Source organism: Bacillus sp. Root920 (assembly GCF_001429445.1).
GTDB lineage: Bacteria > Bacillota > Bacilli > Bacillales > Bacillaceae > Bacillus > Bacillus safensis.
In genome coordinates, this window is sequence record NZ_LMJV01000001.1 from 1,769,321 (window position 1) to 2,000,006 (window position 230,686).

At 40.3% G+C, this 230,686-nt stretch carries 233 protein-coding genes and 5 pseudogenes (2 of these 238 cut by a window edge); 213 read left to right on the forward strand and 25 right to left on the reverse strand.

Annotated features, from left to right (window positions below):
* The 77 genes and pseudogenes from fabG to ASE42_RS09020 all read left to right on the forward strand — a co-directional run.
* Positions 1-152, forward strand: partial view of a 3-oxoacyl-[acyl-carrier-protein] reductase gene (fabG, locus tag ASE42_RS08640; protein WP_024424196.1) — the final stretch only. The gene continues 592 nt to the left of window position 1, outside the view; only the last 152 of its 744 coding nucleotides appear in the window; the start codon falls outside the window, past its left edge; the stop codon is at positions 150-152.
* An 81-nt stretch (positions 153-233) separates the two neighbouring features.
* Positions 234-467 (forward strand): acyl carrier protein, encoded by a 234-nt coding sequence (gene acpP, locus ASE42_RS08645; protein WP_003212028.1) that lies wholly within the window; start codon positions 234-236, stop codon positions 465-467.
* 181 nt (positions 468-648) lie between these two features.
* On the forward strand, positions 649-1,392 hold the full coding sequence (gene rnc / locus ASE42_RS08650; RefSeq protein WP_056766417.1) for a ribonuclease III: 744 nt from the start codon (positions 649-651) through the stop codon (positions 1,390-1,392).
* Positions 1,393-1,497: 105 nt separating this feature from the next.
* On the forward strand, positions 1,498-5,058 hold the full coding sequence (smc, locus tag ASE42_RS08655; protein WP_056766419.1) for a chromosome segregation protein SMC: 3,561 nt from the start codon (positions 1,498-1,500) through the stop codon (positions 5,056-5,058).
* 21 nt (positions 5,059-5,079) lie between these two features.
* On the forward strand, positions 5,080-6,066 hold the full coding sequence (gene ftsY / locus ASE42_RS08660; RefSeq protein WP_024424194.1) for a signal recognition particle-docking protein FtsY: 987 nt from the start codon (positions 5,080-5,082) through the stop codon (positions 6,064-6,066).
* A gap of 143 nt (positions 6,067-6,209) precedes the next feature.
* On the forward strand, positions 6,210-6,542 hold the full coding sequence (locus ASE42_RS08665; protein WP_012009935.1) for a putative DNA-binding protein: 333 nt from the start codon (positions 6,210-6,212) through the stop codon (positions 6,540-6,542).
* Positions 6,543-6,555: 13 nt separating this feature from the next.
* Entirely contained in the window at positions 6,556-7,896 is a 1,341-nt protein-coding gene (gene ffh, locus ASE42_RS08670) for a signal recognition particle protein (RefSeq protein WP_056766421.1), read from the forward strand.
* A gap of 105 nt (positions 7,897-8,001) precedes the next feature.
* Positions 8,002-8,274 carry a 30S ribosomal protein S16 gene (gene rpsP / locus ASE42_RS08675; protein WP_008344841.1) on the forward strand — a complete coding sequence of 91 codons (273 nt, stop codon included), beginning with the start codon at positions 8,002-8,004 and terminating at the stop codon, positions 8,272-8,274.
* Complete coding sequence (locus ASE42_RS08680; protein WP_024424192.1) at positions 8,274-8,519, forward strand: KH domain-containing protein; 246 nt, start codon at positions 8,274-8,276, stop codon at positions 8,517-8,519. The genes rpsP and ASE42_RS08680 overlap by 1 nt, the downstream gene beginning before the upstream one ends.
* Positions 8,520-8,622: 103 nt before the next feature.
* Positions 8,623-9,009, forward strand: coding sequence for a YlqD family protein (locus ASE42_RS08685; protein ID WP_056766423.1), 387 nt, complete (start codon positions 8,623-8,625; stop codon positions 9,007-9,009).
* Positions 9,010-9,017: 8 nt separating this feature from the next.
* Complete coding sequence (rimM, locus tag ASE42_RS08690) at positions 9,018-9,542, forward strand: ribosome maturation factor RimM (RefSeq protein WP_024424190.1); 525 nt, start codon at positions 9,018-9,020, stop codon at positions 9,540-9,542.
* On the forward strand, positions 9,539-10,273 hold the full coding sequence (gene trmD, locus ASE42_RS08695; protein ID WP_024424189.1) for a tRNA (guanosine(37)-N1)-methyltransferase TrmD: 735 nt from the start codon (positions 9,539-9,541) through the stop codon (positions 10,271-10,273). Before rimM ends, trmD begins: the two co-directional genes overlap by 4 nt.
* Before the next feature lie 137 nt (positions 10,274-10,410).
* The gene (gene rplS, locus ASE42_RS08700) at positions 10,411-10,758 is read left to right on the forward strand and encodes a 50S ribosomal protein L19 (protein WP_008354510.1); all 348 of its coding nucleotides are present in this window, start codon (positions 10,411-10,413) and stop codon (positions 10,756-10,758) included.
* An 89-nt stretch (positions 10,759-10,847) separates the two neighbouring features.
* Positions 10,848-11,696: a ribosome biogenesis GTPase YlqF gene (gene ylqF / locus ASE42_RS08705; RefSeq protein WP_056766425.1), complete on the forward strand. Its 849-nt coding sequence runs from the start codon at positions 10,848-10,850 to the stop codon at positions 11,694-11,696.
* Between the two features lie 76 nt (positions 11,697-11,772).
* Entirely contained in the window at positions 11,773-12,537 is a 765-nt protein-coding gene (locus ASE42_RS08710) for a ribonuclease HII (RefSeq protein ID WP_056766427.1), read from the forward strand.
* 26 nt (positions 12,538-12,563) lie between these two features.
* Positions 12,564-14,303, forward strand: a complete 1,740-nt coding sequence (locus ASE42_RS08715; protein ID WP_056766429.1) for a hypothetical protein — start codon at positions 12,564-12,566, stop codon at positions 14,301-14,303.
* Positions 14,300-14,575: a FlhB-like flagellar biosynthesis protein gene (locus tag ASE42_RS08720; RefSeq protein WP_003211418.1), complete on the forward strand. Its 276-nt coding sequence runs from the start codon at positions 14,300-14,302 to the stop codon at positions 14,573-14,575. Before ASE42_RS08715 ends, ASE42_RS08720 begins: the two co-directional genes overlap by 4 nt.
* 176 nt (positions 14,576-14,751) lie before the next feature.
* On the forward strand, positions 14,752-15,912 hold the full coding sequence (gene sucC / locus ASE42_RS08725) for an ADP-forming succinate--CoA ligase subunit beta (RefSeq protein WP_024426972.1): 1,161 nt from the start codon (positions 14,752-14,754) through the stop codon (positions 15,910-15,912).
* Between the two features lie 22 nt (positions 15,913-15,934).
* A complete protein-coding gene (gene sucD / locus ASE42_RS08730; protein ID WP_007499624.1) occupies positions 15,935-16,837 on the forward strand; it encodes a succinate--CoA ligase subunit alpha in 903 nt (300 codons plus the stop codon).
* A 63-nt stretch (positions 16,838-16,900) separates the two neighbouring features.
* The gene (gene dprA / locus ASE42_RS08735; protein ID WP_056766431.1) at positions 16,901-17,803 is read left to right on the forward strand and encodes a DNA-processing protein DprA; all 903 of its coding nucleotides are present in this window, start codon (positions 16,901-16,903) and stop codon (positions 17,801-17,803) included.
* 193 nt (positions 17,804-17,996) lie between these two features.
* Positions 17,997-20,072 (forward strand): type I DNA topoisomerase, encoded by a 2,076-nt coding sequence (topA, locus tag ASE42_RS08740; RefSeq protein ID WP_024424184.1) that lies wholly within the window; start codon positions 17,997-17,999, stop codon positions 20,070-20,072.
* A 70-nt stretch (positions 20,073-20,142) separates the two neighbouring features.
* On the forward strand, positions 20,143-21,447 hold the full coding sequence (trmFO, locus tag ASE42_RS08745; RefSeq protein ID WP_024424183.1) for an FADH(2)-oxidizing methylenetetrahydrofolate--tRNA-(uracil(54)-C(5))-methyltransferase TrmFO: 1,305 nt from the start codon (positions 20,143-20,145) through the stop codon (positions 21,445-21,447).
* A 62-nt stretch (positions 21,448-21,509) separates the two neighbouring features.
* Positions 21,510-22,427: a tyrosine recombinase XerC gene (xerC, locus tag ASE42_RS08750; protein ID WP_024424182.1), complete on the forward strand. Its 918-nt coding sequence runs from the start codon at positions 21,510-21,512 to the stop codon at positions 22,425-22,427.
* A 14-nt stretch (positions 22,428-22,441) separates the two neighbouring features.
* Positions 22,442-22,987, forward strand: coding sequence for an ATP-dependent protease subunit HslV (hslV, locus tag ASE42_RS08755; RefSeq protein WP_024424181.1), 546 nt, complete (start codon positions 22,442-22,444; stop codon positions 22,985-22,987).
* 16 nt (positions 22,988-23,003) lie between these two features.
* Positions 23,004-24,404, forward strand: a complete 1,401-nt coding sequence (hslU, locus tag ASE42_RS08760) for an HslU--HslV peptidase ATPase subunit (protein ID WP_024424180.1) — start codon at positions 23,004-23,006, stop codon at positions 24,402-24,404.
* Between the two features lie 34 nt (positions 24,405-24,438).
* Positions 24,439-25,218, forward strand: coding sequence for a GTP-sensing pleiotropic transcriptional regulator CodY (codY, locus tag ASE42_RS08765; protein ID WP_007499612.1), 780 nt, complete (start codon positions 24,439-24,441; stop codon positions 25,216-25,218).
* A gap of 288 nt (positions 25,219-25,506) precedes the next feature.
* Positions 25,507-25,896, forward strand: a complete 390-nt coding sequence (flgB, locus tag ASE42_RS08770; protein ID WP_012009952.1) for a flagellar basal body rod protein FlgB — start codon at positions 25,507-25,509, stop codon at positions 25,894-25,896.
* Positions 25,896-26,348, forward strand: a complete 453-nt coding sequence (gene flgC, locus ASE42_RS08775; protein ID WP_024424179.1) for a flagellar basal body rod protein FlgC — start codon at positions 25,896-25,898, stop codon at positions 26,346-26,348. Before flgB ends, flgC begins: the two co-directional genes overlap by 1 nt.
* Before the next feature lie 11 nt (positions 26,349-26,359).
* Positions 26,360-26,677 carry a flagellar hook-basal body complex protein FliE gene (gene fliE / locus ASE42_RS08780; protein WP_024424178.1) on the forward strand — a complete coding sequence of 106 codons (318 nt, stop codon included), beginning with the start codon at positions 26,360-26,362 and terminating at the stop codon, positions 26,675-26,677.
* A gap of 49 nt (positions 26,678-26,726) precedes the next feature.
* The gene (gene fliF, locus ASE42_RS08785) at positions 26,727-28,319 is read left to right on the forward strand and encodes a flagellar basal-body MS-ring/collar protein FliF (protein ID WP_024424177.1); all 1,593 of its coding nucleotides are present in this window, start codon (positions 26,727-26,729) and stop codon (positions 28,317-28,319) included.
* A gap of 11 nt (positions 28,320-28,330) precedes the next feature.
* On the forward strand, positions 28,331-29,347 hold the full coding sequence (gene fliG, locus ASE42_RS08790) for a flagellar motor switch protein FliG (RefSeq protein ID WP_024424176.1): 1,017 nt from the start codon (positions 28,331-28,333) through the stop codon (positions 29,345-29,347).
* Positions 29,340-30,104 (forward strand): flagellar assembly protein FliH, encoded by a 765-nt coding sequence (gene fliH, locus ASE42_RS08795; protein WP_056766434.1) that lies wholly within the window; start codon positions 29,340-29,342, stop codon positions 30,102-30,104. The genes fliG and fliH overlap by 8 nt, the downstream gene beginning before the upstream one ends.
* Positions 30,101-31,417, forward strand: a complete 1,317-nt coding sequence (gene fliI, locus ASE42_RS08800) for a flagellar protein export ATPase FliI (RefSeq protein WP_024424174.1) — start codon at positions 30,101-30,103, stop codon at positions 31,415-31,417. The genes fliH and fliI overlap by 4 nt, the downstream gene beginning before the upstream one ends.
* An 8-nt stretch (positions 31,418-31,425) precedes the next feature.
* Positions 31,426-31,869 carry a flagellar export protein FliJ gene (fliJ, locus tag ASE42_RS08805; RefSeq protein ID WP_024424173.1) on the forward strand — a complete coding sequence of 148 codons (444 nt, stop codon included), beginning with the start codon at positions 31,426-31,428 and terminating at the stop codon, positions 31,867-31,869.
* 12 nt (positions 31,870-31,881) lie between these two features.
* Positions 31,882-32,583: a MotE family protein gene (locus ASE42_RS08810; RefSeq protein WP_056766436.1), complete on the forward strand. Its 702-nt coding sequence runs from the start codon at positions 31,882-31,884 to the stop codon at positions 32,581-32,583.
* The gene (locus tag ASE42_RS08815; RefSeq protein ID WP_056766438.1) at positions 32,584-33,909 is read left to right on the forward strand and encodes a flagellar hook-length control protein FliK; all 1,326 of its coding nucleotides are present in this window, start codon (positions 32,584-32,586) and stop codon (positions 33,907-33,909) included. It abuts the gene before it with no gap.
* A complete protein-coding gene (flgD, locus tag ASE42_RS08820; protein ID WP_024426978.1) occupies positions 33,909-34,355 on the forward strand; it encodes a flagellar hook assembly protein FlgD in 447 nt (148 codons plus the stop codon). The genes ASE42_RS08815 and flgD overlap by 1 nt, the downstream gene beginning before the upstream one ends.
* Positions 34,356-34,372: 17 nt before the next feature.
* The gene (flgG, locus tag ASE42_RS08825; protein ID WP_024424169.1) at positions 34,373-35,164 is read left to right on the forward strand and encodes a flagellar basal body rod protein FlgG; all 792 of its coding nucleotides are present in this window, start codon (positions 34,373-34,375) and stop codon (positions 35,162-35,164) included.
* A gap of 37 nt (positions 35,165-35,201) precedes the next feature.
* Positions 35,202-35,417, forward strand: a complete 216-nt coding sequence (locus ASE42_RS08830; RefSeq protein WP_008344794.1) for a flagellar FlbD family protein — start codon at positions 35,202-35,204, stop codon at positions 35,415-35,417.
* The gene (gene fliL / locus ASE42_RS08835; protein ID WP_024424168.1) at positions 35,414-35,842 is read left to right on the forward strand and encodes a flagellar basal body-associated protein FliL; all 429 of its coding nucleotides are present in this window, start codon (positions 35,414-35,416) and stop codon (positions 35,840-35,842) included. Before ASE42_RS08830 ends, fliL begins: the two co-directional genes overlap by 4 nt.
* A gap of 32 nt (positions 35,843-35,874) precedes the next feature.
* Positions 35,875-36,873 (forward strand): flagellar motor switch protein FliM, encoded by a 999-nt coding sequence (gene fliM, locus ASE42_RS08840; RefSeq protein ID WP_024424167.1) that lies wholly within the window; start codon positions 35,875-35,877, stop codon positions 36,871-36,873.
* The gene (gene fliY, locus ASE42_RS08845; protein WP_025092583.1) at positions 36,863-37,984 is read left to right on the forward strand and encodes a flagellar motor switch phosphatase FliY; all 1,122 of its coding nucleotides are present in this window, start codon (positions 36,863-36,865) and stop codon (positions 37,982-37,984) included. Before fliM ends, fliY begins: the two co-directional genes overlap by 11 nt.
* Before the next feature lie 27 nt (positions 37,985-38,011).
* Complete coding sequence (locus ASE42_RS08850) at positions 38,012-38,374, forward strand: response regulator (protein WP_007499584.1); 363 nt, start codon at positions 38,012-38,014, stop codon at positions 38,372-38,374.
* A gap of 18 nt (positions 38,375-38,392) precedes the next feature.
* On the forward strand, positions 38,393-39,052 hold the full coding sequence (gene fliZ, locus ASE42_RS08855) for a flagella biosynthesis regulatory protein FliZ (RefSeq protein ID WP_025092584.1): 660 nt from the start codon (positions 38,393-38,395) through the stop codon (positions 39,050-39,052).
* Positions 39,045-39,710, forward strand: coding sequence for a flagellar type III secretion system pore protein FliP (fliP, locus tag ASE42_RS08860; protein WP_008354479.1), 666 nt, complete (start codon positions 39,045-39,047; stop codon positions 39,708-39,710). Before fliZ ends, fliP begins: the two co-directional genes overlap by 8 nt.
* A gap of 16 nt (positions 39,711-39,726) precedes the next feature.
* Positions 39,727-39,996, forward strand: coding sequence for a flagellar biosynthesis protein FliQ (gene fliQ / locus ASE42_RS08865; protein ID WP_003211206.1), 270 nt, complete (start codon positions 39,727-39,729; stop codon positions 39,994-39,996).
* Positions 39,997-40,002: 6 nt separating this feature from the next.
* A complete protein-coding gene (gene fliR / locus ASE42_RS08870) occupies positions 40,003-40,782 on the forward strand; it encodes a flagellar biosynthetic protein FliR (RefSeq protein WP_024426982.1) in 780 nt (259 codons plus the stop codon).
* Positions 40,779-41,867, forward strand: a complete 1,089-nt coding sequence (gene flhB / locus ASE42_RS08875) for a flagellar biosynthesis protein FlhB (protein ID WP_056766440.1) — start codon at positions 40,779-40,781, stop codon at positions 41,865-41,867. Before fliR ends, flhB begins: the two co-directional genes overlap by 4 nt.
* A gap of 29 nt (positions 41,868-41,896) precedes the next feature.
* Complete coding sequence (flhA, locus tag ASE42_RS08880; protein WP_041109003.1) at positions 41,897-43,930, forward strand: flagellar biosynthesis protein FlhA; 2,034 nt, start codon at positions 41,897-41,899, stop codon at positions 43,928-43,930.
* Complete coding sequence (gene flhF / locus ASE42_RS08885; RefSeq protein ID WP_056766442.1) at positions 43,930-45,048, forward strand: flagellar biosynthesis protein FlhF; 1,119 nt, start codon at positions 43,930-43,932, stop codon at positions 45,046-45,048. Before flhA ends, flhF begins: the two co-directional genes overlap by 1 nt.
* Positions 45,045-45,944: a MinD/ParA family protein gene (locus ASE42_RS08890; protein WP_056766444.1), complete on the forward strand. Its 900-nt coding sequence runs from the start codon at positions 45,045-45,047 to the stop codon at positions 45,942-45,944. Before flhF ends, ASE42_RS08890 begins: the two co-directional genes overlap by 4 nt.
* Positions 45,941-47,014, forward strand: a complete 1,074-nt coding sequence (locus tag ASE42_RS08895; protein WP_056766446.1) for a protein-glutamate methylesterase/protein-glutamine glutaminase — start codon at positions 45,941-45,943, stop codon at positions 47,012-47,014. Before ASE42_RS08890 ends, ASE42_RS08895 begins: the two co-directional genes overlap by 4 nt.
* Positions 47,015-47,019: 5 nt before the next feature.
* Positions 47,020-49,044 carry a chemotaxis protein CheA gene (locus tag ASE42_RS08900; protein ID WP_056766448.1) on the forward strand — a complete coding sequence of 675 codons (2,025 nt, stop codon included), beginning with the start codon at positions 47,020-47,022 and terminating at the stop codon, positions 49,042-49,044.
* 24 nt (positions 49,045-49,068) lie between these two features.
* Positions 49,069-49,530 carry a chemotaxis protein CheW gene (locus tag ASE42_RS08905; protein WP_024424157.1) on the forward strand — a complete coding sequence of 154 codons (462 nt, stop codon included), beginning with the start codon at positions 49,069-49,071 and terminating at the stop codon, positions 49,528-49,530.
* A 12-nt stretch (positions 49,531-49,542) separates the two neighbouring features.
* Positions 49,543-50,169: a chemotaxis protein CheC gene (locus ASE42_RS08910; protein WP_024424156.1), complete on the forward strand. Its 627-nt coding sequence runs from the start codon at positions 49,543-49,545 to the stop codon at positions 50,167-50,169.
* Positions 50,169-50,669: a chemotaxis protein CheD gene (locus ASE42_RS08915; RefSeq protein ID WP_024424155.1), complete on the forward strand. Its 501-nt coding sequence runs from the start codon at positions 50,169-50,171 to the stop codon at positions 50,667-50,669. The genes ASE42_RS08910 and ASE42_RS08915 overlap by 1 nt, the downstream gene beginning before the upstream one ends.
* A gap of 24 nt (positions 50,670-50,693) precedes the next feature.
* Positions 50,694-51,461, forward strand: coding sequence for a FliA/WhiG family RNA polymerase sigma factor (locus tag ASE42_RS08920; RefSeq protein WP_024424154.1), 768 nt, complete (start codon positions 50,694-50,696; stop codon positions 51,459-51,461).
* Between the two features lie 21 nt (positions 51,462-51,482).
* Positions 51,483-52,022 carry a hypothetical protein gene (locus ASE42_RS08925; protein WP_024424153.1) on the forward strand — a complete coding sequence of 180 codons (540 nt, stop codon included), beginning with the start codon at positions 51,483-51,485 and terminating at the stop codon, positions 52,020-52,022.
* A 155-nt stretch (positions 52,023-52,177) separates the two neighbouring features.
* Positions 52,178-52,912 carry a 30S ribosomal protein S2 gene (gene rpsB, locus ASE42_RS08930; RefSeq protein ID WP_024426991.1) on the forward strand — a complete coding sequence of 245 codons (735 nt, stop codon included), beginning with the start codon at positions 52,178-52,180 and terminating at the stop codon, positions 52,910-52,912.
* 91 nt (positions 52,913-53,003) lie between these two features.
* Positions 53,004-53,885 (forward strand): translation elongation factor Ts, encoded by an 882-nt coding sequence (tsf, locus tag ASE42_RS08935; protein WP_024424151.1) that lies wholly within the window; start codon positions 53,004-53,006, stop codon positions 53,883-53,885.
* Between the two features lie 134 nt (positions 53,886-54,019).
* Complete coding sequence (gene pyrH, locus ASE42_RS08940; RefSeq protein WP_008344767.1) at positions 54,020-54,742, forward strand: UMP kinase; 723 nt, start codon at positions 54,020-54,022, stop codon at positions 54,740-54,742.
* Position 54,743: 1 nt separating this feature from the next.
* Positions 54,744-55,301 carry a ribosome recycling factor gene (gene frr / locus ASE42_RS08945; protein WP_024424150.1) on the forward strand — a complete coding sequence of 186 codons (558 nt, stop codon included), beginning with the start codon at positions 54,744-54,746 and terminating at the stop codon, positions 55,299-55,301.
* A 130-nt stretch (positions 55,302-55,431) separates the two neighbouring features.
* On the forward strand, positions 55,432-56,214 hold the full coding sequence (locus tag ASE42_RS08950; protein ID WP_024424149.1) for an isoprenyl transferase: 783 nt from the start codon (positions 55,432-55,434) through the stop codon (positions 56,212-56,214).
* A 12-nt stretch (positions 56,215-56,226) separates the two neighbouring features.
* Positions 56,227-57,021 (forward strand): phosphatidate cytidylyltransferase, encoded by a 795-nt coding sequence (locus tag ASE42_RS08955; RefSeq protein WP_024424148.1) that lies wholly within the window; start codon positions 56,227-56,229, stop codon positions 57,019-57,021.
* A gap of 39 nt (positions 57,022-57,060) precedes the next feature.
* Positions 57,061-58,212: a 1-deoxy-D-xylulose-5-phosphate reductoisomerase gene (gene dxr / locus ASE42_RS08960; RefSeq protein ID WP_024424147.1), complete on the forward strand. Its 1,152-nt coding sequence runs from the start codon at positions 57,061-57,063 to the stop codon at positions 58,210-58,212.
* A 6-nt stretch (positions 58,213-58,218) separates the two neighbouring features.
* Entirely contained in the window at positions 58,219-59,484 is a 1,266-nt protein-coding gene (gene rseP / locus ASE42_RS08965; protein WP_087975441.1) for an RIP metalloprotease RseP, read from the forward strand.
* A gap of 80 nt (positions 59,485-59,564) precedes the next feature.
* On the forward strand, positions 59,565-61,262 hold the full coding sequence (locus ASE42_RS08970) for a proline--tRNA ligase (protein WP_056766449.1): 1,698 nt from the start codon (positions 59,565-59,567) through the stop codon (positions 61,260-61,262).
* Between the two features lie 73 nt (positions 61,263-61,335).
* Positions 61,336-65,649, forward strand: a complete 4,314-nt coding sequence (locus tag ASE42_RS08975; RefSeq protein WP_024426994.1) for a PolC-type DNA polymerase III — start codon at positions 61,336-61,338, stop codon at positions 65,647-65,649.
* A gap of 425 nt (positions 65,650-66,074) precedes the next feature.
* Positions 66,075-67,925: a glycoside hydrolase family 9 protein gene (locus tag ASE42_RS08980; RefSeq protein ID WP_056766451.1), complete on the forward strand. Its 1,851-nt coding sequence runs from the start codon at positions 66,075-66,077 to the stop codon at positions 67,923-67,925.
* 32 nt (positions 67,926-67,957) lie between these two features.
* Positions 67,958-70,063, forward strand: a pseudogene (locus tag ASE42_RS08985) (glycoside hydrolase family 48 protein).
* Positions 70,064-70,143: 80 nt separating this feature from the next.
* Positions 70,144-71,373, forward strand: coding sequence for an endo-1,4-beta-xylanase (locus ASE42_RS08990; protein WP_056766453.1), 1,230 nt, complete (start codon positions 70,144-70,146; stop codon positions 71,371-71,373).
* Positions 71,374-71,397: 24 nt separating this feature from the next.
* Positions 71,398-72,531: a glycoside hydrolase 5 family protein gene (locus tag ASE42_RS08995; protein ID WP_024426998.1), complete on the forward strand. Its 1,134-nt coding sequence runs from the start codon at positions 71,398-71,400 to the stop codon at positions 72,529-72,531.
* 318 nt (positions 72,532-72,849) lie between these two features.
* Entirely contained in the window at positions 72,850-73,443 is a 594-nt protein-coding gene (locus ASE42_RS09000; protein ID WP_056766455.1) for a hypothetical protein, read from the forward strand.
* Entirely contained in the window at positions 73,436-73,729 is a 294-nt protein-coding gene (locus tag ASE42_RS09005; RefSeq protein WP_056766457.1) for a winged helix-turn-helix domain-containing protein, read from the forward strand. Before ASE42_RS09000 ends, ASE42_RS09005 begins: the two co-directional genes overlap by 8 nt.
* Before the next feature lie 21 nt (positions 73,730-73,750).
* Positions 73,751-74,644, forward strand: a complete 894-nt coding sequence (locus tag ASE42_RS09010) for an ABC transporter ATP-binding protein (protein WP_056766461.1) — start codon at positions 73,751-73,753, stop codon at positions 74,642-74,644.
* Between the two features lie 258 nt (positions 74,645-74,902).
* On the forward strand, positions 74,903-75,649 hold the full coding sequence (locus ASE42_RS09015) for an ABC transporter permease (protein ID WP_024427002.1): 747 nt from the start codon (positions 74,903-74,905) through the stop codon (positions 75,647-75,649).
* Between the two features lie 76 nt (positions 75,650-75,725).
* Positions 75,726-76,445, forward strand: coding sequence for a pentapeptide repeat-containing protein (locus tag ASE42_RS09020; protein ID WP_056766463.1), 720 nt, complete (start codon positions 75,726-75,728; stop codon positions 76,443-76,445).
* A gap of 215 nt (positions 76,446-76,660) precedes the next feature.
* Here the strand turns inward: ASE42_RS09020 and ASE42_RS18570 are convergent, their stop codons facing one another.
* On the reverse strand, positions 76,661-76,786 hold the full coding sequence (locus ASE42_RS18570) for a plantazolicin family TOMM peptide (protein ID WP_080701195.1): 126 nt from the start codon (positions 76,784-76,786) through the stop codon (positions 76,661-76,663).
* Positions 76,787-77,213: 427 nt separating this feature from the next.
* On the opposite strand from ASE42_RS18570, the gene ASE42_RS09025 reads away from it, so the two are divergent.
* The 56 genes from ASE42_RS09025 to mutL all read left to right on the forward strand — a co-directional run bounded on the left by ASE42_RS09025 (position 77,214) and on the right by mutL (position 143,338).
* Positions 77,214-77,921 (forward strand): protein involved in maturation, encoded by a 708-nt coding sequence (locus ASE42_RS09025; protein WP_034623597.1) that lies wholly within the window; start codon positions 77,214-77,216, stop codon positions 77,919-77,921.
* Between the two features lie 13 nt (positions 77,922-77,934).
* Complete coding sequence (locus ASE42_RS09030; protein ID WP_056766465.1) at positions 77,935-78,915, forward strand: TOMM precursor leader peptide-binding protein; 981 nt, start codon at positions 77,935-77,937, stop codon at positions 78,913-78,915.
* A 2-nt stretch (positions 78,916-78,917) separates the two neighbouring features.
* Positions 78,918-80,264 (forward strand): YcaO-like family protein, encoded by a 1,347-nt coding sequence (locus ASE42_RS09035; RefSeq protein WP_034623592.1) that lies wholly within the window; start codon positions 78,918-78,920, stop codon positions 80,262-80,264.
* Between the two features lie 24 nt (positions 80,265-80,288).
* Positions 80,289-81,098, forward strand: coding sequence for a SagB/ThcOx family dehydrogenase (locus ASE42_RS09040; RefSeq protein WP_056766467.1), 810 nt, complete (start codon positions 80,289-80,291; stop codon positions 81,096-81,098).
* A gap of 13 nt (positions 81,099-81,111) precedes the next feature.
* Positions 81,112-81,777, forward strand: a complete 666-nt coding sequence (locus ASE42_RS09045; protein WP_056766470.1) for a CPBP family intramembrane glutamic endopeptidase — start codon at positions 81,112-81,114, stop codon at positions 81,775-81,777.
* Positions 81,778-81,803: 26 nt separating this feature from the next.
* Complete coding sequence (locus ASE42_RS09050) at positions 81,804-82,610, forward strand: class I SAM-dependent methyltransferase (RefSeq protein ID WP_034623589.1); 807 nt, start codon at positions 81,804-81,806, stop codon at positions 82,608-82,610.
* 702 nt (positions 82,611-83,312) lie between these two features.
* Complete coding sequence (gene rimP, locus ASE42_RS09055) at positions 83,313-83,786, forward strand: ribosome maturation factor RimP (protein WP_003211398.1); 474 nt, start codon at positions 83,313-83,315, stop codon at positions 83,784-83,786.
* 32 nt (positions 83,787-83,818) lie between these two features.
* Positions 83,819-84,934, forward strand: coding sequence for a transcription termination factor NusA (nusA, locus tag ASE42_RS09060; RefSeq protein ID WP_024424140.1), 1,116 nt, complete (start codon positions 83,819-83,821; stop codon positions 84,932-84,934).
* Positions 84,935-84,949: 15 nt separating this feature from the next.
* Entirely contained in the window at positions 84,950-85,234 is a 285-nt protein-coding gene (gene rnpM / locus ASE42_RS09065) for an RNase P modulator RnpM (protein ID WP_024424139.1), read from the forward strand.
* A complete protein-coding gene (locus ASE42_RS09070) occupies positions 85,227-85,529 on the forward strand; it encodes a YlxQ family RNA-binding protein (RefSeq protein WP_024424138.1) in 303 nt (100 codons plus the stop codon). The genes rnpM and ASE42_RS09070 overlap by 8 nt, the downstream gene beginning before the upstream one ends.
* Positions 85,530-85,548: 19 nt before the next feature.
* Positions 85,549-87,669, forward strand: coding sequence for a translation initiation factor IF-2 (gene infB, locus ASE42_RS09075; protein WP_025092597.1), 2,121 nt, complete (start codon positions 85,549-85,551; stop codon positions 87,667-87,669).
* Positions 87,666-87,944: a DUF503 domain-containing protein gene (locus ASE42_RS09080; RefSeq protein ID WP_024424137.1), complete on the forward strand. Its 279-nt coding sequence runs from the start codon at positions 87,666-87,668 to the stop codon at positions 87,942-87,944. Before infB ends, ASE42_RS09080 begins: the two co-directional genes overlap by 4 nt.
* A gap of 17 nt (positions 87,945-87,961) precedes the next feature.
* Complete coding sequence (gene rbfA, locus ASE42_RS09085; RefSeq protein WP_007499525.1) at positions 87,962-88,312, forward strand: 30S ribosome-binding factor RbfA; 351 nt, start codon at positions 87,962-87,964, stop codon at positions 88,310-88,312.
* Between the two features lie 68 nt (positions 88,313-88,380).
* Entirely contained in the window at positions 88,381-89,310 is a 930-nt protein-coding gene (gene truB / locus ASE42_RS09090; RefSeq protein ID WP_024427004.1) for a tRNA pseudouridine(55) synthase TruB, read from the forward strand.
* A 17-nt stretch (positions 89,311-89,327) separates the two neighbouring features.
* Positions 89,328-90,293 (forward strand): bifunctional riboflavin kinase/FAD synthetase, encoded by a 966-nt coding sequence (gene ribF, locus ASE42_RS09095; RefSeq protein WP_056766472.1) that lies wholly within the window; start codon positions 89,328-89,330, stop codon positions 90,291-90,293.
* Between the two features lie 140 nt (positions 90,294-90,433).
* Positions 90,434-90,703 (forward strand): 30S ribosomal protein S15, encoded by a 270-nt coding sequence (rpsO, locus tag ASE42_RS09100; protein ID WP_008354438.1) that lies wholly within the window; start codon positions 90,434-90,436, stop codon positions 90,701-90,703.
* A gap of 181 nt (positions 90,704-90,884) precedes the next feature.
* Complete coding sequence (pnp, locus tag ASE42_RS09105; RefSeq protein WP_024424134.1) at positions 90,885-93,002, forward strand: polyribonucleotide nucleotidyltransferase; 2,118 nt, start codon at positions 90,885-90,887, stop codon at positions 93,000-93,002.
* Positions 93,003-93,126: 124 nt separating this feature from the next.
* Positions 93,127-94,080 (forward strand): polysaccharide deacetylase family protein, encoded by a 954-nt coding sequence (locus tag ASE42_RS09110; RefSeq protein ID WP_056766474.1) that lies wholly within the window; start codon positions 93,127-93,129, stop codon positions 94,078-94,080.
* Positions 94,081-94,113: 33 nt separating this feature from the next.
* Positions 94,114-95,343 (forward strand): M16 family metallopeptidase, encoded by a 1,230-nt coding sequence (locus ASE42_RS09115; protein WP_056766477.1) that lies wholly within the window; start codon positions 94,114-94,116, stop codon positions 95,341-95,343.
* Positions 95,344-95,415: 72 nt separating this feature from the next.
* Complete coding sequence (locus ASE42_RS09120; protein WP_056766479.1) at positions 95,416-96,342, forward strand: aminoglycoside phosphotransferase family protein; 927 nt, start codon at positions 95,416-95,418, stop codon at positions 96,340-96,342.
* Positions 96,343-96,413: 71 nt separating this feature from the next.
* Positions 96,414-96,686, forward strand: coding sequence for a YlmC/YmxH family sporulation protein (locus tag ASE42_RS09125; protein WP_056766481.1), 273 nt, complete (start codon positions 96,414-96,416; stop codon positions 96,684-96,686).
* A 122-nt stretch (positions 96,687-96,808) separates the two neighbouring features.
* Positions 96,809-97,711 carry a dipicolinic acid synthetase subunit A gene (gene dpaA / locus ASE42_RS09130; protein WP_041117424.1) on the forward strand — a complete coding sequence of 301 codons (903 nt, stop codon included), beginning with the start codon at positions 96,809-96,811 and terminating at the stop codon, positions 97,709-97,711.
* Entirely contained in the window at positions 97,708-98,301 is a 594-nt protein-coding gene (dpaB, locus tag ASE42_RS09135; protein WP_024427009.1) for a dipicolinate synthase subunit B, read from the forward strand. Before dpaA ends, dpaB begins: the two co-directional genes overlap by 4 nt.
* Positions 98,302-98,440: 139 nt before the next feature.
* The gene (asd, locus tag ASE42_RS09140; protein ID WP_024427010.1) at positions 98,441-99,460 is read left to right on the forward strand and encodes an aspartate-semialdehyde dehydrogenase; all 1,020 of its coding nucleotides are present in this window, start codon (positions 98,441-98,443) and stop codon (positions 99,458-99,460) included.
* A gap of 92 nt (positions 99,461-99,552) precedes the next feature.
* The gene (gene dapG, locus ASE42_RS09145) at positions 99,553-100,767 is read left to right on the forward strand and encodes an aspartate kinase (RefSeq protein ID WP_056766484.1); all 1,215 of its coding nucleotides are present in this window, start codon (positions 99,553-99,555) and stop codon (positions 100,765-100,767) included.
* 30 nt (positions 100,768-100,797) lie between these two features.
* Positions 100,798-101,664, forward strand: coding sequence for a 4-hydroxy-tetrahydrodipicolinate synthase (gene dapA / locus ASE42_RS09150; RefSeq protein ID WP_024427012.1), 867 nt, complete (start codon positions 100,798-100,800; stop codon positions 101,662-101,664).
* Positions 101,665-101,835: 171 nt separating this feature from the next.
* On the forward strand, positions 101,836-103,503 hold the full coding sequence (gene rnjB / locus ASE42_RS09155; protein WP_056766486.1) for a ribonuclease J2: 1,668 nt from the start codon (positions 101,836-101,838) through the stop codon (positions 103,501-103,503).
* Between the two features lie 119 nt (positions 103,504-103,622).
* On the forward strand, positions 103,623-104,351 hold the full coding sequence (locus ASE42_RS09160) for a ClpP family protease (RefSeq protein ID WP_024424124.1): 729 nt from the start codon (positions 103,623-103,625) through the stop codon (positions 104,349-104,351).
* Positions 104,348-104,584, forward strand: a complete 237-nt coding sequence (locus ASE42_RS09165; RefSeq protein ID WP_008344712.1) for a YlzJ-like family protein — start codon at positions 104,348-104,350, stop codon at positions 104,582-104,584. Before ASE42_RS09160 ends, ASE42_RS09165 begins: the two co-directional genes overlap by 4 nt.
* Positions 104,585-104,694: 110 nt before the next feature.
* The gene (locus ASE42_RS09170) at positions 104,695-107,070 is read left to right on the forward strand and encodes an FtsK/SpoIIIE family DNA translocase (protein WP_056766489.1); all 2,376 of its coding nucleotides are present in this window, start codon (positions 104,695-104,697) and stop codon (positions 107,068-107,070) included.
* A 164-nt stretch (positions 107,071-107,234) separates the two neighbouring features.
* Complete coding sequence (locus ASE42_RS09175) at positions 107,235-107,960, forward strand: GntR family transcriptional regulator (protein ID WP_024424122.1); 726 nt, start codon at positions 107,235-107,237, stop codon at positions 107,958-107,960.
* A 102-nt stretch (positions 107,961-108,062) separates the two neighbouring features.
* Entirely contained in the window at positions 108,063-109,292 is a 1,230-nt protein-coding gene (locus ASE42_RS09180) for an MFS transporter (protein WP_224426564.1), read from the forward strand.
* Positions 109,293-109,604: 312 nt separating this feature from the next.
* Positions 109,605-112,721 carry an MMPL family transporter gene (locus tag ASE42_RS09185; protein ID WP_056766491.1) on the forward strand — a complete coding sequence of 1,039 codons (3,117 nt, stop codon included), beginning with the start codon at positions 109,605-109,607 and terminating at the stop codon, positions 112,719-112,721.
* 145 nt (positions 112,722-112,866) lie between these two features.
* A complete protein-coding gene (gene yfmF / locus ASE42_RS09190; RefSeq protein ID WP_056766495.1) occupies positions 112,867-114,147 on the forward strand; it encodes an EF-P 5-aminopentanol modification-associated protein YfmF in 1,281 nt (426 codons plus the stop codon).
* Positions 114,144-115,436, forward strand: coding sequence for an EF-P 5-aminopentanol modification-associated protein YfmH (yfmH, locus tag ASE42_RS09195; RefSeq protein ID WP_025092606.1), 1,293 nt, complete (start codon positions 114,144-114,146; stop codon positions 115,434-115,436). Before yfmF ends, yfmH begins: the two co-directional genes overlap by 4 nt.
* 151 nt (positions 115,437-115,587) lie before the next feature.
* On the forward strand, positions 115,588-116,064 hold the full coding sequence (locus ASE42_RS09200) for a MarR family winged helix-turn-helix transcriptional regulator (protein WP_041109112.1): 477 nt from the start codon (positions 115,588-115,590) through the stop codon (positions 116,062-116,064).
* Positions 116,042-119,161 (forward strand): MMPL family transporter, encoded by a 3,120-nt coding sequence (locus ASE42_RS09205; protein ID WP_056766497.1) that lies wholly within the window; start codon positions 116,042-116,044, stop codon positions 119,159-119,161. Before ASE42_RS09200 ends, ASE42_RS09205 begins: the two co-directional genes overlap by 23 nt.
* A gap of 31 nt (positions 119,162-119,192) precedes the next feature.
* On the forward strand, positions 119,193-119,921 hold the full coding sequence (gene ymfI / locus ASE42_RS09210; protein WP_056766499.1) for an elongation factor P 5-aminopentanone reductase: 729 nt from the start codon (positions 119,193-119,195) through the stop codon (positions 119,919-119,921).
* A gap of 73 nt (positions 119,922-119,994) precedes the next feature.
* A complete protein-coding gene (locus ASE42_RS09215) occupies positions 119,995-120,252 on the forward strand; it encodes a DUF3243 domain-containing protein (RefSeq protein ID WP_056766502.1) in 258 nt (85 codons plus the stop codon).
* Positions 120,253-120,383: 131 nt separating this feature from the next.
* The gene (locus ASE42_RS09220) at positions 120,384-121,175 is read left to right on the forward strand and encodes a DUF3388 domain-containing protein (RefSeq protein WP_003211480.1); all 792 of its coding nucleotides are present in this window, start codon (positions 120,384-120,386) and stop codon (positions 121,173-121,175) included.
* A gap of 23 nt (positions 121,176-121,198) precedes the next feature.
* Positions 121,199-122,098 (forward strand): helix-turn-helix domain-containing protein, encoded by a 900-nt coding sequence (locus ASE42_RS09225; protein ID WP_056766505.1) that lies wholly within the window; start codon positions 121,199-121,201, stop codon positions 122,096-122,098.
* A gap of 74 nt (positions 122,099-122,172) precedes the next feature.
* Entirely contained in the window at positions 122,173-122,754 is a 582-nt protein-coding gene (gene pgsA, locus ASE42_RS09230) for a CDP-diacylglycerol--glycerol-3-phosphate 3-phosphatidyltransferase (RefSeq protein WP_056766507.1), read from the forward strand.
* Positions 122,755-122,770: 16 nt separating this feature from the next.
* Positions 122,771-124,021, forward strand: coding sequence for a competence/damage-inducible protein A (locus tag ASE42_RS09235; protein WP_056766509.1), 1,251 nt, complete (start codon positions 122,771-122,773; stop codon positions 124,019-124,021).
* A gap of 178 nt (positions 124,022-124,199) precedes the next feature.
* The gene (gene recA, locus ASE42_RS09240; protein ID WP_039178719.1) at positions 124,200-125,243 is read left to right on the forward strand and encodes a recombinase RecA; all 1,044 of its coding nucleotides are present in this window, start codon (positions 124,200-124,202) and stop codon (positions 125,241-125,243) included.
* 143 nt (positions 125,244-125,386) lie between these two features.
* On the forward strand, positions 125,387-126,562 hold the full coding sequence (locus ASE42_RS09245; RefSeq protein WP_056766511.1) for a serine hydrolase domain-containing protein: 1,176 nt from the start codon (positions 125,387-125,389) through the stop codon (positions 126,560-126,562).
* A gap of 233 nt (positions 126,563-126,795) precedes the next feature.
* The gene (rny, locus tag ASE42_RS09250; RefSeq protein WP_003211958.1) at positions 126,796-128,358 is read left to right on the forward strand and encodes a ribonuclease Y; all 1,563 of its coding nucleotides are present in this window, start codon (positions 126,796-126,798) and stop codon (positions 128,356-128,358) included.
* Positions 128,359-128,448: 90 nt separating this feature from the next.
* Positions 128,449-129,243: a TIGR00282 family metallophosphoesterase gene (locus ASE42_RS09255; protein ID WP_024424109.1), complete on the forward strand. Its 795-nt coding sequence runs from the start codon at positions 128,449-128,451 to the stop codon at positions 129,241-129,243.
* A gap of 202 nt (positions 129,244-129,445) precedes the next feature.
* Positions 129,446-129,706: a stage V sporulation protein SpoVS gene (gene spoVS / locus ASE42_RS09260; protein WP_003211281.1), complete on the forward strand. Its 261-nt coding sequence runs from the start codon at positions 129,446-129,448 to the stop codon at positions 129,704-129,706.
* A 202-nt stretch (positions 129,707-129,908) separates the two neighbouring features.
* Positions 129,909-132,953, forward strand: a complete 3,045-nt coding sequence (locus tag ASE42_RS09265) for an efflux RND transporter permease subunit (protein ID WP_056766513.1) — start codon at positions 129,909-129,911, stop codon at positions 132,951-132,953.
* Between the two features lie 174 nt (positions 132,954-133,127).
* Positions 133,128-134,192 (forward strand): L-threonine 3-dehydrogenase, encoded by a 1,065-nt coding sequence (tdh, locus tag ASE42_RS09270; RefSeq protein ID WP_056766516.1) that lies wholly within the window; start codon positions 133,128-133,130, stop codon positions 134,190-134,192.
* Entirely contained in the window at positions 134,189-135,370 is a 1,182-nt protein-coding gene (locus ASE42_RS09275; protein WP_117612523.1) for a glycine C-acetyltransferase, read from the forward strand. The genes tdh and ASE42_RS09275 overlap by 4 nt, the downstream gene beginning before the upstream one ends.
* A 150-nt stretch (positions 135,371-135,520) precedes the next feature.
* Positions 135,521-137,047, forward strand: coding sequence for a tRNA (N6-isopentenyl adenosine(37)-C2)-methylthiotransferase MiaB (gene miaB / locus ASE42_RS09280; protein WP_034281907.1), 1,527 nt, complete (start codon positions 135,521-135,523; stop codon positions 137,045-137,047).
* 1 nt (position 137,048) lies between these two features.
* Positions 137,049-137,483: a RicAFT regulatory complex protein RicA family protein gene (locus ASE42_RS09285; RefSeq protein WP_008358013.1), complete on the forward strand. Its 435-nt coding sequence runs from the start codon at positions 137,049-137,051 to the stop codon at positions 137,481-137,483.
* 685 nt (positions 137,484-138,168) lie between these two features.
* A complete protein-coding gene (cotE, locus tag ASE42_RS09290) occupies positions 138,169-138,714 on the forward strand; it encodes an outer spore coat protein CotE (RefSeq protein ID WP_056766518.1) in 546 nt (181 codons plus the stop codon).
* A 124-nt stretch (positions 138,715-138,838) separates the two neighbouring features.
* Positions 138,839-141,415: a DNA mismatch repair protein MutS gene (mutS, locus tag ASE42_RS09295; RefSeq protein WP_056766520.1), complete on the forward strand. Its 2,577-nt coding sequence runs from the start codon at positions 138,839-138,841 to the stop codon at positions 141,413-141,415.
* A gap of 21 nt (positions 141,416-141,436) precedes the next feature.
* Complete coding sequence (mutL, locus tag ASE42_RS09300) at positions 141,437-143,338, forward strand: DNA mismatch repair endonuclease MutL (protein WP_056766522.1); 1,902 nt, start codon at positions 141,437-141,439, stop codon at positions 143,336-143,338.
* 36 nt (positions 143,339-143,374) lie between these two features.
* On the opposite strand, the gene bslA is transcribed toward mutL, so the two are convergent.
* A complete protein-coding gene (gene bslA, locus ASE42_RS09305; protein WP_024424102.1) occupies positions 143,375-143,899 on the reverse strand; it encodes a biofilm surface layer hydrophobin BslA in 525 nt (174 codons plus the stop codon).
* Between the two features lie 123 nt (positions 143,900-144,022).
* Positions 144,023-144,427 carry a hypothetical protein gene (locus tag ASE42_RS09310; RefSeq protein ID WP_056766524.1) on the reverse strand — a complete coding sequence of 135 codons (405 nt, stop codon included), beginning with the start codon at positions 144,425-144,427 and terminating at the stop codon, positions 144,023-144,025.
* Between the two features lie 68 nt (positions 144,428-144,495).
* Here ASE42_RS09310 and ASE42_RS18925 point away from each other — a divergent pair, with 68 nt between their 5' ends.
* From ASE42_RS18925 to ASE42_RS09330, 4 genes are all read left to right on the forward strand, one after another.
* Positions 144,496-144,753 (forward strand): hypothetical protein, encoded by a 258-nt coding sequence (locus tag ASE42_RS18925; RefSeq protein WP_041109139.1) that lies wholly within the window; start codon positions 144,496-144,498, stop codon positions 144,751-144,753.
* A 245-nt stretch (positions 144,754-144,998) separates the two neighbouring features.
* A complete protein-coding gene (locus tag ASE42_RS09320) occupies positions 144,999-145,472 on the forward strand; it encodes a CarD family transcriptional regulator (RefSeq protein ID WP_024424099.1) in 474 nt (157 codons plus the stop codon).
* Between the two features lie 311 nt (positions 145,473-145,783).
* Entirely contained in the window at positions 145,784-146,533 is a 750-nt protein-coding gene (locus ASE42_RS09325) for a poly-gamma-glutamate hydrolase family protein (protein WP_056766526.1), read from the forward strand.
* 161 nt (positions 146,534-146,694) lie between these two features.
* On the forward strand, positions 146,695-147,843 hold the full coding sequence (locus ASE42_RS09330) for a Rap family tetratricopeptide repeat protein (RefSeq protein ID WP_024427032.1): 1,149 nt from the start codon (positions 146,695-146,697) through the stop codon (positions 147,841-147,843).
* Positions 147,844-147,932: 89 nt separating this feature from the next.
* On the opposite strand, the gene ASE42_RS09335 is transcribed toward ASE42_RS09330, so the two are convergent.
* Entirely contained in the window at positions 147,933-149,258 is a 1,326-nt protein-coding gene (locus ASE42_RS09335; protein ID WP_056766528.1) for a S8 family peptidase, read from the reverse strand.
* Between the two features lie 584 nt (positions 149,259-149,842).
* Here ASE42_RS09335 and ASE42_RS09340 point away from each other — a divergent pair.
* Together ASE42_RS09340 and ASE42_RS09345 are read left to right on the forward strand one after the other, a co-directional pair.
* The gene (locus tag ASE42_RS09340) at positions 149,843-150,577 is read left to right on the forward strand and encodes a poly-gamma-glutamate hydrolase family protein (RefSeq protein ID WP_025093280.1); all 735 of its coding nucleotides are present in this window, start codon (positions 149,843-149,845) and stop codon (positions 150,575-150,577) included.
* Positions 150,578-150,653: 76 nt separating this feature from the next.
* Positions 150,654-151,103 (forward strand): OsmC family protein, encoded by a 450-nt coding sequence (locus ASE42_RS09345; RefSeq protein ID WP_056766530.1) that lies wholly within the window; start codon positions 150,654-150,656, stop codon positions 151,101-151,103.
* Positions 151,104-151,149: 46 nt separating this feature from the next.
* Here the strand turns inward: ASE42_RS09345 and ASE42_RS09350 are convergent, their stop codons facing one another.
* The 4 genes and pseudogenes from ASE42_RS09350 to ASE42_RS09365 all read right to left on the reverse strand — a co-directional run bounded on the left by ASE42_RS09350 (position 151,150) and on the right by ASE42_RS09365 (position 152,777).
* Positions 151,150-151,518: a DMT family transporter gene (locus tag ASE42_RS09350; protein WP_024424093.1), complete on the reverse strand. Its 369-nt coding sequence runs from the start codon at positions 151,516-151,518 to the stop codon at positions 151,150-151,152.
* Positions 151,519-151,533: 15 nt separating this feature from the next.
* The gene (locus ASE42_RS09355; protein ID WP_024424092.1) at positions 151,534-151,851 is read right to left on the reverse strand and encodes a DMT family transporter; all 318 of its coding nucleotides are present in this window, start codon (positions 151,849-151,851) and stop codon (positions 151,534-151,536) included.
* A gap of 2 nt (positions 151,852-151,853) precedes the next feature.
* A pseudogene (locus ASE42_RS19500) lies at positions 151,854-152,401 on the reverse strand (TetR/AcrR family transcriptional regulator).
* A 112-nt stretch (positions 152,402-152,513) separates the two neighbouring features.
* Positions 152,514-152,777: a hypothetical protein gene (locus ASE42_RS09365; protein WP_025093279.1), complete on the reverse strand. Its 264-nt coding sequence runs from the start codon at positions 152,775-152,777 to the stop codon at positions 152,514-152,516.
* A 104-nt stretch (positions 152,778-152,881) separates the two neighbouring features.
* Here ASE42_RS09365 and ASE42_RS09370 point away from each other — a divergent pair, with 104 nt between their 5' ends.
* The 9 genes from ASE42_RS09370 (at position 152,882) to ASE42_RS09410 (ending at position 159,756) form a co-directional block, all read left to right on the forward strand.
* Positions 152,882-153,283 (forward strand): YmaF family protein, encoded by a 402-nt coding sequence (locus tag ASE42_RS09370; RefSeq protein ID WP_025093278.1) that lies wholly within the window; start codon positions 152,882-152,884, stop codon positions 153,281-153,283.
* 70 nt (positions 153,284-153,353) lie between these two features.
* On the forward strand, positions 153,354-154,310 hold the full coding sequence (miaA, locus tag ASE42_RS09375; protein WP_025093277.1) for a tRNA (adenosine(37)-N6)-dimethylallyltransferase MiaA: 957 nt from the start codon (positions 153,354-153,356) through the stop codon (positions 154,308-154,310).
* A 25-nt stretch (positions 154,311-154,335) separates the two neighbouring features.
* The gene (gene hfq / locus ASE42_RS09380; RefSeq protein WP_024424088.1) at positions 154,336-154,557 is read left to right on the forward strand and encodes an RNA chaperone Hfq; all 222 of its coding nucleotides are present in this window, start codon (positions 154,336-154,338) and stop codon (positions 154,555-154,557) included.
* Between the two features lie 162 nt (positions 154,558-154,719).
* A complete protein-coding gene (locus tag ASE42_RS09385; protein WP_056766532.1) occupies positions 154,720-155,040 on the forward strand; it encodes a YmzC family protein in 321 nt (106 codons plus the stop codon).
* 79 nt (positions 155,041-155,119) lie between these two features.
* Complete coding sequence (locus ASE42_RS09390; RefSeq protein WP_003212415.1) at positions 155,120-155,332, forward strand: hypothetical protein; 213 nt, start codon at positions 155,120-155,122, stop codon at positions 155,330-155,332.
* Positions 155,333-155,597: 265 nt separating this feature from the next.
* Positions 155,598-155,990 carry a class Ib ribonucleoside-diphosphate reductase assembly flavoprotein NrdI gene (gene nrdI, locus ASE42_RS09395; RefSeq protein WP_008360380.1) on the forward strand — a complete coding sequence of 131 codons (393 nt, stop codon included), beginning with the start codon at positions 155,598-155,600 and terminating at the stop codon, positions 155,988-155,990.
* Positions 155,950-158,052: a class 1b ribonucleoside-diphosphate reductase subunit alpha gene (gene nrdE, locus ASE42_RS09400; protein WP_024424086.1), complete on the forward strand. Its 2,103-nt coding sequence runs from the start codon at positions 155,950-155,952 to the stop codon at positions 158,050-158,052. Before nrdI ends, nrdE begins: the two co-directional genes overlap by 41 nt.
* Positions 158,053-158,069: 17 nt before the next feature.
* A complete protein-coding gene (nrdF, locus tag ASE42_RS09405) occupies positions 158,070-159,050 on the forward strand; it encodes a class 1b ribonucleoside-diphosphate reductase subunit beta (protein ID WP_024424085.1) in 981 nt (326 codons plus the stop codon).
* Between the two features lie 88 nt (positions 159,051-159,138).
* On the forward strand, positions 159,139-159,756 hold the full coding sequence (locus ASE42_RS09410) for a hypothetical protein (protein ID WP_024424084.1): 618 nt from the start codon (positions 159,139-159,141) through the stop codon (positions 159,754-159,756).
* A 67-nt stretch (positions 159,757-159,823) separates the two neighbouring features.
* On the opposite strand, the gene ASE42_RS09415 is transcribed toward ASE42_RS09410, so the two are convergent.
* Complete coding sequence (locus tag ASE42_RS09415) at positions 159,824-160,582, reverse strand: N-acetylmuramoyl-L-alanine amidase (RefSeq protein WP_024427042.1); 759 nt, start codon at positions 160,580-160,582, stop codon at positions 159,824-159,826.
* Positions 160,583-160,902: 320 nt separating this feature from the next.
* Between ASE42_RS09415 and spoVK the strand changes: the two genes are divergently transcribed.
* The 25 genes and pseudogenes from spoVK (at position 160,903) to ASE42_RS09530 (ending at position 182,981) form a co-directional block, all read left to right on the forward strand.
* Positions 160,903-161,862: a stage V sporulation protein K gene (gene spoVK, locus ASE42_RS09420; RefSeq protein ID WP_024424083.1), complete on the forward strand. Its 960-nt coding sequence runs from the start codon at positions 160,903-160,905 to the stop codon at positions 161,860-161,862.
* 121 nt (positions 161,863-161,983) lie between these two features.
* Positions 161,984-163,255 carry a GTPase HflX gene (gene hflX, locus ASE42_RS09425; RefSeq protein ID WP_056766534.1) on the forward strand — a complete coding sequence of 424 codons (1,272 nt, stop codon included), beginning with the start codon at positions 161,984-161,986 and terminating at the stop codon, positions 163,253-163,255.
* Positions 163,256-163,261: 6 nt separating this feature from the next.
* Complete coding sequence (locus tag ASE42_RS09430; RefSeq protein WP_056766536.1) at positions 163,262-164,542, forward strand: aminotransferase class I/II-fold pyridoxal phosphate-dependent enzyme; 1,281 nt, start codon at positions 163,262-163,264, stop codon at positions 164,540-164,542.
* Between the two features lie 91 nt (positions 164,543-164,633).
* The gene (locus ASE42_RS09435; RefSeq protein ID WP_024424081.1) at positions 164,634-165,044 is read left to right on the forward strand and encodes a MerR family transcriptional regulator; all 411 of its coding nucleotides are present in this window, start codon (positions 164,634-164,636) and stop codon (positions 165,042-165,044) included.
* A gap of 60 nt (positions 165,045-165,104) precedes the next feature.
* Positions 165,105-166,439, forward strand: a complete 1,335-nt coding sequence (gene glnA, locus ASE42_RS09440; RefSeq protein ID WP_024427046.1) for a type I glutamate--ammonia ligase — start codon at positions 165,105-165,107, stop codon at positions 166,437-166,439.
* 479 nt (positions 166,440-166,918) lie between these two features.
* Positions 166,919-167,203 carry a hypothetical protein gene (locus tag ASE42_RS09445; protein WP_056766538.1) on the forward strand — a complete coding sequence of 95 codons (285 nt, stop codon included), beginning with the start codon at positions 166,919-166,921 and terminating at the stop codon, positions 167,201-167,203.
* Between the two features lie 71 nt (positions 167,204-167,274).
* Positions 167,275-167,475 carry an XtrA/YqaO family protein gene (locus ASE42_RS09450; protein ID WP_056766540.1) on the forward strand — a complete coding sequence of 67 codons (201 nt, stop codon included), beginning with the start codon at positions 167,275-167,277 and terminating at the stop codon, positions 167,473-167,475.
* Between the two features lie 154 nt (positions 167,476-167,629).
* Positions 167,630-169,054 carry an AAA family ATPase gene (locus ASE42_RS09455; RefSeq protein ID WP_056766542.1) on the forward strand — a complete coding sequence of 475 codons (1,425 nt, stop codon included), beginning with the start codon at positions 167,630-167,632 and terminating at the stop codon, positions 169,052-169,054.
* 9 nt (positions 169,055-169,063) lie between these two features.
* Positions 169,064-169,693, forward strand: a complete 630-nt coding sequence (locus ASE42_RS09460) for a hypothetical protein (protein WP_056766543.1) — start codon at positions 169,064-169,066, stop codon at positions 169,691-169,693.
* A 55-nt stretch (positions 169,694-169,748) separates the two neighbouring features.
* Positions 169,749-170,062 (forward strand): annotated as a pseudogene (locus ASE42_RS09465) (ArpU family transcriptional regulator); the annotation flags it as partial.
* Between the two features lie 156 nt (positions 170,063-170,218).
* Positions 170,219-171,928, forward strand: coding sequence for a ribonuclease YeeF family protein (locus ASE42_RS09470; protein ID WP_268750503.1), 1,710 nt, complete (start codon positions 170,219-170,221; stop codon positions 171,926-171,928).
* A 12-nt stretch (positions 171,929-171,940) separates the two neighbouring features.
* Positions 171,941-172,345: a hypothetical protein gene (locus ASE42_RS09475; RefSeq protein ID WP_056766545.1), complete on the forward strand. Its 405-nt coding sequence runs from the start codon at positions 171,941-171,943 to the stop codon at positions 172,343-172,345.
* Positions 172,346-172,808: 463 nt separating this feature from the next.
* A complete protein-coding gene (locus ASE42_RS09480) occupies positions 172,809-172,991 on the forward strand; it encodes a hypothetical protein (RefSeq protein ID WP_056766547.1) in 183 nt (60 codons plus the stop codon).
* A 338-nt stretch (positions 172,992-173,329) separates the two neighbouring features.
* Positions 173,330-173,731, forward strand: a complete 402-nt coding sequence (locus ASE42_RS09485) for a hypothetical protein (protein WP_056766550.1) — start codon at positions 173,330-173,332, stop codon at positions 173,729-173,731.
* Positions 173,732-174,114: 383 nt separating this feature from the next.
* Positions 174,115-175,107 carry a hypothetical protein gene (locus ASE42_RS09490; RefSeq protein ID WP_082580697.1) on the forward strand — a complete coding sequence of 331 codons (993 nt, stop codon included), beginning with the start codon at positions 174,115-174,117 and terminating at the stop codon, positions 175,105-175,107.
* A 44-nt stretch (positions 175,108-175,151) separates the two neighbouring features.
* Positions 175,152-176,027: a phage terminase small subunit gene (gene terS, locus ASE42_RS09495; RefSeq protein ID WP_056766552.1), complete on the forward strand. Its 876-nt coding sequence runs from the start codon at positions 175,152-175,154 to the stop codon at positions 176,025-176,027.
* 11 nt (positions 176,028-176,038) lie between these two features.
* Positions 176,039-176,158: pseudogene (locus tag ASE42_RS19095) on the forward strand (PBSX family phage terminase large subunit); the annotation flags it as partial.
* A gap of 693 nt (positions 176,159-176,851) precedes the next feature.
* Positions 176,852-177,469 (forward strand): hypothetical protein, encoded by a 618-nt coding sequence (locus ASE42_RS09505; RefSeq protein WP_156403017.1) that lies wholly within the window; start codon positions 176,852-176,854, stop codon positions 177,467-177,469.
* A 374-nt stretch (positions 177,470-177,843) separates the two neighbouring features.
* Complete coding sequence (locus tag ASE42_RS09510) at positions 177,844-178,425, forward strand: YiiX/YebB-like N1pC/P60 family cysteine hydrolase (RefSeq protein ID WP_056766557.1); 582 nt, start codon at positions 177,844-177,846, stop codon at positions 178,423-178,425.
* A 305-nt stretch (positions 178,426-178,730) separates the two neighbouring features.
* Positions 178,731-179,840 carry a RapH N-terminal domain-containing protein gene (locus tag ASE42_RS09515; RefSeq protein WP_056766559.1) on the forward strand — a complete coding sequence of 370 codons (1,110 nt, stop codon included), beginning with the start codon at positions 178,731-178,733 and terminating at the stop codon, positions 179,838-179,840.
* On the forward strand, positions 179,841-179,975 hold the full coding sequence (locus tag ASE42_RS19345) for a hypothetical protein (protein WP_254966822.1): 135 nt from the start codon (positions 179,841-179,843) through the stop codon (positions 179,973-179,975).
* A gap of 89 nt (positions 179,976-180,064) precedes the next feature.
* Positions 180,065-181,224: T7SS effector LXG polymorphic toxin (locus ASE42_RS19505; RefSeq protein WP_414730816.1), on the forward strand; the 1,160-nt coding region annotated here is incomplete at its 3' end.
* A 205-nt stretch (positions 181,225-181,429) separates the two neighbouring features.
* Complete coding sequence (locus tag ASE42_RS18595; RefSeq protein ID WP_080708099.1) at positions 181,430-182,158, forward strand: DNA/RNA non-specific endonuclease; 729 nt, start codon at positions 181,430-181,432, stop codon at positions 182,156-182,158.
* A 3-nt stretch (positions 182,159-182,161) separates the two neighbouring features.
* Positions 182,162-182,638 (forward strand): immunity protein YezG family protein, encoded by a 477-nt coding sequence (locus tag ASE42_RS09525; RefSeq protein ID WP_034624400.1) that lies wholly within the window; start codon positions 182,162-182,164, stop codon positions 182,636-182,638.
* A gap of 154 nt (positions 182,639-182,792) precedes the next feature.
* The gene (locus tag ASE42_RS09530) at positions 182,793-182,981 is read left to right on the forward strand and encodes a hypothetical protein (RefSeq protein WP_034624399.1); all 189 of its coding nucleotides are present in this window, start codon (positions 182,793-182,795) and stop codon (positions 182,979-182,981) included.
* Between the two features lie 253 nt (positions 182,982-183,234).
* Here the strand turns inward: ASE42_RS09530 and ASE42_RS09535 are convergent, their stop codons facing one another.
* Positions 183,235-183,534 carry a hypothetical protein gene (locus tag ASE42_RS09535; RefSeq protein ID WP_156403018.1) on the reverse strand — a complete coding sequence of 100 codons (300 nt, stop codon included), beginning with the start codon at positions 183,532-183,534 and terminating at the stop codon, positions 183,235-183,237.
* A 1,070-nt stretch (positions 183,535-184,604) separates the two neighbouring features.
* Between ASE42_RS09535 and ASE42_RS09540 the strand changes: the two genes are divergently transcribed.
* The 6 genes and pseudogenes from ASE42_RS09540 (at position 184,605) to ASE42_RS09565 (ending at position 188,115) form a co-directional block, all read left to right on the forward strand.
* Positions 184,605-185,117, forward strand: coding sequence for a hypothetical protein (locus tag ASE42_RS09540; RefSeq protein WP_056766563.1), 513 nt, complete (start codon positions 184,605-184,607; stop codon positions 185,115-185,117).
* Positions 185,118-185,321: 204 nt separating this feature from the next.
* Positions 185,322-185,537, forward strand: coding sequence for a hypothetical protein (locus tag ASE42_RS09545; RefSeq protein WP_034624393.1), 216 nt, complete (start codon positions 185,322-185,324; stop codon positions 185,535-185,537).
* 147 nt (positions 185,538-185,684) lie between these two features.
* Positions 185,685-185,978 (forward strand): hypothetical protein, encoded by a 294-nt coding sequence (locus ASE42_RS09550; RefSeq protein WP_235566694.1) that lies wholly within the window; start codon positions 185,685-185,687, stop codon positions 185,976-185,978.
* 585 nt (positions 185,979-186,563) lie between these two features.
* A partial coding sequence (locus ASE42_RS19205) for a hypothetical protein (RefSeq protein WP_235566696.1) occupies positions 186,564-186,758 on the forward strand: 195 nt, incomplete at its 3' end.
* 1 nt (position 186,759) lies between these two features.
* A pseudogene (locus ASE42_RS09560) lies at positions 186,760-187,635 on the forward strand (DNA/RNA non-specific endonuclease); the annotation flags it as partial.
* Between the two features lie 3 nt (positions 187,636-187,638).
* Positions 187,639-188,115, forward strand: coding sequence for an immunity protein YezG family protein (locus tag ASE42_RS09565; RefSeq protein WP_056766565.1), 477 nt, complete (start codon positions 187,639-187,641; stop codon positions 188,113-188,115).
* 64 nt (positions 188,116-188,179) lie between these two features.
* Here ASE42_RS09565 and ASE42_RS09570 read toward each other — a convergent pair whose 3' ends face one another.
* On the reverse strand, positions 188,180-188,641 hold the full coding sequence (locus ASE42_RS09570) for a macro domain-containing protein (RefSeq protein ID WP_056766567.1): 462 nt from the start codon (positions 188,639-188,641) through the stop codon (positions 188,180-188,182).
* Between the two features lie 228 nt (positions 188,642-188,869).
* On the opposite strand from ASE42_RS09570, the gene ASE42_RS09575 reads away from it, so the two are divergent.
* Complete coding sequence (locus ASE42_RS09575; RefSeq protein WP_056766569.1) at positions 188,870-189,451, forward strand: undecaprenyl-diphosphatase; 582 nt, start codon at positions 188,870-188,872, stop codon at positions 189,449-189,451.
* 51 nt (positions 189,452-189,502) lie between these two features.
* Here ASE42_RS09575 and ASE42_RS09580 read toward each other — a convergent pair whose 3' ends face one another.
* On the reverse strand, positions 189,503-189,874 hold the full coding sequence (locus ASE42_RS09580; RefSeq protein ID WP_056766571.1) for an iron chaperone: 372 nt from the start codon (positions 189,872-189,874) through the stop codon (positions 189,503-189,505).
* Positions 189,875-190,417: 543 nt separating this feature from the next.
* On the opposite strand from ASE42_RS09580, the gene ASE42_RS09585 reads away from it, so the two are divergent.
* Complete coding sequence (locus tag ASE42_RS09585; protein WP_041109178.1) at positions 190,418-191,530, forward strand: tetratricopeptide repeat protein; 1,113 nt, start codon at positions 190,418-190,420, stop codon at positions 191,528-191,530.
* 730 nt (positions 191,531-192,260) lie between these two features.
* Here the strand turns inward: ASE42_RS09585 and ASE42_RS09590 are convergent.
* Positions 192,261-192,956, reverse strand: a complete 696-nt coding sequence (locus ASE42_RS09590; RefSeq protein ID WP_041109768.1) for a YoaK family protein — start codon at positions 192,954-192,956, stop codon at positions 192,261-192,263.
* 67 nt (positions 192,957-193,023) lie between these two features.
* Positions 193,024-194,856 carry a DNA ligase D gene (locus ASE42_RS09595; RefSeq protein WP_056766574.1) on the reverse strand — a complete coding sequence of 611 codons (1,833 nt, stop codon included), beginning with the start codon at positions 194,854-194,856 and terminating at the stop codon, positions 193,024-193,026.
* A 115-nt stretch (positions 194,857-194,971) separates the two neighbouring features.
* On the opposite strand from ASE42_RS09595, the gene ASE42_RS09600 reads away from it, so the two are divergent.
* A complete protein-coding gene (locus ASE42_RS09600; RefSeq protein WP_024425113.1) occupies positions 194,972-195,820 on the forward strand; it encodes a Ku protein in 849 nt (282 codons plus the stop codon).
* A 217-nt stretch (positions 195,821-196,037) separates the two neighbouring features.
* Here ASE42_RS09600 and ASE42_RS09605 read toward each other — a convergent pair whose 3' ends face one another.
* The gene (locus ASE42_RS09605; RefSeq protein ID WP_034621971.1) at positions 196,038-196,481 is read right to left on the reverse strand and encodes a DUF2188 domain-containing protein; all 444 of its coding nucleotides are present in this window, start codon (positions 196,479-196,481) and stop codon (positions 196,038-196,040) included.
* A gap of 160 nt (positions 196,482-196,641) precedes the next feature.
* Here ASE42_RS09605 and ASE42_RS09610 point away from each other — a divergent pair, with 160 nt between their 5' ends.
* The 4 genes from ASE42_RS09610 (at position 196,642) to ASE42_RS09625 (ending at position 199,593) form a co-directional block, all read left to right on the forward strand.
* Complete coding sequence (locus ASE42_RS09610; protein WP_056766576.1) at positions 196,642-197,115, forward strand: VOC family protein; 474 nt, start codon at positions 196,642-196,644, stop codon at positions 197,113-197,115.
* Positions 197,116-197,163: 48 nt separating this feature from the next.
* The gene (locus tag ASE42_RS09615; RefSeq protein WP_041109186.1) at positions 197,164-197,577 is read left to right on the forward strand and encodes an Rrf2 family transcriptional regulator; all 414 of its coding nucleotides are present in this window, start codon (positions 197,164-197,166) and stop codon (positions 197,575-197,577) included.
* Positions 197,578-197,678: 101 nt separating this feature from the next.
* The gene (locus ASE42_RS09620) at positions 197,679-198,530 is read left to right on the forward strand and encodes an SDR family oxidoreductase (RefSeq protein ID WP_056766578.1); all 852 of its coding nucleotides are present in this window, start codon (positions 197,679-197,681) and stop codon (positions 198,528-198,530) included.
* A 154-nt stretch (positions 198,531-198,684) separates the two neighbouring features.
* Positions 198,685-199,593, forward strand: coding sequence for a DMT family transporter (locus ASE42_RS09625; protein WP_024425118.1), 909 nt, complete (start codon positions 198,685-198,687; stop codon positions 199,591-199,593).
* A gap of 12 nt (positions 199,594-199,605) precedes the next feature.
* On the opposite strand, the gene ASE42_RS09630 is transcribed toward ASE42_RS09625, so the two are convergent.
* On the reverse strand, positions 199,606-199,797 hold the full coding sequence (locus ASE42_RS09630) for a hypothetical protein (RefSeq protein WP_024425119.1): 192 nt from the start codon (positions 199,795-199,797) through the stop codon (positions 199,606-199,608).
* Between the two features lie 110 nt (positions 199,798-199,907).
* Here ASE42_RS09630 and ASE42_RS09635 point away from each other — a divergent pair, with 110 nt between their 5' ends.
* From ASE42_RS09635 to ASE42_RS09665, 7 genes are all read left to right on the forward strand, one after another.
* Complete coding sequence (locus ASE42_RS09635; RefSeq protein ID WP_056766580.1) at positions 199,908-202,124, forward strand: RNA ligase; 2,217 nt, start codon at positions 199,908-199,910, stop codon at positions 202,122-202,124.
* A gap of 64 nt (positions 202,125-202,188) precedes the next feature.
* Complete coding sequence (locus ASE42_RS09640) at positions 202,189-202,899, forward strand: DUF421 domain-containing protein (RefSeq protein WP_056766582.1); 711 nt, start codon at positions 202,189-202,191, stop codon at positions 202,897-202,899.
* Between the two features lie 227 nt (positions 202,900-203,126).
* On the forward strand, positions 203,127-203,705 hold the full coding sequence (locus tag ASE42_RS09645) for a TetR/AcrR family transcriptional regulator (RefSeq protein WP_056766583.1): 579 nt from the start codon (positions 203,127-203,129) through the stop codon (positions 203,703-203,705).
* Positions 203,706-203,726: 21 nt separating this feature from the next.
* Positions 203,727-206,870 carry a bifunctional cytochrome P450/NADPH--P450 reductase gene (locus ASE42_RS09650; RefSeq protein WP_056766585.1) on the forward strand — a complete coding sequence of 1,048 codons (3,144 nt, stop codon included), beginning with the start codon at positions 203,727-203,729 and terminating at the stop codon, positions 206,868-206,870.
* Between the two features lie 193 nt (positions 206,871-207,063).
* The gene (locus ASE42_RS09655) at positions 207,064-207,972 is read left to right on the forward strand and encodes a trypsin-like serine peptidase (protein WP_024425124.1); all 909 of its coding nucleotides are present in this window, start codon (positions 207,064-207,066) and stop codon (positions 207,970-207,972) included.
* A gap of 257 nt (positions 207,973-208,229) precedes the next feature.
* A complete protein-coding gene (locus ASE42_RS09660) occupies positions 208,230-208,610 on the forward strand; it encodes a NucA/NucB deoxyribonuclease domain-containing protein (protein WP_044335941.1) in 381 nt (126 codons plus the stop codon).
* A 144-nt stretch (positions 208,611-208,754) separates the two neighbouring features.
* Positions 208,755-209,603 (forward strand): STAS domain-containing protein, encoded by an 849-nt coding sequence (locus ASE42_RS09665; RefSeq protein WP_056766588.1) that lies wholly within the window; start codon positions 208,755-208,757, stop codon positions 209,601-209,603.
* A gap of 32 nt (positions 209,604-209,635) precedes the next feature.
* Here the strand turns inward: ASE42_RS09665 and ASE42_RS09670 are convergent, their stop codons facing one another.
* On the reverse strand, positions 209,636-210,178 hold the full coding sequence (locus ASE42_RS09670; protein WP_041109224.1) for an IseA DL-endopeptidase inhibitor family protein: 543 nt from the start codon (positions 210,176-210,178) through the stop codon (positions 209,636-209,638).
* Positions 210,179-210,473: 295 nt separating this feature from the next.
* On the opposite strand from ASE42_RS09670, the gene ASE42_RS09675 reads away from it, so the two are divergent.
* On the forward strand, positions 210,474-210,923 hold the full coding sequence (locus tag ASE42_RS09675) for a hypothetical protein (RefSeq protein ID WP_056766590.1): 450 nt from the start codon (positions 210,474-210,476) through the stop codon (positions 210,921-210,923).
* 44 nt (positions 210,924-210,967) lie between these two features.
* Here ASE42_RS09675 and lexA read toward each other — a convergent pair whose 3' ends face one another.
* The gene (gene lexA, locus ASE42_RS09680; protein ID WP_034283422.1) at positions 210,968-211,588 is read right to left on the reverse strand and encodes a transcriptional repressor LexA; all 621 of its coding nucleotides are present in this window, start codon (positions 211,586-211,588) and stop codon (positions 210,968-210,970) included.
* Between the two features lie 158 nt (positions 211,589-211,746).
* Between lexA and yneA the strand changes: the two genes are divergently transcribed.
* From yneA to ASE42_RS09710, 6 genes are all read left to right on the forward strand, one after another.
* Complete coding sequence (gene yneA, locus ASE42_RS09685; RefSeq protein WP_024425130.1) at positions 211,747-212,058, forward strand: cell division suppressor protein YneA; 312 nt, start codon at positions 211,747-211,749, stop codon at positions 212,056-212,058.
* Between the two features lie 17 nt (positions 212,059-212,075).
* Positions 212,076-212,723: a recombinase family protein gene (locus ASE42_RS09690; RefSeq protein ID WP_024427081.1), complete on the forward strand. Its 648-nt coding sequence runs from the start codon at positions 212,076-212,078 to the stop codon at positions 212,721-212,723.
* Between the two features lie 69 nt (positions 212,724-212,792).
* Positions 212,793-213,023, forward strand: a complete 231-nt coding sequence (locus ASE42_RS09695; RefSeq protein ID WP_056766592.1) for a DUF896 domain-containing protein — start codon at positions 212,793-212,795, stop codon at positions 213,021-213,023.
* 187 nt (positions 213,024-213,210) lie between these two features.
* Entirely contained in the window at positions 213,211-215,214 is a 2,004-nt protein-coding gene (gene tkt / locus ASE42_RS09700; protein ID WP_041109228.1) for a transketolase, read from the forward strand.
* A 198-nt stretch (positions 215,215-215,412) separates the two neighbouring features.
* Positions 215,413-215,859 carry a sporulation inhibitor of replication protein SirA gene (sirA, locus tag ASE42_RS09705; protein ID WP_024425134.1) on the forward strand — a complete coding sequence of 149 codons (447 nt, stop codon included), beginning with the start codon at positions 215,413-215,415 and terminating at the stop codon, positions 215,857-215,859.
* Between the two features lie 84 nt (positions 215,860-215,943).
* The gene (locus tag ASE42_RS09710) at positions 215,944-216,162 is read left to right on the forward strand and encodes a YneF family protein (protein WP_003212379.1); all 219 of its coding nucleotides are present in this window, start codon (positions 215,944-215,946) and stop codon (positions 216,160-216,162) included.
* Between the two features lie 263 nt (positions 216,163-216,425).
* On the opposite strand, the gene ASE42_RS09715 is transcribed toward ASE42_RS09710, so the two are convergent.
* Positions 216,426-216,599 (reverse strand): aspartyl-phosphate phosphatase Spo0E family protein, encoded by a 174-nt coding sequence (locus ASE42_RS09715; protein WP_369810454.1) that lies wholly within the window; start codon positions 216,597-216,599, stop codon positions 216,426-216,428.
* A 209-nt stretch (positions 216,600-216,808) separates the two neighbouring features.
* Here ASE42_RS09715 and ASE42_RS09720 point away from each other — a divergent pair, with 209 nt between their 5' ends.
* The gene (locus ASE42_RS09720) at positions 216,809-217,516 is read left to right on the forward strand and encodes a cytochrome c biogenesis CcdA family protein (protein WP_056766594.1); all 708 of its coding nucleotides are present in this window, start codon (positions 216,809-216,811) and stop codon (positions 217,514-217,516) included.
* Positions 217,517-217,610: 94 nt separating this feature from the next.
* Entirely contained in the window at positions 217,611-218,093 is a 483-nt protein-coding gene (locus ASE42_RS09725) for a CcdC family protein (RefSeq protein ID WP_024425136.1), read from the forward strand.
* A gap of 219 nt (positions 218,094-218,312) precedes the next feature.
* Here ASE42_RS09725 and ASE42_RS09730 read toward each other — a convergent pair whose 3' ends face one another.
* The 4 genes from ASE42_RS09730 to sspO all read right to left on the reverse strand — a co-directional run bounded on the left by ASE42_RS09730 (position 218,313) and on the right by sspO (position 219,817).
* A complete protein-coding gene (locus ASE42_RS09730) occupies positions 218,313-218,741 on the reverse strand; it encodes a DUF2621 domain-containing protein (protein ID WP_024427086.1) in 429 nt (142 codons plus the stop codon).
* A 262-nt stretch (positions 218,742-219,003) separates the two neighbouring features.
* Entirely contained in the window at positions 219,004-219,405 is a 402-nt protein-coding gene (locus tag ASE42_RS09735; protein ID WP_056766595.1) for an Hsp20/alpha crystallin family protein, read from the reverse strand.
* Positions 219,406-219,507: 102 nt separating this feature from the next.
* Positions 219,508-219,654 carry a small acid-soluble spore protein P gene (locus ASE42_RS09740; protein ID WP_003211331.1) on the reverse strand — a complete coding sequence of 49 codons (147 nt, stop codon included), beginning with the start codon at positions 219,652-219,654 and terminating at the stop codon, positions 219,508-219,510.
* 16 nt (positions 219,655-219,670) lie between these two features.
* The gene (gene sspO, locus ASE42_RS09745; RefSeq protein WP_034283440.1) at positions 219,671-219,817 is read right to left on the reverse strand and encodes a small acid-soluble spore protein O; all 147 of its coding nucleotides are present in this window, start codon (positions 219,815-219,817) and stop codon (positions 219,671-219,673) included.
* Between the two features lie 220 nt (positions 219,818-220,037).
* Here sspO and acnA point away from each other — a divergent pair, with 220 nt between their 5' ends.
* The 7 genes from acnA to ASE42_RS09775 all read left to right on the forward strand — a co-directional run bounded on the left by acnA (position 220,038) and on the right by ASE42_RS09775 (position 224,832).
* Positions 220,038-222,767: an aconitate hydratase AcnA gene (gene acnA / locus ASE42_RS09750; protein ID WP_041109232.1), complete on the forward strand. Its 2,730-nt coding sequence runs from the start codon at positions 220,038-220,040 to the stop codon at positions 222,765-222,767.
* A gap of 66 nt (positions 222,768-222,833) precedes the next feature.
* Entirely contained in the window at positions 222,834-223,337 is a 504-nt protein-coding gene (locus ASE42_RS09755) for a TlpA family protein disulfide reductase (RefSeq protein ID WP_041109234.1), read from the forward strand.
* Between the two features lie 73 nt (positions 223,338-223,410).
* Positions 223,411-223,536 carry an FbpB family small basic protein gene (locus ASE42_RS18605; protein WP_003211002.1) on the forward strand — a complete coding sequence of 42 codons (126 nt, stop codon included), beginning with the start codon at positions 223,411-223,413 and terminating at the stop codon, positions 223,534-223,536.
* A gap of 51 nt (positions 223,537-223,587) precedes the next feature.
* A complete protein-coding gene (locus ASE42_RS09760) occupies positions 223,588-223,731 on the forward strand; it encodes an acid-soluble spore protein N (protein WP_008357830.1) in 144 nt (47 codons plus the stop codon).
* 13 nt (positions 223,732-223,744) lie between these two features.
* Positions 223,745-223,987 carry a small acid-soluble spore protein Tlp gene (gene tlp, locus ASE42_RS09765; RefSeq protein ID WP_024425142.1) on the forward strand — a complete coding sequence of 81 codons (243 nt, stop codon included), beginning with the start codon at positions 223,745-223,747 and terminating at the stop codon, positions 223,985-223,987.
* A gap of 107 nt (positions 223,988-224,094) precedes the next feature.
* Entirely contained in the window at positions 224,095-224,517 is a 423-nt protein-coding gene (locus tag ASE42_RS09770; protein WP_024425143.1) for an acyl-CoA thioesterase, read from the forward strand.
* Positions 224,518-224,520: 3 nt separating this feature from the next.
* Positions 224,521-224,832 (forward strand): hypothetical protein, encoded by a 312-nt coding sequence (locus tag ASE42_RS09775; RefSeq protein ID WP_056766598.1) that lies wholly within the window; start codon positions 224,521-224,523, stop codon positions 224,830-224,832.
* 38 nt (positions 224,833-224,870) lie between these two features.
* On the opposite strand, the gene ASE42_RS09780 is transcribed toward ASE42_RS09775, so the two are convergent.
* Positions 224,871-225,158 carry a HesB/YadR/YfhF family protein gene (locus ASE42_RS09780; RefSeq protein WP_056766600.1) on the reverse strand — a complete coding sequence of 96 codons (288 nt, stop codon included), beginning with the start codon at positions 225,156-225,158 and terminating at the stop codon, positions 224,871-224,873.
* Between the two features lie 97 nt (positions 225,159-225,255).
* The gene (plsY, locus tag ASE42_RS09785; protein WP_024425146.1) at positions 225,256-225,837 is read right to left on the reverse strand and encodes a glycerol-3-phosphate 1-O-acyltransferase PlsY; all 582 of its coding nucleotides are present in this window, start codon (positions 225,835-225,837) and stop codon (positions 225,256-225,258) included.
* Between the two features lie 75 nt (positions 225,838-225,912).
* Between plsY and ASE42_RS19350 the strand changes: the two genes are divergently transcribed.
* The 4 genes from ASE42_RS19350 to parC all read left to right on the forward strand — a co-directional run.
* The gene (locus ASE42_RS19350; RefSeq protein WP_257995200.1) at positions 225,913-226,041 is read left to right on the forward strand and encodes a hypothetical protein; all 129 of its coding nucleotides are present in this window, start codon (positions 225,913-225,915) and stop codon (positions 226,039-226,041) included.
* Positions 225,992-226,405, forward strand: a complete 414-nt coding sequence (locus tag ASE42_RS09790; protein WP_034283453.1) for a CoA-binding protein — start codon at positions 225,992-225,994, stop codon at positions 226,403-226,405. The genes ASE42_RS19350 and ASE42_RS09790 overlap by 50 nt, the downstream gene beginning before the upstream one ends.
* A gap of 417 nt (positions 226,406-226,822) precedes the next feature.
* Complete coding sequence (gene parE / locus ASE42_RS09795) at positions 226,823-228,790, forward strand: DNA topoisomerase IV subunit B (RefSeq protein ID WP_024425148.1); 1,968 nt, start codon at positions 226,823-226,825, stop codon at positions 228,788-228,790.
* Between the two features lie 2 nt (positions 228,791-228,792).
* Positions 228,793-230,686: the 5' portion of a DNA topoisomerase IV subunit A gene (gene parC / locus ASE42_RS09800; protein WP_056766602.1), read on the forward strand. It continues 545 nt past the right edge of the window; 1,894 of the gene's 2,439 nt are visible here — the first part of the coding sequence; it begins with the start codon at positions 228,793-228,795; the stop codon falls past the right edge of the window.

The window sequence follows — 230,686 nt, forward strand, 5'->3', positions numbered from 1 at the left end:
ATGTACAGACGGAAATGCTCAAGCAAATTCCGCTCGCACGCTTTGGTGCACCTGAAGATATTAGCAACGTCGTTGTCTTTTTAGCTTCAGAAGGAGCAGGTTATATTACAGGCCAAACCATCCAAGTAGATGGCGGAATGGTCATGTCCTAAGAAATATCAAAATTTCATTAGGTTTTCTCTAGTTTTTTAAAAACAATTCAACTATAATACTTTGAGGGGAGGTGAAAGGCAATGGCAGACGTATTAGAGCGTGTATCAAAAATTATTGTAGACCGCCTTGGCGTTGATGAGGCTGACGTGAAAATGGAAGCTTCATTTAAAGAAGATTTAGGCGCTGATTCCCTTGATGTAGTTGAGCTAGTTATGGAACTTGAAGATGAGTTCGATATGGAAATTTCTGACGAAGATGCTGAAAAAATTGCAACAGTCGGTGACGCTGTGAACTACATAAATAGCCAGCAATAAGCGTAACAAAGTCCCGTCTACTTTCGACGGGACTTTGAAAATTTATGTTAGTTTCAACACATTCAGCTGATCAATTGTCAGCCTTTTTCAGATGCTGGGAGCAATGTTTCCCTGCATGTAGAAAGAGAGACTCCATATAATCAGTATCCTTAAAGGCGATTACGCCTACCTGGAGGTTGCTATGCCAAAACAATATAAAGACAAACAGAAACAGAGCAAAAAACTAGAGCAATTTAGAGAATTCCAGCAGCGCATTTCTGTACACTTCAAAAATGAGAAGCTTCTATATCAAGCCTTTACCCATTCCTCTTATGTGAATGAACACCGGAAAAAGCCATACGAGGATAATGAAAGACTTGAATTTTTAGGAGATGCTGTTTTAGAATTGACCATCTCTCAATTCTTATTTGCAAAATATCCAGCGATGAGCGAGGGAGATTTAACGAAACTAAGAGCGGCGATCGTATGTGAACCGTCACTTGTATCACTGGCACACGAGCTGTCCTTCGGAGACCTTGTTCTTTTAGGAAAAGGCGAAGAAATGACAGGCGGCAGAAAACGCCCAGCACTCTTAGCGGACGTATTCGAGGCGTTTATCGGTGCACTTTATTTAGATCAAGGGCTTGAGCCGGTTGAACGGTTCCTAGAATCGTACGTTTATCCGAAAATTAATGATGGAGCGTTCTCGCACGTCATGGACTTTAAAAGCCAGCTGCAAGAATTTGTACAGCGCGATGGAAAAGGTGTGCTTGAATACCGTATCCTGCATGAAAAAGGCCCTGCACATAACCGGGAATTTGAAGCAAATGTATCCCTTCGAGGTGAAGTGCTCGGAATCGGAAATGGACGCTCTAAAAAAGAAGCAGAACAGCACGCTGCACAGGAAGCACTTGCTAAATTGCAGAAACATCATATGAACCAATAAAATCCCCCTCGTTATTCAGGGGGATTTCACTCTGTTTTCCATCATCTTTTTTCACTTCATATGGTAAGATGATAGTACTTTAAATACATAAGGAGGATCACTCTCATGTTCCTCAAACGTTTAGACGTGATAGGATTCAAATCATTTGCACAGCGAGTGACCGTGGACTTTGTTAAAGGGGTCACAGCTGTTGTTGGACCAAACGGAAGCGGCAAAAGTAATATTACCGATGCCATCCGCTGGGTACTTGGAGAACAATCAGCGAAAAGCCTCCGCGGAGGAAAAATGGAAGATATCATTTTTGCAGGAAGTGACTCAAGAAAAAGAGTCAATCTAGCAGAGGTGACTTTAACGTTAGATAACGAAGATCACTTTTTACCGATTGATTTTCACGAAGTCAGTGTGACAAGAAGGGTCTATCGCTCAGGAGAAAGTGAATTTCTCATAAACAATCAATCTGTCCGCTTAAAGGATATTATTGATCTTTTCATGGATTCAGGTCTTGGAAAGGAAGCTTTTTCAATCATCAGCCAAGGAAAGGTAGAGGAAATTCTATCAAGCAAGGCAGAAGAGAGAAGAAGTATTTTTGAAGAAGCGGCTGGCGTTTTAAAATATAAAACAAGAAAGAAAAAAGCCGAGAATAAACTGTTTGAAACGCAGGACAACTTAAACCGAGTAGAAGATATTCTGCATGAACTAGAAGATCAAGTAGAACCATTAAGAATGCAAGCATCCATTGCAAAGGACTATTTGCAAAAAAAAGAAGAGCTTGAAAATGTCGAAATTGCCCTAACTGTCCATGACATCGAAGCACTTCATGAAAAATGGACAACACTTGGTGAAGCAGTCGAGCGCTTCAAACAAGATGAAATGAAGCAGTCTACAGATATCCAAGCAAAAGAAGCCAAAATTGAAGAGTCGAGAGACCGCATTCAAGCGCTTGACGAATCAATTAATGACCTGCAAGAAGTTCTTCTTTTCACAAGTGAAGAATTAGAAAAGCTTGAAGGTAAAAAAGAAGTGCTAAAAGAACGGAAAAAAAATGCGGCCGCAAACCAAGGACAGCTTGAAGAAACGCTCGTTCGTTTAACTGAAAAACAGTCGCTGTTAACAGAAAAGATTGAGCAGCAGAAAATCACGCGGGACAGCCTGCAAAAAGAAGTGCGCCAGCTAAAAGATGAAGTGAAAACAAAGCAGCATCAACTGTCGCTTCATAGTGAAGATGTGGAAGGTCAAATTGAACAGCTGAAAAGCGATTATTTTGATCTGCTCAATGAACAGGCTTCCATCCGAAATGAACGTAAATTACTAGAAGAACAGCAGCGCCAGGCAGCGATGCAGCTAGAGCGGCTGACGCAAAATAACCAAAAACATATCGAAGAACGAGTGTCTGTCAAAGAAAAGAAAACAGAAGCTGAGCAGCAGCTTTCAGCACTGGAAGAAGACATTCTGGCTCAAGTTAAACGCTTTAGAGAAGCAGAACAAAAGCTTGAGCAAATGAGACGTCAATACGAGAAAAAAGAAACGGCTCTTTACCAAGCCTATCAATACGTACAGCAGGCAAAATCCAAAAAAGAAATGCTTGAATCCATGCAGGAAGACTTCTCAGGCTTTTTCCAAGGAGTGAAAGAGGTCTTAAAGGCAAAAGAACGGTTAGGCGGTATTCATGGTGCCATTGCAGAGCTGATTCAAACGGATCAGCAGTATGAGACAGCGATTGAAATTGCGCTGGGTGCAGCCACGCAGCACGTCGTTACAGAAAATGAAGCAGCTGCGAGACAAGCGATTGGATACTTAAAGCAGCACTCCTTTGGACGTGCAACCTTCCTGCCAATGAACGTGATCAAAGAAAGAACCATTCAGCTCAGAGATGTTCAAACAGCAGAGCAGCATGCTGCATTTATCGGTGTAGCGAGTCACCTCGTTTCCTTTGACGAAAAGTATCAAAAGGTGATTCAGAACTTGCTTGGAACTGTGCTGATCGTTAGAGACTTAAAAGGTGCCAATGAACTGGCGAAAATGCTTAGACATCGTTATCGCATCGTGACCCTTGATGGAGATGTCGTAAACCCCGGCGGTTCAATGACTGGTGGCGGCGTAAAGAAAAAGAACAACTCTCTTCTTTCAAGAAACCGGGAGATCGAAACGTTAACAAAGCAGCTCGTTGAAATGGAAGAGAAAACAACGATCCTTGAAAAAGAAACAAAAGAAACGAAGCAACTAATCGGAGTAAACGAAAGCCAATTAAACGAACTGCGTCAGCGCGGCGAAACGCTTCGTGAAAAGCAGCAAGATCTCAAAGGAAAGCTATACGAACTGCAAGTGGCAGAAAAAAATATCAATGCTCATCTTGAACTCTATGATCAAGAAAAAGAAGAATTACAGCAGCGTTCTACTGAACTCGCGGATAAGGACAAAAAGCAGGTCGCTCTTGAAGCCTCTATAGGTGAGAAACTGACGGCTCTTGATCAAGAGATCAATACATTAACAAAGCGTAAGCAGACGCAAAGCTCAACGAAGGAAACCATTTCAGCTGAATTAACAGAGCTGAAAATCTCGCTTGCCAAAAAAGAGCAGTCCTTAGCGAATGAACAAGAAAAGCTTTCGAGCTTAATGGCTGAATTAGAAGAAGCTGAACAGACGCTGATGGAAACAAAAGAAGATCTGTCACTCTTAACAAGTGAAATGTCATCTAGTTCAAGCGGAGCCGAACAGCTGGAAGAAGCGGCGAAAGAGAAGCTGGAAAACAAAAACAAAACAACCGCCCTCATTTCAGAGCGTCGTAAGCAGCGTCTCGCTCTTTCTGAAACATTAGAATTTGCTGAACGTGAGCTTAAAGAACAAAAACGTTTGTATAAGCAGCTCACCACAAGCTTAAAAGATGAAGAGATTAAGCTTGGCCGTATGGAAGTCGAGCTCGATAACCTGATCGCTTATTTGAACGATGAATATGCTCTTTCATTTGAAGGAGCAAAAGAGATGTATCAGTTGACGTTATCGCCAGATGAAGCAAGAAAACGAGTGAAGCTGATCAAACTAGCCATTGAAGAGCTTGGAACAGTAAACTTAGGCAGCATTGACGAGTATGAACGTGTGAATGAACGCTATCTCTTCTTAACAGAACAGCGAAATGATCTGACAGAAGCGAAAAATACATTATTCCAAGTCATCGAAGAAATGGATCAAGAGATGACAAAGCGTTTCTCTGAGACATTCTCTCAAATCCGCGGTCACTTTGAATCTGTTTTCCAAGCATTATTTGGCGGTGGAAGAGCAGATCTTAAGCTGACAGATCCAAATGATTTACTCAACTCTGGCGTTGATATTGTCGCGCAGCCGCCAGGGAAAAAACTGCAAAACTTAAGCCTTCTTTCAGGCGGAGAGAGAGCCTTAACAGCGATCGCTTTACTATTCTCTATTTTAAAAGTGAGACCTGTTCCATTCTGCGTGTTAGATGAGGTAGAAGCGGCACTTGATGAGGCAAATGTTTTCCGTTTTGCGCAATATTTAAAGAAATACAGCCAGGAAACACAGTTCATTGTCATTACGCACCGCAAGGGAACAATGGAAGAAGCCGATGTGCTCTACGGCGTGACCATGCAGGAATCAGGTGTTTCAAAGCTTGTATCTGTCAAACTAGAAGAAACGAAAGAGCTTGTCCAGTAATTAAAGGAGGTTTTTGAACCAATGAGCTTTTTTAAGAAATTAAAAGAAAAATTTACGCAGCAAACCGATTCAGTATCAGAAAAGTTTAAAGATGGACTCGAAAAAACGAGAAACTCCTTCCAAGGAAAAGTAAATGAACTGATTTCCCGCTACCGCAAAGTCGACGAAGACTTTTTTGAAGAGCTGGAAGAGGTTCTGATTGGAGCTGATGTCGGTTTCACAACTGTGATGGAACTGATTGATGAGCTGAAAAAAGAAGTGAAATTAAGAAACATTCAAGACCCAAGCGAAGTACAAGCGGTCATTTCTGAAAAACTGGTTGATATCTACAATAGCGGAGAGGAACAAATCTCTGCACTGAACATTGAAGACGGGCGTTTGAATATCATTTTATTTGTAGGCGTCAACGGTGTTGGGAAAACAACGACGATCGGCAAGCTTGCAAACAAGCTGAAAAATGAAGGGAAATCCGTCATTTTAGCAGCAGGTGATACGTTCCGTGCCGGTGCGATCGAGCAGCTTGAAGTGTGGGGAGAGCGTTCAGGTGTTCCTGTCGTCAAACAAACAGCAGGCTCTGATCCAGCAGCGGTGATCTATGATGCCGTTCAATCAGCAAAAGCGAAAAATGCGGATGTCCTCATCTGCGATACAGCAGGAAGACTTCAAAACAAAGTCAACTTGATGAAAGAGCTGGAGAAGGTCAAGAGAGTCATTGAGCGCGAGGTTCCAGATGCACCTCATGAAGTATTGCTTGCTCTTGATGCGACAACGGGTCAAAACGCCATGGCACAAGCCAAGGAATTTTCTAAAGCGACAAATGTCACAGGAATTGCTTTAACAAAGCTTGACGGTACTGCAAAAGGTGGAATTGTTCTTGCGATTCGAAATGAGCTGAACATTCCCGTGAAGCTTGTCGGTTTAGGTGAAAAGGTGGACGATCTGCAAGAGTTTGATGCAGAATCGTATGTGTATGGATTATTCTCAGACGTAATTGATCAACAAGACTAACAAAAAAATGCCGGCGAAACTGCTGGCATTTTTATTTATACGCCGCTTCATGCAGTGACAAGATAAAAACTTGACACACAGAAGAGAACCGTGTAAACTTAGTTGATGTAAAGGGAATGAACTTAACAAAGGGGAGAGAGCCCATGACGCTTGAAAAAACAACGAGAATGAATTACTTGTTTGACTTCTATCAATCGTTGTTGACCGCAAAGCAAAAGAGCTACATGTCGCTTTACTACCTAGACGATTTTTCCCTCGGTGAAATTGCGGATGAATATGAAGTATCAAGGCAGGCTGTTTATGATAATATTAAACGGACTGAAGCGATGCTTGAACAATATGAAGAAAAGCTGCTCTTGTTTAAGAAATTTAAAGAGCGTAAAGAACTTCTCAAAAAAATGAGAGAGCTTGTAGCTGATTCTGCGCAAACGGAAGAAGCAGAAGCTTTAATTGAATCGCTTGAGAAATTAGATTAGGAGGCGGCACAGTATGGCATTTGAAGGATTAGCCGACCGACTGCAGCAGACGATTTCAAAAATCCGCGGCAAAGGAAAAGTGTCAGAGCAAGATGTAAAAGAAATGATGCGCGAGGTACGCCTTGCCCTTCTTGAAGCTGACGTCAATTTTAAAGTAGTCAAAGACTTTGTGAAAAAAGTAAGTGAGCGGGCAGTTGGACAAGAGGTCATGAAAAGCCTTACCCCTGGACAGCAGGTCATTAAAGTTGTAAAAGAAGAACTCACTGAATTAATGGGCGGAGAAGAGAGTAAGATCGCTGTAGCGAAAAAATCTCCGACCGTCATTATGATGGTTGGTCTTCAAGGGGCAGGTAAAACAACCACAACTGGGAAGCTTGCCAATTTACTTCGCAAAAAACATAATCGCAAGCCGATGATGGTAGCTGCTGATATTTACAGACCAGCAGCGATCCAGCAGCTTCAAACGCTCGGGAAACAGCTTGATATGCCGGTGTTTTCATTAGGTGATCAAGTCAACCCTGTCGAAATTGCCAAACAGGCAATTGAAAAAGCGAAAGAAGAACACCATGATTATGTCATTTTAGATACAGCAGGACGTCTTCATATCGATGAAGAATTAATGGATGAACTTCAGAAAGTAAAAGAAGTAGCGAATCCAGAAGAAATTTTCCTAGTTGTTGACTCTATGACAGGTCAAGATGCGGTCAATGTCGCAAAAAGCTTTAATGAACAGCTTGGTTTAACAGGTGTCGTTCTCACAAAACTAGATGGTGATACAAGAGGCGGTGCAGCACTTTCTATTCGAGCTGTCACCAATACGCCGATTAAATTCGCTGCACTAGGAGAAAAGCTTGACGCAATTGAACCATTCCATCCAGAGCGGATGGCATCAAGAATTCTTGGCATGGGAGATGTGCTCACGCTGATTGAAAAAGCACAGGCAAACGTCGACCAAGATAAAGCGAAAGAGCTTGAGCAAAAAATGCGGACAATGAGCTTCACGCTCGATGATTTCCTCGAGCAGCTTGGCCAAGTTCGGAATATGGGTCCACTTGATGAACTGATCCAAATGATGCCGGGAGCCGGTAAAATGAAAGGGCTCAAAAACGTCCAAGTGGACGAAAAGCAGCTCAATCACATCGAAGCGATCATTAAATCAATGACGACTCAGGAAAAAGAACAGCCAGAGGTCATCAATGCAAGCCGCAGAAAACGGATTGCAAAAGGAAGCGGAACATCTGTACAGGAAGTCAATCGCCTTTTAAAGCAATTTGATGAAATGAAAAAGATGATGAAGCAAATGACCAACATGTCCAAAGGAAAGAAAAAGGGCTTTAAATTACCATTTATGTAATTGGTTATACATGATAAAACCGTTGTTAAGAAAAAACACTTTACAAACCCTTTTATCATTGTTAATATACTATCTTGTTGAAATATTTTCGGAGGTGCTAGTAAAATGGCAGTAAAAATTCGTTTAAAACGTATGGGAGCAAAAAAATCTCCTTTCTATCGTATTGTTGTAGCAGATTCTCGTTCACCACGTGACGGTCGTTTCATCGAAACAGTTGGAACTTACAACCCAGTGGTATCACCAGCTGAGGTGAAAATCAACGAAGAATTAGCGCTTAAATGGCTTCAAAATGGTGCGAAACCATCTGATACAGTTCGCAACCTTTTCTCAAGCCAAGGAATTCTTGAAAAATTTCATAATGCGAAAAACAGCAAATAATGAATGAGCTGTCCTTGGAAGAATTGATTGTGTCCATCGTCGAGCCACTTGTTGATTTCCCTGAAGATATTCACGTATCTTCATTAGAAAAAGATGAGCAGGTGATTTACACACTGTCTGTCAATGCTGAAGATACCGGAAAAGTGATCGGAAAGCAGGGACGTACAGCAAAAGCGATACGAACAGTCATTTTTGCAGCAAGTGCAGAGTCTTCTAAGAAAGTTCAACTTGAGATTGCTGACTAAAAAGGGAGAGGGCTTAGGACCTCCCCTTTTTTTACACGTTTAAATCTATTTTTCGTTATACTGTAGAGGACAAATGCCTTCGGATAGGGGGACAAAAAGGAAGATGCAGATCATTCAACATGTCACCGTGATGCAAGTATTAACTGAAAGCAGTAAGGACAAACTGTTAACGACTTTTTTGGAGAAAAAAGAAAGACTAGAACGTGAATGCAATCAACTATATTTTCAACTAAAAAAACATGAAAAAGAACCACATCAGCAAGAAGCCATCCCTCAATTTCAAAAAGCGATCGATAAAAGGCAAGAGAAGATCCGGCAAATTGATTTTCAAGTAGAGCAGCTGCATATTTTGCCGCTTGGAAGTGAAATGAAAGAAACAGAAGTGGATGCATTGGTTGAAGTAAAATTAGGTGATAAATGGGATGACAAGATGCAAGATAATGTCATCGTCGTGAAAGACGGCACCATTGTGGAAATACGTCAGGGGTGATTGAGAACATGGAGCTAGAATGGTTGAATGTTGGAAAGATCGTCAATACACACGGAGTGCGCGGAGAAGTACGCGTCGTGTCAAAGACGGATTTCCCAGAAGAGCGCTACAAAAAGGGAAGCGTCCTCTATATTTTTAAGCAAGGTCAAAGCGAGCCGCTGAAAGTGACTGTCGCATCACATCGCCAGCACAAACAGTTTGATTTGCTCACATTTGAAGAAATCAACTCATTAAATGAAGCAGAGCATTTGAAAGAATCAATCTTAAAGGTAGAAAAAGAACATCTTGGGTCATTAGACGAAGGAGAATTTTATTTCCACCAAATCATTGGCTGTGAAGTATACGATGAAGAGGACAAGCTGATCGGCCAAATCAAAGAAATCCTTACGCCAGGGGCAAATGATGTGTGGGTGGTTGGAAGAAAAGGCAAAAAAGATGCCCTCATTCCATATATACCATCTGTCGTCAAAAAGATCGATATCTCATCCAAAACCGTACACATTGAAGTGATGGAAGGACTTATTGACGAATGAAAATCGATTTCTTAACCCTTTTTCCTGAAATGTTCGAAGGTGTGCTTCACTCATCGATCTTAAAAAAAGCACAGGAGAAAGAAGCTGTCTCATTTCAAGTCGTCAATTTTAGAGAGTATTCGGATCATAAGCATAAAACAGTGGATGACTATCCGTATGGCGGCGGTGCTGGTATGGTACTGAAAGCGCAGCCCGTATTTGATGCGGTAGAAGATTTAACGAAAAAAGCAAGCACGAAACCCCGAATCATTCTTGTCTGTCCTCAAGGGGAAAGATATACACAAAAGAAAGCAGAAGAACTTGCAAAAGAAGAGCATCTTATGTTCATTTGCGGCCACTATGAAGGCTACGATGAGCGCATCAGGGAGCATCTTGTCACAGATGAGATCTCAATCGGAGATTTCGTCCTCACAGGCGGAGAGCTGCCAGCGATGATGATTGCAGACAGTGTGGTCAGGCTTTTGCCTCATGTGCTTGGAAAAGAAGCGTCTCACATCGAAGATTCATTCAGTACAGGTCTGCTTGAGCACCCGCACTATACAAGGCCTGCGGATTATAAAGGACTAAAAGTGCCGGATGTGCTTCTCTCTGGAAATCATGCCAAAATTGAAGAGTGGCGGCGCAAAGAATCCTTGAAGCGAACCTATACAAGAAGACCAGATTTGATCGATTCTTGCAAAACATTAACGGATGAAGAAAAAAGATGGCTTTGGCAGCTTCATAATGACTAGATTGTATTGCACACGGCATAGAGGTATGGTATGATACTACTTGTGACTTGGACGGCTTGCTGATCCAAGTTTGAAAACGATGTTCCGCTGCAATGAAGAAAGAGGACATGAGCATCTGTTGGAAGGAGTTGAAAACGATGCAACATTTGATTGAAGAAATCACAAAAGAACAATTACGCACTGATCTTCCTGCGTTCCGTCCTGGTGACACTTTACGTGTACACGTTAAAGTTGTCGAGGGTACTCGTGAGCGTATCCAGATCTTTGAAGGTGTTGTAATTAAGCGTCGTGGTGGTGGAATCAGCGAAACTTTCACAGTTCGTAAGATCTCTTACGGTGTAGGCGTTGAGCGTACATTCCCTGTACACACACCAAAAATCGCTAAGATCGAAGTTGTACGTCACGGTAAGGTACGTCGTGCGAAACTTTACTACCTACGTGAACTTCGCGGTAAAGCGGCTCGTATCAAAGAAATCAGACGATAATGATATCAAAGGAAAGAGCTTGTTACCTGTAACAGGCTCTTTTTTTGTACAATGTATAAAGATAATGGTAAAAGAAAGAAGGTGCACATATGACGATTCAATGGTTTCCAGGCCATATGGCAAAAGCAAGACGTGAAGTCACAGAAAAATTAAAGCTCATCGACATCGTATTTGAATTAACCGATGCAAGAATTCCGATGTCCTCTAGAAACCCAATGATCGAAGAAATCCTTCAAAACAAACCCAAAATCATGCTCTTAAACAAAGCAGATAAAGCAGATCCTCGTATGACAAAGGAGTGGCAGGCGTATTTTGAGCAGCAAGGCGTTCGGTCACTTGCCATTAACTCTGTCGATGGACAAGGGTTAAATCAGATCATCACGACTTCAAAAGAAATTTTAAAAGAAAAATTCGACCGCATGAAAGCAAAAGGCGTCAAACCACGTGCAATTCGAGCACTGATTATCGGGATTCCCAACGTCGGCAAATCGACCTTAATCAATCGTTTAGCAAAAAAGAACATTGCCAAAACAGGAGACCGGCCTGGGATTACGACATCACAGCAATGGGTAAAGGTAGGGAAAGAACTAGAACTGCTCGATACCCCTGGAATCCTCTGGCCGAAGTTTGAAGATGAGCAAGTAGGACTCAGACTTGCGGTGACTGGAGCGATCAAAGATTCGATCATCAATTTACAGGATGTCGCTGTGTATGCCCTTCGTTTTCTAGAAGAGAACTACCCAGAGCGATTAAAAAAACGCTATGACCTAGCGGAGATACCTGAAGATACGGTTGAGCTGTTTGATGCAATTGGCACTAAGCGAGGCTGTCTAATGAGCGGGGGATTCATAAACTATGATAAAACCACCGAAATCATTATTCGGGATATTCGAACAGAAAAATTTGGTCCCCTCACTTTTGAGAAGCCTGAAAGCTAAAAGACACGCAGCTCATGCGGGTCTTTATTTTTTGTGAAAAACTGCCGATATAAAGAAGGAGGCTGCGAAAAAGCCTATGTACACGGTGAAACAAATAAAAGAACTTATAGAAAAGCATGCAGGCGACGAGTCCTACATTCGAGAGCTTGTGAAAGATGATACGAGAAAAAGTGTCCAAAAACTGATAGAAAAGTGGCACAAAGAGAGAGAAAAGCAGCAAGCACTTCGCGCGGCATGGGATGACATGCTGCAATTTGAAAACAAAGCAAAGGCGCAAGGATACACATGTATTGCTGGAATAGATGAAGCAGGAAGAGGACCGCTTGCCGGCCCAGTTGTGGCAGCAGCTGTTATATTAAAGGAAGATACAGTCCTGCTCGGTTTAAACGACTCAAAGCAATTATCTGAGAAAAAAAGATTGGCTTATTATGATTTAATTCAAAAAGAAGCACTTGATATCGGAATCGGCATTGTTGATGCGGCTACGATTGATGAAATCAATATTTACGAAGCATCAAGACTGGCGATGGTGAGAGCTGTGGAGCAGTTAACTCATACACCTGATTATCTACTCATAGATGCCATGACACTTCCGCTTTCTACTCACCAAGAGAATATCATCAAAGGAGATGCAAAAAGTGCATCCATTGCAGCAGGTGCATGTATTGCGAAGGTGACAAGGGATCAGATGATGGAAGAGTACGGGCGTAAGTATCCTGAGTATCAATTTGAAAAACATAAAGGGTACGGAACGAAAGAGCACCTGGCTGCGATTCAAACACATGGTGCTACCCCCATCCACCGGTTATCGTTTGCGCCAGTGAAATCTGTTATATCATAAATTTTAATCTAAGGAGGCTGCCTGTGATGACAAGAGTTGAGGACATACATACAGCACTGAATAGCCGGCTGAATACAGCCGAATCGGTTCCATTAAACACCGAAGGGAAGGATAATGTTCATCGGCTGATTCTCGGTAAAGTACTAAAAATGCTTGGAGATGATACAGCCCTTGTTCAAATAGGTTCAACGAAAATAAAAGCACAGCTGGCGGCTCAGCTTAAAGCAGACGCATTTTATTGGTTCCAATTTGAACAAGAGGGTGGAGGCAGCCTCAATAAACTAAGACCCGTTCAGCAATTTGATCAAGATCCTAAGACATTAAAGGATGCAGCAGCCAAACTATTAGAAGGTCTCTCACTGAAAAATGGGCTTGAAAACATGCTGACAGCTACAGCTTTTTTAAAGGAAAAGTCCGTCATCAACGAAGGAGAGTTAAAAACGGCAGTGAAGTGGATCGAACAGCTTCAAGGAGCTGATGTGAAGAAAGGGCTCCAGGCCCTCCTCTTTGCTTTAAAGAAAGATTTACCGATCCAGCAAGGGGTGCTTCAATCTATTTTAGCCGTAAAATCACCCTCTGCCCTTCATCAGGATATAACAGCGCTATTAAATCAATTAACACAGCTTCCTAAGCACACAGATGCCACACGGACCCTTATACAAGCCGTTCGGTCAGTTGTAGATGCAGAGACAGCCGTCCATGCAGAAAAGCTCTTATCGGTCCTTCTAGCAGCGAGAGAAGGCGAGGCGAAGCAAGGTGGCAGTTTACCAGTAACGACTCAGCTCAATCCGTCTCAGCAAAAAGAAAATAGCCATGCCGCAATCGTTCAAGAGCGTCAGCCGTCCCAAGTTCCTCAGACAAACGTGCAGCAGTCAACAAGTCCAAAAGAAGAGCTGCAAATCCCGCCTCAGCAAATTGAGCGGATACTGGCAAGTTTGATGAAACAAGGTGCAGACGGGCAGCAAGAACCTAACTTAAAACAGCTCACAGCATTGCTGCACGGACTCCAGCAGGCAGGATCTCAGCCTGACGCAAAAGCAGCTGTGCTTCAAAAAGAGTTTCCCTTCCTGTCAAAAGCAGAGGCAAAAGCTTTGGCCCAGGTAGTGCAGCAGACAGAACCAACATTAAGTAATAAAACCGATGTGCTCGATTTACTTATGACGATGAAAAAGGCAATAGGTGTACGTGATGAAATTGGTATGCTGAAACTGCTTGAAAAAGGCAGCCAGGATGTCAAAAGTCAGGAGCTGCACCAATTAAAGCTCACCTTAAATGATGTGAGGCAGGCTGATTTACCAGAGCCCGTTAAAAAAGAAGTGGATCAATTGTTTCATAGATTGAATGGACAGTTATTTGTGCAGCAGGAGAACCAAACCGTCAGTCAAATGATGATTTCCTATCCGCTTTTCTCAAAACATAGTGTTCAAGATTTAACCTTTATTCTAAAAGGACATAAGAAAAAGGATGGCTCTATTGATATTTCTCAGTGCCGCCTCATGTTTTATTTAAACATGGAAAACCTTGAAGAAACCTTGATAGACTGTACGATTCAGCAAAAGGTCATGTCCATTACAGTCGAGACAGCCCATGAACTGCAAGGCACCATTAATCCAATGATTCCGGCTGTTCGAGAGAATTTAAATGCGCTAGGATACAGTTTAACGGGAATTACAGCAAAAAAGAGACAAGAGCCAGTAGATCCGTCTTTATTTCTAGATGAACACTTTCATAAAATCAGCGAGAAAGGGCTGGACTTACGAGTATGAAGGATTCAAAACCGCTTAGAAGAGCGGTCGCTCTGCATTACGATGAAGAAAAACAAAAGGCGCCAAAAGTCGTTGCAACAGGCAGCGGCTATGTGGCAGATCATATTATTGAAGAAGCCAAAAAGTCGGGAGTCCCAATCCAGGAAGACCGTAATTTAGTCGAACTCATGCGCCACTTAACATTAGATGAGGAGATCCCTGAAGCGTTATACGATACTGTAGCAGAAATTTTTTCGTTTATCTACAGGTTAGATCAAAAAATGAAAAAATAAGGTAAAATAAGTGATTTGGCTGAAAAATTTATATTTTTAATAAAATAAAAGTTTGAATGTTTAGAAGGATTTTACGATTTTACATAGAACCCTAGACATTCTCTTTTTTATTCTTTAAAATGAAAGCGCAGTCTATTTTATAATTTTTGTTTCTACATATGTTGGGAGGATGGGAAATGAATATCCATGAGTACCAAGGAAAAGAAATCCTAAGAAAATATGGGGTTTCAGTTCCAAATGGTAAAGTAGCATTTACACCTGATGAAGCAGTGAAAGCATCAGAAGAGCTAGGGAGCTCTGTATATGTCGTAAAAGCACAGATTCATGCAGGCGGCCGTGGTAAAGCAGGCGGGGTAAAAATTGCAAAAACGAAAGATGAAGTGAAAGGGTTTGCAGAGGAATTGCTTGGCAAGACACTTGTCACACATCAAACAGGGCCTGAAGGGCGCGAAATAAAACGCTTACTTATTGAAGAAGGCTGCGATATTCAAAAGGAATACTATGTTGGACTAGTTTTGGACAGAGCGACATCAAGAATTGTATTGATGGCATCTGAAGAAGGCGGTACTGAAATTGAAGAAGTAGCAGAAAAAACGCCAGAAAAAATCGTCAAAGTGGTCATCGATCCAGCGATTGGTCTGCAAGGCTATCAGGCGAGAGAAGTGGCATTTAAAATTAATATTCCAACAAAATTAGTTGGCCAAGCTGTTAAGTTTATGACAAGCCTTTACAATGCGTTTATTGAAAAAGATTGTTCAATTGCTGAGATTAATCCACTTGTTGTAACAGGCGATGGAAAAGTCATGGCACTTGATGCAAAATTAAACTTTGATAGTAATGCCTTATATAGACAAAAAGATATATTAGAATACCGTGACCTTGATGAAGAGGATCCAAAAGAAATTGAAGCATCTAAATATGACTTAAGCTACATTTCTTTAGATGGAAATATTGGCTGTATGGTCAATGGAGCAGGTCTTGCGATGTCTACAATGGATATCATCAAGCATTACGGCGGGGACCCTGCAAACTTCCTAGATGTTGGCGGCGGTGCAACAGCTGAAAAAGTAACGGAAGCATTTAAAATCATTTTATCTGATCAAAATGTCAAAGGGATTTTCGTGAATATTTTTGGCGGCATCATGAAATGTGATGTGATTGCAGAAGGTGTTGTTGAAGCGACGAAACAAGTCGGCTTAACATTACCACTTGTTGTACGTCTTGAAGGAACAAACGTTGAATTAGGGAAGAAAATCCTGAGTGATTCAGGCTTAAATATCACTTCTGCTGAGTCTATGGCTGACGGGGCAGAAAAGATTGTATCTTTAGTCAAGTAGAGCAGAAAGGCAGGGAACCTAAATGAGTGTATTTATTAATAAAAATACGAGAGTAATTGTTCAGGGGATTACCGGTTCAACCGCATTGTTCCATACAAAACAAATGATTGAGTACGGAACAAATATTGTTGGTGGTGTCACACCTGGAAAAGGTGGAACTGAAGTAGAAGGAGTTCCTGTATTTAATACTGTATCTGAAGCAGTTCAGACTACTGGAGCGAACGCTTCTGTTATCTATGTACCAGCACCATTTGCGGCAGATGCCATTTTAGAGGCTGTTGACGCAGAAGTCGATCTCGTCATTTGTATCACAGAACATATTCCAGTGCTTGACATGGTCAAAGTGAAACGGTATATGGAAGGGAAAAAGACAAGACTAGTTGGACCAAACTGCCCAGGTGTCATCACACCTGAAGAATGTAAAATTGGTATCATGCCTGGCTACATTCATAAAAAAGGTCATGTGGGTGTTGTTTCTCGTTCTGGAACGCTTACATATGAAGCGGTACATCAGCTTTCAGAAGCTGGCGTTGGTCAATCGACAGCTGTAGGAATCGGGGGGGACCCGGTAAATGGGACAAACTTTATTGATGTGTTAAAAGCATTCAATGAAGACCCTGAAACACATGCTGTAATAATGATCGGTGAAATCGGCGGTACAGCTGAAGAAGAAGCAGCTGAATGGGTAAAAGCAAATATGACAAAACCAGTCGTTGGCTTTATTGGCGGTAAAACGGCGCCTCCAGGAAAACGTATGGGACATGCTGGTGCCATTATTTCTGGTGGTAAAGGAACAGCTGATGAAAAAGTAAAAACAATGCGTGAATGTGGAATTGAAGTGGCAGAAACACCATCTGTCATGGGAGAAACATTGATTAAAGTATTAAAAGAGAAGAATCTCTTCGAAGCTTGTAAAACGCATTAATGACACAAGAAGACTTGTTCTTTGACAAGTCTTCTTCTTTCTATCTTAAACTGGAGGAATGGTATGTACAACGTGTCCGAAAGAATGATTTTTCACCGCTTAAAAGGCCTCATCTCACCCTCATTATTAACAAAATGGTGGAAAGTCGATCCTGAACTATATATAAATGAAGAAACACATCATTTTAAACAGGATCGAGCATTACAAACGATCGACTTTACCCGCTTAAAACAAGCTGAAGAAAATGAATTCCCCATGTTTCAACACATCGTTCAAGCCTATTTAAAGCAAAACATTCACATGATTCCCATCACATCACCCTTATATCCCAGCACACTAAAAAATATTTATGATCCTCCCCCTGTGTTATTCCTAAAAGGAAACGTATCATATTTAAATGTAGAAAAAAGTTTAGGTGTAGTCGGCACGCGAGTTCCATCGACTTATGGAGAAGCATGTGTGAAGAAAATTGTTGGTGAGCTTGTCAAGGAAGAGTGGATGATTGTCAGTGGTTTAGCTAAAGGAATCGATGGACTGGCACATAAAGAGTGCATCAGGAAAAAAGGGAAAACAATCGGCATTATAGCAGGCGGCTTTCAGCATGTATACCCAAAAGAACATGCGCAAATGGCTCAATACATGGGTGAACATCATTTGCTTTTGTCAGAGCACCCGCCTTATGTCAAACCAGAAAAGTGGCATTTTCCAATGAGAAATCGTTTAATTAGTGCATTGACGAAAGGGACCATCGTGATTCAGTGCAAAGAAAAGAGCGGTTCTCTTATTACAGCCTATCAAGCGCTTGAGCAAGGCAAAGAAGTATTTGCGATTGCCGGATCCATCTTTGATTCTAATTCCACAGGTCCGGCAAGACTCATTCAGCAGGGGGCAAAGCTTGTTCATTCCACAAAGGATATTTTAGAGGAATTCTCCTTCCACAGCGTTCAATATACTGAACTCTCATAAAAATATCGTTTGACAAAAGACATCGGAATATTTAATAATAGTGAGGATTTAAGTTTACACTTTGTTTTTCGTGTTTATAATGATGTTCATCATAAAGAATTTTTAATGATTGCCTGTTAGATAGGTGCAATTAACATAAATATGAATTGTGAAATGTATAAAGAGAGAACACCTCTTAAGGGGGATTTTGAGTATGGCTGATTATTTAGTCATCGTTGAGTCGCCAGCAAAGGCGAAAACGATTGAGCGTTATTTAGGAAAAAAGTATAAAGTAAAAGCTTCAATGGGGCACGTAAGGGATTTACCGAAAAGTCAGCTCGGTGTTGACACTGAGCATGACTTTGAACCGAGATATATTACGATTCGCGGGAAAGGCCCAGTTTTAAAAGAATTAAAAACAGCAGCGAAAAAAGCAAAGAAAGTCTATCTCGCAGCTGACCCCGATAGAGAGGGAGAAGCGATTGCTTGGCATTTAGCACACAGCCTTGACCTTGACCTCTCTTCTGACTGCCGCGTTGTTTTTAACGAGATTACAAAGGATGCGATTAAAGATTCCTTTAAGCATCCACGTATGATCAATATGGACTTAGTTGATGCGCAGCAGGCAAGACGGATCTTAGATCGTCTCGTTGGGTATAAAATCAGTCCGATTTTATGGAAGAAAGTGAAAAAGGGCTTAAGTGCCGGACGTGTTCAATCAGTTGCACTCCGCCTGATTATTGATCGCGAGAATGAAATTAATGAATTTAAACCAGAAGAATACTGGACAATTGACGGTACATTCCTTAAAGGAAAAGAAAGCTTCGAAGCGAGTTTCTTTGGTCTCAATGGCAAAAAACATCCACTGAAAACAAAAGAAGATGTAAAAGAAATCCTTTCGAAATTAAAGGGAAGCAAATTCTCTGTAGAGAAAGTAACGAAAAAAGAGCGTAAACGTAATCCAGCTGTTCCGTTTACGACTTCTACTTTACAGCAGGAAGCTGCAAGAAAATTAAACTTCCGTGCGAAAAAGACAATGATGATTGCACAGCAATTATATGAAGGAATTGATCTTGGTAAAGAAGGTACAGTCGGTCTCATTACATATATGAGAACGGACTCAACTCGTATTTCCAATACAGCGATTGAAGAAGTATCTGCCTTCATTGATCAGACGTACGGCAAGAATTTCTTAAACACAACAAAACGAACAGCTAAAAAGAATGAAAATGCACAAGATGCTCACGAAGCCATCCGTCCGACTTCGACGTTAAGAAAACCGGCAGATGTCAAGCACGTGCTAAGCCGCGATCAGCTTCGTCTGTACAAATTGATTTGGGAACGATTCGTGGCCAGCCAAATGGCTCCGGCTGTTCTTGATACAATGAGTGTGGACCTTGATCATAACGGTCTTACTTTCCGTGCGAATGGCAGTAAAGTAAAATTCCCTGGGTTTATGAAGGTTTATGTGGAAGGAAAGGACGACCAGCTAGAGGAAAAGGACAAAATGCTTCCTGATCTGAAAGAAGGGGACACAGTTCTTTCAAAAGACATCGAACCTGAACAGCACTTCACACAGCCGCCTCCGCGTTACACTGAGGCAAGATTGGTCAAAACACTTGAAGAGCTCGGTATAGGCCGTCCATCTACGTATGCACCAACATTAGATACAATTCAAAAGCGCGGCTATGTCGCACTTGATAATAAACGATTTACTCCAACAGAGCTTGGAGAGATTGTACTCAACTTAATCATTGAATTCTTCCCTGAAATCATTAACGTTGAATTTACAGCGAAAATGGAAAAGGAACTTGATAGTGTTGAAGAAGGTACGATCGAATGGGTTCGTATTATCGACAGCTTCTATCAAGACTTTGCAAAACGGGTAGAAAAAGCTGAAGCAGAGATGCAAGAAGTTGAGATTGAGCCGGAATACGCAGGTGTTGATTGTGAAGAGTGCGGACATCCGATGGTGTACAAAATGGGTAGATACGGCAAGTTCATGGCGTGCTCTAACTTTCCTGACTGCCGCAACACAAAACCAATTGTCAAAGATATCGGGGTCAAATGCCCGTCATGTCATGAAGGAAACATTGTTGAACGAAAATCGAAAAAACGCCGCATTTTTTACGGCTGTGATCGTTTTCCAGAGTGTGAATTCGTCTCTTGGGACAAACCAATTGAAAGAAAGTGTCCAAAATGCGAAAATATGCTTGTAGAGAAAAAGCTGAAAAAAGGTGTTCAAGTTCAATGTGTCAACTGTGATTATAAAGAGGAACAACAAAAATAGCGGTGAGCAGCCTTGTTCACCTGCTTTTTTATGTCATCAAACAGACCTTACGAAATAGGAGAGTTGTACAATGAGTCAATTTGTAAATGTGATCGGAGCCGGTTTAGCTGGAAGTGAAGCAGCATGGCAAATCGCTAAACGAGGGATTAAAGTCAATTTATATGAAATGAGACCTGTGAAACAAACGCCGGCTCACCACACAGATAAATTTGCGGAGCTTGTATGCAGCAACTCACTGCGTGCGAATGCTTTAACGAATGCAGTAGGTGTATTAAAGGAAGAAATGCGTCATTTAGATTCAGCCATTATCGCAGCAGCAGATGAAAGCTCAGTTCCTGCTGGCGGCGCGCTTGCAGTAGACCGTCATGAATTTGCAGCAAACGTGACAGACCGCGTGAAAAATCATCCGAATGTTACTGTCTTTCAAGAAGAAGTGCAAAGCATACCAGAAGGTCCGACAATTATCGCGACTGGCCCGCTGACATCAGAAGCACTTTCAAAAGAATTAAAATCGTTAACAGGAGAAGAATATCTCTATTTCTACGATGCAGCGGCACCTATTCTAGAGAAAGACAGCATTGATATGGATAAGGTGTACTTGAAATCACGCTATGACAAAGGAGAAGCCGCTTATTTAAACTGTCCAATGACAGAAGAAGAATTCGATCGTTTTTATGAGGCACTCATTTCTGCTGAAACTGTGCCATTAAAAGAATTTGAAAAAGAAATCTTCTTTGAAGGCTGTATGCCAATTGAAGTCATGGCGAAAAGAGGAAAGAAAACGATGCTGTTTGGTCCGATGAAGCCAGTAGGACTGGAAGATCCGAAAACAGGAAAAAGACCTTACGCTGTTGTTCAATTAAGACAGGATGATGCAGCAGGTACTTTATATAACATCGTTGGCTTCCAGACACATCTGAAGTGGGGCGATCAAAAGGAAGTATTCCGTTTGATTCCAGGCCTAGAAGAAGCAGAAATTGTTCGTTACGGCGTGATGCACCGTAATACATTTATTAACTCGCCAAGCCTTTTAAGACCGACTTATCAGTTTAAAAATAGAGATGACCTATTCTTTGCCGGACAAATGACAGGCGTTGAAGGGTATGTCGAGTCCGCAGCGTCCGGACTTGTGGCTGGCATTAACGCCGCTCGTTTTGTCAAAGGAGAAGAGCTTGTGACACTTCCTGAGGAGACGGCGATTGGCAGTATGGCTCACTACATCACATCGACAAACAAGAAAAGCTTCCAGCCGATGAATGCGAATTTTGGTTTGCTGAAAGATCTAGGTGTTCGAATTAAGAACAAACAAGAACGTTATGCAGAGTACGCTAAGCGCGCAATCGAAACTATTCAAACTATTTCGAAATCTCTGTAGTAAAACATTGCACGGAAAGCAAGATATGTGATACCATTTAAAAGCCTTAAAGAGGTGTAAAAATGACGAATAAACAGCGTCTTGTCCACTTATTCATTGAATATCTGCAAATTGAAAAAAACTATTCAGCTTTAACGATCTCAGGATATACAGAAGCCATTGAAGAGTTTGTCAGATTTATGAACATTCAAGGAATAGACGGTTTTGAAGAGGTATCCTATCAAGATACGAGAATTTATTTAACAGAAGCTTATGAAAAAGGCCTGACAAGAAGAACGATTAGTAAGAAAGTCTCTGCGCTTCGCAGCTTTTATAAATTTTTATTAAGAGAACAGCTTGTGAAAGAAAATCCTTTTTTACTCGTTAGCTTACCAAAGCAGGATAAGCGGATTCCTTCATTTTTGTATGAAGAGGAACTAAAAGAGCTTTTTACAGTTTCTGATGTCAGCACACCGCTTGGGCAAAGAAATCAAGCCATTTTAGAACTTCTTTATGCAACAGGTATGAGGGTCAGTGAGTTATGTTCATTAAAAGAATCTGATCTTGATTTATCGATGGATACAGTGCTTGTTCATGGGAAAGGCAGCAAGCAGCGGTATGTTCCTTTCGGGTCATATGCTCATGAAGCGCTCATTACTTATTTAGAGGATGGAAGGCAGAAGCTGAAATCTAAAGGGAAAGACCGCGCTGATACTCATGTGTTTTTGAATCAGCGCGGGACGCCTCTTACAGACCGAGGTGTACGATTCATTCTCACTGAATTAATGAAAAAGGCGTCAGGTACATTACATATCCATCCTCACATGTTAAGGCACACCTTTGCCACGCATCTCTTAAACGAGGGGGCGGATTTGAGAAGTGTTCAAGAACTTCTCGGTCATTCAAATTTATCATCTACACAGGTGTACACGCATGTATCAAAAGATTCTTTAAGAAACACGTACATGTCTCATCACCCAAGGGCTTTTAAACGATCCTAAAAGGAGGTTTTTTCATGTCATCATTTCATGCAACAACCATCTTTGCCGTTCAGCATAAAGGAAAAAGTGCAATGGCTGGCGACGGTCAAGTCACTTTCGGGCAGGCTGTCGTGATGAAACACACAGCAAAAAAAGTGCGCCGTCTTTTCGGAGGCAAGGTGCTTGCAGGTTTTGCAGGTTCAGTAGCCGATGCTTTTACACTCTTTGAAAAGTTTGAAACAAAGCTTGAAGAATATGGTGGTAATTTAAAGCGGGCAGCCGTAGAACTAGCGAAGGAATGGCGAAGTGACAAGATGCTAAGGCAGCTTGAGGCCATGCTCATCGTCATGAACAAAGAAAGCATCCTGCTTGTCTCTGGAACAGGAGAGGTCATCGAACCAGATGATGGGATTTTGGCCATTGGCTCAGGCGGCAACTATGCGCTTAGCGCCGGGAGAGCACTCAAAACCCATGCAGGTGATCATCTCTCAGCGAGAGAAATTGCAAAGGCCGCTCTTGAAACGGCCGGAGAAATCTGTGTCTACACGAACGATCAAATCACTTTAGAAGAGCTTGAATAGAAAGGACATGAGACGTATGGAGAAAAAGCCGTTCACCCCAAGAGAGATAGTTGAAAAGCTTGATCAATACATCATTGGTCAGCTTGATGCGAAAAAAGCAGTGGCGGTGGCTTTAAGAAACCGTTACAGAAGAAGTCTTTTGCATGATAAGCTAAAGGATGAAGTCGTTCCTAAAAACATTTTAATGATCGGTCCAACAGGTGTGGGGAAAACAGAAATTGCCCGCAGAATTGCTCGAATTTCTGGTGCGCCTTTTATTAAAGTGGAAGCGACGAAATTTACTGAAGTGGGTTATGTCGGCCGTGACGTAGAGTCCATGGTGAGAGATTTAGTTGAAACAGCGATTAGACTCGTCAAAGAAGAAAAGATGAAAGATGTTCAAGAGGAAGCAGAAAAACAAGCAAATAAACGTCTTGTTCATTTACTTGTTCCTGGCAAGAAAAAAAGCCAGTCTGTGAAAAATCCGTTTGAGATGCTGTTTGGCGGTTCTGATGAAGATGACCGTGATCGAGATCATTCAAATGAAGAAGTGGAACTCGAATCGACAAGAAAGCGAATCGCTCATCAGCTGGCGATGGGAGAACTTGAAGATCATTACGTTACGATTGAAGTAGAAGAACAGCAGCCTTCCATGTTTGATATGCTTCAAGGCTCGGGTATGGAGCAAATGGGTATGAACATGCAGGATGCGCTCGGCAATCTCATGCCTAAAAAGAAAAAACGCAGAAAGCTGACTGTCAGAGAAGCAAGAAAGGCATTAACGGCTGAGGAAGCTTCAAAACTGATTGATATGGATGAAGTCAGTCAGGAAGCGGTCTACAAAGCAGAGCAGCAAGGAATTATTTTTATCGATGAAATCGACAAAATCGCCAAAAGCGGTGGTGCATCATCTGCAGATGTTTCTCGTGAAGGGGTTCAGCGTGATATTTTACCGATTGTAGAAGGTTCAACTGTGATGACGAAATATGGTGCCGTTAAAACTGATCATGTGCTGTTTGTTGCAGCAGGTGCATTTCATATGGCAAAGCCATCAGATTTGATTCCAGAGCTTCAGGGACGCTTCCCAATCCGTGTAGAATTAGATAAATTAAGTATAGAAGACTTTGTGAAAATCTTAACGGAACCAGATAATGCATTATTAAAGCAATATAAAGCTTTACTTGAAACAGAAGGTATATCTCTTGAATTTTCTGACGATGCTATTCATAAGATTGCCGAAGTGGCTTATCATGTCAATCAGGAGACAGATAACATCGGTGCAAGAAGGCTTCATACGATACTTGAGAAGCTGCTTGAAGAGCTTTCATTTGAGGCGCCTGATATTACGATGGAGACAGTGACCATTACACCTCAGTATGTCGAAGAGAAGCTAGGAAAGATTGCAAATAACAAAGATTTAAGTCAATTTATACTTTAACAAATGAATAAAGTAATCTAGGAGGATCATTATTATGGCGTTACTACAAAAAACAAGGATTATTAACTCAATGCTGCAAGATGCAGCGGGGAAACCAGTTAATTTCAAAGAAATGGCAGAAACACTGAGAGATGTCATTGATTCAAACATTTTCGTATTAAGCAGAAGGGGAAAGCTTCTTGGCTACTCCATTAATCAACAGATCGAAAATGCACGTATGAAAAAAATGCTTGAAGATCGTCAGTTCCCTGAAGAATATACAAAGAGTCTATTCAATGTCCCTGAAACGTCTTCAAACCTTGATATTAACAGTGAATATACAGCTTTCCCGATTGAAAACCGGGACTTATTCCAATCAGGTTTAACAACAATTGTTCCAATTATCGGCGGAGGAGATCGTTTAGGTACGTTAATCCTGTCCCGCTTACAAGATACATTCACAGATGATGATTTAATTCTTGCTGAATACGGGGCAACAGTTGTTGGAATGGAGATTCTTCGCGAGAAAGCAGAGGAAATCGAAGAAGAAGCAAGAAGCAAAGCGGTTGTTCAAATGGCGATTAGCTCTCTTTCATACAGTGAGCTTGAAGCGATTGAGCACATTTTTGAAGAGCTGGATGGAAACGAAGGTCTTCTCGTTGCAAGTAAAATTGCAGACCGTGTAGGGATCACGCGCTCAGTGATCGTAAACGCCTTACGTAAGTTAGAAAGTGCAGGCGTGATTGAATCTCGTTCTCTTGGAATGAAGGGAACGTACATCAAAGTGTTAAACAACAAATTTTTAATTGAACTCGAAAATTTAAAATCTCATTAATCAAAAACCCTTTTTGGCCGAAATAAATGCTGAAAAGGGTTTTTTTATGTGAAAAAATGAGGATTTGTCCGAAAAATGTCACTCTTTTTTCCAAGAAACCCCTTACAAATCTGTAGTGCTTTGAATCTAGGCCTTTATACCTATTCGTAAAATAGATATATATTACGAGTTTTTTTTACATATACATCATAGACTTTAATCCTATTATTTCTTACAATGAACATATGGTTTTACAAATCTCGACATGATTAAATGGAATGAAATACATATGATTGGAGGTATATGGTTTTGGATATATTTTCTGGAACGATAAGCAACCTTGAGAATGCCTTGGGCAGAGCGAATGTTAAGCAAAAAGTCATAAGCAATAATATCGCAAATATAGACACACCGAACTACAAGTCGAAAAACGTCGCATTCCATGACATGCTAAATGATGCGTCAATCAAATTAGATGCTAAAAAAACATACCAAGGTCACATTGATTTTTCAAAAACAGGGTCTAATTATTCAGTTGTTTCGAGCAACCGTACTTCTTATCAAGAAAACGGAAATAATGTCGATATTGATCAAGAGATGAGTGAACTCGCTAAAAACCAAATTCAGTATAATGCGCTGGTGGAAAGAATGAGCGGGAAATTCAATTCTCTTAAAACAGTTTTGACAGGAGGTAAGTGATGTCGATTTTTTCAGGAGTGAACGCTTCGGCCTCAGCATTAACGGCACAGAGGCTCAGAATGGACGTTGTATCCTCAAACCTTGCAAATATGGATACAACAAGAGCTAAACAGGTTGATGGCAACTGGGAGCCTTATAGACGTAAGCTTGTCACATTACAGCCGTCAGGTGAATCGTTTTCATCTATATTGAACTCAAGTATGAATTCGAGCGGCAAATTAGGAAACGGCGTCAAAGTAACAAAGATTACTGAAGACGAAACTCCATTCAACCTTCAATATGATCCTACAAATCCCGATGCCAATGAAAATGGATATGTTCAAACACCAAATGTCGATCCATTAAAAGAAATGGTCGACCTCATCAGCAGCTCAAGATCATATGAAGCAAACGTGACTGCTCTAAATGCGAATAAAAGCATGCTGATGAAAGCTTTAGAAATAGGAAAGTAAGGTGAAAATAATTGGTTAATGCAATATCTCCTTTCCAGCTTCAAACTGCTCAGCAAGCAAGTGAATTGACGAATGCAACGCCCGTTCAGGCGGCTGCACCCAAAAGTCAAACGAATTTCTCTGATGTGCTGAAGAATTCCATTGAGGCATTAAATCAATCACAGCTGAAATCAGACCAGTATACAAATGCGCTTGCACAAGGAAAAGATGTCAATCTCGATGAAGTCATGATTGCTTCACAAAAAGCGAGTGTTACACTCACAGCTGCAACAGAGTTTCGAAATAAAGCAGTCGAAGCGTACCAAGAGATTATGAGAATGCAGATGTAGGAGGTGCTGGTGGACAAAAAAAGACTGAATGGAATGACCGGGGGTTAAGATGAATCGTACTTTAATGCAATTAAGAACAAAAACAGTTGAGTTTTGGCGAAATCGATCAAAATTACAAAAAATACTTATGATTGGCGGCGTTGCTGCCCTAGCAATCATTATTACGGTTGTTAGCATCTTTGCTTCTTCTGAAAAAATGGTTCCGCTCTTTAGAGACTTGTCTGAGGCAGAAGCTGGACAAATCAAACAGGAACTAGATGGCAAAAACGTTAAATCGGAACTTGCAAACAATGGAACAACGATTCTCGTTCCAGAAAAGCAAGCAGATTCTTTAAAAGTAACACTCGCATCTGAAGGGCTCCCTAAGACAGGCAACATTGATTATTCCTTCTTTGCAAACAATTCAGGCTTCGGTTTAACAGATAATGAATTTGATGTTCTGAAAGTAGACGCAACTCAGACAGAACTATCCAATCTGATCAACACGATTGATGGGATTAAAGATTCAAAAGTGATGATTAACCTGCCAAAAGATTCCGTTTTTGTTGGAGAAGAGCAAAGTAATGCATCAGCATCCATTGTGCTGCAAGTTGAGCCAGGCTACACGCTCACACCGCAGCAAGTAAAAGGCCTTTATCATCTTATTTCAAAAAGTGTGCCGAATTTAAAAACAGAAAACATTGTCATTATGGACCAAGATTCCAACTACTACGACTTAAACACCAGCTCCGATTCCTATGCAAGTGGAATGGATGCACAGCAGCAGAAAAAAGAGGAAATCGAAAAGAATCTTCAAAGAAAAATTCAGCAGCTGCTTGGAACAATGATGGGTCAAGATAAAGTGGCTGTATCGGTCACAACAGACATTGATTTTACTGAAGAAAAAAGAAAAGAAGACCTTGTAGAACCTGTTGATAAAGAAAACATGCAGGGGATTGCTGTCAGCGCTGAAAAGATTGCTGAAACTTATTCAGGTAATGGCGCAGCAGCTGGAGGCACCGCTGGAACAGGTGACGATGATGTCACAAATTATCAAGGTGCCGATGGAGCGAATGGAAGCGGAGATTACGAAAAGAGCGAAGATCGTATCAATTATGAAGTCAACCGCATTCATAAAGATATCAAAGAAAGTCCTTATAAAATCAGAGATGTTGGCATTCAAGCATTGGTCGAACCACCAACTGCAAACGATGTAAACTCTTTAACGGCTGAAAGACAAGATGATATCAAAAAGATTCTTTCAACGATCATTAGCACATCGATTGATAAAGAATACACAAATGGTCAAGCGCTCACTCAAGCAGACTTAGATAACAAAATCGTTTTATCTGTATCAAAATTAGACGGTAAACAGCAAACTGCGGCAGATAACCCTTCAAACAATATTCCAATCTGGGTTTATATTGTAGGCGGTGTGCTCCTACTTGCAATTATCGCTCTTATCATTCTTCTTGTACGCAAGCGTAGAAGAGATGAAGAAGAAGAGTTTGAGTTTGATGAACGTACACCAATTGATGTTCCTGATATCGACACTGAACCAGAAACAGAAGAAATGGTGAGAAAAAATCAGCTTGAAAAAATGGCAAAAGAAAAACCAGAAGACTTTGCTAAATTGCTACGCAGCTGGCTGTCCGAGGATTAGGAGGAATACACATGTCGAGAAAAGATCCAAATCGACTAACAGGCAGACAAAAAGCAGCAATCCTAATGATTTCCTTAGGGCTAGACGTGTCAGCATCTGTATACAAACATCTGTCTGAAGACGAAATAGAAAAATTAACATTAGAAATTTCCAATGTACGAAGTGTAGATACTGCTAAAAAAGATGAAGTCATCGAAGAGTTTCACAGCATTGCCATCGCGCAGGACTACATATCGCAGGGCGGTCTTATGTACGCAAGACAAGTGCTTGAAAAAGCGCTTGGTGAGGATAAAGCGGACAGCATCTTAAACAGGCTGACATCCTCTCTTCAAGTGAAACCATTTGATTTTGCTCGAAAGGCTGAGCCAGAACAAATTTTAAACTTTATCCAGCATGAGCATCCACAAACGATTGCACTTATCCTTTCCTACCTGGATCCAGTGCAGGCTGGGCAAATTTTATCTGAGTTAGGCGAGGAAGTACAAACTGAGGTTGCGAGACGTATTGCCTTAATGGACCGCACATCTCCAGAGATCATCAATGAGGTGGAACGTATTCTTGAACAAAAGCTTTCTTCAACCTTTACGCAGGACTATACGCAAACAGGCGGAGTCGAAGCGGTTGTAGAAGTGCTAAATGGTGTAGACCGTGCTACTGAGAAGACCATTTTAGACACACTTGAAATTCAAGATCCAGAGCTTGCGGATGAAATTAAGAAACGTATGTTTGTCTTTGAAGATATTGTCACTCTTGACAGCAGAGCGATTCAGCGCGTCATCAGAGATGTTGAAAATGATGACTTATTGCTCGCACTCAAAGTGGCAAGCGAAGAGGTCAAAGAAATTGTCTTCCGCAACATGTCACAGCGGATGGTCGAAACATTCAAAGAAGAAATGGAGTTTATGGGGCCTGTCCGGCTTAGAGATGTCGAGGAAGCACAAACCCGTATTGTCAGCATCGTAAGACGACTTGAGGAAGCTGGAGAAATCGTCATAGCTCGAGGCGGAGGAGACGATATCATTGTCTAGGATTATCAAACATGAAACATCTGTTATTCCTGAACAAGGACGGCAAACGATTCCTTTACAGCAAGTAAACTTTAAAAGAGAACATCACGAAGAAGAGCTTGTCAATGAAACCGAAGCATCGCAGCTAGTACTCAGTGATGCAGAAGATCAAGCGAGCCGCATATTAGAACAAGCAAACAGTGAGCTGGAAAAAACAATGGCTGAAATCAATCAGCGCCGGACTGATTTTGAAGAAGAAAGAATGCAGCTCATTGAAGAAGCGAAACAAGCAGGTTATCAAGACGGCTTCCAAAAGGGCGAAGCAGATGCAAATTTGCAGTACCAAGCTATTCTTGATCAAGCAAATGACATCGTTCGTCTTGCAAGGCAGGACTACGAAGAAAAAATTGAAAGCTCTGCTGAGCAAATTGTGGAACTCGCTTTTGAACTCGCCAAACGCGTTTGGAATGCAGCTGAGGACACGAAAGATCAATTTTTGGCTCTTGTGAAGCAGGTCATTTCAGAAGTGAAAGAATATGATGATATTTCCATCTATGTTGACCCTGAACATTACGAGCATGTGATGGAATATAAAGACGAATTGATTAGAATCCTTCAAAAGGATACACACCTTGCCATTTACTCGGATGAAAAAGCACCAAAAGGAACTTGTTACGTAGAAACAAGTTTTGGAAAAGTGGAAGCGAGTGTTGATACCCAAATGAATCAGTTGAAAGAAAAACTATTAGAAGTCATTGATTCAGGTGATCACAAATGAAAATGGATGTACTAAAAGAAACGATTGAAACCGCTGATCCTTATAAACGATTTGGTAAAGTCAATCGAGTGGTTGGGCTGATGATTGAATCTAAGGGGCCGGAGAGTTCGATCGGTGATGTATGTCTCATTCATAAAAAAGGGAGCAAGCACCATCCGATAAAAGCAGAGGTCGTAGGGTTTAGAGATGAAAACATTCTGCTCATGCCTTATGTAGAAGCATCCAATATTTCACCAGGAAGTCTTGTTGAAGCGACGGGTGAATCGCTGAAGGTCAAAGTAGGGACTGGATTAATTGGTGAAGTCGTTGATGCCTTCGGTGATCCGCTTGATGGCAGTATGCTTCCAAAAGGACTTGCACCTGTTTCGACAGATCAGTCACCCCCAAATCCAATGGACAGGCCGCCTATTCGAGAAAAGATGGGTGTCGGTGTTAGAGTCATTGACAGTCTGCTCACAGTTGGCACTGGTCAAAGGATCGGGATTTTTGCCGGAAGCGGTGTTGGAAAAAGTACCTTAATGGGGATGATTGCAAAGCAGACAGAAGCAGACCTGAATGTCATTGCCCTTGTTGGAGAGCGTGGCCGTGAAGTTCGTGAGTTTATTGAAAAGGATTTAGGTGCTGAAGGACTGAAGCGATCCATTGTTGTCGTTGCAACTTCTGACCAGCCTGCACTGACGAGACTGAAAGCTGCCTATACTGCAACAGCCATTGCGGAATATTTCAGGGACAGAGGCAAAAATGTCATGTTCATGATGGATTCTGTTACGAGGGTTGCCATGGCGCAAAGGGAAATAGGACTCGCAACTGGCGAGCCGCCAACAACAAAAGGATATACACCTTCAGTGTTCGCTATACTGCCAAAATTGCTCGAACGAACTGGGACAAATCAGCTTGGTTCCATCACAGCGTTTTACACAGTGCTTGTTGATGGGGACGATATGAACGAGCCGATCGCTGATACAGTGAGGGGGATCCTTGACGGGCACATTGTACTTGATCGTGCTTTAGCCAACAAAGGACAATTTCCCGCTGTTAACATTCTGAAAAGTATCAGCCGTGTCATGAGTAATATCGCAAGTCATGATCACAAGGAGGCGGCTAACCGGTTCCGCCAGCTTTTATCCACTTATCAAAACGCTGAAGATCTCATTAATATTGGAGCATATAAAAAAGGCTCCTCCAAAGATATTGATGAAGCCATGCAGGCTTACCCTCACCTGATTTCATTTTTGAAACAGGATGTAGAAGAGGCTGTATCTATTGAAGACAGTGTGAGTTTATTGCTCAGTTTGATGAATAGAGAGGATTGACAAAAACAGTGAGATATCAATACAAATTTCAAAAGCTCTTAGAACTGAAAGAAAGTGAAAAAGACAAGTCACTCGCAGCATACCAACAATCCGTTTCGGCATTTGAGCAAGTTGCTGAAAAACTCTATGAAAATATGAGTAAAAAAGAGCTAATGGAAAAAAGCAAAGAAGAAAAGCTGAGAAGTGGAATGAGTGTTCAAGAAATGCGTCATTACCAGCAATTTGTGACCAACTTAGATAACACCATCCAGCATTATCAGCAGCTTGTGATCATGAAACGCCATCAAATGAATGAAAAACAATCTGATTTAACTGAAAAAAACATTGAGTTTAAAAAGTTTGAAAAAATGAAAGAAAAGCAATTTGAAAAGTTCTCCCTTGAACATAAGGCAATTGAAATGAAAGAAATGGATGATATCTCTATCAGCCAATTCATGTTTCAAGGACATTAGGAGTCGAGATGAATGCCTAAGAAGGAAAAAACGAAGGAATCAGGCGGCGGGAAATTTCAATGGATCTTGTTTATTGTCATCATCCCATTGATTGTGCTTGTGATTGTCACTGGCACGATCCTTTATATGGCAGGTTTTGATCTAAAAAAACCGCTCCAAAACATTCCGGTGATCAGCAGCTTAGTTGGTTCAGATGACACCTCAAAAACGTCATCTTCACCTAATGATCAAAGCGATGCAGAGTTGAAAGAACTGAAAAAGACCATTAAAGAGCAAAAGAATGAGCTCGAAATTGCACAAAAAGATTTGAAAACAAGTGATGAAGAGATTAAAAGACTTAATCAAAAAATCAATTCACTTGAAAAAACATCTGAAAATGATGCAAAGAATACGTCTGCCAATGACAGTTCATCGAATAACAGCTCATCAAATAACACGTCAGATAATAACTCAGCAGGGACCTCCCCTGATGCAGCGGCATCCTCTAATCAGCAGACAAAAGGAAAGGTCGCCAGCATTTATGAAAGCATGGACCCAGGGAAATCCGCCAAAATTTTATCAGAACTAAGTGATAAAGAGGCGTTAAAAATCCTTGAAGAGCTGAGCAAAAATAAACTGACAGACATATTAGCAAAACTGACACCTCAGAAGGCAGCAACGTTTACAAAAGAGCTTGCCAAAAAAGAAGAAAGTGAAAATGGAGGTGGACAATAAGTGAAGCTATTGGATATTGGAGCCTTACAGCAATCTTCTCAAGGTCTCTCAGGGCTAAAAGGAGACAGCGCTGCATCTGCACGAGGTTTGTTTAAACAATTGCTTAGCGGAGCAGGCGCTCAAAGCGGTCCTGTTCATGCTGAGACAGCCGCTGCTGCCTCTCTTTCTATCAATGATGCGATGCAAATTGTTGAAAAATGGATGCAATCACCTGAAGAAGGAATGAACGCAGACCTACTAAGTGCGCTTCAAACACTACAAGGTCAAACGCTTGAATCATCTGATCTCAAATCACTTGAAGAATTATTTCAAAAAATGGAATCTTCCATTTACGGTGATCAAACTGAAAAGCCAGGTTCTGAACATAGTGAACAGCTCATACAAGTCCACTTCTTTATCTATCAATTGCTCAATCAACAGCCGCCAAGCTTTGATGCGAAACTTGTGCAGGATATTGAAGGGAAAGGTCAAGACTTTATCCACTTTCTTTCGAAAAACGGGGTAGATGAAAAACTCATTCAGCAAGTAAAAGAGCAGTTCTTCTCGCAGGGATCAGCGCCAAAGCTGAATTCGATGACTCAAAGTGAGCTAAAGCACTTTAATCAGTTAATCGACCATATGATGGCGAATGCGAAAGGGTCTGACAAAGAGTGGAAAATTTCACTTGGCGAGTTGAAAGAACTAATCTCTCCAAAACAAGAATCTACACTCGCTTCTCCTGCAAAAGGGAATGCATCTCTTGAGTGGCTTCTCAAAAAAGAAGTCGTTAAAGGACAAAGCACTGCTGCACCAGTTTCTGAAAAAATAATGACCCATACACTTTTACCAGGTCATAAGCAGTTTTTCCAACTGCAGTCAGCGGCTCCTGTTCAGCAGACACAAACGACTGATGAAAAGCCGGGAACAGTTGATCAGCAAATTCTAAACACGTGGAAGCAAATGAAATTCACGCCGTTTGGCAATTCAAGCGGACGTTTTACCGTTCGATTAAATCCAGAAAATCTTGGATTCATTACCATTCAGCTAACGAAGCAAAACGGTATGTATGCGAGTAAAATTACAGCCTCGACGCAAGCAGCAAAAGAGCTGTTAGAGCATCATCTGCCGCAGCTCAAGCAGGCGCTTCCGAATATGTCGGTTCAAGTGGACCGTTTCCATATACCGCTTCAATCAAATGAGCAGCCGTTATTTGGACAGTTTAGTGAAGAAAACAAGCAGCAGCAGCCAAAAGGACAGAATTTCCAGCAGACTGATGAACAGGAAGCAGAATTCCAAGATGTACTGGATGCTCTTGTTGGGTCAGATGAAGAAGAGGAGGAGATCTAATGGCAACAGTTGATGCTACGAATAGAACAGCCGCACAAGCAGACACTTCTTCAAAAGCAGAAAAGAAAACAGATACGCTTGGCAAAGATCAATTCTTGAAAATTTTGCTCACGCAGCTTCAAAACCAAGATCCGACAAACCCGCTTGATGACCGTGAGTTTGTCACGCAGCTTGCGACATTTTCATCTTTAGAACAGCAAACCAATATGAACGATTCGATCACCAAGCTGAATCAGCTCATGTCTACATTTGTTGCACACCAAGATCCGTTTACGACATATGTAGGCTGGATTGGTAAAGAAGTATCGGGCAAATTGGATGATAAAGAGATATCGGGCACTGTGAAGTCTGTTAAAAACATAGACAATGAATACTTACTTGTTTTAGAAGATGGTACGAAAATCAGCCCTTGGGATGTTACAGCAGTTGGAGAAAAAACGAAGTAATTCGAGGAGGAAAATAAATGTTACGCTCACTTTACTCAGGAATTAGCGGAATGAAAAACTTCCAAACAAAATTAGATGTGGTAGCCAATAACGTAGCCAACGTCAATACACACGGATACAAAAAAAGCCGTATCACGTTTAAAGATATGGTCAGTCAAACCATTTCAAGCTCAGGTGGACCAACGAACAACTCTGGTTCAATTAACTCAAAACAAGTTGGTTTAGGATCATCTTTAGCTTCTATTGATAAAGTCATGTCACCGGGATCTTCTCAAAATACAGATGAACCTTACGACTTCTATATCAATGGAGATGGATTTTTCCGTATTGAAAGTCAAGGAGAAGTTCTTTATACAAGAACCGGGAACTTTAGACGTGATTCGGAGGGAAATTTAACGACTACTGACGGAAATTACCTTCTCGGAATGGATGGACAAAAAATAACGATCCCAGATGGCATTTCAAGTGTAAGTGTTGGTCCAGATGGAACAATTTCGGTTGTTGAAAACAACGTATCTAGAAATGTTGGACAGATTTCACTCGTATCTTTCAGTAACGCAGGAGGATTAGACAAAGTTGGTGACAACCTTTACCGCCAAACGTTAAGTTCAGGTGCACCAAGTAACCCTATCGTACCTGGTCAAGAAGGAACTGGCGTGATCCAAACAGGGAAACTTGAAATGTCAAACGTTGATTTAACAGACGAGTTTACCGAAATGATTATCGCGCAACGCGGATTCCAATCGAATGCAAAGACGATCACAACATCTGATGAAATTCTGCAAGAGCTTGTGAATCTGAAACGATAGGAGGTAGGGGGAGCGGATGCTCGCTTCTCTGCTTAATATGATTGAAGTGACAAGATTAAATGGCAAAGGATTTATGCTGAACGCTCTCCATATCGAGCAAATCGAAAGTTTTCCAGACACGACCATTACTTTGGCCAATGGAAAGAAATTCGTTGTGAAAGAAGATGAAGAGCAGCTTCAAGAGAAAATCATTTCTTTCTACAGAAAAATCCAAGTCATTTCATTGAATCAAGGAATAGAGGAGTTTGAATGAAGAAGAAATTAGTCGTAGTAATGCTAATCATGATTATTGCCATCGTCGGAATTGGAGCAGGCATCTTTTTTCTGCTGAATGGGTCAGACGAAGCAAAAGCCGAAAAAGAGCCAACAGCAGATGAAGTTGTAAAAGCTTCTGTTGAAATTCCTGAGATTATCACCAATTTAAAATCTGAAGGAAATGCTGTCAAACTTGTCCTGAATATTGAAACGGACTCTGAAAAAGCAAAATCAGAGCTTGAGAAAAGAAGTTTCCAAGTAAAAGATGCTGTCATCGACATTTTATCAGACACGAATGCAGATGAACTTGATGGCAAAAAAGGCAGAGAACATTTTAAAACACAAGTCAAAAACAAAGTGAATAACTATTTGCAAGATGGCAAGGTGAAAGAAGTATATATAACCTCCTTTAATCTGCAATAGAGGCGATTAATTAACGCGATGGAGGTGAAGAAATGTCAGGAGAAGTGCTTTCCCAGAATGAGATCGACGCATTATTATCCGCCATCTCAACAGGCGAAATGGATGCAGAAGAGCTGAAAAAAGAGGAAACGACGAAAAAAGTGAAGGTGTATGACTTTAAACGTGCACTGCGCTTTTCAAAAGACCAGATTCGAAGTTTAACTAGGATTCATGATAACTTCGCTAGACTGCTCACCACGCATTTTTCAGCGCAGCTAAGATCATATATTCAAATTACTGTCAGCTCGGTTGACCAAGTACCATACGAAGAATTTATTCGTTCGATTCCTAATATGACATTATTAAACTTATTTTATGTCAGCCCGCTTGAAGGAAGAATCATGCTTGAAGTAAACCCAACAATCGGCTATGCGATGATGGACAGGCTGATGGGCGGGATTGGCATTAGTCATAATAAGACAGAATCACTTACAGAAATTGAAACAAAGATTATCTCAAACATGTTTGAGGGAGCTTTGGAAAATTACAGAGAAGCGTGGCAGTCCATAACCGACATCGAGCCTGAAATGGCAGATTTCGAGGTAAATCCCCAGTTTGTTCAAATGGTGTCACCAAACGAAACAGTTGTCGTCATTTCTCTTAATACACAAATTGGCGAGGTAAGCGGGGTTATTAACCTATGTATTCCTCACGTTGTATTAGAGCCTATTATTCCGAAGCTGTCTGTACACTACTGGATGCAGTCTGAACGAAATGAACCAAAACAGCAAGAAACAAAGGCCATTGAAAAACGGATTATGAAGGCAAAAATACCGGTAGTCGCAGAGCTGGGACAATCGGAAATGACGGTGGAAGAGTTTTTGAATTTGGAAATTGGTGATTGTATTGCCTTGGACAAACCAGTAAATGCGCCTCTTACTGTTATGGTCGGAAATAAACCGAAATTCTTGGGACAGGCCGGCCGCGTGAATCGGAAACAGGCGATTCAAATTCTAGATCACGACATAAGAGGTGAAGAAGATGGAGAATAACGGAAGTAAATTATCACAAGACGAAATCGATGCGCTCCTTAAAGGAGGCAGCAATGACGATATAGAGCCCGATACAATCCTTTCTGCAATGGAGCAAGATGCCATTGGGGAAATCGGAAATATTTCATTTGGCAGCTCTGCAACAGCACTTTCAACCCTATTAAATCAAAAAGTGGAGATTACAACTCCAACTGTTACAGTGATTCAAAAAAGTATGCTGAATGAGGAATTTCCTCATCCGTATGTCGCTATTGAAGTGAATTATACGGAAGGTTTCAGCGCAAGTAACCTGCTTGTCGTCCAGCAAACAGATGCAGCAGTTATTGCGGACTTAATGATGGGCGGAGACGGGACAAATGCTGACCCTTCTTTAAGTGAGATTCACTTAAGTGCAGTACAAGAAGCAATGAACCAAATGATGGGTTCTGCTGCGACATCCATGTCGACTGTCTTTAATAAAAAGATTGATATTTCTCCGCCGCGCGTCGAATTACTTGATGTGAAAGAAGGAGAAGGGACAGACCGCATTCCAGCTGAAGAAATGCTTGTCAAAGTATCCTTCAGATTAAAAATAGGTGAACTCATCGATTCAAATATTATGCAGCTTTATCCTATTACATTTGCGAAGGATTTAATTGCAGAATTAACAGATCCTGCGCAAGAAGAAGCGCCGGTTCAAGAAGAAGTGAGTGCACCTGAACCTCAGCCGGCAGCACCGCAAACGCAGTCTGCCCCAGCGCAGCAAGCGGCACCGCCGAAAAGACAGGCAAAGCCAAAGCCGGCAGCACCTGTAAATGTGGCGCCAGTTGAATTTGAATCGTTCAGTGAGCCTCAGCATACAACAAGCCAGCTTGGAAACCTTGATATGCTGATGGACATTCCGCTTTCCATTACGGTGGAACTTGGAAGAACTCAGCGCAGTGTGAAAGAAGTTCTTGAGCTTTCAGCTGGAAGTATCATTGAACTGGACAAACTTGCTGGTGAGCCAGTAGACATTCTAGTGAACAAACGAATCGTCGCCAAAGGGGAAGTCGTTGTCATTGATGAGAACTTTGGTGTTCGTGTGACTGATATTTTAAGTCAGTCAGAAAGACTTTCTAATTTAAAATAAACAAACATATAGGGAGAGAATAAGTAAATGGCTACTAAGGTATTAATCGTAGATGATGCAGCATTCATGAGAATGATGATCAAGGATATTCTTGTAAAAAACGGATTTGATGTAGTAGGAGAAGCAGAAAACGGCGCACAAGCAGTTGAAAAATACAAAGAAACATCTCCTGATCTTGTCACAATGGATATCACAATGCCAGAAATGGACGGAATCACTGCACTAAAAGAAATTAAACAAATCGATGCTTCTGCAAAAATCATCATGTGTTCTGCTATGGGACAGCAGTCAATGGTTATTGACGCGATCCAAGCAGGTGCAAAAGACTTTATCGTGAAGCCATTCCAGGCAGACCGCGTACTTGAAGCAATTAATAAAACGTTAGGCTAAAAAAGGGTGTAAGATTTGTTGAAAAAACGTTTGATATGTATAGCAATGATCAGTTTTATGCTTTTCTTGACGATGCAGCCTGCCTCACTGTTTGCCGAAACGAAAGATCCTGAGAATGGCACAGTGAATGACTGGCTCAAAGGTGAGAAAGAAAGCAAAAAGGATACAGAGAAGAAAACCACTGACAATCAAACGAATCCGGCAGAAGAAGTTCCCTCTTCTTCTGTCTCCATTATGGATTTTGTCAAAATGATTGGTGCCTTACTTTTTGTCATCCTGCTTATTTATGGATTGGTGAGATTTGTTGGAAAGCAAAACCGCTTACTCAAACCATTTCGATATGTTGAAAATATTGGCGGAACGACAGTCGGACAAAACCGTTCAGTCCAGCTGATCAAAGTGGGCAAAAGAGTATTAGTTGTCGGCGTAGCAGACTCAATCCAGCTGCTAAAAGAGATTGATGATGAACAAGAATGTGAAGCAATCGTGAAACAATATGAAGAAGCGATGGAAAGCAAAACCGATTTACCAAAAATGGTTCAAAAATTCACATCGCAGGTAAAGAAACATGATCAGCCGACCACTTCTTCTTTTTCAGCCAATTTAAAGGCGCAGCTAGCCGAATTGAAAAAGACCCAATCAGAAGTCAGAAAGAAAGGCCCGAAACAAAATGAATGAGTTTATCGATTTATTTAATTCCAGCGGTGCAGGAAATATCAGCACATCTGTCCGTCTTCTATTACTTTTAACTGTATTTTCGGTTGCACCGGGCATTCTCATTTTAATGACTTGTTTTACACGGATTGTGATTGTTCTTTCATTCGTCAGAACATCACTTGCAACCAACTCAATGCCGCCAAACCAAGTGCTTGTTGGACTTGCTTTGTTTCTCACATTTTTTATCATGGCGCCCACGTTCTCACAGATTAATAAAGAGGCGCTGACGCCGCTTTTAAATGATGACATCACGTTAAATCAGGCGTATGAAAAAGCCGAAGTGCCTATTAAAGAGTTTATGAGTAAACATACAAGACAGAAAGATTTGGCTTTATTTCTTAGCTACGCAAAAATGGATACACCTGAATCGATTAAAGATATTCCATTAACGGCGATGGTTCCCGCTTTTGCCATTTCAGAATTAAAGACGGCATTTCAAATTGGTTTTATGATCTTTATTCCATTTTTAATTATTGACATGGTGGTCGCAAGTGTTCTGATGTCAATGGGGATGATGATGCTTCCGCCGGTTATGATATCGCTCCCTTTCAAAATATTGTTATTTGTTTTAGTCGATGGATGGTATTTGATAGTTAAATCTTTGCTGCAAAGCTTTTAGAGTAGGTGCTTAAAACATGAGTTCAGAATTTGTCATTACGATGGCTGAAAGATCAGTGTATGTAGTATTGCTTGTGAGTGGACCGCTTCTAGCGCTCGCACTTATTGTGGGACTGATTGTCAGTGTGTTTCAGGCGACAACCCAAATTCAAGAACAGACGCTTGCGTTTATTCCTAAGATTGTTGCTGTACTCATTGGGCTTGTTGTGTTTGGTCCATGGATGCTTTCAACAATCGTGTCCTTTACGACAGAGCTGTTCTCGAATTTAGATCGATTTGCAGGTTAACAAGCGATGTCAATCATAGAATTATTCCCTGCTTTTCTTTTAGTTTTTATTCGGATCACCGCTTTTTTTGTGACAGTACCGCTTTTAGCGCATAGAACGATCCCTGCTGTACACAGAGTTGGATTCTCACTGTTTTTAGCTGTCATTAGTTTTAGCACCATAAAAGAACCGCCAGCACTCGACATAGACGGTCTTTATATGATGCTTGCGGTGAAAGAAGCAATGGTCGGACTTCTGCTTGGGCTGATTGCATACATCATGGTGTCCGCTGTTCAGATTGCCGGCTCATTCATTGATTTTCAAATGGGTTTTGCGATTGCCAATATTATTGACCCACAAACAGGGGCGCAGACACCGCTGATGGGACAGTTTTTTTATACGGTCACATTGCTGTTGATGCTGGCAACAAACGCACATCACTTGCTGCTTGATGGAATCTATTACAGCTTTCAATACATTGCAGTTGATCAATACGCGCTGAATTTCGGCAGTGAATCCTTTGCTTACTTTATCGCAAAAAGCTTCAACCAAATGTTTATCATCGCCTTTCAAATCTCGGCACCTGTCGTGGCAAGTCTGTTTTTAGTCGATTTGGCGCTGGGGATTGTGGCACGTACAGTTCCGCAAATGAACGTATTTGTGGTTGGACTTCCTATTAAAATGGGTGTGAGTTTTATTATGATCATCATCTGTATGGGCGTCATCTTCGGTGTTGTCCAAAATACATTTGAAACGATTGTACTCACCATGAGGAATTTCTTAGCATTGGTCGGTGGTTCGTCATGATGACAAGGCTTAGACTAGACTTGCAATTTTTCGCAGGTGAAAAAACAGAAAAAGCAACGCCAAAAAAAAGGCGGGATTCACGTAAAAAAGGACAGGTTGCCAAAAGTACCGACGTCAATACAGCCATCTCATTTCTATTAATCTTTTTATCATTCTTTTTTATTGGGCCTTTTATGAAAGAGCGGATTATCGCGCTCATAGAACGTTTTTATTCAACAACTATGCTAATGAAGGTTAGCACATCTAATATTCATCAACTATTCTTGGAATTGCTTCAGGAAACAGGGCTCCTCCTCATGCCAATCCTTGGTGTTGGCATGCTGGCGGGGATTATCAGTAACTATTTACAAGTCGGCTTTCTCTTTTCGGCAGAAGTGATCAAACCGAAATTAGAAAAGCTTGACCCAATCAAAGGGTTTAAACGGATTTACAGTATTCGAGCCCTCGTAGAGCTATTAAAATCCATTTTGAAAATTGGCTTTGTTGGCTTTGCGACATTTATTGCTCTTTGGATGCACTTTGACGAAATTCTGCGGCTTCCTTTATTAACAGCAGAGGAAACCCTTCATTTCGTTGCAAATATGACCTTAATTATGGGGCTGTATGCTGCTGGTGCTCTTTTGATTTTGGCAGGGCTTGATTATATGTATCAGAAATTTGATTATGAAAAAAACTTGCGGATGTCGAAACAAGACATCAAAGATGAGTATAAAAAATCAGAGGGTGACCCGCTCATCAAATCAAAGATTAAACAGCGTCAGCGGGAAATGGCCATGAGACGAATGATGCAGGAAGTCCCAAAAGCGGACGTCATCATTACAAACCCAACCCACTATGCCATTGCTTTAAAGTATGATGAAGAAAAAATGGATGCGCCCTTTGTTGTGGCAAAGGGTACGGATATTTTGGCTTTGAAAATTAGAACGATTGCGAAAGAACATGATGTCATGACTGTAGAGAACCGCCCGCTTGCCCGCGCGCTCTATGATCAGGTCGACATCGACCAAGCGGTGCCGGAAGAATACTTTAAGGCCATCGCAGAAATTTTAGCTTACGTCTATAAAACGAAACAAAAGATTTTATGAATTTTTGGTTTTAAAAGGAGAGAACAGGCATGTCAGCAAGAGATTTATCTGTTTTATTCAGTGTTATTTTAATTGTGGCGATGCTGGTCATACCGTTTCCGCCCATTTTATTAAGTATTTTAATCATTATTAATATTTCTCTTGCGCTTATCGTGCTTCTCACCACAATGAACATGCAAGAACCACTGCAATTTTCAATTTTTCCATCATTGCTTTTGCTCTTAACGCTGTTTCGTTTAGGGCTAAACATCTCTACAACACGTTCTATTCTTTCAACAGGAGATGCTGGAAAGGTTGTCGAAACGTTCGGTTCATTTGTTGTTGGAGGAAATGTCCTCGTTGGTCTTGTTGTTTTCCTTATCCTGATCATCATTCAGTTTATTGTTATCACAAAAGGGGCAGAGCGTGTATCAGAGGTTGCGGCAAGATTTACACTCGATGCGATGCCAGGTAAACAAATGAGTATTGACGCAGATTTAAATGCAGGAATGCTGACCGAAAGTGAAGCAAGAAACCGCCGTGAAAAAGTAGCGAGAGAAGCAGACTTTTATGGAGCGATGGATGGTGCCAGTAAGTTCGTTAAAGGGGACGCCATCGCAGGTATTATCATCGTCATCATCAATATTATATTTGGAATCATTATCGGAATGCTTCAGCAAGGAATGTCGATTCAAGAATCAGCTTCCCACTTTACCCTATTAACGGTAGGGGACGGAATCGTTTCGCAAATTCCGGCACTCCTCATCTCAACGGCAACAGGGATTGTCGTGACGAGAGCTGCTTCTAACGGAAACCTTGGATCAGATATTACAGGGCAGCTCTTTGCATTCCCAGCCATGCTTTATGTGACAGCAGGCACGATCTTCCTTCTTGGGCTCTTTACTCCAATCGGCATCCTTTTGACAGGGCCGATCGCAGGTTTACTTGCCCTTGGCGCATACATGATGTCGAAAAACAAACAAGACCAAGAAGAAATCGAAGAGGTACTAGAGGAACAAGCAGAGGTAGAAGAGATGAAAAGTCCAGAAAGCGTTATTCATCTCCTGCAAATGGATGCCATTGAATTTGAATTTGGCTACGGCCTGATCCCGCTCGCTGATGCAAATCAGGGCGGTGACCTGTTAGACCGAATTGTGATGATCCGAAGGCAGCTTGCCCTCGAACTTGGTCTTGTCATTCCAGTCGTCCGGATCAGGGACAATATTGCACTGAACCCAAATGAATACCGGTTGAAAATTAAAGGGAACGAAGTAGCAAAAGGTGAGCTGCTGCTCGATCATTACTTAGCGATGTCCCCAACGCCTGATGATGATCCGATTGAAGGAATTGAAACAATCGAACCATCCTTTGGTCTGCCGGCTAAATGGATATCAGAAGCAGAAAAAGATCAGGCTGAGATGCTAGGCTATACGGTTGTGGACCCAGCTTCTGTTGTGTCTACTCACATCACAGAGAAGATTAGACAAAACACACACGAGCTGCTCGGACGCCAAGAAACGAAGCAATTAATCGATCATCTGAAAGAAAGTTATCCTGTCTTAGTGGATGAGGTAACGCCAAATCCGCTGGCAGTCGGTGATATTCAAAAAGTACTGGCGAAGCTGCTGAAAGAAAAGGTCTCTATCCGAAACCTTGTCACCATTTTTGAGACGCTTGCAGACTACGGAAAATTAACGACTGATACTGATTTATTAACAGAGTATGTGAGACAGGCGCTCGCAAGACAGATTACCGCACAGTATGCAAGAGAAAATGAATCACTCAAAGTCGTGACATGCTCAGGCCGAGTAGAAAAGGTGATTGCAGACAGCGTTCAGCAGACAGAGCATGGAAACTACTTATCGTTAGATCCAGAATCCTCTGAAAGTGTGATTCAATCAGTGGCGAGAGAAATTGAACAGCTTTCGCTTCGTCAGGAAACGCCGGTTCTATTATGCTCACCTCCTATAAGAATGTACGTTAAGCAGTTGTTAGAAAGATATTTCCCAGATTTACCGGTACTATCTTATAACGAACTAGAAGCGAATGTAGAAGTACAGAGCATCGGAGTGGTGGATATCTAATGAAAATGAAAAAAATCACAGCAAATTCTATGCAGGAGGCAACGATTCAAATCAGGCAGCAGCTTGGGAAAGATGCCGTTATTTTAAATTCTAAAACCGTTGTCAAACGCAAACTGTTCGGTTTGAAGAAACAGCAAATGGTCGAAGTGATTGCAGTGCTGGATCAAGATTTCGAGGAAAGAGCTGGTAAAGGGTTAAACCCTGCGCCGCCCCTTCCAGTATTACTAAAAAAGGAACAAGTTCAAAAGCTGCCCGAAGAGCCTTCATTTGCTCCCAAGGCGGCGAAACCAGCGCCTTCTCATCCCCAGCCTTTAGAATATGTGAGGAATGAACGGCATGCGGGTATTCTGCCTGATCCTCTCATAGCAATCGATCAAAAGCTAAAGGATCAAGGACTTGATGATGCCATTCGAGACGAATGCCTGAAGGGTCTTTTAACAAAGGGTGCGGTTAAAGAAAATCACATAAAAAAAGAACTTGAACAACTGCTGACAGATATGCTTCCAGCTAAAACCTCTGATGAGCCGATGATTTCTTCAAAATACATTGTTTTGTTCGGTTCAACTGGAGCTGGTAAAACGACAACGATTGCAAAGCTGGCTGCTAAAACGGCCATTCAGCAGCAAAAGAAAATCGCTTTTATTACAACCGATACGTACCGGATTGCAGCGATCGAACAGCTGAAAACATATGCTGAACTGCTGAATGCACCGCTTGAGGTTTGTTATTCAAGAGAGGATTTTGTAAAAGCCCAAGAGACCTTTAAAGAGTATGATCATATCTTCATCGATACAGCAGGTCGTAACTTTAAAGAAGAAGCGTATATCAAAGAGCTGACCGACATTATTCCATTTGATGAGAGCATTCAAAGTTTTCTCGTGATGAGTGCTACATCGAAGTATCAAGACATGAAAGCCATGGTCAAACGCTTTGAACACGTTCCAATCAATCAATTCATTTTTACAAAAGTAGATGAAACGGACACGATGGGAACCATTTTTCAAATCATTGCTGACTCTCAAATCAAACTTGGTTTTTTAACAAATGGTCAAAATGTGCCTGAGGATATTCTTGAAGGCTCGCCTCTTGAACTAACAAGGATGGTTTTACAATCATGACCGACCAAGCAGAAGGGTTAAGAAAACTAGTTCAGCAGAGTCAAATGATCACACCTGCTCCTCTTAACGCCAGCGGACAGGCAAAAACCATTGCCGTCATGAGCGGTAAAGGCGGGGTAGGTAAATCGAATTTGACCCTGAATATGGCACTGTCTATCGCAAGTACAGAGAGAAGAGTGTTAGTGATTGATCTTGATTTTGGGATGGGGAATATTGATATTTTACTAGGGAAAACATCGACTAGTTCTATATTAGATGTTCTCGTTAGAAAAAAATCCTTCCAAGCAGCCATGACAAAAGGAACGGATAACCTATATTACATTTCTGGCGGAAGCGGGCTTGAACAGCTGTTTTCTTTAGATAAAGATCAATGGTCGTTCTTTTTGGAAGAGATGGAAAGAATGATGCAGGACTTCGATTGTATTTTCTTCGATATGGGAGCCGGCTTGTCAAAAGATCAGCTGCCTTTTGTCTTATCGGCAGGAGAAGTCGTCGTTGTGACTACGCCAGAGCCAACATCCATCATGGATGCCTACAGCGCGATTAAACACTTAGCCATTCATCAGTTTGAACGGTCTGTGCAAATCATTGTTAACCGGTGCAAAACCCCGTCAGAAGGGTCTGAAACCTACCGGAAATTAGCAGGAGTGGTCACATCTTTTCTTCACAGAAAACTTGTATTTGCTGGCGCTGTGCCTGATGATCCTGCGGTTCCTAAAGCAGTATCAGAACAAATTCCATTTTATATGAAGCAGCCTCATTCAAGGCTGAGTAAAACCATTAAGATGCTGGCAGAAACACTATATCATCAGCAGATAAGAGAGGCACGGAGAGAACAGCATACGTTTATAGATAAGTTGTCCTCTTTTTTTAAAAGGAGGAAGGTGGACTCATGATTAGAGTGCTAGTAGTAGATGACTCGGCCTTTATGAGAAAGCTCATTAGTGATTTTCTAAGTGCCGAGCAAGAAATAGAAGTCGTCGGAACGGCGCGAAATGGGGAAGATGCCTTAAAACGGATCAAGGAACTGAATCCAGATGTTGTCACATTAGATGTGGAAATGCCTGTTTTAAATGGAACAGAAGCATTAAAACAAATTCTGGCTGAACACGACCTTGCCGTGATTATGGTGTCAAGCCAGACAAAGCAAGGAAAAGATTTAACCATCCATTGCTTAGAACTCGGTGCTTTTGACTTTGTGACAAAGCCTTCGGGAAGTATTTCGCTCGATTTGCACAAAGTGAGGGGGCAAATTGTAGAGCGGGTACTTGCAGCAGGACTGTCAAGGAAACGCACTGAAGAGAAGGTGTCTCCTAAGCCGGTGATAAAGCCGCCAAGTCCAGTGGCTGCACCCCGTCTGCAACCAATAAAAGGCAGCTCACTCCGAAAGATTATTACTATCGGAACATCTACAGGAGGACCAAGGGCACTTCAACGAGTCGTAACGAAGCTGCCTAAGGACATCGAGGCACCTATATTGATTGTGCAGCATATGCCAGCAGGATTCACGGCATCACTTGCTGCTAGGTTAGATCATTTATCACAAATTACGATTAAAGAAGCGCAAGATGGAGACATCGCGAAAAATGGAGTGGCTTACATAGCTCCTGGTGGAATGAATATGTCACTTCATGACCAAGGGGGGTCACTTGTTATCAGGCTGTCCCCTGAAGACACGGAAAGCCGGCACAAGCCATCTGTTAACTATTTATTTGAATCCATCAGCAGCATAAAAGGTTACGAGAAAATCGCTGTCATTATGACAGGTATGGGCAGTGACGGTACTGAAGGTGTCAAAAAAATGGTCGCAAGCGGTCATACAAAAGTCATTGCAGAAAAAGAAGAATCATGTGTTGTTTTCGGAATGCCTAAATCAGTCATTAAAGCAGGCCTTGCACATGAAACAAGGCATGTGGATGACATCGCACATGCAATTATAAGCTCCATGAAAAAAGAGAGGGCGTGAACACGTTGGATGTAAACCAATACTTAGATATCTTTTTAGATGAAAGCAGAGAACACTTACAAACTTGTAATGAAAAACTTCTTGATTTAGAAAAGAACCCAACCGACTTGCAGCTAGTGAATGATATATTCAGAGCGGCTCATACATTGAAAGGCATGAGTGCAACGATGGGCTTTGACGATATGGCTCACTTAACGCATCACTTAGAAAACATGTTTGATGCGATCCGTAATGAACAAATGATTGTCACTCCTGAGTCAATGGATACGATGTTTGAAGCACTCGATCACCTTGAAGCAATGGTTCAATCGATTGCAGAAGGCGGAGACGGGAAACGTGATGTCACAGAGATTAGTAAAAAGCTAGATGTGACAGGAAGCCATGCTGAGGCAGCTTCTAGCGTTGAAACAGCGGATGTATCAGCTGCTAATGACTTAGATTATAACGAATTTGAACGAACAGTTCTTGATGAAGCGAGAGAGCAAGGCTTCAAATGCTATGAACTCAACGTGACATTAAGTGAAGCGTGCTTACTAAAAGCCGTTCGTGTCTATATGATTTTTGAAAGATTAAATGAAGCAGGCGAGGTTGTCAAAACCGTTCCAAATGCAGAACTGTTAGAATCAGAAGATTTTGAATCTGAATTCAGCATTTCTTATCTTTCTAAACAGCCGATGGACGAAGTACAGAAAATCGTTACGGCGATCTCAGAGGTTGAGAAGGTTGAGATCTCTGAAGTCTCCGCATTTGAAGAAGCAGCTCCAGCTGAAAAACAAGAGACGCAGCCTGAACAGAAAAAAGAAGAAGTATCCGTTCCTGCTGCGAAAGCGCCAGCAAATGATGCGCCAAAAGCAAATGGCAATAACGGTGCAGCTGCCGGCGGAACGAAAACAATTCGTGTCAACATCGACCGTCTTGATTCTCTTATGAATCTATTTGAAGAACTTGTGATTGATAGAGGCCGATTAGAACAGATTGCGAAAGAACTAGAAAATAACGAACTCACAGACACAGTCGAAAGAATGACTCGTATTTCTGGAGACCTGCAATCAATCATCCTGAACATGAGAATGGTACCTGTGGAAACTGTCTTTAACAGATTCCCGCGTATGATTCGTCAATTGACGAAAGAGCTTAATAAGAAAATTGAGCTTATTATTGAGGGTGCTGAGACGGAGCTTGATCGAACAGTGATCGACGAGATTGGTGATCCGCTCTTGCACTTACTCAGAAACAGTCTAGATCACGGTATTGAATCACCAGAAGAACGTGTGAAAAAAGGCAAGCCGGAAAAAGGTACGGTTCTATTAAAAGCGTACCATAGCGGAAACCATGTCTTCATTGAAGTAGAAGATGATGGCGGCGGAATTAACCGTAAAAAGGTGCTTGAAAAAGCATTAGAGCGCGGGGTTATCACAGAAAGAGAAGCAGAAACACTTGAAGATCATCAAATTGATTCATTGATCTTTGCAGCAGGATTCTCTACAGCTGATACGATTTCTGACATCTCAGGCCGCGGTGTAGGTCTTGACGTTGTGAAAAACAAGCTGGAATCACTTGGCGGATCTGTAAGCATTAACTCAACAGAAGGACAGGGTTCACTATTTTCGATCCAGCTTCCGCTTACATTATCGATTATTTCCGTTCTTCTTGTAAAACTAGAAGAGGAAACATTTGCGATTCCGATTTCTTCTATTATTGAAACGGCTGTCATTAAGAAAAGTGACATCCTGCAAACGCATGATCGTGAAGTGATTGATTTCCGCGGATTTATCGTACCGGTCGTGTACTTGAAGAAACAATTCCACGTACCAAATGCGAATGAATTAGAGGAAGAACTGCACATCATTGTTGTTCGTAAAGGAGACAAGCTGACAGCATTTGTGGTCGATTCATTTATTGGTCAGCAAGAGGTTGTATTGAAATCACTAGGAGATTATCTGCCAAACGTATTTGCGATATCCGGCGCAACGATCCTAGGTGACGGTCAAGTTGCACTCATCGTTGACTGTAATGCACTGATCAAGTAAAAAACAATAGAGGAGCGGTCTGAAATGAGTACAGATATCAAAACTGGCGAAAAGATGATTGTGTTTATCGTAAACAAAAAAGAATACGCCATTTCAGTATCAGAAGTAAAGTCCATTGAAAAATGGCAGCAGCCGACAAGAGTTCCTGGCGTTGCCCCTTATATATGCGGTGTTATTAATTTACGCGGTGTCGTGACACCTGTCATTGACCTGAGAGTCAGACTTGGTTCTACTGACAACGAAATTACAGATGAAACAAGAATGATCATTGTACAAGTTGGTGACATTGAAGTCGGCTGGATTGTTGATGAAGCAAATGATGTCATAACCGTCCATCAGGAAGAAGTAGAATCTTCTCCTGAATCAGCTGAAAAAGAAGGACAGTCATGGGTGACAGGTATCATTAAGCATGATCAGCGTCTTTTCAATATCATTCATGCCGGTGCTGTCCTCGACAAGAGCGTTCAAGGTGCACCTGTTCATTAAGGGGGATGTGAAATGAGCATTTTCAACGAAATTAAAGATGAACAGCTAGATATTTTAGGAGAGGTTGGGAATATCGGGGCAGGCCACGCAGCGTCTGCTCTTGCCAACCTATTGGATCGCAAAATAGATATGGCTGTTCCTTTTGTCAAGGTTCTCTCGTTTGAAGATTTAATGGATTTCTTTGGCGGTGCAGACCTTCCTGTTGCAAGCATTTTCCTGCGAATGGAAGGGGATTTAACCGGCTCAATCTTTTTCATTATGCCGTTTGAGCAAGCAGAGCAATTTGTAAGAGAGCTTGTCCAGGATCCGGCATTTGATATTGATACGATTCATGAACATGAGATGGGGACGTCAGCACTTCATGAACTTGGAAATATTTTAGCGGGCTCTTATTTATCAGCTCTTGCCGATTTAACCAAATTGCAGCTTTACCCAAGTGTTCCAGATGTCACGCTCGATATGTTCGGGGCTGTCATTAGTGAAGGGTTGATGCAATTCAGTCCTCTTGGTGATCAGGCGATTGTGATTGATACATCTATTTTTGATGATCAAAATAAGCAAGAGCTGAAAGGAAATATGTTTCTATTACCAGACTTTGAATCGTTCGAAAAACTATTCAAAGCATTAGGTAACCTATAATGAACGTGCAAATTCCGGCAGTTGTAAAGGTTGGTATTGCGGATGTTCAGCTTGTTAAATCACCGGACCGCATTCGGACATCCGGTCTTGGTTCCTGCGTAGGGCTTGTCTTGTTTGATCAAGACAAAAAGCTTGCAGGCCTTGTCCATGTTATGCTTCCAGATTCCTCTCTTTCAAAAGGGGCGGTGGAGAACTTGGCTAAATATGCAGATACAGGTGTCAAGCATACAATTGATCTGCTCTTAAAAGCAGGCGCACGCAAACATGCGCTAAAGGCAAAACTTGCTGGCGGGGCGGAAATGTTTAAGTTTAAGTCAACCAATGATCTAATGAGAATTGGACCTAGAAACGTTTCAGCTGTAAAAGAACATCTGTCTCTTCATCATATCCCGATTATTAGTGAGGATACAGGCGGAAACAGTGGCCGCACGATCGAATTCGATCCGCTTACGGCAGAGCTTGAGATCCGTACTGTGAAGCAAGGCATTATGAAGATATAACTAAGGAAGTATAGGGGGATAAAGATGCAATCCTTAAATTACGAAGATCAGGCGCTATGGGCTAGATGGAAAGAGTGGAAAGACCCAGCTGCTGGAGATGATCTTATGCGCCGCTATATGCCGCTCGTCACATATCATGTTGGAAGAATTTCCATCGGTCTCCCGAAGTCAGTGCATAAAGAAGACTTGATCAGTCTAGGGATGCTCGGTTTATATGATGCCCTTGAAAAATTTGATCCCGGAAGAGATCTGAAGTTTGATACATATGCATCCTTCAGAATCCGCGGGGCCATTATCGACGGTCTTCGTAAAGAGGACTGGCTGCCTCGTACATCAAGAGAAAAAACAAAAAAAGTAGAAGCGGCTATTGAAAAGCTTGAACAGCGTTATTTGCGTAATGTGACGCCGACAGAGGTGGCTGAGGAACTCGGCATGAGTGAACAGGATGTCGTCACAACGATGAATGAAGGATTCTTTGCAAATCTGCTCTCAATCGATGAGAAGCTGCATGATCAAGAAGACGGAGAGAACGTCCAAGTCATGATTCGCGACGAGAAGTCTGTGACTCCAGAAGAGAAAATGCTGAAAGATGAATTAATTGAACAGCTTTCTGAAAAAATCACAGAGCTTTCAGAAAAAGAAAAGCTTGTGATCAGTCTTTTCTATAAAGAAGAACTGACATTAACTGAAATCGGTCAAGTGCTCAATTTATCTACTTCGCGCATTTCGCAAATTCATTCAAAGGCCTTGTTCAAGCTTAAGCATCTGCTTGATAAAGCCATTCAATCTTAAAGAGTTAGTGAGTGAAAAAATATGTTATGGCTGATTAGCTTCATGCTTCATGCTGCACTTATTTATTTTGTGATTATTTTATATACGAGAATGAATTCGCTGAAGGCAACAGAACAAAAGCAGCGAGAACTTCTAGAAGAAACGGAAAATACCCTGGCTGCATTTTTGATGGAGGTCAAAGAAGAGAATGACAAACTATCAAAAGTGGCAGCCGCTTCCCCTGATTTTTCTGCTGAAGAGCTGAAATCGGATCTTCAGACACCAAAGCAGCCACAACCACCAATTGAATCCCAGCAATCGGTCGAAAGTGAAGATCCCGTACCAGAGCACCTGTCGGCTCTCCTTAGCGAAGTTGAGGTGCAGGAAGAGAAGGTAAACGAACCCGTTCCACAACTTGAAACAGAGGCTTCTCTGCCTTCTAAAAGTGAAATAGAAGAAACATTCGAGGACCAAGTGAAGACCCTATATGATGAAGGGCGGTCACTAGAAGAAATAGCGAAAGAAATGAAAACTGGCAAGACAGAAATCGAGCTTTTATTAAAATTTAGCGGAAAGCTGTAAAGGATTCTTGATTGTCAGTCCATCATGTGTTATATTATTTCTTGGTGTTAAATACACACGCTTAATGATTCGTATAAAGGTGCTGCCGTGGCGCAGTTTTATGTGAACATGACTTAAGCGGAGGAAAAAAAACCATTATATTAGGAGGCAACAAAATGTCAGTTATTTCTATGAAACAATTGCTAGAAGCTGGTGTTCACTTCGGTCACCAAACTCGCCGTTGGAACCCAAAAATGAAGCGTTACATCTTTACAGAGCGTAACGGTATCTACATCATCGACCTTCAAAAAACGGTGAAAAAAGTAGAGGAAGCTTACAACTTCACGAAAAACCTTGCTGCTGACGGAGGAAAAATCCTTTTCGTTGGTACGAAAAAGCAAGCACAAGATTCAGTGAAAGAAGAAGCAATCCGTTCTGGTATGTTCTATGTGAACCAACGCTGGCTTGGTGGAACTTTAACAAACTTTGAAACAATCCAAAAACGTATTAAACGTTTAAAAGATATTGAAAAAATGCAAGAAAACGGTACATTCGAAGTTCTTCCTAAGAAAGAAGTCGTTCAACTGAAAAAAGAATTAGAGCGTCTTGAAAAATTCCTAGGCGGAATCAAAGACATGAAGAGTCTTCCGGATGCACTTTTCATTATCGACCCTCGTAAAGAGCGTATTGCAGTTGCAGAAGCTCGTAAATTGAATATCCCAATCATCGGTATCGTTGACACAAACTGTGATCCAGACGAAATTGATGTTGTGATCCCTGCAAACGATGATGCAATCCGTGCTGTAAAACTTCTAACTGCTAAAATGGCAGATGCGATTCTTGAGTCTAAACAAGGCGAAGAAGAAGCTGTTGTAGAAGAAACGACAGAAACTGAAACAACAACTGCGTAACCTATTCAAAAGGTGATAAGAGGGAAATGCCTTTTATCACCTTTTTTTCACCTAGTAATCCGTGTTTTAACATAGAAGGAGGAAATGTAAAATGGCAATTACTGCTCAATTAGTTAAAGAACTGCGTCAAAAAACTGGTGCAGGTATGATGGACTGTAAAAAAGCGTTAACAGAAACTGATGGTGACATCGAGAAAGCAATCGACCTTCTAAGAGAAAAAGGAATCGCAAAAGCTGCGAAAAAAGCAGACCGTATTGCGGCAGAAGGATTAACTCTTATCAAAACTGACGGTAACACAGGCGTGATCCTAGAAGTGAACTCTGAGACTGATTTCGTTGCGAAAAACGAAGGATTCCAAGCACTTCTTAACGAACTTGCTGATCATTTGCTTGCTGCTAAACCTGCAACACTTGAAGAAGCTCATGCTTCTAAAATGGAAAACGGTTCAACAGTTGAAGAGCATATCACATCTGCAATTGCGAAAATCGGAGAGAAAATCACTCTACGCCGTTTCTCTGTCATCACAAAAGAAGATAATGCTGCATTCGGTTCTTACCTACACATGGGCGGACGTATCGGTGTGTTAGCTGTTCTTAACGGAACAACTGACGAAGAGCTTGCAAGAGACATCGCAATGCACGTTGCAGCTGTAAACCCTAAATACATTTCTCGTGACCAAGTGTCAGAAGAAGAAGCAAACCGTGAGCGTGAAGTACTAACACAGCAAGCGCTTCAAGAAGGAAAGCCTGAAAACATCGTAGCTAAAATGGTAGAAGGCCGTCTAAACAAATTCTTCGAAGAAATTTGCTTACTTGACCAAGCGTTCGTTAAAAACCCAGATGAAAAAGTGAAACAAGTTGTAGCTGCGAAAAACGCAACTGTTCAAACTTATGTTCGCTATGAAGTGGGCGAAGGTATCGAAAAACGTCAAGACAACTTTGCTGAAGAAGTTATGAGCCAAGTGAAAAAATAATGTTTGAAAAGCTCTCTGGGGCTTTTTTAGGGAGCACAAGCACTGTGTTCCCTATTTTTTAGAGGATATTGATTTACAAAAGGCAGTTTCTTACGCATAATAAGAGACGGTATAGTATACACTTGGAGGTTATCATGAGCAAACCGAAATATAATCGCATTGTACTGAAGCTAAGTGGCGAAGCACTAGCGGGTGATGCTGGAAATGGAATTAACCCAACTGTCATTCAATCAATTGCAAAGCAAGTAAAAGAAATTGCAGAGCTTGATGTTGAAGTTGCAGTCGTTGTAGGCGGAGGAAACCTTTGGCGCGGGAAGACAGGCAGTGATCTAGGAATGGACCGTGCAACAGCAGACTACATGGGGATGCTGGCAACAGTGATGAACTCACTGGCGTTACAGGACAGCCTAGAAACGCTTGGCATTCAGTCTAGAGTGCAAACCTCTATTGAAATGAGACAGGTTGCAGAACCATACATAAGAAGAAAAGCGATCCGTCATCTTGAGAAGAAACGTGTCGTCATTTTTGCTGCTGGAACAGGGAATCCTTATTTCTCTACAGATACTACAGCAGCACTTCGAGCAGCAGAAATTGAAGCAGATGTCATTTTAATGGCGAAAAATAATGTAGATGGTGTCTACAGTGCTGATCCTCGTACAGATGCGGATGCAGTAAAATATGATAAGCTTTCATATCTTGATGTACTTAAAGAAGGGCTTGCTGTAATGGATTCTACTGCGTCCTCATTATGTATGGACAATGACATTCCATTAATCGTCTTCTCCATTATGGAAGAAGGAAATATTAAACGTGCCGTAAACGGCGAATCAATCGGAACGATCGTGAGGGGGAAATAACGTGTCAAAAGAAGTGTTGAACCAAACGAAAGAAAAAATGGAAAAAGCCGTACAAGCGTACGGACGTGAGCTTGCAACTGTTCGTGCAGGCCGTGCGAATGCTTCACTGCTTGATAAAGTGACAGTGGATTATTACGGTGCACAAACACCGCTTAACCAAATTGCGTCGATCACAGTGCCAGAAGCACGTATGCTGATTATCACACCTTACGATAAAACAGCAATCGGTGATATCGAAAAAGCGATTCAAAAGTCTGATCTTGGCATCACGCCAACAAGTGACGGAAATGTGATCCGCATTGCGATTCCTGCGCTGACAGAAGAAAGACGTAAAGAGCTTGTGAAAGTCGTAAAAAAATACTCAGAAGAAGCAAAAGTAGCTGTTCGTAACGTGCGTCGTGATGCAAACGATGATTTGAAAAAGCTTGAGAAAAATGGGGAGATCACTGAAGATGAATTAAGATCATCGACAGAGGATGTTCAAAAATTGACAGATGAATATGTCGCTAAAATTGATGACGTGACGAAAGATAAAGAAAAAGAAATCATGGAAGTTTAAGAAAAAACTATGTACAATAGATAATAGTGAAAAGACCCTCTTCATGTTTACAGGGGGTTTTTTTGTTAATACTGTTGATGACTATATTATTTAGCGGGAACGCAACCTTTTTGGGTGATGGAGGAATCTCATGCTCAATATACTCAAAAATTGGAAGAATCAGCAAACAGCAGCTTCCAACTTAGAAAGCCTGACAAAAGAAGACATATTAAATGGAGAAATTCCTGAACATATCGCCATTATCATGGATGGGAACGGAAGATGGGCGAAAAAACGTGCTCTTCCACGGGTAGCAGGTCATCATGAAGGAATGAAAGTCGTCAAGCGCATGACAAAGCTTGCAAATGAGCTGAATGTCAAAGTGCTGACTTTGTATGCTTTCTCTACGGAAAATTGGAAACGTCCAAAACTAGAAGTAGACTTTTTAATGAAACTTCCTGAAGAATTTTTAAACATCTACCTGCCTGAACTCATCGAGGAGAATGTCCGTGTGCGTTTAACAGGTGATCCAGACGGCCTCCCGCAGCATACGAAAAAAGCGGTAGAGAACGCAGTAAAGAGTACGGCGAATAACGACGGGCTCGTTTTAAACTTTGCGCTCAACTATGGAGGGCGCACAGAAATCGTCTCCGCATGCAGACAAATTTCTGAAAAGGTCAAAGAAGGTAAGCTTCGAGCAGAAGACATCACAGAAGAGATGTTTTCAGCTTATTTAATGACAGAATCTCTTCAAGATCCGGATTTGCTCATTCGCACGAGTGGAGAAATTAGATTAAGCAACTTTATGCTTTGGCAAATTGCGTACAGCGAGTTTGTCTTTACGGATGTGCTTTGGCCTGACTTTTCTGATGAGCACCTTATAGGCGCTATCGGAGAGTACCAGCGCCGCGGCCGGAGGTTCGGTGGAATTTAGAGGGTGGTGCAGATGAAACAAAGAATTTTGACGGGTGTTTTGGCAGCTGCAGTCTTTTTGCTTGCAGTTATATATGGACAGATGCCATTTACCCTGCTGATTTATTTAATGGGAAGTGTCGCTCTCTTTGAGCTTTTAAGAATGAAAAAGATCTCGATTTTCAGCTTTCCTGGTATTGTCAGCTTAATATTGCTTTGGCTTTTAATGGGCGGAGACAACAGCTTCTTCCCAAACGTGGACGCATCAAAAATGCAGATTGCTTTATTTGCAGTCTTAATACTTTTAACTTATACAGTTTTGAGCAAAAACTCTTTCACTTTCGATGAGGTTGCTTTTGTTGTATTAGCCACATTATATATTGGCGTTAGTTTCTATTATTTTATCCAAATTAGAGGCTTATATGGCATGAGTGCGATCTTCTTCGCAGCAGTGATTATTTGGTCTACTGACTCAGGAGCCTATTTTATTGGAAAATCTATGGGGAAACGAAAGCTTTGGCCAGAAATCAGCCCAAACAAAACAGTAGAAGGATTTATCGGCGGAATCGTCACAGCGGTCGTGTTGTCACTTGTGTTTCAGGCGGTTACAGGATTTTTGCCATCATATCTGCTTGTGATGTTTATTACTCTTTTACTCAGTATCTTTGGACAGCTTGGCGACCTTGTGGAATCTGCTTTAAAGCGTCATTATCACGTGAAGGATTCAGGGACAATTCTCCCTGGCCATGGCGGGATTTTGGACAGGTTTGACAGCTTTTTATTCGTTCTGCCGTTTTTATACTTACTGCTCGCAACGTTTGCCAGCTAACCTCATAGAAACTTATTGAACGAGAGAAGGAGTGGCAATTTGAAATATATTTCGCTATTAGGCGCAACAGGATCAATTGGAGAACAAACGTTAGATGTGATCAGTCAGCACCCGGACAAGTTTAAGCTGAAAGCCATGACATTTGGCAGAAATATAGCAAAGGCGATTCCGATCATTGAGCGCTTTCAGCCTGAATTCGTCGGCTGTGTAGACGAAGAAACCTATCACATGCTAAAAAATCATTCATTTGCATACGATGTGAAGCTGGCTGCTGGTGATGAAGCCAACATCGAGGCAGCGACCTATGATGCAGTGGACGTAGTGGTCAATGCACTTGTAGGAAGTGTTGGACTTGTTCCAACATTAAAGGCCATTGAACAAAAAAAGACGATTGCTCTCGCAAATAAGGAAACACTTGTGACAGCTGGTCATATAGTAAAAGAGTACGCTAAAACATATGATGTACCTTTACTTCCTGTCGATAGTGAGCATTCCGCTATTTTTCAATGCCTGCAAGGTGAACAAGCTAAAAATATTGAACGTTTAATCGTGACAGCTTCAGGTGGTAGTTTCCGAGATAAAAAACGAACTGAACTTGAAGGTGTTACGGTTGAAGAAGCGCTGAACCACCCGAACTGGTCGATGGGAGCGAAAATCACCATTGATTCAGCGACGATGATGAATAAAGGGCTCGAGGTGATCGAGGCACATTGGTTGTTTGATATCCCTTATGAACAAATTGATGTGCTGCTACATAAAGAGAGCATTATCCATTCGATGGTGGAATTTCACGACAAAAGCGTCATGGCTCAGTTAGGGACACCTGACATGAGAGTGCCTATTCAATATGCACTCACATACCCTGACAGGGCGCCGTTACAAGAAGCGAAATCATTGAACCTTTGGGAGATTGGACAATTGAATTTCCAAAAAGCGGATTTTGACAGGTATCGCTGCTTACATTTTGCTTATGAATCAGGTAAAATAGGAGGGACAATGCCTGCTGTACTTAATGCAGCAAATGAAATGGCAGTCGATGCATTTCTGAAAGGCAAAGTAACGTTCCTGCAAATTGAAGAATTGATTGAAAAGGCACTAATCAGACATCATGTGATTTCAACGCCTAGTTTGCAAGATATCCATGAAGTGGACAAAGATACACGAGACTTTGTTCAATCAATCCTCACATAAGGTGGTATGTTCGTGAATACAGTGATTGCGTTTATTATTATTTTTGGAACGCTCGTTTTTTTCCACGAGCTTGGCCATTTAATTATGGCGCAGCGCGCGGGGATTTTATGCCGCGAGTTCGCAATTGGTTTTGGGCCGAAGATTTTCTCCTTTAAACGAAAAGAAACCGTTTATACCATTAGACTTCTCCCTATTGGCGGATTTGTTAAAATGGCCGGAGAGGACCCTGAAGTTATCGAAATTAAACCAGGTCATACAGTGGGGCTCTTATTCAATGAGCAAAATGAAGTAGAAAAGATCATTTTAAATGATAAAGAAAAATATCCTGATGCACTTGTCATCGAAGTTGAGCAGATTGATTTAGATCATGCTATGAGAATCTCGGGATATGAAGCTGGAAATGAAGATATTCTGACTGGCTACAATGTCAGTCAAACAAGCTTCTATATTGCAGATGGTGAAGAAATTCAAATCGCACCATACAATCGTCAATTTGGTTCAAAAACAGTTTGGCAGCGAATTAAAGCCATCGCAGCTGGACCGATTATGAACTTTATCCTGGCGTATGTGATTTTGGTTGCTTTAGGTTTTATTCAAGGGGTAACCGTTGATGATCCTGTACTCGGTAAGCTGACGAAAGACGGCCGAGCGGCTGAGGCTGGACTCATGCAGGGAGATCACATCGTGTCCATTAACGGCGAGAAAATGAATTCTTGGACAGACGTCGTTCAAACAGTTCAAAAGAACCCTGAGAAAAAAATGAATGTCGTCATTGACCGAGACGGCAAAGAAAGCACTGTGCAGGTTGTACCAGAAGCTGTAAAAGCAGATGGGAAAAGCATTGGCCGTTTCGGATCATATCCGCCAACGGAAAATGGATTTTTGAAAGTTATTTCATCTTCTGGAACAACTGTCATTTCAACGGCAGGTCTGATCTTAACGAACTTGCAAAAAATTGTCACAGGACAATTTTCACTAGACATGTTAGCAGGTCCTGTTGGAATTTATGACATGACAGGAGAAGTAGCCAAACAAGGTGTGTTAACATTAATGCAGTTTGCGGCGTTCCTCAGTATCAACCTAGGCATCGTGAATTTGTTACCGATTCCTGCATTAGACGGAGGACGTTTACTATTCTTATTTGTTGAAGCCATTCGCGGTAAACCAATTAATCGTGAGAAGGAAGCACTTGTTGTCTTTATCGGTGTTGCTTTCCTCATGCTGTTAATGTTAGTGGTAACGTGGAATGACATTCAGCGGTTATTTTTATAAAAACCATTCTCTCTTGTTTCTCATTCCGGGAAACAAGAGTTTTTGTGAGAAGTCCTATTTCATAAATGAGGTGTAACGACATGAGACAATCCCTGACTTTCATTCCAACTCTTCGAGAGGTGCCGGCAGATGCTGAGGCAAAAAGTCATCAACTCTTAGTAAGAGCTGGGTTTATTAGACAAAATACAAGTGGAATCTATCATTATCTGCCGCTTGCGCATAAAGTCATTCAGCATATTCAATCGATCGTCCGCAAGGAAATGGAAAAGGCAGGCGCAGCTGAGCTGTTAATGCCAGTGCTGCAGCAGGCAGAAATGTGGCAAGAGTCAGGAAGATGGTATACATACGGTCCAGAACTGATGCGTATGAAGGATCGCCATGGCCGCGAATTTGCGCTTGGCCCAACCCACGAAGAAGTGATCACATCGCTAGTACGCAGCGAAGTGAAATCGTATAAGAAGCTTCCTTTAACTTTATATCAAATTCAATCAAAATTCCGTGATGAACAGAGACCACGCTTTGGACTGCTGCGCGGACGTGAATTTATCATGAAGGATGCATACTCATTCCATTCTTCACCAGAAAGCCTTGATGAGACATACAACAAAATGTTTACGGCTTACACTAATGTGTTCTCAAAAGTGGGTCTCAATTTTAGACCAGTCATTGCAGATTCTGGGGCAATGGGAGGAAAAGATACGCATGAGTTCATGGCGCTTTCAGAAGTCGGAGAGGATACCATCGCTTATTCTGATACTTCCTCATATGCTGCAAACATTGAAATGGCTGAGGCTGTATATCACGGAGAAGAAGCAAATCCTGCGGACTTCAAAGAACTTGAAAAAGTCCACACACCGCAAGTGAAAACCATTCAAGATGTGGCTGAATTTTTAGAAGTTGATCCTTCTGCTTGCATTAAATCTGTTTTGTTTAAAGCAGATGATGCGTATGTTCTCATTATTACTAGAGGTGATCATGAAGTAAATGATGTGAAAGTGAAAAACTTGGTAGGAGCACAGCTTGTCGAGCTTGCTTCACGCGAAGAAGTGCTGGAAGTCATTGGAACTGAGCCTGGATTTGTTGGACCTGTTAAATTGGAAGCAGAAGTCGATATTTATGCGGACCTTGCTGTGAAGGGAATGACAAATGCAGTCGCTGGTGCAAACGAAGCGGATTATCATTATGTCAATGTCAATCCTGCACGTGACGTGTCAGTAAAAGAATTCACAGATCTTCGCTTGATTCAAGAAGGAGATGTTTCTCCAGATGGGGAAGGCACAATCCAGTTTGCAAAAGGGATTGAAGTAGGACAAGTCTTTAAATTAGGCACTCGTTATTCTGAGTCGATGGATGCAACGTACCTCGATGAGAATGGTCGTGCGCAGCCAATGATTATGGGCTGCTATGGCATCGGCATCTCTAGAACGCTGTCAGCGATTGTTGAACAGCATCACGATGAGAAAGGAATCATTTGGCCGGAAACAGTGGCACCATATGACCTTCACCTCCTTGCATTAAATATGAAAAACGATGCGCAGAAAGAACTGGCTGAAACATTGTACGAGCGATTAGAAGATGAAGGTTTCGACGTACTTTTCGATGACCGCCAGGAGCGTGCAGGAGTAAAATTTGCAGACAGTGATTTAATTGGACTGCCAATTCGTATTAGCTGCGGAAAACGTTCAGAAGAAGGTATAGTAGAAGTGAAGTTTAGAAAATCAGGTGAATCACATGAAGTATCTGTTGATGATCTGATTTCATTTATACGCCAAGCATAAAACGAACAAAAAAATGAAGGTACCTCCTGTAGAAAAGAGGTACCTTTCTGATTGACAAAAGGAGGGTCCTGTCTTGGATGAACAATTACCGATCACACGGCGGCAATTTCATATATTACTCAATCAGATTCAAATGACAGATGATGACCTCAGTCGTTACTTTGAAGAAGGAGAAATCGTCAAATTGACGGTGCATAAGGCGACGAAAACTTGGCATTTCCTTTTTAAATTTAAGGCGCTTTTGCCTTACAAAGTATACGCCATGTTTCTCAGCAGGCTGACAAATGCATTTTCACATATTGCACAAATCACTTGTACGATTGAAGTGAGTGATCCGCACATATCTGAAGAACTCGTGCAATCGTACTGGTCACATTGTGTGGAAGAACTTCAAGGAATTTCTCCCCCAATCATCAGCTTGCTTCAGCAGCAAAAACCATCGCTGTCTGGACATAAAATCATCATTAAAACGAAAAGCGAAACAGAGGCACTCGCTATTAAGAAGAAGTACAGCCCGATGCTCCAGGCCGCATTTAAACAAGTGGGCTTTCCAGAGCTGCAATTCGATACAGAAATTTTTGTATCAGATCAAGAGATTCAGAAGTTCAGAGAACAAAAGCTTGCTGAAGATCAAGAAAGAGCCATGCAAGCCCTAACTGAGATGGAGAAGAAAGAAAGTGAGGAGCAGAATGAAGCTCCGTCAGGCCCTCTGATGATTGGCTATCAAATCAAAGACAATGAAGAAATTCGTACGCTTGATAGTATCATGGACGAGGAAAGAAGAATTACCGTTCAAGGCTACGTATTCGATGCAGAAACGCGTGAGCTGAAAAGCGGGAGAACGCTTTGTATCTTTAAGATCACAGATTATACAAACAGTATTTTGATCAAAATGTTTGCAAGAGAAAAAGAAGATGCTCAGCTGATGAAATCATTGAAAAAAGGCATGTGGGTGAAAGCAAGAGGAAGCATTCAAAATGATACGTTTGTCAGAGATCTTGTCATGATCGCTAATGATGTCAATGAAATGAAACCGCAGCTGAAAGAAGATACAGCACCTGAGGGTGAAAAGCGTGTGGAGCTTCATTTACATTCCCCTATGAGCCAAATGGATGCTGTCACTGGCATTGGCAGACTTGTTGAACAAGCAAAAAAATGGGGACATGAAGCAATTGCCCTGACAGATCATGCCGTTGTACAATCCTTCCCAGATGCGTATGCAGCAAGTAAAAAGCATGGCATCAAAATGATGTACGGTGTGGAAATCAACTTAGTAGACGACGGGGTACCGATTGCATATAACCCAGAGCACCGCTTGTTAGAGGATGCGACGTATGTCGTATTCGACGTCGAGACAACTGGACTTTCAGCTGTTTATGACACGATCATTGAGCTTGCAGCAGTGAAAATAAAAGGCGGGGAAATCATTGACCGCTTTGAGGCATTTGCAAATCCCCATCACCCGTTATCAGCGACCACCATCGAATTAACAGGTATCACCGATGATATGGTGAGAGATGCACCAGATGTCGTCGACGTCGTACGGGATTTCAAAGAATGGATTGGACAAGATATCCTTGTTGCGCACAATGCGAGCTTTGATATGGGCTTTTTAAATGCAGCGTATAAACGTCTGTTAAAAACAGATAAAGCGTCAAACCCTGTCATTGATACACTTGAACTTGGCCGGTTCCTTTACCCAGAATTTAAAAATCACCGGCTGAACACCCTTTGTAAAAAGTTCGATATTGAACTGACGCAGCATCACCGGGCGATTTATGATGCAGAGGCGACAGGCTATCTCATGCTGAAGATGCTAAAAGATGCGGCTGAAAAAGAAATTGCCTATCACGATCAATTGAATGAAAACATGGGGCAGTCGAATGCTTTCCAGCGCTCACGTCCTTACCATGCGACTTTGATTGCTCAAAATGAGACAGGTCTTAAGAATTTATTTAAGCTTGTTTCACTTTCTCATATTCATTATTTCTACCGGGTCCCGCGTATTCCGCGCTCTCAGCTTGAGAAATATCGAGAAGGTTTAATTGTTGGGTCTGCTTGTGATAAGGGTGAGGTATTTGAAGGAATGATGCAAAAGTCCCCTGATGAGGTGGAAGACATTGCAGCATTTTATGACTATTTAGAAGTACATCCGCCAGAAGTGTATCAGCACCTGCTGCAGCTTGAGCTTGTTCGAGATGAACGTGCGTTAAAAGAAATCATCACAAACATTGTCAAGCTTGGCGAAAAGCTGAATAAACCAGTTGTGGCGACTGGAAATGTACATTACCTGCATCCAGAGGACAAAATTTATCGTAAAATCTTAATTTCATCACAGGGTGGAGCGAATCCGCTGAACCGCCATGAACTGCCAAAAGTTCATTTTAGAACGACAGATGAAATGCTCGAAGCCTTCTCCTTCCTAGGAGACGAAAAAGCGAAAGAGATCGTCGTAACAAATACGCAAAAAGTATCTGAGATGGTCGAAAGCATTAAACCTATTAAAGATGATCTTTACACACCAAAAATTGAAGGTGCAGATGAAGAAATACGGGAAATGAGCTATCAAATGGCGCGCAGCATCTACGGAGATGATTTGCCGAAAATCGTAGAAGACCGCATTGAGAAAGAATTAAAAAGTATTATCGGTCATGGCTTCGCCGTTATTTACTTAATCTCTCATAAGCTCGTAAAAAAATCACTTGATGATGGATATCTCGTTGGTTCAAGGGGATCTGTCGGCTCATCTCTTGTTGCGACATTAACAGAGATTACTGAAGTGAATCCACTTGCACCTCATTATGTATGCCCAAGCTGTAAGCACTCTGAGTTCTTTAATGACGGATCTGTTGGTTCAGGCTTTGACCTTCCTGATAAGGACTGTCCAGAATGTGGAGCGCCGTATAAAAAAGATGGCCATGATATTCCGTTTGAAACGTTCTTAGGTTTTAAAGGAGACAAAGTCCCTGATATTGACTTGAACTTCTCAGGCGAATATCAGCCGATCGCACATAACTATACGAAAGAGTTGTTCGGTGAAGATTATGTATACCGAGCAGGTACGATTGGTACCGTTGCAGAAAAAACAGCATATGGTTACGTAAAAGGCTATGCAGGGGATCATAACCTTCATATGAGAGGCGCTGAAATCGACCGGCTTGTACAAGGCTGTACAGGAGTAAAACGGACAACAGGCCAGCATCCAGGCGGGATTATCGTAGTGCCTGATTATATGGACATTTACGATTTCTCACCTATTCAATACCCAGCAGATGCGACAGGTTCCGATTGGAAGACGACACATTTTGATTTCCATTCGATCCACGATAACTTGTTGAAGCTGGATATTCTTGGGCACGATGATCCAACGGTCATTCGTATGCTTCAAGATTTAAGCGGAATTGATCCAAAAACGATTCCAACAGATGACCCTGAAGTCATGAAGATTTTCCAAGGGACAGAGCCACTAGGTGTCACAGAAGAGCAAATTGGCTGTAAAACAGGCACACTCGGTATCCCGGAATTTGGGACAAGATTTGTTCGGCAAATGCTAGAGGATACAAAACCAACGACTTTCTCAGAGCTTGTTCAGATTTCTGGACTATCACACGGTACGGATGTTTGGCTCGGAAATGCGCAAGAGCTCATTCACAATAAAACGTGTGAACTAAGTGAAGTAATTGGGTGCCGTGATGATATTATGGTCTATCTCATCTATCAAGGCTTAGAGCCGTCACTTGCCTTTAAAATCATGGAATCTGTTCGTAAAGGAAAAGGACTTCCTCCTGAATGGGAAGAAGAAATGAAGAATAATAATGTACCAAACTGGTATATTGATTCTTGTAAAAAAATCAAATACATGTTCCCTAAAGCCCACGCGGCTGCTTATGTGTTAATGGCTGTTCGTATTGCTTATTTCAAGGTGCATCATGCACTCCTGTACTATGCGGCTTACTTTACCGTTCGTGCGGATGACTTTGATATTGAAACGATGACAAAAGGATCGAATGCGATTCGAGCTGTTATGGACGATATTAATTCAAAAGGTTTAGATGCATCACCGAAAGAAAAGAACCTATTAACTGTACTAGAGCTTGCCCTTGAAATGTGTGAAAGAGGCTACCACTTCAAAAAAGTTGACCTTTACCGCTCAAGTGCAACAGAGTTTATCATTGATGGAGACGGATTAATACCGCCATTCAACTCCATCCCCGGCCTCGGTACAAACGTTGCGTTAAATATTGTCCGCGCGCGGCAAGATGGGGAATTCCTCTCAAAAGAAGATTTACAAAAACGCGGAAAAGTGTCGAAGACCATCCTTGAATATTTAGATCGTCAAGGCTGTTTAGAAGCACTTCCTGATCAAAACCAGCTTTCTTTATTTTAATGTGATAAATAAGAGCGCCCTAAAAGGGCGTTCTTTTCTTTATATACAATAATTTTATTATGTTAACTAATAAAGATTTCTTATCAATTGGAATTATTTTCTTATTCCTTCATATATCTTGATTTAGCGTGATGTTTTAAGAGAAGAGATTGTATGTCATTCTTTCTACCCAAATAGAGCTCAAAAGAGAATTTCGCCGTCTGAAATGTTCTTAAGCGACATATGATCATTCTGGGTACAGTCAGAAGGAGAATCAAGAGAAAACCTTCGATGAGCGTAAAGCTGATTGCTGTTTACTATGCTTATTTTTGAAACATATTTGATTCTTTTCAAAACTGTACAGATCACGAAACGAAATATAAAAAGGAGGCGGTTCGTCTATTGATCAAATGTTTCACTAAAAAGAAGGGGTGAGCAATAGAATAATGGCATCTTACAACTATGTAGAGGTTCTACAAAAATCCATGCTGTTTTATGAAGCGCAGCGGTCAGGCCGGCTTCCGGAAAGTAATCGCCTTAACTGGCGGGGAGATTCTGGACTAGAGGACGGGAAGGATGTTGGGCATGACTTAACTGGCGGCTGGTATGATGCAGGAGATCATGTGAAATTTGGACTTCCGATGGCTTACTCAGCAGCCGTGCTTGCATGGACAGTATATGAATACCGGGAAGCTTATGAAGAAGCAGAATTGCTTGATGAGATCTTAGATCAAATCAAGTGGGCAACAGATTATTTTTTGAAAGCACATACAGGACCGAATGAATTTTGGGCGCAAGTAGGTGATGGAAACGCCGATCATGCTTGGTGGGGGCCAGCAGAAGTGATGCCGATGAACCGGCCAGCTTTTAAAATTGATGAACATTGTCCTGGCACAGAAGTAGCTGCACAAACTGCGGCGGCTTTAGCAGCAGGTTCTATCATTTTTAAAGAAACAGATGCGTCCTATGCAGCAAAGCTTTTAACACACGCCAAACAGCTATATGCATTTGCTGACAAGTATCGCGGCAAATATACTGATTGTGTCACCAATGCGCAGCCATTTTACAACTCCTGGAGCGGCTATGTTGACGAACTTATTTGGGGTGGAATCTGGCTGTACTTGGCGACAAATGAAGAAACCTATTTAAACAAAGCATTAAAAGCGGTAGAGGAATGGCCGAAGGATTGGGATTATACGTTTACCATGTCATGGGACAATACTTTTTTTGCTTCACAAATCTTACTAGCAAGAATCACGAAAGAAAACAGATTTATAGAATCGACAGAGCGCAATCTTGATTACTGGACCACAGGTCTTGTTCAAAATGGAAAAGTAGAAAGAATCACCTATACGCCTGGCGGTTTGGCATGGCTGGATCAATGGGGTTCACTTCGTTATGCCGCCAATGCAGCATTTTTAGCCTTTGTCTATGCTGATTGGGTATCTGATCAAGAAAAGAAAAATCGATACCAATCGTTTGCGATTAAGCAAACCCACTATATGTTAGGTGATAATCCGCTGAATAGAAGCTACGTCGTTGGGTTTGGCCAGAATCCGCCGAAGCACCCGCACCACCGTACTGCACATGGCTCATGGTCTAACCAGCTGACAAATCCTCCATCTCACCGGCACATTCTTTATGGAGCGCTTGTAGGGGGTCCTAATGCACAGGATCAATATGATGATGATATCTCTGATTATATATCTAACGAGGTGGCGACCGATTATAATGCCGCCTTTACTGGAAATATCGCCAAAATGGTGCAGCTGTTTGGTCAAGGGCAATCAAAGCTGCCAAATTTCCCGCCTAAAGAACAAGTGGAGGATGAGTTTTTTGTAGAGGCAGCTGTGATGCATAACGATACAACATCTACTCAAGTGAAAGCAGTGTTGTACAACAGGTCCGGCTGGCCGGCAAGAAGCAGTCAAACACTATCCTTTAGATATTACGTCAATCTGAGCGAGGTCTTTGCAAAGGGATTCACTGAAAAGGATATTCAAGTGACAGCAGCCTACAATGAAGGCGCTTCCTTATCGCCTTTAAAAGTATATGACGCATCAAGCCGCGTCTATTTTGCAGAAATCGATTTTACGGGCGTTGCTATTTCTCCTAGAGGAGAATCTGAGCATAAGAAGGAAATACAATTTCGATTATCTGCTCCAAATGGATCGAATATATGGGATGCCTCAAATGATTATTCCTATCAAGGATTAACATCCAATATGCAAAAAACAACAAAGATTCCTGTCTTTGACGATGGTGTTTTAGTATTTGGCACACTTCCAGACAAATAAAAATCAACGATTTTATTGAAAGGGTGAAGGACTTGTCAAACAAAGAACGGTTTTTAACGCTTTATCATCAAATCAAAAGCGATGCGAATGGATATTTTTCACCAGAAGGAATTCCGTATCATTCAATCGAGACACTCATTTGCGAAGCACCTGATTATGGGCATATGACAACTTCAGAAGCATATAGCTATTGGCTGTGGCTTGAGGTGCTGTACGGACATTACACAGGGGACTGGAGCAAATTAGAGGCAGCTTGGGACAATATGGAGAAGTACATCATCCCAGTCAATGAAGATGGAAATGATGAGCAGCCGCATATGAACGCTTATAATCCGTCCAGCCCAGCCACATACGCAGCAGAGAAACCATTTCCGGATCAATACCCAAGCCAGCTGACCGGTGCTCGTCCTGCTGGTCAAGATCCAATTGATAGTGAATTGAAATCAACCTATGGGACGAATGAAACGTATTTAATGCACTGGCTCCTTGACGTAGATAACTGGTATGGCTATGGCAACTTGCTCAACCCATCACATACAGCCGCCTATGTGAACACATTCCAGCGTGGTCCGCAAGAATCTGTGTGGGAGTCCATCCCTCATCCATCACAGGACGATAAATCTTTTGGTAAGCCGAATGAAGGCTTTATGAGTTTGTTCACAAAAGAAAATCAAGCTCCAGCTGCCCAGTGGCGCTATACGAATGCAACGGATGCTGATGCGCGCGCGATACAAGCGATGTATTGGGCAAAGGAGCTCGGCTATAATCGGTCAGCTTATCTTGATAAAGCGAAAAAAATGGGGGATTTCCTCCGTTACGGTATGTACGATAAATATTTTCAAACGATTGGAAGCGGGAAGCAGGGGAATCCGTATCCTGGAAACGGAAAGGGTGCCTGTCATTACTTAATGGCATGGTATACCTCTTGGGGCGGAGGACTTGGGGAGTATGCAAACTGGTCATGGCGTATCGGAGCGAGCCATTGTCATCAAGGATATCAAAATCCTGTCGCTGCTTATGCTTTATCCTCAGATAAAGGAGGCTTAAAGCCATCTTCAGCAACAGGGGCAAGCGATTGGGAAAAAACACTAAAGAGACAGCTTGAATTTTACGTATGGCTTCAATCGAAAGAAGGAGCCATAGCAGGAGGCGCAACCAATAGCTGGAATGGAGACTATAGCGCTTATCCAGCAGGAAGAAGTACTTTTTATGATATGGCATATGAAGATGCACCTGTTTACCTTGACCCGCCTTCAAATAACTGGTTTGGAATGCAGGCGTGGCCAATGGAGCGCGTAGCAGAGCTTTATTATATTTTTGTAAAAGATGGCGACAAAACATCTGAAAATGTCCAAATGGCCAAATCTGTCATAACAAAATGGGTCAGCTATGCTTTAGATTACATTTTTATCGGCAGCCGTCCTGTGTCAGATGAAGAGGGTTATTTCTTAGATGAACAAGGACAGAGAATTCTAGGAGGAACGAATGTTTCGGTTGCTACAACAAGTGCGCCTGGAGAGTTTTGGCTTCCTGGAAATATTGCTTGGAGCGGACAGCCTGATACTTGGAACGGGTTCCAGTCTGCAACAGGAAATCCAAATTTAACAGCTGTAACTAAAGATCCGACTCAGGATACGGGCGTATTAGGAAGTCTAACCAAAGCTTTGATATTCTTTGCTGCAGCCACAAAGCAGGAAGCAGGTGATTATACAGCGCTTGGTGCAAGAGCGAAAGATGCAGCCGCGCAGCTCCTAGAGGTTGCATGGAATTACAATGATGGCGTCGGCATAGTGACAGAGGAAGATAGAGAAGACTATGACCGTTTCTTTAGAAAAGAAGTGTATTTCCCAAATGGATGGAACGGGACATTTGGTCAAGGAAATCAGATTCCTGGAGCCAGCACCATTCCTTCTGACCCGCAATGAGGAGGGAATGGGGTCTATACGAGTTTTGCTGATCTTCGTCCGAAGATTAAACAAGATCCAGCATGGTCTTCACTCGAAAGTAAATATCAGTCTTCATTTAATGAAGCTACAGGCAAATGGGAGAATGGTGCACCAGTTTTCACTTATCACCGCTTCTGGTCTCAAGTGGATATGGCCACTGCCTATGCTGAATACCATCGTCTGATCAACTAAGAGGTTAAAAGCAAGCTGCCGGCTTCTAGCCGGCAGTTTGAATAGGTAATATGAATCCAATGAAGATAAGGGTGATTTACATGGTCAAAGAAAGAAGCTTTCTTCATCATTCATTCAATAGAGGCGAAAATGGGCAGGAAAATCTGATGTGGAAAAAAGAGGCGGATGATCGAATCTCAGAGCATAGACAAAGAGATCTTGTGATCAACGTGACAAACGGCGAAAAAAAGCCAATAGCAGGAATAGAGGTTGAAATAAAGCAAATCAGACATGAATTCGCCTTTGGTTCAGCGATGAATGATCAAGTGTTATTTAATCAACAATATGCTGATTTTTTCGTGAAGCATTTTAATTGGGCTGTTTTTGAAAATGAAGCAAAATGGTATGCGAATGAGCCAGAAAGAGGGAAAATCACCTACGAAAAAGCAGATGCGATGTTGAATTTTGCAGATCGACATCAGCTTCCAGTGAGGGGGCACGCTTTATTTTGGGAGGTAGAGGATGCGAATCCAAGCTGGCTAAGGTCACTGCCGAATCACGAAGTATATGAAGCCATGAAAAACCGGCTTGAGCATGCGGGCAATCACTTTAAGGGAAGGTTCCGGCATTGGGATGTAAACAATGAAATGATGCATGGTTCATTTTTTAAAGATCGCTTTGGGAAAAATATTTGGAAGTGGATGTATGAAGAAACGAAAAAAATTGACCCTCAAGCACTATTGTTTGTGAATGATTATAATGTGATCTCTTATGGTGAACACCATGCCTATAAAGCGCATATCAATGAACTGCGTCAGTTAGGCGCACCTATTGAGGCGATTGGGGTTCAAGGCCATTTTGAAGAACGGGTCGATCCAGTCATTGTCAAAGAGAGGCTCGATGTGCTGGCTGAGCTTGGTCTTCCAATATGGGTCACAGAGTACGACTCTGTTCACCCTGACCCTAATAGAAGAGCGGATAACCTGGAAGCTTTATATCGCGTCGCATTTAGTCATCCAGCCGTAAAAGGAGTGCTGATGTGGGGATTTTGGGCAGGTGCCCATTGGAGAGGTGAACATGCAGCCATCGTGAATTATGATTGGTCTTTAAATGAAGCAGGACGACGTTATGAAAAGCTTCTAAATGAGTGGACGACCCAAAGAGTTGAAAAAACCGATGCTAATGGCCATGTGAAATGTCCAGCATTTCACGGAACATATGAGATTCGAATCGGTAAAAAAAATAAAATGCTCAAACAGCAGACGATTGAACTTGATTCAAATGAACAAACACCGTTTCAACTAGACGTAATCCTGCCTCAAGAAGGATAGAGATAGATTGTGAGGAGAATGTAAATGAAAAAGTGGGCTCAAAGAGTGTCTTGCTTCATACTTATAGCCGCTATATGGTCTGGCTGGTTTTCGCTTACGATGAAGGCAGCCGCTTATGTGCAGACGTCTGGTACACAATTTACGCTGAACAATCAACCATTTTACTTCGCCGGCACAAATAATTACTATTTCCATTACAAATCTAAAAAAATGGTAGATGCTGTGTTCGATGATATGAAAGCAATGAATTTAAAGGTCATACGGATTTGGGGCTTTCACGACGGGGCTCCTCAAGAAAACTCAGTCTTACAATCTAGTCCAGGCGTCTATGAAGAATCTGGTTTTCAAAAACTAGATTATGCGATTTATAAAGCAGGACAGGAAGGAATAAAGCTTGTGATCCCACTAGTGAACAATTGGGATGACTTTGGCGGTATGAATCAATATGTGAAGTGGTTCGGGGCAGGATCGCATGATGCCTTCTATACAGATCCTCGTATTCAAAAAGCTTACAAAAATTATGTGCGCTATGTATTAGAAAGAACCAATACGTATACAGGTGTTCAATATAAAGACGATCCAGCTATTATGACTTGGGAATTAGCCAACGAGCCGCGGATGCAGTCAGATCCAACGGGAAATGTACTAGTCAAATGGGCAGATGAAATGAGTACATGGATCAAATCGCTGGATCGTCACCATCTTGTTGCAGTAGGAGATGAAGGATTCTTTCGCATACCAGGACATGAAGATTGGTTTTACGGAGGAGGAGAAGGCGTCGATTGGGATCGTTTAACATCTCTTCCTAATATCGATTATGGAACCTATCATCTGTACCCAGATCACTGGAGCAAGTCTGCTGCCTGGGGAGTGAAATGGATCGAAGACCATATCACCCGCGGGAAGTCAATCGGAAAGCCAGTTGTGCTAGAAGAGTTTGGCTATCAAAATCAATCAGCTCGTCCTGACGTATATCAGAGCTGGCTGTCAGCGGTAGAGCGGCTCGGAGGGGCTGGCAGTCAATTTTGGATTTTAACAAGCATTCAGGACGATGACTCGCTCTATCCGGATTATGACGGTTTCCGCATTATAAAAGGAAGCAGGGAGGCAGCACTTATTAGTGAACATGCGAAAAGAATGAATGAAAAGAATCGATGACGAATGCCTGCTGAATAAGGAACTGTTTATATAGCTCACTCCAATTAGTAGTTCTTATTTTCCAAATAGAAAATTTAAAATGCTTGTTTATCACTTTTTCTATATTTTAAAATATGAAGCGGTTTGAGACCAACCATTGAATAAGGTTTTCAGAAACGATCAAGAAGCAGAAGGTATTTGGAGATTCGTTAGGAAGGAGGTGGTTATATCTATTTTTTATTTTAATTCATAAAAAAAGTATTTCCAATAACTTGACTAAATGGAAATTTAAATCTATACTCTGTATCACAGAGTTCTTTGTGGAAGAGGAGTTTATTTATGACTAATGAAAAATTCAATAATTCAGAAATATTAGAGAATTTATCTCATATCAAGACGATTACAAACTATAAAACAGAGTATTGTAAACAAACCAGTATTTATTTTATCATTTGGGGCCTCATTTGGATAATGGGATATTCAATACCTTTACTTTTTGCTAATTCAATAACTGCAGGTGTCTTTTGGCTTATTTTAGGCATTGCGGGTTGGGTTATCACTTTAACTACATATTTTAAACAAAAGAAAATGATACCAATGCCCTTGTTTTTAAGAACTCAATTACAATACACATGGCTTGGTCTTGGAATTATTTTAGGTATCTTTATTTTTTTAATATGTGTTGGTTTATTACCATATACATTAAATAATTTACCCTTTTATGTTGTTTTATTGGTTTCTATCATGTATTTACTCTTAGGTATTGTTCTGGCTAAAGAGATCTTTATTATGGGGTTCTGGCTAAGTGTTTTAGGTGTAACTACATTTTTATTATTTCCTAGTTTAATGAACATTATCTTCGCTTTTATTGGTGGAGGAAGTTTGTTATTAACTGGTGTGATTTTAAAAAGAAAAGGACAAGGAAATGAGTAATGTCAATAGTTTAAATGATTTAATCCATCCAAAAGTTCGGTTAGGGATTATGAGTTTATTAATGATTTATGAAAAATGTGATTTTAGCTTCTTAAAAGCCTCTTTATCTGTAACAGACGGTAATTTGGGCTCGCATTTAAAAAAATTAGAGGATGCAGGCTATGTGCTAATTACAAAGACATTTGTGGATAAAAAACCAAAAACAATCGTTAGTATAACAGATTTAGGAGAGCACGCCTACAAAGAATATTTGAGTGTTATTGAAGCCATTTTAAAAAATAAATGACATGGAAGGAAAGAGTGCCGAATGTTGAAAATAGAAAACGTCAGTAAAAAATACGGGACTACCCAAGCGTTAAAAAGTATTACATTAACAATTCCAGAAGGAGTTTGTTATGGATTAATAGGTCCAAATGGTTCTGGTAAATCAACCTTGATGAAAATTATATCTCACATTATTAAATCTTATGAAGGCAGAGTTGAGCATGTTGGTGAGTCTAAGAGTGCGCTCGGCTACATCCCGCAAGACATCAGCTTAGAGGAAAAATTAACAGCTAAAGTAAATATGGAGTTTTTTGGACAAATTTATGGTTTGAAAGGGAAAACATTAGAAGAAAGAGTAGAAAAAACACTAAAAGATGTAGGATTGTGGGAAAGAGCAAATGATATAGTTGAAAGCTTTTCAGGAGGAATGAAACGTCGTTTGAATATTGGCTGCGCTCTAATGCATGCTCCTAAGTTAATTCTTTTAGATGAACCGACAGTGGGGGTAGATCCTCAATCAAGACGTTATATTTTCGACATCATTAACAAATTGAAGGAAGAGGGAAGAACTATTATCTATGTTAGTCATTATATGGAGGAAATAGAGAGTTTATGTGATTATGTGGCTTTCATTGATAAAGGGAACATTGTTGAAGAAGGCAAAATAGATGAGCTTTTGAATCGCTACGCAGAAACATCTATCTTTTTTGAATCTATGATTCCTAATAAAACATTAACTAGTCTCGGGTATGATTTTGTTACTCATCAAGGTGGAGTGTTAGTTAAAACTACAAAACCATTAGATACTTTAGAAGATTTGGCTAAACTGAGTAAAAAGGAATCATTGGTTCCCCAACAATTATCTTTGTACAGACCGAGACTTGAAGATGTCTTTTTTCAATTAACAGGAACAGATTTACGGGATCAATTACAATAAAATGTCTTTATGAATGAAAAGCACTCTCGTATTTTTTTCAATTAAAATAACTTAAAAGAGTAACTGATGTAGAAAGAGCATAAATCTAACGAACAGAATTAATTTGTGTGTACCGTGATTTAAAATCATACGTAATTAGTCAACATTATGTGACTAATTCTAATTCGTCACATCCACAAATGGTAAAATAAATAAAAAATGTGATTATTTAAGAGTTATATAGAAGGGAATCAAATGAATATAACGGGAGTGATTTTTATGTGGCCATTAGTCCGCATCGAATCTATAAAACAGGTGAAAGATCGATCATTGTTGTTCTGGACCATTTTATTACCAGTTGCTTCAATTATTCTTTTAATAGAATTATTTACATCAGGTAGTTCTCAAGCACAAAAAACATTAGTTGCTTCTCAATCAGTGACAGGGATGAGCGTGTTTTTCTCCACATTTGTCATTATTTCAATTGTCATTAGTTTTGTAAAAGATCGTGAGAAAGGAATTGTGGCAAGGCTAGCAAGTACTCCTTTACAGCCGCATCATTTTTTTCTTGGAAAGTGCGTTCCATTTTTTATCATTATCTTATTTCAAGTTTTGTTGTTAACCATTTTAGGAGTTTACTTATATGGTATTGAAATAACACAATACAGCTCGTATTTCTTAGTAGTTGTTCTATTATCAATGCAAGTGACTTCATGGGGAGTTGCCATCGCCGCATTTGCTAAAACTGAGAATACAGGCCTAGTGATGACAAACATGATTGCTTTAGGGACAGCAGTTGCTTGTGGCTTATGGACTCCATTTGATCAATTACCTAGTTATCTCAAAATAATTGGTATGCTCTTCCCGCAGTATTGGGCACATCAAGGTTTAGTGCAATCAGTATCAACACTACCAGGGGGAGAGAATTTGATCTTAGTTACAGCAGTCCTTATAGGCTATACCCTGTTAGGGTTTATTCTTTCGTTGGTTGGCTATAAAAAATATATAAAGCGAGCAAGAGGCTAGTCTCTAAAAATTTCAGCTAAATGTTATGCACCGCAAAATCAATGCTTGTATGCTGTCTGAAAAAAGGAGTGAGTCAATGTTAAGTGAAGAGTTAGAACTGTATGTTGAAAGTTGTTTTCGGCCATATAAAAAAGACCAAACATATGAAGAAAAGAAAAAAGAATTATTAGAGCTGCTTGGAAATGTTAAATTAAAACTCGAAAATGATGGATTAAAAGATGCAGAGGTTCAGGATATGCTTATTGAAAAGCTGAAATCAGGCGAAATAAGCATTGATAATCATACATTAGTAATTGATGATCATAACCGCGTAGAGCATGTGAAAAAAATATTTGTTAATGCTGATTTAGATTGGTTAACGTTTATAAATGTTAAATATAAGTTATGCGATTTTAAGGGGCTATCGATTGTACAAAAAGTAATGAGCCATTCAGATTTTAATGGGTGCTATCTGAGAAAAGTTAATATTAGCCATTCTAAAATTTCCTCATCTACCTTTGAAAAGAGTGATTTGACTCAATCTCATTTTGAACATTGTGAGATAACGAATTCATCCTTATATGGCTGTCATTTACCCAACATTAGTATTGATGAATCATCTTTAATAAATGTTTTATTTGAAAATTGTTATTTTAAAAACATTACTTTTGAGAATTCTAAATTAATCAATGTTAATTTTAAATCATGTACGATTAAAAAATTAAATTTTATTGGAGTGACAATGGATAAAATGACTTATCATATTTTAGAAGGAGAAGGGGCAGATTTAAGCGGTGTGGAAGTAATCGATATTTAATACAGTGGGGGCTATTGAGAAAAATCTCAATAGCCTTTTTTTGTTTTATTCACTATCTCTTGCTGTCCCATTAACTGGATGCAAGGTTTTCGTTAAGCAAAATAAACGTGGAAACTTCTATTTTCAAATAAAAAATGCCCACCCACCTAGCTAAGTCTGCTTCGCTAGGTGGGCGAGCGATCTTTTCAATGATATGTCGAAAAAACTAAAGTTGATTAGAAAGTTGAAGAACTTGAGATGATTGTTGTGCAAGTGCAGCGCGCAGCCATTGGTTCGAATAAATGTTGACCTTCCCCATGTACCTTAGCAGCCAAAGCAGTTGGGATTGTAATTTTAGTCATCTTTAGACCTCCTTAGTTAAAATTTATCAACATAGATATGTAGTTGATATATTACATATGATGGTTCATAAGTCTTTATTTGTCAATATGTGAGTGTGAAAGTTTTATATTTTCTGAAAAGTCCGTTGATACCACTGAAAAAATGTGGTTTAATATGACTATGGAAAATAATACTATATTTAAAATTTAATGTATTTTAAGGTTTTATATGGTCTTTATGTTATTTTTGGATTAAAGGTTGGTGTTAATTTGAATCAAATATTTTGGGTATTTAGATATTAAGTTAATTAAATGTATGAAAAAAGTTGAGGTTACTATGTTATGAAGAACTCAAATAGAAGATTACTATTTCTATTATAAGTTTGATTAATTTAGATTTTCACCATTCACTGATAATCAGGAAAGAGAAAAGAGGGAGGGGATCTTTATGAGTATTCATTATGTCGGGATTAGAGAACCAATAAAAGCCTATTTAGAGAAGATGAAAGTTGAGTATGAAGACTATCCTGTTCAAATAATTGATTTGGGCGGGGCTGTTAGTTATGACAAAGAATTCTTTATAAATAATACTGATTTTCAAACGGAAACGATTATTTTATCTAATAGAAGGCATACTGTCGAGGATGAACTAGGTTCTCTTGAAAGTGAATTATTGAAAATCTATCAGAATAGCATACTTTATAGGACTTCACCGCTTGATATTAATATAGAACTTTATAGAGGATGGGCAGGTGCTACTGGTAAATTAATAACTGCATTTTCTCCCGAGGGAGTTAATTGGATCAATACAAAAGATGTTGTAAAGGCATGTTTGATCCCTAAACAGGATGTTAGGAATCGCGCTGGAAAGGCATATGATTTAACAGGACCAGAGTTAGTAAGTATGAGTAGGCTGAAGGATATTTTTGAAGAGGATTTAAACATGAAAATTGAATTGTATTGTAAAAGTAAAGAAGAGGTCATATCAATTTTGTCCCAGAACAATATGCCTTTAGACGTATTAGAATGGTTAGCCGAATTTCAAGAAGCTTCTTCTTCAAAACATTTACAGCCATTTACGAACACGCTGGAACAAATAATTGGTCACCCCCCAAATCGGGCACAATTATCTAAAATACAAATTAATTATTCTTAAGGAGGAATAATATATGTTTGTCAAAGACCAAGAAATGACGAGGTATAAATTAGCACCACACATTACGCTAGGTAAACTAGAAGACAGTTTGATTGGTTTAAAAGCGCAAACTGTCACCAAAATTGAAGGTGACGGAATTATTGAATTTATTCAAGAAATTTCTGATTATCTTATGGAAGATAATGGGGTTTCCATTAAAGAGCTGGAGGAGAATTTCGAAGTAGAGAGTGATCAATTAAAACATGTCCTCGAATTTTTAGTTGCGAACGGAATGTGTGTTAAGACGGATATGACCTTTGATTTAACTGCGCTTTTGTCTTATGAAAGAGCCGGTGGACAAGTATTGGTTGAAGATATACTAGATCGTTTAAAAACAGGGATTGTTGAAGTTATTACGCGAGATCATAACCCAGTTGCTGCTGAATTTATTCGTCATTTGCAAGAGGCAGGGCTACATGTAGTGCTTAAAGGAGAATTAAATAAGCAGCCAGATATCAGGGTTGCTATCGGCAACTCTCATTTAGATCCGATTTTTGAAGAAATAAATGATCTGGCATTAGAAGACCACATCCCTTGGTTAAGCATTGTGCCATATGATGGACAGACATCTTGGGTAGGTCCATTTTTCTTGCCACATCAATCAGCTTGTTTACATTGCTATAACCTTCGAAAATCAGCAAATTTTTCTGACGAAGTATTGCGATCAGACTTAATGAAAATAAAACCTATAAATCCTGAAAAGAAACCGGTTTATCATATGCCGATTAATTTAGTTCAAATCGGAATTGCAAGTAATTTAATTTTAGAATGGCTCACACTAAAAGATTACGCACCAAGTGCAACACCAGGTGGATTTACAACAATTAATTTAGATGATAAAGGTGTCTCATTTAATCATCATCGTGTTTATCGAGTTCCTAGATGCCCAAAGTGTTCCCCAACTGCAGATACAGGTTTTCCTCAAGTTTGGTTTCATGGTGAGGTGAATAATTAATTATGGCTAATAAATGGACAACGTTAGAAGAGTCATGGGAAATACTCGACCAATTGGCAGATCCTTATGTTGGGATAGTCCGTAGAGAGTATAGAAAACTCAGAGACGTTGATGATATATGGGGTCATTCATATGGAGCGCATGGTACAGACAGCAATATTTTATTTGGAGTACCATCTAATTCATATAATGGGGGAGGATCTGCTAATCCAGCTGCAGCCAGATTAGCAGCTATAGGTGAAACGGTGGAAAGATATAGTGCCGCTTATTTACCTTTAAACTCTGATGTTGTATGTTTTGGTACTCAAAAGGACTTAATCAATGAAGGCAAATCAGTAATTGGCTTTGATAAGTGGGAGATGTATGCTGTCACTCAATATGAAGACCCGAATTTTCCTCATGATAGATGGAATGAAGATACAAAATTATGGTGGAGAAAAGGTCATATTGCTGAAAATAATGAAGAAGTTTGGACGCCTGCTCAATTAATTCATATTGCAAACTATACTGAGTGGCCAGGAGACCCCAATATTGGTCATGCAACTAGTAATGGACTAGCTTGTGGTATTACATATCAAGAAGCTGCAATCTCAGGTTTATTTGAAACAATTGAAAGAGATGCATTTATGCTTACTTGGTACAATAAGTTAAGTTTACCGCAGATCGATATTAATACCTCACCTAGATTAAAACACTTCTATGAAAGATATATTAAACCTACTTCTCTTGATTTGCATTTAGTAGACATGAGCATTTTTTCTGGTGTTCCTACTATTTTGGCAGTGATAAGAAATCCTCATACAGATTTAGCTCCATTTGCTATTGGCGCGGCCTCTGCTCATTCAATTGAAAGAGCATGTGAGAAAGCTGCAATAGAGGGAATGTATACAAGAACTTGGGTAAAAACAGAACAACGATTAGGGAACGCCTTAGTGGATGTAGATTATCATCGAGATATTAACAGTTTTGAAGATCATATTAAACTCTATGCGGGAACAGCTATTGTGAAAGAAGCTGATTTTTTAACAGCGAGTGAGAAATTAGTGGACGTTAAAGACTATGCACCGTTTGATGATCGTTCTCCAGACATTTTATGGACTAACCTTGTCAGTCATTTATCAAAACAAGGATATCATGTGGCAACTTTTGATTTAACCAGCCCTGATATAAAAGATGCTGGTGCCTATGTTGTAAAATCAATTATTCCTGGATATAAACCGATTGACGTTCTTTATAGAGGTAGAATGTTGGGCGGAGAACGAATTTTAAAACATTCTTATCATTTAGGTTTAGTAGATAAACCTTTTAAGTTAGAAGAACTGAATCCAATTCCGCATCCATTTCCTTAATATCGTAGAAAGGTGATTAAATATATGAATAGTATTGAAAGACATGCTACTAATTTGGCTGATGTTGTGTATGGAAACGAAGCATTACGGTTTGATGATCCTTCTGAAAATTGGTTTGAGGCAACAAAAATCTATAGGGGTTCAATGGCATGGGACGCACCTGGTGTTGCAGGGCTGCTGCGATCTCAAACTTTGCAAAAGATTGCTACCCATGCAAGTAAAAGATTTGATGACCTACCTTTAATTTTACTGCCTAAACCATTAAATACAAATATAACTTTAGATGATGTCATTAAGGAACGAAGAAGTGCAGATTATTTTAGCGGGGGGAGTGTTTCATTAGAACAACTCTCAACAGTTTTACAGAAGAGTTATGGATTGGTAGAGCGTAAAGAAGGACCTAGACGCCCTATACCATCTGGCGGGGCACTTTATCCTCTAGATCTATTTATTGTAGCCAACAAAGTGGATTCTTTAGACAAAGGTATTTATCATTTCGATCCGTATAGAAAAGGATTGACCAAAATGGGTGATTACTCTGAAAAAGAATTTGAGAAAATAATGTTACAAGAAGAATCCGTTCAAGATTTTGCATTTGCTGTAGTCATTTCAGCTAATTTTTGGCGTTCTCGATTTAAGTATGGACATCGTTCTTATCGCTTCGTTTTTATGGAGGCAGGACATGTCATGCAAAATATGATTTTGGTATCTACTGCACAGAAGATTAATAGCCGACCATTCGGAGGGTTTATCGATGATGAGTTAATGGAAATGATCGGTGGATTTAATGGAGTAGATGATGCCCCAATTTATACATTGATTGCGGGTACTTAAATAGATGATTTCAATGGTAGCAGCTTTAGGGATCCTCATTCACTTTTTGGGTCCCTTAAGCTCTAAAATGGTGATCAAAATCAAGAGAGATAAACCAATATCCGATCGAAAGTTAATAACATATATCACTCCTCAGAGGAGCTATGATGGATTCACGATTATCGGAGCTTCTATATGCTGTGGAGCATTTTCTCAAGAGCTCTTAGTTGAAATTTCTAATAATAAAAATGTGTATGGTGTTTTATTCTTCTTTTTATTAGGTGTCCTATTACCGTCAGTTCTATGGAAATTAAAAAACAAAGTTGTTGCATTTAGAGGCAGATATGTTGTCAATGTTGATTCAATCTTTTTTCTTCCATTAACGGCTCTATCAGAAGAATTGATTTGGCGGTTCTTTCTTCCGTTATTATTACTAACGAATTCTGTAGAGTCTGTAGCGGTATCGATCTGTATCAGTTCAATAGGATTTATCTTGCTGCATATACCAATAGGCGGTGTTAAGTCTATTGCTTATATGTCGCTTTTTACATTAATCACAGTTATTTCATACTTAACATTTGGTATTCTAGCAGCGATAGCATTTCATATTTCACATAATCTGTTCATTCATTTTTTTCAACCTCGCAAAATAAAGAACTTCAAAACGAAACCTCCCGTATTATCTGAAACTGATTGGTGAGACTTTTTATAAAGGTGGTAAACCCTGTGATAATACAAGAAAAGATGAAAGAGCTTAAAGGGAAAAGAGCTCTGGCGCAGTCATGGTTTTTGGATTCAGAAAAAAGAAAAATAAGTTCAAATTATGATAATCGAGAAACGCCATTTACTCGATGTCTATCAGCTGAAACTTTCATTTCTTATTATCAACTAACATTCAAAAAAACCCCTGCCTCTATTTTAGATATAGGATGTGGACAAGGGCAGATGCTTGAGTATTTATCTAAGCAATTACCTCAAGCTGATTTGACTGGAATTGATTCATCTGAAGAAGCCATACATTGTGCAAATCAATTGAATTTAAAAGCTAATTTTATTTGTACAGATATCAAAAATTTTTCATCACATGCGAAAAGTTATGATGCGATTTTAATACATCTGTGTTTTGGGCTATTTGAAGATCCTTTAGCATTATTAGAACAGTTACTTCCTTATTTATCAAATGAATCTATTATTTATATAGTTGATTTAAATCGAGATAGTATAGAAAGTGGATTGAGTTCAGTTGAGAACAAAGAAGAAGAACTGTATTTATATGATCAATATCACGCCTCATTGACATTATCTGAGTTCGAGCAGTTACTCACCTATATGACCAAAACTAGAAAAGATATGATGTATAAGATTGGTACTTCTATAATTGGAGGGTTTAGCCCATTTAGTATGGAATTTTTATCGTTAATAGGAAATGAAAATTTACAACAAACGTTAAGGCAGGTTCCAGATGAATATAGCAATTCAGCACAGAAGACACCTTTACTTTTACATGCATGGCTGATTAAACAGTCTGGATAAATTCATTCCATATAAACATGGTTCTTTCTCATGTATAATATGAAGGTTATCCGTTCAGTCTCCGCCTGCTCTTCGGGGAGTTCAATATGAATGATCTTTACATTGCTATTCCCTAAAAATTAGAACGCGGTTATCTGAAGTGAGTGACAAAGGCAAAGTGCTTATTTCTTTAACGTTAAAGTACTTATCCATTAGGGGGGATGAAAAATTTGAAAGTGAAGGCTGTTTACTGATACACTCTTTGCTTCTATATAAATAACCATACTGTGTCATACAAAATGTTTTTTGGAAATAGAGATGGCTTAGTGTAGATGTTACTTTCTTTCATAGGGGAGCTCTGTTCTTCGCTCATTGCATTCAGGTGCATTATTACCAGTCCGCTCTATTCATAGTGGCTTTCCGTTTATATATAAAGGAAGAGAGAGGTATTAATGGTACTGAACATGCTGCAGTAATCGTTGAGCAAGTACCTATTATAAGGAGGAACTTCATTTGCATAAAAAAATTGGATATGGTATAGTTTTTATGGAAATGCTAACGATTACCGAGACAAGAGTGGGGAAACCCGCTCTTTTGTATTGAACAGGCAATTTTTGTCTCGACATTATTCATCCGTTTTCTGCTCCCCCTGCTCACATAAAGCAGGGTTTTTATGCAGAATGATTGATAAGAGCGTTTATCGAAAGCACAAGGAGGAAGAGAATGAGCAAAAAAGTAGTGGATGTCGTAAGCGAAATGGTGCAGCCAATTTTAGATGGCTTACAGCTTGAACTCGTTGATGTTGAATTTGTCAAAGAGGGTCAAAACTGGTTCCTTCGCGTGTTTATTGACTCTGATAAAGGTGTCGATATCGAAGAGTGTGCCAAAGTGAGCGAAGCCTTGAGCGAAAAGCTTGATGAGGCAGATCCGATTAGCCAAAACTACTTTCTTGAAGTGTCCTCTCCTGGAGCGGAGCGCCCATTAAAGAAAAAAGCTGATTTTGAAAAAGCACTTGGAAAAAATGTTTTCATGAAAACATATGAACCAATTGATGGTGAAAAAGCATTTGAAGGTGAGCTTACAAGCTTTGATGGTGAGATTGCAACAGTGACAGTGAAGATCAAGACAAGAAAGAAAGAGATCAATATTCCATACGAAAAAATAGCTAACGCAAGATTAGCAGTTTCGTTCAATTAACCTTTTCATTGATATAAGGGGGAACCATAAAAATGAGTAGTGAGTTGTTAGATGCCCTGACTGTTCTTGAGAAAGAGAAGGGTATTAGTAAAGAAATTATAATTGAAGCGATAGAAGCTGCACTCATTTCTGCATATAAGCGTAATTTTAATCAAGCACAAAATGTTCGTGTTGATTTAAACCGCGAAACGGGAACAATTCGTGTGTTCGCAAGAAAAGATGTTGTAGATGAAGTGTATGATTCTCGCCTTGAAATCTCTGTAGATGATGCAGCCAATATTAACCCGAATTACATGGTTGGTGACGTCGTTGAGATTGAAGTCACACCAAAAGACTTCGGACGCATTGCAGCTCAGACAGCGAAACAAGTTGTGACGCAGCGAGTGAGAGAAGCAGAGCGTGGTGTGATCTACACTGAGTTCATCGACCGCGAGGAAGACATTATGACGGGAATCGTTCAGCGGATTGACAGTAAATTTATTTACGTGTCACTTGGCAAAATCGAAGCCCTTCTTCCTGTCAATGAACAAATGCCAAATGAAGAATACAAACCACATGACCGCATTAAAGTGTTCATTACAAAAGTAGAAAAAACAACAAAAGGACCACAAATTTATGTGTCTAGAACACATCCAGGTCTTTTAAAGCGTTTATTTGAAATTGAAGTACCAGAAATTTATGATGGTACTGTAGAGCTTAAATCGGTTGCTAGAGAAGCTGGGGACCGTTCTAAAATATCTGTTCGTACAGATGATCCTGATGTTGATCCAGTTGGCTCCTGTGTTGGACCAAAAGGTCAGCGTGTACAAGCAATTGTCAATGAGCTAAAAGGCGAAAAAATTGACATTGTCCATTGGTCTAATGACCCGGTTGAATTTGTTGCCAATGCGCTCAGTCCATCAAAAGTACTTGATGTCATTGTGAATGAAGAAGACAAGGCGACAACAGTCATTGTCCCTGATTATCAGCTGTCATTAGCGATTGGTAAAAGAGGTCAAAATGCCCGCCTTGCAGCGAAGCTGACTAGCTGGAAAATCGACATTAAAAGCGAAACAGATGCAAGGGAACTCGGTATTTTCCCAAGAACTGAAGACTCTGAATCTCTTTTCTTAGAGGCTGAACCAGTAGCTGAGGAATCTGACGAATAAGAGGTGATATTAAAGGTGAAAAGCCGAAAAAAAATCCCGCTTAGAAAATGCGTCGTGACGGGAGAAATGAAACCAAAGAAAGAACTGATCCGTGTTGTTCGTTCTAAAGAAGGAGAAGTGTCTGTTGACGCTACCGGAAAAATGAACGGACGCGGAGCTTACCTTTCTCTCGATAAAGAAACCATTCTTGCGGCAAAGAACAAACGCAGTTTACAGCAGCAATTTCAGACACAGATTGACGAACACATATTTGAAGAATTACTAGAACTAGCTGAAAAGGTGAAAAAACCTAATGAATGAATCTGAATGGTATCCTTTGCTTGGTCTAGCAAATCGAGCTCGTAAAGTCGTGTCAGGAGAAGATCTGGTGATCAAAGAAATTAGACATGCGCGTGCTAAGCTGGTTCTTCTTGCAGCAGATGCCTCATCTAACACAGAGAAAAAGGTATCTGACAAATGCAAATTTTATAATGTTCCGGTTAGAAAAGTTGAAGACCGTTCCGTTCTCGGACGTTCTATTGGGAAAGAAGCTCGCGTAGTTGTCGCTGTCACTGACCAAGGCTTCGCTAAGAAGCTCATAAGCTTGCTCGATTAATTTATTTGGGGGTGAACGAATGGCTAAAGTGAGAGTATATGAATACGCAAAAGCCATAGATGTTTCAAGTAAAGATATTATAGCAGCGCTTAAGGATATGAACGTGGAAGTGAACAACCACATGGCGACGCTTGAAGACGACACTGTGAAAAAGCTAGACGCTATCTATAAAAAAGCCAAAGCAAAAGAGACAGCTAACGAGAAACCCGCAGAACAAAAAAAACAATCATCTAACAAAAACAATGATAGAAAGAAGAATGACGTGCAGAATAATCAATTTAATAAAAACAAAAAAAACAACAACCAAAATAAAAACAAAAATAAACGCGGTGGAAATAACAAACCGCAGCATCAGCAAGCTAGACCTGTGAAGCCTAAAAAAGAGCTTCCTGAAAAAATTGAATTTACAAATTCAATGACTGTCGGCCAGCTGGCTGATGAGCTTGGAAAAGAAACAGCTGAAATCATCAAAAAGCTGATGATGCTTGGTGTCATGGCAACGATCAACCAAGAACTTGATAAAGATACAGTTGAATTAATCGCTTCTGAATATGGTGTTCCAGTAGAGGAAGTCATTATTTTAGAAGAAACTGAACTTGAAAAGTATGAAGTTGAAGATAAAGAAGAAGATATGCAAGTACGCCCTCCAGTTGTAACGATCATGGGACACGTTGACCACGGGAAAACAACTCTTCTTGACAGCATTCGTAAGACAAAAGTCGTCGAAGGCGAAGCAGGTGGAATCACGCAGCATATCGGTGCATACCAAATTGAAGAAAACGGCAAAAAAATTACGTTCCTTGATACACCTGGACACGCAGCATTTACAACGATGCGTGCACGTGGTGCCGAAGTAACGGATACGACAATTCTAGTCGTTGCAGCAGATGATGGTGTCATGCCTCAAACAATTGAAGCGATTAACCATGCGAAAGCGGCAGAAGTGCCAATCATTGTCGCTGTTAACAAAATTGACAAACCAACAGCGAACCCTGACCGCGTGATGCAGGAATTAACTGAGCATGGTCTTGTACCAGAAGCTTGGGGCGGCGAAACCATTTTCGTTCCACTATCTGCGAAAACAGGTGAAGGCATTGACGAATTGATCGAAATGATCCTTCTTGTCAGCGAAGTAGCAGAACTGAAAGCCAACCCTAATCGTGCGGCAAAAGGGACTGTCATCGAGGCTGAGCTTGATAAAGGAAGAGGTTCTGTTGCAACCCTTCTTGTTCAAACAGGTACACTTCATGTAGGTGACCCAATCGTTGTCGGAAATACATTTGGCCGTGTACGTGCAATGGTCAATGACATCGGCCGCCGCGTGAAAACAGCAGGACCATCTACACCTGTTGAAATCACTGGTTTAAACGATGTACCGAATGCAGGGGATCAGTTCCTCGTATTCAAAGATGAAAAAACAGCTCGTCAAGTCGGTGAGGCGCGTGCTTCTAAACAGCTGGACGAACAGCGTTCAGATAAAGCAAAATTATCTCTAGACGACCTATTTGAGCAAATCAAACAAGGTGACGTAAAAGATATCAACTTGATCGTGAAAGCAGACGTACAAGGCTCTGCTGAAGCATTAACAGCAGCTCTTCAAAAAATTGAAGTCGAAGGCGTAAAAGTGAAAATCATCCATACGGGTGTTGGAGCGATTACAGAATCAGACATCATTTTAGCAAGTGCTTCTAATGCCATCGTGATTGGCTTTAACGTACGTCCTGATGGAAATGCGAAGAGCACAGCTGAGACTGAGAACGTTGATATCCGCTTGCACCGCATTATCTATAAAGTCATCGATGAAATTGAAGCTGCGATGAAAGGAATGCTTGACCCTGAATATGAAGAAAAAGTCATCGGTCAAGTTGAAGTCCGTCAAACGTTCAAAGTATCTAAAATCGGTACAATTGCTGGCGGTTATGTAACTGAAGGAACGATTACAAGAGATAGCGGAATCCGCTTAATCCGTGACGGCGTCGTTATTTTTGAAGGCGAAGTTGACGTGTTAAAACGATTTAAAGATGATGTGAAAGAAGTTTCACAAGGCTATGAATGTGGTATTACCATTAAGAAATACAATGATATCCGTGAAGGTGATGTCATGGAATCATTCGTTATGCAAGAAATCGAAAGAAAATGATCGGTTATACCGAATGTGAGTGCATGATCTATGATGCATCCTCACTGAAGGAAAAACGTGCGGTTCTTCAGCGAATATTGACAAGAACGCGTCATAAATTCAATGTAACCATTGCTGAAATGGATTACCAGGATACATGGCAGCGTACATCAATCGGAATCGCCGTGATTTCCTCATCTCGGGTTCAAGTGGAAAAGGAGCTTCAGCGTGTATTAAGCTTTATCGATTCTTTTCCTGAAATTGAACGAACGATCACGAAAACTGAGTGGTTTTAATTAGAGGTGATAAGATCATGAGTATGAGAGCAACCCGTGTGGGTGAGCAAATGAAAAAAGAATTGGGCGACATCTTAGGCAGAAAGCTAAAAGATCCAAGAATCGGCTTTTTGACTGTAACTGATGTCGAAGTATCCGGTGATTTGCAAATTGCCAAAGTCTACATTTCAGTTCTTGGCGACGAGAAGAAAAGAGAGGAAACCTTAAAAGGTCTTGCAAAGGCTAAAGGGTACATCCGCTCTGAAATTGGCAATCGAATCAGACTTCGCAAAACACCAGAACTGCACTTTGAATTCGACGAATCTGTAGATTACGGAAATCGAATTGAAAGCCTGATTGCTGAATTAAACACAAAAGATCACGAATAAGATGTTGAAATAAGGATAGGCGATGATCGTCTGTCCTTTTTCATCGTTTATGAAAGGAGAGAACGCAGATGATAAATGGTGTTCTTTTATTACATAAAGAAAGAGGCATGACCTCACACGACTGTGTGTTTAAAGTAAGAAAAATTTTGCACACAAAAAAAGTCGGCCATACAGGCACCCTCGACCCAGAGGTTTCAGGTGTTCTGCCTATTTGTATCGGAAGAGCAACGAAGATTGTAGAATACTTAACAGATAAATCGAAAACGTATGATGCGGAGATCACGATTGGCTTTTCTACAACAACAGAAGACCAAACAGGTGAGATCGTAGAAGAAAAAAAGGTGGAAAAACCGATCTCAGAAAAAGAAATTGATGAGGCGCTGAAGCAGTTTGAAGGAACCATAGAACAAATTCCTCCCATGTTTTCTGCTGTGAAAATTGGCGGGAAAAAGCTCTATGAATATGCAAGAGAAGGCATTGAAATTGAGCGGCCGAGCCGAGAAATTACTATTCACCGTATCGAGCGGACTACACCTGTCACATATGAGGATGGTAGCGTGTCATTTAGGTTTACCGTTCTATGCTCAAAGGGAACGTATGTGAGGACCTTAGCGGTTGATATCGGGAAGAAACTAGGGTTTCCAGCCCACATGTCACATCTCATTCGTACAGGGTCTGGTGATTTTACACTTGATGAATGTATCACGCTGGATGAGCTGCGAGATATAAGCGAGGAAGGAACTGTAGATGAGCACCTTGTCCCGATCGAGCGTGCGCTCAATCATTTGCCGAAATGGGAGATAAATGATACATTAGCAAGTAAAGTGGAAAACGGTGCAGTCCTGCCAATGCCTGATGAATTTGCTCATTTCGCAGAGGCGGATCGTGTCGCTGTTTTTGCTCCTTCAGGCCGTTGTCTGGCGATATATATGAAGCACCCGACCAAACAGAACCTGATGAAGCCGGCGAAGATCTTATCTCAGGACAAGCAATCTTAAAGAAAAGGTGACATCTCGTGAAGACTATACATATTTCACACCCACATACATTGAATCAAAAGGATCAAGTCCCGTCTGTCATGGCTTTAGGGTACTTTGACGGTGTTCACCTTGGGCATCAAAAAGTCATTGACAAAGCGAAAAGCATTGCGGAAAAAGAAGGATTGGCCTTAGCAGTCATGACCTTTCATCCGCATCCATCACATGTTTTGCAAAAGGCACGGGAACCAAAAGACTTAATTACACCGCTTGAGGATAAAATTGATTTTATCGAACAGCTGGGCGCTGACTATTTATACATCGTACAATTCAGCGAGAGCTTTGCAGCTCTATCTCCTCAAGAATTTGTGGATCAATATTTGGATGAATTGAATGTGAAGCACGCAGTAGCGGGGTTTGATTTTACGTTTGGCCGTTTTGGTGCAGGCACAATGGAAACGTTCGATGAATACGGAAAAGGCCGTATCAATGCAACCATCGTACCTAAGCTGTCCAATCAAGACCGAAAAGTCAGCTCCACTCTCATCCGTTCCGCATTAAAAAATGGGGATGTTGAATATGTGAGCGAGCTTTTAGGAAAACCTTATCAGCTTCGCGGCATTGTCATCCATGGAGACAAACGCGGACGGACGATCGGGTTTCCGACAGCTAATGTCGGCTTATCTGCTGAATACATTATTCCGCCAACAGGGGTATATGCAGTAAGAGCAGAAGTAAAAGGTAAAGTATATGACGGTGTTTGTAATGTTGGCTATAAACCAACATTTTATGAAAAACGTCCTGATCAGCCTGCCATTGAAGTAAACCTCTTTGATTTTAACGAAGAAATATATGGCCAGCCGATTAAATTACAATGGTTCAAGCGCATTCGAAGTGAACGAAAATTTAACGGAATCCAGGAGCTGACGGCTCAAATCAGTCAAGATAAAGAGGAAGCGATTCAGTTTTTTCAAGATCAGCATAAGCAAACAAAAAAATCATAGAAAAACTGCTCTACCATTTGCAAATTCAGCATATTTTTAGTATGATAATTCCTGTAGCTTTAAAACCACTTACTTGGCAGGCCGACTTCACCGACGGCTGCGAGGTAGATGGGGCTAACATGATTTGGAGGTGAAACAGGATGGCAATTACTCAAGAGCGTAAAACGCAATTAATTAATGAGTTCAAAACACACGAATCTGATACTGGATCTCCAGAAGTTCAGATCGCTGTCCTAACAGAATCAATTAACAACTTGAACGAGCATTTACGTACTCATAAGAAAGATCACCACTCACGTCGCGGTCTTTTGAAAATGGTAGGTAGACGTCGTAATCTTCTTACGTATCTACGTAATAAAGACGTAACTCGTTACCGTGAGTTAATTAACAAACTAGGCTTACGTCGATAATCGTAAAAAGCGGGAGGATTCCCGCTTTTTTATCGTATAATCACTAATATTTTATGGTTAAAATGTTGAAAGAATGGCAAATACCCTTCTACATACAGCTTTCACATTGATATGTGAAAATCATTTTGTTCATAATAAGAACTAACTAAAATTTTACGATAAGAGAGGAGTTTATCTCAGAATGGGACAAGAGAAACATGTCTTCACCATAGACTGGGCTGGACGTCAACTGACAGTTGAAACTGGCCAGCTTGCAAAGCAAGCAAACGGAGCGGTCCTCGTACGCTACGGAGATACGGCTGTGCTTAGCTCAGCAACAGCTTCTAAAGAACCAAAACCACTTGATTTCTTCCCGCTCACTGTGAACTACGAAGAAAGACTATACGCAGTAGGTAAAATTCCTGGCGGCTTCATTAAAAGAGAAGGCCGTCCAAGTGAAAAGGCTATCCTTGCGAGCCGCTTAATTGACAGACCAATTCGTCCGCTGTTTGCAGATGGATTTAGAAACGAAGTACAAGTCATTAGTATCGTCATGAGTGTGGATCAAGATTGTTCATCTGAAATGGCTGCAATGTTTGGCTCATCTTTAGCTTTATGTGTGTCTGACATTCCATTTGAGGGACCAATCGCCGGCGTTACAGTAGGACGAGTGGATGGAAAGCTGATCATTAACCCAAATGTGGAGCAGCTTGAACAAAGTGACATCAATCTTGTGGTTGCCGGAACAAAAGATGCGATCAACATGGTAGAAGCTGGTGCTGATGAAGTACCAGAAGAGACAATGCTTGAAGCGATCATGTACGGTCACCAAGAGATCAAACGCTTAATCGAATTCCAAGAAGAAATTGTGAAGGCAGTCGGTAAAGAAAAAATCGATATTCCTTTATATGAAGTAGATCAAACGTTAGCAGACGAAGTAAAAGCACTTGCTGAAGCTGACCTGCTGAAAGCGATTCAAGTACATGAGAAGCATGCGCGTGAGGATGCGATCAGTGCTGTGAAAAAAGCTGTAGTTGAGAAGTTTGAAGCAGAAGAACGTGACGAAGCAACGATTAAACAAGCGAAAGATGTATTAAACAAGCTTGTCAAAAACGAAGTTCGCCGTCTGATCACTGAAGAGAAAGTACGTCCAGATGGACGCGGCGTAGATCAAATCCGTCCACTTTCTTCAGAAGTAGGACTTCTGCCAAGAACGCACGGTTCAGGCCTATTTACAAGAGGACAAACACAGGCGCTCAGTATTTGTACATTAGGTGCACTTGGCGATGTGCAAATTCTTGATGGTCTAGGTGTTGAAGAATCAAAACGCTTCATGCACCATTACAACTTCCCGCAATTCAGTGTTGGTGAGACAGGTCCAATGCGCGGTCCAGGCCGTCGTGAGATCGGACATGGTGCACTAGGTGAACGTGCACTAGAACCAGTCATTCCATCCGAAAAAGATTTCCCTTATACGGTTCGCCTCGTTTCAGAGGTATTAGAATCTAACGGATCTACTTCACAAGCAAGTATTTGCGCAAGTACACTTGCGATGATGGATGCGGGTGTTCCAATTAAAGCACCAGTTGCAGGGATTGCAATGGGACTTGTGAAATCTGGGGAATACTACACAGTGCTGACAGACATTCAAGGAATGGAAGATGCACTTGGAGATATGGACTTTAAAGTTGCAGGTACATCAAAAGGTGTCACAGCCCTTCAAATGGACATCAAAATCGATGGCTTGTCAAAAGACATCTTAGAAGAGGCTCTTCAACAAGCGAAAAAAGGAAGAATGGAAATCTTAGACAGCATGCTGTCAACGATTCCTGCTTCTAGAGGAGAATTGTCTCGTTATGCACCTAAAATCTTAACGATGACAATCAATCCTGATAAAATTCGCGATGTCATTGGACCAAGCGGTAAACAAATCAATAAAATTATTGAAGATACCGGTGTGAAAATCGATATTGAACAAGATGGTACAATCTTCATATCTTCTACAGAAGAAGATATGAACCAAAAAGCGAAGAAAATCATTGAAGATCTTGTGAGAGAAGTTGAAGTAGGACAGCTTTACTTAGGTAAAGTCAAACGCATTGAAAAATTCGGTGCCTTCCTTGAAATCTTCAGCGGAAAAGATGGACTTGTTCATATTTCTGAGCTTGCGCTTGAGCGTGTGGGCAAAGTAGAAGATGTCGTGAAACTTGGCGATGAATTACTTGTCAAAGTCACTGAAATCGATAAACAAGGCCGTGTGAACCTTTCTCGGAAAGCTGTTTTACGTGAAGAAAAGGAAAAAGAAGAAAAGCAGTCTTAATGAGATCAAATAAAATGTGTTAGAAGCCAGGTATCCGTGCCAGGCTTCTTTCTTTTCTTGCGCTAACAATAGTTCTAGCTTGTTTCTCCCCATCATAATTTGTGGTAAAGGGGAGGGACAACCATTGAAAAAAACATTACCATTCATTGTGTTTGTATTTTTACTGCTCGTGTCATATCAAACGATGAAGCAGCCGGCTGCTGTTACATATATTGAATCAATGAAAGAGCATGCCGAGGTTGCATCTGTTTCAAAAGATATTTTATTTCAGGAAATTGAATCGAAGTCTTCTGACTATGAAGTAAAGGCGCAAAATGCTAAGATTGATAAAGTGTGGAAAAAGATGCCTGGCTTAAATGGACAGACAGTTGATATCGATGCCTCTTATGAAAAAATGAAGAAACAGGGGTCATTCGATGAAAAGCTGCTTGTTTTTAATGAAACAAAACCATCTATTCATTTACATGAGCTTGGTGCAGAGCCCATTTATAAGGGACATCCAGATAAAAAAATGAATGCCTTCCTCATCAACGTAGCTTGGGGTGACGAGCATTTAATCAACATGTTAAAAACGCTGGAAAAGCATCAAGTCAAGGCGACCTTTTTCTTAGAAGGCAAATGGGTGAAAAAAAGCACAGAGCTTGCTAAAAAAATCGTGGCAGATGGTCATGAAATTGGAAATCATTCATACAATCACCCAGATATGCGCACACTGACAAGAGAACGAGCATTAGAGCAGATAACGAAAACAAATCGTCAAATTGAAGAATCCCTTGGGAAGAAACCAAAATGGTTTGCGCCTCCAAGCGGCAGCTTTAAAGAAGAAACAGTCAAGCTTGCCAAACAAGAAGGCATGGAAACCATTATGTGGACAGTAGACACCATCGATTGGCAAAAACCATCCCCGGCTATTTTACAAAAGCGGGTGCTTGGGAAAATTCACAATGGGGCGATGATATTAATGCATCCAACAGATGCAACAGCGAAAAGTCTTGACGCACTTATCACTCAAATCAAGGAAAGAGGATATGAATTAGGGACGGTTTCTGACCTCCTAAGTGAAAAAAGACATCCGTGATGCGATCTGTTTGTTGAATAGGAGGAGCAAAACTTGGTCAAAACGTATACATGCCAAAACGGAGTAAGAATTGTACTCGAAAACAATCCCACTGTAAGGTCTGTCGCAATTGGCGTTTGGATTGGCACAGGCTCTAGACATGAGACACCTGAAATTAATGGGATCTCACACTTTTTAGAGCATATGTTCTTTAAAGGGACAAAGACAAGATCTGCACGTGATATCGCAGAATCCTTTGACCGCATTGGTGGTCAAGTGAATGCCTTTACATCAAAAGAATACACTTGCTATTATGCGAAGGTGCTTGATTCACATGCTGGCTACGCCCTCGATGTATTAAGCGACATGTTCTTTCACTCAGCTTTTGATGAAGAAGAGCTGAAAAAAGAAAAAAATGTGGTGTACGAAGAAATTAAAATGTATGAGGATACTCCTGATGACATCGTTCATGATTTATTAAGCAAAGCCATTTATGGGGATCATTCATTAGGATATCCGATTTTAGGAACAGAGGAAACACTCTCTACCTTTAACGGAGACTCACTTAGAAAATATATGGATGAATTCTATACGCCGGACCGCGTCGTGATCTCTGTTGCAGGGAACGTAGATGAGACTTTTATTCATGAAGTTGAAAAGCTGTTCGGTTCTTATGAAGGAAAAGGGAAAAAGCAGCCTGTAGAAGCTCCAGCATTTCATTATGACAAGCTCACACGCAAAAAGGAAACGGAACAAGCGCACCTATGTCTGGGCTTTAATGGCCTTCCAGCTGGAGATAAGGGCATCTATGACTTAATCGTCTTAAATAATGTTCTTGGCGGAAGCATGAGCAGCCGATTATTCCAAGATGTAAGAGAGGACAAAGGACTTGCTTATTCCGTCTTCAGCTATCACAGTTCATTTGCAGATAATGGAATGCTGACGATTTACGGCGGAACTGGAGCGAAGCAGCTAAACCTGCTCTCTGAGACCATCTTACAAACATTAGACGTCTTAAAGCGTGAAGGAATCACGCAGAAAGAACTAGAGAACTCTAAGGAGCAAATGAAAGGCAACCTTATGCTCAGCCTTGAAAGCACAAACAGCAAAATGAGCCGAAACGGTAAAAATGAACTGCTCCTTGGCAAACATCGGACACTCGATGAAATTATTGATGAAATCAACAGCGTCACATTAGATGGCGTAAATAACTTATCTAAACGCATCTTTACAGAAGATTATGCGCTCTCGCTTATTAGTCCGACGGGTGATCAGCCATCATAATGTAAACAACACGGCAGACTCAAAAAAGTCTGCCGTTTTATTGTAGGTAAAGAAGAAAGGGGTTCTGCTTTCATGGAACATGAAAAGCTGAAACAGCTCTCTCCACTTCTGACACAAGCTATTTCTTTCCAAGCCATGACATCTGGTTTTTCGGGAGATCGCACCTTTTTGGTTACAATATCATCTAGTGAAAAGCTGGTGCTTAAGTTATCAGACATTCAAACGTATTCGCGCTATAAAAGAAAAGCATCATTTCAGCGGAATTTAAAAGATCGAGGGGTTCTTTGTTCTGAAGTGATTGAGATTGGAATGAGTGCTGAACTAAACTGTACCTATCGTATTTTCTCCTTTATCGAAGGCGAGAATGCTAGAGACTCCATCCATCTACTTACAAATGAAGAGCAGTATGAAATCGGGAGGCGGGCAGCCAGAGAGCTAAGTTTGATGCATACATGCCGTGCACCTTCTCATGTTCGTCCGTGGGATGAGAAAGTCATGGCAAAACATGAACGGTATGTACATGCCTATCAATCAAGTGGCGTGACGTTTTCCAAAGATCAGTTTGTATTAGATTTTATCAAGTCGAATGTTGATGCGGTAAAAGAGAGGCCTAACCAGTTCCAGCATGATGATTTTCATTTAGGGAATATCATCATACAAGGTAATCAATATGCCGGTGTGATTGATTTCGATCAATCCGACTGGGGCGACCCGGTTCATGACTTTTATAAATTGTCCTTATTTAGTCGAGAAAGCAGCATTCCGTTCTCAGCTGGACAACTGGATCAATACGTGAGTATGCAGTCCACAACAAACGATTTTTGGCTTCTTTTTTCCATCTATACAGCAATGAGCTGCTTTTCATCTATCATCTGGACGCTTTCCTATGATCCGGGACATGTAAAAGACATGGTGAAACGAGTGGAGAGAATGCTAAAAGATCATAATTGCTTTCATCAACTTAAGCCTGTTTGGTATACCAACTCACATTATACATAACTTGAAAAGAGCAGGACGGTCTATTTCTTCCTTTTGCTGCATATATGATACGGAAGGGAAGTGATGCGATTTTGAGGCTGAGTGAACTGTCAGGAAAAGAGATCGTCGATATTAAAAGAGCGGAGCGGCTTGGCGTGCTTGGACAAACCGACCTTGAAATCAATGAACAGGACGGTCAAATTACAGCACTCATTATACCTTCCGTAAAGTGGTTTGGCTTTCGAAAACAAGGAAATGACATCCGCGTCCCGTGGAATCACATTCAAAAAATAGGATCAGATATGATCATTCTCGATGTGCCTGAAGAACTTCAGCCGCACGGAGAAAAAGAGCACCCGAAATAATGGGTGCTCTTTTTCTTTTCTCTCTCTGATTCGTTCACAGGCTGAATCCTCTCCTCATATGCTGAAAGGGAGATTCAGAAAATATTACAGACTTTTTTAAATAAAGAAGGTGAACGGTCAGTATGTTGAGCGGTTTAACAGTTGCGGTGATCGGGGGAGATGCAAGGCAGCTTGAAATTATTCGCAAGTTGTCACAGCAGCATGCCAAAGTATTTTTAGTTGGATTTGACCAGCTGGATCATGGATTTATTGGTGCTGAAAAGCTGAAAATGTCTGAACTTCCATTCGAACAAGTAGACAGTATGATCCTGCCAGTATCTGGGACAACGGATGAAGGCGCTGTTGCTACCGTTTTTTCAAACGAGCAGGTCTTGCTGGAAGCTAAATATTTAGAAAGAACCCCTGCCCATTGTATCTTGTACTCAGGTATTTCAAATACGTACTTAGACAATCTGGCAAAGCAGGTGAACCGGAAGCTTGTGAAGCTGTTTGAGCGAGATGATATTGCCATATATAACTCTATTCCAACAGTTGAAGGAATTATCATGATGGCCATTCAGCAAACGGACTATACGATTCACGGGTCTCATGTCGCTGTTCTCGGACTTGGAAGAACAGGACTCACCATTGCCCGCACATTTCGGGCACTAGGGGCAGACGTAAAAGTAGGGGCGGCAGACACAGCACATTTAGCGCGGGCATTTGAGATGGGGCTTCATCCATTTTCAATGGACCAGTTAAAAGAGGAAGTAACGGATGTTGATATTATCATCAATACCATTCCAAGTCTTGTATTAGATTCATCTGTCATCGTCAGCATGACACCAAAGACACTCATTTTGGATATCGCCTCACGCCCAGGCGGAACAGACTTTGACTTTGCACAAAAGCACGGAGTGAAGGCACTTCTTGCACCAGGACTCCCGGGGATTGTTGCACCAAAGACAGCAGGACAAATCATTGCAAAAGTGCTTTCCGGGCTTTTATGTGAACTTGCGGAGGAAAAAAGGGGGATGGAATCATGACAACATTAAAAGGGAAAAGAATCGGCTTTGGTTTAACAGGTTCCCACTGTACGTATGAGGCTGTTTTTCCGCAAATCGAAGCGCTTGTAAAAGAAGGGGCAGAGGTGCGTCCAGTGGTGTCGTACACGGTGCAGAGCACGAATACGAGATTTGGAGATGGAGCCGAGTGGATCGAGCGGATTGAGAAGCTGACTGGATTTCAAGCGATTGACTCAATCGTGAAAGCAGAGCCGCTCGGGCCTAAGCTGCCGCTTGATTGTATGGTCATTGCTCCTTTAACTGGAAACTCGATGGCGAAATTTGCAAATGCCATGACAGACAGTCCTGTTTTAATGGCTGCTAAAGCAACTATACGGAATCATCGACCTGTCGTTTTAGGTATCTCAACAAATGATGCGTTAGGTTTAAATGGTACAAATCTGATGAGGCTCATGTCAACAAAAAATATTTTCTTTATTCCGTTTGGTCAGGATGATCCATTCAAAAAACCGACCTCTATGGTCGCGAACATGGATCTGCTATCTCAAACAGTAGAAGAGGCACTCCAGCATAGACAAATTCAACCAATTTTAATTGGACCAAACGAATAATAGATTCACTAGAAAATCATGAAAGATTCAAAAAAGATGCTTCAAGCCTTGCTTTTCTATGGTAAAATAAAATGTAAAAAGTCATAGGATGGCCATCCGAAAGAAAAGAATTATGGATGGGTCGGAAGGAGTTTTACTGATGGGAAGAGGATTGCATGTAGCTGTAGTTGGAGCGACTGGAGCTGTCGGTCAACAAATGTTAAAAACACTAGCTGACAGAGATTTTGAAATGGATACACTTACTCTACTATCCTCAAAACGTTCTGCTGGAACAAAAGTGACATTCAGAGGTCAAGAGTACACTGTTCAGGAAGCAACACCTGAAAGCTTTGAAGGAGTGAACATTGCATTATTCAGTGCTGGAGGAAATGTTTCTAAAGCGCTGGCTCCTGAAGCAGTCAAACGAGGTGCGATTGTTGTTGACAACACAAGTGCTTTTCGTATGGACGAAAACATCCCTCTTGTCGTACCAGAGGTAAACGAAAAAGATTTGCATGATCATCAAGGGATCATTGCAAACCCTAACTGTTCAACGATTCAAATGGTAGCGGCATTAGAACCGCTTCGTCAGGCGTATGGAATGAAAAAAGTCATTGTCTCTACGTATCAAGCAGTATCAGGTGCGGGACATGAAGCCATTGACGAACTATACAGTCAATCACAAGCCATTTTAAATAAAGAAGATGTAACACCAGAAGTCATGCCTTATCAAATTGCATTTAATGCAATCCCGCAAATTGATAAATTCCAAGACAACGGTTATACATTCGAAGAAATGAAAATGATCAACGAAACGAAAAAAATCATGCATATGCCTGAGCTGGAAGTAGCGGCAACATGTGTGAGACTTCCAATTGAAACAGGTCATTCAGAATCTGTCTACGTCGAACTAGAATCCAATGATGCAACAGTGGAAGATCTCAAATCAATTCTAAAAGATGCACCAGGAATTACGCTGCAAGATGATCCGTCTCAGCAAATTTATCCAATGCCTGCAGATGCTGTTGGGAAAAACGACGTATTTGTCGGCCGCATTCGGAAAGATTTGGACCGTCCAAACGGGTTCCATATGTGGATTGTATCTGATAACCTGCTTAAAGGCGCTGCATGGAACTCAGTTCAAATTGCAGAAAGCTTAAAAGCATTAAAATTAGTTTAACATTCAATGGATGATGAGGACGAACAGAAGAGAGTTAGGCATCTTTCGCCTGCTCTCTTCTGTTACGTCAGAATGAACTTGGAGTGAAAACAGTGAAAATAATTGTCCAAAAATTTGGCGGTACATCTGTCAAAGATGATCAAGGTAGAAAAAGGGCACTTGCACATATCTTATCTGCAAAAGAGAAAGGCTATAAGTCGGTTGTTGTCGTTTCTGCAATGGGACGAAAAGGTGATCCTTATGCGACAGATACGTTGCTTGGTCTGCTTTACGGCAGCGCGCAGCATATGACAAACAGAGAAAAAGACTTGCTTGTTTCCTGCGGAGAGAATATCTCAGCTGTTGTGTTTTCAAGTATGCTGAATGAAAACGGTCTAAAGGCTGTAGCGATGACTGGAGCTCAGGCGGGCTTTGTGACAGATAAGGAGCATACAAGTGCGAAAATAATTGACATGAAATGCGAACGTCTGGAAGCAGCACTGTTTGAACATGATGTTGTCGTTGTCGCTGGGTTCCAGGGAGCTGCGAAAAATGGAGACGTGACAACAATCGGACGAGGTGGCAGTGATACGTCCGCAGCTGCTTTAGGCGCTGCATTGCAGGCAGACTTTATTGATATTTTTACAGATGTAGAAGGCGTTATGACAGCAGATCCCCGTATTGTTGAAAATGCAAAACCGCTGAGAGTCGTGACATATACGGAAATTTGCAACCTCGCATATCAAGGGGCAAAAGTCATTCACCCGCGAGCTGTCGAAATTGCGATGCAGGCAAAAGTACCAATGAGGGTCCGTTCAACATACTCTGATGATGAGGGCACACTCGTTACATCACACTACTCAGATAAAATGAGCCATGATGTGTACGACCGCCTCATTACGGGTATTGCACATGTCAATGATGTGACGCAAATCAAAGTCCCTGCAAAAGAAGGACAGTACAGCGTACAAACAGAGGTCTTCAAAGCAATGGCAAACGCACAAATCAGTGTCGACTTCTTCAACATCACACCGAGTGAAATTGTGTATACAGTGACAGGTGCAATGACTGAAAAGGCAACGTCGATCCTAAAAGATCTTGGCTATACACCAATTGTGACAACAAATTGTGCAAAAGTATCAGCTGTTGGCGCAGGCATTATGGGTGTACCAGGTGTCACATCGAAAATTGTAACGGCTCTATCCGAGCAAAACATTCCGATTTTACAATCGGCTGACAGTCATACGACCATTTGGGTGTTAGTGAACGAAGAAAACATGAGAGCGGCTGTCAATGCCCTGCATGAAGTGTTTGAACTTTCAAGATAAATGTGATTGAATCATGATGAGGTGAAAAAAATGAATTTCGGAAATATCGCAACAGCTATGATTACACCTTTTGATAAAAAGGGCAACATCGATTTCCAAAAGCTATCAATTCTCATTGATTACTTATTAAAAAACGGCAGTGACTCCTTAGTCGTTGCAGGGACAACAGGCGAATCGCCAACTTTATCGAATGAAGAAAAAGTCGCTCTTTTTCAGCAATCGGTCAAATTAGCAAATGGTCGTTGTAAAATCATTGCAGGAACAGGCAGTAATAATACAAATGCGTCTATCAAACTAACGAAAAAAGCAGAAGAAGCGGGCGTTGATGCAGTGATGCTTGTCGTACCTTATTACAACAAGCCATCACAGGAAGGCATGTATGCACACTTTAAAGCCATTGCCGAGTCTACATCTCTTCCTGTCATGCTTTACAATGTACCAGGAAGAACGGCAGCTTCATTAGCACCAGAAACAACGATTAAGCTTGCGCAAATACCTAACATTGTTGCCATTAAAGAAGCAAGCGGCGATCTTGATGCTATGACAAAAATCATTGCAGAGACGCCAGAAGATTTCGACGTATATTCAGGGGACGACAGCTTAACACTTCCAGCTGTATCTGTTGGTGCAAAAGGAGTTGTCTCGGTTGCGTCTCATATCGTAGGACTGGATATGCAGCAAATGTTGAAAAGCTATGCTTCAGGCCAGACAGCGAATGCAGCATTGATCCATCAAAAGCTGCTTCCAATCATGAAACAGCTTTTCTCAGCGCCAAATCCAACACCTGTCAAAACAGCCCTTCAGCTGAAAGGACTAGACGTTGGATCTGTTCGTCTGCCGCTTTTGCCTTTGTCAGAAGAAGAGAGACTGGATTTAAGCAGCGTTTTAAACAGCTGATCAAAACAAAAGATTTCGTAAGCGGTCATTCTCAGATGTCCCTGAGTATGACCGTTTTTTATACATAAACACTTTCTTAAAATGTGACTTCATCTTGTTTTCTAAAATTAGATTCAGTTATAATAGCATTAAGCGATGATGGACGGGCTTGAGACTAGGAGGATAAGAATTTTGAAAAAGAAAAATACAGAGAACGTAAGAATTATTGCACTCGGAGGCGTTGGAGAAATCGGAAAAAACCTATATGTCATTGAGATTGATTCGGACATATATGTAGTAGATGCAGGTTTAATGCATCCAGAAAATGAAATGCTGGGCATTGACGTCGTCATTCCTGATATCTCTTATTTAACAGAGCGTGCTGATCGGGTGAAAGCAATTTTTCTTACCCACGGACATGATGAAGCAATCGGAGGCGTATTCCATTGCTTGAGCAAATTGTCTGTACCAGTCTACGGAACGAAGCTGACCCTTGCGTTACTTCGAGAAAAATTAAAGCAGTATGGCTTCAATCAAAAAGCTGATTTGCGTGAGGTACATGCAAAATCAGTTATTACTTTTGAAACAACAAAAGTATCGTTCTTTAGAACGAATCACAGCATTCCTGATTCAGTTGGGATCAGCTTCAAAACCTCTCTTGGTTCAATCGTATGCACAGGTGATTTTAAATTTGATCAAACCCCAGCGCTTAACCAAGCCTGTGACATCGGAGAGATTGCGAAAATTGGAAACAATGGCGTTTTAGCACTACTTTCAGACAGTGCAAATGCTGAAAAACCAGGCTATACACCTTCTGAGGCGCTCGTCCAAGACGAAATCTCAAATGCGATGTACAATGCTGAAAATCGTGTGATTGTTGCTGTGTCTTCATCTAATATTAACCGCGTGCAGCAGATCATTAATGCAACAAATCAAAATGGCCGTAAGCTTGCCGTTGCAGGGAAGAATATGATGACAACCCTTCAGCTGGCGATCAAGCTTGGTTATGTTACAGCAGACGAAGAATTATTTGTACCCGTTCAAGAAGTGAAGAAAATGGCGAAAAACGACGTGGTCATCCTGACCGCTGGAAGCCACGGAGAGCCGCTTGCTGCTTTAACAAAAATGGCGAAGCAAAATCACAAACAGCTTCATATTGAAAAAGATGACACGGTTGTGATTGCATCTACACCTCTTCCTGGACAAGAACTCACATACTCTAAAACAGTGGATTTCCTTACAAGAAGCGGAGCACAAGTCATTTTTGCGCAAAAACGTGTGCATGTATCTGGACATGGCTGCCAAGAAGAGTTAAAGCTAATGCTGAACTTACTAAAACCGAAGTATTTAATTCCGGTGAATGGCGAATATCGTATGCAAAAAGCACATTCTCGTATTGCTGAAGAAGTAGGTATGAAACGCAGTGACATTTTCTTGATTGATAAAGGAGATGTTGTTGAGTTTAGAGGACAGAACGTCAAAATCGGTGAAAAAGTTCACCAAGGAAACATTTTGATCGATGGTCTTGGCGTTGGTGATATCGGAAACATCGTGTTACGCGATAGACGCCTTTTGTCTCAAGACGGCATCTTGATTGTTGTCATTACGCTCGATAAACAAAAGAAACAATTAATTTCTGGACCTGAAATCATCACAAGAGGATTTGTCTATGTAAGAGAATCCGAAGAGCTTATTGTGAAAGCAACAGAAATGGTCAAAGAGATTGTCAAAGAGCAAACGGAGAACTCAGTTGTTGAATGGTCAACATTGAAACAATCCATGCGCGATGTGCTAAATCAATTCCTATATGAAAAAACAAAACGTAAGCCGATGATCATTCCAATTATTATGGAAGTGTGATGATAAAGCCCAAGGAGCATAAGCTCTTTGGGCTTTTTTGATGTGGCATGAGGAATGCGGATGGAATATGCCCTATTTGTTCATAATAGGAGAAGAGTTTGAGGAAAGGATGGAGACAAATGGACGAAAAGAATGAACAGCAGCCTGAGCGAAAGCCAGAAGAAAAAGACAGCATTATGAGCAAAATACAGCAGCTTGGTGAAACAGCCGTTCCGCAGCTGCCGCAAGATACAAATATCCATTGCCTCACCATTATTGGACAAATTGAAGGCCATATGCAGCTTCCACCGCAAAATAAAACAACCAAATACGAACATGTTATTCCACAAATTGTAGCCGTTGAACAAAACCCTAAAATAGAAGGTCTTTTGATCATCTTAAATACAGTAGGAGGAGATGTTGAAGCGGGACTTGCGATTGCAGAAATGCTTGCTTCTTTATCAAAGCCAACTGTCTCGATTGTGCTTGGCGGCGGCCACTCGATAGGTGTCCCGATTGCTGTATCGTGTGACTATTCGTATATTGCAGAAACAGCTACGATGACCATTCATCCTGTGCGATTAACAGGTCTTGTGATTGGCGTTCCGCAAACCTTTGAATACTTAGATAAAATGCAGGAAAGAGTCATTAACTTTGTCACAAGCCACTCCAACATTACAGAAGAGAAGTTTAAAGAGCTCATGTTCTCAAAAGGCAATTTGACAAGAGACATCGGAACAAATGTCGTTGGTCATGAGGCAGCAGAATACGGACTCATGAATGAAGTGGGCGGTGTAGGACAAGCGATTAAAAAGTTGAATGAACTTATCGGAGACAGGGCATCTCAAAACGAGGGGCTGATCCAATGATTTTATATACGCCTATGCCATATGAAGCCATTTACGCTGAGGAACAGGGAGAACGCAAGCTCCAGCAGGTAAACATTCAGGGTGTGCCAGTGATGGTAGAAATGAAAGAAGATGAAGCAGAAATCGTTCAAGTCATGAGTACCAATCCAATGGATTTTCTCAATCAAGAGCTTGCACCAGGCAAGCGATTGAAGTTACATTTAGGCACCAATCAAACCGACTCATATGAATGATTCTATGCTATAATAAAGGGAAAACTTACAACAAGATGCAGCCAAAACCAGGCTGCTTTCTTTCTGATCTTTCGGTAGGTTATATTTTCTTTCGTAGTAAGGTGATGAGTATGGCTAAAAAGAGAAAACGGAAAACGAGAAAAAAACAAAATAAACAGCTAAAACTGAAATATGAATTAAATGGGTTAGTCTGTATTGCCATAGCGATCATTGCCATTTTACAGCTGGGCGTTGTTGGACAAACCTTTGTACATCTATTCCGATTCTTTGCAGGTGAATGGTTCATTCTCTGCCTTATCGGATTATTTCTTTTTGGTGTGACGATTTTCTGGAAAAAACAAATCCCAGATATTTTAACAAGAAGAAAAGCAGGTCTCTACTGCATCATTGCGAGTATCTTGCTTTTGTCACATGTGAAGCTCTTTCAGCATCTTTCATCTGCTGGCGTCATTGGCTCTCAAAGTGTGATTAGAAATACATTTGAGCTTTTCTTGATGGATATGAAAGGTGAAACAGGATCGCCTGATTTAGGGGGCGGCATGATCGGTGCCGTATTGTTTGCTGCTTCTTATTTCTTATTTGCGCAAGCAGGTTCGCAAATCATGGCGATTGTTCTGATGCTGATTGGAATTGTCCTGATTACAAACCGATCCCTTCAGGAAATGGTGAAAAAAGTGACGATTCCTCTATCACAATTTATGGTGAAGCAGTGGAAAGCGTTTGTTGAAGATATGAAAGGGATCAGGCAGGCGAAAAAGAGCGCGTCCTCTCAGAAAACAGGTGAAAAGAAAAAACGTTCACGCATCCAAGAAGAAGAAGACGATGATGATCTGATCTTGATCGAAGAGGAAACCCCGTCTTCTGATAATAGCCAGCCGATTATTTCAAGCTTTGCAGACAGAGATGACATTCTCACCCCGACGGTTCAAAAAAAGCAGGCGGCAAAAGAGACAGCGCCTCTTCAGGACTCTGTGCAAAGTGCACCAGTTCAATCAGATACAGCCGATGAACCAAAAGAGGCACCGCCGATGACATTTACAGAACTTGAAAACAAAGATTACGAATTGCCGTCACTTGATATTTTGGCAGAGCCCCAGCATTCAGGTCAGCAAACAGATAAGAAAAATATTTATGAAAATGCCAGAAAACTTGAAAAAACATTTCAAAGCTTTGGTGTGAAAGCAAAAGTCACACAGGTTCATTTAGGTCCAGCTGTGACCAAATATGAAGTATATCCAGATGTCGGCGTGAAGGTCAGTAAAATCGTCAATCTAAGTGATGATTTAGCCCTCGCCCTTGCAGCAAAGGACATACGAATTGAGGCGCCGATTCCTGGTAAATCAGCCATCGGCATCGAAGTTCCGAATGCAGAAATTGCTATGGTTTCACTAAAAGAGGTATTAGAATCGAAGCAAAATGACCGTCCAAATGCCAAGCTCCTCATTGGACTCGGCCGTAATATCTCGGGTGAAGCTGTGCTTGCTGAAATGAACAAAATGCCGCATTTGCTTGTAGCAGGTTCGACTGGAAGCGGAAAAAGTGTGTGTATCAATGGTATTATCACAAGCATTCTCATGAGAGCGAAGCCTCATGAAGTGAAAATGATGATGATTGATCCGAAAATGGTTGAATTAAATGTGTATAACGGTATTCCGCACCTTTTGGCTCCTGTCGTAACTGACCCTAAGAAAGCCTCGCAGGCACTAAAAAAAGTAGTCAGCGAAATGGAACGCCGATATGAATTGTTTTCGCATACGGGGACAAGAAATATTGAAGGATACAATGATTACATTAAACGTATGAATCAAACAGAAGATGCTAAACAGCCAGAGCTTCCTTATATTGTTGTCATTGTAGACGAGCTTGCAGATTTAATGATGGTCGCTTCCTCTGATGTGGAAGATTCCATTACAAGACTTTCTCAAATGGCACGTGCTGCGGGAATTCATTTGATTATCGCCACACAAAGACCTTCTGTCGATGTCATTACAGGTGTCATTAAGGCCAACATCCCGTCCCGCATTGCCTTTAGCGTATCCTCTCAAACAGATTCAAGGACGATCCTTGATATGGGAGGCGCAGAAAAGCTGCTGGGCAGAGGGGACATGCTGTTTTTACCTGTTGGTGCAAACAAGCCGGTTCGTGTGCAAGGCGCCTTTTTATCAGATGAAGAAGTGGAACATGTTGTTGATCACGTGATTACACAGCAAAAAGCACAATACCAAGAGGAAATGATTCCGAGCGAAGAAACGCAGGATCAGCTTGCGGCTGTGGAAGATGATCTGTATGATGAAGCAGTTGAATTGATCATCGGCATGCAGACGGCTTCTGTTTCTATGCTGCAAAGAAGATTTCGCATCGGTTATACCCGGGCGGCACGTCTCATTGACGCAATGGAAGAGCGAGGCGTGGTAGGCCCATATGAAGGAAGTAAACCGAGAGAAGTTCTTCTCTCAAAAGAACAATATGACGAGCTCTCTTCATAAATTGAAGAGAGCTTTCCTGAAAAATAGTAAACGATAGTATGATTATGTTAACTGGATGTCAGACTATTTATTTATTTGCAAAAACATGATATAGTTATGTTCAACTTATCTCGGAATAGAGATTTCTCATCTTATCATTTGCATTGATTAGACGGAGGGAAAACATGTCGACCAAAACAGACAATCGCCATTTATATTTGAAAGTGATTGACCGTATTAAAGAAGATATTCAAACAGGTGTATATGCCGAAAAAGAAAAGCTGCCTTCTGAGTTTGAGCTCTCAAAACTTTTAGGTGTGAGCAGAGCGACACTGCGTGAGGCCCTTCGTATATTAGAAGAAGAGAAGTATTTAATTAGAAGGCATGGGGTAGGGACTTTCGTCAATTCAAGACCACTTTTTTCGACAGGCATAGAACAGCTGACAAGTGTCACGAAAATGATTGAGCAGGTCAATATGACGCCTGGCACCATCTTTTTATCCTCGCAAGAAGGGGAGCCAACAGAGAATGATGTCATTCGTTTTCAGTGTGATAAATCTGATGGGATTTTTTCAATGGAACGTGTTCGAACGGCAGATGGGCAGCCAGTTGTTTATTGTTTAGATAAAATTCCGGTCAAACATCTTCCCGCTTCTTTTACACATGAAGAAGAGTCTCTTTTTGAGCTGTTTGGAAGAGAACCGCACAGCGGGATTAAATATGCAGTTGCTGACATTGAACCAATTGGCTACCACGATCAGGTCTCACCGATTCTAGATTGTGACCCTGAAACGGCGTTATTATTACTGAAACAAATGCACTATGATCAGGATGATCAGCCGGTCTTATACTCCCTCAATTATTTTCGAGCGGATAAATTCAGCTTTCATGTCATACGCAAACGATTTTAATAAGCAGTCGCTTCCATAGGCGGCTGCTTTTTGTTTGCCCATACATAATACTCGTTAAACTTGCCACACTAATACGTAACAGTATATAGAATTGGGTGAATGATGTTGGGCGAGAAAACAGTCAGTAAAAAGAATATCATTGCATTATCATCAGTCCCTCTAATCATGACACTAGGGAACTCGATGTTAATACCAGTATTGCCAGAGATAGAAAAGAAACTCTCGATTACTTCCTTTCAAGTCTCTCTCATTATTACGGTATATTCGGTTGTAGCCATCTTATGTATTCCAATCGCCGGTTACTTATCAGACCGGATTGGGCGGAAAAAGGTACTGCTGCCGTGTCTTTTAATCGCCGGACTTGGAGGAGCTGTGGCAGCAGTCGCCTCAACGATCATGAAAGAACCTTATATGTGGATTCTGTTTGGAAGGGTCCTTCAAGGGATTGGTTCAGCTGGAGCCGCACCTGTCGTTATGCCGTTTATTGGAGATTTGTTTCATGATGATGAAGAGGTCAGTGCAGGACTTGGCGCCATTGAAACCTCTAATACAGCAGGTAAGGTACTAAGCCCTATTATTGGGGCACTTCTTGCTTCATGGTTTTGGTTTGTGCCGTTTTGGTTCATCCCGTTCTTTTCGATCATTAGCTTTCTCATGGTACTGTTCATGGTAGAGTCGTCGAAAAAAGAGGAGGACCCGCCTACATTTAAAGAATTTTTAAAATCAACAAAGACCATTTTTAAGCATGAGGGACGCTGGCTTTATGCCATTTTTGCTATTGGCGGTTTTATTATGTTTCTTCTTTTTGGTGTGCTTTTTTACCTATCCGATAACCTAGAGGCGGCTTATCAAATAAAGGGCGTCAAAAAAGGGCTCCTGCTGAGTATTCCGCTCCTTTTTCTATCAATCAGTTCCTACATTGCTGGAAAAACGATTGGAAAAGAAAAAGGAAAAATGAGAATCTTTTTAATTGTAGGGATGGCTTTGTTATCACTTTCTTATATTTTTTTATGGTGGAATCACAGCTTTTACGTATTGTTTATCTGTTTAAGCATTGGCGGAGTGGGCATCGGTATTGTGCTGCCTGCACTTGATGCGCTGATTACAGAAGGAATTGAAAAAGAGCAGTGCGGTACCATTACGTCATTTTATAGCAGTATGCGTTTTATAGGTGTTGCTTTAGGACCTCCGATTTTTGCCTATCTAATGGATAAAGGGGACTCCATTGTTTTTATTCTCTCGACCATTTGCAGTCTCATCTCTCTATTTTTGGTCCTCTTTTTCATCCAGCCAGATGAAGAGGATGAGACTGAACAATTAAAAACGGTTTAAATATAGAAAAAAGATGGTATTTTGCCATCTTTTTTCTTTTTTATAAATTGACATGTAAAATTTTGATAGTTAAACTAATGTATAGTAATATCTTTTAAACTATCCCAAATTGGAGGTGTTCAAAAACATTCATTTTCTGTCTTTCTTTAGGCAGAAATTGAGCTCGCAGTGCTGATGATGGAGATATGCTTCTTCAACACGAAAGGACAATTGAATAGGTCATCCTGCCATTTGAAGGAGACGCAGTCAGCACTTCAGACACGCTCAAATACAGCAAATTGATTGAAGAACTAGAAGGAGCTTGAAGCAGCTATGTTGCAAATAATTAAAGCAAGATGGATTGTATTAGTGGTGTGGATGATAACAGCTGTGATTCTGTTTATTACTGCGCCCGATTTAGAGGAATTAACAAGAGAAAAAGGGCAATTAAAGGTTCCGGAGGGGACACCAACAGCTGAGGCACTTCACCTATTGGATAAGCTGTCAGATAAGAACGGGAAAAAAGATACAGGTGTGCTTGTATTCTCCGAACAACATCTGTTCCCTGCGAAAGAGCAGGAATTAAAAAAGGCTTTAGCTGCACTCATGTCAAATGCCCCAGAACTCCACATTGACGGAATTACTTCGTATTTTCATGTAGATCCGGACATTCAAAAACAACTTTTATCAAAGGATAAAAGTACACTTCTTGTTCCATTCAAATTCGACCACTACGAAACAAAAGCTGTGAAGATTAAAGAACAAATTGAGGATGTTTTAAAGCCCTATCATGTCTCATATGAAATAACGGGTCAAAAGTTTGTGGATTCAGATGTCATTCAAAGCTCTCAACAAGGTCTGAAGAAAACTGAACTTATCACGATGATTTTTATTTTCTTTATTTTAATCATAGTTTTCAGATCGATATTGGCACCTGTTGTTCCGCTCATTACGATAGGCATTTCTTACGCTGTCAGCCGGTGTATTGTGGCTTTTCTCGTAGAATATACACAATTTCCTCTATCTAATTTTACTCAGATTTTTATGGTAGCCATTATGTTCGGTATCGGAACGGATTATTGCATCCTGCTGTTAAGCCGTTTTAAAGAGGAGATCGGTCAAGGCCGTGATGTCAAAGAGTCGATTATCGTCACATATCGATGTGCAGGGAAAACGGTATTTTTCAGCGGCTTAGCCGTGTTAGTCGGCTTCTCAAGTATTGGCTTTGCTAAATTCCAATTGTATCAATCAGCCGTTAGTGTTGCCGTTGGAGTAGGCATTCTGCTGATTGCCCTTGTCACCATCGTTCCCTTTTTTATGTCTGTTTTCGGAAAATCTCTATTCTGGCCATCTAAAAGAGAAAACATTCGGCACCCGCAAAGTAAAATGTGGGAATGGGCTGGGCGTTTTTCATTTAAAAGACCGCTCATCAGCTTAGGGTTAGTCGCTCTTATTACGGTGCCTCCTATTCTTATGTACGACGGCACCCTGTCTTATAACAGTTTAAATGAAATTGGGAATAAGTATGAGTCGGTGTCTGCATTTAATACGATATCAGAGCAATTTGGTTTTGGTGAAGCGCTGCCGCTGAATGTGCTTGTCGAAAATGATGATAAGCTGGATAATCAAGAAAAGATTGTCATGATTGAAAAACTGACTCGTAAATTAAATGACATTGACGAAGTCAAAACAGTCCGCAGTGTCACGCGTCCTGTTGGGGACGGGCTGAGCCAGCTTTATGTCACCTCTCAAGCCAAAGAGCTTGGAGGAGAACTCGGCAAAGGCCATGAAGGAATCGGGAAAATTTCAGATGGCTTGACCGAAACAAATCTCGCCCTTCTCAAACAAAAACCAAAAATTGAAGAATCCGCTCAAGGCATTGACCAGCTGATTGATGGAACAAAAGCAATCAAAAGCGGTATCGGAGAAGTGAGGGAATCCCTAATCTCTTTAGAAGATGGGGTGAGACGCAGTAAGGAAGGCGTCGGCACCATTCGAAGTAAAATCAAAAAAGCGAAAAAAGAATTAGAGCAAGAATATCGCAGCAGCGAAACGATGATTCAAGAGCTAGAGCGAGTGGTGAATACACTTGAACGCCATGCGAAATCGAATCAGCAGCTGATGACAACCATTAAGAAAGTAAAGGCATCCTATGAAAATCTATCATTTGAAGCACTAGAAAATCGTCTTCCAGAAGTAAAAGACATGGATGAATATAAAGAAATCAAGAAGGTATTCAAAGAAACAAAAGGAATGCTTGATCAAGCAGGGGATCAAATGAGTGTATATGAAGAGGAAGCCGCTCACTTTAAGCAAAAGATCAAGCAGGCAGATCAAGTGATTCAAACCTTATCAAGCAAGCAGAAAGAAGTAAAACGCCAAGTGCAAGCGCTCATGGATGGGCTTGATCAAATTTATGACGGCCTTGATCAAACAAATGAGGGCCAAAAACAATTGATTAAAGAAATGCCTAAAATCGAAGATGGTGCAGATCAGCTGACAGACGGCCAAAAAGCCATCAAAAAAGGATTTAGCCAGCTTTCATCGAAACTTACGTTATTAACAGATGGATTAGATGAAAGTATTGAAGGGCTTGAGCAGGTCAAAAGCGGCTTCACCGAGGCTGACGGCTACTTAAAGCAGCTTCAGCAAGCGCCAGATGAAGAAGTAACGGGCTGGTTTATTCCAGAAGAAGTGCTGAAACGCCAAGAATTTAAGCAAATCTTTCATACGTATATGTCTCCAGATCGGAAATTAACGACTTTTGAAGTCATCTTAAATGTGAATCCATACAGCAATGAAGCGATGAAAGGTGTCGCGAAAATTGAGGAAACCCTTGATCAATATTTACCTGTAAGTGGACTCAAAAATGCCAAATACGGTGTATCTGGTATCTCAAGCTTAAATGTGGACTTAAAAGAAACGTCTGACGGTGACTTTATTCGAACTGTTATCTTCATGTTAATTGGTATTTTTATTATTTTAATTATTTTATTACGGTCAATCGTCATGCCGATATACTTAACACTTTCACTGATTTTAACGTATTTTACATCAATCGGGTTAACAGAATGGATCTTTAAAACATTTTTTGGCTACGATGGTGTCAGCTGGGCTGTTCCATTTTTCAGCTTTGTCATTCTTGTGACGCTCGGCATCGATTATTCTATCTTCCTCATGGATCGTTTTAATGAATGGAAGGGAGAGCATGTACAAGCATCGATGATATCAGCGATGAGAAATATGGGTTCTGTTATTATTTCTGCAGTGGCCATTTTAGCAGGTACGTTCGCTGCTATGCTGCCATCAGGAGTATTATCGCTTGTTGAAATTGCAACAGTCGTACTCATTGGACTTTTATTATATGCTTTTGTTGTATTGCCCCTCTTTATTCCGGTCATGGTTCGTATTTTTGGTAAATGGAATTGGTGGCCGTTTAGAATGAAATAACGACTGGCGTCTCTGCTATGAGCAGAGGCGTTTTTATTTCCTATCCTTTCCTCTGATTGATATAATGTCTATTAAATGGCTGTTTCACGTATATATCAGCTATGTTCTAATACATAATAAATAGGATGAACAAAGGAGGTTTCTCATGACGTACTTACAAGAGAAGACACTGGACACACCGGGTCTTCATACTCATATTGTCAAAACAGAAAAATTTAAAACCGTGACAATCCTTTTTAAAATGCTTGCACCGCTATCCAAAGATGACGTCACCATGCGTTCTCTTTTCCCGCATGTGCTGTTAAGAGGAACAGAAAAGATGCCGAAAACAGGAGCACTGCGTGCCTATTTTGATGAGCTCTATGGAGCAACCGTTTCGGCAGACATGGCGAAAAAAGGTGAGAATCATATCATTACCTTTCGCCTAGAAATGGCGAATGAAAAATATTTAAAGGATCAAACCCCTTTACTAGAAAAAGGGATTGCCTTACTATCTGACCTATTATTCCACCCGTATGTTGAAGAAGGGGTGTTTAGTCAATTATATGTAGATCAAGAAAAACGCACATTAAAACAGCGAATTCAGGCAGTTTATGATGACAAAATGCGTTATTCGAACTTAAGACTCGTGCAGGAAATGTGTAAAGGTGAACCATATGCACTGCACGTCAATGGTGAAATGGAAGACATTGACGCAATTACAGCTCACTCGCTCTTTGAAGCTTATGAGCATGCGCTTCAATCAAACCAGCTTGATCTTTATGTTGTCGGAGATGTTGACGAACAAGACATTAGCCGTATGGTTTCCCAATACTTTAAAACAAGTGAAAGAGAACCAGTCAAAAAGCAGACTAAATCAGCAAGAGCTCAAAATGAACCAAAAGAAGTCATTGATGAAGAGGACGTAAAACAAGGCAAGCTGAATATCGGCTTTCGCACACATACAACGATTGCAGATAAAGATTATCCGGCACTGCATTTGTTTAATGGCATATTCGGCGGTTTCTCGCATTCTAAGCTATTCATTAATGTTCGGGAAAAGGCAAGTCTTGCTTACTACGCTGTGTCTAGACTTGAGAGCTTTAAAGGCTTGATGATGGTCATGTCAGGAATTGAAGTCGGCAACTACCAGCAGGCAGTGGACATCATCAAAGAACAATTTGAAGCGATGCAAAAAGGTGATTTTTCAGATGAAGCAATGGATCAAACAAAAGCAGTCGTCAAAAACCAGCTACTTGAAACGATCGATACGTCATATGGAACAGCAGAATATTTGTATCAGCATGCCGTTGTGCCAACTGGGGAAACCCTTGATTCCTTTTTAGAAGCATTAGACCGAGTGACAAAAGAGGACATCATCAAAGTGGGTCAGAAAATCGAATGGGATACGACCTATTTTCTTAAAGGAACGGAGGGTGCTTCATGACAGTGAAAACAATTCAATTCGATCAGCTGCAAGAAACGGTCTATCACGAAAAAATGGAAAGCGGACTTGACGTCTATGTGCTGCCAAAGCAAGGGTTTAACAAAACCTATGCGACCTTTACAACAAAATATGGCTCTGTCGATAACGAATTTGTGCCGCTTGGAAAAGAAGACATGATTCGAGTGCCTGACGGAATTGCCCATTTCTTAGAGCATAAGCTGTTTGAAAAAGAAGATGGAGACGTGTTTCATACATTTAGTAAACAGGGAGCATCCGCAAACGCTTTTACAACGTTTACGAGAACGGCTTATTTATTCTCAAGCACCTCAAATGTCGAACAAAACCTTGAGACACTCATTGATTTTGTTCAAGAGCCTTATTTTACTGAAAAAACAGTCGAAAAAGAAAAGGGCATCATTGGTCAAGAAATTAACATGTATGATGACAATCCGGACTGGCGTTTATTCTTTGGTCTGATTGAAAATTTATATCAAGAGCATCCTGTGAGAATAGATATTGCTGGAACAGTAGAGAGCATTGCCCCTATTACAAAAGATCATTTGTATGAATGTTATGAAACGTTCTATCATCCGAGCAATATGCTTCTATTCGTCGTCGGGCCTGTTGATCCGAAGCAAATTTTAGATCAAGTCAGAGCGAATCAGGCGAAAAAGCCATTTACAGACCAGCCAGAGATCAAAAGAAAAGACATCAATGAGCCTGAAGGTGTGTACCGGAAAGAATACGAACTTCCAATGAACGTACAAGGCTCTAAATGTATGTTCGGTTTGAAAACAAAGAATCCGCATAAAAAAGGAAATCAGCTGCTAAAGCATGAGCTTGGGATGAACCTCATTTTAGAGACGCTGTTTGGCAAAAGCTCCTTACAATATGAACAGATGTATGAAAAAGGCTTAATTGATGAAACATTCAGCTACGATTATACAGAAGAGGGCGGCTTTGGCTTCACTTCAGTTGGTGGGGATACAAATGATCCTGATCAACTTGCAAAGGTATTAAAAGAAACCCTTCTTCAAGCAAAAAGCCTCATGACAGAAGAGAAAATTGAACTCGCGCGCAAGAAAAAAATCGGCAGCTTTTTAAAAGCCATGAATTCTCCAGAATATATTGCGAACCAATTTACTCGATATGCATTCTTAGACATGAGCTTATTTGATGTCGTCACAATGCTGGAACAAATTCAATTAGCTGATATTCAGCAAATTTTAGATGAAGAAATTGATGAAGAACGGATGTCTGTTTTCAAAGTCGTCCCAAAAACAAAATAAATTTAAAAAGACAAACTCATATCGGCAGAGTTTGTCTTTTTTATGTTCATTGAAAAAGCCGTTTTATTTGTAAGGATATTCATTGACAATTGTTTTGGACATTAGTTAAACTCTTTAATAGTTAAACACTTAAACTAAAAAGGAGCAGCGTATGGAACAAAATAAAATTGCCCAGCTCATCCAGAGGTATGCAGATGTCTATCTCTGGATGGAGAAAAAAGTCTCGAGTATGATCACCGAAAAGCTTGATAAAGAGCTGACGCTTGATCAATATTACTCGCTTCGATACATCAATTTACATCCAGGGTGTACATCTACGGACCTTGCTAATGTATGTAATGTAAACAAAAGTGCTGTAACATCCATGACTAATCGTCTTTTTACGAAAAACTATATTTTTCGTGAACATGATCAAGCTGACAGAAGGAATGTTCACCTGTACGTCACGCCAGAGGGCAAAGAAGTGGTCAGCCGAATGGAAAAGCAGCTTCAAGACCTAGTTCGATCTTATTTTGAAAAGCTTGAAGAAAAAGAAATGGAATCATTTATTCAAACATATGAAAAGATCTATCAAGTGATCATCGAAGAGGAGGCACAAAGTACTAATGAGAGCAATCATAAAGGGTAGATGGCTGATCACGATCTTGTGGATCGTATTAGCGGCAGTGTTACTCATCACCGCTCCTAATATGGCGCAATTAACAAAAGAAAAGGGGCAAATTTCTGTACCAGACGGCTATCCGTCCTCATATGCCAATCAGTTATTAAAGAAAATGTCTGAAAACGGCGATACAGAAAAATCAATCGTCATTGTCTTTCAAGAAAAGAACATTGTGAAAGAAAGAGAAACATCTTTAAAAAAGGCAATGAATATTTTAGAAAAAGATCAAGATCTCCACATAGAGGACATCACTTCTTACTTTGAAGCCAATAAAGATATCAAAAAACAAATGCTCTCTAAAGATCAAACGACACTCCTTGTTCCAGTTACATATGACTCAAACAAAATCAAAGCGTCCGATTTTAAAGAAAGAGTCAATGAAAAGCTGAAAAGCTTAAACCTGAAATTTGAAATGACAGGGCAGCCGTTAATTGATGATGATGTTATCACAAGTTCGCAGGAAGGCCTGAAGAAAACAGAATTCATTACGATTGGGTTTATTCTCGTTGTCCTTATTCTTGTTTTTAGGTCAGCTGTGGCGCCTTTCGTTCCGTTAGTCGCAGTGGCACTGTCTTACTTGGTGAGTCAATCAATCGTGGCTTATTTAGTGAAATATGTAGACTTTCCGCTCTCGACCTTTACTCAGATCTTTATGGTCGCGATCATGTTTGGAATTGGAACGGACTACTGCATACTGCTTCTCAGCCGCTTTAAGGAAGAGATCGCACACGGTAAAGATAAAATTGAAGCGATTCTGATTACGTATAAAACAGCAGGAAAGACCGTCTTATTCAGCGGAATTGCAGTGCTGATCGGCTTTACATGTATTGGTCTGGCACAATTCCAGCTTTATAAATCAGCTGTTGCAGTAGCAGTTGGGGTTGCTGTGCTCATTGTAGCTCTTCTCACGATTGTGCCGTTCTTTATGGCAGTTTTAGGAAAGGTGTTATTTTGGCCGATTAAAGGTGATATTGCCCATCCGCAGTCAAAAATGTGGGAAACAGCAGGCCGTTTTTCATTTAAGAAACCGCTTTTCAGCTTATTAATTGTAGGAATCATTACGCTTCCGCCAATTCTCATGTATAAAGGAACTCTTTCTTATAACAGCTTAGATGAAATTGGTAATAAATACGAATCGGTTAACGCATTCAATACCATTTCTGATAAGTTTGGACCGGGTGAAGCACTTCCGGCAACAGTGGTCGTGAAATCATCTGACCTTTTAGACAACAATGAAGGGCTGATTGCCATCGAAAAACTCAGCCGTGCAATTGAACAAACAGATGGGGTCAGTAAAGTGAGAAGTGCCACACGTCCTGTCGGTAAAGGGCTGAGTGATCTGTACGTGAAATCACAAGCCAAAGAACTGAACACAGGACTTGATAAAAGCAATGAGGGCTTGAAAAACATCCAAGATGCACTGACGACAATGAGTCAATCCATTGAGGATCAAACACCGCAAATCAAATCATCAGGAAAAGGCATTAACAAATTGATATCTGGTACAGAATCTGTGCAAACAGGGATTCAAAATGTTGAAAAATCCTTAAGAAAATTGCAAAACGGCATCGACCAAAATAAAAAAGGTGTAGCAGCCATTAAAGATGAAATCAAAGGTGCAAAAAAGGAATTAATGGCTCAAGTCGCACAAGTGAATCAGCAAGTTTCACTATATAAAAGCATTTCCAAAGAATTAAAGGCAGCATTAGCGCAAGTGGATACGTCATCCTCTGCCGCAGCAGATGTAAAAGCGTTAATTAAACAAGCAAATACACAATTTAGTACCCTTGAAAAGCAAATCCCGCAGGTAAAAGAAAATCAATCGTATCAAGCCATTAAAGCTTCGTACAATGAACTTTCTGCGACCTTACAAGAAGGGGCGAAACAGGCAGACAGCTATGCCAAACAAGCGAAAGAAGCTAGAAAGCAGCTTGAAGCAGCTGATGCCTTTATCGCAAAAGCTTCTGAGCAGCAAAAAGTCTTGACGAATCAAATCGATGAACTCATTGCTGGCTTAGATGCAGTTGAAAATGGACTGGATCGAACGTCTAAAGGTCAAGGACAATTAGCCGACAATATGCCAAAGCTTGCAAATGGAGCGGGCGACATCATGAATGGCCAAAAGCAAATGAAAGAAAAGATTGGCGGCTTTGGGGATAACCTGACCAAGCTGACAGATGGCCTGAACAAAAGTGTAAATGGACTGGAGAAAATTTCGAGCGGCTTAATGGGTGCAGGCGACTACTTAGACGAACTGAAAAATGCACCAGATCAAGACATGGCCGGCTGGTTTATTCCAAAAGACGTCTTGAAAAATAAAGCATTCAAGCAAGTATTTGATTCGTACATGTCAGATGATCGCAAGATGACAAAGATTGATGTCATTTTAGAGAAAAATCCATATGGAAATGACGCCTTGTCGACGATTAAACAAGTGGAAGCTTCTGTCGAGCGGGCACTTCCTGAAACAAACCTAAAAGATGCTTCATTTGGCGTCTCAGGTGTCTCAAGTATGAATGCTGATCTGAAACAACTGTCAGACCAAGATTTCAATAAGACAGTGCTTTATATGATGATTGGTATTTTCCTTATTTTGGTGATCTTGTTCCGTTCGCTTGTCATGCCGCTTTACTTGGTAGGTTCACTCATATTGACTTACTTTACAGCAATCGGTGTAACAGAATTTATTTTCACCCATTTCTTCGGATATCCAGGCATTAACTGGGCTGTACCATTCTTTGGATTTGTCATATTAATGGCGCTCGGAGTCGATTATTCGATTTTCTTAATGGAGCGGTTCAATGAATACAAAACAAAAGACATCCAGTTTGCCATGACTGAATCGATGAAAAATATGGGGTCTGTCATTATGTCTGCTGCTGTTATTTTGGCAGGAACATTTGCCGCCATGCTTCCATCAGGTGTGCTGTCTCTCTTGCAGATTGCAACACTTGTCCTTACAGGACTTTTACTGTACGCACTCGTTGTGCTACCATTGTTCGTACCTGTGATGGTGAAATTGTTCGGATCAGCCAACTGGTTCCCATTTAAACGAAAAGAATAGGTATTCTATATAGAAAGAAGGAATCAATGTGATGAGTCGTTGGGCGCTGATAACAGGTGCCAGTGGCGGGATTGGGCAGGCAGCAGCGAAAAAGCTTGCCCAAGAAGGCTGCCATGTGATGCTCCATTATCATAAAAATGAACAGGCAGCTATGCGCCTCGCCGCTCATTTGGATGAGGCATATTCCATTCAAACGCACGTTGTTCAAGCCGATTTATCTAAAACGGGCGGAGCAGATGAGCTTGTCAGCCGTCTGCCGCTCTGTCCAGATATTCTTGTTTTAAATAGCGGCAGAAGCCATGTCGGATTGGTGACAGACACAGAAAAAGACGTATTAGCCAGTATGGTGCAGCTTCATGTCACAAGTCCATATGAGCTTACCCAATCCCTTTTACCCGCCATGATTCGAAAGAAAGCAGGCCATATCATTGCGGTCAGCTCGATATGGGGAGAAACGGGAGCATCGTGTGAAGTGCTGTACAGCATGGTCAAAGGTGCGCAAAATGCGTTTATCAAAGGATTAGCAAAAGAGCTTGCTCCAAGTGGAATTAGAGCAAATGCTGTCTCGCCAGGTGCTGTCAAAACAGACATGATGAATCGTTTTACGCAGGAAGACATCACAATGCTGGAAGAAGAAATTCCGCTTGGCCGGCTTGCATCCCCTGAGGAAGTTGCAGATGTCATTTGGTTTCTCGCCTCAAAACAGTCAAGTTATATCACAGGTCAAATTTTATCTGTCAATGGCGGCTGGTACTGTTAAAAAACGTGTATAATTCGTCTCTCCATGACAAAAGCTATGGCTGTAATTCATCTTTTCGAATGGAGGAATAGACATGTCTGTACTTGAGAACTGGGACCATTGGAAAAACTTTTTAGGTGATCGCTTAAATCATGCGCAGGATAAAGGTTTAGAAGATGAGACCATCAATAACCTTGCGTATGAAATTGGCGGATATCTAGCTAACGAAGTTGACGCAAAGAACGAGCAGGAAAGAGTACTTGCTGACCTTTGGAGCGTTGCATCAGAAGATGAGCAGCGTGCCATTGCAAATATGATGGTCAAGCTAGTTGAAAATAATAGCTCGCACTAAACAAAAAGAGAGGTCGATTGTGCCTCTCTTTTTATTTTAACCGTTTGACAACATTGTGCTTTCTAAAAATGTGAAAATGCTTTATGATAAAGGAAGGTAAAAATTTGCCACAATGAAGGGGGTAATATCATTTGGCAAAGCTCGAATGGTATTTTGAATATGAGATACAGGTAAACCGTCCCGGACTTTTAGGAGACATTTCTTCTCTAATGGGGATGCTTTCAATTAATATTGTGACAATCAATGGTGTTGATGTATCAAGACGCGGAATGCTTTTACGCTGTGACCACACAGATCAAATAAAGCGGCTTGAATCAATTTTAAATACAATGGAAACGATAAAAGTAACGAAATTAAGACAGCCGAAGCTGCGTGACCGCTTAGCTGTTCGTCATGGAAGATACATACAGCGTGATGCCGATGACAAAAAGACGTTCCGTTTTGAAAGAGACGAGCTCGGTCTTCTTGTTGATTTTATGGCTGAACTCTTTAAAAAAGAAGGACATAAATTGATTGGGATTCGCGGAATGCCGCGTGTCGGAAAAACAGAATCAATTGTGGCTTCAAGTGTTTGTGCCAGCAAGAGATGGCTGTTTGTATCATCAACTCTTTTGAAACAGACGATCCGAAGTCAGCTGATCGCAGATGAATACAGCCCAGATAACGTCTTTATTATTGATGGGATTGTGTCGACAAGAAGAGGTTCTGAGAAGCATTTGCAGCTTTTAAGGGAAATTATGAGACTGCCGGCAACGAAGGTGGTCGAGCATCCAGACATCTTTATTCAAAATTCAGAATATACAATGGATGATTTCGACTATATCATTGAATTGCGGAATAGCGCAGACGAAGAGATTACATATGAACACGCTGAAGAACCACAAGTGTTTGATCATTCTGGTTTTTCTGGCTTCGATTTTTAATATGGTAATGGTAGGTGTTTGTTTTGACTGAATTGGGAAAACGGCTCGTTGAGGCCAGAGAGGAAAAAGGGATGTCGCTGGAGGATCTGATGGCGGTGACCAAGATCCAAAAGCGCTATTTGCTAGCAATCGAACAAGGAAACTATGATATTATTCCAGGTAAATTTTACGTCAGAGCGTTTATTAAACAATATGCCGAAGCCGTTGGACTGAATCCTGAACAATTGTTCGAAGAATTTCGTAAAGATGTTCCAAGCACGTATAACGATGAAGTATCTGATAAATTATCGAATATTAAGCCGCAAAGAGAGCTGCCAAAGCCTGCCTCGAAAGTGCTTGAACTATTGCCGACAATTTTAATTATTGGAGGCATCATTGTGGTCATCGCCATCATTTATGTGATCGTGCAGGCGGTCAATCATGATAGCGGACAGAAGAATAATCAGGCGGCCCCTCAGCAATCAGAATCTAAATATGAAGTATCTAAGGATTCATCTCTTGCAAAAGATCAAAAGAAAAAAGAAAAAGCTTCGTCAGATGATAAAGAAAAATCATCTAAAAAAGATGATTCATCAAAAGACGATGAAACTGTATCATTAAAGGCGACGAATACAGAAGGCTCGACAACAACGTATGAAGTATCAGGTGCAGACGAAATGGAGTTAAAAATTTCTGCCTCGCAAGCTTCATGGTTGCGTGTAAGAGACGAATCTGGAAAAGTGTTGAAGATGGGCGAACTAAAAGATGGCGAATCGTTTAAAACAGACCTGTCTGATCTTTCTCAGGTCGATATCCGTCTAGGCAATGCGTCTGGAATTGATATCAAGGTAAATGACGAGACACTTAAGTACGAATTAGACCCTAAGAACACCATGACACAAAACATTGTGATTGTGAATAAAGGAAAGGAAAAGTCATCTTAAGCAAGTAGATGACTTTTCTTTTGTTCCTACTATTATATACATAAAAAAATTGCATTATTGGAGGATTGGATTTCATGTTTAACTTACCGAATAAAATAACCCTTTCTAGGATCGCCTTGATCCCTGTTTTTATGATTATTATGCTTGCACCGCTAGATTGGGGTGTTGCGCGCTTTGGCGACGTCAGCATCGAAGTGACGCACCTTGTTGGAGCGATCCTGTTTATTGTCGCTTCAACAACTGACTGGATTGATGGATACTACGCACGTAAGCTTAATTTAGTGACGAACTTTGGTAAATTTTTAGATCCGCTTGCAGATAAATTGCTTGTTTCAGCTGCTTTAATTATACTTGTTCAATACAACCTCACACCGGCATGGATGGCGATTGTGATCATCAGCCGTGAATTTGCTGTAACTGGTCTAAGGCTTGTATTAGCCGGAGGCGGTGAAGTAGTGGCAGCGAATATGCTTGGAAAGGTGAAGACATGGGCGCAGATCATTGCGATTTCAGCACTTTTACTGCATAACCTGCCGTTTGAACTTGTATCATTCCCGTTTGGTGATCTGGCGATGTGGGTAGCGGTGTTCTTCACTGTTGTCTCAGGCTGGGATTACTTTGTAAAAAACTGGGAAACTTTAAAGAATTCTAACTAAAAAGGACGTGTACGCTTTGAAGTCAGAGAGAAAAGCAGAAATTATTGCAGTCGGTTCCGAACTATTGCTAGGGCAAATTACGAATACGAATGCACAATTCATCAGCAAACAACTAGCTGAAATTGGTGTGAATGTTTATTACCACACAGCAGTTGGTGACAATCCAGAGCGTTTAAAACAGGCCATTCAGGTGGCGCAGGAAAGATCTAATTTTATTATCTTCTCGGGTGGTCTTGGACCAACCAAAGATGACTTAACAAAAGAAACCATTGCGAGCACGCTTGGGAAAGAGCTTGTACTAAATGAAGAAGCATTTGAATCGATTCAAGACTACTTTCGAAAGACCGGCCGCGTTATGTCACCGAACAACCGTAAGCAGGCACTCGTTCTAGAAGGATCTGATGTGCTCGTGAACCGTTTCGGGATGGCCCCGGGTATGTTTATTCAAGAAGACGATACGTTTTATATGCTTCTTCCTGGACCGCCAAGTGAATTGCACCCGATGTTTGAAAACGAGGCAAAGCCGCTGATTTCTGAGAAGCTTGGCTTAAAGGAAAAGATCGTGTCTGTTGTTCTGCGCTTCTTCGGAATCGGTGAATCGCAGCTTGAAACAGACCTAGAAGATTTAATTGATGCTCAAACCAACCCGACGATTGCACCACTCGCATCTGACGGTGAAGTGACGCTAAGGCTGACTGCTAAGCATGAGGATGAAAAAGAAACAGAGCGTCTGTTAAAAGAAACAGAAGCGCAAATTTTAGCGCGGGTAGGAGAGTACTTCTACGGATATGGTGATACATCACTTGTCCGCGAAGCGTCCAAAGCCTTGCACGAGCACGGGAAAACAGTAGCAGCAGCAGAAAGCCTGACTGGCGGAATGTTCTCCGAATGGCTGACAGATCTCGAAGGAGCATCATCCATTTTGAACGGAAGTGTGGTTTGTTATACAAACCAAGTCAAGCAGCAGGTACTTGGCTGCCGGGAAGAAACACTGTCTTCTCATGGTGCTGTCAGCAAAGAGTGTGCTTTAGAGCTTGCTGAAGGGGTTAGAAAGCTGACCGGAAGTGATATTGGCATTAGCTTTACGGGTGTAGCAGGACCTGATACCCAAGAGGGTCAGCCTGTTGGAAAAGTGTTCATTGGACTATCTACGAAAGACCAGACGGACGTGTTTGAATGGATGTTTACAGGTAGCCGGTCGGGCATTCGAAAGCGCGCTGTGAAATATGGTCTGCATCACTTACTCAACTTATTAAAAGAGAGTTAATTTTGTTTTTTGTTAGGTTTACTCCTTTATAAAAGAGCGTTTTTTCTAATAGAAAACACTCTTTTCTTAAAAAATCTGCCGAGAAAAAAATCGAATATGTGTTCGTTTTTTTCTTGGCAAATGACGTAAAACAAGGTATAGTATAGATAGTGGAATTGATAAAGGAGGAAACAATAGAATGAGTGATCGTCAAGCAGCCTTAGATATGGCTCTTAAACAAATAGAAAAACAGTTTGGTAAAGGCTCTATTATGAAACTAGGAGAGCAAACAGATACACGTATTTCAACAGTACCTAGTGGTTCGTTAGCACTTGATACTGCGCTTGGAATAGGCGGATATCCCCGCGGCCGTATTATCGAAGTATATGGTCCAGAGAGTTCTGGTAAAACGACAGTAGCCCTTCATGCCATTGCTGAAGTTCAGCAGCAGGGAGGACAAGCTGCATTTATTGATGCAGAGCATGCACTCGATCCAGTTTACGCTCAAAAACTAGGTGTCAACATTGATGAATTGTTACTTTCTCAGCCGGATACAGGAGAGCAAGCACTTGAAATTGCAGAAGCTCTTGTCCGCAGCGGGGCAGTTGATATTGTTGTTATTGACTCTGTAGCTGCTCTTGTACCAAAAGCAGAGATTGAAGGAGATATGGGTGATTCACACGTTGGTCTTCAAGCACGTTTGATGTCCCAAGCACTTCGTAAACTATCAGGTGCTATCAATAAATCAAAAACAATTGCCATCTTTATTAACCAAATTCGTGAAAAAGTTGGGGTCATGTTCGGTAACCCTGAAACAACGCCAGGTGGACGTGCGCTGAAGTTCTATTCGTCTGTTCGTTTAGAAGTGCGCCGTGCTGAACAGCTGAAACAAGGCAATGACATTATGGGGAATAAAACGAGAATTAAAGTGGTCAAAAACAAAGTAGCACCGCCATTCCGTATTGCCGAAGTAGACATTATGTACGGTGAAGGGATCTCAAAAGAGGGAGAAATCATCGACCTTGGAAGCGAGCTAGATATCGTACAAAAGAGCGGTGCTTGGTATTCTTACCAAGAGGAACGTCTTGGACAAGGCCGTGAAAATGCGAAACAGTTCCTAAAAGAAAATAAAGATATCATGCTGATGATCCAGGAGCAAATTCGCGAACATTACGGCTTGGATACTAACGGAGTAACGCAGCAGGAATCTGAAGAGGCGCTAGAACAATTAGAATTAGAATAAAAATAAAATTAGTATGAAATGATAAAAAAGGCTGGGTGAAAAAACTCAGCCTTTTTTATTTTGCAAAAAACTTTCGACAACTTTTTCAGTACTTCATCCGTCTAAAGTGTACAAAATGGAATTTATTTTGGGAGGAAAAAATAATGACAAGCCCGACCCGCAGAAGAACTGCCAAACGCAGAGGGAGAAAACCAAGTCAGAGGGGAAAACTTGTGCTTGTTTTTTTAGCCGCGATGATTTGCTTAACGATGTGGAATGTGCTTCATCGAACTAGTGAAGAGAACAACCCGTTTCAAAAAACTGCAGTAGCTTTAGAAAATAGCCAGAAAAAAGAAGTTAAAAGGAAAACCGCCAAAATATCAGAGAAACAAATCAAAACAGTGGACCGCAATCACAAAATCAGCAGTTATTTAAATGAGATCGGTTTCAGCGGAACAGCCATGATTGTTAGAAATGGAGAAATTGTAACAAATAAAGGTTTTGGTTATGCAGACCGTAAACGAAAAATTCAAAATAATCCATTAACATCTTTTTATGTCGGTTCGTCACAAAAAGCGCTGATTGCAACCGCTATTTTGCAGCTTGAGGAAAAGGGGAAACTTCAGACAAGTGCTCCGGTAAGCACGTATTTACCTCATTTCCCTAACGGACAAACGATTACTTTGAAAAATCTGCTGACACATACATCGGGAATAAACGGACATATTGAAGGAAATGGCGCAATTACTCCGGACGAATTAATAAAAGACATAGAACGTCAGGGAATTCATCGGCAGCCGGGCATATGGGGCTACAAGGATTCCAACTATTCTGTTCTTGCTTATATTGTGGCTGAAGTAAGCGGTGAGTCCTATGAACAATATATAACGAATCATATTTTTAAACCGGCGGGAATGACGCATGCAGGCTTTTACAAAACATATGAAAAAGAACCTTATCCTGCTGTCGGGTATAAGCTGAAAGGCAGCAAAGCGGTTACACCGTATATGCCCGATCTATCTCAGCTTTACGGTGCTGGAGATATTTATATGAGTGCTATAGATATGTACAAATTTGACCAAGCCCTGATAGACGGCAAACTGTATTCACAGAAGAGCTATAAAAAGATGTTTACGCCAGGAAGCAGCTCCACATACGGAATGGGATTTTATGTTGCTCCCGGTAGCTATTCAAACCATGGTGTCATGCCGGGCTTCAACATTTTGAACAGCTTTAGCAAATCTGGGCAAACCATCGTTGTTTTGTTCTCAAATATACAAAATAACACTAAACTGGGCCAAGTGAACAATAAAGTATATCAGCTGCTGAATCAAGAATAATTCTGATCTGCTTTTGCAAACGCTAAGATAGCTAGCTTGACAAGTATTTCCGACACAATTACAATGGGAATGTATCACTTGTTTTTCTTAACATGATTGATAACTAATTTAAACTTGACAAGGGCAGTGAGGATCTCATTCCCTGTGAAGGCCCTGTATGTTGAGACACAAAACAATGTACATGCCGACACTTTATTTGTAAAACCAAGTTCATAGCAAGAGGAGGTGAAAATATGTCGCCTACGATGTTTACGATCATCTCCATTTTGCTGAGCCTAATCTGTTTAGTTGTTGGCTACTTTGTTCGTAAAACCATTGCAGAAGCAAAAATATCCGGCGCAAGAAACATGGCCGAACAAATTGTTGAGGATGCAAAGCGTGATGCGGAAGCATTGAAGAAAGAAGCGCTCTTGGAAGCGAAAGATGAAATTCATTCGTTTCGTGTAGAGGCGGAGCAAGAAGTTCGTGAAAGACGAAATGAGCTTCAAAGACAAGAAAACCGTTTACTTCAAAAAGAGGAAAATCTTGATCGCAAAGACGAATCTTTAGATAAACGGGAGTCCCTGTTGGAGAAGAGAGATCATTCTCTGAATGAACGACAACAACATATTGAAGAGATGGAAAGCAAAGTGGATGATATGATTCGTTTGCAGAAAGCCGAGTTGGAACGTATTTCAAGTCTAACTCGAGATGAAGCGAAACAAATCATTCTGGATCAAGTTGAAAATGAGCTTTCCCACGACATTGCAGTCATGACGAAAGAATCTGAAAACCGAGCGAAAGAAGAGGCTGACAAAAAGGCGAAAAATATTCTTTCACTTGCGTTACAGCGTTGTGCAGCTGATCATGTGGCTGAAACAACGGTATCTGTAGTCAATCTTCCAAATGATGAGATGAAAGGTCGTATTATCGGACGTGAAGGACGAAATATCCGTACGTTAGAAACGTTAACAGGTATTGACTTGATCATAGATGATACACCTGAAGCTGTTATACTATCGGGCTTTGATCCGATTAGACGTGAAACAGCGAGGATAGCTCTGGACAAGCTAGTCCAGGATGGCCGCATTCATCCTGCACGAATTGAAGAAATGGTGGAAAAATCACGCCGTGAAGTCGATGATTATATCCGCGAGATGGGTGAGCAAACGACATTCGAAGTCGGAGTTCACGGTCTGCATCCGGATCTGATCAAAATTCTCGGACGCTTAAAATTCCGTACAAGTTATGGACAAAATGTCCTGAAGCATTCAATTGAGGTTGCACATCTTGCAGGTCTCATGGCTTCAGAGCTTGGAGAAGATGCAAAGCTTGCAAAACGAGCAGGTCTTCTGCATGACATTGGAAAAGCCATTGATCACGAAGTAGAAGGAAGCCACGTAGAAATTGGCGTTGAGCTTGCGACGAAATATAAAGAGCATCCTGTTGTCATCAACAGTATTGCCTCTCACCACGGTGACCAAGAACCGACATCTATTATCGCTGTTCTTGTTGCGGCAGCTGATGCATTATCTGCAGCACGCCCTGGTGCAAGAAGTGAGACGCTTGAAAATTACATTCGGAGACTTGAAAAATTAGAAGATATCTCTGAATCTTATGAAGGTGTTGAAAAATCGTTTGCGATACAGGCTGGACGTGAAGTACGTATTATGGTGAAGCCAGATTCAATTAATGATCTTGAAGCTCACCGTCTAGCAAGGGATATTCGTAAGCGAATTGAGGACGAGCTCGATTACCCTGGTCACATTAAAGTGACAGTCATTCGAGAAACTCGCGCAGTAGAGTATGCAAAATAGAGCGGTGCGCTTAGCGCCGCTTTATTTTTTTGTGTAAATATGCAACACTGATAAGAAGATCAATTTAAAAGAGAAAGGGTTCAAAAGCGCATGAAAATATTATTTGTTGGAGATATTGTCGGTTCACCTGGCAGAGACACACTGAAAGAATACTTGCCAAAGCTGAAGAAAAAATATCAGCCGCACTTTACCATTGTCAACGGAGAAAATGCTGCTCACGGGAAAGGTCTAACTGAAAAAATCTATCATGAGCTGCTGCAAGCAGGAGCTGATGTGCTCACAATGGGCAACCATACATGGGATAAAAGAGACATTTTCGATTTCATCGATGATGCAGCTAATATGGTCCGTCCTGCTAACTTCCCAGAAGGCACACCTGGAAAAGGTCTCACGTTTATTAAAAAACAAGGAAAAGAATTGGCTGTCATCAACCTGCAAGGACGTACGTTTTTACCGCCAATTGACTGCCCATTTCAAAAAGTAGATGAATTAATTGCGGAAGCATCCAAACGGACACCGTTTATTTTTATTGATTTTCATGGTGAAGCCACAAGTGAAAAGCAGGCGATGGGCTGGTATACAGACGGCCGTGCATCATGTGTCGTTGGAACGCATACACATGTTCAAACAGCAGATAACCGCGTATTGCCAAAAGGAACTGCGTATATTTCAGATGTCGGGATGACAGGACCTTATGATGGCATTTTAGGTGTTGACCGAGAAACGATCATTAAACGATTCAAAACAAGTCTCCCAGTCCGGTTTGAAATTGCAGAAGGCCGCACGACGTTAAGTGCAGTAATCGTAGAAATTGACGAACAGTCGAAAAAAGCTGTCAAAATTGATCGAATTTTGATAAATGATGACCATATTTTCTTTGAATAAATGTTCACATATTTATTTCAGAAAAATATTAATCAGAAAGAAGGAATATGTGCCCTCTATCGTGAATATAGTAAAAATGGTAGGTAGCCTGCTATTTTTGAAAAACATTTTGGGGATGGATTTTCAAAAAAATAGCATCATCTAACAAAGATTGTTCTAATGAACACTCACTTATCCATTGTAAATTTAAGGGGGAGCAGAAATGGAAATTTTAAAAGTTTCAGCAAAGTCAAATCCGAATTCAGTAGCAGGAGCATTAGCCGGCGTTTTACGTGAACGCGGTGCAGCGGAAATACAAGCAATCGGCGCTGGAGCACTGAATCAGGCGGTTAAGGCTGTCGCCATTGCAAGGGGATTTGTCGCGCCAAGCGGAGTGGATTTGATATGCATTCCAGCCTTTACTGACATTCTGATCGATGGAGAAGAAAGAACAGCCATCAAATTGATTGTTGAGCCACGATAATTCTAATTTTATTATTTTCAACCTGCTTACATCATGTAAGCAGGTTGTTTTTGTTTACCGCTATACATTTCTTATATAACATATTCAGTTCGTGAAATAGATAAAAATGACATATTAGAGCTTGCATTTTTTCACCATGATGATAAATTAAGATTAAGTTGAATTTACTTCATCAAAAATAAATATTTAAGTAGGTGAAATAATGTTCGAAGCTTTTTTGAAAAGAGGAAAGCTTGTTTTTATTTTATTTTTTATCGTTCTCATTGCTGGCGGCTATTTATTCGCGCAGCTTCCTAAACGAGAACTGCCAGAATTCGAGGCGAATCTCGTCACGATTTCTACCGTTTTTCCTGGTGCAGATGCAAAACAGGTGGAAAGAGATGTCACCAATAAGCTGGAATCAGCCCTATCTGATATCAACGGTGTAGAGAAAACGAGCTCGGTTTCTGCCATTGGTTTCTCAAATATTGTGCTTGAAATTGAGGACCAAGCCGACTTTCAAAAGGTGGCAAGTCAAATTAAGAATGAAACCACAAGTGCTGCGTCGTCTTTTCCTGACGGGGTGAAGGAGCCGGAAGTAAAGGATGAATTCGGCAGCGTGCCGGTTGGCTCTTATATGATTGTGTCGAGTGAATCATCGGACTTAGCAAAGAGTCAGCAATCGCTGCGTGCATTGAAGGAAAAAGTAGAGGACATCAAAGGGGTAGACAGTGTCGTTATCAAAGGCTTCAATGACAAACAAGCGATATTAAACTTAGATTCAAACAAACTGGAGGGTGAAGGGCTCAATGTAACTGATGTCACAAATGCCATCAATCAGGAATTTGACACATCTCCACTAGGCGATATTCGGGCAGGCAAAGAGAAGGTGAAGCTGTCCATCGATACATATGACCGCTTAGATCAGGTTAAAAAAATTGAGCTTTTCTCAAAAACGAAAAGAGAGCCGGTCACAATTAGTCAGCTTGGCAGTTTAAAAGAAGTAGAAAAACAGAAAAGTGATATTGTGTCGTATAACGGAAAGCCCGCTTATTCATTTACTGTGAATATTAAACCAGGGCTTGATATTCCTAAAATGTATGACAAAGTCAGTGATGTCATTGAGAAAGAAAAGCAGCTGCCAAATGGGGTGGAGTGGGTAGACTACTATTCACAAAAAAGTGAAGTGGATACCATTTTCAATGATTTAATAAAAGAAGCCATTGTTGCGGTCATTGCGGTCATAATTGTTACCACACTTGGACTCACGATTGGCGGGGCGTTTATCGTTTCACTCGCCATTCCGCTATCCATTACAATTGGAACGATTCCGCTGCCATTTTTACAAGTGGACCTCAATCAAATTTCGATCATCGGCTTTATCATTGCTTTAGGGATACTTGTCGATGATGCCATAGTCGTCAATGATAATATTTTAAGACAAATGAAAAAATACGAAAGTCCGCTTAAAGGAACAATTGCAGGGGTGAAAGAAGTCGCAGGGTCCATTTTGACATCAACACTAGCTGTTGTGTTTGCCTTCCTGCCGCTTGTATTCCTATCAGGTGCAAACGGTTCATTTATTCGGGCATTACCGTCTGTTCTAGTTACGACTGTGCTTGCGTCCATGGTGATCTCTCTGACACTTGTACCGGTCTATCAATATACTGTGAACCGGAAAAGAAAGAACAAAAACAGTCAAAAAGAGCCGGGATTCCTAGGGAAACCATTAAAAAGGCTGGCTGATTTCTATGCAGACCGTGTGCTGACAAACATTGTGAAGCGGCCGCTCGTTATTGGACTAAGTGGTTTGCTCGTTGCAAGCCTAGCCTTTTTACTTATTTTCGTCACACCATTTGAATTTTTCCCTGCGGCGAATAAGAAAGAAGTGGTCGTCACTGTCACGCTTCCAAGTGAAACAACATTAGACAAAACAAATGAAACACTAAAGAAAATAGAACAAGAGATCAAACAGCAAAAAGGCATTGAAGAAACGGCGGTTTTTGCAGGCGGCGGTGTGCCGAACCTGTTTAATGAAAGTATTTCAAACGCAAGTGACCACACGGGTCAGGTTGTCGTGAGAGTAGACAATGATCAGATGACAAGTAAGGTATTAATAGATCGTATGACCGAGCCTTTGCGAGAGACATTCAAAGAGGCTGAAATCTTTATGAATACCATTGTACAAGGGCCGCCAACTGGAGCGCCAGTGACAGTAACGGTTGCGGGTGACTCTTTTTCAAAGCTCATTGATGTCAAAGAAACGCTGACAAATGAAATGAAAGACAAAGGGGCAAGCTTGATTACGGACGATGTCAATCAGCCGGTGAAAACGATCTCCTTTGAATTAAACCGCGAGCGGATGGCAGAGGATGGGCTCAGTGCTCAATTTGTCAGCAGACAGCTTGGTCTTGTGACAGAAGGGATTCCATTAGGTACCTTTCAACAAGGAACAAATGATATCGATTTAGTGGTGAAACAGGATATAGGCACACATCAAAATGGTTTAAAGCTAAAAGAAATGAATGTGCCTGTGAAGACAAATGAGGGCGGTATGCCTCAACTTGAGCCGCTTAGCCGATATGTAAAAGAAAAAGAAACAGAGCAGTACGAAAGCATTCCACATGAAAATGGAGTGCCGACCATTACGCTGAAGGCGTATCCCGGTGCATCAGATTCGTTTAAAGACGATATGAAAGAAGTCGTCAATCAAGTGGGAAAAAGTGCTTCAGCGAAGGATTTGACCATTTCACAAGGTGGAGAAAATGAAAATCAGACACAGTTCTTTATTGAAATTAGTCTCTTATTTGCAGTTGTCTTGCTGCTCATTTATGTGACCATCGCATTCCAGTTCAATTCATTGATGCTTCCGCTGTTAGTTCTAGGAACGGTTTACTTAGCCGTATCAGGAGCCATTATTGGACTGTTTGTCACACAAACACCATTCAGCTTTATGGCAACAATGGGAATTGTCTCATTGGCTGGTATTGTCGTCCGAAATGCGGTCGTCCTCTTCGAATTTATTGAGCAGCGGCGCAAGCAAGGGTTTGATCAACAGACAGCTGTCATTGAAGCAGGAAGAGCAAGGATTAGACCGATTCTCTTAACAGCATTTACGGCACTTGTTGCACTAATGCCTGTTGCATTAAGTCATGATCCACTCTTTAAGCCGCTGGCCATCTGCATTGTATCTGGTGTCTTTTTCTCAACAATACTGACATTATTCATTGTGCCAGCCCTATATGTTGCCGTTTCAAAGAAACGCTGACGATGAAAGCAAATCTCCGCTCGAAAGGAGATTTGCTTTTTTTTTAGAAAAATATCCAAAAAAATATGTGGGGTGTTCATTTGTCTTTTTCTAGTAGACAGTGGTATTTACGACTAAAATAAGTCGTGTTAAAATCTGATTGGGAGAAGTTTTTTAACAAAGGGGTTGTACGTCATGTGTGGAACGATGAAAGCAATTGTTAAAAAAGAAAGCGCTTACGGAGCGGTGATGATGGAGATGCCGATTCCAGAAATCAAAGATCATGAAGTTTTAATCCAAGTGAAAGCCACTTCGATATGCGGAACAGACGTGCATATTTATAATTGGGATGACTGGGCTAAGGGAAGAGTCAAAGCGCCCTACATTTTTGGACATGAATTTACAGGGGAAGTTGTTAAAGTGGGGAAGCAAGTCTCACGAGCAAAGGTAGGGGACTTTGTATCGGCTGAGACGCATGTTGTATGTAATCAATGTTATATGTGCTTAACAGGGCAGCAGCATTTGTGCAGTGAAACGAAAATTTTAGGGGTAGACATTGATGGCTGTTTTGCTGAATATGTCAAAGTACCTGAACAAAATGTGTGGCACAATCCAGCTCAAATGCCGGTTGAGCTTGCCTCTATACAAGAGCCGCTAGGAAATGCTGTTCATACTGTAATGCACACACCTGTTTCAGGTAAATCAGTGGCGATTTTTGGCTGCGGACCAATCGGTTTAATGGCAATCGCTGTTGCAAAAGCCTCCGGGGCTGTTCAAGTGTTCGCTGTTGATAAAAATGAATACAGGCTCGATCTTGCCCGAAAAATGGGTGCAGATCATATCGTGGATATTGGAAAAGATGATCCAGTCGCCATGATTAAGCAGCTCACGCGGATGGAAGGGGCAGACGTGATGTGCGAGATGTCAGGTCATCCAGCTGCCATTAATCAAGCACTCGAAGCTTGTGCAAATGGAGGAAAAGTCAATATACTAAGCTTGCCAGAACGACCAGTGACAATTGATATTACGAATCAAATTGTTTTTAGGGGATTAACCGTGCAAGGGATCACGGGGAGAAAAATGTTTGAGACGTGGCGTCAAGTATCTGAGCTATTAAGAACGAATACCATTGATGTAAAGCCAGTTGTCACTCATACACTGCCATTTGAAGAGTTCCAAAAGGGATTTGAACTTATGCAGAGCGGTACGTGCGGAAAAGTCGTACTGATGATGCCATCATATCAAAGGGGGAAGAAATGATGAAAGAATTCACGTATTTACAAGATGAATTGGAAACAATGAAGCAGCAAGGCACCCACCAAACTTTGAAAGAGATCGACTCAAAACAATCATCCACTGTTACATTAAATGAACAATCTGTCATACAACTCTCCTCAAATAACTACTTAGGGCTCACCTCACACCCAAGGCTGATGAAAGCAGCAAAAGAGGCAATCGATGAATTCGGTGCGGGTACAGGATCTGTACGTACCATCGCCGGCACAATGACGATGCATGAACGTCTTGAAAAAAAGCTTGCTGCATTTAAAAAGACAGAAGCAGCACTTGTGTTCCAATCAGGCTTTACGACCAATCAAGGGGTCTTATCCAGTATCTTGACAAAAGATGATATTGTCATTTCGGATGAACTGAATCATGCCTCAATTATTGATGGCATCCGATTAACAAAAGCAGATAAAAAGGTATACAGTCATTCCAATATGGAAGAGCTGGAGAAGATTTTGAAAAAATCAATGAATTACCGCGTCCGCCTCATCGTTACAGACGGTGTGTTCTCGATGGATGGAGATATCGCGCCACTTCCTGAGATCGTCAGGCTCGCAGAAGCATATGATGCATTTGTGATGGTAGACGATGCGCATGCCTCGGGCGTGCTTGGTGAGAATGGCCGCGGAACGGTCAACCATTTTAAACTCGACGGCAGAGTGCACATTCAGGTCGGGACACTTAGTAAGGCTGTCGGAGTGCTCGGCGGCTATGTGGCTGGTTCAGCGGTTTTAATTGATTATTTAAAGCATAAAGCAAGACCGTTTTTATTCAGTACCTCTCATCCGCCAGCTGTGACTAGAGCGTGTGAAGAAGCGATTGAAGTGCTGTTAGATGAACCGGAGCGAATCGATACACTTTGGGAGAACGCCGCTTATTTTAAAGAAAAAGTCATCAGCCTTGGATTTCAAGTCGCCCGAACAGAGACACCGATTATCCCAATCATGATTGGAGACGAAGCACTTACTTTTCGTTTCTCAAAGGCTTTAATAGAACGAGGCGTGTTTGCCCAAGGCATCGCCTTCCCAACTGTAGCAAAAGGCAAGGCAAGAATTAGAGCCATCATCACAGCCGAGCACACAAAAGAAGAACTAGACCGGGCACTGACAATCATTGAAGAAGAAGCAAAAAAACTAAACATACTTGATTGAGAGAGCGCAGGCTCTCTTTTTTCTTTTTGTGAAAAATGGTTATGACTAATAGGTAATTTTCATAGAAGAACCGTATATGATTTATTTTCAATTCATCACAAAATAGTCTATACTGTAGGGTGGAACTTGGTTTGAAAGGAGTACAAATTCATGAATGAAGAGCAGAGAAAAGCGAGCGGACAAGTAAGTTCATCGGACAAAAAATCCGAGAAGGACTACAGCAAATATTTTGAAGCTGTGTACATTCCGCCTTCCTTAAAAGATGCAAAAAAACGGGGTAAAGAAGAAGTCGAATACAATCAATTTCAAATTGACGAGCAGTTTCAAGGGTTAGGAAACGGCCGCAAGTTTTATATTCGCACATATGGCTGTCAAATGAATGAGCATGACACAGAAGTGATGGCTGGTATTTTTATGGCGCTTGGCTATGAACCAACAAACTCAACGGAAGATGCAAATGTCATCTTATTAAACACTTGTGCTATTCGTGAAAATGCAGAAAATAAAGTGTTTGGAGAGCTTGGACATTTAAAAGCATTAAAACGTGAAAAGCCAGATTTAATTTTAGGTGTCTGCGGATGTATGTCACAAGAAGAATCTGTCGTGAGCCGTATTTTGAAGAAACACCCGTTTGTTGACTTGATTTTCGGCACGCACAACATTCACCGCCTGCCAGAGCTGTTATCTGAATGCTACCTTTCAAAAGAAATGGTCATTGAGGTTTGGTCAAAAGAAGGCGACGTGATTGAGAACCTTCCAAGAGCCCGCCAAGGTAAAATCAAGGGCTGGGTGAACATTATGTACGGTTGTGATAAATTCTGTACATACTGTATCGTGCCTTACACGCGCGGCAAGGAAAGAAGCCGCCGCCCAGATGAAATTATTCAAGAGGTCAGACGTTTAGCAGCAGAAGGATATAAGGAAATTACCCTTCTTGGTCAAAACGTGAATGCATATGGAAAAGATTTTGAAGATATGGAATATGGTCTTGGCCACCTGATGGATGAGCTGCGAAAAATTGATATTCCGCGTATCCGTTTTACAACAAGTCACCCGCGTGATTTTGATGATCACTTAATTGAAGTCTTAGCCAAGGGCGGAAATCTTCTCGATCATATTCACCTGCCAGTTCAATCCGGAAGTTCTTCTGTGCTGAAACTTATGGCGAGAAAATATGACCGTGAGCGTTACCTTGATCTTGTGCGCAAAATCAAAGAAGCTATGCCGAATGCTTCATTAACAACGGACATTATTGTTGGATTCCCAAATGAAACAGATGAGCAGTTTGAAGAAACACTTTCCCTCTATCGCGAGGTTGAGTTTGATGCTGCTTATACATTCATTTATTCTCCAAGAGAAGGAACGCCTGCAGCGAAAATGAAAGACAACGTGCCAATGCGTGTGAAAAAAGAACGTCTGCAGCGCCTAAATGCACTTGTGAATGAAATTTCTGCGAAAAAAATGAAGGAATATGAAGGGCAGATTGTCGAAGTATTAGTAGAGGGTGAAAGTAAAAACAACCCTGAGATCCTAGCCGGATATACAAGTAAAAGCAAGCTTGTGAATTTTAAAGCACCAAAAGAAGCGATTGGCAACATCGTCAAAGTGAAAATCACACAAGCCAAAACTTGGTCTCTTGACGGAGAAATGGTTGGAGAAGCTATCGAGGTGAATTAAAATGACACTTTATTCAAAGAAAGAGATTGTCGAGCGTGCAAGAGAGCTCGCTAAAATGATTTCTGAAACTGAAGAAGTTGATTTCTTCAAAAAAGCAGAAGCGCAAATCAATGAAAATACAAAAATTTCAACGATTATTAATCAAATTAAGGCGCTTCAAAAACAAGCTGTGAACTTAAAGCATTACGGCAAACATGAAGCCTTAAAGCAAGTCGAAGAAAAAATCGATGCCCTGCAAGAAGAACTGGATGACATCCCAGTGATTCAAGAATTCAAAGAATCACAAATGGAAGTCAATTCCCTGCTTCAGCTTGTAGCGCACACAATTTCGAATCAAGTAACAGATGAAATCATTCTTTCAACCGGCGGTGATCTCTTATTAGGAGAAACCGGTTCAAAAGTGAAAAACTCATCACCAAGTTGCTCCATTAAATGAGAAAACCCCGCAGATGCGGGGTTTTTTGTTTGTGTACTCTTATTTATTTGTAATTTGTAGTTTAGTATTTAAAATCCCTTGGCATTATAGGTTTATTAACGCTTAAATGTTGCTATAAGTCATGTATAACAGAAATAGATGAGATTTCTTGCGATCTAATATTAAGGAAAATTAATACGGAATAGTAGAAAACCGCATAATACCTCATTAAAGGTGAGATCTTTGTGATCACTAAAAACTCACTTCACCTTATATGTAATTTATATTTTATAGGCTGTGACATCAACAAATTGTTGATGTCACAGCCCCTTTTTTATTTTCTATGGTTACCTTATTTCTTCATAAAACACGTAATACAAACTAAAAAAAGGTGGATATATTTTTAATGATATTCTTTATTATTTTTAAATCTAATTTTAAATATAAAGAAAACCGAATGTTGATTTTTATAAATAGCCCCTCCTAAAGGGACTGTGACTTCATCATTAAACCACAACCTTCTATTCCAATCAACCTCCAAACCTCCCACTCTCCAACTTTTCCAATTTTCAAGGCAAGTTTATGGGCGACCATGCATACACTGAAACAGAAATGAATTTAATTGAACATGAAGTTCAAAATCGTGACACACTAGACGAATGCCCAGCATAAGATAAAACGATCAAGAACAAGGAGGCATGCCGGAATGTCTGAATACAGAGAAATTATTACAAAAGCGGTGGTTGCAAAAGGGAGGAAATTCACCCAAAGCACACACACCATTTCTCCATCGCAAAAACCAACCAGCATCCTAGGTGGTTGGATCATTAATCATAAGTATGATGCTGAAAAGGTCGGTAAAACCGTTGAGATCGAAGGAACATTTGATATTAACGTATGGTACTCTTACGCCGACAACACGAAAACAGAAGTCGTCACAGAGCGTGTGAAGTATGTAGACATCATTAAACTGAGATATAAAGATAAGAATTTCCTTGATGATGAGCACGAAGTAATTGCGAAAGTATTGCAGCAGCCCAATTGCTTAGAAGTGACCATTTCTCCAAATGGCAATAAAATTATCGTTCAGGCAGAGCGTGAATTCATTGCTGAGGTAGTCGGTGAAACAAAAATTGTCGTAGAGGTCAATTCAAGCTGGAAAGAAAAAGATGATCACGAGTGGGAAGAAGAAGTGGATGAGGAATTAGAGGATATTCATCCAGAATTCCTAGCAGGTGAGACAGAAGAGTAAGGAATGACTAGGGCGCATATCCCCCTAGTTTTTTTGTGCCTGATCTAGGAGAAAAAAGGTGATTTTTTATGCTATAATTGGAGATGGTATGAATTCGAAAGTAATATAGTGAGGGATTAGAAATATGGCAAGTTATACGCCCATGATACAGCAATATTTAAAGATCAAGGCAGATTATCAAGATGCCTTTTTATTTTTTCGCCTAGGCGATTTTTATGAGATGTTTTTTGATGATGCAAAGGAAGCCGCGCAAGAACTAGAAATTACGTTAACAAGCAGAGACGGCGGCACAATTCCAATGTGCGGCGTTCCTTATCATTCTGCTTCTGCATACATAGAACAGTTGATTTCAAAAGGCTACAAGGTCGCCATTTGTGAGCAGGTGGAAGACCCTAAAATGGCAAAAGGTGTAGTCAAAAGGGAAGTCGTTCAACTGATTACACCAGGAACCGTCATGGATGGTAAAGGATTAAGTGAAAACGAGAACAACTTTATTGCGTCTGTTACCAGCTTTCAAAATGGGTACGGTCTTGCGCTGTCTGATTTATCAACAGGTGAAAACATGGCGGCTTTCATCGATCGATTAGATGAAGTCGTATCAGAAATTTATTCTGTCGGTGCAAAAGAAATTGTGGTGTCAAAGCAGCTGGATGAGGAAACAGTCAAAACCCTTAAAGAACGCTGCCAAGCGACCATTTCATACGAAGATAGTGATGCATTATTAGAGGAAGCTGAGCGGCTCGTTTCCCATCTAGACGAAAAGTTAAAAACGTCATTTTTAACACTATATGCCTATTTAAGAAGAACGCAAAAAAGAAGCTTGGATCATCTTCAGAAAGTTCAAGTGTTTGAGCTTGAACAAACGATGAAAATCGATCTTTACTCAAAACGAAACCTAGAATTAACAGAAACGATTCGTTCAAAAAGCAAAAAAGGCTCTTTATTATGGCTGTTAGATGAAACAAAAACAGCGATGGGCGGCAGACTGCTCAAGCAATGGATCGATCGGCCGCTCATTCGCCTTTCGCAAATTAATGAGCGTCAGGAAATGGTGCAAATCCTGATGGATCATTTCTTTGAGCGAGAGGATCTGCGCGAACGATTAAAGCAAGTATATGATCTTGAGCGTTTAGCGGGCCGCGTGGCATTTGGCAACGTGAATGCCCGTGATCTCATCCAGCTCAAAGAATCCTTAAAACAAGTACCGGATATTAAACAACTCGTTCATTCATTACCAGAGGAAATGGCAAAATCAAGAGCGAATGAGATTGATCCTTGTGGTGACCTCCTTAATTTATTAGAAGATGCACTTCATGAAAATCCGCCGATGACGATAAAAGAAGGCAATTTGATTAAAGATGGCTACAATGCAAAATTAGATGAATACCGTGATGCCAGCCGAAACGGAAAGGACTGGATTGCACGTCTTGAACAGCAGGAAAGAGAATATACCGGTATTCGCTCCTTAAAAGTCGGGTTTAATAAAGTGTTTGGTTATTATATCGAAGTGACACGCGCAAATACACATCTGCTGGAGGAAGGGCGTTACGAAAGAAAACAAACGCTTGCCAATGCAGAGCGGTATATCACACCTGAATTAAAAGAAAAAGAAGCACTGATTCTTGAAGCAGAATCAAATATTAACGAATTGGAATATGAACTATTTACAGCTCTCAGGGAGCAAGTAAAAGGCTATATTCCTAGATTACAGCTGCTTGCAAAACAAATGAGCGAGCTTGATGCGCTTCAATGCTTTGCGACTGTCAGTGAAAAGCGCCGTTATATCCGGCCGGAATTCTCAGAGGATGACGTGGATGTCAAAGATGGCCGTCACCCAGTCGTTGAAAAAGTGCTGGATCACCAGGAATATGTACCGAATGACTGCCATATGGGAAAAGGCAGACAAACCTTACTCATCACTGGACCGAATATGTCAGGGAAAAGTACGTATATGAGACAAATGGCGCTCATCTCGATTCTTGCGCAGATTGGCTGCTTCGTGCCTGCGTCAAAGGCGACGCTTCCAATCTTCGATCAAATCTTTACACGTATTGGTGCAGCAGATGATTTGATTTCTGGTCAAAGTACTTTTATGGTAGAGATGCTCGAAGCAAAAAATGCGATGGTGCACGCAACCAAAAACAGCTTGATTTTATTTGATGAAATTGGACGCGGGACAAGCACCTATGATGGAATGGCTCTTGCGCAGGCGATCATTGAATTTGTTCATGATCATATTGGGGCTAAAACCCTATTCTCTACACATTACCATGAGCTCACGGTCCTTGAATCTCAATTAAGCGAGCTGAAAAATGTTCATGTGCGAGCTGAAGAGCATGAAGGCACGGTCGTTTTCTTACATCAAATCAAAGAAGGTGCAGCTGATAAAAGCTATGGTATTCATGTAGCGCAGCTTGCGGAATTGCCTGATACCATCATTAATAGAGCCCAGACTATTTTAACGGAGCTTGAGAGCGGATCACATGACGTGACCCCAACCGTATCTGCAGCACCAAAAGCAGAAAAGGCTGAAGAAAAACAGCAGCTATCTTTCTTTGAAGTAGAAGAAAAACCGCAGCCGAAAGCTGCGCTAAAACAGAAGGATCAAGCGGTCATAGACGAATTAAAGTCTTACAACCTAATGGATATGACGCCGCTTGAAGCGATGACAAAGCTGTATGAATTGCAAAAGAAATTATAATGTAAGGTGAGGTGAGCAGAAATGGCAAAGATTATTCAGTTATCCGATGACCTATCCAATAAAATTGCTGCAGGTGAAGTGGTCGAGCGTCCGGCTTCTGTTGTAAAGGAGCTTGTGGAAAATGCGATCGATGCAAAAAGTACAGTCATTGAAATCGATGTAGAAGAAGCTGGTCTTTCTTCTATCAGGATTATTGATAATGGTGTTGGAATCGATGCTGAAGATTGTAAGCTCGCCTTCCAGCGCCATGCAACGAGTAAAATCAAAGACGAAAATGATTTGTTTCGTGTCAGAACGCTCGGATTCAGGGGAGAGGCGCTGCCAAGTATTGCATCCGTCTCTCACCTAGAAATGAAAACAAGTACTGGCGAAGGAGCTGGGACACACTTAGCTTTGCAAGGCGGGAAGATCATTTCAGAGAAAAAAACCTCTGGCCGCCGCGGCACCGAAATTGTGGTCACCAACTTATTTTACAATACGCCAGCCCGCCTAAAATACATGAAAACCGTTCATACGGAACTTGGTAATATATCGGATGTTGTCAATCGAATTGCGCTAGCTCATCCCGAAGTATCGATCCGTTTGCGTCATCAAGGGAAAGTCCTGCTACAGACGAATGGAAACGGAGATGTGCGTCATGTACTTGCGGCCATTTACGGGACAGCTGTGGCTAAAAAAATGCTGCCGCTTCACGTACAATCACTTGATTTTGAAGTGAAAGGATATATTTCCTTACCAGAAGTGACGAGGGCATCACGGAATTATATGTCTTCTGTTGTAAACGGCCGATATGTCAAACATTTTCCGCTCGTGAAAGCGATCCATGAAGGGTATCACACGCTGCTTCCAATTGGCCGTCATCCAATTACATTTATTGAGATGAAGATGGATCCTATTCTAGTGGATGTGAACGTTCATCCTTCGAAGCTAGAAGTGAGGCTAAGTAAAGAGCAGGAACTTCATGATCTGATTAAACAAGGAATTAAGGAAGTATTTCAAAAGCAGCAGCTCATTCCAAGTGCTTCAGTACCAAAAAAAGCACCAATGTCAGCTGTGAAAAATGAGCAGCAATCCTTAACCTTCGATGCGAAACAAAGGAACTCAAGCCCAGTGGAAACACCGCTAACCTATCAGCCGGAGCTGCACGATTCGGTCGTATACGAGACAAGTTATACCGATGCATACGGAATGCCTAAACAAGAGAAAACAGAAGCATCATCACAGATATTTTATGAAGAAGCCTCATCTGAGCGCGAGCATTCAGAGGAATCAGCCGCTTCACTTGAAGATGTAGAGACGGTACTGCACGAAGAAGTGAGAGAAACGATTCCTGAAAATGAACGCGTCCCTGTGATGTATCCAATTGGACAAATGCACGGCACATATATATTGGCTCAAAATGAACGAGGTCTTTATATCATCGACCAGCATGCGGCTCAAGAACGAATCAAGTATGAGTATTATCGTGAGAAGGTGGGAGAGATCGAACAGGAAGTGCAAGAAATGCTCGTCCCCTTAACATTTCACTACTCTAAAAACGATATGCTGATCATTGAAGAGCATAAGGATATTCTAGCGAAAGTGGGGGTCTTCTTAGAGCCCTTTGGTTCAGGAAGCTACATCGTTCGGTCGCATCCGCAGTGGTTTCCAAAAGGTGAAGAGGCTGAACTGATCGAAGAGATTATCGAGCAAGTGCTTGATGAAAAACGTGTTGATATCAAGAAACTTAGAGAAGAAGCGGCGATTATGATGAGCTGCAAAGGCTCAATCAAAGCAAATCGTCATTTGCGTCATGATGAAATCAAAGCCTTATTAGATGAACTTCGGCAAACGAAGGACCCATTCACCTGTCCGCATGGCCGGCCGATCATCATTCATCACTCGACATATGAGATGGAGAAAATGTTTAAACGGGTGATGTGATATAAAAAAAGCGCTCTAATCAGAGCGCTTTTTTATTTAGCATCCGCAAGGATCTGGCGGTGTGACCACAACTGGCCGTGTATTAATATCAATCGTATCTTCTGCATAAAATGTGGAACCGATGCTGATGGCTCGATTTTCTGCACGGAACGTGTATGTACCTGCAGCAGGAAGTACTTTATGTGAAAGCTTTAATGTATATTTGGAAATTCCAAGTAAATCCAGTCTGAGCGGAATACGAACGGTTTGTCCGTTGTTCAAAATGTAGCTGTCTTTTAATGCTTTACCGTTCATAATGTCTTTCGTCGTTGCTTGGAAACCCTTTGGCAGAGTGAACTCAACCGCACCAAGACTTAGAACAGAATTTGGGCTGTACGTCAGCTCAATGTCAGAAAAAGACCATTCCTGCTTACTTGCTCCTGTGATTTTTGCGTAAAGTGCAGCTGGTTTTGCATTGGTTGTTGCTTTGCCGGCTTCCTCAGCAGATGCAGAAAGCGGTACTGACAGTGCCATAACCAATGTGAGCATCCCCATCATAAGAATCGTCCACGTTTTTTTCATTTTTTCCTTCCCCCTTGTTGAATATAGGTAAATAATAGATGATTACACCCATTATTTACCTATAATGTTACCATATTACCATATGGTATTAAATGGGATATTATACCCTTATTTTGTCATTCTTTAGTAATAGCGGGGAAAAAGCGCATTTGGTTGATTCATTCCGTAATAATGGCCTGGCATTTGCTGGTTTGTTGGCATCATCATATGCATATCTTGATAACCATATGGATGGTGTGGCATCATCCCATATTCACCATAATGGCCTAGATGATGGTGATCCTTTATTGGAAAATGCTTTGAAAAGGTATCATGCTGATTTGGGAACGGTGAATAAACTGAATGATGATGTGGATGGTGCGCGTTATACACATCTTTTTTGCCGCTATGATAATGGTTTGGCATATTCATATGATCATGCATGTTTGGCGCGACCATATGCTCATGATTGGCTGTATACACATTTTCAAATGTGTGATAGGGATTTTCTTGGTGATAATGATTCATTTGGCTGTTCATATCGTTCATGTATATCTCATCCTTTATGTCAGGTTGCCATATCCTATGAGACAGATCTGCTTCATGAGCCTATCCATATGAAAGAAAAAAACCGGCCTTTCAGCCGGGAAAAGGAAAAGCAGGTAAAGCGTCAAGCGTTAAATTGTGTAGCTGTGTCTTCTTCTGCGACGCTTTTTACATCTGCTGCAGACACTTTTAGGAAAATAACAGGGATCGTAGCTTCGAGAGGTATCCCAAAAATCGCTCTCAAACCATTTATCTTTTTTATGACAAAACTTTTTTTCTTTACATGGATCCTCATGGTAATGATCGTCATGCTTTTTATGGCAGTGTGAGTGGGAATGTTTGCACTTGCATTTGCACATTGTCATCCCTCCTAAATGTGACTCAATGCTAGTATATGCAAGAAAGAGTCATGAGGACTGGATGCTTCTGCTTCTTTTATAAAAAAAGGCTTTTTCTGAAAAAACTCAAATAAAAAGAATTGACTAGTGCTAAATTAACATGATAGAATATAAATTTTTATCCTCTGATGAAATGTGTTATAATGATATTGTGAATACTTTCGGAGGTGGCGGATTTGTTTCAAATAGGTGATAAAATTGTTTATCCAATGCATGGAGCCGGTGTGATTGAAGGAATGGAAGAAAAAGAGATTTTAGGTAAGACGCAGGAATATTTCCTGATTCAAATGCCGAATATGCAGATGATGGTCCCAAAAGGCAGAATCAATCAACTAGGTATACGTCCGGTAGCAGATCAAGCAACGCTGAAAGTTGTGATGAACAATTTTGCAGAAGAAACAAACGACGACACGCTTACTTGGAAGCAAAGATATGATGAAAATCTGAAAAAGCTAAAAACAGGTGCGATCGAAGATGGTGCAGACGTTGTCAAAGATCTAATGAGACGAAATCAGAAGAAAGCGTTAAATTCAAGTGAAAAGAAGATGCTTGAAGATGCAAGAGGCATGTTAGTGAGTGAGATTTCACTTGCACAGGGATTGACGCAAGATGAAGTGATGACAGCTTTAGAGAATGAATTAAGAATGTAATGATGATATACAGAGACTAGCTGTAAACTGAAGGGGACTACTTCTTTTGTTTACAGCTTTTTTGTTTGAAAAAAAGAGTAATATTGCCATTTTTGTAGGTGATTTTAACTAAAATTGAAATGAGGTCATACGATTTAGTTTTTACGTTCACAACAAAAATTTAAAGACCTCTGAAATACCTAGATAACATTAAAAAACAGGTAACTTCTCCTGATTCATTCAAATGAGCCGGACAACCTTTGAATTTTCTAAGCCATTAATAGTAAAATATTGCGGTAAGATGACACCTAAGAGAAAAAAGGAGCGGTGAAATGAAAAGGTTACTAATATGTGGATTCATCTTTCTTATTCTGTGTACTCTTTTAATGGTGAAATGCAGCCATTCTGTTCAAGAAAAAAAAGAGCAAAAGCAGCATCATCAAGAGGTAGAAAAGTATCAAAAAGAGCGAAAACAAGGCGATCAATATGAAAACTTTAAACAACTCATGCGATATGAAAGAGACGGTTATGAGATAGAATTTCACGAAAAGGGTGGAAGTGATTTACTTGTATTTTCTCCTCATGGAGGTGAAATTGAACCAGGAACAAGTGAAATTGTAGAAGCCTTTCAAGAAAAGTACTCTACGTATTTGTTCGAAGGTACAAAGCAAGACAATAACCGGGATCTGCATATCACGAGTACCAATTTTGATGAACCCATTTTGGTTCAAATGATTAAAACGTATCCTTTTTCAATTTCCATCCATGGCTATAAAAGTGATAAAAGACACACGCTCGTTGGCGGCACAAATGAAAAAATGCAAAGAGCAGTTGTACGAGAACTAAAAGATCGGGGATTTTCCGCAGAAATGGTACAAAAAGGCGAACGGCTTTCTGGTACAGACCCTAAAAATATAAATAATCGAAATGCGAGTGGTGAAAGCGTTCAGCTCGAAATTAGTACAGCGCAAAGGGAAGCTTTTTTTGACAATTTTGAGACGAGAAAGGGAAAGAAAAAAACATTCAGACGCTATATTAATGCGTTAAAAGAAGTGCTCAGAGAATTCGACCCTTCTTCGTAAAAAATTTTGATGGGCAAAAGTACTCTATTTAAACTTGGTAAAAAAGATAGGAATATGCGATTTGAACATAAAATATGTAATAACTTACAATTTGCCTTGAAAACATAAATTATGTAAAATAATAGTTATCAGTTTGATATGATAGAATGGGGCTGAAGTGGATGGCACATAAAATACCATCTTCCGAAGTAGGTGTAAAAATCAATCAATGGTACACGCATATTTGCAAATTTGAAGTTGAACAGGCAAACGGCATGAAGCGCCTTGTTGAAGAAGAAATTCATGATATGGAAGAGGATCAAGATTTACTCCTATACTATTCTCTAATGGATTTTCGCCATCAAATGATGCTTCAGCACTTAGCGCCAGTCCATGCAGGGAGTGAAACGCTTCAAGCAGTGTCCTTTCCTAAAGAAATTGACGATGCAGAAGATGAGATGACGGGCTTACTCGGCTATTATTTTCATTTTTTTCATGGAATGTATGCGTTTATCCAGCGCCGCTATATCGAGGCCATTTCATATTACAAGCATGCTGAACATCAACTGATTTTAGTGACAGATGAGATTGAAAAAGCAGAATTTTACTATAAAATCGCAGAAGTTTACTATCATATGAAACAAACCTATTTCTCCATGCACTATGCTAAAAAGGCAAGAGACATCTACAAGAAACATCAGCTTTATGGAAAAAGAAGTATTCAATGTGATTTTGTCATGGCAGGTAATTGGATTGATGTTAATCAGTATCAAAAAGCGCTTCCTTATTTAGAAAAAGCGTTAAAGGTCTGTGAAGCGATGGAACAAAAAGAATGCACATCTTACTTTAAAGCAATGGCTCTTAATAACCTAGGCACTTGTCATTATAGTATGGGAACGTACCATACAGCGACTGTCTTTTTTGAACAAGCCATTTCACTTTATCAGAAAGATCAAGCATCCACGATGATCAAATCGCTGTTTTCACTTGCCCTTACTTGTTTTAAACTCGGAGATATCAAGCGGGCAGGCGAGGCCATATCTACAGGAATGAAAGAGGCTTGTGTATTGGAAGATGAAATTTATCAGTTGAAATTCCAATTTTTGCAGGCGCTCTATATAGAGAAAGACGGCTGTGAGCAATTGAGGTCGGCCCTTTTTGGTCTGAGAAATAAAAAAATGTTTGCTGATTTAGAGGAATTAGCACTTGATGCGGCTAATTATTATAAGGAACGCGACATGTACAAGGAATCCTCCACTTTTTTTGAGATTGTGATCGAAGCGCGTACGCACATTCAAAAAGGAGATGAGATGTATGAGAACGAAGCATAACATGTCAGCTGCTCAAGTAGATGAAAGACTTCACACTTAAAAATGAGACAAACAACACCCTTTACGCAAAACGTAAAGGGCTTTTTTCTTTATTCTTTGATTGCTTTTTCTGCGTCAATTGCACCTGCTCCATAAACCATCGGGTCATCCCCAGACCACTTGCTTGTATTTTCTTTTAACAGGGTTTTGACTTCATCCGGTGTTAAATCTGGTGAATGCTCTAGTAGTAGAGCGCAAATACCAGCACAAATCGGTGTTGCCATCGATGTGCCAGATAACGTTGTATAATCATGATCAACTCTGCTTGATTTATCAAGTTTATCCAGAAAGGATCGTGGTGATCTGAGAGAAACGATGTTTACTCCAGGTGCGAGGATATCAGGCTTTGCCTCCCCGTAAACCGTTGGTCCTCTGCTTGAAAACGGTGCCACGACATCGTCACTTGATTCTGGTGTATTTCTGTCATCGTAGGCTCCGACCGTAATGACTTTTTGACTGACAGCAGGGCTTGCAATCGTCTGGCTGTTAGGACCAGAGTTTCCGGCAGCGACGCATACAACAATCCCTTGATCCCAAGCCGCATTGACAGCACGCACCATTGGATCGTCCTGTTCGTCATCATAACGCTGCGCAGCTCCGCCCAGCGACATACTGATAATATGAATCGGATCATCGGGGTTGTCTTCGTTGAATTGTATGCACCATTCAACACCTTCTATAATAGTAGAAAGTGAACCAGCCCCTTGTTTATTTAACACTTTCACGCCAATTAGATTTGCTTTTGGGGCAGGTCCTTTGTATAAGCCGTCTGAGGCGGCTCCATCTCCAGCGACATCTCCCGCGCAGTGAGTACCGTGGCCGTTATCATCATAAGGCTTTGTTTTTTGTTTGACTAAATCCACAAAATCTCGAATTCTTCCATCTAAATCTTCATGTGGATAAATTCCCGTGTCAATGACAGCGACCGTAATGCCTTCTCCTGTTAAAGTTGTCCCGTTTCGGATGACTTCTTCAGCATGGCTTGCTTGTGTGGCTACATCCAGCAACGCATGAACTTTCCGGTCTAAATAAATTTTACGAATATGCTCACCATTTGCTAATAGCTCCTCTAAAGCAGCAGGCGTTAAATCAGCAGCACAGCAGTCGATATGTGAAAAATGCCGTTTTATATTTGTTTTTCTGCTTTTTTTCATGAGCTGCTTTGTGCTTTGAATCCCTGCCTCGGCTGCACCTTCCTTAAATTCAATGATCACACGAAGCTTCTTTTTCTTCTTCAGCCTGCCTTCGAAAAAACGATGAAGAAAGCATGGCGTCCATTTAAAAGGTTTATAAAGGTGAAGAACGGTCTCTCTTAAAGGCTGATCTAGTTTACTAGCATGTGTTCTGACCATCTGCACCATAGAAAATCCAAACATGAGATGCCCTCCATTCCAGCTATCCATTCTCGTACACTCTTACGTTATGAGAATGAGAACTGCTTGGTTCGGATTCTTGTCCCTCCTTTTCTTTATATTGGCGGCTTGCTTATGTCTTTCAAAAAAGAAAAGCGCTTACATTTTGTAAAATAATAGAAAAAGGTGGAATTCACGTAGAATCTGCCGATGATAGGTGGGAGAGTTCTTCTGAGAGAACCAGTGAAACAAAGGATTTTGCAGAAAAAGGAGGGCTGTGGACAGGGTCAATGCTCATATAAATGTGATGCGTGACAGATGGAAAAAATCAAATCCTTATCAAAAAAAGCCGAATTAAAGAAAACAGACTGGATAGGACTAGGTCATATTAAACATAACGTCATTTTTTTGTCATACTATTCTAACTCTGTTTTCAAAGAGGAGAGGCGTTTCTGTGTATATAAATGCAATTATCTTATTTTTGAGGAATCTCATGATCTAGAGTGTTATGATCAAACGTGAAGAGAAAATGTGGAAAAAATGATAAGAAATGATGATTCAATATAAATCATAGAAACGGCTTAGAAATCTGTTAAAGGAGAACGGGAATGAAGAAGTTTTTTGCTTTGCTTCTCCTGCTTGCGATCGGATGGGGCGTTTATTATACTATGCAAGCACAGGAACATGATGAGCCAGTGTCATCAGGTGGGGAAGACGAAAGCGGTTCAAATGATATTTATCGAAATTTTAAAGAACTTGAAGAAAACGAATCAACAAGCAGCTATAACATTACAGCCAACCCAGTGCCTGGCAGCCGCCTTCTTGTGATGTCACCTCATGGCGGGAGGATCGAAGGCGGCGTGAGCGAGATCGTCCATTTTTTTGACAACGATTTTTCGACGTATTTATTTGAAGGTCTAAGAGAGAATGCATCAGAACTTCATATTACAAGTACAAACTTTGATGAGCCAATCGGCGTCGCGCAGGCAAAAGCACATGATTACATCTTAGCAGTGCATGGATACAAAGGCGAGGAAGGAATTGACCATACTCTCGTCGGCGGAACAGATTACGATCGTGCAGAGAAAATTGTGAGCTCATTAGAGCGGAACGGATTTTCTGCTGAACTAGCTGTCGCACACGCAACCCTGAGCGGGACAAGCAATCATAATATTAATAATCTTACAAAAACAGGGCAAAGTGTGCAGCTTGAGATTAGTAGAAGTCAACGTGAAGCTTTATTTGACAGTTTCGATTTTCGGAGGCGGTCAAGTACAAAAAACGAGACATTCTATCGTTATGTCAGGGCGATTCGGACAGTGCTGGATGAAGAATATACGTAAGGGCTGTGCACATGTTAAGACAAGTAGGGGAATTCTTGTTACACTATGAACAGTGATAACAAAAGGAGAGACGGATATGGCGCGTCATCATTTTCATCTTCAGGCAAGCTGGCCCGGTCTGCGTAACGATGTGGGTACAATCGCAAGTGAACAATTAAAAACAAAGATTTCGATTCCAAAGGAAATGGACGGTCCAGGTATTGGAACCAATCCAGATGAGATGCTCTTAGGTGCAGCGGCTACGTGTTATATCATTACACTTGCAGCCATGATGGAGCGGAGTCAATTAGAGAAAGAGGATCTATCGATGAGCTCTGAAGCCGTCGTAGATGTGACAAATGGCGTGTTTACTTATGAGGAAATCATTCATCGGCCTGTCATCACCCTCAAAGAGTCCGCTTCCGCACATGATATCGAGCTGGCCCGAAAGCTTGCGCATAAAGCCGAAAGCTCATGTATGATTTCAAGAGCTGTTCAGGGGAATGTGAATATTTCCTTAGAAGAAACCATTCAAGTCGGCCGTTAAAACAAAAAAGTCATTTTCTCTAGAAATATGGAGAAAATGACTTTTTTTATGACGTCCATTCGGTTTGATCGAGTTGTGCTTTGGTTTCGTTCTTTTGCTTCTTGGATTGATTTAAGACAATCACGCCGCAGATGACAAGTGCAAGGCCGATGTAGCCTTTCGTGCTGATCGTTTCGTTAAACAGCACAAGTCCTACAAGAGCAGTGAGAGCTGTTCCAACGCCAGACCAGGTTGCATAGGCAGACGAGAGCTCGATGGTTTTAAGTGCCAAGCTCAGGAAAGTAAAGGCGCATCCAAATCCGATCAGTACCCCGATACTCGGCAGCAGCTGCGAAAAGCCTTGAGAAAGCTTCAGCATGGTACTTCCAAAAACCTCCGTCAAAATGGCTCCTGTTAAGTAGAGTATTCCTTTCATCATCTCCCACATCCTTTATGACATATTTAATAGTACGACCCCTGAGACAAGCATCGCCATGCCAATGACTGCTTTTTGGTTCAAGGTTTCTTTGAAAAAGAGCACGCCAAAAATAGCCGTGAGGACCGTACCAACCCCAGACCATGTTGCGTAAGACATGCTTAGCGGAATGATATTGAGCGTCAATGACAGCATATAAAAAGCAAGTGTATAGCCAGCCACAACAACCGCGCTAGGCTTCCAGCGCGTAAAGCCATGAGATAATTTTAACATCGCGGCGCCAATGGCTTCTGAAAAAATGGCCACAGCCAAAAAAAGATATCCGAGGATCATGATCATCCCTCCTCTAATAGGTGTAAAATCCGATGAAGTAAAAGGTTTTTTTCCTCTCTTTTCAGTGGTTCAAGCTGAAACATTTCTGAAAACCATATCCCATCACATGCAAGGCGGATCAGCTGACTCAGTGCAGGATCTGCTTATTTCCTCAGCTGCTTTTTCTTTGAACTCCGCATAAAAAGCATGCCAAGGGTGCAGCAGCGCATCATCAAATGACATGTAGCCAGCATACTTGTACATAGCTGGGGCGTATGCTGCATATTTAGATCATGTCATGTGGCCAATAGATATGATATGCGCGTACATAAGGCGCTGTTTCGTGTTTGTATGTTTCGTAATACGTCTCGAGCTGCTGACGAAAGCAAAGAATCGCATGCTCATTCATTTGTTGGATGAGCTCTTCCTTGCTTGAAAAATGATAAAGCAGACCGGCTTTGGTCATATTTGCATGCTCTGCCACCTGCTGAAGGGTGAGCTGGCTTAACCCTTCTTTTAAAATCGTACTGGCAGCTGCATCAAAAATTTGCTCTTTTTTGGTTTTAGACATAAAAAAAACACCTACTTTACTGAACAGTCGGTAAAGTAAATGTTAACCCATGAAAAAAGAGTGTGTCAATCGATTCATTTTATGAACGGATGTTTTCACTTAAACGTCATATTTAATACCAAGGGTATGGTCCATATGGCGGAAATGGCGGATAAGGATATCCAAATCCTGGAGCAAGCAAAGATCCAGCAAGCAGGCCGCCAGCAAAACCACCTAAAAATGGAGGTCCAAAAAATCCAGGTCTTCCAAAGCCAAAGCCTGGGCGGCCAAATCCAAAACCAGGTCTCCCAAATCCAAAACCAGGTCGGCCAAACCCAAATCCAAAAGGTCTTCTCATGTCTTCTTGAATAAACGGAGGTGCGTCAAAATAATTCATAATAAAAGGCTCCTTTCTCATAAAATCACTGTAACTGACATCAGTGTATTCCAGCAGCCTACAGATGTTTGGGTGAACGCCTAATATAAGGAGGAATGTTAGAAATGGGCCTGTATCCATCTGATTGGGCAAAGTGTCCGCCGCATGCTCATGCATATAAAGCACGTACAGATGTAACGGAGGGGCATTATCATTTAATAGAAGGTATTTCTCAGCCTGTAAATGGAAGCAGTACCGACCGGCATACTCATTTTTATCGCGGGATCACCTCCTTTGAAAGAGGGCATTTTCACAGGTACTACGGGGTCACAGGGCCGGCAATTCCAAGAGTGGATGGAACACATTATCACGAGATCGAGGAAGTCACCTATTCAGCCTATCTCGATTCTGTTCCCATTCCATATGGAGGTGTCGTCTATAGTCCAGATGAGAAGCGGCCAACACACAAGCATCGTTTAAAAGGAAAAACATATGAAGTGGTTGGAAATGAACCGCTTGGCTGGTAATGGGCAGGAGATAGGAGAGTAAGAAAAGTTATGCTATACTGTAGGCAGTTTTGTAAAAGTGAGTGATGTTATGAATAAAGCGAAGCAGCCAGTAATCGTGTTAGTAGGGCCGACGGCTGTCGGCAAAACCAAATTAAGCATTGATATAGCCAAAGCATTTAATGGAGAGATTATCAGCGGGGATTCTATGCAGATTTATAAAGGGATGGATATCGGAACAGCTAAAATCACTCCCGAAGAAATGAATGGCATCCCGCACCATTTAATTGATATTAAACAGCCGGACGAATCTTTTTCTACAGCTGAATTTCAGCAGCTGGTTCGTGCGAAAATCAAAGAGATTGCCGCTAGAGGGAAAACGCCAATGATTGTCGGTGGAACAGGCCTCTATATCCAATCTGTTTTATATGATTACACATTTACGGATGAGAAAAGTGATCCTGCTTTTAGAGAAGAAATGACGCTCTTTGAACAGCAGCATGGTGCGCTTTTGCTGCACGAAAAGCTAAAGGCAGTAGATCCTGATGCGGCAAACGCTATTCATCCAAATAACGTCCGCCGCGTGATCCGGGCGCTGGAAGTGATTCATACAACAGGTCAGAAAATGTCGGAGATGCAAAACGGGCATCAAGAAGTTCCTCTTTATGATACAGCCTTCATTGGGCTGAAAATGGATCGAGAGGTTTTGTACGAGCGCATTCATCAAAGAATTGATATGATGATAGATGAAGGCTTAATTGAAGAAGTGAGAGCACTTTATCAATCTGGTTTGAAGGATTGTCAGTCTGTTCAAGCCATTGGTTATAAAGAGCTGTATGCCTATTTTCAAGGTGACTGCTCACTTGATGAAGCCATCCAGCAATTAAAGCAAAATTCCCGTAGATATGCGAAGCGTCAGTTCACGTGGTTCCGTAATAAAATGGCGGTCACTTGGTTTGATATGACACCACCTTGCCACTTTTCAGACAAAAAAGAGGAAATTTTCGCATATATAGCAGGAAAGCTTGGACTTAAAGCGAAACTGTAGTTATCAGAATCAAGGAGGACGAAACATGAAACCGATTAATATTCAGGAGCAGTTTTTGAATCAGATCCGCAAAGACAATACATTTGTCACAGTATTCTTGCTGAATGGCTTTCAGCTTCGCGGTCAAGTGAAAGGGTTTGACAATTTCACGGTGCTGCTTGAAACAGAAGGGAAGCAGCAGCTTATTTATAAACACGCCATTTCTACATTTGCACCTCAAAAGAATGTAAATCTAGAATTAGAATAGGATATGCTGTATTTAAAATAGCCCCATGCCTCTGCGAATAAACCGGCCGGAACCCGCTACGTTTTTTGTCAGTGCAGAGGGGCTATTTTGTATGCAATGAAACTTTTCTGCCAATTTTCCGTATAATTCCTTATTGGATATTAGAAGGGTGAGGGGATTCATATGGAAAATGCAGAGCTTGAATTAAGAAGGATTAGAGTGATCCTCCTTTTGATTGGAATTGTTGTCTTGTTTGGATCGTGCGCTATCTCAAACATTGAAACGAGACAAGAAAATTGGAATAACCATTCTCATGAAAATGCAGATGGCGTTTTACCAACATCTGCTGCACTAAAAAATAATCATTTTGCTGTTGTGAAAGATGATCAAGTACATGTGTACAGATTTGATGAAAAAGAAGGAGAGCTGACTCTCGTTACAACGAAATACATAGATGAATGGGACGACGAAGAATATGATGATGACCTTGATGAAGAAGAGTAAGCACGTAAATTTACAAATGAATGTGAAGCCGCTACACTATAATCATGCATCAGACATCTAGACAGAAAAGGATGAGTTCATGACACATAAAATTAAAATTAATCATTGGGAACAAACTTGTGAAGACGATTCCTGTTTCGAATATGGAACGAGTGTTTCTGTAAATGGGAAAGAATTAGTGAGAGAAGCTTCAATCGTCTCTGCGCTTGAAGCGGTGCTAAAAGAATTAGGTGTTGAAGTGGAAATTACAGAAGTGTCAGAAGATTTACAGTGCGATGCCTACAAAAAATAAAACAAAAAGTCTAGTCTACTAAGCGATTTTTTTTCGTGTTATGATAGATTTCGGTTTCAGTTGAATAGGGAGTAGAGCAGTCTATTTTTAGATCCTGTTCTGCTCTATTTATTTGAACGTACGAGTTCGGCTATGAAGGTTCGGCCGGGTTGGTTGATTTTTTTCGTTTCGAACATCTATATGTTGTGTTTTGAAAAAACATAGTATACTATATATAGTGAATAACGAAATGATCAACAATACTAAAAACTAGGTCGTGATGGAATTGATTCAAATCGTATTTGATTCAAAAACAGGAAATGTTCAACGCTTTTTGGACAAGACCCCTTTTACAGACAAACGAAAATTGACTGGAGAAGAGTTTTTGGATACGCCGTTTATTCTCGTCACCTTTACGACAGGATTTGGACAAGTCCCTAGTACCACTCAGTCCTTTTTAGAGAAAAATGCTCACCTTTTACTAGGTGTTGCGGTGAGTGGCAACAAAGTGTGGGGAGATAATTTTGCAAAAAGCGCCGATACGATTTCTAAACAATATCAAGTTCCTATTTTGCACACCTTTGAACTAAGCGGAACAAAAAGGGATGTTGAATTGTTTACACAGGAGGTAGAAAGAATTGTCACAAAATCAGGTTCCAAAGTGGATACAATTAAATAACGAAATTATGATTCAAAAAGAAGGAAAGTTTCAGTTCGATAAGGACAAAGAAGCTGTACATAGTTATTTCGTAGATTACATTAATCAAAACACGGTCTTTTTTCATAATCTAGAAGAGAAGATTGATTACTTAATAGAAAACGACTACTATGAGGAAGAATTTTTAAGACAATACAGCATGGCAGATATTAAAGAAGTCTTTGAAGCTGCATATGCCAAAAAATTTAGATTCCCATCATTTATGAGTGCATTTAAGTTTTACAATGACTATGCACTGAAAACAAATGATAAAAAGAAAATCCTTGAACGCTATGAAGACCGCATTTCAGTTGTAGCACTTTTCTTTGCGGGTGGAGATAAAGAAAAAGCACTTGAGTTTGTAGAACTGATGATCAATCAAGAGTACCAGCCAAGTACACCAACCTTCTTGAACGCTGGACGTAAAAGACGCGGTGAGCTTGTGAGCTGCTTCTTGCTTGAAGTAAATGACTCACTAAACGATATTTCAAGAGCGATTGATATTTCCATGCAGCTGTCAAAATTAGGCGGCGGCGTCAGTTTGAACCTGTCAAAACTTCGTGCAAAAGGCGAAGCAATCAAAGATGTCGAAAACGCGACAAAAGGTGTCGTCGGCGTGATGAAGCTTCTTGATAATGCATTCAGATATGCAGATCAAATGGGGCAAAGACAAGGATCAGGCAGCGCCTACCTGAATATTTTCCACAGAGATATCAATGATTTCTTAGATACGAAAAAAATCTCTGCCGATGAAGATGTTCGCGTGAAAACTCTATCCATTGGAGTCGTCATCCCGGATAAATTTATCGAGCTTGCTAGAGAAGATAAAACAGCTTACACTTTCTATCCGCATACAGTCTATAAAGAATATGGACAGCATCTTGATGAGATGGACATGGAAGAAATGTATGACGAGCTTGTAGAGAACCCGAAAGTCAAAAAAGAAAAAGTCAATCCGAGAAAGCTTCTTGAAAAGTTGGCTGTTCTACGCTCAGAATCAGGCTATCCATATATCATGTTCCAAGATAATGTAAACAGAGAGCATGCCTTGAACCATATTTCACGAGTGAAATTCTCAAACCTTTGCTCAGAAGTGCTTCAGGCTTCAGAGGTTTCTTCTTACACGGACTATGATCAAGAAGATGAAATCGGCCTTGATATTTCTTGTAACCTTGGTTCATTAAATATCATGAATGTCATGAAAAACAAATCGATTGAAAAAACGGTTAAGCTTGCAACAGACTCACTAACGCTTGTGTCTGAAACAACAGACATTCGCAATGCACCAGCTGTTCGAAAAGCGAACAAAGCGATGAAGTCAATCGGACTTGGTGCGATGAACCTTCACGGGTATTTAGCTCAAAACCAAATTGCTTATGAAAGTGAAGAAGCAAGAGATTTCGCAAATACGTTCTTTATGATGGTGAACTATTATTCAATTAAACGCTCAAGTGAGCTTGCGAAAGAAAAAGGAGAAACATTCCATCGTTATGAAGGCTCTGGCTATGCAACTGGTGAGTACTTCAATAAATACGTGGAAAATGATTTCACACCAAAAACAGAAAAAGCAGCAGCGCTATTTGAAGGCATGCACATTCCAACAAAAGAAGACTGGGCCGCACTCAAAGAATTTGTAGCGGAACATGGCATGTATCACAGCTATCGTTTATGTATTGCACCAACAGGTTCCATTTCTTATGTTCAATCGGCAACAGCTTCTGTGATGCCAATTATGGAACGTATCGAAGAAAGAACATACGGCAACAGCAAAACTTATTACCCAATGCCAGGTCTTTCAGCACAAAACTGGTTCTTCTATAAAGAAGCGTACGATATGGACATGTTTAAAGTGGTCGATATGATCGCAACGATTCAGCAGCACGTCGATCAAGGAATCAGCTTTACACTATTCTTAAAAGATACGATGACAACGCGTGATTTAAACCGCATCGATCTTTATGCACACCATAAAGGCATTAAGACACTTTATTATGCAAGAACGAAGGATACAGGGCAGGAAGGCTGTCTTTCTTGTGTTGTTTGATTAAAGGAGAGTTTAACGTGACAAAAATTTATGATGCAGCCAACTGGTCAAAACACGAAGACGATTTTACACAAATGTTTTACAACCAAAATGTAAAGCAGTTCTGGCTTCCAGAAGAGATTTCCTTAAACGGAGATCTTTTAACATGGAAATATTTAGGTGAAAAAGAGCGAGATACGTATATGAAGGTACTTGCTGGACTGACTTTACTTGATACAGAACAAGGAAATACAGGGATGCCGATTGTTGCTGAACATGTGGACGGCCATCAGCGTAAAGCTGTACTCAACTTTATGGCAATGATGGAAAATGCGGTGCATGCGAAATCATACTCAAATATCTTCATGACACTCGCACCAACTGAAACGATCAGTGAAGTGTTTGAATGGGTCAAGAAGAATAAATTCCTGCAAAAGAAAGCAGATATGATTGTCAGTTTATACCGTTCGATTCAAAAGGACGATCCTATTTCTCTCTTTAAAGCAATGGTTGCTTCTGTTTATTTAGAAAGCTTCCTATTTTATAGTGGTTTTTACTACCCGCTTTATTTCTATGGACAAGGAAAGCTCATGCAAAGTGGTGAAATCATCAACTTAATTTTGCGTGATGAAGCGATTCACGGTGTGTACGTTGGATTATTAGCACAAGAAATTTACAACAAACAAACACCTGACGTGCAAAAAGAGCTATATGATTTCTCTATTGACCTTTTAAACGAGCTTTATGAAAATGAACTTCATTACACTGAAGATATTTATGACCAAGTCAATTTATCGCATGATGTGAAAAAGTTTATTCGTTACAATGCCAATAAAGCGTTAATGAACCTTGGATTTGCCCCTTACTTTGAAGAAGAAGAGATTAACCCTATTGTATTGAATGGACTCAATACAAAAACAAAGTCGCATGACTTCTTCTCAATGAAAGGGAACGGCTACAAAAAAGCAACAGTTGAGCCGTTAAAAGATGACGACTTCTTCTTTGGAGATGAATCATAAGGAAAGCGTAAAAGTCAAAACGCATCACTCGTTTTGGCTTTTTGCCATTTCTAACAATGTGATAGTTACATACTGGAGGTTACCGAACATGGGAAAAATGGACGAAATCATTTTAGTAGCACCACGCGCACGCGTGTTTCAAAACGAAACACTTGCGTTTAATGGTGTGAACAGTGAAGAGAAAACAATCAGCACCATTATGAAAGAAATCGAAGAGCACTTCGAGCAAATGCGAAGAGGCGATGCAGAAGAAAATCCTGACTTCAAGCAGCCGATTCCTTATGTCGTGATTAAGCGTGAGGACGAAGTGTATGTATACGAAAGACTTCAAGGCGGGGGAGAGACTCGCTTACATCATAAGTTATCTCTTGGCTTTGGGGGGCATATGAATTTCATCGAAGGAAAAAACTTTGCTGAGATTCTAAAAGAAAATACAGATCGTGAGCTGGACGAAGAACTTTCTATTCAAGAAGAAGACAAACTTGAAATGAAAACCCTTGGTTTAATCAATGACGATGACAACAGTGTCGGCCGTGTGCACATCGGACTGTTATCAGCGCTTGAGCTATCTCCGGGTGCTCATGTGGAAGTAAAAGAAACAGATCAAATCTCAGGAAAATGGATGAAAGCAGCCGATTTGAAAAAGCCTGAATACTTCGATCGTCTTGAAACATGGTCTCAATTTGTCGTTAACATCTTAGCGTAAATGAATACACAACAAACCGGCTCAGCAGAAGACTTGAGCCGGTTTGTTTCGTTACAACAGCTTCAGCTTATTGGAAAACGAATGCGTCGTGACCGGCCTGCTTCAATCTTGCGACGAGATCATCTGCATTTTGCTTTGTACGGAAAGCCCCGGCCTGCACTCGGAACATACCGCCGTCTAATACAACAAACGCGTCAAAGCCTTTGGATTTAAGTGTTGCTGCTAATTCATCTGCATTGGCTTTCACTTTGAAAGCTCCTGCCTGCACTTTATAAAGATTACTTGCTTTTTTTTTCAATTGAAAGGCTTCTTCTAGACCAGTCGCATGAGCGCGAGCGATGCCTTGAAGGAAGGTTGCGTTGCGGAGCTTATTAGCATCAGCTGCTGTATCGATGAAACCATTCTCTGTTAAAATAGCGGGCATAGAAGTTTCTCGAAGAACGTGGAAGTTCGCAGTTTTCTTGCCGCGGTTAGCAAAATCAACCGAGCGGACAATTTCATCATGAAGGGCATTGCGATACGTGGTGGTCGGTGCTGAAACGCCAGGATACACATAGCTTTCAAACCCTGTCCCCCCGCCAGCATTAATATGAATAGACACGAAATAGTCTGCCCCCCAGCTGTTTGCCGCATTCGTACGCTGGGACAAAGTGACGGATTGGTCAGTTGAACGACTTAAGCGGACGGAAACCCCATCATATTCACTAATCAAAATGTCTCTCAACAAAAGCGCGATTTGAAGTGTTATATTTTTCTCCAAAAGTCCATTAGCACTAGCTCCAGAATCTGTTCCTCCGTGGCCAGGATCAATAAAAATTTTCACCATCTATTCATCACCTCGTCTTTATTTTATGAGAAAATAGAAGAATTGCCTGTACAAAATGCGGAAATCATTGAGACTCTTTTCTGCATCATTTGTGATCAAAAAGCTACATTTTTCTAAGAAAAAGCAAATTGTTGGTTTGTCCGCCCAAACGGGATGAATACAATGGAAATAGCACATCATTTCCTGGGAAACCGCAGAAATCCCTACAATATTCGGTATCTCGGGTCATTTTGACAGCAAACTTGGGCTTAAGCGGGCGATTGTCACGATTACAGCTCCACCCGAATAGAATAAAGAGAGAAGAGCGAGAGGTGAATACGTTGGAGCGAGCTGTCACATATAAAAACAACGGCCAAATCAATATTATACTTAACGGACAAAAGCAAGTATTGGTTGATGCAGACTCAGAGGCAGAATACCTAGAAGCCTTGCAGAAAAATGAGGCAAAACACAGCATCTTACGGGAAATAGAGCGTGAAATGAACAGCCTTGTCGGTATGGATGAAATGAAACGAAACATAAAAGAGATTTATGCTTGGATTTTTGTTAATCAAAAACGGCAGGAACAAGGGTTAAAGGTAGGAAAACAAGCGCTTCATATGATGTTCAAAGGAAATCCTGGCACAGGAAAAACCACAGTTGCAAGACTTGTCGGGAAACTTTTCTTTGAAATGAATGTGCTCTCAAAGGGTCACTTAATTGAAGCAGAACGCGGTGATCTTGTTGGAGAGTACATTGGTCATACAGCGCAAAAAACAAGGGATTTAATTAAAAAATCACTAGGTGGTATTTTGTTCATTGACGAAGCCTATTCTCTTGCACGCGGAGGAGAAAAGGATTTTGGAAAAGAGGCGATTGATACCCTTGTAAAACATATGGAGGACAAACAGCACGAATTCATTCTCATTCTTGCTGGCTACTCCAAGGAAATGGATCATTTTCTTTCTTTAAACCCCGGCCTGCAATCAAGATTTCCAATCAACATCAGCTTTCCTGATTATACAGTCGATCAGCTCATGGATATTGCAAAACGAATGATGGCAGACAGAGAATATGTATTTACACAAGAAGCCGAATGGAAGCTGCGGGATTATTTAATGCACATTAAAAGTACCACAAGCCCGGCAAAATTCAGCAACGGCCGGTTTGTGCGAAACACCATTGAAAAAGCCATACGAACCCAGGCGATGAGACTGCTTCTTGTGGATCATTATGATAAAAAAGATCTGCTGACCATTAAAAGTCACGATCTTCAAATGAAAGAGGATACGCCTTCTTGAAATGGCGTATCCTTTTTATAAAGAGTCACTAAAATAAACCATCCGAATAGTGGTATACGTGTGATGTGTTTGGTATGATGGTACTACTGAAAACTTAAGTACAGAAAGGAAACAACTAACGTTGAATGAACATGAAATGACTGAAAAAGCGATCCTTGTCGGCTGCCAATTGCCGCATGTAACGGATGAACGCTTTCAATACTCAATGGAAGAATTAGCATCCTTAACTAAAACGGCTGGCGGTGAAGCTGTCAGCGTGATGACGCAGAAGAGAAATAGACAAGACAGTGCAACGTATATCGGGAAAGGGAAAGTAGAAGAACTTGAAGTGCTTTGCGAGGAACTCGAATGTGATGTCATTATTTTTAACGACGAGCTTTCTCCAAGCCAGCTAAAAGCTTTGGCGACTGCTTTAGATGTGAAAATTATTGATCGTACGCAATTGATTTTAGATATCTTTGCAAAAAGAGCCCGTACAAGAGAGGGGAAGCTGCAAATAGAGCTTGCCCAGCTTCAGTATGCCTTGCCGAGACTAAGTGGACAAGGAATCAGCCTTTCAAGACAAGGGGGCGGAATTGGCGCAAGAGGTCCAGGTGAAACAAAACTTGAAACAGACAGACGTCATATTCGAAACCGCATTCATGAAATTAACGGGCAGTTATCTGCAGTCAAAGAACACCGAACAAGATACCGGGAGCGCCGAAAGAAAAATGGTGTGTTCCAAATTGCCATTGTCGGGTATACGAATGCCGGAAAATCAACTTTGTTTAACCAATTAACAGAAGCGGATAGTCATGAAGAGGACCTGCTGTTTGCGACACTTGATCCAATGACACGTAAGATGACATTGGAATCTGGCTACAGTGTGCTGATTTCAGATACAGTTGGCTTTATCCAAGACCTTCCGACCACACTGATTGCCGCATTTCGTTCCACTCTGGAAGAAGTGAAGGAAGCCGATTACTTGCTTCATGTCATCGACTCTTCTAATGAGGATTATGAAGGACATGAACGAACGGTTCATGAGCTTTTAGAAGAATTAGAAGCGGACCGTATTCCGATGCTGACTGTTTATAACAAGGAAGATCAAATTAGACCAGATTTCATCCCATCTTCAAAGCATCGCCACATCTTAATCAGTGCTAAGCGCAAAGAAGATGTAAAAAGGTTAAAAGCGGATATTATGGTTGAGCTGAAAAAAGCCTTTTTAAAGCCATATCATGTAAAGATTCCAGCGCATGAAGGCAAGCTCATTTCCGCATTAAAATCAGAAACGCTTGTGGAATCACTAGAATTTCAAAAAGAAGCAGAGATATATGACATCACCGGATATAGTGGTGAGGATCAGACCATTTTAGGTCAAATCAAGAAGTATATGTTGGAAAGGAATTAAATCAAGATGTTTCACACATTAAAACACGGCAGTATTTTAGAAAAAGCAGCAGCAGAAACAGAACAAGAGATTTTACACGTGCATCAGCAAATTGATCAAACGAGCGAACAAAATGAGTGGCGGGTGCTTGAAAGCTATCGAAAGCACAAAGTCAGTGACTCTCACTTTAATCCAACGACTGGATATGGCTACGATGATATGGGGCGAGACACATTAGAAAAGATTTATGCGGATGTCTTCGGCGGAGAAAGCGGACTTGTGCGTCCGCAAATTATTTCCGGTACACACGCAATTTCCATTGCCTTATTTGGTGTGCTGAGACCTGGCGATGAATTGATCTATATGACGGGAAAACCATACGATACGCTAGAAGAAATTGTCGGGATTCGCGGGAAAGAAGGGACAGGCTCATTAAAAGACTTCCAGATTGACTACAAAGCCATTGATTTACGACAAGATGGATCCGTCGATTATGAGAAAGTTAAAGAGTCAATTTCCTCTAAAACAAAAGTCATCGGCATTCAGCGTTCGAAAGGCTATGCGTCAAGACCATCCTTTACAATAGAAGAAATTGAGCAAATGATTTCATTTGTGAAAGAGATTAATGAAGAAATCATTGTGTTTGTAGATAACTGTTATGGTGAATTTACTGAATTAAAAGAGCCGTGTCATGTCGGAGCTGACCTCATGGCCGGTTCACTCATTAAAAACCCAGGCGGAGGCCTTGCCAAAACAGGCGGCTACATCGTTGGAAAAGAAAAATGGGTAGAAGCTTGCTCTTATCGAATGACATCTCCGGGCATCGGCAGTGAAGCGGGTGCATCGCTGTATGCGCTCCAAGAAATGTATCAAGGCTTTTTCTTGGCGCCGCATGTTGTAGCTCAAAGCTTAAAAGGCGCAGTGTTTACGGCTCGTTTTCTTGAGAAGCTCGGATTCCAAACAAACCCGGCGTGGAATGCGAAAAGAACGGATTTGATTCAATCAGTCGAATTTGGGGATCCTAAAAAAATGATTGCGTTCTGTCAGGCAATCCAGTATGCATCTCCGATTAATAGTCACGTCACACCACATGCAAGCTATATGCCAGGCTACGAGGATGATGTCATTATGGCAGCGGGCACCTTTGTACAAGGGGCCAGTATCGAATTATCAGCCGATGGTCCGATCAGACCGCCTTATACTGCCTATGTTCAAGGCGGACTCACGTATGCCCATGTGAAAAATGCGATTTGCAGTGCTGTCGATGCCTTATTGGAACAAGGTTTTATTGAAGTACCTGCTCAATAAAAAAATCCATGTTAATATTCCTAACATCTTGTTGACACATAATATAACATGACATATAATAAATTTAAGCAAAGAGGAGGAGACAGTTGAGATGAGTGATAACATTCGCCGCTCAATGCCTTTATTCCCAATTGGGATTGTCATGCAGCTAACAGAATTATCTGCAAGACAAATTCGCTATTATGAGGAAAATGGTTTAGTATTTCCAGCAAGAAGTGATGGAAACCGCCGATTATTTTCTTTTCATGATGTTGATAAATTACTAGAAATTAAAAACCTCATCGAACAAGGTGTAAACATGGCAGGAATCAAAAAACTTTTTGCCAAAGCTGAGGCAGAAAATCCATCGTCTGATACAAAGACGGAGGAAAAAGCTGCAGCTAAGCACAACTTGACAGATGATGAACTCAGGAAGCTACTGAAGAAAGAACTCATTCAGGCTGGACGTTTCCAACAAGGAACGACCTTTAGGCAGGGGGATATGTCAAGGTTCTTCCGTTAACCAATTAGCAAAAGCATTGCTATACACATTTTACCTTTTGTAGGGGAGGAGTTTTACGAAATGGCAAAGTACACAAGAGAAGATATCGTAAAATTAGTAAATGAGGAAAACGTAAAGTACATCCGTCTGCAATTTACAGACATTCTCGGAACGATTAAAAATGTTGAGATTCCTGTGAGCCAGTTAGAAAAAGCTCTCGATAACAAATGTATGTTTGACGGTTCATCTATTGAAGGATTCGTACGTATCGAAGAATCAGATATGTACCTATACCCAGATCTAAACACATTTGTTATTTTCCCTTGGACAGCAGAAAAAGGTAAAGTTGCACGCTTTATTTGTGACATTTATAAGCCAGACGGGACACCATTTGATGGAGACCCGCGTAACAACTTAAAGCGTATCTTAAAGGAAATGGAAGAACTAGGATTTAGTGATTTCAACCTTGGACCTGAGCCAGAATTCTTCTTATTTAAATTAGATGAAAAAGGCGAGCCAACGCTTGAACTAAACGATAAAGGCGGATACTTTGACCTTGCGCCAACAGATCTAGGCGAAAACTGCCGCCGTGATATCGTGCTAGAGCTTGAAGAAATGGGCTTTGAAATTGAAGCATCTCACCACGAAGTAGCACCTGGACAGCACGAAATTGATTTCAAATATGCAGGCGCGATCCGTTCTTGTGATGACATTCAAACATTCAAACTCGTTGTCAAAACCATTGCGAGAAAGCATGGTCTTCATGCGACATTCATGCCAAAACCATTGTTCGGTGTAAACGGATCTGGTATGCACTGTAACCTATCATTATTCAAAAATGGTAAAAACGCATTCTTTGATGAAAAAGCAGATTTACAATTAAGCGAGACTGCTAGACACTTTATCGCAGGTATCGTCAAGCACGCAACAAGCTTTACAGCGGTCACAAACCCAACGGTAAACTCTTACAAGCGTCTTGTACCTGGCTATGAAGCACCTTGCTATGTGGCATGGAGTGCACAAAACCGCAGCCCATTGATCCGTATCCCGGCATCACGCGGCATCAGTACACGCGTAGAAGTGCGCAGCGTAGACCCATCTGCAAACCCATACCTTGCACTAAGCGTATTACTTGCAGCAGGTCTAGACGGAATCAAAAACAAACTAGAAGCACCAGCACCAATCGACAGAAACATCTATGTCATGGACAAAGAAGAGCGCCTTGAAAACGGCATCTCTGATCTTCCTGCAACACTTGCAGAAGCACTCGAGCTACTAAAATCAAACGAAGTCATGATCAACGCACTAGGCGATCACCTATTCGAGCACTTCATCGAATCAAAAGAAATTGAATGGGATATGTTCCGCACCCAAGTACACCCATGGGAACGCGATCAGTATATGTCTCAGTATTAATAAAGAAAACCCCTTGGAGCCATTGGCTTCAGGGGATTTTGTTTTTGTGGGTGTTTTAATATTTCAAAATGAAGCGGGCACCAGCCACAATTCACCTATGCGGAGCCGGAACAGTTAGAGGATGAATTGAGCTTACCTGCCCTGGAGAAAAAACAAAAAACTAAGATTAAAGAAAAAGTCCATGGAAATTAAACGTAAAGTGGTGGGATTGAAAGTAGGATCAGATTAACGAAGGTGAACCGATGCAGACTGAAGAAGCATCTGATAATAATTTAGATTCCACTCAATGTGTGAAAGACGATTCTGACGGGAATGATCAAAAAGTAGAGGAAGACGGTGCTGCCTAAGATGGCACGCAATCGCTCAAACGGTGGTTTTTTGCTTTATCGCAATGAGGATGGACAGTGCCTCCACCTCTATAAATCACTTAAACAATATGAACTAGTCAGTAGGATTAAGAAAGGAGGGAGGATTATCAGATGAAAAACAAATTCTTAGAAGGAGACTGGATAAAAGCATCAAGGAAAGGCAAAAGAGAAACACTTAACAAAGAAGGTTATGTACTTAAAGTATCTGAAGATGACATTTTAGTAAGGTTCTTTAGTGGAAATACCTTGGTTGTTCCAAAGTCTTGGGCTGAAAATCTGGATGAGGTTCTGACTGAAGTCGATCTGAAGGCTTTGATTGATTTGTCTTTAGATTTAAGGGACGAACACCTCTTTAGAATGTGTGTACGTGATTTGCAAGCTCTTCAGGGCAAATAAAAAGAACCGAAGCACAAGGCCCCAGTTCTATTGAATCTGCACAATTCATTATAAAACGGGAGGCCTTGTGCATGAATAATCCTTACAAACTTACGGACTCAAAGATCTCCATTTATAACTTTATGACCAAAGGAGAAGTGAAAGTCATTATCCTAGATGGTCATTCCGATGAAGTGTTCTTGGTGGAAACACCAATGTATGGTAAGACAGAGATCATTACGCGTGATAGTAAGTTAATCAACTTAACTTATAGCAGTTCTTATAAAATATGACGAGAACGATATACTCTACTGAATAAAATGAATAACTTGAAGGCTAAATAAACTTGTCTGTCCAAAATTTAACTCTATTTTTGTTTGAGGAGTGTTTAGTATTAGGATGTTAGTATATAATGTAGTTAATGAGTTATGAGAGCGAGGCTTTTTTATGAAAATTGAAATTGAAAATCTTGGTCAAGTTAAGAATGCGTTAATTGAAGAAGATCCAAATTTAACAGTAATAGTCGGCGATAATGGATCAGGTAAGACACTTCTTTTAGAGGCAAAAACGTTTATACTACAATCTTATGCTAATCACTCCCAAACAATCCAGAGAGATTTAATTGAACAATATAAGAATGATTTGGAGTTTACAGCAGATTGGAAAAAGGTTAAAAATTTTATAATCCAGCACAGTAATTATAACCATGATCCTACAGTGGATAGACCTTCTTTAGCTTTTTTCATTAAATGTAACATTAATGAAGCTGTGAAAAAGGAGATAAATACATATATTAAAACAAAGTTTGAATCTTTACAGCAGATTATAGTTAGGGAACTCAACAAAGAAATACTTATGGTTGATGAATCTAAAGTCAGCTTTAAACTTTTTGGAATACCTCATATACCAGAATTGTTAGATATTAAATGCGTAATAAAACCTGGAGACGGTGAATTTTTTATTCTTGAGATGTCCATTAATGAAAATTTCAGTATTACCACTGCTGTTTTTTCCATTAGTAATCCAATTCAATTAGATGAAAATACTGATTTGAATCTTATAAGAGAAGAGGAGCAAGATGATTATCTCGAAGAGATATTATACACAATTAAAGATATGATCTTCAGAGGTTTTTTTAAAGATCTTAGACATAAAAGTAATATATTATATTTACCATCGGAACGAAATCTCTTTATGGATGATGCACTTACAAAAACAATTAAAGAAAGTTTTGATAGTCGGCACTCATTTTCTAGAAAGAATACTAAAGTTCGATATAGTGAACATATGTTTAATATCTCATTTCTAAAATATAAGGACAGATTAGCTAGATTAACTCCCACACTACAGGCAAGGTCGGTTGATCGTCGACTAGCTGAAATGTTTGGTGGTAAAATCAATTTTGATGAGGAAGGTGATATTAAAAGTATAAAGAAAAGTAATGATGAGATTATAAAACGTGAATTATTTTCAACAAAACAGAATAGATTAATCCCTTATCTACTTATTAATGGCCATAGGCTTGTGGGTAGCTATAGGAATGTAATTATCGAAGAACCAGAGTCACACTTATCTCTAAAAAGTATACGAGAATTAATTGGTTATATAGAAAATCTTATTAAAGATGGAGTGAAAATTACCATTACAACGCATAGCGATGTGTTTTTTTCACATCTAAACAACTTGATACTGGAGAATAAACAAATTAACACAAAAGTCTATGAACTCAAGTACAGTGATAATGTTTCATATCTTGAGGAAAAAGAGTTACTGGAAAATGGATATGAAATAGATTTATTCTCTCAAGAGTTAGAAGATTTATTCGAAAAAACACTAGAAATTCAAGATAAAACTGAACATGAGGAAGAATGAGGAGAATCTATGGTTTCTGCATTGGCTTTAATAAGAGATGATGATATTTCAGAGATAAAAAATTCTTGCAATGTAATTGAAAATATAAAAGAAAAAAATGTACAAATGCATTTAGACATATTAAAAATTTCTAAATTAAATTTATACAAAGCGTTTTGTTATCAAAAAACAAAAAATAAAGAATCTAGTAGACTAGAGTTTTTTCACATTGATAACTTCCCTGATGGTATTTACTTTAGTGAAGATAATGGGATTTATCATTGCTATATAATAGAGTTGAAACACGTAGGTTCGAATGATTTAGGTAAATTGACTAAACAATTGTTTTCAGGCTATGTTCATTGTAAGACCTTGTTAACTGTTTTGGAAGTTGATCTAAATAAAGTTTCGTTTTCATTCCATGTTGTTTATGTCAAAGAAAATCGTAAACAAGATGAATTTAATGAAAAAAATAATTCTAAAAAAATTGTGCCGGGTAAAAAGATTAATTCTAGTCCAACTTATTCAAATTGGCAAAAAAATAAATTAGTTTACACTGCTCAGAATTATCAAAAAAATATGGATATAAAGAAAATATGTTTAAGCAATACTGCGCAAATCGGTGAGATTACTAAATACTCTAACAGCCTTATAATCTAATTAAGTTCGATATCTTAACCTTATGTCTGGAAATATCTTTAGGAGGTTGAGAAACATGGGAGCTGAACAATTGCGCTTATTGCCAGAGATCGATGAAAAACAAGTCAGAAATGCTCTAATTAAGGAACTGAAGTTTTATAGGGCCCTGAAGGTGAATGAAGAAAACAGAAGGAACAACAAGCAAACGGCGTTACAGGACTTTTTCCTTCTCTTTGGAGCCAGAAAGATCTAAATGAACTGAAGGTCCGGCAAATTGAAAGAGCACTAGAGTACAGCTTGGATGAAATTGAACAAGACATTATTCGCATGAAGTACCTTATTTCACGGATGGTCAAAGATCTTGAGGTATGCGAAGAGTTAGGATTAAAGTAAGATCGATATTACAAATTGAAAAAGCAAGCTACGTTTAAACTTTCGACAGCACTTTGAATCATCTGAGTGCTGTTTTTGTATCTTTATTCCTATTTCATGGCAAACCCTGTGTTGGTAAAATTGACCTTGTCAATGAATAGGAAGGAGTGAATTCTGCTGGGGAAGATACTTGATGCAAAAGCACTAACAAGTGCCATGGATACAAGGGCGAAACATTATCAGGAACTCCGTGAACAAATGGTTGATTTAAAAAAGGCACTACAAGGCGTGGCAAATCTCGGTGACGATTTCACTGGGAAAGGTGCGGATAACATTAAAAGTTTCTACAAAGAGCTCGCCGGTAATGTAGATATGTTTATCAGCTTCATCGATAAGCAGAAAGCCTTTCATGATGGTGTATCTGGTACGCTTGATGATACGAGCTTTGGCGGAGACACCTTCGTAGAAGAACACTTTTTAGACAACGCAGTACATATGGGCATCAAGAATGCCAAAAGCATTGTGAAAGATCAAAAAAATGCTCTTAAAACGATTTTTGAAGATATCGATGACCTCATTTCACTGGAGGTATTCGATAGCCAAACCTTTGATGAAAAAATAGAAGATGCTGAAGATGTTCGAAAAAAGACAGTAAAAGACTTAATAGAGCTTGATCAAAATTTAAAAGATGAATATGCTTTGTCAGAAACGGAGCAACAAGCTACAATGGCATTGTACGCAGAAATGATGAATGCCACGAATGACGGGAAATCCATTTCACCTATGAATTTTGACAAAAAAGCATTTCAAGATAGCGAAATCTACAAGGCAAAGAGCGATATTGAGAAGCAAACTGCTGAATATCTGAAAATCAAAAAAGAACAAGAAGAAGCCCGCGAGATCGCAAAGGAACAAGAAGCGCTCGCCAACCGTCCTTGGTATGAAAAAGCCCTTGATTATGGGGGAAACATTGTCAATGAGCTAACCGGTGTGAATGATGCAAAACGAGCAGCTACAGGCGTCGATCCAATCACAGGCGAAAAGCTTACGGCAGGCCAACGAGTCGCTGCAGGTGGAATGGCAGCAGCCGGTTATATCCCTATCGTCGGCTGGGCAGGACGCATTTTTAAAGGCGGGAAAGCCGTCTATAAAACCACCCAAGCCACGTCAGCCGCAGTAAGAGCGGTCGACATCTACAAGACGTCACAAAAATCTTTTGATGCCTTGAAAATATCACAGAAAGGTTTATACGGGCTCACCGCCACCAACGGCTTCAGCGAAGCGATTACAGGTCGAGATATGTTTGGAAACAAGGTCTCGAAAGAACAGCAGGAAGCTAGTATGAATACGGCGCTTGCAATGCTTTTACCGTTTGGTATGAAAGGACCTATAAAGAAAACTCCAGGAGTTATCCAAAAGTCAAATAAACAAATTAGTGAAAGCTATGATGAAATAAAGAGATTCAGGGAAAAAGCGGGATTAAAACCTTATGCTATTGATTCTGGTGATACGGTAGCAGCAGTTAAAATTAATGACAGGACATTTTTTGGAGTGAATTCTACTATCACTAAGGAGTCCCAACAAGCAACAAGAGAGCTAAGACAAAAGTGGTTAAAAGAAGTACAATGGGTTCCACCTAAAAAGAGTTCCCCTAAACATTTAGGCCATGCTCAATCATTGACACATGCAGAATCTCATTCATTAATTAGAGCTTTTGAAAAGGAAGGTCAATTACCGCAAAAAGTAACTATGTTTGTAGATAGGAAGACTTGCAATATTTGTAGAGGGGAAATGCCAGCCTTGCTAAAAAGGTTGGGGGTTGATGAATTAGAAGTTTATAGTGGTGGTTTAGAAAAACCTTTAGTTATCAAAGCAACTAAATAAGGAGGAAATTTCGTGATTGTATATAACGGACCAGTTGAAGAACCAATTGAAAACCCAGGAGATGAATTTATTAAAAATATTTTCTTTGAAAAAGAAGCGGATTATTGGAAACAAGGAAGTGGAGATTCTTGTTTTGAGATAGAAGGAGAAGATGAATGGCTTATTTTCTTTTATGATGAGCCGTATGGATTCTTTATCATGAGACATCCTGATTATTTAGTCCCTTTGAATAAGGATGTTGAAATAGAAACAATAGAGCATTTGGTTGGTGGAGAACCAATGAAGGTACCATCATGCAGTTATGTAAGTCGAGAAGAAGCATATAGAATTGTTCAACACTTTTTAAGTACAAAAACTATGCCTGATTTTGTTGAATGGGTTGATTTATATGACATCGATTTTGAACATGATTTTTAAAACTAGAGTGTCCATCTTTATGGGCACTTTTTTATTTGCATTGCAGAGAAAGAGCCGAGAAAAAGGGGGATAAAATGGGGACCTTTTTTCATGCGTGGGTCATCGTATGATAGAGACAAGTAAAACGAACGTGAATATTTTGTCCAGAAGGAAGAACCTGCGGGCGCTGATCAATGAGCACTTTAAGTGCCTATTGGTGTCCGCTTTTTTTATTGGGAGACGCGCCTTTCCCTTATCAATGGCGTATCTGGATACGGAACAAAGGTGTTGAGGAATGTGGCCATACGAGAGGGACATTCTGAACCTGGATAGCAGCTGGTCTGCGGCAGCCGTATCGAGGACAGTTTTTCATTTTACTTGATGAATGACTGCACTTGGCATCCTCTCGGAGTGTAGTCATCATTGCAAAATCTATTTAAGCGAATAGCGTAAGGTGGTGCTTATTCGGCAAGGAGCGATTGAAATGAAGATCAGGGGTTCTGTTTCTAAAGAGACATTAAAGCAATTTAAAAGCATTGCTTCTGGCTTTAATAGAAAGAAGGAGAACGATGTTGATCCGATAACGATGCGAGATTGGGAAGAAATCATGGGAACGAGACGCGAAACGTACCAAAGACAAGGTGGCCGTATCAGGAGGAAACGATGATTTGATGGGATTCAGAATCACAATGATTACATTTGTGGGCCAAACCTTATTCCTCAACGAAAAGTAGAAGGGAAATGGGTCACAATCAAGACGAATTCACCTAACCCGCTTAACCCAGCAAAGAAAAAGTACGATGAATTCGATATCAAGGAATCACTAGGTAACAAAAAAGGTACGTATCGATTCAAAGTTGAAGTAGAGCGCTACGACAAACATGGCAACCATGTTGAAACTGTCGGTACATTCTACACATCCGAATTTTACGTTAAATAAAACATTTCAATGAACACCTGAAAATTTCCAAATCACCTCCGATATAAGTTTAGGAGGTGATTTTTGTGAACGGAACTAATGTAACCAACGAATTTACACCATTTGGTCGAAGTAGATACATGCCAAATTATTTGGAGCAATTTGGGAAGAACATGCATAACGCAAATATTAATCAACAAATAGCTTTTAAAGAGAAAATTAAGAAGCAGCATAATAGAAAAGAAATTCAAATGCTTTTGGGTAGGATTGAAGACATGCTTGACAATAAGAAATCTTTAAATCATTTAACCACAGCCTTTTTTGCAATTATCACTTTGGCATTTACAGGTTTAATGAATTATGGTGTTAATTCATTAAAAGAAATTGATGAACGCGCACCTTATCTTCTTGTCCTATTACAGTTACTTCTATTATTTTGTTTTGGGGGAAGATATTTTTGGATGAAAGAAAAGAACTCAATGAACTGAGTCGTTGTAAACGATTGTTACAAGAATGTTTAGAAGAATTACCTGAAAAGAAAAGCAAAAGACGTTTCTTAAAATTAACAAACAAGTACCGGACATCTTTGAAGCCAAGGGGTTTTTTTAAGCGACACATCATGTATATAAAAAGTCTCAAAATCCTCGATATATCCTTAGAGCCATTTCCCTCAGTAATACAATTAAAAAACACCATTTATATGAACCGAGTATGTCTTATATGTGATCTGCTGTACAGAACAATGAAGAATCTTAGAGCGGTAATCAGTTATTTGGTTAATTTATACATTATAATGGTGAAATAAGAAGTTTATTGAATTATATTTAATAATGTCAAAACTTAATTTTTTAATGCCATTGGAGGATAACTAATGCATCAGTTAATGAATGAAGAAGAATTTCTCAAAAAGTATTCAATTAATGAAGAAAAGTTTAAAGATACCGGTATAGTATGGGGAGACTTAGAATCAATTTTTAATGATTATACATCTTGTATTGGATTACTTGAACATACTGGCAGGACAATAGCGGATGTTTTAAGGACACATCCTGATGCTCATACAGTACGAATGAGAATAAAAGAACCTGAGCACCTTATTGAGAAATTAATTAGAAAAAAAATTAATGTCTCCGGATTTTCATTTAGCATTGATGATTATAAGACAAAAATAACTGATTTAATAGGGCTAAGAGTTCTCCATCTATACAAAGATCAAGCTATTAATCTCGATGATATGATCAGGAATTATTGGGATTTAGAAGAGACGGTCACAATTTATATCCGACAAGGGGACATAGAAGATGGTGAGAAAGTCGAATTAGAAGCAGATGGGAAATTCAATGTAAAAAAACATTCAGCTGGATACCGTTCTTGGCATTATTTAATAAAAAGTCGTTTAACTAAAGAGCTGACTTTGGCTGAAATACAAGTTCGCACAATTTTTGAAGAGGGTTGGAGTGAAATTGATCACCAACTTCGCTATCCTTATTATGTAGGAGATCAGATTTTAACTAATCAATTATTAGTGTTAAACAGATTAGCTGGTAGTGCAGACGAAATGGTAAATTCAATTAAAGAGACATTACAGCGTTTCGACAAACTTAACAAAGAGAAGCAAGAGTTGAATAATATGATTGAAGAACTAAGAAAAGAAATAAGTAATTTAAACTTGAAGGAACCAGAATCAAAATCACTTTTAAGTGTAGTGAAAAATTTTGAAAAGAATCATCTTATTAAGTCATCAACTGTTATTGCACCTTATCTAGATAGATCAGATTTTAGTATTAGTAATTCTATAATATCTGGAAAAGTAGGAATATCTCCAATATCAAATGGGATTTTTGGAAATTCATCAAAACAATAAAACAAACTCCATTAATTCAGCAGCTCGGAGGTGGGTGATATGTAATGGCTAGACCGCGTGATCCAAGAAGAGATGAAGCTTTTCGTCTTTGGAAAGAGAGCGATGGAGCCCGCTTGCTTAAAGACATTGCAGATGAGTTAGATGTGATAAGTAGCACAGTCCGTAAATGGAAAGCGAACGATAAATGGGAAGACAAATTCAAAGGGAGCGCTCCTAAATTAAATAGGAGCGCTCCTTTATGTTCCGGCGCACCTAAAGGCAACAAAAACGCCAAAGGAAACAAAGGTGGTAAAGCGCCAACTGGTAACAAAAATGCTAACGGGAATAGGGGAGGCGCAGCTCCAAAAGGAAATAAAAATTCTTTACGTACGGGTGAATATGAATCAATCATGTTTGATTATATGGACGACACAGAAAAGGAGCTCTTTGAGCAGATTGAGACTGATCCGCTCTATCAAATTGAACTGACTGTACGTGAGCTTAGTATTCGAGAGCGGCGCATGATGCATAGGATCATGAAGTATGAAAATGGTTTAACCGATAATCAAAGACGTGTACTACAGCAACTTAGGAAGACAAAAGATGTTGCACCATCCACAAGTGAAAATGGTGTTGTCAAATATGTTCCAATCATCAATGAGCGTCTTGTAGTCACTGAGGTGGAAGAAACTCAATTACCTGTGATTGATCGCATCCTTGAAATAGAGGAAGCATTGACGCGAGTAACAGACAAGCGTCTTAAAGCCATTAGGCAGAAACACGACATTATGAAAACTATGTCAGAGCATGAATTGAGGCTGCGTGGTCTTGATCTTGCAAACCGAACGAGAGAAGCAGAGCTTGAGCGGATCACCGCTCGACCTGTCGATGATTCGGTTCAAATTACTATAAAGAGAGCAAAGAAAAAAGGTGATGACTGATGGTTCAAATGATGGAGAAGGAAGTCAATCCACATTTTGAGGACTTTCTTTTTGATTGGGATCAGAAGTTTCAGTTCTTGGTGGGCGGTTACGGCTCCTCCAAAAGCTATCATATTGCCCTGAAGCTCATCGATGAAGACTTGGAGACTGATCCTGAAAAGGTGAGGGCAGCACTGCAAGATTTTGTGGAAATCACACAAGAGATTTTGCTTACTGATGACTTGGCTGGGATCCAAACTGATCCACCTGAAGAAGTCGCAAAAGCAGGTAGAAAGTTTTCAGCTGCTAACTTAACTGAATTGAAAAATGCCAGAGCCGCTATCGACAATCTGTTGAGTCAAGCGGAAGAGAAGAAGGAGGAAGAAGACGTGAACAAAGAAGATCTGCACAAGATGCTAGATGACACAATTGCACCGGTTGTAAAGCTGCTGGATGACCTTGAAAAAGGCGAAGGTCAGCCTGATCCGCAAGAAAAACAAATTGATGAAGCTGTCGCAAAAGAAATGGCCGCAGCTGTAGGAAAGTCTAGGTCACAAGTTGCAAATAATTTGGATCGATATTCAGCGGTTGATTGAGCAACAGAATTGTATCGATGTATCAAATATAGGCTATACGAACTTCTCATTCTTTTAAGGAAACAAGTGGTTAAAGATTTCCGATTAAAAAATTGAAATGATTGATAAAGTAAAGTAGTACTTCATTATAAGTACAAATACTGGTAGAATTGAGCAAGCAAACCATAAAATACAACTGAGTTAGAGCAGTATAGCCAATATTCGAAAATAATTAAAATATGAGGGAGAAATTTAATGGAGTATGTATTAATGGAACCACCAATTATAATGGAATCCTTTGAAACTTTATCAAAAAAAGAGGCTAAAATTCTGTTTGATTGGTTTGTTAATCAGATACCACTACGGATTGAAGTTTTGAAAAATGTTACTAATGGAGAGGTGGACTTTAATTTCACCCCCGAGTCACTTATAGATATCTATAGTTGGTTTTTATCTCAGGTGGAGATTTATGAACTATCAGAAGAAGAGATTGGTAGAGAATTAGAAGAATTAAGGCAATATCCTGATTTTATTTATGAAGATGAAAAAAAGAGCTTATTGGCTAATCCAGTTGAAATTGCAAAAGTGGACTATGCAATAGCATTGGATATCGGGATTTATTATGCAGAAGTTATTAGAAGAAACCATCCTCAAGTAAAGTGGACTTGTTTTACTAAGCCAAAATCTTATGCATACTTAAACAAGCCTATTCTTCATTTTGAAGAAGGCGACAGCATTTATTATGAGCGTGAACCTATAGATTTAACGTTTATTCTGAACCAACGAATTAAAAAAGGAGAAGTAACAGAGCGTACACTTTATGAAATGTATTTTACAGATGAGAATTTGATATTGGGTGTAGACGAAGATCCTGAAGATGAAGATTAAAAAGAGAAACTTCTGACATGGAAGTTGCTTTTTCATTCCGTTTTTAGAAACTTTGATAAAGAAAGTATGTCTCAAATAAATTCTCAACGAAAATGATTGTTTGCTGATACTCTATAATCATAATACTAGTTGGATTTCAAAAGAATATGGAGATATGTTAAAGAAGGTTCGGATATTTACAAAATGACTGAGCCTTATGCGTCTTTTGGTTAATTTAACAGCTGAAGATCCCTTTCAGTAAATACAACGTATAATTGTATTAAATTTGAAAATAAGTGAAAAGATACTTATGTAATCCAAAAAATAATTAATTTTTAAAGCCTTTAGAAATTGAGGGCTTTATTTTTAAATTAGGCAAGGAGGCTGTAATTTAGATGAGTTCGGATAAATTTAAAAGTATAAATACTATAGAATATACAGAATTAAAGAATGATCTGAGGACTGGTGACCTTTTATTATGTTCGGGTGAATATTTGGTAAGTAAGTTAATTAAACAAGTTTCCAATTCACTCTTTAGTCATGTTGGTATTATTGTGAAGTGGAAAGGGCTATTATTAATAATTGAAAGTGTCGAGGACGATGGTGTTAGAATAGTTACTTTAGAACATTATTTGACTAACTATGAGAATACAAATAAAAGTTATGATGGGAAGCTATATATTGCACGGCACAAACAGTTAAATGAAGATGGTGGTGAAAAACAAAATACCATTATCGTTAAAGGTTTATCTTTATTAAACAAGAATTATGATAAATCTGAAATAGCACAGATAGTTGCTCGAATAGGATTGGGAGTAGGTAAACATAAAGATAATGAGGAGTTTATCTGTTCTGAATTTGTAGATGTATGTTTTAAAGAGGCAGATATTTGTTTTACCTCAGATACAAAAGGTTTTATCTTTCCTGAACACATTGCTGCTGATGAAAATGTTATTCCTATCGCTCGAATAGGTTAATATTTGATTCATAACAAACAGGCCTTCGACATGCGAAAGGCTTGTTTGTTTATGCAATTTTCTGTTGTTTTTTTTGTGAGGGGCATTAAAACAACATTTTGTGAATTCCACTTTTAGAGTGGCCCTTCTAAAAGAACTCAGAATTCGTTCAGTTGCTTGTCACTTCTAATCAGCTTTTCTAAAGTCACTCATTCAATGTATTTGCGGGATACCGAAAATTTCTATTAGGGACAGTTTGTCTTTACATATGTTGTAAATCTAGTGTTAAAATATTATAAGGGATTTGCTTAGAAGGGGGTAAAGGGATGACAGAATTAATTGCCTCTCAGGAGGTAGGAAACATGTTAAACACCTGGAATCTTGCCATACAAAAAGGGGATTTGTCGGCAGCTATTGAAATGCAAGATGACATAGACAAGGCAATCGAGCAAATGGAAGAAAATCAAGATGTTCTTTTGTATTATCAACTTTTAAGCTTTAGACTTAAGCTGAAACTTCAGAATATTAGCAAAAACCTAGATAAGCCATTCTTTGAGAGGAATGCACCAGACGAAAAAGAAGAGAAGACAAACAAACTCATGTCCTATTACTTCTATTTCTATAATGGGATCTATCATGACTACTTACAAGATTATGATAAGGCGCTAAGTTATTTCAGAATAGCTGAGAAGAAGTTGGCCTATGTTGATGATGAAATAGAAAAAGCAGAATTTCATTATAAATTAGCTGTTCTATTTTATGATTTGAAAATGACTTTCTTATCTAAATATCATGCTCAAATTGCTTGTGACACATTTAATGCACATGAATCATATATCAAAAGACAAATTAACTGTAGAATGCTGCATGCGCTGAACTTAATCGATCAATTTGAATATGAGAAAGCAAGTGAACTTTTTAACGAAGCAGAGAACATGATCCGAAGTATCAATGACAATCATTTAATTATTCATCTCTATTACAGCATGGGTTTTTTGGAAAGCAAAAGAGAGAATGCTGAGAAAGCATCTGCATTTTTTAGACGCACACTGAGTTATGAAGAAATTGAGCAACAAATGTTATTAAAAATGAGATGTTTATATGAACTAGCCAGAATAGAAGTATCAAATCAAAGCAATGAAGTGATTGAATGGGTTGATCTAGGCATTTCTTTGTCGGAACAAGTGAACCATCACATTTTTCAAATTAAATTTAAATTGTTAAAAGAACTATTATATGAAACAAATGACACTCAACAAGCCAATATAAGTAATTTGTGTGCAGAGCTTGTAGAAAGAAGAGTTTGGGTTGATTTAGAGGAAATCTTGGTTGATGTGGCGAAATATTTAGAGGAAAAAGGTTTGCTGCAACAATCATTGAAATACTATAAAAGAGCCTTACATGCAAGTCAATTTGTAGGAAAAGGAGTGAATTAAATGAAAAAATCTTTTTTTATTCCATTATCAATAGCTGTAGTAGCATTAGGTACACTTTTCTTTACAAATGGTTTCATTCAACCTCAACATGATGATGTCCAAACCGTCGCATCAAGAGGGAGCTCTGGAGGATAATTGGTTAAAAAACGATAAAGTGGATTAAAGTGTAAGACTCCTTATGGTATTCTAGAAAAAGAATATTCCATAAAAGGAGTCTTTTTTATATGAAAATATTAGATGCTCCATATTTACTGTCAGCTGTCGAACAAAGATCAAAAGTCTATCAGGAGCTTCGAGACGAAATGCAGCATGTGAAAATAGCATTAAAAAGTGTGTCGGGATTAGGTAATGAATTTACTGGAAAAGGTGCAGACAATATTAAAGCCTTTTATGAGGATCTTGCGCTTTACGCAGACACTTATCTTGACTTTATCGATATGCAAAAAGCTTTTTTAGATGGGGTAAAAGGAAAGCTTGATGATGAATCGTTAGGCGGGAGTACATTTATTGATGAGCATTTCTTAGACGCTCAACTGAAACAAGGGATTCAGAATAATAAAGATATGGTCAAGGAACAAAAAGAAGCCCTATCCACTATTTTTGATGACATCAGTGATCTCATAGAACTGAATGTATTTTCAAGTAAAGAAGTCAATGAACATTTAGACGATGCGAATAAAAAAAGGAAAGAGGCAATTGATGCTGTACATAAATTAGATCATGCCCTAAAAACTGAATACGCAAAATCAGAAGCGATTGAGAAACATCTTGCAACCTTTTATGCAAAAATGATGGCTGCTACAGGAAAAGGGAAAAATGCGCAGCCCATGTATTACGATGCAAAAGCATTTCATGAAACAGATGTGTACAAGAATCATGATAAAATCGATGCACAGGTGAAAGCATATTTAAAGGTGAAAAAAGAAGAAAAAGAGAAACGAAGAATCAAAGAATTGAAAGAAAAACTCAACGATCCTTCGTGTATATCAGAGGAAAAATACTTTGAGATTGTAGACGAAATTGGATATGAAAATCTTTCTTACGATCAAAAAATGTATTACAGCCAGCTTCTCCAGATCAAAGCGCAGGAAGAAGCATCAGAGGGGTTTGTTGATGTTGTAAAAGGAGCAGCAGTTGGTCTATATGATGTGGCCAAAGATACGGTAGTTGGCATCTATGATCTTGTGACAGATCCTGGAGGTGCCGTTGAATCGGTCGTAACGGCTGTTTCACATCCAATTGAGACTTCGAAAGCGATTGGAAAGTCGATTTCAGACTCATTCCAAAAAGAAGTCATCGATGGTGATGCATATTCTCGATCACACTGGTTCGCCTATGCAACTGGTTCTCTAGCAGAAATCGTCTTTGGTTCTAAAGGGGCAGGNTTTCTTTGACTGGAAATCCTCATATCTTCGAAAGCGATTGGAAAGTCGATTTCAGACTCATTCCAAAAAGAAGTCATCGATGGTGATGCATATTCTCGATCACACTGGTTCGCCTATGCAACTGGTTCTCTAGCAGAAATCGTCTTTGGTTCTAAAGGGGCAGGAGCCATTACAAAAACGGGAACAACAGCAGCCAAAACGACTGTGAAGAAAGGGCTTGAACAAGGAGCAAAATCATTAGACAGAGTCTTTATTCCGAATCTATTGCCATACTCACCAAAGTTTCAACTGGCTGGTGGCCCGAAGCTGCCGTATAACGTGTTTGACGGAGAAAATCTCAAAAATAAACTCCTCTCTATGGCAAAGCGCCTAGATAACAATTCAGGATATGGAGTCTCTAAGACAGGCAGACGATTACCCGCACCAAAATCACCACCGACTGTTGTGAAATACGGAGATCATGTCATCAGATGGAAACGTAAAAAAGTATTAAAACCAAATGTTGTTTATACAACAAAGCAAGGCTACACTTTTACCACAGATCATTATGGACGCATTGTCAAAGTAGAAGCAAATGAATTAAAATACGGAGAGACCAAAAGAAACAATTATGCACAATCAAACATAGGGAAGCCTGACAGATTACTAGACGATGATGGTGGGCATTTAATTGCGTCAATTTTTAAAGGTTCAGGTGATATTGATAACCTGCTTCCGATGAATTCACAAATTAATCGTAGTGGTGGGAAATGGTATCAGATGGAACAAGAGTGGTTAGCTGCATTGAAAGAAGTTCCTCCTGAGAAAGTATCTGTTTCAATAGAACCTGTTTATAAAAGTGATTCATTGAGACCAGAACGTTTTGTTGTTGAATTTAGAATAGGCAATGACGAATTACAAAGATCAATTATTAAAAACCAAAAAGGTGGATAAACAATGGAATTAGAGAAACTAGATTCTCTGTATGGTGAAATTGCACAAACTGTTAATGAGATGATTCCAAAAGAGTGGGACGAAGTCTGTTTATATGCCGAAATATTAGACGACTCTGCAGAGATTAATTTTTATTACAGATTAAAGGGAGAAACGGCATTTCTTTACTCGCATAATATACCTGAAGATCATCATGTAAGTAAGTCAATCTATAACGAGTTTTTAATAAAATTACATGATTTGTTTGAGGAGCTACAAAAAGCATATGAATTAATTAATCCTGAAAAATGGACAAATTTGACTTTGAAATTAGATGCAAACGGCAAATTTTCCTTAGACTTGAATTATGAAGATGTATTGAATGAAGAAATTAACGGGTCTCAAAGAAGAGCAATATGGGCTTACGAAAATCTCGGAATACTTCCGAAAAGAAAATCAGTCAGGGAATTTCTTGATCAATATATTAAAAATAAAGGATAAAAGTAACAATTAACTTACCGCCCTCCGTTAAAGGAGGGTTTTTTATTAAAATAGGCATATGATTCAGGAAAAAGTAGACCGACTGTTTCGACTGACTTACATAAAAATGTACCACATATTGGTGCCGCATCAGACTTAAGAGGAGGCTATTAAAATGAGTTTTAAACGAATTAAAGACAAACTTGATCAATACACGATTGATATTAGATCAACCAAAATAAACGAAACGCATAAAATAGAAGAAGAAAACGGATATCACATTTCTTCTGATTATAAAAGTTTTATTAATGAATATGGAGAATGTTTGATTGTGGACAATGCAACAAGGGATGTCTTAGTTTGAATTAGCTATAGAACGTAAAGCATCATCATAGTCAGCTAGATCTTAATTAGGATGTGCTTTTAAAAATGTATACTTAACCAATTTATCAGGATTGTTTAAAAAGTATTCAGCAAGTCTAATAAGCGCAGCACGAATATCTTGGTCGTTGATATCATTAAAATCAAAGTATTCACAATAATCGAATCTTGCTTTATGAATTCAATGTTATCGAAAGGAAGGCTTTCTGATTCGCCATAGTTGTGCTCTATTTCTTTTAAAAGTCGATTAAGAAGGAAGTATCCAGAACATGCATAGACTTGTATCCCACATCTTTAACCACTTTGAAATCATAAAGTACATCACCAACTAGAATATCTGCATCTGCACCATCAACCAATAGGGAAGCAATACCAAAGTGAGGATTGATAACCACTTTGCTGTCTGTTTTAACAAAACCTCTGTCAGTGAATTTTTCTTCGAATCTCATTTCTTTATTTATTATTCGGGATATTCTAAATATTGCCAAATAATCAAAGGCAGTCCCTATCAAGCTTGCATCAGACGGTTTCTCCAATGTGTAAGGCACTAACGTTTCTTACTTTTTAGAAAAGGGATTTTTCCGACTTGCAGTTTTGAAATCTTTCTTTTTAGGCGCAATAGCAGCAACTATTTCTTTGAATTGTGGTACTTTGCTTTAGCTCGATGTAAGTGACATTGTTAATCTCTTAATTTTTATACATAAATTACCTAACATAAAGATATATTTTGTATACCAATATTTGTATCGAACAAAAGTTCTTAAAACGTATTGGTAAGGAACGTTCGTTCTGTTTTTGCGACCTACTCACTGTTCGGTCAACATTGAATTACTTTTGTGCCTTCTACAATGTAATGCGTGAACCACTTTTGCGATTGTTGAAAAAGTTGCGGATTTCTTCTGCAGATGAACCTAGATTAGCAAACCAGTGTATTACAACACCTTTCACAACTTTTAAAGCTGTTTGAAGTCTGAAGTATTTGTTGGGAGTCAACAAATTTTGAATAATGTTCATTAAGTAAATTTCGCCTAATTTTTTTGAGCTCAAAAAGAGAGCAGGGGATAACCCAAGCTGTCTCGTTCTCACACATGCTCTGTCTTTCTCTGTTATGTATTGAATATATTCCTATAAAATCATAGTTTTAAAGAGATTCTTTATAAGTTGGCAACTCGTTCAACTGAACCTGTTGCACTATTTCTAAAGGAGTCAAATTCGATCGATCTACATCTCGTGTCATTTCCATTGGATCTTTGATCGAATGCAATAACATTGGCGATACAAACAAAATATCACCTCCTACTTAGAACATGATAGCTAAGCGAAGGTGATATATAAATCAAAATGACTGTGGTACTTAATTAGGATTCAGCAGTTCCGGTGAATTGTTTTTAAGTGAGTTAACAAGTGTAGAAAAATAATATATCCTTGCGCAACCTGAACCATAAGAAAAAGTAAAAATTACAATTGAATAAATTCAAGGACTAAATACCTCTTTTGCGTGGATGGGGGAAAAAGATTGTCTTTTCTAGGCTATGACCTATACATGTTTATAACAGATTAATACCATAAAAAGGGAATTCACAATTTGAAAAAGGAGACGTTAGACATGAACGACTATAATTACGATGATACTGATTTTATCACGGAAGAACGCCCGCAGTATGGAGCAGTGGGAATACCTTCAACAGGGACAGTAACAAGACCGCCATTTGGAGGATCTGCAAGCGTGGGAGGGATGATTCCAGGAACACAGTTAAGCATTGCATCACTGCTTCAGCAACACCCAAGGCCAACATCCCCACCCTCGCAACAAGCTCTAAAGCTAGTTCAACAACTTAAATCCAACCCTCAATTGTTGCAATATGTTATACAACAAAGACCAAGAACCTTACAGCAGTTAACTCAGTATATGCAAAGTGGAGGACAAACGACACCTTATGGAGGGAGTAGAGGCTCTTGTCCTGTAGGTTGGGAAATTGTTATTTACTCAACATTTTTTGGGTTTGACGTTGACTTGATATTTAATATACTTCCTCCATGGACCCCAGGTATTGTAGCGGGGTTTGACATCTTTTCAAGTTTTAGGGTAATTACCAACGTGGTATGGGAGATTTGTTAATAGTGTTTTTTACTTTTAAAGCGGTAACAGGTATTTGAATGGTCAAGATTATGTTAAAAGGGTATTCTGTTTAGTGATTTTGTATTGCTGCCAGCTGTCTGGCAGCTTTTATTTTTAATATTGAACAGAATATAAACTATAACCTTAGGTTGCACTTTAAAGGTACAAAATTGGAGATAACTTTCGGAAGAAAATAGGTGGAATCTGATGCAGCAAAAAGTTGAGGTTAAAGAAGTTGAAGTGTTGATCAGAGAGATATGGACAAAGAAAAAGTTCACTGATATTCAAAAGGAGCAAACATTTAAGGTAGAGGAAAATGGGGGAGTCATGAAATATATAGCAAGAACAGATCCCAATTGGGATGAGATGTACGAAGCCTACATAATTGATTTATTTGATAAAAATAAAATAAGTGAATGATGACAAGTGAGAACAGATAGCTTCAATGAAGATGACACTAGGGAGGCAATAAAATGAATTTGTATGAAATTATAAAGCACTTTGCATCTGAAGGGAAGTGAACGGATTATCTTTTCATCTTGCTTGCTGAATCAGATGAAGAGGTATATGAATGGTTCTAAACTAATCCAAGTCCGTTTCAGACGGCAATGGGTTTATACCCCATATGAAGATAATGAAACCGACGACGAAACATATGCAATTTATAATAAAGACTATGAAATTATCGGTCATGAAAAGTATAAAGATCGAGAATTAAAAGGTGAGTTGAATGATGAAGTAGAAATAACCGATCTTAATTATGGAATACTCTTAGTTGGGTGGAGAATGGTGAAATCAGATATTCCAACGGAACAAGTTGAATTGTTAAAGGATTCCGGAGTCAGTATTGAGTCTGCATAAAAGTAATTTTTTAAACAAATGTAATAGAACAGGATTAAATGACCCTACTCATCTGAAGAAAATTGAATAAATTAAAACCATAGGAAGTCCTACTATAAAAGAAAATCTTGTTAAGCAGAGTTTTTAGAGTACCCTGCAATAGAGTCTATGAGATCCTTAATATAAAATTTCATAATATTACCTCCATCCTTAGTGATTTTATCAGAAAATGTTACGTTGTTTTATTTAAAAAAATTATGGAATGATTCAAATAAATAGAAGCTAACTAGCTTATGAGGAGGAATGGGATGAAAGAAGCTATTCAATTTCTAAAAGATTTGCAACAAGAATTGAAAACACAGGATGTTGATTAGCAGGCAGCAACACGATTTTGGGTCGTAGGTGACTATGAGTGGGTTGCAGCAAATGAAGGAAACACTGAGCGATATTCTGTGTACTTACCCAATGCAGTAGAATCTTATCCTGTGGAAGATTACATCGAAAGTACAAAAGAAGACGGTGAATTCATTGATGAACAATTACAGGAACTGGACGAATGCAATAATGACTATGATGAAATTTTAGAATGGATACAAAAATACGAGGATGAAGGAGCAGAGCTCTTTCCTGAGAAAAAAATCCACATTACACGCAATTGAAACATCGAAAGCGATTGGAAAGTCGATTTCGGACTCATTCCAAAAAGAAGTCATCGATGGTGATGCATATTCTCGATCACACTGGTTCGCCTATGCAACTGGTTCTCTAGCAGAAATCGTCTTTGGTTCTAAAGGGGCAGGANGACTCATTCCAAAAAGAAGTCATCGATGGTGATGCATATTCTCGATCACACTGGTTCGCCTATGCAACTGGTTCTCTAGCAGAAATCGTCTTTGGTTCTAAAGGGGCAGGTGCCATTACAAAAACGGGGACAACAGCAGCCAAAACGACGGTGAAGAAAGGCCTTGAGCAAGGAGCAAAATCATTAGACAGAGTCTCTATTCCGAATCTATTGCCATACTCACCAAAGTTTCAAATGGCTGGCGGCCCGAAGCTGCCGTATAACGTGTTTGACGGAGAAAATCTCAAAAATAAACTCCTCTCTATGGCAAAGCGTCTAGACAACAATTCAGGATACGGGATCTCTAAGACAGGCAGACGATTACCGGCACCAAAATCACCACCGACTGTTGTTAGCTACGGAGATCACTATGTGAGATGGAAACGTAAAAAAGTGTTAAAACCGAATGTTGTTTATTCAACAAAGCAAGGCTACACCTACACCACGGATCACTACGGACGTATTGTCAAAGTCGAAGCAAGTGATTTAAAATACGGAGAGGTTAAAAGAAACCAATATGCCCAATCCAATTCAGGTAAGCCGGATCGGCTATTAAAAGATGACGGAGGTCATTTGATTGCGTCTATTTTTAAAGGGTCTGGGGATATTGATAATCTTGTCCCAATGAATTCACAGATTAATAGAAGTGGCGGGAAATGGTATGAAATGGAACAAAGGTGGTTGAGAGCATTGAGAGCCGATCCACCTAAACATGTAAAAATTAACATTGAACCTGTCTATAAGAATGATTCATTAAGACCGGATAGTTTCGTAGTCGAATATAACATTGGAAAACGTTCCGTTCGTGAAATTATTTTAAATCAACCTGGAGGTTAGACAATGGAAGAATTAGAAAAAGATTATAAAAAAATATCAGAATCAATTAATGAAATAATACCATGTGATTGGGATAAAGTTTGGGTGTATGCTGAAATACGTGATGATTCAGCAGGAATTACTTTTTACTTTACTGAATCTAATAGTGAAGTGTATATTTATGGACACGATATTCCCGAACGATATAGAGTAAGTAATTCTATTTATAATCATTTACTAGTCGAACTTAGTGATAAATTTAGAGAATTGAAAAAGGAATATATAAAATATGACTTAGGAGTTTGGACTACAGCGACTCTTCAGTTAGAGTCATCAGGAAAATTTACTATTGAGTATGGATATGATGATGTTTATTCATTAGGCATAGACAATGTGCAAAGAATCGCAGTTTGGGAATATGAAACGTTCGGATTTTTACCCGACGATGAAGAAGATAAAGAAGCCGTATTAAATTATATAAAAAATAAAGACGATAACTAACGCACAATACCCTCCGAATAAAGGAGGGTATTTCTCATATATGTTTCATAAAACCTCATTTCCATTATCTAAACCGATAAACCGTCACCTCACAATCACCCAGCACCTCTTCAATCATCTCTTCCACAATCGTCCAATCGCCGCCAGCCAAGCCGCAGCCGATCCCGTATGGAATGGCGATGGACGTTTGTTTTTTCTCTTCAGGTGATTGTGTCACTGTATCCTTTAGATGTTGAAAGCAGCTGCGTAAGGCATCGTAGTCTGTTTGTTTTCTTGTTCTTCCGTATCCAGCTTGGGCAAATAAGTTGGCAATTGTTTTTCCGTCTTTTGTTGTGATGAGTTGAACGGAGCTTAACAAGTCATCTCCTTGTTCTGTACATAACTGTTTATAATCTTTGAACACATTCGGATATTTGCTTTTGATCTGTTTTGCTAATCCAGCTCCCATGACTCCTTTACAGTTCACTTGGTGACAAATGATGTCTTCGCTTGCCTCTAATATGTTTCCATTCACCGTTTTGATCATATGATGTAACCCCTTTTTGATAAAATGCAAACTTACGTTCTATTATAACAGTTTTGTTCCTGTGATTTAATAGCCTTTGATGAGTTTTTAGTTAGTACATGATGTTCAAGTGACAGCAAAGTGACAAACATGTCATATGATTCCATGGTTTGTTCGTTCGATCGATGGAGGCAGACATCTCATTTCAATTATCCTTATCGTAAATCAAGTAAAAAGGGATGAAATGAGATGCGGGGACTTAATGAAGATTTATTTAGGCGGGTGAATGAGCTCAGTATCGATCATGGTTACTTGAATCCAATATTTATTGGACTAGCTGAATATACAGTGCTGCTGGCAGCGCTTGTGTGTCTGTTCGCATGGTTTCAAAATCGTAGCAGGTACAATAGGGCGATGGTCGTTTCTGCCGGACTGACCTTCGTACTCGCCGAGTTACTTGGGAAAATCGCTGGGGTGTTTTATTTTAATCAGCAGCCCTTTGCAGAAATGAGCCACGTCAATCTTTTGATTCAAAAGGAAGTGAATAACTCGTTTCCGAGTGATCATACCATCTTTATTTTTTCGATTTGCGTGATCTTTTGGCTGTTTCACAAACGCCATATGTATTGGCTGATCATTGCGTGTGCTGTTGGTTTTTCAAGGATTTGGGTAGGTGTTCATTATCCATTAGATGTATTAGCAGGAGCTGCTATAGCGTGTTTAACAGCCGTCGCCGTTGTATATTTGCCGATATGCCAAAAGAGCGTTGATGCCCTTTTGTCATGTTATGAATGGCTTGAACAAAAATTGGTAGGGAAGAGAACAAAATAATATTGTTGCAGCAAAATACCCCGATCTGTAAAGCTGAGACCGGGGTACTGTTTATTTTCTCCAAAACGTTGAACAATCCGCTTTGTCTTCGATATTAAATTCGATGATTTTTTTTAGGAGAGGATAATCAACTGGCAAGCTTTCTTTCATGCGAAACAGATTTTTCCCATGATCGTACCCAGCTTGTACAATGTCAGCTGAAAATTGATCAATTCCTTTTGCTTCTGGTGCGACAGAAATGTGATGTTTTGCCACGCTAAACCCAATAATAAATGTGCCGTGATCAGTGAACATAGGCTGATTCCAAGCAATTCTTGCCTCTAATTGAGGGAATGTGTCTTCTATCCATTTTAAGATGTCTTGAGTGCGCTGCTTCAGCTCGGGGTTACCGATTTTGCTGATATATTCTTCAAACACATGCATGATATTTTATCCTCCCAATCCATCTACCTCATAAGCCTCAGACGGGATTCGAACCCGCACTCCTTTCGTAAGCATAGGCTAGGGGCAACACGCTTCCCTACGGAATTTCACCGACAGGAATTTCACCTGTCTCAGCTCATGTGCTTTTCGGTGCTTCTGAAACCCTTGCCTTGCGACCCGCCAGCTACAATTTGTTTTACGGCGCTCTTCCCTTCTAGAGCTACTGAGGCGTGTAAGTGATTGATCATATTATATAAAGAAACTGGATAAATGAAAAGCTGCTATGAACCATCTTAAGATTAGAAAGCCTTGACATTGGGCTTTTTTCATTTCATCTCAAGATGTTTATTTTAAAAAAAGGCGGAATTTTTTCGCAAATATCATTGACTAGGAGAAAGAAACGCACTTTCAATGGAAACGGTTATTGAAGATTCAAGTGATTCATATTAAAATGATGTCAAATGGACTAATTAGCAATTGCTAATAGAAGTTCCATATTTAGTGAAATCATGTGTTGCAGCTGAAGGTGATTGGGGGTGTAGAATGAGCAAAGTTCCTGTTGCGGAATTGGCATCACTATTAAATGACTGGAACATGGAAATCAAAAAAGATCATGCAGATGAGGCAGAACGGTTATTTGCCAAAGCGAAACAAGCGGTAGAGGAAATTGACGATGCGGATATCCTCATATACTATTCTCTTCTTGAGAAGAGGCATCACATTCTTATGTACAATTTAAGAGGGCAAAAGGGCAATGTTTCAACGAAAAGCATAGAGGGTCATTATGGAAAAAAAGAAGATGACCTGTCTAACCGTCTTGCCTATTATTTTGATTTTTATGAGGGTGTGTATGAGCAGCATCAAGGTAATTATGAGGTTGCATTGCAAATGTATCAAAGTGCTGAAAAGCTCTTAGATAAAATTCCAAGTGAGATCGAACGTGCTGATTTCGATTTTAAAGTGGCATGGCTTTATTACCGGCTCAGTCATATCATGCTCTCATTAAGCTATATCCGCAGAGCGCTGCACGTTTATAAGCGACACAAGCAGTATGAAAGAAGAACGGCCCTTTCATACTCTCTTATAGCAGCGAATCTAACGGAGATCGGCCGGTATGAAGAGGCGCTTGAGAATTATCGTCTGGCGGAAGAGGTTTTGACAAGCGAGCAGGATGATTTTATGCTGGCTCAGCACCATCACAATGTGGCCATTTTATATTCATTTTGGAACAAACCGAAGGAATCGATACGTCATCTTGAAAAAGCACTGTCCCATCAAGAGTATTATGATTCAGATTTCTTTTTCCATTCTACGTATCTGATCAGCCGGGAACTCTGTGTGATTGGTGAAAAGCAGCGTGCAAGCCAATATATAGAGGCTGCATATGCCAGAATAAAAGATGCTTCTCATGAAGTGTTTCAGCTAAAAATAGGCATCGTACATGATCTTTACTTAACGCATGCGCCACAAAGATTTCAGCAAATTGATGAGAAATTAAGAAAGTTAGAAGAGAAGAATGAATATCATGAAGTAAAAGAGCTATCACAATTTGCAGCAAAATATTGTGAAAAGCAAGCACTTTATGAGCAGTCTGTTTTTTACTTGAACAAAAGTTTAGAAGCGGATTTACATATGAAAAGAATGGGGTTGATTTAAGATGAAAACAGGATTAAAAGTATTATTCGTTGTCGGTTTAGCGGTCGCTGCGACTGTTCTATCGCAAGACGTTGCGGGTTCATTCGAAGTTGCAGAAAAAATCATTGGTGGTTAATACCTTTATCTCTCGCCCTTGTTGATGATCGTCAGCAAGGGTTTTTTTGCGTCTTTAATAGGCTCTTCTTATTAAACGCTGCAAGAACGTTTAATAAGAAGAATTCGCAACAAAGGGGGTGTGCAAATTTATTACCTGCTCCATTATTCTAAATAAACATAGGGCAGAGCAACAAGTTAAAAAGGTCACTTTTCTTTGCTTAATTTAATTTTTTGCAGGACTTTTCATTCAAATTTTATCAAATTGGTCTAATGTACATAGAAGGAATGAAAAAGCAGGAGCACCGCCCCATTTGTCATGCATAAGATGAGATAAGGTCTGATTCGAAGGCAGGTGATTGTATGTATCCACGGGTTTATGGTGGTTTTCATGGAGGCGGTTTTAGCGGAGGTGGGGCACATATTGGGCCGGTTGGTTCCCATATCGGCTTTGGCGGGTATTATTTGAGTCCTGGTGTATTCTCTGGCTTAGGCGGTTTTCCCGGGTACGGAGGATTCGGGACATTTTCTGGATATCCATATGGTTCTACGTTCATCATGGGACGCCCTCCTGGTTTTTATGTCAGGAGTTATTAGTGTAAGATCACAATAATTGAAATAGCCATCTAAAGAGAGGCTATTTCAATTGGTGAAATTGCTTCAATCCAGCAGTGATCACAATGATGCCTAGAATGATGATAGGCATCCAGATGATGATAAACGGATCGTAACGATCTGTGTATGCAGCAATAGCTGCACCTAGGCAGTAGAAGACAATAGAGCCTATTCGCATCAAGCTTACAAGCTGGATAGGGGCCTTTCTTTTCTCTCGGTATGATATACGCTGAGCTGCATCTTCAAATAGGTTAGCAAGTGTACTCGTGAGAACGGTTGTGGAAATGCCAGCAACATTCAATTTACGAGCGGCCGCCGTTTGCATGCCCATAGCCATACTTAAAAGGATGATCAGCATAAAGTAAGCACCTTGTGTATAAGGGAAAATGGTCATGAGAGCAAATAGAAGCAAAATCATCAATTCGATGATAAAAATGCGTGTTACGGCTTTTGGCCAAAACGTTTTCTCGTGATTTCCGCCTATCACAACTGCAAGTAAAACCCCTAAAACGAATCCACTTAGCGCAATGATGGAATGAAGGGCTGTTAGCTGCAAGGAGCTTCCTGCTGCAATGCCAAGCAGCACAATATTACCTGTCATATTGGCTGTAAACACATGCCCTAGGCTTAAATAGCCAATCACATCCACAATTCCTGCGGAAAGACATAAGAAAATCAAAGCTGTATTTCGAAATGAATGTGCGGTCAAAATAGTCATCCCTTTCTTCCTCTCTAATGAATAAGTGTAACGCTTCATGACCGCAAATGTCCATCTGATGAGATGGTCACATGTGTGCAAGCTGATGTAAGACTTGTCTAAAAGCATCATCATTCACAAGGTGCCTCATGCGGCGGAATGGATCGCCCTTTTCCTTTAAACGCTCTATAACAGCTGGCATCGTAAAAAGAGAAGGATGAAGCTCATCATGATAGAGTTCGTCCCATTCAAGCGGTGTCGCAACAAGCCCAAGCTCATTTCCTCTTGGAGAATATGGAGCGATAATTGTTTTCCCAGCATCGTGCTGAATGTAGTCTAAATACAAGCGATTGCCGCGTTTTTTCTTAAGACGTTCCAGAGTAAAAAGATCCGGTGCTTGCTCACATAAAAATTGGCATATGAACGCAGTGAATTGTCGTGTTTCTTCGTATGTGAAGGCGTTTTTCTTTAAAGGAATATAGACTTGAAGCCCTTTACCTCCGCTTGTTTTAATAAAGGCTGTGAGAAAAAGCCCGTCTAAAAGCGCTTTGATTCGTTTAGCAGCTTCTATGGCTAGATGAAACTCATTTACAGATGGCGGGTCTAGATCAAAGACGATTTCTGTCGGCCTATCCGTATCTCTTGTCTCAAAAGGGATATGAAATTCCATCGCCAGCTGGTTGCCAAGCCAAAGAAGCGTACGAGGATCATTACAGACCGTATAAGAAATATCATCAACTTCATCTGTTAAAACAAAATCCGGCGCATAATCAGGTGTCGACTTTTGATAAAAGAATTCGTCTCCAGTGCCATGCGGATACCGAATTAAAGTAAGACGCCTTTCACGTAAAAAGGGCAAAAGGTAGGGAGCCGCTTGTCTTAAATAAAGTAAGTAATCTGCCTTGTTTAGTTGAAGAGCCGGAACAATCGGTTTTTCAGGGTGAGTGACTTCTATAGCAGCAGGGAGTGGATACAGCTGTTTGAGCATTTGCTGAAATGTACATGCTGCTGGATCCGCATCCAGTAAAAAGGAAGTAAAACGCGGCTCTCTTAACGCCGATCCATCAAAGGATATACAAGCAATGTTGGCAACGATAGAAGGAGGGATTTCGTATAAAGATCCTCCTGTTAACTGGCCTTTTGTCTGAAATAGCGTACGCAGCGTTTGTTCTTCTTCTTTAGAAAAACCATGCTTGAATTGGACAACCTCGATGAGTGCCGAATCTTGATAAATGGATCCTTGGAAATAGCCATTTTCTTTGTCAAAACGGGTGACAATGACAGAGACATACCGCCAGTTTTTCATTTTCAGCCATTCTTTTGAACGAGTATTGTCATGCCATTTACTCGTCTTTTTTTTCGCTACTAGTCCTTCTGCTAAATACGTCGTCATCACGTTTTTCATGTATTCAGAGTCTGGGTCTGTATGAATGACCTGCAAAAGGGAAGGGTGCTCTAGCTGAACTGATGAGGGGAGCTTAGCTTTTTGGAATAATTGCTGCAGCTGATTTTTTCTTTCCATCAACGGTGAATCAACGAGAGGTTTCCCTTTGCAGCTTAATAGATCGAATGCAATGAAATGACATGGAAATCGTTCAGCCTGTCTTTGGATGGCTTCTTTGTTTTTCAGCCTGCCTCTTTGCTGAACCTTCGCAAACTCGCTTTGCTGTTCACTTAGTAAAAAGACCAATTCTCCGTCAAGTGTCAGCGGTAAAAAAGGAGCAAATTGGTCTCTTAATTGTTCGCATTGATCCATTACTTCAGGAAATTGCTTATTTAGCCGTTTTCCGGTCCTGCTTTCTAAACGAATCTCGTCTTCTTCCCATACAAGAATAGCCCGAAAGCCATCATATTTTAATTCATATACCCAGTCTGCACCGGCAGGTATATCATGTGCAGGTGTTAATCGCATAGGTTTCATTGTGCATGTCACTTCCTTATATCATGTGTTCTTAGAGTGGGATGAAATTTTCAATCACATACATAAGTCTGATGAAAACATTACATAGTAAGGAGAAAAGAACGGAGGAAGCGCGATGCATACAGTATGGAAAGGCGGCATTAGTTTCGGATTGGTCAATATACCAGTCAAGCTGTTTACCGCTACAGAGAACAAAGACATTAAATTAAGACAGCTGCATAAAGAGTGTCACACGCCCATTAACTACAAGAAAGTATGTGCCAATTGCGGTGAAGAAGTAGCGCCGGAACAAATCGTCAAGGCGTATGAATATGCGAAAAATAAATTTATTGAATTGGACGATGAAGAGCTGGAAAAACTGCGAAAAGAAAATGAAGAAAAAGCCGTTGAAATCATTGATTTTGTAAAAATTGAAGAGATTGATCCAATCTATTATGAAAGAAGTTATTTCTTATCACCGGATACCGGCGGAGCGAAGGCTTATTCATTATTAAGAAAAGCTTTAGAGGAATCGGGGAAAATTGGTGTCGCAAAGATTATGATCCGTTCAAAGGAACAATTAGCAATCGTTAGGTGCTATGAACATATTTTGCTGATGGAAACCATTCATTTCCCTGACGAAATTAGACAAGTATCAGATGTACCGAATATCCCCCAAGAGGAGAACATTGTAAAGAAAGAGTTAGATACAGCGCTCCTTTTAATCGAGCAGCTGACAACAACGTTCGATCCAGCGGCATATCAAGATGAATACAGAGAACAGCTGATGAATTTAATTGGCGATAAAATATCTGGAGAACATACCGTTCAGCCAGAAACGACAGGCAAAAAAGATCCTGCAGCCAATGTGACTGATTTGATGGCCGCACTACAGGCCTCGATTGACCGATCAAAACCAGCCAAAGCGAAAAAAGCAGCACCTAAGAAAAGAAAAACACCAGCGAAAAAAGAAAAAAATGCATAAAAATGACCGCTGACAAGCGGTCTTAAATTGTTAACAAAAGGCTAAAATGATCTTTATTTTAGCCTTTTGTTTTCCTTCAGCGTGATAGAAAACCTTTGCAGCCCTAGGAAGGACGAGTACCGGAGCGGAGCGAATTTAACATTCGTGAGCACCGGCACGCAGGACTGACACCGAATTCGAGGGTTTGTCTACACGCTAAGATCGCTGACGAGCGGTCTTATTGCGGCTTTAACACGTCCTGAATCGTCCCGTCTTTTCGGTGAATGACAACGGAAGTTCCTTTATTAGCTGAAATCTCCTTTGCCCGGTCAATTGCTTCTTGTTTTGTTTCTTTGACCTCACTTGCTCGTTTCGCTTTCTCTGTTTGAATCGCCCAGCCTTCCTCGTGTTTCACTACATGCTGCGCATGATCCATGAGCTCTGGTCTTGCGGAGCTGCTGCTCTCTGAAGGTTTGACAGAACCATGAGATGAAAAATTCTCTACCTCTTTCTCCGTTGCGTTCTTTTTCCACTCTTTCGCTTGACTGATTGCAATTGGAATGGCTCTATTTTCCTCATAGCCTTCCTGAATCATTTTATTGGCAATCTCAAGCGCTTTTTTTCGAATGACGTTGTCTAATGATTTAAATGAAGCTGGATAATCGTTCATCGTCCAAGGCATATGGACCGCTCCTTTCTTTTATTTGAACACCTTCCCCCATCTGCAATAGATCAAACATACAATGTCGCTCAAACTAATGTTAGGGATAAAATACATCGTTTTGCTGAGGCAGAATATCATTCATTCACGCAGAATAGAAGATAGAAAAGGAGTGATTTTGATGATGATGAAAGGTTTGTATGAAGCACATTTACCTGTGAGTGACTTGAAGACATCTATTGCGTTTTATGAAAAATTGGGATTGACACTTGCTCATGAGAATGAAAGAGTAGCCTTTTTATGGATTGAGAAAGGAAAGAGCTGGCTTGGCATATGGAAGGCAGATATGTCCACTATTCCATATCACGTAGCAACTCGACATGTAGCCTTCCGAATTAAAACATCCAGCATCGAACAAATCAAAGCCTGGCTGATTGAAAGAGGCATCAGTATTCACCCAATGTTTGGTTTTTCAGAAGAAAAGCAGCCTTTAGTTCTCGATAATCCGCCGCAATTTCATGCAGCGATCTATTTTCTTGACCCAGATGAGAATCTGCTTGAATGCATTGCGCCGCTTGAGCTTGATACAGGAGAAGACTACGATATCATGACATATGAGGACTGGGATCGAAAGAAAAATCCGTTTATTGATTGACAAAATCACTCATTGTAACTATATTGATTACAACGGTGGTGAAAGATTGTGAAACAAATTAGCAGCAGGTATCCGATTGCTGTTCATATTGTGTCATTTATTGCAGGTGTTCCAAAAGAGTGTACTAGTGATTTTATTGCAGAGAGCGTGAATTCAAATCCAGCCATTGTTCGAAAAATGATGGCAATGCTCAAACGGGCGGGTCTCATTGAGATTCGCCGAGGAGTAGGCGGTGCTTATTTAAAAAGAGCAGCTGAGGACATTACGCTGTTAGATGTGTATCGTGCTGTGGATGTAAGCGAGGATGAAGAATTATTTAACTTTCATCAGCCCGTCATCGCATGCCCGATTGGTCAAGCGATGGACACGAGACTTCGGCATGAACTAAAAGAAGCACAAGCTGCACTTGAGAATCACCTAAAGCAAGTGACAATTCAGCAATTATTGACAGAGGCGGAATAAAAAAGCTCATACATTGGAGCTTTTTTTAACCCTTTGTTGTAACCATTTTGATTATAACGTATGCACATCACCGTTGAACGAAAAATGAGGAGGTCAAACAAATGAAATTATTAGTAACAGGCGCAACAGGTCAGCTTGGATCGCTCGTCGTCAAGCATTTGCTCACAAAAGTACCGGCTGAACAAATTGCAGTCAGTGTTCGAAATCCGCAAAAAGCAGCACATTTGAAGGATGCTGGGGTGGATGTACGCCGTGGAGATTTTACTGAGCCAGACACCCTGACATCAGCATTTGAAGGCATTGACCGTCTGTTGATCATTTCAACGGCGGATGGAGACCGCGTCGAGCAGCATAAAGCGGCAATTGAAGCGGCGAAAGCAGCAAATGTGAGGTTTATTGCTTATACAAGTGTTGTCAATGCAAGAGAGAGTCAGCTTGTCCTTGCACATGACCATGCCAAAACAGAAGAAGCCATTTTGGCCTCTGGCATTCCTCATGTATTTTTAAGAAACAACTGGTATGTAGAAAATGAAAAAGACACGATTCTGGCCTCAGTCAGCGGTGCACCATTTTTAAGCCCTATTGGCGAAGGGAAGGTTGGCTGGGCAACAAGAAATGACTACGCCGAAGCGGCAGCAAATGCGTTAACACTTCCCGTACATGATCAGGAGATATATGAACTGTCAGGACCGCTTCGATCACACACTGAACTTGCACAAATTGTTAGTAAGGTGAGTGGAAAAGAAATCAAAGTAGAAAAAATAGATGTAGACACATTTGGAGACTTTTTAGCTTCAAATGGTGTACCAAAAGAAGCAGTGCCATTTGTCAAAGCCATTCAAAGCGGCATACGCGATGGTGCTTTAGCTGTCGAAAGTGAAGATTTCGAAACATTACTAGGCCGGCCGTTAACACCTATTGAAGAAAGAATTCGTGAATTGATTTCAGAATAAACAACAATAACGCCCTATGAAAAGGGCGTTTTTTCCATCTAAAAAGCTCACGCCAGTTTTAAAAAATCATCTTGCCACTAGGTGAATGGACATAGTAAGATGACGACATACAAGATGAACTGCTCATCTACTGCTGATGTAAAGGAAGCTGCTAATGGAAATGAAGACAACTGCTCAAACGAAATCAATTGCACTGCCGCTTGTGATTTCAATTATTGCTATTTCGTTTTCTGCAATCATTGTGAAATGGTCAAATGCACCTGCTGCTATTTTAAGTATGTATCGAATGATTTTTGCGGCGGCTCTCATGCTGCCGTTTATCTTGCCAAGAAAAAAAGAATTTCTCTCGATAAAGCGCAGAGACTGGTTTTTCTTATGTACCTCAGGCTTCTTTTTAGGGCTTCACTTTGTGTTGTGGTTTGGCTCACTGAAACTGACGACAGTGGCAAGCTCTACCATTATTATCGCCCTTCAGCCGATGGTGTCCTTATTAGGCGGATTCCTCATTTTCCGTGAACGAACAACAATGTCTGCAATATTAACGATGTGTGGGGCGATTGTAGGTGCCCTCATGATAGGCTGGGGAGATATTGGTCATAGCAAGGAAGCCATCTTAGGAGATATTTTATCCTTTTTGAGTGTGATCGCTGTTGTTTGTTATTTGTTAATAGGCCAACAGGCTGTAAGAAAAATATCTCATTGGATTTATAGTTTTTGTGTATTTGGCTTTGCCGGTCTTTTTTTAATTTTATTCAACCTGCTTCAGCAAACTCCTTTTATAGGCTATCCGGTTAAAGAGTGGGGAATCTTTTTATTGCTCGCCATTATTCCCACGATGTCTCATGTCATTAATAATTGGCTATTAACCTATGTTAATGCGACTACCATTTCAATGAGTATTCTAGGTGAACCTGTTGGGGCAACGATCCTTGCTGTATGGCTGCTTGGAGAGAAAGTCACGCTGCTTCAAATGCTTGGCGGTCTGCTTGTTCTTTTAGGCGTCTTTTTCTTTTTGATGCAGCAGCGTCAAGGTATCGTGATGAAAACAAAAAAATCCGGTTAACTTCCGGATTTTTTATTCTTTTAAATCGTTTTTTTCAATTACTTTGTTTAATCTTGCCTCGATTTTTTTCAATTCCATTCGTTTTCTTCTGATCATGCGAAACGCGATAACAATGATTGTCACAATAAAGGCAATGAATAGAAGAGAGAACACTTGAAATAGAAGATCTCCCATGTTGAATGCCATATTCTCTCTATTAGACATACGTAAAACCTCCTTTTCTATCTATATATTACCATAATCAATAAAAGATTGAGATTTATCCATAATTTATCTATAATAGGTAAAATATCACTCATTAAAGGAGAACCAATATGAGAACTTTAGTCCTTTTACGAGGTCTCCCAGGCGTAGGTAAATCAACATGGATCAAAGAACAAGGCTTAGAGCCTTACACTTTATCAGCGGATCAAATCCGGCTGTTAACTCAGCCGCCGCAGCTATCAGTCAATGGGAAACTAGACATTTCAAGCAAGCATGACCACAAAGTTTGGTCTTTATTATTCGATCTACTCACAGCCCGTATGGAGCGCGGAGACTTTACTGTGATTGATGCGACACATATTTCAAGTAAATCGATTTCTCAATATAAGTCTTTAGCGACATCTTATCGTTACAGGGTGTATGTCGTCGATTTCACGCAGGTCCCCCTTGAAACAGCTCTTTTGCAAAATCGCTCACGTGAATCTCACAAAGTAGTGCGGGAATCTGTTTTGTATCAAATGAACGAACGGTTAAAAACAGAAAAGGTCCCATCATGGGTGACTGTTTTGCAGCCGGAGGATTATCCGCAAGTGATGACTTATCAGCCTCGATCCTTTGATCAATATGAGGCCATTCATGTTTTCGGAGATATTCACGGTTGTTACACCGCACTTACCACCTATTTGCAAGGAGACATCAAAGAAAACGAACTTTATATCTTTGCAGGTGACTTGCTTGATAGAGGAATAGAAAACAAAGAAGTATTAGAATGGATGCTCGCCCATAGGGAATGCCGGAATGTCATCGTCATTGAAGGCAATCATGATCAGCATTTATACCGGTTTGCACATGGTGAAAAAGTCAGAAGCAATATGTTTAATCGTCATACTGTGCCTGAAATTGAAGCAGCAAACTTTGATTTGAAGGAAGTACGAAAGTTTGTCAGAACCTTTCATCAGCTTACTTATTTTACGTACCATGATCAGACATTTCTTGTTACACATGGCGGGCTTGCTCATTTGCCAGAAGAACTTCTGCATGTCTCAACACAGCAGCTCATTCACGGCGTAGGAGAATATTCAGATGATATTGATCACTTATTTGTACAAAATACGGCTGGGCTGGATATCATCCAAATTCACGGGCATCGCAATTTATACAGACTGCCTATTCACGCAGCGGAAAGGTCTTATAACCTAGAAGGTCAGGTTGAATTTGGGGGGCAGCTGCGGGTGTTGAAAATCACACCTGACGGGATTGAGACTCATGAAATCGACAATCCAGTCTACAGAGCGTCTGAGAAAAAACAATCGGCTGCTGTTCAGCCAGATATTTCACTGGATGATTTTTTAGCTCATTTAGATCAGCATGAATACGTACAGGAATTAAAGCTTCCGCACCATATTTCATCTTTTAATTTTACGAAAAAGGCTTTTAGTGAACGGCAGTGGGATGATGTGAATGTGAAAGCAAGAGGTTTGTTTGTCAATATGGTTTCTAAGCAGATTGTGTCTAGAAGCTACAATAAATTTTTTAACATTGATGAGCGTCCGGAGACAAGAATGCAGCATTTAGTGAACCATCTTCAATTCCCTGTCACCGTATATGATAAAGCAAATGGTTACTTAGGAACTGTTGGGTATAATGAAATGGAAGATGAATTGGTGTTTACATCCAAATCGTATACATCACATGTGAAACAAAATCAGCATGCTTCATGGGTCGAAGAGCTATTTGATAAGACCTTCAGTGACGTGCAGGCTGACTACATTAAATCATATGTCCGTGACCACCATGTATCTCTTGTGTTTGAAGTCATTTTGCCAGAAAAAGATCCGCATATTATCACATATGAACAAGATCAACTCATTTTACTTGATATTGTGAAGCGGCAGTTAAGCTATGAAAAAGCACCATTCGCTGAAGTGAAAAGATTAAGTGAACAGCTTGGAATATCCTGCAAGCAGGAAGTGGCTGTTTTCCATGATTGGACGTCTTTTTATAAATGGTATCAGGCGGTCTCTCATGATAACACAATTAAAGAAGAGGGGTATGTCATTGAGGATGATCAAGGCTTTATGACCAAACTCAAGCTCCCTTATTATCAATTCTGGAAGCAGATGCGCGGGATGAAGCAGCGCGTTGCAGAGAAGCGTACCTCGCAAAAATATATGCAGGCTTTGCAGACAGCGGAGCAAGCAAGATTTTATACATGGCTTCTTGAGCAAGAAGCAGATCATGTGAGGAATAGTTCAATTATTGAACTGCGATCACAATTTGAACAAAGCGGTACTGCCCAATTGAATAATGATGAAATAAATGCATAGTCTAACAAAGAGTCTTTTCTTAGGAAAAGGCTTTTTTTGATGCAATTGAAAGGTGGACACTTGCATGCCTGACCATATTGAAGTCATTATTCGGACGATGTTTGCTTTTGCGATTTTATTTGGAGGAGCACGTCTTTTAGGGAAACAAACCATTGCGCAAATGAATATTTTTGATTTTATAGCAGCCATCAGCTTAGGTTCAATTGCAGCGAACCTGGCGTTTAATACAACGCTCCCGCTTCAGCACACAACGATTTCCTTTGTGTCACTTGTCATGATTATTTATGTGATTTCCCTGCTTGCATTAAGAAGCCGGAAGATGAGAGGGTTGATGGCGGGTAAACCAACACTTGTCATACAAAATGGAAAAATTCTTGAAGGAAATATGAAAGGGATGAGATATACCCTTGATTATTTAAATCAGCAGCTGAGAGAAAAAGACATCTTTGATATTAGCGAAGTTGAATTTGCAATGATTGAAACAGATGGGCATATGTCAGTGAAAAAATACCCTTCGTTTGAAAAAGTCACGCGGAAGGACCTTCATTTATTCATGGAGGCAGAGCGTTACATGCCGATTGAAGTCATCATGGACGGGAAACTCATCCAAAAAAACATACAAGAAAATCAATTAACAGAGCAATGGATAGAAGAAGAGCTTAAAAAAAGGCAGCTGTCCTTAAAGGATATTGTTTATGCTGTCCGTTCAAGTAATGGAAGCTTATATATTGATACATATGACGACCATATTCATTCCCCAATCGATCAGGAATGAATGTGTAGTGCTGATGACACCTGCATGACACACATTTGACAATCTTTATATGTCCTTTGGATGTCATGTGACTAGGTATCATTTCTCAATTATTATTATTTTCAGAAAATGTAGTGACGGAGTAAAATAAGTATGTTTAAGTATAAATAGATGAAATTAAAATATTAATATAATATGCCACAAGCGGAATGAACGTTCATTCCTATATTTTAAAAGGAGGGGATGAAATGCCAGCAGTGACTGATAAACAAGAACAGATCATGAAGGCTTCGCTGGAACTATTTATTGAACGAGGCTTTGATGGCACCACAATGCCGATGATTTCAAAAAGAGCAAACGTCGGAGCGGGCACCATTTACCGTTATTTTGACAGCAAGGAGGCACTCGTCAATATTTTGTACCAGCGCAGCCTCTCAGCATTTATCGAAAAAATGAACACAAACAATCCAGATCCAAAGTTAAGTATCCGGGCGTACTTTAAGCATGTATTTTATTGCTTGGTTTTGTTTACAAAGGAGAATCCAAGCGGGCTGTATTTCTTAGAGATTGATAAACGGTCCCATTACTTAGACGAGACGAGCAAAGAGAAAATGCAGCATTTGTTACATGAGCTATTCCTTATCTTTGAAGAAGGGAAAAAGGATGGGATTCACCCAAACCTCTCAGGCAGAACCATTTTATCCATTGTATTTGGTGCTTTTGTGCAGCTGCATAAACAAATTCTTGCAGAAGAAATAGAGCCAACGATTGAATTTTTAGAGGATATTGAGCAATGTTTATGGCGTGCCATCAGCGTTGCATCTTAAAGAAATAAAGGGAGTGGGCATATGAAGCAAACATCAATCATTCCAAAACCAAAAACATACGGACCTTTTAAAAATATTCCCCATATAAAAAAAGGAGAGCTTTCTCAAACCTTTTGGCGGCTGGCAGATGAATTAGGACCGATCTTTCAGTTTGAATTTTCAAATGCAACAAGTATTTTTGTTTCCAGCCATGAACTTGTCAAAGAAGTATGTGACGAGAGCCGTTTTGATAAATATATTGGTACTAGTCTGAGTAAAGTTAGAGCATTTTCAGGAGATGGACTATTTACAAGCTGGACAGAAGAACCGAACTGGAGAAAGGCTCATCAAATTTTGATGCCTGCATTCAGCCAGCAGGCCATGAAGGGCTATCATGAAATGATGCTCGATATTGCCACACAGCTTGTGCAAAAATGGCAAAGAACAGGCCGTGATGAAGAAATTGAAGTAGCTGAGGATATGACAAAGCTGACTTTAGATACAATAGGCCTTTGCGGTTTTGATTTTCGCTTTAACAGCTTTTATAAAGAAAATCAGCATCCGTTCATCGACAGCATGCTGAAAGGTTTAAATGAAGCAATGGAGCAGTCGAGCCGATTGCCAATTGCAGATAAACTGATGATCAAAAGAAGAAAAGAATTTGACCAGCATGTCGATTTTATGAAGAAATTAGTAGATGACATTATTCAGGAACGAAGAAAACAAGATAAAACGGGCGATGATTTACTGTCTCTTATGCTGCATGCAGAGGACCCTGAAACAGGTGAACGTTTATCCGATGAAAATATCCGTTATCAAATCATCACCTTCTTAATTGCAGGGCACGAAACAACAAGCGGACTGCTATCATTTGCGATTTATTTCTTACTAAAGAATCCAGAGAAATTAAAGAAAGCCGTCCAGGAAGCAGATGAGGTGCTGCAGGGCGGGCTTCCGGCATTTAAACAGGTGCAAAAGCTAAGCTACACTCGTATGGTGTTAAATGAAGCTCTCCGCCTCTGGCCAACAGCGCCTACGTTCTCTCTTTATGCGAAAGAGGACACAGTAATCGGGGGGAAATATCCGATTCAAAAGAATCAAAGTGTCTCTGTTCTTCTCCCTAAATTACACCGTGATCCAGCGGTATGGCGCGAGGATGCTGAAGAATTTAAACCAGAGCGGTTTACGCATCCTGAGAAAATCCCGCAGCATGCCTACAAACCTTTTGGGAATGGACAGCGAGCATGTATCGGTATGCAGTTCGCCCTGCATGAAGCTACGATGGTTCTCGCGATGGTCCTGCACAATTTAGAGTTAATTGATCACACATCTTATGAGCTTGATTTAAAAGAATCTCTCACAATTAAACCTAACGATTTTAAAATCAAAGTGCGGCCAAGGAAGCAGCAATTCTTTATGGCACCACCGAAGGAAGAACCGAAGAAAAGCACTAAATCTAGTGAATCAAAAGTGGCGAGTCATGGTACACCACTGTTAGTTTTATATGGCTCAAACCTTGGCACAGCAAAGCAAATAGCGAACGAATTGGCTGAAGACGGGAAAGCAAAAGGGTTTGATGTGACCACTGCGCCGCTTGATGACTTTACACGCCAATTGCCAGATACAGGTGCTGTCCTCATCGTGACCGCTTCATACAACGGACATCCACCTGACAATGCGAAGCAATTCGTGGATTGGCTGGCGCAGGATGAGGAGCAGGATTTATCAAACGTGATATTTGCGGTCTTTGGATGCGGAGATCGAAATTGGGCGAGTACGTACCAGCGGATCCCCCGTCTGATTGATGAAGCTCTAGAAAGAAAAGGAGCCAAACGTGTAGCTGATTTAGGAGAAGGTGATGCAGGCGGTGATATGGATGAGGATAAAGAAATCTTCCAGAAAACAGTCTTCGAACAGCTTGCAAAAGAATTTAAGCTCACCTTCCAAGAAAAGGGGAAGGAAAAACCAAACCTATCAGTTTCTTATACGAATGAGCTAGTGGAACGTCCTGTAGCTAAAATATATGATGCCTTTTCAGCTGTTGTATTGAAAAATGAAGAATTACAATCAGAAACAAGCACGCGGCAGACAAGACATATTGAACTGAAATTGCCTGCTGACAAAGCATACAAAGAAGGGGATCATATCGGGATTGTGCCGAAAAATAGTGATGCACTCGTTCAACGTGTGACCCGCCGCTTTAAACTAGATCCAGAGCAGCGCATTAAGCTTTCATCTGATAAAGAGGCAAGTCATTTACCATTAGATCAGCCGATTCCAATCAAAGAATTACTCGCCTCGCATGTTGAGCTTCAAGAGCCTGCGACACGTACACAGCTAAGAGAGCTTGCAGCACATACGGTATGTCCGCCTCACCGCGTGGAACTTGAACAAATGGCTGGTGAAGCATATCAAGAAGCCATCTTAAAGAAACGAGTAACCATGCTGGATTTATTAGATCAATATGAAGCGTGTGAGCTGCCGTTTGTGCACTTTTTGGCGCTTTTACCAGGTTTGAAGCCGCGTTATTATTCGATTTCTAGTTCGCCAAAGGTAGATGAAGAAAAAGTCAGTATCACAGTGGCGGTTGTCAAAGGTAAAGCATGGAGCGGCAGCGGAGAATATGCCGGAGTCGCATCAACCTATTTATGTGGTCTGAAAGAAGGGGAAGAAGTAGCCTGCTTCCTGCATGAAGCGCAAGACGGATTCCAGCTGCCCCCTTCCTCAGACATACCGATGATTATGATTGGACCAGGTACAGGAATCGCTCCATTTAGAGGATTTGTTCAGGCAAGAGAAGTGTGGCAGAAGGAAGGGAAGCAGCTAGGCGAAGCCCACCTATATTTTGGCTGCCGTCACCCTCAGGAAGATGATCTGTATTTTGATGAAATGCAGCTTGCAGCGCAAAACGGAGTTGTCCATATCCATCGCGCTTATTCTCGTTACGATGAGCAAAAAGTATATGTTCAGCATTTGTTGAAAGAAGACGGCGGCATGCTGATCGAATTGCTTGACCAAGGTGCTTACCTGTACGTGTGCGGAGACGGAAAAGTCATGGCTCCAGATGTAGAGGCTACACTGATCGATCTCTATCAAAACGAGAAACAATGCTCGAAGGAAACAGCTGAAAATTGGCTGAAAGCCCTCGCAAATGACAATAGATATGTAAAAGATGTGTGGAGCTGACAAAGAGGAAAGACCGCCTATTAGGCGGTTTTTTCTGTTCTCATAGAAAGAGATCGATAGAATGAAGGTTGGGAAGATACAAAACACCTAATTTGGAAATGAAATATTTTGTAAAAAATAAGAATATTCTCTCATTTACTCCAATATGAAACAATCGTATGATTTTTGATATAGGACATAAAGGAGGAATATAATGAAAAAGGTGAAAATGTTACTCCCTTCTCTTCTCGTTTTTGGTGCTTTAAGTGTGCCTAGTTTTGCCCATGCCGCATCGGATTCAGTACTAACGTCTGATTATGACATGGTGACTTCTGATGGTAAAGTGATTTCTTCAAGTGATTTCCACAATGATACGAAAGCCCCCTCATCCTTTGACAAAGTGGATGATCTTTCTTCTACTGTTGGCGAAAAAGTAAAACCACTATCAAAATATTTAAAAGATTTTCAAACGAAAGTCGTCATTGGAGACGATGGTAGAACCAAAGTAGCAAATACAAGAGTGGCACCATACAATTCGATTGCTTATATTACATTTGGCGGCTCAAGCTGTACGGGAACACTCATTGCTCCTAACAAAATTTTGACAAACGGACACTGCGTGTACAATACAGCATCGAGAAGCTATAGTGAAAAAGGAACTGTATATCCTGGTATGAATGATAGTACTGCGGTGAACGGTTCAGCAAAAATGACTGAGTTCTATGTGCCAAGCGGATATATTAATACTGGTGCAAGCCAATATGACTTTGCCGTGATCAAAACCGATACGAACATTGGCAATACGGTCGGCTACCGATCCATCCGCCAGGTGACAAACTTGACTGGGACAACCATTAAAATCTCAGGATATCCTGGTGATAAAATGAGATCGACTGGCAAGGTGTCACAGTGGGAGATGTCGGGTCCTGTGACGAGAGAAGATACGAATCTAGCGTACTATACGATTGATACATTCAGCGGAAATTCAGGTTCTGCCATGCTGGATCAGAACCAGCAAATCGTTGGAGTTCATAACGCTGGGTATTCAAACGGAACGATAAATGGCGGGCCGAAAGCGACAGCTGCCTTTGTTGAGTTTATAAACTATGCGAAAGCGCAATAAAAATAGAGCTTGTTTCCTTCATAGGGGACAAGCTTTTTTGTATGAATCGATTTGATAGGATTCATATTTCTAATCTGAGAGATTTGAGATTGAGAGCCTCCTCATTTTTTTCTCATGTCATCTGCACACCACTCATACATTAAAATGACACATTTCCTTTAAGTCAAGATGATGCTTATGATGGATGAGGAGGTCACGCGCTTTTGAAGATGAAAAGAGGCTGGATCGCTGCTGTCGCCTTATGTTTTGTGATATGGATGGGCACGTTGTTAGGTGGATTTGGAGAGAAGCAGGCAGCAAAAGGGGCTGATCGATATGATCATGTCGTTCAATTTCCAAAGGAAAGGTACCCTGAAACAGGCAGTCATATTCAAGAAGCCATTCGAAAAGGGCATTCAGATGTGTGTACCATTGACCGAAATGGAGCAGATGCCCGCAGGCAAGAATCATTAAAAGGAATTCCGACAAAACCTGGCTTTGACCGGGATGAATGGCCAATGGCGGTTTGTCTTGAGGGAGGAAAAGGAGCAAGCGTACAATATGTCAGTCCATCTGATAATAGGGGAGCAGGCTCATGGGTCGGGCACCAAATCAGCGGGTTTCCTGATGGGAAAAGAATATTATTCATTGTGAAATAAATCGGAAAGAGTCTCCCTAGAGTGGGGGCTCTTTTGTTTATCATCAGAGCCTATTCGAGCTAGCAGGGACAAAAGATTCAGTGGTACAATCAATCTATAAGGTACAAAGACTGACAAGAAGAAAATGTGAAGGGACATTTGCTTATGGATAAGAACCGTGCATTATACGATTTTTTTATGCAGCATGCAGAGAAGCTGACTGAAACATGGTATGAATCAATTGAGGACGATGATCCAGAATCCATATATCGTTCAACAGATTCCAGCATCATAGCAGAGCTAAAACGGCAGAATCAAGATTATTACCAGCATTTTATACGAGCTATTATTGAAGATAAGACGTATTTACATACTGAATTTAAAAAATGGTCTGAGGATTTAGCCAGTGACCCAAAGCATTTAAATACACCATTAGATTATGTCGTGAGAGAATACATGTCCAATCAAAGAGTGGTTCTGCATTACTTAAAAGAATTTATCAAACAGCGTCAAGATGACATTGATATTGACCGCATCTTTTATTGGTATGATTTAATTTCCGAAGCGTTTAATATTTCAATCCATGTGTTTATCCAGCAATATGTGAAAAATACAACCGAAAAACTCATGGCTCAAAGAGATATGATTTACGAATTGAGCTCACCGGTGATTGTCTTAAAAAGCCAGATTGCGTTATTGCCTTTAGTAGGTGACATTGACACAGCGAGAGCAAAGATTATTTTAGAAAATACGCTAAATCAGTGCTCGCAAAAAGGTGTTCAGCATTTATGTATTGATCTATCGGGTGTGGTCATTATTGATACAATGGTGGCTCATCAAATCTTTGATCTTGTCACGTCACTTCGGTTAATTGGAGTAGAGACGACCATTTCAGGGATTAGACCAGAAATTGCCCAAACAGCAGTGCAGCTCGGGCTTCCTTTTAATGAATTTCGCACGGCATCATCACTTGCTCACGCGCTGGACCGTATGACTGAATTTTCTTCAATATAAAAACCAGGCCGATGAATGGCCTGGTTTTTTATTTAGATGACAGCGTCAATTTGTGTGACTTTCCAATTTTTTTGTACTTTTTCGTACGTAACAGTTCGTTTTACTTTGCGTCCATCAAGTGTTGGGACAGTAAATTCATATGTGCGGACCGTTTGTTTTTTAGAAACAAGTTTAGGTGTGGCTTTTTCCCAATTGAGCATGTTGTCTCCATCACCGACTGGAACAGCCATTTTGCCTTTATGAACAATGAACTGATAATCTTTTAAACCATGTTTGATGGCATCTTGAGTGAAAACTTGAGATAGGTAGCTGTTTAATTTTTTCTTTGTATCAAATGTTTTAGAAAGATAGTTGTACGTCATATCTTTATAGGTAAATGATTTTAATTTGACATTAGAATGGTCTTTAATTTTGTAGCCTGACATTGCACTCCAAAAATGTTCTCTTGCATCAAGGGCAATATGTAACGCTTCTTTATTAGTCAAAGCGGCTGATTTCTTGGAAGCGGCCAATGTTGTTGTTTGTAATGAGATCATAAGCATAATAGCAGTTAATAAAACAAATAATTTTTTCAAGGCGATTGCCTCCTTTTCTCAATGAAAACTTCTTATGTTACAAATGTTACAATAATTACAGCAATATTACAAGTATTAAATCTAAATGTTTTTTTATTTCTTTTGTTTCTAATTATATAACGTTTGAGGGAGACAAAAAGTTTTCATTTTTTTATTTTTCTTCTTAATCATTATTTAACCGTTCTAAAGAAGAACGAAACGTCTTTTGGAAAAATTTCTATTTAGACGTTTAACACTCTTTTTTATTTAAGACATATACTATCGTGATGAATGTCTAAAGAAAGTGGTGTTTAATATGTATCATCCGTATGAAGGTGTGTATAATGGGTACTCATATGATAGGCAGATGCAAGGATTTCCATCTGTTGGTATTCCTCAAGGTGGAGGGGTTCCTGGGTTTCCGATCGGAGGAGGAGGTACTTGGCCAGGGCAAGGTTCAGGCGGACACTCAGCACCGCCGGCACCGCCGCAGCATATCATTTCCCAGTATCAGCAAGCACTCTCTCAGCCACAAAGTATGCAGTCGCTTATATCGGGGCAAGGTGTTGGCGGAGGCCATCAAACTGTACAATTTGCAGCGGGATGTAATAGAAGATGGACGATTGTGCTTTTGAGAAACGGTCAAGTATTTTTAATGTTCGTTCTTTCCTCACAGCCTTTTGGCCGAACAACTGGCTTTATATGGCCGAACTTTACATTTGGTTCCTTCCCAAGCTCAAGTATTCTTGCATATTCTTGTGCATAAGAAAAAGCCGGTTTTCATCAGCAGCTGATGAAAACCGGCTTTTTTTAATGAATATTTCGAAATACGCCAATCACTTTACCTAGTATACTCACATTCTGTAAAATAATCGGTTCCATTGATGGATTCTCTGGCTGTAATCTAAAGTGTGTATTTTCTTTATAGAAACGTTTCACTGTCGCTTCATCTTCCTCTGTCATGGCGACCACAATATCTCCATTGTTAGCGGTGCTTTGCTGACGCACAATGACATAGTCCTTGTCCAAAATACCTGCATCAATCATACTTTCTCCCATAATTTCAAGCATAAACACTTGTTCGTCTGGTGCTGCAAAAGTCTCTGGAAGAGGGAAGTATTCTTCTACATTCTCAACAGCTGTGATAGGAAGGCCGGCGGTTACTTTTCCGATGACTGGAACGTTCATTACAGCACTCTTTGGAATATTCATTTCCTCTTCATCTAGTACTTCGATCGCTCTAGGTTTTGTCGGGTCTCTTCTTATTAAGCCCTTTGTTTCTAGTCTAGCTAAATGTCCATGGACCGTTGAACTGGATGCTAGACCGACAGCTTCTCCAATTTCACGGACGGATGGGGGATAACCCTTGCTTTTTACTTCATCTTTGATGAATTTCAGGATATCGAGTTGTCTTTTTGATAGCTTCGTCATCTTTTGCACCTCAAAACGTCAATTTTAAAGAAATTATAGCATGTTTTTCCTAACAGTACAAACATAGGTTCGAAAAAACGTTTGACAGAAACGTTTGTTCGTATTTATAATGAGAGACAGAAAGAACGAACACACATTCTATTAGGAGAGATGACATTATGAGGTTAAAAGAATCTATTATTTTTATTGGGGTATTCTCATTCATCGTTGGCATATTTCTCTCACTTATTGCAGTCACAAGCCATAATGATTCAAATCAATATGTTAAAATAGAGGTTCAATCAGGAGATACTCTGTGGGGGTTAGCTGATCAAGTAAATGACAGCAAATCAATCGACAAAAATGCATTTATTGACTGGGTAACAGAACACAATGATCTTGCTTCAACAGAAATCCAGCCTGGAGACATTCTTGTCATACCCGTGAAAAAAGAGCATCCAGTCGTATATCAACTTGCAACAGTACAGTAGAAAGGTCGATTGAAGACATGAACGCAATCATTTATGCGAGAGTAAGCACTGTGAAAGAAGAGCAGGAAACCTCGCTGAAAAGACAAGAAGAAGAACTGCTGGCTTTAGCTGCCATGCACAAGATGAATGTGGTCAAAGTCATCAAAGAAAAAGCAAGTGGATATGAGCTAGATCGTGATGGCGTGTTTGAAATGCTTGCTGCACTGAAGGAAGAGTCGATCGATGCCGTTCTTATCCAAGATGAAACACGTCTTGGAAGAGGACAAGCAAAAATTGCGCTTCTTCATTGTCTATTTAAAGAGAAGGTAAAGGTATACAGCGTGTTTCATAGAGGAGAGCTTGAGCTTTCAGAAGCAGATGAAATGGTCATCGAGATTGTAGGAGTCGTCGAAGAGTACCAACGGAAAATTCATAACCTGAAAATCAAGCGGGGGATGAAAAGGGCTGTTGAGCGCGGATATCAGCCCGAACTAAATTTAAGGCAGCAGGACCATGCACCTGGCCGTGAGCGTATTGAAGTGCCAATTTCAGAAATTGTTCGATTAAGAAAAAATAACATGACGTTCGCCGAAATTGCCGCAACTCTTCAGGCATTAGGTTTTGACATTTCAAAAGCAACAGTGCATAGAAGGTATCAAGAATATGAAAAAGGCCTTACCACCTAAAGCGTGATTTGTTGTCAAAATGATTGATATTTAGTAGTATGTAGAGAAAATGCTTTAAAGGAGTTTGTCATGATTTCTAAAGAACAGCTTGCAAGAATAAATGAGCTTTCAAAAAAGTCGAAAGAAACCGGTTTATCAGACGCTGAAAAAACAGAACAAAAGCAGTTGAGAGAAGAGTATTTGAAAGCTTTTCGTTCTTCTATGAAAAATACACTTAAAACTGTCAAAATCTTGGACCCTGAAGGAAACGATGTTACACCAGAAAAATTAAAAAGAGAAAAAGATCAGAACCTTCATTAAGGTTGTGATTTCTTGAATTTTGAAAAGATGGGAAGAACATTCTCGTCTTTTTTCATATTTGCATAACTTTTTAGGTGATCGATAAACTAAATGTGACAAAATCCTTCTTTTTCAGCGTGAAATAGTTGTGAAAAAAGGACAGTAGATTTATGATAATGGTGTACACAAGATACGGAAGGGGATTTATATGGAAACGATTGAATTGAAATCTATTGCAACAATACGTACTCTCTCCATAGACGCAATTGAAAAAGCGAATTCCGGTCACCCAGGAATGCCGATGGGTGCTGCACCAATGGCGTACGCTTTATGGACGAATCACTTAAACGTAAGTCCGCAAAATCCAAATTGGTTTAACAGAGACCGCTTTGTTTTATCTGCAGGCCATGGTTCTATGCTTCTATACAGCATGCTTCATTTAAGCGGATACAATCTGAGCATTGACGATTTAAAACAATTCCGCCAGTGGGGAAGTAAAACACCTGGACATCCTGAATTTGGACACACAGAAGGCGTAGACGCGACAACAGGTCCTCTAGGCCAGGGAATTGCTATGGCAGTAGGAATGGCACTTGCAGAAAGACATCTTGCGGAAACGTATAACAAAGACAACTTTCATGTTGTAGACCACTATACATACAGCATTTGCGGAGATGGAGACTTAATGGAGGGAATTTCCTCTGAAGCAGCTTCACTTGCTGGTCATTTAGGCTTAGGCCGTTTAATCGTTCTTTACGATTCAAATGATATTTCTTTAGATGGCGACTTAGATCGTTCATTCTCTGAAAATGTGAAGAATCGTTTTGAAGCGATGAACTGGGAAGTTCTTTACGTGAAAGACGGCAACAACATCGAAGAAGTAACAGCTGCTATTGAAAAGGCGAAGCAAAGCACAGACAGACCTACATTAATCGAAGTGAAAACAACGATCGGTTTCGGATCGCCAAACCGTGCGGGAACGTCTGGTGTGCATGGTGCACCGCTTGGCAGCGAGGAAGCAAAGCTGACGAAGGAAGCTTACTCTTGGACGTTTGAAGAAGATTTCCATGTACCTTCTGAAGTGTACGATCATTTCAAAGAAGCTGTCAAAGACGCTGGACAGAAAAAAGAAGCAGCGTGGAATGAACTGTTTGCGCAATACGAAAAAGAATATCCAGAGCTGGCAGCACAGCTGAAGCTTGCGATTGAAGGAAAGCTTCCTGAAAATTGGGATCAAGAGATTCCTGTTTATGAAGCAGGTTCAAGCCTTGCCTCCCGCGCATCTTCTGGCGAAGTGTTAAATGGCATTGCAAAGCAAGTACCTTTCTTTATTGGCGGGTCTGCTGACCTTGCTGGATCAAATAAAACAACGATTAAAAACACGGATGATTTCGGTAAAAATAATTATGCAGGCAAAAACATTTGGTTCGGTGTCAGAGAGTTTGCAATGGGTGCAGCGCTCAATGGTATGGCACTTCACGGCGGTCTTCGTGTATTCGGCGGAACGTTCTTTGTTTTCTCAGATTACTTAAGACCAGCAATTCGTCTTGCTGCCTTAATGGGACTTCCAGTCACTTACGTCTTTACTCATGATAGTATCGCTGTTGGTGAAGATGGTCCGACGCATGAACCGGTTGAACAACTTGCTTCACTGCGTGCGATGCCTAACCTTTCCGTTATCCGCCCAGCAGATGGAAATGAAACAGCTGCAGCGTGGAAACTAGCTGTATCTTCAACGGATAAACCGACAGCACTAGTTCTTACTCGTCAAAACCTTCCAACGATTGACCAGGCTCCAGAGAAGGCATATGAGGGAGTAGAAAAAGGTGGATACGTTGTGGTTGAAGCAGCTGATGCACAGCCAGAAGCACTTCTACTCGCTTCAGGATCTGAGGTTGGTTTAGCCATTGAAGCACAAAAGGCACTTGAAAAAGAAGGTATCCGCGCGTCTGTTGTCAGCCTTCCTGCATGGGATCGCTTCGATCAGCAGTCAGACGAATACAAAGAATCCGTTCTTCCTAAAGCAGTACGTGCACGTATTGCGATTGAAATGGGTGCTTCACTTGGCTGGGAGCGTTACACTGGTCTTGATGGTGACGTGATTGCAATTGATAAATTTGGTGCTTCTGCACCAGGAGAAACCATTATCGAGAAATACGGCTTTACTGTCAGCAATGTAGTCAGCCGTGTGAAAGCGAAGCTGAATAAATAAACGAACTCCAAGCATCATGCTTTTTTGCTATCTGTTTGCAGAGCATTTTCATCCGCTCTGCAAACTTTTTTCTTTTTTCTTGTTTTTTTGACAAAACTAGTTTCTTCTTGCTTCATATATAGACAATTCTTTCTTTCACATTTTTGTATAATACAAGCAATAAACGAGATTGACGAAATGTGAAAGGAAGGGATAGACATGGAACGTCATTATTATATTTATTGGATTGAGGATGAATTTGCGCATCACTATTTTGGCAGAGAATCGATTTTGTTTCATTTGTTTGAGTCGTTACATTGGACGAACCGCACTGACGATGAGCTTGTAATGCTTGTGAAGCAAGTGGATTATGTGACGAAACGAATCCCTGCTTTTCATATGCACCAGCGTCTAATGAATAACTTAACGAACATTCACTATACACAAATAGGCTCGATTTACAGCGCCTCCTTACCAGATGGAAAAGGAACTGCAGCATTTATTATAAAAGACCGGTATATCCAAATGTCTGCCACTGGAAGTTATGAGGCAGAAGCGGTGTTTTTTGAAGTGCTGAGAAAAATCAGCCCTTGTTTTCTTGCGATGGACTTTAGTTCAAAAAAACACGGGTGGCTTAATCCAGTAAAAGTGAGGAATTTTGTTTAAAAAAATAAAATTGAACGTGAAATGTTGTATAATAGCCTTTTGTTTAGTACACTTTATACGAGACAACATGAAGGAGGAAGAATTATGGATTTATGGGTTGTCATCCTTGTAGGCGTTGTTGCACTGCTTGCAGGAGTTGCACTCGGATTCTTTATTGCTCGTAAGTATATGATGAGCTATTTGAAAAAGAATCCACCGATTAATGAACAAATGCTTCGAATGATGATGATGCAAATGGGCATGAAACCGTCCCAGAAGAAAATCAATCAAATGATGAAAGCCATGAACAACCAAGCGAAATAATACGTACGATATTATGATCATAGATGGAACATGGTTATAAAGGATGGACAAGCGTTGTCCTTTCTTTATTCAATTTACCTTCATCAGACGCTTAAAACCACTTTACTTGCATGAATGAAGCAGGGAAGGTGGTTTTTATTATGGCGTCAAGCAGCATGTGAAAAAACAAAAAACCCCTATGTCAGAGGTTTTTGTTTCGTTTATGGTCACCATATCAACTGTTCTAAATAATTGTGCGGCATGATTGATATCATGAAGTATGATTAGTTGGCTGAGTTTGAGTGTAAGTGTCGTTGATATTGTAAGAGGAGATGATCTAGCTGCTGGCTATGTTCGATGGTCACTGTTGATGTCATCCCATTATGCAAGACAACTTTCATCAGCTCTTCTCTTTTTTCTTCGATTTGAGTTAATAATGATGTTTTTACCAAAGTCATGTTCCTTTCATGCAAATCTTGATAAAAAGAATCGATTCTATTATATCCATTTTAAGGTTTATTTTCAAATTTAAAGGATTCATTATCTTGATGTCAAATTAAATTATATAAGGTTTTAAGAAAATAGACCATCTTTATTGAAGTGATGTAAAAAAAATGAAATGATTTTGTCATCTCTTATTGTATATTGTAAGAAGGGGGGTGTTCTTTTGACAGATTTGAATTACTTTTTAGCATTTGGAGCAGGATTTCTTTCTTTTATTTCACCGTGCTGTCTGCCGCTTTATCCAGCGTTTTTATCGTATATTACGGGCGTTAGTATAAATGAAGTGAAATCGGAGAAGGTGATGCTGAGAAGAAGAAGTCTGCTTCATACTTTATTCTTTTTAGTTGGGTTCTCTATTATATTTATTGCGATTGGCTTTGGGACATCGTTTGTCGGGAAGTTTTTTAATGATTATCATCAAGCGATTCGTCAAATTGGAGCCATCCTCATTATTTTCTTTGGTTTTATGACGCTTGGTGTATTCAAGCCCTCTTTTCTCATGGGCGAAAAGAGAATCCAGTTCAAAAATCGTCCTGCTGGTTTTTTTGGATCTATTCTCATCGGAATGGGCTTTGCCGCTGGATGGACACCTTGTACAGGACCTATTTTATCTGCTGTCATCACACTGGCGAGTAACAATCCTGAGTCGGCGGTTATGTATATGATTGCCTATGTATTCGGATTTGCCGTCCCGTTTTTTATTCTCTCCTTTTTCATTACGAAAATGGCGTGGATCAGAAAACGTCAGCAGCTCATCATGCGAATTGGCGGAATCATTATGATTGTGGTAGGGATTTTGCTGTTCTTTGATCTTCTGACATGGATTATCATCATGTTCTCATCATTGTTTGGCGGCTTTACAGGCTTTTGAAATCGTTTTCTACAGTCGCGGCGAATGGTTTTTTTTCGTCAATTGGAGTATATTATACATAGGCTGACCTTAAAGAATAAAGGAATGATTTGATATGATGATCTTGATCTCTTCTATAATTGCGGTATGTATGGCGGTGGCCGTCATGTTTATTCGCATTAAATCATCTGCAAAACCTGCAACTGCGAAAAAAATTATTTTACCTCCTATTTTCATGAGCACTGGTGCACTGATGTTTTTTGTTCCGATGTTTCGGGTAACTGGAGCTGAATTTCTAGAAGCGATCACAGTGGGGATGTTTTTTTCCATATTTTTAATCAAAACATCGAAGTTTGAAATTAGAGGTAATGACATCTACTTAAAACGGTCGAAAGCTTTTGTGTTCATTCTCATTGGACTTCTTGTCCTTCGTATTGGGATGAAGACCATCTTGAGTTCTTCTATTGATTATGGTTCATTAAGCGGGATGTTTTGGATTCTTGCCTTTGGCATGATCGTGCCTTGGCGGGTTGCCATGTATTTATCGTTTAGAAAGCTGTCTAAACAATTAGATCCGCAGCAGATTCAAATGAATTAAACCTCCTTTTTAAAAAGGAGGTTACATATTATTGACAAAGGGCTAAAATGATCTTTTATTTTAGCCCTTTGTCTTCTATTCAGCGTGATAGAAAACCTTTGCAGTCTCGAAAGGACAACTACCTTTGCGGAGCGAATTTGACATTCGTGAGCATCGGCGCGCAGAACTGACCGAATGCGAGGGTTTGTCTACATGCTGAAACCTCCTTTAAAAAGGAGGTTATTTTAATAACGATTCATATGGCGAGTGATCAATGTTTTTTTCTTGAAGGCGCTTCAGTAAAAACTTATGATCCCGCTTTGGTGTAGCCATAATGTAGCCGCGAATGATTAAGTCTAAATTAATGCTAGCAGCCTGTTCTTTTAATGCCAGCTCACCAATTTTACCCGCAATTTTCTCTTTGGCAACATCTCTAAACAGCTCTGGAACAGGTAATACGAGTTCATTTAACAGCTGTTTGTCCTCATCCCGCCATAGGTGAAGGCTCTTTTGAATATATTCATCCTGCCAATCAAGCTCTGATTTCCCATCTTCCTTTGGCAATCGTTTTAAAAATTTGCGAAACATAAAAAAGCCACCGATTGCGAGTAATCCGATCATCACTGTACCCCAAAATAAAATGAACCACAAAAACCAGCCGCTTAACATGTTCTCACTCCTTATACCCCTTATCTCTCTATTTTATATTACATGAAGAGAGGATAGAAGAAAATAACAAAAATGTATGTCTATGATCTCTATAAACGGCTTTTTTCATTGATAGCCGCCCATTTACTAGAATGACCCAAACCAATTAATAGAAAAAGAATACATTATCATATAGCGACTCTACTATTTGGCCATGGTGGTTCGCAAAAGGTATTGACTTGAAACGAACGGGAAGAGAGCCCACCTATATAAAGGTGGGCTCTTAATGTTTGAAGTGCGAGATTTGAAAGGAAAATGCACCGTTTGGATGGTCGGAACATTTTTTAATTTTTATCGATATGATTCGGTTTTCATAATCTGTTTCAATGTCTTTGTCGTTTAAATAAAAAGGGAGCATCACGCTTTTTTCAATTGGCTGTTCGCCTTCACCATTTGGATGTTGTACTGTGTAAGTTAACGTCAGCTCATGTCCAGCGAAGGTCAGCTTTACATCAGTGATCAATAAGGTGGAGACATAAATTTCGATAATATAATCACGGCTTGTTTCATAAAGATCAATTGGGAGGTGTTCATCATACCAGGCAAATGGATCATCCATTAAAACATTGAGCCAATCATCTATTTCAATAAAATCAGAGGAATTCGATTGCTTTTCATTCTCCATAAACACTCCTCCATCACATCTCATAATAAATCATATGATGAAAATGGAAATGTGTGAAAGACCTAAAACATCCCGTGTGGTCACGGGATGAGAGGGGGATAATTACATATCATGATGAGAATTGTGCTTTTGTCTTGTATGGTTGCGGTTTTTCACTTTTTTACTGCCTGATAACGGCTCAGGCTGACCGCCTTGATGCTCCTTAGGAGAGTTTTGACGGATGTCTTTCCCTGTGTTTTTATTCGTCATGAGGTTTGGCTCCTTCTTATTGATTCTTTTTACGTTTTTTATTGTTTTGCCTTTGTTCTTCTGTTAAAACGAGCTGATCATCTTCCGTATAGCCTGCGCCATTACCCTGGCTTTTGGCTGCGTTCATGCCATTAATGACATGATTAGCTTTGCGTTTTGTCATGTTCTATCACCTCATTTGTAGTATGAGCCCACCCCGCTTCGTTTATGAAGAGTAATCATTTCCTAATGATAAGTTAAACTTATTGAATTTAATAAAAGCATTGTTATTTACTTATGTATGAATTTGTTTTAAGATGAAATTGTGAGAAAATTGTGGTGAAATACGACGATTTTTCTGAGAATTGAAATTGATCTTGATCATCAAAAGGGGGATTTTGGACATGTCGAAACAGCAGCAAGTCGCTAAACAAGACGCTTTTCAATCTAGAAAAACGTTTTCGACAAATGGGAAAACGTATCACTATTATTCGTTAGAAGCACTAGAGAAACAAGGAATCGGAAATGTTTCTAAGCTGCCTTATTCCATTAAGGTACTTTTAGAATCAGTGCTTCGCCAAGTAGACGGTAGAGTGATCAAGAAGGAACACGTTGAAAACTTGGCAAAATGGGGAACTGCCGAGGTAAAAGAAATTGATGTTCCGTTTAAACCTTCTCGTGTTATTTTACAAGACTTCACGGGTGTACCAGCAGTCGTTGACCTTGCTTCTTTAAGAAAAGCAATGGCAGATGTAGGCGGGGACCCGGATAAAATCAACCCTGAAATTCCAGTTGACCTTGTAATTGACCACTCAGTACAAGTTGATAAAGCTGGAACTGAAGATGCATTAAACATTAACATGGATTTAGAATTCGAACGTAACGCAGAGCGTTATAACTTCCTTAGCTGGGCAAAGAAAGCGTTTAATAACTATCAAGCTGTCCCGCCTGCAACAGGAATTGTTCACCAAGTGAACTTAGAGTATCTTGCAAGTGTTGTTCATGCGATTGAAGAAGATGGCGAGATCATCACTTACCCAGATACATTAGTTGGAACTGACTCTCATACAACGATGATTAACGGTATCGGTGTACTTGGATGGGGCGTTGGCGGTATCGAAGCGGAAGCTGGTATGCTTGGTCAGCCTTCATACTTCCCAGTACCGGAAGTGATTGGTGCTAAATTAGTTGGAGAGCTTCCAAACGGAACAACTGCAACTGACCTAGCATTAAAAGTCACACAAGTCCTTCGTGAAAAAGGCGTAGTGAACAAGTTCGTTGAGTTCTTCGGGCCTGGTGTTGCACAATTGCCGTTAGCAGATCGTGCAACAATTGCGAACATGGCGCCAGAATACGGTGCTACTTGCGGATTCTTCCCAGTAGATGAAGAAGCGCTTGCTTACCTTCGCCTTACTGGACGTGATGAAGAGCAAATTAATATCGTTGAGGAATATTCTCGTGCAAATGGCTTATTCTATACGCCAGATGCAGAAGAACCAATTTTTACTGATGTTGTGGAAATTGATCTTTCTAAAATTGAGTCAAACTTATCTGGTCCTAAACGTCCACAAGATTTGATTCCACTTTCTCAAATGAAAGAGACGTTCCATAAACACATCGAAAGCCCAGCTGGTAACCAAGGGTTTGGCTTAGATAAATCAGAGCTCGATAAACAAATCGAATTTGATCTCGCAAACGGTGAAAAAGCTGTGATGAAGACAGGGGCGATTGCGATTGCAGCGATTACGAGCTGTACGAATACATCGAACCCATACGTGTTAATCGGAGCAGGTCTTGTTGCGAAGAAAGCAAGTGAGCTCGGTATGAAAGTGCCAAACTACGTGAAAACGTCACTAGCGCCGGGTTCTAAAGTTGTAACAGGGTACCTTGTGAATTCGGGACTTCTTCCATATTTAAAAGACCTCGGATTTAACATTGTTGGATATGGGTGTACAACATGTATCGGAAACTCCGGACCGCTTGAGAAAGAAATTGAAGATGCAGTCTCTGAAAATGATCTGCTGATCACTTCTGTTTTATCAGGTAACCGTAACTTTGAAGGTCGTATTCATCCGCTTGTGAAAGGGAACTACCTTGCATCTCCACCATTAGTAGTGGCTTATGCACTTGCTGGTACGGTGAATATTGATTTAACAAAAGATCCTATTGGTGTCGATAAAAATGGCGAGAACGTTTATTTCAATGACATTTGGCCATCAATGGATGAAATCAACAGCGTCGTTAAAAGCACTGTCACACCTGAGCTATTCCGTTCAGAGTATGAAACTGTTTTTGACAACAACGAACGCTGGAATGAAATTAAAACGACGGATGATGCATTGTATAAATGGGATGAAAATTCCACATACATTGATAACCCGCCATTCTTTGAAAACCTATCAGTTGAACCTGGCAAAGTTGAACCGCTTAAAGGCTTACGCGTAGTTGCGAAGTTCGGTGACTCTGTCACAACTGACCATATTTCTCCTGCTGGAGCGATTGGTAAGGACACACCGGCGGGCAAATACTTGCAAGAAAGAGGCGTATCGCCTAGAGACTTTAACTCATATGGATCTCGCCGCGGTAACCACCATGTCATGATGAGAGGTACTTTTGCAAACATCCGTATTAAAAACCAAATTGCACCAGGAACAGAAGGCGGTTATACAACTTACTGGCCAACTGGTGAAGTGACATCGATTTATGATGCATGCATGCGTTATAAAGAGGATGGAACAGGTCTTGCGATCTTAGCAGGTAAAGACTACGGAATGGGTTCTTCACGTGACTGGGCTGCTAAAGGAACAAACCTTCTTGGAATTAAATTTGTTCTAGCTGAAAGCTTTGAGCGTATCCACAGAAGTAACCTAGTCTTCATGGGCGTACTTCCTTTGCAGTTTAAAGATGGAGAAAGTGCAGAAACTCATGGTCTAACAGGAACAGAAACATTTGAAGTTCATGTTGACGAAACAGTTCGTCCACGTGATCTCGTCACTGTGAAAGCAATTGACACAGATGGAAACGAGAAAACGTTTGAAGTGGTGGTTCGCTTTGACAGTGAAGTCGAAATTGACTACTATCGTCATGGCGGTATCCTTCAAATGGTACTTCGCGAAAAATTGGCAAGCAACTAATACAGCAAAGAAGAGAAGGCGATCCAACAGCTTTCTCTTCTTTTTTAAAATAGTGGAGGATCAATCATGTGGAAAAAAGGAATGGCAAGCGCTGTTTTACTTGTGTTGATTGGTTTACTTGCGTGGAATTTATTTGGGCCAAAAGAGCCCGCAATCGGTCTTGAAAAAGGCGATCAAGCCCCTGATTTTGAACTGAAAACCCTTGACGGCAAAACCGCCTCGTTATCTGATTACCGAGGGAAAAAGGTGCTCGTCAATTTCTGGGCGACATGGTGTAAGCCGTGCAGGACGGAAATGCCGGATTTAGACGCGATTAGGAGCGAAAATGACCAAGTTGAAGTACTAGCAGTGAATTTAACGACCACTGAAAAGAGTGTGGAACATGTGGCAGCATTCACAAAAGAATTAAAGGTGAGCTTTCCTGTTTTATTGGACCAAAAAGGCATTCAAGCAAGATATCAGGTGCTTTCATACCCAACGACATACATATTAGATGAAAAAGGACGCATCATGTCTGTGAAGCATCAAATGCTGACAAAAAAAGAAATTGAAAAAGAGCTGGATCTATAATGATTCAGCTCTTTTGCTTATTTTCTAAATGTTTTGGCGAAAATGTAATCATATATATATGGAGGTGAGTGGAATGAGAAGAAGAAAACGACGCACATTTGAAGAGCTTGTGCTTGAAAATAAAAAAGAATTATTAAGCAATGAGGAATTTTTAAACCAGCTTGAAGAAAAGTTGGAAGAGCGATTTAGACAGAAATAAGTTATGAATTATCCGTTTTCGTTCATCCTAAAGAAGAGGGAGGGATGAATAATGGGTAGAGAGCATGATAAACAAGCGCAGTTTACACCAGACCATTTAGGGACAAAACCTGTAGCATACAAACGGAATAAAGGTAAAAAGATGCATAATAAATCAAATGAACAGCCTGATGTGATACAAACGAAGGGCGAATAAGGAGGGAATCATGATGAATGACAAGTCCTATCAATCCAATCCAGATGATCGTTCTGATAATGTTGAAAAGCTGCAAGATATGATCGAGAACACACTTGACAATATCGATGAATCTGAAGCAGCAATGTCCGTTTCGACAGAGACAGAAAAGCAAATGATCAAACAAAAAAACGAAAACCGCAAAATGAGTATTGACGCGATGCGTTCTGAGATCAAGGACGAAGAAGCGGCAAGAAAGAATGGCTATACCGAATAAACCAGGGATTCCTGGTTTATTTTATTGCCTCTTTTTAGAAGAACCATTTGGAATGTGGTAAAATGGCAGAGACAGACCTTAGGTTTTGATAGGAGAGCGATGAAAACGTGTATGTATCCAAAAAAGAAATAGAAGTCCGTTATGCAGAAACCGATCAAATGGGCATCGTGTATCATGCCAATTATTTAATTTGGATGGAAGTCGGCAGAACAGCATTGATTAAAGAATTAGGGTTTTCCTATGCGCAGCTAGAAGCAGACGGTGCTCTTGCACCTGTTATAGACTTGCAGGTTCAATATAAAAAACCATTGCTGTATGGTGAAACAGCAACCGTTCATACATGGATTGAAGAATATAATGGTGTCAAAACGGTGTATGGTTATGAAATTCAAAAACCTGATGGACAAACAGCGATTACAGGGACAACCTCACATATATGTGTGGATAAAGACACCTTTAGACCTATTCAATTTAGAAAAGCCTTTCCTGCCTGGCATAAAGTATATGAACAGTCGAAGAAGCAGGTTTAATTTATGGCTTTTGGTATTAAACGAAGTGATTTAAACGCTTGGAAATCAGCTGTCCAGCAAGGAAAAGTTGCTTTTTTAACACACTACTGGCTCGATGACCGTTTTCCAAATGCCAATACTGTCACAAAAGCAGCCTGTCAGGATATAAAGCGGTTAGCTGAGTGGGGAGAAAGACATGGACTAAAAAAAGAATGGATTCATGACCGCGAAGGGTTTCCTCATTTTGACTTGATTGGTGAGCCGCAAAAAAGAATTCTGCAAAAGGAACGATCTTTAGGGAACATTCAGGAGTATGGGCTGTATATTGAAGTGTAAACAAAAAAGATACCCGAGGGATGAGGTATCTTTTTTGTTTATTCATAATGAAATTCTGGTTCTTTCACGGACTCGTTATAATCAATATGCAGATCATGGTTGTCAAAGTACCAAATATCACTTTCCTCAATAAAGAAAGTAATACCTTCTATTTCAGCGGTTGCGCCGGCATTTTGAGGTTCATCTTTTGCAACGCCGAGAGAAAAGCCTTTTTGTACATTACTGCACCCGCCATATCTCACAAAAAAGCGAACTTGATCACCTTTTTCTAAATCTAATTCATTCTTGTACCAATTGAGTGCATCTTCTTTTATCGTTAATTTCAATGTGATCGCCCCTTTTTGAAGTCATGCTGTTTTTAAAATGCAGGATGCAAAAACAGCTTTTCTTTACTTTTACCACATATTTAAATGGATGAAACGGCTAGAGCCATTTGATTTTCGGTTCAGTTTTGTTGAGAATTCGTTTGAGGTTGGCGATGTGTCTGTAGATCACAAAGCCAGCAAGAACGGCAACAACAATGATTAAGAATAGGTCTTTGGTGAAAATGCTGTAAATGAATGTATAGATCCCGGTCAGCATAGATGATAGTGAAACATATTTACTAATGTATAAAAATAAGAAAAAAGCAGCGATCATCGTGATAAATAGGAATGGGGCATAAAATAGCAGCACACCGCCTGATGTAGCGACTGCCTTTCCCCCTTTAAATTTTGCAAAGACAGGAAAGCTGTGACCGATAACAGCAGCAACTCCTGCTAATAAGGGATGGATGTCCAGCTGCATGAAAAACGGTAAAGCTGAAGCAAGCGTCCCTTTTAGGATATCAGCAGTAATCACAATAGACCCTGCTTTTACGCCAAGTGTACGAAATGCATTCGTCGCACCTAGGTTTCCGCTGCCATGTTCACGGATATCGATACCCTTTGCAGCTTTCCCGACAATGAGACCGGATGGAATACTGCCGAGAAGATAAGCCAAAATAAACATCAAAGCAATTAACATCTGCATAACTCCTTTATATTCTCCCTCTTGTCTTACATTTTAACATGATCTTGTGAAAAACATGGGGAACTTTTTTTGAAAAAATCGAAAGCAGATGGATTCAGCTTTGTTTTTAAGCAGAAATTCGCTAAAATAGAGGAAAAGGAGTGTCTTGATGAACAATCCTACGAAAGAAGAAATTGGCCGTATATTAAAGAGCAGTAAACGAATTGCTGTTGTTGGTTTATCAGATCAGCCGCACAGGACGTCTTATATGGTGTCTAAAGCAATGCAGGATGCCGGGTATGAGATTATTCCAGTGAACCCAACGATCGATGAAGCTCTCGGTGTGAAAGCAGTCGCTTCTTTAAAAGATATAAAAGAGCCTGTTGATATCGTCAATGTCTTTAGACGTTCAGAGTTTTTACCAGAGGTGGCAGAAGAGTTTCTCGAAATAGACGCACCTGTTTTTTGGGCGCAGCAAGGCATATATCACGAAGAAGCGAAAAGGCTGATTGAGGAAAATGGCAAGGTCGCCATCATGGATTTATGTATCAAGGTGGCTCATGCGATGACAAAAACTCATTAAATCGTCAAAAATCCTTGGTTTTTCAAGGATTTTTGCTTTTTTGTTGCAGAAATATATTTGCGATTCTGAAAGAAAGCGATAAAATAAGGCGACAGGGACATATCGGCGGCCTTGCATATCGAGAAAAAGAGCGATAAGATCAATATGGAACATTTGTTCCGTTTTGCTAAAACCATCATATGATTGCATTTGGCTTATGAAACAGTCTTGTTTATAATGGACTTCTAGTTCTGATTGCAGAATGTAGAATGATTCTCATAGCTGTGCAAAAGAGCATGTATTGGTGAATGACACATGCATGATGATGATGCAGCTTATTAAAGTGGACAGTAATGAGCAGCATGATCATCATTAAAATCTAGAGAGATCATTTGATGATTAGCCGGTTATGTTTGTTAGTGAAAGGGGATTAAGCATTTGGTTAAAAAGCAGCAAGTAGATTATAACGATGATTCTATTCAGGTGCTAGAGGGGCTTGAAGCGGTCCGTAAACGTCCAGGGATGTATATTGGATCTACGGATTCGCGCGGTCTTCATCACCTTGTCTATGAGATTGTAGACAACTCTGTCGATGAAGTGCTCGCTGGCCATGGAGATCATATCATTGTCAAAATACATAAAGATAACAGCATTTCCGTCCAAGATAAAGGGCGTGGAATGCCTACTGGTATGCATAAGCTTGGAAAACCGACACCCGAGATCATTTTAACGGTCCTGCACGCAGGCGGAAAATTTGGTCAAGGCGGATATAAAACAAGTGGTGGACTTCACGGAGTTGGGGCATCTGTTGTGAACGCGCTGTCAGAATGGCTCACTGTCACAATTGAACGTGACGGATTTATTTATCATCAGCGCTTTGAAAACGGCGGTAAACCTGTCACATCACTCGAAAAAATCGGAAAATCGAAAAAAACGGGGACACTGATTCATTTTAAGCCGGATCCTACCATGTTCAGTGTTACGACCTATAATTTCGATACATTATCAGAGCGTTTAAGAGAATCTGCCTTTTTATTAAAAGGGTTAAAAATAGAGCTGATCGATGAACGGCATGATGTACAAGAAACGTTTTATTATGAGACAGGCATTGAAGCCTTTGTTGCTTATTTAAATGAAGAAAAAGATGTTCTGAGTGAAGTCGTCTCATTTGAAGGAGAGCATCAGTCCATTGAAGTAGATTTTGCTTTTCAATTTAATGATGGCTATTCGGAAAATATCCTTTCCTTCGTTAATAACGTCAGAACAAAAGATGGCGGAACACATGAGTCTGGTGCCAAAACGGCCATGACGAGAGCCTTTAACGAATATGCTCGCAAAGTCGCTCTTTTAAAAGAAAAAGACAAAAATTTAGAAGGCACTGATATTCGCGAAGGACTGTCTGCTATTATTTCTGTCAGAATTCCTGAAGAGCTGCTTCAATTTGAAGGGCAGACAAAAGGAAAGCTTGGGACAAGTGAGGCACGTTCAGCTGTTGATGCTGTCATTTCTGAAAAACTTGCGTATTTCCTTGAAGAAAACCGGGAAACAGCCACTCTTCTTGTGAAAAAAGCGATTAAAGCGCAGCAGGCAAGAGAGGCTGCTAGAAAAGCCCGTGAAGAAGCAAGGAGCGGCAAGAAACGGAAAAAGTCTGAAGCCACGCTGAGCGGAAAATTAACACCTGCCCAATCTAGAAACCCAGCAAGAAACGAACTATACCTAGTAGAGGGTGACTCAGCGGGCGGGTCAGCAAAACAGGGGCGCGACCGTAAATTCCAGGCGGTGCTGCCGCTGCGCGGAAAGGTCATCAATACAGAAAAAGCAAAGCTTGCTGATATTTTCAAAAACGAAGAAATCAACACCATTATTCATGCAATTGGTGGAGGCGTCGGTGTCGATTTTAATGTAGAAGACATCAATTATGACAAAATCGTGATCATGACAGATGCGGATACGGATGGAGCGCATATTCAAGTGCTTCTCTTAACATTCTTCTACCGCTATATGAAGCCGCTGATTGAGCATGGCAAAGTGTTTATTGCACTCCCGCCTTTATATAAAGTCAGCAAAGGCTCAGGGAAAAAAGAAATCATTGAGTACGCATGGTCTGATGAAGAAATGGATGACGTATTGAAGAAAGTTGGAAAAGGGTACACGATTCAGCGCTACAAAGGGTTAGGTGAAATGAATGCCGACCAGCTATGGGAAACGACAATGAATCCAGAATCGAGAACACTTGTCAGGGTCAAAATTGATGATGCTGCACGTGTGGAACGCCGCGTCACAACTCTAATGGGTGACAAAGTAGAACCACGCCGTAAATGGATTGAAAAGAATGTCGCCTTTGGACTTGATGAGGAAAGCAACATTCTTGAAAATGAAAACTTGTCGCTAGCTGAGGAGGTTTAAACATGGCACAACAAGAACGATTTCATGATTTACCATTAGAAGAAGTAATCGGCGACCGCTTTGGCCGCTATAGTAAATATATTATCCAAGACCGTGCGCTTCCAGATGCACGTGATGGACTAAAACCTGTACAACGAAGAATTTTATATGCGATGTATGCAGAAGGAAATACGCAGGATAAAAACTTCCGTAAAGCCGCTAAAACAGTCGGTAACGTGATTGGTAACTATCACCCGCACGGAGACTCATCTGTTTATGAAGCGATGGTAAGAATGAGTCAGGAGTGGAAAGTACGAAATGTACTGATTGAGATGCACGGGAATAACGGGAGTATCGATGGTGATCCGCCTGCTGCCATGCGTTATACGGAAGCAAGGCTGTCTGCTATTGCTTCAGAGCTTTTAAAGGACTTAGACAAGGAAACGGTCGAATTTGTCGCAAACTTTGATGATACAAGTAAAGAGCCCGTTGTATTACCAGCGATGTTCCCAAACCTTCTTGTGAACGGATCAACAGGGATTTCAGCCGGCTATGCCACAGATATCCCTCCGCATCACTTGGGAGAAGTCATTGATGGCGTTATTAAACGAATCGAACAGCCGCATTGTACGGTTGAGGATTTAATGACGGTCATCAAAGGGCCAGATTTCCCAACAGGCGGTATCATTCAAGGTGTAGACGGTATTAAGAAGGCGTATGAAACAGGAAAAGGAAAGATTATGATTCGAGGCAAAGCGGAGATTGAAACCATCCGCGGCGGACGCCAGCAAATCGTGATCACAGAAATTCCTTACGAAGTGAATAAAGCCAATCTTGTCAAAAAGATGGACGAGTTCCGAATTGAAAGAAAAGTAGAAGGCATTTCAGAGGTCCGAGATGAAACAGACCGTACTGGGCTTCGAATCGTAGTAGAGCTGAAAAAAGAAGCAGATGCAAATGGTGTGCTGAATTTCTTATATAAAAACTCAGATCTGCAAATCCCATATAACTTTAATATGGTAGCGATACATAATCGAAGACCGACCTTAATGACGCTCACCACTGTACTAGATGCATATATTGCCCATCAAAAAGAAGTGGTGACGAACCGCTCAGCGTACGAGCTTCGAAAAGCGAAGGAACGCCACCATATTGTCGACGGATTAATTAAGGCACTTTCCATCTTAGATGAAGTCATTGCCACCATCCGCTCCTCTAATGATAAGCGTGATGCAAAGAACAACTTGATGGCGAAATATGACTTTACAGAAGCACAATCAGAAGCGATTGTTTCACTCCAGTTATATCGTTTAACGAATACAGATATTACGCAATTAAGAGACGAAGCAAGAGAGCTAGATGTGCGCATAGCAGAGCTTGAAGACATTTTAGCGAACGAGAAAAAGCTGCTGAAGGTCATTACAAACAGCCTGAAAAAGCTCAAAAAGACATATGCTGATGAGAGAAGATCCGTTATTGAGGAAAAAATCGAAGAAATTAAGATTAACCTTGAAGTGATGATCGCATCAGAGGATGTTTATGTGACAGTCACGAAGGATGGTTACATTAAGCGAACAAGCCAGCGCTCCTATGCTGCTTCTAACGGTAAGGACTTTGGCATGAAGGATACTGATCGTTTGATTCATCAGTTTGAAATGAATACAACGGATGTTCTTCTGCTGTTTACGAATAAAGGAAGCTACATTTATTGTCCTGTTCACCAGCTGCCAGATATACGCTGGAAAGACATGGGGCAGCATATTACGAATATCATTTCGATTGATCGCGAGGAATCAATCCAAAAAGCCATTCCAATAAAAGAATTTGATGAAACGTCATATCTTTTATTCTTTACGAAAGGCGGAATGGTGAAGAAAACGGAGCTTCTTCAATATAAAGCGCAGCGTTATTCGAAAC

Coding starts and splice junctions, on each gene's coding strand:
- ASE42_RS09690 (WP_024427081.1), top strand. CDS start 212,076: ATGAACGCAATCATTTATGCGAGAGTAAGCACTGTGAAAGAAGAGCAG.
- ASE42_RS09410 (WP_024424084.1), top strand. CDS start 159,139: ATGGGAAAAATGGACGAAATCATTTTAGTAGCACCACGCGCACGCGTG.
- ASE42_RS09450 (WP_056766540.1), top strand. CDS start 167,275: ATGAATAATCCTTACAAACTTACGGACTCAAAGATCTCCATTTATAAC.
- ASE42_RS09710 (WP_003212379.1), top strand. CDS start 215,944: ATGGATTTATGGGTTGTCATCCTTGTAGGCGTTGTTGCACTGCTTGCA.
- ASE42_RS09515 (WP_056766559.1), top strand. CDS start 178,731: ATGACAGAATTAATTGCCTCTCAGGAGGTAGGAAACATGTTAAACACC.
- ASE42_RS09565 (WP_056766565.1), top strand. CDS start 187,639: ATGGAAGAATTAGAAAAAGATTATAAAAAAATATCAGAATCAATTAAT.
- mutL (WP_056766522.1), top strand. CDS start 141,437: ATGGCAAAGATTATTCAGTTATCCGATGACCTATCCAATAAAATTGCT.
- ASE42_RS09595 (WP_056766574.1), bottom strand. CDS start 194,856: ATGAAACCTATGCGATTAACACCTGCACATGATATACCTGCCGGTGCA.
- ASE42_RS09385 (WP_056766532.1), top strand. CDS start 154,720: ATGGAAAATGCAGAGCTTGAATTAAGAAGGATTAGAGTGATCCTCCTT.
- sucD (WP_007499624.1), top strand. CDS start 15,935: ATGAGTGTATTTATTAATAAAAATACGAGAGTAATTGTTCAGGGGATT.
- ASE42_RS08920 (WP_024424154.1), top strand. CDS start 50,694: ATGCAATCCTTAAATTACGAAGATCAGGCGCTATGGGCTAGATGGAAA.
- fliM (WP_024424167.1), top strand. CDS start 35,875: ATGTCAGGAGAAGTGCTTTCCCAGAATGAGATCGACGCATTATTATCC.
- ASE42_RS09070 (WP_024424138.1), top strand. CDS start 85,227: ATGAATGAATCTGAATGGTATCCTTTGCTTGGTCTAGCAAATCGAGCT.
- flhF (WP_056766442.1), top strand. CDS start 43,930: ATGAAAATGAAAAAAATCACAGCAAATTCTATGCAGGAGGCAACGATT.
- fliG (WP_024424176.1), top strand. CDS start 28,331: ATGTCGAGAAAAGATCCAAATCGACTAACAGGCAGACAAAAAGCAGCA.
- yfmF (WP_056766495.1), top strand. CDS start 112,867: ATGACGTACTTACAAGAGAAGACACTGGACACACCGGGTCTTCATACT.
- ASE42_RS09630 (WP_024425119.1), bottom strand. CDS start 199,797: ATGTCTAATAGAGAGAATATGGCATTCAACATGGGAGATCTTCTATTT.
- ASE42_RS09175 (WP_024424122.1), top strand. CDS start 107,235: ATGTCGACCAAAACAGACAATCGCCATTTATATTTGAAAGTGATTGAC.
- ASE42_RS09760 (WP_008357830.1), top strand. CDS start 223,588: ATGGGTAGAGAGCATGATAAACAAGCGCAGTTTACACCAGACCATTTA.
- fliI (WP_024424174.1), top strand. CDS start 30,101: ATGAAAATGGATGTACTAAAAGAAACGATTGAAACCGCTGATCCTTAT.
- xerC (WP_024424182.1), top strand. CDS start 21,510: ATGACGAATAAACAGCGTCTTGTCCACTTATTCATTGAATATCTGCAA.
- ASE42_RS09370 (WP_025093278.1), top strand. CDS start 152,882: ATGGGCCTGTATCCATCTGATTGGGCAAAGTGTCCGCCGCATGCTCAT.
- fliQ (WP_003211206.1), top strand. CDS start 39,727: ATGAGTTCAGAATTTGTCATTACGATGGCTGAAAGATCAGTGTATGTA.
- ASE42_RS08980 (WP_056766451.1), top strand. CDS start 66,075: ATGGCATCTTACAACTATGTAGAGGTTCTACAAAAATCCATGCTGTTT.
- ASE42_RS09025 (WP_034623597.1), top strand. CDS start 77,214: ATGAGTATTCATTATGTCGGGATTAGAGAACCAATAAAAGCCTATTTA.
- ASE42_RS09430 (WP_056766536.1), top strand. CDS start 163,262: ATGTTTCACACATTAAAACACGGCAGTATTTTAGAAAAAGCAGCAGCA.
- pyrH (WP_008344767.1), top strand. CDS start 54,020: ATGAGCAAACCGAAATATAATCGCATTGTACTGAAGCTAAGTGGCGAA.
- hslU (WP_024424180.1), top strand. CDS start 23,004: ATGGAGAAAAAGCCGTTCACCCCAAGAGAGATAGTTGAAAAGCTTGAT.
- dprA (WP_056766431.1), top strand. CDS start 16,901: ATGTACAACGTGTCCGAAAGAATGATTTTTCACCGCTTAAAAGGCCTC.
- dpaA (WP_041117424.1), top strand. CDS start 96,809: ATGTTGAGCGGTTTAACAGTTGCGGTGATCGGGGGAGATGCAAGGCAG.
- sirA (WP_024425134.1), top strand. CDS start 215,413: ATGGAACGTCATTATTATATTTATTGGATTGAGGATGAATTTGCGCAT.
- ASE42_RS09120 (WP_056766479.1), top strand. CDS start 95,416: ATGGAACATGAAAAGCTGAAACAGCTCTCTCCACTTCTGACACAAGCT.
- ASE42_RS09010 (WP_056766461.1), top strand. CDS start 73,751: ATGTTGAAAATAGAAAACGTCAGTAAAAAATACGGGACTACCCAAGCG.
- ASE42_RS09200 (WP_041109112.1), top strand. CDS start 115,588: ATGGAACAAAATAAAATTGCCCAGCTCATCCAGAGGTATGCAGATGTC.
- ASE42_RS09080 (WP_024424137.1), top strand. CDS start 87,666: ATGATCGGTTATACCGAATGTGAGTGCATGATCTATGATGCATCCTCA.
- mutS (WP_056766520.1), top strand. CDS start 138,839: ATGGCAAGTTATACGCCCATGATACAGCAATATTTAAAGATCAAGGCA.
- recA (WP_039178719.1), top strand. CDS start 124,200: ATGAGTGATCGTCAAGCAGCCTTAGATATGGCTCTTAAACAAATAGAA.
- ASE42_RS09030 (WP_056766465.1), top strand. CDS start 77,935: ATGTTTGTCAAAGACCAAGAAATGACGAGGTATAAATTAGCACCACAC.
- ASE42_RS09550 (WP_235566694.1), top strand. CDS start 185,685: ATGAATGGTTCTAAACTAATCCAAGTCCGTTTCAGACGGCAATGGGTT.
- ASE42_RS08710 (WP_056766427.1), top strand. CDS start 11,773: ATGTACACGGTGAAACAAATAAAAGAACTTATAGAAAAGCATGCAGGC.
- ASE42_RS09675 (WP_056766590.1), top strand. CDS start 210,474: ATGTATCATCCGTATGAAGGTGTGTATAATGGGTACTCATATGATAGG.
- ASE42_RS09490 (WP_082580697.1), top strand. CDS start 174,115: ATGCATCAGTTAATGAATGAAGAAGAATTTCTCAAAAAGTATTCAATT.
- ASE42_RS09730 (WP_024427086.1), bottom strand. CDS start 218,741: ATGTTAAGCGGCTGGTTTTTGTGGTTCATTTTATTTTGGGGTACAGTG.
- acnA (WP_041109232.1), top strand. CDS start 220,038: ATGTCGAAACAGCAGCAAGTCGCTAAACAAGACGCTTTTCAATCTAGA.
- tsf (WP_024424151.1), top strand. CDS start 53,004: ATGGCAATTACTGCTCAATTAGTTAAAGAACTGCGTCAAAAAACTGGT.
- ASE42_RS08970 (WP_056766449.1), top strand. CDS start 59,565: ATGAGACAATCCCTGACTTTCATTCCAACTCTTCGAGAGGTGCCGGCA.
- ASE42_RS09540 (WP_056766563.1), top strand. CDS start 184,605: ATGAACGACTATAATTACGATGATACTGATTTTATCACGGAAGAACGC.
- smc (WP_056766419.1), top strand. CDS start 1,498: ATGTTCCTCAAACGTTTAGACGTGATAGGATTCAAATCATTTGCACAG.
- ASE42_RS08905 (WP_024424157.1), top strand. CDS start 49,069: ATGAGTACAGATATCAAAACTGGCGAAAAGATGATTGTGTTTATCGTA.
- tdh (WP_056766516.1), top strand. CDS start 133,128: ATGTGTGGAACGATGAAAGCAATTGTTAAAAAAGAAAGCGCTTACGGA.
- ASE42_RS19345 (WP_254966822.1), top strand. CDS start 179,841: ATGAAAAAATCTTTTTTTATTCCATTATCAATAGCTGTAGTAGCATTA.
- ASE42_RS09350 (WP_024424093.1), bottom strand. CDS start 151,518: ATGAAAGGAATACTCTACTTAACAGGAGCCATTTTGACGGAGGTTTTT.
- ASE42_RS09355 (WP_024424092.1), bottom strand. CDS start 151,851: ATGATCCTCGGATATCTTTTTTTGGCTGTGGCCATTTTTTCAGAAGCC.
- ASE42_RS09185 (WP_056766491.1), top strand. CDS start 109,605: ATGTTGCAAATAATTAAAGCAAGATGGATTGTATTAGTGGTGTGGATG.
- infB (WP_025092597.1), top strand. CDS start 85,549: ATGGCTAAAGTGAGAGTATATGAATACGCAAAAGCCATAGATGTTTCA.
- ASE42_RS09205 (WP_056766497.1), top strand. CDS start 116,042: ATGAGAGCAATCATAAAGGGTAGATGGCTGATCACGATCTTGTGGATC.
- flgD (WP_024426978.1), top strand. CDS start 33,909: ATGGCAACAGTTGATGCTACGAATAGAACAGCCGCACAAGCAGACACT.
- ASE42_RS09005 (WP_056766457.1), top strand. CDS start 73,436: ATGAGTAATGTCAATAGTTTAAATGATTTAATCCATCCAAAAGTTCGG.
- ASE42_RS09735 (WP_056766595.1), bottom strand. CDS start 219,405: ATGGAGAATGAAAAGCAATCGAATTCCTCTGATTTTATTGAAATAGAT.
- acpP (WP_003212028.1), top strand. CDS start 234: ATGGCAGACGTATTAGAGCGTGTATCAAAAATTATTGTAGACCGCCTT.
- tkt (WP_041109228.1), top strand. CDS start 213,211: ATGGAAACGATTGAATTGAAATCTATTGCAACAATACGTACTCTCTCC.
- ASE42_RS09660 (WP_044335941.1), top strand. CDS start 208,230: ATGGGCACGTTGTTAGGTGGATTTGGAGAGAAGCAGGCAGCAAAAGGG.
- ASE42_RS09020 (WP_056766463.1), top strand. CDS start 75,726: ATGTTAAGTGAAGAGTTAGAACTGTATGTTGAAAGTTGTTTTCGGCCA.
- ASE42_RS09790 (WP_034283453.1), top strand. CDS start 225,992: ATGAACAATCCTACGAAAGAAGAAATTGGCCGTATATTAAAGAGCAGT.
- ASE42_RS09455 (WP_056766542.1), top strand. CDS start 167,630: ATGAAAATTGAAATTGAAAATCTTGGTCAAGTTAAGAATGCGTTAATT.
- ASE42_RS09575 (WP_056766569.1), top strand. CDS start 188,870: ATGCGGGGACTTAATGAAGATTTATTTAGGCGGGTGAATGAGCTCAGT.
- ASE42_RS09435 (WP_024424081.1), top strand. CDS start 164,634: ATGAGTGATAACATTCGCCGCTCAATGCCTTTATTCCCAATTGGGATT.
- ASE42_RS09570 (WP_056766567.1), bottom strand. CDS start 188,641: ATGATCAAAACGGTGAATGGAAACATATTAGAGGCAAGCGAAGACATC.
- ASE42_RS09035 (WP_034623592.1), top strand. CDS start 78,918: ATGGCTAATAAATGGACAACGTTAGAAGAGTCATGGGAAATACTCGAC.
- cotE (WP_056766518.1), top strand. CDS start 138,169: ATGTCTGAATACAGAGAAATTATTACAAAAGCGGTGGTTGCAAAAGGG.
- ASE42_RS09510 (WP_056766557.1), top strand. CDS start 177,844: ATGAGTTCGGATAAATTTAAAAGTATAAATACTATAGAATATACAGAA.
- rpsP (WP_008344841.1), top strand. CDS start 8,002: ATGGCAGTAAAAATTCGTTTAAAACGTATGGGAGCAAAAAAATCTCCT.
- ASE42_RS09530 (WP_034624399.1), top strand. CDS start 182,793: ATGAGTTTTAAACGAATTAAAGACAAACTTGATCAATACACGATTGAT.
- codY (WP_007499612.1), top strand. CDS start 24,439: ATGGCGTTACTACAAAAAACAAGGATTATTAACTCAATGCTGCAAGAT.
- asd (WP_024427010.1), top strand. CDS start 98,441: ATGGGAAGAGGATTGCATGTAGCTGTAGTTGGAGCGACTGGAGCTGTC.
- rplS (WP_008354510.1), top strand. CDS start 10,411: ATGCAACATTTGATTGAAGAAATCACAAAAGAACAATTACGCACTGAT.
- ASE42_RS09330 (WP_024427032.1), top strand. CDS start 146,695: ATGGCACATAAAATACCATCTTCCGAAGTAGGTGTAAAAATCAATCAA.
- ASE42_RS09445 (WP_056766538.1), top strand. CDS start 166,919: ATGAAAAACAAATTCTTAGAAGGAGACTGGATAAAAGCATCAAGGAAA.
- ASE42_RS09335 (WP_056766528.1), bottom strand. CDS start 149,258: ATGTTTGGATTTTCTATGGTGCAGATGGTCAGAACACATGCTAGTAAA.
- trmFO (WP_024424183.1), top strand. CDS start 20,143: ATGAGTCAATTTGTAAATGTGATCGGAGCCGGTTTAGCTGGAAGTGAA.
- ASE42_RS09415 (WP_024427042.1), bottom strand. CDS start 160,582: ATGGTGAAAATTTTTATTGATCCTGGCCACGGAGGAACAGATTCTGGA.
- ASE42_RS09480 (WP_056766547.1), top strand. CDS start 172,809: ATGAAGATCAGGGGTTCTGTTTCTAAAGAGACATTAAAGCAATTTAAA.
- ASE42_RS08995 (WP_024426998.1), top strand. CDS start 71,398: ATGAAAAAGTGGGCTCAAAGAGTGTCTTGCTTCATACTTATAGCCGCT.
- ASE42_RS18925 (WP_041109139.1), top strand. CDS start 144,496: ATGAAAGAAAAAAACCGGCCTTTCAGCCGGGAAAAGGAAAAGCAGGTA.
- ASE42_RS09265 (WP_056766513.1), top strand. CDS start 129,909: ATGTTCGAAGCTTTTTTGAAAAGAGGAAAGCTTGTTTTTATTTTATTT.
- ymfI (WP_056766499.1), top strand. CDS start 119,193: ATGAGTCGTTGGGCGCTGATAACAGGTGCCAGTGGCGGGATTGGGCAG.
- ASE42_RS09725 (WP_024425136.1), top strand. CDS start 217,611: ATGATGATCTTGATCTCTTCTATAATTGCGGTATGTATGGCGGTGGCC.
- dpaB (WP_024427009.1), top strand. CDS start 97,708: ATGACAACATTAAAAGGGAAAAGAATCGGCTTTGGTTTAACAGGTTCC.
- ASE42_RS09585 (WP_041109178.1), top strand. CDS start 190,418: ATGAGCAAAGTTCCTGTTGCGGAATTGGCATCACTATTAAATGACTGG.
- ASE42_RS09245 (WP_056766511.1), top strand. CDS start 125,387: ATGACAAGCCCGACCCGCAGAAGAACTGCCAAACGCAGAGGGAGAAAA.
- fliR (WP_024426982.1), top strand. CDS start 40,003: ATGTCAATCATAGAATTATTCCCTGCTTTTCTTTTAGTTTTTATTCGG.
- ASE42_RS09605 (WP_034621971.1), bottom strand. CDS start 196,481: ATGCCTTGGACGATGAACGATTATCCAGCTTCATTTAAATCATTAGAC.
- ASE42_RS09625 (WP_024425118.1), top strand. CDS start 198,685: ATGGAAATGAAGACAACTGCTCAAACGAAATCAATTGCACTGCCGCTT.
- yneA (WP_024425130.1), top strand. CDS start 211,747: ATGAGGTTAAAAGAATCTATTATTTTTATTGGGGTATTCTCATTCATC.
- ASE42_RS08715 (WP_056766429.1), top strand. CDS start 12,564: ATGACAAGAGTTGAGGACATACATACAGCACTGAATAGCCGGCTGAAT.
- ASE42_RS09635 (WP_056766580.1), top strand. CDS start 199,908: ATGAGAACTTTAGTCCTTTTACGAGGTCTCCCAGGCGTAGGTAAATCA.
- flhB (WP_056766440.1), top strand. CDS start 40,779: ATGATGACAAGGCTTAGACTAGACTTGCAATTTTTCGCAGGTGAAAAA.
- ASE42_RS09740 (WP_003211331.1), bottom strand. CDS start 219,654: ATGACGAATAAAAACACAGGGAAAGACATCCGTCAAAACTCTCCTAAG.
- miaB (WP_034281907.1), top strand. CDS start 135,521: ATGAATGAAGAGCAGAGAAAAGCGAGCGGACAAGTAAGTTCATCGGAC.
- ASE42_RS09325 (WP_056766526.1), top strand. CDS start 145,784: ATGAAAAGGTTACTAATATGTGGATTCATCTTTCTTATTCTGTGTACT.
- ASE42_RS09610 (WP_056766576.1), top strand. CDS start 196,642: ATGATGATGAAAGGTTTGTATGAAGCACATTTACCTGTGAGTGACTTG.
- ASE42_RS09015 (WP_024427002.1), top strand. CDS start 74,903: ATGTGGCCATTAGTCCGCATCGAATCTATAAAACAGGTGAAAGATCGA.
- ASE42_RS09665 (WP_056766588.1), top strand. CDS start 208,755: ATGGATAAGAACCGTGCATTATACGATTTTTTTATGCAGCATGCAGAG.
- ASE42_RS09275 (WP_117612523.1), top strand. CDS start 134,189: ATGATGAAAGAATTCACGTATTTACAAGATGAATTGGAAACAATGAAG.
- ASE42_RS09755 (WP_041109234.1), top strand. CDS start 222,834: ATGTGGAAAAAAGGAATGGCAAGCGCTGTTTTACTTGTGTTGATTGGT.
- ASE42_RS08850 (WP_007499584.1), top strand. CDS start 38,012: ATGGCTACTAAGGTATTAATCGTAGATGATGCAGCATTCATGAGAATG.
- ASE42_RS08665 (WP_012009935.1), top strand. CDS start 6,210: ATGACGCTTGAAAAAACAACGAGAATGAATTACTTGTTTGACTTCTAT.
- rnc (WP_056766417.1), top strand. CDS start 649: ATGCCAAAACAATATAAAGACAAACAGAAACAGAGCAAAAAACTAGAG.
- ASE42_RS08680 (WP_024424192.1), top strand. CDS start 8,274: ATGAATGAGCTGTCCTTGGAAGAATTGATTGTGTCCATCGTCGAGCCA.
- ffh (WP_056766421.1), top strand. CDS start 6,556: ATGGCATTTGAAGGATTAGCCGACCGACTGCAGCAGACGATTTCAAAA.
- miaA (WP_025093277.1), top strand. CDS start 153,354: ATGAATAAAGCGAAGCAGCCAGTAATCGTGTTAGTAGGGCCGACGGCT.
- truB (WP_024427004.1), top strand. CDS start 88,381: ATGATAAATGGTGTTCTTTTATTACATAAAGAAAGAGGCATGACCTCA.
- ASE42_RS09000 (WP_056766455.1), top strand. CDS start 72,850: ATGACTAATGAAAAATTCAATAATTCAGAAATATTAGAGAATTTATCT.
- ASE42_RS08720 (WP_003211418.1), top strand. CDS start 14,300: ATGAAGGATTCAAAACCGCTTAGAAGAGCGGTCGCTCTGCATTACGAT.
- ASE42_RS08950 (WP_024424149.1), top strand. CDS start 55,432: ATGCTCAATATACTCAAAAATTGGAAGAATCAGCAAACAGCAGCTTCC.
- ASE42_RS09310 (WP_056766524.1), bottom strand. CDS start 144,427: ATGAACGATATGAACAGCCAAATGAATCATTATCACCAAGAAAATCCC.
- ASE42_RS09655 (WP_024425124.1), top strand. CDS start 207,064: ATGAAAAAGGTGAAAATGTTACTCCCTTCTCTTCTCGTTTTTGGTGCT.
- sspO (WP_034283440.1), bottom strand. CDS start 219,817: ATGACAAAACGCAAAGCTAATCATGTCATTAATGGCATGAACGCAGCC.
- fliL (WP_024424168.1), top strand. CDS start 35,414: ATGAAGAAGAAATTAGTCGTAGTAATGCTAATCATGATTATTGCCATC.
- fliF (WP_024424177.1), top strand. CDS start 26,727: ATGAATCGTACTTTAATGCAATTAAGAACAAAAACAGTTGAGTTTTGG.
- rseP (WP_087975441.1), top strand. CDS start 58,219: ATGTTCGTGAATACAGTGATTGCGTTTATTATTATTTTTGGAACGCTC.
- flgC (WP_024424179.1), top strand. CDS start 25,896: ATGTCGATTTTTTCAGGAGTGAACGCTTCGGCCTCAGCATTAACGGCA.
- ASE42_RS09645 (WP_056766583.1), top strand. CDS start 203,127: ATGCCAGCAGTGACTGATAAACAAGAACAGATCATGAAGGCTTCGCTG.
- ASE42_RS08955 (WP_024424148.1), top strand. CDS start 56,227: ATGAAACAAAGAATTTTGACGGGTGTTTTGGCAGCTGCAGTCTTTTTG.
- ASE42_RS08895 (WP_056766446.1), top strand. CDS start 45,941: ATGATTAGAGTGCTAGTAGTAGATGACTCGGCCTTTATGAGAAAGCTC.
- ASE42_RS08890 (WP_056766444.1), top strand. CDS start 45,045: ATGACCGACCAAGCAGAAGGGTTAAGAAAACTAGTTCAGCAGAGTCAA.
- hslV (WP_024424181.1), top strand. CDS start 22,442: ATGTCATCATTTCATGCAACAACCATCTTTGCCGTTCAGCATAAAGGA.
- nusA (WP_024424140.1), top strand. CDS start 83,819: ATGAGTAGTGAGTTGTTAGATGCCCTGACTGTTCTTGAGAAAGAGAAG.
- rbfA (WP_007499525.1), top strand. CDS start 87,962: ATGAGTATGAGAGCAACCCGTGTGGGTGAGCAAATGAAAAAAGAATTG.
- ASE42_RS08925 (WP_024424153.1), top strand. CDS start 51,483: ATGTTATGGCTGATTAGCTTCATGCTTCATGCTGCACTTATTTATTTT.
- flhA (WP_041109003.1), top strand. CDS start 41,897: ATGTCAGCAAGAGATTTATCTGTTTTATTCAGTGTTATTTTAATTGTG.
- bslA (WP_024424102.1), bottom strand. CDS start 143,899: ATGAAAAAAACGTGGACGATTCTTATGATGGGGATGCTCACATTGGTT.
- ASE42_RS08910 (WP_024424156.1), top strand. CDS start 49,543: ATGAGCATTTTCAACGAAATTAAAGATGAACAGCTAGATATTTTAGGA.
- ASE42_RS09600 (WP_024425113.1), top strand. CDS start 194,972: ATGCATACAGTATGGAAAGGCGGCATTAGTTTCGGATTGGTCAATATA.
- ASE42_RS09045 (WP_056766470.1), top strand. CDS start 81,112: ATGGTAGCAGCTTTAGGGATCCTCATTCACTTTTTGGGTCCCTTAAGC.
- ASE42_RS09390 (WP_003212415.1), top strand. CDS start 155,120: ATGACACATAAAATTAAAATTAATCATTGGGAACAAACTTGTGAAGAC.
- fliP (WP_008354479.1), top strand. CDS start 39,045: ATGAATGAGTTTATCGATTTATTTAATTCCAGCGGTGCAGGAAATATC.
- ASE42_RS18570 (WP_080701195.1), bottom strand. CDS start 76,786: ATGACTAAAATTACAATCCCAACTGCTTTGGCTGCTAAGGTACATGGG.
- tlp (WP_024425142.1), top strand. CDS start 223,745: ATGAATGACAAGTCCTATCAATCCAATCCAGATGATCGTTCTGATAAT.
- ASE42_RS09640 (WP_056766582.1), top strand. CDS start 202,189: ATGCCTGACCATATTGAAGTCATTATTCGGACGATGTTTGCTTTTGCG.
- ASE42_RS08915 (WP_024424155.1), top strand. CDS start 50,169: ATGAACGTGCAAATTCCGGCAGTTGTAAAGGTTGGTATTGCGGATGTT.
- terS (WP_056766552.1), top strand. CDS start 175,152: ATGGCTAGACCGCGTGATCCAAGAAGAGATGAAGCTTTTCGTCTTTGG.
- ASE42_RS09165 (WP_008344712.1), top strand. CDS start 104,348: ATGATTTTATATACGCCTATGCCATATGAAGCCATTTACGCTGAGGAA.
- ASE42_RS09345 (WP_056766530.1), top strand. CDS start 150,654: ATGGCGCGTCATCATTTTCATCTTCAGGCAAGCTGGCCCGGTCTGCGT.
- plsY (WP_024425146.1), bottom strand. CDS start 225,837: ATGTTAATTGCTTTGATGTTTATTTTGGCTTATCTTCTCGGCAGTATT.
- ASE42_RS18605 (WP_003211002.1), top strand. CDS start 223,411: ATGAGAAGAAGAAAACGACGCACATTTGAAGAGCTTGTGCTTGAAAAT.
- ASE42_RS08830 (WP_008344794.1), top strand. CDS start 35,202: ATGATTGAAGTGACAAGATTAAATGGCAAAGGATTTATGCTGAACGCT.
- lexA (WP_034283422.1), bottom strand. CDS start 211,588: ATGACGAAGCTATCAAAAAGACAACTCGATATCCTGAAATTCATCAAA.
- ASE42_RS09775 (WP_056766598.1), top strand. CDS start 224,521: ATGGCTTTTGGTATTAAACGAAGTGATTTAAACGCTTGGAAATCAGCT.
- topA (WP_024424184.1), top strand. CDS start 17,997: ATGGCTGATTATTTAGTCATCGTTGAGTCGCCAGCAAAGGCGAAAACG.
- ASE42_RS09040 (WP_056766467.1), top strand. CDS start 80,289: ATGAATAGTATTGAAAGACATGCTACTAATTTGGCTGATGTTGTGTAT.
- ASE42_RS09340 (WP_025093280.1), top strand. CDS start 149,843: ATGAAGAAGTTTTTTGCTTTGCTTCTCCTGCTTGCGATCGGATGGGGC.
- ASE42_RS09460 (WP_056766543.1), top strand. CDS start 169,064: ATGGTTTCTGCATTGGCTTTAATAAGAGATGATGATATTTCAGAGATA.
- ftsY (WP_024424194.1), top strand. CDS start 5,080: ATGAGCTTTTTTAAGAAATTAAAAGAAAAATTTACGCAGCAAACCGAT.
- ASE42_RS09580 (WP_056766571.1), bottom strand. CDS start 189,874: ATGCATGTGTTTGAAGAATATATCAGCAAAATCGGTAACCCCGAGCTG.
- spoVS (WP_003211281.1), top strand. CDS start 129,446: ATGGAAATTTTAAAAGTTTCAGCAAAGTCAAATCCGAATTCAGTAGCA.
- flgG (WP_024424169.1), top strand. CDS start 34,373: ATGTTACGCTCACTTTACTCAGGAATTAGCGGAATGAAAAACTTCCAA.
- ASE42_RS09365 (WP_025093279.1), bottom strand. CDS start 152,777: ATGAATTATTTTGACGCACCTCCGTTTATTCAAGAAGACATGAGAAGA.
- ASE42_RS08810 (WP_056766436.1), top strand. CDS start 31,882: ATGCCTAAGAAGGAAAAAACGAAGGAATCAGGCGGCGGGAAATTTCAA.
- ASE42_RS09590 (WP_041109768.1), bottom strand. CDS start 192,956: ATGACTATTTTGACCGCACATTCATTTCGAAATACAGCTTTGATTTTC.
- sucC (WP_024426972.1), top strand. CDS start 14,752: ATGAATATCCATGAGTACCAAGGAAAAGAAATCCTAAGAAAATATGGG.
- hfq (WP_024424088.1), top strand. CDS start 154,336: ATGAAACCGATTAATATTCAGGAGCAGTTTTTGAATCAGATCCGCAAA.
- rimP (WP_003211398.1), top strand. CDS start 83,313: ATGAGCAAAAAAGTAGTGGATGTCGTAAGCGAAATGGTGCAGCCAATT.
- ASE42_RS08685 (WP_056766423.1), top strand. CDS start 8,623: ATGCAGATCATTCAACATGTCACCGTGATGCAAGTATTAACTGAAAGC.
- pnp (WP_024424134.1), top strand. CDS start 90,885: ATGGGACAAGAGAAACATGTCTTCACCATAGACTGGGCTGGACGTCAA.
- rpsB (WP_024426991.1), top strand. CDS start 52,178: ATGTCAGTTATTTCTATGAAACAATTGCTAGAAGCTGGTGTTCACTTC.
- rimM (WP_024424190.1), top strand. CDS start 9,018: ATGGAGCTAGAATGGTTGAATGTTGGAAAGATCGTCAATACACACGGA.
- rny (WP_003211958.1), top strand. CDS start 126,796: ATGTCGCCTACGATGTTTACGATCATCTCCATTTTGCTGAGCCTAATC.
- ASE42_RS09170 (WP_056766489.1), top strand. CDS start 104,695: ATGGCTAAAAAGAGAAAACGGAAAACGAGAAAAAAACAAAATAAACAG.
- ASE42_RS09695 (WP_056766592.1), top strand. CDS start 212,793: ATGATTTCTAAAGAACAGCTTGCAAGAATAAATGAGCTTTCAAAAAAG.
- ylqF (WP_056766425.1), top strand. CDS start 10,848: ATGACGATTCAATGGTTTCCAGGCCATATGGCAAAAGCAAGACGTGAA.
- yfmH (WP_025092606.1), top strand. CDS start 114,144: ATGACAGTGAAAACAATTCAATTCGATCAGCTGCAAGAAACGGTCTAT.
- ASE42_RS09285 (WP_008358013.1), top strand. CDS start 137,049: ATGACACTTTATTCAAAGAAAGAGATTGTCGAGCGTGCAAGAGAGCTC.
- ASE42_RS09215 (WP_056766502.1), top strand. CDS start 119,995: ATGTCTGTACTTGAGAACTGGGACCATTGGAAAAACTTTTTAGGTGAT.
- pgsA (WP_056766507.1), top strand. CDS start 122,173: ATGTTTAACTTACCGAATAAAATAACCCTTTCTAGGATCGCCTTGATC.
- ASE42_RS09255 (WP_024424109.1), top strand. CDS start 128,449: ATGAAAATATTATTTGTTGGAGATATTGTCGGTTCACCTGGCAGAGAC.
- dapA (WP_024427012.1), top strand. CDS start 100,798: ATGAATTTCGGAAATATCGCAACAGCTATGATTACACCTTTTGATAAA.
- ASE42_RS09620 (WP_056766578.1), top strand. CDS start 197,679: ATGAAATTATTAGTAACAGGCGCAACAGGTCAGCTTGGATCGCTCGTC.
- ASE42_RS09715 (WP_369810454.1), bottom strand. CDS start 216,599: ATGACTTTGGTAAAAACATCATTATTAACTCAAATCGAAGAAAAAAGA.
- ASE42_RS09505 (WP_156403017.1), top strand. CDS start 176,852: ATGGAACCACCAATTATAATGGAATCCTTTGAAACTTTATCAAAAAAA.
- rpsO (WP_008354438.1), top strand. CDS start 90,434: ATGGCAATTACTCAAGAGCGTAAAACGCAATTAATTAATGAGTTCAAA.
- trmD (WP_024424189.1), top strand. CDS start 9,539: ATGAAAATCGATTTCTTAACCCTTTTTCCTGAAATGTTCGAAGGTGTG.
- ASE42_RS09180 (WP_224426564.1), top strand. CDS start 108,063: ATGTTGGGCGAGAAAACAGTCAGTAAAAAGAATATCATTGCATTATCA.
- fliY (WP_025092583.1), top strand. CDS start 36,863: ATGGAGAATAACGGAAGTAAATTATCACAAGACGAAATCGATGCGCTC.
- ASE42_RS09650 (WP_056766585.1), top strand. CDS start 203,727: ATGAAGCAAACATCAATCATTCCAAAACCAAAAACATACGGACCTTTT.
- ASE42_RS08990 (WP_056766453.1), top strand. CDS start 70,144: ATGGTCAAAGAAAGAAGCTTTCTTCATCATTCATTCAATAGAGGCGAA.
- ASE42_RS09525 (WP_034624400.1), top strand. CDS start 182,162: ATGGAATTAGAGAAACTAGATTCTCTGTATGGTGAAATTGCACAAACT.
- glnA (WP_024427046.1), top strand. CDS start 165,105: ATGGCAAAGTACACAAGAGAAGATATCGTAAAATTAGTAAATGAGGAA.
- ASE42_RS09160 (WP_024424124.1), top strand. CDS start 103,623: ATGGACGAAAAGAATGAACAGCAGCCTGAGCGAAAGCCAGAAGAAAAA.